Consider the following 224035-nt stretch of genomic DNA (forward strand, 5'->3'; position numbering starts at 1 on the left):
ATCACGGGCACGTTCAGGACCGCTTCGAATTCGCGCCGATCATAATTGCCGATCGTTGCCTTCGCATGACCCTCGATCACGCCGGTCGGCCGCTGGGGTTCGAACAGCACGGCACCGCCCGTGGTGTTGCGCCCGAAAAGCGTGCCCTGCGGACCTTTCAGCACCTGAACATTGGCGAGGTCGAAAAACATGCCGGGGCCGGCGATGTCGGTCGGCACTTCGGCGAAATAGGTCGCGACGCTGGTGAAGTTGCGCTGGCCGGTGTTGAAGATGCCGGGGCCCTGACCGCGCAGGTAGAAGCTGGCTTCATCGCGCCGTTGTCCCGAGATGTTGAGCCCAGGCACCGATTGCCGCAGATCCTCGACCGCGCGGACGCCCTTCTGTTCGAGCGCCTGGCCCGAAAGCGCGGTGATCGCGACGGGAACTTCCTGAAGCGATTCCTCGCGTCGGCGCGCGGTGACGATGATGTCTTCGATTGTGTGGCTGGAATGCGCTTCCGTGGCTGCCGGTGCATTTCCCTGGGCATCGCTGTCCTGCGCCTGCGCCTCGAACGCGGTAAACGACACAATAACAGCCGCTGACAAACGCAACTTTTGTCGAAATTTCATTCAGCTATCCTCCCCAACGAATGTTGAGCCAATGCCCGCCGGACGGCCTGCGCGGGATGGCGCGGCGCTCTCTCTGATCGGGCGCGTAATGAGGTGCCTGCCCGGGGCGGCTCCGGTCATGATGCAAATGGATGAAGGCAGATCCGTGCCTGGCTGCTACCCCTGCGCATAATGACGCGGATTACGCGCGCGAAAATTGGCAGGGGAGGCAAGATGCTGGGGCGCATGCAGTTATGGTTGGTGGCGCTGGTGATTGGCGCGGCGGGGCTCTGGCTCACCATCGGCGGGGCCTGGCTCATCGGCCTTGGCGGGACGCTCGCCTATCTTCCCGCCGGGCTCGCCTGCATCGCCTCGGCGGTGCTGCTGATGCGTCGATCGAAAATCGGCGCGATGCTTTATTTCGCGCTCCTGATCGCGCTCGCCGTCTGGGCCTGGGCGGAGGTTGGCGCAGACTTTTGGCTGCTCCTGCCGCGTCTGGTCGGCCCCTGCGTGCTCGGGCTCTGGCTGGCCACGCCCTGGATGTGGCGGCAACTGGACGGTTCAGAGGCGCAGGCGCCTGTCGCTACGGGCCTGCGCGTGGTTGCGGGTGTTGCGCTGCCGCTGCTGATCGTCGCCGCGCTGCTCGCCACCCGTTCCGATGATGCGGTGCCCTCAGCGCCGCTGGCACAGGCTGCGATCGGCGGCGATGTGCACGACTGGCCGGTCGTTGGGCGCAGTGCCGGGGGCACGCGCTATTCCCCCGCCGCGCAGATCACATCCGAAAATGTCGCCCAGCTCGAACCCGTCTGGAGCTATCGCACTGGCGACCTGCCGGAAAATTTCCCGAACAGCCGCTCGGCGCAGATGTTCGAAGCAACCCCGATCAAGGTGGGCGACACGCTCTATCTCTGCTCGCCGCGCAACATCGTGATCGCGCTCGACGCCGCAACCGGGCGGGAACGCTGGCGCCATGATCCCCGCGTCGATTCCACGGGCGTGCCGATGCTCATCTGCCGCGGTGTCACCTATTATGAGGCGGCGGCTGGCGCGGCTGAAAGCTGCCCCCGCCGCATTCTCGTCGCCACCGTCGATGCGCGGATGATCGCGCTCGATGCGGGCACCGGCAAACGCTGCCCGTCCTTTGGCGAGAATGGCGAGATTTCGCTGCGCACCGGCCTCGGCGATATTCCGGCCGGCTATTATTATGTCACCTCGCCACCGACGATGATCGGCAATGTCGCCGTGGTCGGCGGGCTCGTGCTCGACAATATGGCGATCGACGAACCCTCGGGTGTGGTGCGCGGTTTCGACGCTATCACCGGGCGTCTGCTCTGGGCCTGGGATGCCGGCGCGGTCGAGGCGAAGGGCGGTAATGCTGCGCAGCAATTCGTGCGCGGATCGCCCAATGCCTGGAGCCTGTTCAGCGTCGATCCGGCGCTGGGCCTTGTCTATATCCCCACCGGAAACTCGACGCCCGATCATTTCGGCGGGCATCGCAACGCGCTGATCGATCGCTATTCGGCGGCGGTCGTCGCGCTTGACGGCACCAATGGGCGGCTGCGCTGGGCGTTCCAGACCGTTCGTCACGATCTGTGGGATTACGACGTCGCTTCGCAGCCCGTGCTGTTCGACATGCCGATGGGCAACACCACCGTCCCGGCGCTGCTCCAGCCCACCAAGCAGGGCGAGATATTCCTGCTCGATCGCCGTACCGGCAAGCCGCTGGCCCCGGTTGGCGAACGCGCGGTGCCCGCCGGCACGATCCCGGGGGAACGCTATGCGCCCACCCAGCCTTCGCTTACCGGCGGCCTCAGCTTCATGCCGCCCCCGCTGGTCGAAGCCGATATGTGGGGCATCACCCCGATCGATCAGCTCTGGTGCCGCATCCAGTTCCGTCGCCTGAAATATCAAGGGCCGTTCACGCCGATCGGTACCGAACCAACGCTGGTCTTCCCCGGCAATAACGGGATCGTCAACTGGGGCAGTGTCGCGGTGGACGAGGCGCGTCAGTTGATGATCGTCAACTCGTCCTACATGCCGCTTGTGGCGCACCTCATCCCGCGCAAGAAAGCGCCGCAAGGCCAGCAGATCGTGCTCAAGGGCAATGCCGCGATCTCGCCGATGACGGGCGCGCCCTATGCGGTCCAGACCGAACGGCCCTTCACCTCCTTCCTCGGCGTGCCGTGCAACGCGCCGCCCTGGGGCAAGCTGTCGGCTGTCGATCTGAAAACGCAAAAGCTGCTCTGGCAACGTCCGCTCGGCACGACGCGCGATCATGCGCCGCTGGGCGTGCCGGTTCCCGGCGTGTTCAATCAGGGCGGCTCGGTGGTGACCGCGGGCGGGGTGATCTTCGTGGCGGCGACGCTCGACAATTATCTGCGCGCGTTCGATCTCGCCTCGGGCAAGGAGCTCTGGAAGGGGCGCCTGCCCGCAGGCGGACAGGCCACGCCGATGACCTATGTCTCGCGCGAGGATGGGCGCCAATATGTCGTCATCGCTTCGGGCGGGCATCAGTTCATGAAAACCCGCATCGGTGATTATGTCATGGCCTTTGCGCTGCCGAAAAAATGAGCTCGCTCAGCTCGATACCGCGGCCGAGCTGAGCAATATCCGCACCAGTTCGCCCTGTCGGTTGGTCCCGGTCTTCAGGAAAATCCCCTGAAGCTGGGACCGCACGGTATGGCGGCTCACCCCGATGGCGGCGGCCGCTTCTTCAAGGCTGGCGCCCCGGCCCAGCGCGCTGGCCAGTGTCGCCTCCGCCGGGGTCAGGCCGAAAAGCGATGCCAGCGTGGTCGCGGGGATCATCGGCTGGCGATTGGGATCGCGCAGCACAAGGATCGCGGTCCGGTGCAGCGGGCGCTTGAGTGGGTAGAAGGGCGGGCCCGGCCGGACGATGACGGTAAGCGGCAGCACCTGCCCGTCGCGCTTTATCGCGATGGGGGAATAACGGTCCCAGTTCGAATGCGCGCTCTGTTCCGATGCCCGTTGCCGGATCTCGCTTATCAGCCGCGTCGTTTCGGCGGCGGAGGACGCCTTCAGCTTGCCATGCGCGCGGTGCAGTCCGTCGCCCGCCGCGAGCAGTGCGTCCGCGATAGGGTTGGTGAGCAGGATTTTGCCGTCGCTGTCGGCCAGGATCACGCCGATGCCGCTGGTCTCGATCGCGGCGTTGGACAGCATCTGCCGCCGTTCCAGTTCGACGATCCGTTCATAGACGCGCATTCCCTGTTCCAGCGGCTGGGCTAGGCTGTTCAGCAGCGCCTCGTCCTCGTCCGAAAATGGTGCCGCGTCATATTTGCGCCAAAGCGCCAGATGGGCGGTCAGCGCCTGATTGCCGCTCACCGGCAGTATCAGCATGCGCCAGCCGTCCTCGGGCATCGCATAGGGGGCGACCTTGCCGTCGCGCAGATCGGCGCAGAAGCCCGATTGCCAAAAGCGGTCCAGCGGCTCGGCCATCATATCGTCATCGGTTACGCAAACCGGCGCATTGTGCGGGGCCAGCGATGGCGCGAGGATCAGCGACACATGATCGCATTGGAAAATCGACCTCGCCCGCTGCAGAAAGCTTTCCCACATCGGGATTTCGGAAAGGCTGTCATACAGGGCGTTGCAGAGCACTTCACGGTTGAGATTATCCGACACGACCTTTTTCTCTCCTGCTCCCATGCCTTGGCTGTTCATGCCGCGTGATCGACGTCGACGGATTTCTCCGCTTCGAATGGCACGTTTGTCACGGCGATGATGCCCTTTTTCCATCGGTCTGCAAAAGGCAAAAACTGCTATTTCCTGCGCTTTTTCGGCGCGATCCTATCGCGTCCGCGCGAATGTCCGGCATCATCCGTTTGCGTGATGCCGGTGCCTTGAATCGGGCCCAGATTGATCCTCGATAACGGCAAACGGGTTCAGCGATGCCGTGTGTCCTCAAGGGGCGGAAAACCTGTCGGGGGCACGCTCGGGTGCAGGGCGCTGGGCCGAACAGAATGGAAAGGATGCGCCATGGCTTCATTGGCCGACACGCTGGCAAAGGACCCACAGGCCTTTGTCGACGCTCCGTATGATTCCGGTTACGCACTCTCCGCCGCGGAACGCGAGCGCGCGCAGCTTGCGGGACTTCGCCTGCGTTTCGACGCGCTGAAGCAGGGGATACCGGCGCTCGCGCGGCTGGCCGAGGAACAGGGCATTCAGGAGATCAATGCGCTCGACGATGTCGTGCCGCTCCTGTTTCCGCACACCGTCTATAAATCCTATCCACTGTCCTTCCTCGAACAGGGGCGGTTCGATCGGCTGACCAAATGGCTCGCCTCGCTCACCACCACCGATCTGTCGGGCGTCGATGTCACCGGCGTGGAGGCGATCGACGAATGGATCGCGGCGCTTTCGGCTGGCAGCGCGCTGATGCCGATCCACACCTTCGGCACCTCGGGCAAGCTGTCGATCATCCCGCGCACGGCGGAGCATCTGCGGCTCGCCGCGACGATCAACGCCCGTGCCATCCGTGATTTCCACGGTGCGGGCAGCGGCCCCGATCTTGTCGAGGATCACATGCCGCTCATCTCGCCCTCCTATCGCCACGGCGCCAGCGCGATTGCGCGGGGGATGAACCTGATGGCCGATCTTTACGGCGGGGGGGAGGCGCTGTTCCTCTATCCCGACGCCTATTTCAGCGCGGATGTCGCCTCGCTCGCCGGGCGGCTCCGCGCGGCCGAGGCGCGCGGCGAAGAGGGGCAGCTGGCCTTGCCCGAGGGGCTGATCAAGCGCCGCGACGAATTCGCCGCGCGCGAGGCCAGCCGCAGCGCCGACATGGACCGCTTCTTTGCCGAGGCCAAGGAACGCTTCGGCGGACGCGACGTCTTCCTGTTCGCGGTGTGGCCAATCCTGTTCGAATGGGCGGAAGAAGGACTGAAGCGCGGCATCAAGGGCGTGTTCGGGCCCAATTCGGTGCTCACCTCGGGCGGCGGCTCGAAGGGGCGTGTCCTCCCGCCCGATTACCGCGAACAGATTTTCGAGTTTCTGGGCTTTGACCGGCACATGGAATTTTTCGGGATGAGCGAACTCATCGCCAATGCCCCGCGCTGCCCGGAGGGCAATTATCACTTCCCGCCCGTCGTGATCCCCTTCGTGCTCGATCCCGAAACCGGCGAGCCGCTTCCCCGCACGGGCCTCCAGACCGGGCGCCTTGCCGTCATGGATCTGCTGGCGGATAGCTATTGGGGCGGGTTCGTGACCGGCGACCGGGTCACCATGGGCGGTTTCGACAGCCCGTGCGCCTGTGGCCGGCACGGCCCCTATATCGAACCGGATATCGCGCGCTTCAGCGACATCAAGGACGGCGACGACAAGATCAACTGTGCCGGCGCGCCCGAGGCGCATGACCGTGCCATCGAATTCCTGCTTGAAAGGACCCATTGAGATGCGCTTTTCGGTCCCCCTGCTGCTGCGCGGCGAAATCATCGAAACCGATCCCGTCGAACATGGCGGCCGTCGCGGCGGTGCGCGCTTCACCGCGCCCGATGTGTCGAAGCATCTCGATTGGCTGCCGCTGCGCAATGCTTCGGCGCTCGCCGAGCTGTACGATATGCCCTTTGCCGAAATCGTCGAATATCTCGATCGGCTCGGCCATAGGCTCGATCCGGCGCGCAATGGCTGGCTGCAGGAATCGTTCGAACTGTCGCGCAGCACCTCGGGGCTGTCGGATTCGATCCTGCGCTATCATTACGGCCTCATCCCCTCCTATTTCACGCCGCAATCGGTGTATGCCATCGCCGAACGGACGATCGGGCTCGACTATCTCGAAGGCTGGGTCGAACAGCCCCCCATGGGCCCCGGCAGCGTGCGTATCCGCGCCATCGGCGCACGCGGTGTCCATATCATCGCGGGCAATGTGCCCGTGGTCGGCGTGACGACGGTGATCCGCAACGCGATCACGCGCTCCGACGCGATCATCAAGACCCCCTCGAACGATCCGCTCACCACTGCCGCCGTCGTGCGCACGATGATCGAGATGGCCCCCGATCACCCGATTACGCGCCATGTTTCGGTGGCCTATTGGAAGGGCGGTGACGAGGCGGTCGAGCAGCATCTTTATGATCCGCGCCGGATCGAAAAGATCGTCGCCTGGGGCGGCTTTGCCGGGATCAAGCACCTGACCCAATATCTCCAGCCGGGCTTGGATCTGATCACGCTCGATCCCAAGCATTCGGGGTCGATCATCGGCAAGGAAGCCTTTGCCGACGACACCGTGCTCCGCTCGGTCGCGCGGCGTCTCGCGGTCGATATCGGCGCGATGAATCAGGAAGGCTGCGTCAATGCGCGCGTCATCCATGTCGAATCCGGCCTCGATGCCGAAGGGATCGCGCGCGCCGAGCGGTTGGGGCAGTTCACCTTCGAGGCGCTGCAGGCGCTCCCCGATCATCTGAGCACCCCGCACAAGGCGTTCGACGGCGAACTCAAGGCCGAGATTGATGCGCTCGCCTTTGTCGACGACGAATACCGGGTGTTCGGCGGGCGCGGCAATGAAGGCGCGGTCATCGTCTCGCGCTCGGATCAGTCGGTCGATTTCGCCCGCATGCTCGCCTGCCGCGTCGCCAATATCGTCCCTGTGGATAATCTGGATACCGCGATCCGCTCGGTGAACAGCTATACCCAGACGATCGGCATCTATCCCGAACCGCTGAAAGAGCGCTTGCGTGACCGGCTCGCCTATCAGGGCGCGCAGCGGCTGGTGTCGCTTGGCGGGGCGGCCACGCTGATGCAGGCGCCGGGCCCGCAGGACGGTATCGAACCCTTGCGGCGCATGGTGAAATGGATCGTCGACGAAAGCGGCGATGGCGCGATGCTCGAGGCGCAGGCGATTGAACAGGCCGCCGCAGCCGCCTGAGGGCTTGGGCCAAGCACAACAATCGCAGTGATAGGGGGAGGGACGCCACCGGCTTCATTCATATGGATGATGCCGGTGGTGCGCTGTAGCGTCACACTCGAACGATATAAAAATGGGAGAGGTGCCTTGTCCGACATGGACCTTGTTCTGCGCAACGGGCTGGTATGCGACGGCAGCGGCGCAGAGCCGATCATTGCCGATATTGCCATTCGGGGTGGCCGCATCGTCGAAATCGGCCAGGTGGCGGCGCGCGGTGCCGAGGAAATCGACGCCACGGGCCATGTTGTCACCCCCGGCTTTGTCGATCTCCACACCCATTATGACGGGCAGGCGATCTGGTCGAACAGGCTGAACCCCTCCTCGCAGCACGGCGTGACGACCGCGGTGCTCGGCAATTGCGGCGTCGGTTTCGCCCCGTGCCGCGCGTCGGATCGCGACCGGCTGATCGGCGTGATGGAGGGGGTGGAGGACATCCCCGAAATCGTCATGGCAGAGGGGCTGAGCTGGGATTGGGAAAGTTTTCCCGAATATCTCGATGCGCTCGATCGTCGCCCGCGCGATATCGACGTCGCCGCCTATCTCCCGCATTCGGCATTGCGCGTCTACGCCATGGGCGAACGCGGCGCGGCGCGCGAACCCGCGACGCCCGATGATATCGCCGTGATGCGCGGGCTTGTCGGTGCGGCGATGGACGCGGGCGCGCTTGGTTTCGCCACTTCGCGCCAGTTCATCCACCGCACCTGCGACGGCGATCTCATCCCCAGCTTCGATGCGTCTGAAACCGAACTGCGCGAACTGGTCGACGCGATGGGCACGGATCGGGGTGTCTTCCAGATCGTGCTCGACACCCCCCATTTCAGCTGGGCGGATGAAGTGGCGATGATGCGCCGCGTGCTGGGGCAGTCGGATCGCACCGCGATGTTCACCCTCGCGCAGGGCGGCCGCGATCCCGATGATTGGCGCAACGTGATGGCGATGGTCCACGAAGCCAATGCCAGCGGCCAGTCGATCCGACCGCAGGTTTTCCCGCGCCCGATCGGCATTGTCATCGGGCACAGCATATCGGCCAATCCCTTCATGGATCGGCCGAGCTTCAAGGCGCTGCCCGACGATTTCGACGCGCGGATCACGGCGCTTCGCGATCCCGAAACGCGCGCGCGCATTCTCGGCGAAAGCTCCACCGGAACGATGACGCCGCTGCAGGCGATGACCAATAATTTCGAGCAGATCTACGTGCTCAGCGATCCGCCGAACTACGAACCCGATCCGGCCGACAGCGTCGCCGGGCGCGCGCGCGCGCTTGGGCTGACGCCCGAGGAAGTCGCCTATGACATGCTGCTCGAAGATGGCGGCCATGCGATGCTCTACGTCGCCGTCGGCAATTATGCGCAAGGCACGCTCGATCCCGTCCGCGACATGCTGCTCGACGATGCCACGCTGCTCGGGCTGGGTGACGGCGGCGCGCATTACGGCATGATCTGCGATGCCAGCTTCCCCACCTTCATGCTCAGCCATTGGGTACGCGACCGCGAAACCGGGCGCCTCCCGCTTGCCTGGGTGGTGAAGGCACTCACGCGCGATGCCGCGCTTGCCATCGGGCTGCGCGATCGCGGGCTGATCGCGCCCGGCATGAAGGCCGATCTGAACGTGATCGATATGGATCGGGTCAGGCTGCACAAGCCCCATGTGCTTCAGGATCTGCCCGCGGGCGGACGCCGGCTGACACAGGGCGCGGACGGTTATGTCGCCACCATCGTCAACGGCACGGTAATCCAGCGCAACGGCACCCCCACCGGCCAGTCGCCCGGCCGGCTGGTGCGCGGCGCGCAGCAGGGGGCGTGCGTATGACGGCGGGTGAAACGGGCCGCATGCATTATGGCTGGGTCGTCGTCGGCGTCATGTTCGTCGCGCAGATGCTCGCCATCGGCACCACCTCCTATGGCTTTGCCTTACTCGTAAAGCCGATTTCGGCGGAATTCGGCCTGCCCCGCGCCGATGTCAATCTGGGGCTGATGATCCTCCTCATCGGCATGGCGATCGCCTCCCCGCTCGTCGGCAAATTGCTCGATCGCATTCCGGGGCGGATCATGGTGGCGCTGGGCGCGGTGCTGTTCGGTCTGGGCGCGGTCTCGATCGCGCTCGCCAAGTCGCTCTGGGTGATGGCGGCGGCGGCGTTCTTCCTGCTGGCGCTCGGCACCGCCATCCTCGGCCCGCTCGCCGCCGCCACGCTCACCTCGCGCTGGTTCGACGAAGGGCGCGGGCGCGCGCTCGGTGTCGTTTCGGTCGCCACCTCGGCGGGGGGCTTCGCGCTCATGCCGGTCATGGCGTTGATGGTCGAGCAACTGGGCTGGCGGACCGCGCTCGCCGCGCTCGGGCTGCTCGTCACGCTGCTGGTCGGTGGGCTCGCACTCTTCTTCATCCGCGAACCCGCGCGCGCCTCTGCCCCCGGCACGCCGCAACCGGCCGTCGATCCCGATGCGCGCTGGACGGCGAAGCGCCTGCTGCGTACCGCCGATTTCTGGCTGATCGCGCTGGCGGTGGGGCTTCTGTTCGCGGTCGATCAGGCGCTGCTCGCATCCCTGGTCGCTTACGGCACCGATCTCGGCTTTTCGCTCGCCGCCTCCGCAATGCTCGTCTCGGCGATTTCGATTTCGGCGATCGTCGGCAAGCTGGTGGTGGGCAGCCTTGCCGACCGCGTCGATTTGCGCTGGCTCTTCGTCGTGCTGGCGGTGATGACCGAGCTGTTCCTCGCCATCCTGCTGGCACAGCCAGGCTATGTCATGTTGATGGCCGCGTCGCTCATCGTGGGGGCTGCGGTGGGGGGCTCGTCGCCGCTCTGGGCGTCGTTCATCGCCGCCCGCTTCGGCCTTGCGTCCTATGGCGGCGTCATGGGGCTGATGGTGATGATCCAGGTGCCGCTCACCCTTACGGCGCTGCGCTATATCGGCCATGTCTATGATGTCGACCGCAGCTATTCGGCCGCGCTTGTCGCCTTCATGGTGGTGGTCGCGATTGCGGCGCTCGTCATCCTGCCCGTCCGGCTGCGCCGGGCGGCGGCCGAAACCCCGGCATCCCCACTGGAACACCAGGCTGCCTAGAGGCGTGTCGCCACGCGATTCACGTTGAACCCTTGATATCGCGGCGTCGAAACTATTTGTGTCCGGACAAATCATGCGCTTTAGCACGTGCATGAGCGTTGAGACCCCGGGCGCCGCGCGGCGCGAATTTGCAGATGGCTGGCACCTCGTTCTGGCGGCGGCGCTGGCGATCAGCGTCGGCACCATGGGCATCGGTTTCTATTCGCTCGGCCTCTTCGTGAAACCGCTTCAGGATGAATTCGGCTGGAGCCGCGCGGCGGTGTCGGGCGCGGCGACCTTCCAGCAATTCGGCATCTTCCTGTCCGCGCCCATTGTCGGGCTGCTGGCAGATCGCTTCGGCATGCGGATGATCGCGGTCGCCAGCTATATTGCGGCGCCGCTGGCGCTGGTCGCGCTTGCGCAGGCGGGCCCATCGGTCACGGGCTGGTACGCTTTGTGGCTGCTCGTATCGCTCGCGGGGTGCGGCACGACGCCCGCCATCTGGGCACGGATCGTCTCGATGCGGTTCGACAGGGCACGCGGGCTGGCGCTCGGGCTGATGCTGCTCGGCACCGGCACGGCGGCCGTGCTCGCGCCCGCGCTGCTGGGCCCCGTCTTCGTCGATTATGGCTGGCGCAACGCGGTGCTGGTAATGGCGGCGGTCACCTTCCTCATCGGCTTTCCCGTCAGCCTGATGGTGCAGGGCGAAAAGGCGAAGGCCGGAACGGTTGCTCCTGCCGAGCGGGGTCGGTTCGAACGCAACCGCCAGACGCTGATCCTGCTGGTCGTTGGCTTTCTGCTCGGTCTCTTCGTCGCCGGGCTGATCGTCCATTTCGTGCCGATGCTCGTCGATCGCGGCATGGCTGCGGGCGATGCGGCGCAGGCTGCAGCGGCGGTCGGCCTTGCCGTGATCGTCGCGCGCGTCGTCGTGGGCTATTTGTTCGATCGGTTTCACGCGCCCTATGTCGCTGCGCTGTTCCTGCTTGCTCCGGTATTCAGTGCAGTGTTGCTGTGGCTCGGCGGGCCGATCCTTCCCGCCGCGCTGATGCTCGGCCTCGCGGCCGGGGCGGAAGTCGACATGCTCGCCTATTTCACCAGCCGCTATGCGCATCTCAAAAATTACGGCGCCACCTATGGCACGATCCTCGGCCTGTTCTGCTTTGGCGCGGGCTGCGGGCCGATCCTCTTCGGCTGGTCGGTCGACCTGACGGGCAATTACGACGCGGCGCTCATCGCGTCGGCCGCCGTGCTCGTTATCGTCGTGGTGCTGGTCGCCGGCCTCGGCGGCTATCTGGAGGAAAAACGCGCGCGATAGGCGGGAAGAAACCAGTGATATTGCCGCTGAACTTTATGATATGCGGCCACTATCATGGAACTTCGACAGCTTCGCTATTTCGCCGCGCTCGCGGATGCGCAGAATTTTCACCGCGCGGCGCAGCGGCTCAACATGTCGCAACCGCCGCTCACCGTGGCGATCCGCAAGCTTGAACAGGAACTGGGGGTCGATCTCTTCGTCCGCACCCCGCGCGGGGTAACGCTGACACCGGCGGGGGAGGCCGTTCTCCCCCATGCCCGCCAGACTTTGGTTCAGGCGGAACTGGTGCGCCAGGCGGCGCGGGACGGGGGCAGTGGGCTGCGCGGACAATTGCGCATCGGCTTTGTCGGCTCCGCCATTTACGGGCTTATCCCCCGTATCGTCCCCGAATTTCGTAAGGCCTATCCGCAGGTCAATCTCGTGCTCCACGAAACCACCTCGGTCGAGGTGGTGAAGGCGCTCCATGCGGGCGAATTCGATGCCGGTCTCGTCCGCCTGCCGATCTTCGACGAACCCGAGTTGGAGACCACGGTGCTCGAACGCGATGTGCTCGCGGTCGCGCTGCCGCACGATCATCCGCTCGCGCGGCGCGACCTGATCGCGCTGGAGGAACTGCAGGGGGAGGCGTTTATCATGTATCCCCAGCCCAGCATCCTGCATGCCAAGACGCTCTGGGCCTGTCATAGCGCGGGCTTCGTCCCCACCATCGCGCAGGAAGCCGCGCAGGTGCAGACGATCCTCTCGCTCATCCAGAGCCGGCTTGGCATCGCGCTCGTACCCGCGCGCACCGCGGTGATCGCGCCGCCCGATATCCACATCGTCACGCTCGCCCCGCAGATCGTGATCGAGAACGGCCTCGCCTATCTGCGCGCCGGGCTGCACCCGATGCTGCGCAACTTCCGCGACATCGCGCTCGCCTGCCACGATATCTCGTGAATATCGCTCTTGTGGAAATCGATATTTGATTAACGGGGTGCGTGCGAACATTCTGCCCTGATCTTTGAGCGTGAGGGCGGCCTTGTTCGACAATCTGGTACTTTCCGACATTCCGGCCGAGGACGAGGCACTGCGCCCCCGCGTGCGCGAATGCATTGCCGAACACATCAAGGGCATGTCGCTCGAACGGCGTGCGCGGTCCTGGATGGGCTTTGACGGCGATTTCAGCCGCATGCTGGGCGCGGCGGGGCTGATCGGCCTCACCATGCCGCGCCGCTATGGCGGGCAGGAGCGCAGCCCCTTTGCGCGCTATGTCGTGGTCGAGGAACTATTGTCGGCGGGCGCGCCGGTCGCCGCCCACTGGATCGCCGACCGCCAAAGCGCGCCCCTCATCCTCAACTTCGGGACCGAGGCGCAGCGCGAGTTCTTTCTACCGCGCATCAGCCGGGGCGAACTTTTCTTTTGCATCGGGATGAGCGAACCCGGCTCGGGCTCGGATCTTGCCAGCGTTCGTTCGCGCGCGGTGCGCACCGCCTCGGGCTGGACGCTTAGCGGTTCCAAGATCTGGACCACCAACGCGCATCTTGCCGATTATATGATCGCGCTTGTGCGGACCGAGGGTACGCCCGAGGATCGCCACAAGGGGCTGTCGCAATTCCTCGTCGATCTGCGCACGCCCGGCATCACCATCCGCCCCATCGCCGATCTTACCGGCGACGCGCATTTCGCCGAGGTGTTCTTCGACGATGTCCATCTGCCCGAAGACGCGCTGATCGGCGAACCCGGCGCGGGCTGGCAGCAGGTGAATGCCGAACTGGCCTTTGAGCGCAGCGGACCCGAACGCATCTTTTCCAGCATCGCGTTGCTCGATGGCTGGGTCAGGCGGCTGGGTGCGGTGGGGGCGCCGCCGGGGATTGATGCTGTGGTTGGCCAGTTCACCGCTGAGCTCGCCGTGCTGCGTCAGATGTCGATCGCCGTCACCGCGCAGCTGGCGGCGGGCGAAAGCCCGGCAACCGAGGCATCGCTCGTCAAGGATCTCGGCACCGCGTTCGAGCAGGCGATCCCGGTGCGGATCGCCGATCTGCTGTCGGCCGATCTGGGTGACGCCGCCGACCGCGATCTCTACCGGACCGCGCTGTATCTCAGCCAGATCGCACCCAGCTTCTCGCTGCGCGGCGGGACGCGTGAGATTTTGCGCGGGATCATCGCGCGCGGCCTCGGGCTGCGTTGAGGAGAGGGATGATGAACGAGATCAACGACGCCTTCGATCGCCTCCTCGGCCTTACCTTCCCGTCTGAAACCGTGCGCGGCATTGAAACCGGAAACACCGACTGGCGCCCTGTCTGGGACGAGATCGAGCAATCGGGCTTCCTCGATCTGCTCGTGCCTGAGGCGGCTGGCGGTGCCGGGATTGCCTGGGCCGATTCGGGTGCGCTCTTCGCGCTGCTCGGCCGCCATGCCGTGCCCGCGCCGATCGCCGAAACCATGGTCGCGCGGCTGTTCCTCGCACAGGCGGGTGTCGCCGCGCCTGCCGGGCCGATTCTGATCGTGACACGCGCAGAGGCCCGCCCCGTGCAGCTGTTTGCGGTGCCCTTTGGCCGCGTCGCCGGCGCGGTGCTGCTGGTGTCGGCGGATGGGGCGGCGCTCGTGTCGCTCGACGGGGCGGGGATCACCCCGGCGCTTCTACCCGGGTCGCTCGCCGCCGACATCGCGTTTGTGGCCAATGCCGGCGAAACACTCATTTTCGCGCCAGGGCTCACCCTTGATACCGCCGCGCAGGCGCTTGCCGTCCTGCGCGCGCACGCCATTGCCGGCGCGGCCGCGCGTCTGCTCGACATGACGCTCGGCTATGCGGCGGATCGCAACCAGTTCGGCAAGCCGATCGGGCGCCAGCAGGCGGTGCAGCAGCAATTGGCGGTGATGGCCGAAAAGGTCGTGATGGCGCGGATGGCGGCCGACATGGGCAGCCGCGGCGCCTTTCCGCCTTCGCTGGCGGCCGCCGCGACCGCCAAACAGGTCGCGAGCACCGCGGGCGCCGACATTTGCGCGATCGCGCATGCGGTCCACGGTGCGATCGGGATCAGCGAGGAATATGACCTGCAACTCTTCACCCGCAGGATCCACGAATGGCGACTCGAGGCGGATGGGGCCACGCACTGGGCGCAGGCGCTCGGCCGCGTCCGGTTGCAGCAATCCGATATGAGCACGCTCGACTTTGTGCGCAGCGCCGAGGACACCGGCACAGTCTCGGCCTGATGCATGGTCTTCGTTGACCGTGCAGTTGTCCGTTTTTAGAGTGTCGCCGTTGCCCGATTGACGTTTAAAGATAATCGTTCGCAATATCTCTGGCGCCGCGCGCGCCATGCGGTTATGCGGGGGCATCTCATCGTCAGGAGCCCCAGTGCACGATCGCGTTCAGATTCGTCCGGTTACCCGCAAAAGCCGCAAGGCCTTCTGGCTGAAGCAATTGCATACTTGGCACTGGGTGAGTTCGGCGATCAGCCTGATCGGCCTTCTGCTCTTCGCGATCACCGGCTTCACGCTCAACCACGCCGCTGAAATCGAGGGCGCGCCCAAGGTGGTGACGCAGGAAGCCTCCTTGCCGCCCGCGCTGCTGCCCATGGTAGCCGTCGACGATGCGCCCGACGCCAAAAAGCCGCTGCCGCCCGAAATCGCGGCTTGGGTGGAAAAGGAACTGGCGCAAAAAGGGGGCGGGGACGCCGAATGGTCCGCCGCCGAAATCTATCTCCCGCTGCCGCGCCCCGGCGGCGATGGCTGGGTCTCGATCGACCGCGAAACCGGCGCGGTGAGCAGCGAGGTCACCGATCGCGGCTGGATCAGCTATCTCAACGATCTCCACAAGGGCCGCAATTCGGGCACGGTGTGGAAATGGTTCATCGACATTTTCGTGCTCGCCTGTGTCGTCTTCTCGTTCACCGGGCTTTTCCTGCTCCAGCTGCACGCCGCCAAACGACCGAGCACCTGGCCCTTGGTGGGCGCAGGGCTTGCCATTCCGGCGTTTCTCGCCGCCTTTTTCATCCATTGAGGAAAACAACATGCAGATCTCGCATCGCATCGTGATTGCAGGAATGGCCCTTGGCGGCGCGGCGCTGGGCGTCGATCCGGCCATGGCCCAGACGCTCGATCTGACGGTAACCATCCCGCGCATGTCGGTGGCCGAATATCATCGCCCCTATGTGGCGATCTGGCTGGAAAAGGAGGGGATGACCCCGCGCACCCTGTCGGTCTGGTACGATCACGATATGAAGGCGAATGAAGGCACCAAATGGCTGCGCGATGTGCGTCAATGGTGGCGCGCCTCGGGCCGCACGCTCAAATTCCCCGCCGACGGCATCACCGGCGCCACCCGCGCACCAGGCGCGCAGAAGATTTCGTTCACCGCCGGCCGCGGTTCGCTCGGCGCGCTCACGCCGGGCAATTACACGCTGCTCGTCGAGGCCTCGCGCGAGGTTGGCGGCCGCGAAGTCGTGCGCCTGCCCTTTGCCTGGCCGCCCAAGCCCGGCCAGGTCGTCCGCGTCGGCGGCACCACCGAACTGGGCGCCGTATCGCTTGGCTTCCGCAAATAAACCACGCCTCAAAAATCGATTATTCGGGGAGAATGACGTGAAGAAAAAGCTTCTGCTTCTGGCATCGACGATCGCGATGCTCCTGCCCGCCGGCGCCCATGCGCACCGCGCCTGGATGCTGCCTTCGTCGACTGTGCTGTCGGGGGACGATGTCTGGGTCACGGTCGACGCCGCGATCTCGAACGACCTATTCTATTTCGAACATCAGCCGATGCGGCTCGACACGGTGAAGGCCACCGGGCCCGACGGTGCCGAGGAAAAGATCGAGCACGCCGCCACCGGCCGCTATCGCAGCACCTTCGACGTCCATCTGGTCAAGAAGGGCACCTACAAGATCGGCTCTGCCGGCACCGGCGTCGTTGGTGGATACACGCTCAACGGCGAGCAGAAGCGCCTGCCGCGCGGCCTTTCGGCGGACAAGCTGGCCGCCGCCATTCCTGCCGGCGCCACCGATGTGAAGCTTACCGAAACCGCATCGCGCAACGAAATCTTCGTCACCGTCGGCGCGCCCACCGACACCGTTCTAAAGCCCGTGGGCAAGGGGCTTGAACTGGTGCCGGTCACACACCCCAATGATCTCATCGCGGGCGAAGCGGCGGTGTTTGGTTTCACGGTCGATGGCAAGCCTGCCGCCAATATCGAACTCACCGTCATTCCGGGCGGCATCCGCTACCGCGATGCGCTGAAGGAAATGAAGCTCACGACCGATGCCGAAGGCAAGGTCAGCATCACCTGGCCCGAAGCCGGCATGTACTGGCTGAGCGCGTCCGCCACCGACAAGGCGACGACCGTGCCGAACGCCACCGAACGGCGCATGACCTATGTCTCGACGCTCGAGGTGCTCGCACCCTGAGCCAAACCGAACGCCTCGCCGTTCCACTGAGCCTGCCGCCCGACATTTTCGTCGGGCGGGGGCTTTTGCACGACATCGTGGCGCTTGGCGGCGAAACCATGGGCACCACCTGGTCGCTGCGCGCGGGCGCGCCCGAACAGGGGCTGCCCGCAGGCGTGCGCGAGCGGATCGAGGCGGTGCTGGGCCGCGTCATCGCGCAGATGAGCAACTGGGAACCGGCTTCGGATATCAGCCGGTTCAACCGCGCGCCCCTCGGCACGTGGCAGTATATCCCCGACGATTTCCGCGCGGTGCTGCAGGCCGGGCTCGGTGTCGCGCGGCGCAGTGGCGGCGCGTTCGACCCTGCCATCGGCCAGTGCGTCGATCGCTGGGGCTTTGGCCCCGCACGGCGCGAAGTCGCAACCAAAAGCCCCGCCGGCGGCTTCTGGACCGCGATCGAACTGGACGGTAGCCGCGCGCGCCGTACGGCGGATGTCGAGCTCGATTTCTGCGGCATTGCTAAGGGCTTTGCGGTCGATGCGGTGGTGCATGCGCTTCAGGAAGCGGGCCTTCGCCATTTCATCGTCGAGATTGGCGGCGAGCTGCGCGGCGTGGGCGTCAAGCCCGACGGGCAACCCTGGTGGGTCGATATCGAGGCGCCACCAGGGCTCGCGCTGCCGCGCACCCGGGTTGCGCTCAGCGGGTTGGCGGTTGCTACCTCGGGCGATTATCGCCGCTATTTCGAGGATGCGGGCATCCGGCATGCGCACAGCATCGATCCACAGACCGGCGCGCCAGTGCTGAATGCGGTGGCGTCGGTCACCATCCTCCATGAATCGGCGATGCTGGCCGATGCCTGGGCCACCGCGCTGATGGTTTCCGGGCCTGCGCGCGGCGCTGATCTTGCGGAGCGTGAGGGGCTGGCCGCGCTTATCGTCACGCGCACGCTGGGCGGTGCCAGCGAATATCTCTCGCCCGCGCTGACGGCGATGCTCTGATCCAGAAAAAAAAGGCCATGCGCTGGGCGTTCTGCCGCGCATGGCCCGATCGTGTGGTTTAGTAGCTGAATTTCACATCGACCCCAAAGCTGCGGGGTTCAGCGAAATAGGCGCCGCCAAAGCCCAGCCCGCCAAAGTCGATGCCGTAAGCCAGCTTGTCGTTATTCGCGAGATTTTCGCCCCAAAGCGAGATTTCGGCCTTGGCCCCGGTATCGCCCACCGCCAGTTCAGAGAGCGTAAGCCGCGCCGAGAGCGTGCCCTGACTGGGCGAGGAGACCTCGGTGTTGAAGATGTTCACCCGGTCGAGCGGGAAGAAATACATCCGGCTCCGCCACGAATAATCGACCCGGGCAAGCAGCTCGCCAAAGCCGAGTGAGGGGAAGTCATATTGCGCCCCCGCGTTCCAGCTCCATTCCGGGACGTTCGAGAAACGCGCTTCGTCGGCCACGTCGATAATCTGGTTGGTCGCCGGGTCGCGGAAGTCGAAGCGTTTGAACTTGGGATCGGTATAGCCGAACGATCCGTTGATCGTCAGCCCTTCCACCGGCACGGCGGTCGCCTCGAACTCGATACCCTGGATCGTCGCCCGGCCTGCATTGAGGATGATCGACGTTGCCCCGCCCGTGCCCGAAGCGAACTGGTTGATCTGCCGGTCCTTATAATCGGTGCGGTAAAGCGCGATGTTGGTGCGCAGCCGCCGGTCGAACCAGTCGGCCTTCACCCCGCCTTCATAAGACGTCACCTTTTCCGGATCGAACGGGTTGAGCACGGTTGTGCGCGGGTTGAAGCCGCCGCTCTTATACCCCGTCGAAACGCGGGCATAGGCCATCACGTCCTCGGTAATCTTGTAGCTGGCCGAGGCGAGCCAGGACAGGTTGGTGAACCGATCCTTGCCGTTCACATCGGAAATGCCGTCGCCGTCATTGTCGATGAAGATCGTCTTTTTATCCCAGGTGTGGCGAAGCCCGCCGGTGATTTCCAACCGGCCGGCCAGCGCCGAGGGGCGCCAGCTGGCCTGCCCGAACAGCGCATAGGAATCGGCGGTGCCGCCGAAATGCCCCGGTGGGAAGGCGTTGACACCGATCAGGTCGAGCCCGGGGTTGAGCGCCTGAACGGCGTCGGCCACATCAGCGGGGAAGCCGAGAAAGGGCAGGCCCGCCACCGGGGTCACGATTGTCAGGAACTGGCGATTAAACTCGTTGGCCTTCTCGTGGAAATAATATCCGCCCAGCACATAGTTGAAATCGCCGATCGTTCCGGTCGCCTGCAATTCCTGCGAATATTGCTTCTGCTTCTGCGGCGCGTTGTTGCCCTGATAGGTCGTCACGCGCTGCACCGAGGTCAGCGTGGGGGAGGTGCCATCGAACACGACACCCAGCAGATCGCCGTTGCCGCTCAGGCCCAGAATCGTGTCCTGATCGAACTTGCGGTATGCGCTGATCGATTTCAGCGTCAGCGCATCGCTCGCCTCATATTGCAGCGTCAGCGAATGGCCCTGGGTCTTGGCACGCGAATCCCAGCGATATTTGCCGTTGCGGTCGGTAAAGCCCTCCTGCAACCCGTCACGCAGCCGCTTGCGGCTGAAGATGAACGGATCGCCGCCCAGACTTTCCGATCGGCTGAAATAATTGATCACATTGTCCGTTCCGGCGACGAACTGGAAATAGGGCGGTGCGCCCTTCCGGTCGTTCCAGTCAAAGCTGTAATCGACGCGCAGCTGTTCGCTCAGATCGCCGCGCACGCGGACCCAGATCGCGTCGCTGTTGAGCGCATTGGGGTCACGGCTGCCCGGGGTCAGCTTGTTGTCGACCCAGCCGTCCTTCTGGCGGTGGAGGTAGGACAACGTCGCCTTGAAGGGCGATCCGGCGATATAGCCGGTGTTGAGCGTCGTCTTGCTGTACCAGCTGTCGAAGCTGCCATAACCCAGCTTCTGCTCGGCGTGGAGCTCGTCGGTCGGCGCGCGCGACACCAGCTGGACCGCACCGCCGATCGTGTTGCGGCCGAACAGCGTGCCTTGCGGCCCACGCAGCACTTCCACGCGCTCCAGATCGACAAGGTCGAGGATCGCGCCGCCGGTGCGCGCGATATAGACGCCGTCCAGATACATGCCGACGCCCGGCTCTGCCACCGCCGAAGGTTCGGTCTGGCCGACGCCGCGGATCATCACCGACGCGGCGGTCAGGCTCGACGGTTGCCGCGAAATGATCAGGTTGGGGGTGAACTGCGCGATCTTGTCGACCTGCTGGATATTCTGGTTCTCCAGAAAGTCCTGCGAAAAGGCGGTGATCGATACAGGGGCATTCTGAAGGGATTCTGCGGTTTTGCGCGCAGTGACGATAATATCTTCGATCTGGGACTTATTACTGCTTGATTCCTGAGCGTGCGCTGTAATAGGAATTACATATAGGGCAGATGTCGCGAGAAAATATTTGACGAGAGTCTTGGTCATCGTACTGCATCCCCTCTTAAATGGTTGTTCTGATTATAGTTTGCTTTGAAAGCAGGCGGATTTTACATGAATTCGTCGCTGAAAGCACTTGATCCTTATGATCAGAAACGATCAATTCCGTAGCGGAAATGTCGCCGAATGCGCGCGCGGGGTACGGCGCGGTCCAGAAAAATCGGGCATCTCTGGGCGTGGGCTTCTATGGAGGGGGCAGGGGGCGGCTCTCCATCCCGCCCGACGCATAGAGGTACTATGAAAGCACGATCGATCATGCTGATGCTCGCGGCGCTGGGGCTGGCGACCGCGCCGGCACGGGCGGAACGCAAGCCGGTGGATATCGCCATCACCGACGCCACCATCGTCGATGTCGAACAGGGCCGGACAATCCCGGGCCAGATGCTCGTCATCCGCGGCGAAGACATCGTCGCCGTCGGCCCCGCCGCCACGGTCGCGCGCGATTGGCGCGCGGCCCGCACGATTTCGGCTAGGTCGCGCTATGTCATCCCGGGGCTATGGGACATGCACGTTCATTTCGGCGGCGGTCCTGAGCTTCTTGAGGAGAACAAGGCGCTCCTCCCGCTCTATGTGGCGCACGGCATCACCACGGTGCGCGATGCCGCGGGGGACATTCCCTATGACGTGCTCAAATGGCGCGAAGAGATCGCCAGCGGCACGCTGTTCGGCCCCCATCTGCTCACCTCGGGGCCCAAGATCGAGGGGCTGAAGCCGGTCTGGAAGGGCACGCTCGAAGCGGGCAGCCAGGCCGATGTCGATGCTGCACTCGCCCGGCTGCAGGGGCTGCGCGCCGATTTCGTCAAGATCACCGACAGCACGCTCGATCCCCAGCTTTTCCTCTATGCGGTGTCGCGCGCAAAGGCGCTGGGCCTCAATTCCTCGGGGCATATCCCGATGGCGCTCACCGTCCAGCAGGCCGCCGATGCCGGGCTCAGCTCGATCGAACATCTCGACTATGCCTATAAGGCCGGGGTGAAGGACGAGGCGGCGATCGCCGCCGATTTCGCGGCCGGGCGGATCGACCGGGCGGAGGCGAACCGGCGGATCGACAGCGGGTTCGACCGCGATGTCGCGATGGCCGCCTATCGCCGCTTCGCAGCCCAAGGCCTGTCGGTCACCCCGACGCTCAACGGCAGCCGCATCATCGCCTGGCTCGACAGCGACGATCATGCCAGCGACGCCTATCTCGCCTATATCGGGCCAAAACTGCGCGAGACCTATAATTGGCGCGTCGAGCGCGCGGCCAAGGCCGATGCCGCTGCCATCGCCGCCCGTCACGCGCATTTCGACCGGATGGCCGCCGTGCTGCCGATGCTGGCCGAGGCCGGCGTCCCGATCATGGCCGGCACCGATGCGGGCTTCCTCAATTCGTTCAACTATCCCGGCATCGGCCTCCACGACGAACTCAGCCTGTTCGTCGCGCGCGGGCTGTCCCCGGCACAGGCGCTGAAGGCCGCCACCTGGGCTGGCCCGTCCTGGTTCGGCAAGCTCGATCGCTACGGCGCGCTGGCGGCGGGCAAGGCGGCGGATATCGTGCTGCTCAGCCAGAACCCGCTCGAGCGGATCGAGGCGACCCGCGCGATCGACAGCGTTATCCTGCGCGGCAAGCTCTACGACCGCGCCGCGCTCGATGCGATGCTCGCGGAAACGCGCACGAAAGTGGCCGCCTGGAACGCGGCGGCCAAGGCCAACTAAGGGGGTTACGCCTGAAGCGGAAGGAAATGAGCCAACCGGTCGGTCTTTCCCTTCAGGCAGTGGCCGTGCGCCTCCATCCAGCCATCGTCGAAGCAGGTGGAGGCGTAACGATCCCCGTCATCGCACAATAGCGTGACGATCGCGCCGGTCTCGCCCGCCGCCACCATCTCCTCGATCAGGTCTAGGCACGCATGCAGGTTGGTCCCCGTCGACGGGCCACAGCGGCGGCCCAGCACGCGGCTCAGATGCCGCGTCGCGGTAAGGCTCGCGGTGTCGGGCACCGCGATCATCCGGTCGATCACGCCGGGTACGAAGCTTGGCTCGACGCGCGGCCGTCCAATCCCCTCGATGCAACTGACCGGGCCCGAGACTTCGGTGATCGACGGATCGGCGAAATGGCGGTGGAACACCGAACGCTCGGGGTCCGCCACGCATAATTGCGTCGCGTGGCGGCGATAGCGGATAAAGCGCCCGATCGTCGCGGATGTGCCGCCCGTGCCCGCGCCGCAGACGATCCAGCGCGGGATCGGATCGGGCTCGTGTGCCAGCTGCGCAAAGATCGATTCGGCGATATTGTTGTTGCCGCGCCAGTCGGTTGCGCGCTCGGCATGGGTGAACTGGTCGAGATAGAGGCCACCGCTTTCGCGCGCGATCCGTTCGGCCTCGGCATAGACGGTGCGGGGATCGTCCACCTTATGGCAGCGGCCGCCATGATGGCGGATCGCCGCGATCTTCTCGGGCGATGTGCTTGCGGGCAGCACCGCGACAAAGGGCAGCCCCAAAAGCCGCGCGAAATAGGCCTCCGAAACCGCAGTCGATCCCGAGGATGCCTCGACCACGGTCGTTCCGGGTCCGATTCGGCCGTTGCACAGCGCATAAAGGAACAGCGAACGCGCCAGCCGGTGTTTGAGGCTGCCGGTGGGGTGGCTCGATTCGTCCTTGAAATAAAGCCGGATGCCCGGGGCATGCGCCAGCGGCACTTCGAGAAGGTGGGTGTCGGCGGAGCGATTCTGCTCGGCTGCCAGCTTCGCCACCGCCTGGGCATTCCAGGCGCGATCCGACGTCGCATTCAGGGAACCGGGCGCAACACTCTCGAACATTCAACCTCCGCATCATGGATATCGCGCCGGACGGGCGGCGCGCGGCCAAGGATAGGGAGCGGCGAATCAAAAGGCACGCGGAATAAGATCATGCGCATCGCCGCGCAGGAACAGCCGCTGATGTTTTTAAGTAAAAATATGTTTGGGAGAGTAAAGGCGCTGGCGCTGTATGTTTGCACCATTTTACAAGAGCGACTATTTAAAGTCGTGCTCTTGTAAATGGTGACCCCTACGGGAATCGAACCCGTGTTTCAGCCGTGAAAGGGCCGCGTCCTAACCGCTAGACGAAGGGGCCGTGTGCCTGTGAGGGGGCATCTACGGGCAACCGGATCATCGGTCAAGGCGGGTAATGCGTTTTTTTTGATGTCGGATTAAATTTTTAATCAAACCATGCGGCGTCCTCGATGTGGATCTCCGCGGCGGGGCGGCTGGCCCAGTCGTCGATGCGTGCGCGGCCGGCGATCCATAGCCGGCGATCGCGCGGCGCGGCGAGCAGCGCCTGCCCCAGCGCGGTCTCGGCGGAGCGGAAGGCGACGGCCTTGATCTGGCGGCCGTCATCGCCCGCCAGGATCACGCGGACATGCCCGCCGCTCCCCACCTGATCGGCGCGGATGATCCGCACGGGGCCCGCCGCGACGCGCGGCGCGGGCCAGCCCATGCCATAAGGGCCACCCGCTTCCAGCGCCTCGACCAGCGCGGGGGTCACCCCGCCGGGCGCCAGCACCGCGTCGAGCAGCAGCGCGCGTTCGCCCTGCGCGCGCACGATGTCGCTCTCCAGCCGTGTGTCGAGGAAATCCGAAAATGCCTCGATCCGGTCTTCGGCGATCGTCAGCCCCGCCGCCATCGCATGGCCGCCGCCCGCCACCAGCAGCCCGTGATCCTTCGCCGCCAGCACCGCACTGCCCAGATCGACCCCGCCGATCGATCGCCCCGAACCCTTGCCCACGCCATCATCATCGAGCGCGATGACGATCGCCGGGCGGCCGAGCTTTTCCTTCAGGCGCCCCGCCACGATGCCGATCACGCCGGGGTGCCAGCCGCGCCCCGCCACCACGGTCACCGCGCGGTTGCCCTTGGACAGCGCGGCCTGCTCGGCGCCTTCCTGCACCAGCATCTCGATCGCGCGGCGCTCTTCGTTGAACTGGTTGAGTTCCTCGGCGATGAGGCGCGCTTCTTCGGGGTCTTCGGTGGTCAGCAGGCGGACGCCCAGATCGGATTTGCCGACGCGCCCGCCCGCGTTGATCCGGGGCCCCAGCGCAAAGCCGAGATCGCTGCACGTCGGCGCGCGGGTGAGGCGCGATGCTGCGATCAGCGCGTTGAGCCCGATATTGCGCCGCTGCGCCATCACCTTCAGCCCCTGCGCCACAAAGGCCCGGTTGAGGCCCTTGAGTGCGGCGACATCGGCCACCGTGCCCAGCGCCACGATGTCGAGCAGGTCGAGCAGCTTGGGCTCGGGGCGCTCGGCGAACCAGCCGCGCGTGCGCAGTTCGCGCACCAGCGCCGCGCCCAGCAGAAAGGCAACCCCCACCGCCGCCAGATGGCCGTGCGCGGCGGCGTCATCGGCCTCGTCGAGCCGGTTCGGATTGACGAGCGCATGCGCGACAGGAAGCGCGCTCGCGCATTTGTGGTGGTCGACCACGATCACATCGACGCCCGCGGCCTTCGCCATGTCGAGCGCGTCGAATGCCTGCGCGCCGCAATCGACGGTCACGATCAGCGTCGATCCACCCTGCGCCAGCCGCACAAGCGCTTCGCCCGAGGGGCCATATCCTTCCATCAGCCGGTCGGGGATATAGGCGCGCGCCTCAAGGCCAAGCTCGCGCAGCAGGCGGATGAGCAGCGCGGCCGAAGTCGCGCCGTCGACATCGTAATCGCCAAATATCGTCACCTGCTCGCGCGCGGTCACCGCATCGGCCATGCGCGCCGCCGCGCGTTCCATGTCCTGGAAGATCGAGGGGTTGGGCATGAACGCGCGGATGCTCGGCTTGCGGTGCGCCTCCAGTTCCTCGCGCGGGCAGCCGCGGGTCAGCAGCAGCTGCGCCACCAGGTCGTCCGGCGTGAAATTCTCGTCGCGCGCATCGGCTTCGGTGCCGCGCCAGCGCCAGGGCTGGCCGAGAATGGAAGTGGAGATGTTGAGCGCAGGCTGCATGATCGATGAAACTTCGCAAATAAAGGCCGGCAAACGGGCCGGCATGGGTTGAACTTCAGGCAGCAGTATAGCGCGCCGCCCGGTAAATGGATCAGAGGAAGAAGCTGCCTTCCATCACGGTCACGCACGCGCCCGACAGCCGGGCCCGCGCCCCGTCGAGCGCGCAGCCCAGATGCCCGCCGCGCGCAGACGCCTGGAACGCGGTGAAGCGCTCGTGCCCCAGCCGCGCGGCCCAAAAGGGGGTAAGCGCCGCGTGCGCCGATCCGGTCACCGGGTCCTCGTCGATGCCCCAGGCCGATACGAAGACGCGGCTGGCGATATCGGCGGTCGATCCCGGCGCGGTCACGATCGCCATCGTGTCGATCTTTGCCAGCGCGGCAAAATCGGGCGCGGTGGCGCACACGGCGGCCTCATCGTCGAGCAGTATGATATGCGCAGGGTCGGCCGCGCCCTGGCTTACAAATATCGGCGTCTCGGGCGGAAGGCCGAGCGCGGCGAGCAGCGGCGCGTTGGTCGTCTCCGCGGTCGTCACGGCGGGCAGGTCGAGCGCATAGCCGCTCTCGGCGCGCGTTACCGTCAATATCCCCGCCTTGCGCGTCCGGAAGCGGACGATCTCGCGGCGCGGATCGCCCGACAACACGACATGCCCCGCCGCCAGCGTCGCATGGCCGCACATCCCCACTTCGCGCGTCGGCGTGCACCAGCGCAGCTCGAAATCGGCATCGCCGGTCGTGGGCAGCAGATAGGCGGTTTCGGACAGATTATTCTCCATCGCGATCGCGATCAGCAGTTCGTCGGCCGGCCATGCGTCGAGCGGCATCACCGCCGCCGAATTGCCGCCAAAGGGCTTGCTGGCAAAGGCATCGACCTGCGTGATCGGCACTCTCATTCGGGTGTCTCCCTCAGCTCTTCGTCGTCTTCGCCCAGCCGGTCGATCCGGCCTTCGGGGTCGAGATGGATGAGGATCTCGGCCTTGGGGAAGGCCGCCTCCAGATCGCGCTCGATCCGCTCGGTGATCCGGTGCGCTGCAGACACGGTCATGTCGCCCGGCACCCAGATATGGAACTGGACGAAATCCTGCGCGCCGCTCGATCGGGTCCGCAGGTCGTGGATCGATCCGGGCGGGGCGCTGCGTGCGGCCACTTCCAGCAGCTGTTGGCGCCGGCTTTCGGGCCATTCCTTGTCCATCAGCTGGTTGATCGCTGCGGTCGATGCGCGCATCGCGCCGAACAACAGCCACGCCGCGATCAGCACGCCGAACACCGGGTCCGCGCCCGTCACGCCGGCGAACTGATCAAGCAGCAGCGCGAGGATGACCGCGCCGTTCAGCAGCAGGTCGGACTGGTAATGGACATTGTCGGCGGTGATCGCGATCGATTGGGTCTGGCGGATCACATGGCGTTGATAGACGATCAGGCCCAGCGTCGCGATCAGCGCCGCCACCGATACGCCAATACCATATTCGGCATTGGCGGAAACATTGCCCTCGATCAGCCGCCGCACCGCCTGAATCGCGATGCCGCAGGCCGAAATCGAAATAAGGATCACCTGGAACAGCGCGGCGAGCGCCTCGGCCTTGCCGTGCCCGAAACGGTGGCGGTTGTCGGCGGGCTGCGCGGCATAGCGCACCGAAAACAGCGTCACCAGCGAGGCGACAAGGTCGAGCCCGGTATCCGCCAGCGATCCGAGCATCGCGACCGACCCGGTGATCCACGCCGCCCAGCCTTTGAGCGCGAGCAGGAGGATCGCGACCGCAACGCTGGCCAGCGCGGCCCGCCGGGTGAGGATCGCGTCACTCACGGATAGAGCAGCCCCATCGTCCATCCGGTTTCGGTGCGGGTGAAAAGCCGGCGTTCATGCAGCCGGTGTTCGCGGTCCTGCCAGAATTCGATGCGTTCGGGGCGCACGCAATATCCCGACCAGTGCGGCGGGCGGGGGACATCCTGCCCCTCGAACCGGGCCTGAATCGCATCGAAGCGTGCCTCGAACGTCTCGCGTGCGTCAAGCGGGCGGGATTGTTCGGATGCCCAGGCGCCCAGCTGGGAATCGCGGCTGCGCGTTGCGAAATAGGCATCGGCCACTTCGGGAGTGACGGGGCTGATCGCCCCCTCGATCCGTACCTGGCGGCGCAGCGATTTCCAGTGGAACAGCAGCGCGACATGCGGGTTCGATGCGATTTCGCTCGCCTTGCGGCCTTCCTGGTTGGTGTAGAAGACAAAGCCTTCGGGGCCATGCCCCTTCAGCAGCACCATGCGCACCGAGGGGTGCCCGTCGGGCGTCGCGGTGGCAAGCGCCATGGCGTTCGAATCGTTGATCTCGTGCTGCCGCGCCTCGGCATACCACTGGTCGAACTCGGAAAAGGGATCGATGCTCATGGCTTTTGCCATAAACGATCGTGGCGGTAGAGGGAAACGGGCGTCTTGAAGATTCGCCATCGATGCCGATCTTGTTGTGCGAGCGAAAGAACCAAGCCAAATAGAGAACCATGGCAGCAGATCCCTACGTTACCCTTGGTGTCCAGCGCGGCGCGAGCGAGGCCGATATCAAAAAGGCCTATCGCAAGCTGGCGAAGGAGCATCACCCCGATCGCAACAAGGACCGTCCCGATGCGGCGGACCGGTTTGCAAAGATCACGTCGGCTTATGATTTGCTGACGGACAAGGACAAGCGTGCGCGTTTCGATCGCGGCGAAATCGATGGCGACGGCAACCCCACCGCGCCCTTCGGCTTTGGGGGCGGCCCCGGCGGCGGCGGCTTCGGCCAGCAGCGCGGCGGCCCTGGTAATTTCGAATTCGGCGATGACGGCGTCGATCTCGGCGATATTTTCGATGGTCTGTTCGGCGGCGGCGGTGGTCGTCGCGCGGGCGGCGGTGGCGGCGGAGGCTTTGGCGGTTTCGGTCGCGGGCGGCAGGCGCCCCCGGCCAAGGGCGCGAATGTCGCTTACCGCATGGCGGTGTCGTTCGAGGATGCCGCCGCGCTCAAGCCGCAGCGGATCACGCTGCAGGACGGCAAGACGATCGACCTGAAACTTCCCGCCGGTGTCGAAAACGGCACCCAGATGCGGCTTTCGGGCAAGGGCCAGCCGGGCCCCGGCGGCGCGGGCGACGCGATCGTCACGATCGAGGTGCGCCCGCATAATTTCTATCGCCGCGACGGGGATAATGTCCGGCTCGATCTGCCCGTCTCGCTCAAGGAAGCGGTGCTCGGCGGCAAGGTAAAGGTGCCCACCGTCGATGGCCCGGTCATGCTCGCCATCCCCAAGGGCACAAGCTCGGGCAAGACGCTGCGTCTCAAGGGCAAGGGTTTCCACGCCAAGGGCGGCGGGCGCGGCGATCAGCTGGTGACGCTGATGGTCGACATTCCGGCCGATGACGCCGCGCTCACCCAGTTCGCCGAAAGCTGGACCGGCGACGCGGATCGCAACCCAAGGGCGGGGCTGGGCGTATAGACTGAATGCGGGAAGACCACCCCCATTCGCCGGAAGCGCGCCGCAAGCGTCTGAGCCACCGTGCAAAAAGCGCGGTTCGCGACGGCATTTCGCGGGTGCGCCCCGGAACCTATCCGTTCACCGTCGCCAAGCGCGTGGTGGTGGGGGTGTTCGACGATGGCTTCGTCCATGCCGGCAACCTCGCCTATCTCGCGCTGGTCGCGCTCTTTCCATTCTTCATCGTCGCCGCCGCCGTGGCGCGGCTGGTCGGGCGCACCGAAGACGGGCTCGCCACGGTCAACGCCTTTCTCCAGACGGTGCCGCCGCGCGTCGCGCAGGTGCTCGAAACCCCGATCAACGACGTGCTCACCGCGCGCACGGGATCGCTCCTCTGGCTCGGCGCGCTGATCGGGCTGTGGACGACGGGCAGCTTCATCGAATCGATCCGCGACATTTTGCGCCGGGCGTACGGCGTCAAATATTCGCGCCCTTTCTGGGAATATCGGCTGGTTTCTATCGGGTTGATCATCGCCTCGGTGGTGCTCGTGATGTTCGCGTTCAGCGCGCAGGTCCTGCTCGTGGGCATCGAAAAATTCGTCCAGGCCTATTTGCCGTTCGAGGCAGAGGCGTTTCCGCTCCTCTCGGTCTCGCGCGTCGCGCCGGCCTTTGCGATGTTCGGCGCTTTCTTCATGCTTTTCGCGTCGTTAACCCCCGGCGCGTACCGCGGGCCGCGCTATCCGAAATGGCCCGGCGCGCTCTTCGTCACCCTCTGGTGGCTGGGCGTGACGGAACTGCTGCCGATCGCGCTGGGCAGCGCCACCAGCTATGATCTCACCTATGGCAGCCTTGCCGGCGTGATGATCGCGCTCATTTTCTTCTATCTTGTCGGCTTCGGCGTGGTAATCGGGGCCGAGCTCAACGCCGCGCTTGCAGAGACGCCGATAACGGCGGAGGAGGGCAGTGCGGCTTACGACGAAAAAATGGAGGAATTGTGAGCGGTTTGATGAACGGTAAGCGCGGCTTGATCATGGGGCTGGCCAATGATCGTTCGCTCGCATGGGGTATTGCGAAGCAACTGAGGGATCACGGCGCCGAGCTCGCCTTCAGCTATCATGGCGAAGCGCTTGGAAAGCGCGTGCGCCCGCTGGCGGAAGAGCTGGGATCGGATTTCCTCATTGATTGCGACGCATCGGACATGGCCTCGCTCGACACCGCGTTCGAAACGCTCGCCGCGCGCTGGCCGACGATCGACTTTGTCGTCCATGCTATCGGCTTTTCGGACAAGAACGAACTGCGCGGCGGCTATGTCGACACCAGCCTTGAAAACTTCCTGCTGACGATGAACGTCTCGGCCTACAGCCTCGTTGCCGTGACCAAGCGCGCGCGTGCGATGATGCCCGAAGGCGGCAGCATCCTGACGCTCACCTATTACGGCGCCGAAAAGGTGATCCCGCACTATAACGTCATGGGCGTTGCCAAGGCCGCGCTCGAAACCAGCGTCAAATATCTGGCGTCCGATCTTGGCCCCGAAAATATCCGCGTCAACGCGATCTCGGCTGGCCCGATCAAGACGCTGGCGGCATCGGGCATCGGCGATTTCCGCTACATTCTGAAGTGGAACGAACTGAATTCGCCGCTCCGCCGCAACGTGACGATCGAGGATGTCGGCGGCGCCGGTCTCTACATGCTCAGCGATCTGTCGGCCGGCGTGACCGGTGAGATCCACCATGTCGACGCGGGCTATAACGTCATCGGCATGAAGGCCGAGGACGCACCCGACATCGCCCTCGCCTAATCGCGATAGGCGCATGCGGGCGACGAGGTCGCCCGCATGCGCAGCACTGCCTGCTGACAGAATTGGTTGATTTCAGATGAGCTTCAACAGCTTTGGTCGCGTATTCCGTTTTACGACCTGGGGCGAAAGCCATGGGCCCGCGCTGGGCGCCGTGGTGGACGGGTGCCCGCCGGGGCTGTCGCTCTCCGAAACCGACATCCAGCCCTGGCTCGACAAGCGTCGCCCGGGCACGTCGCGCTTCACCACGCAGCGGCAGGAACCCGATCAGGTGCGCATCCTCTCGGGCGTGTTCGAAGGCCGCACCACCGGCACCCCGATCAGCCTGATGATCGAGAATGTCGACCAGCGCTCCAAGGATTATTCCGAGGTCGCCAAGGCGTATCGCCCCGGCCATGCCGATTATGCCTATGACGCCAAATATGGTTTCCGCGATTATCGCGGCGGTGGGCGCAGCTCGGCGCGCGAAACCGCGTCGCGCGTCGCGGCGGGCGCGGTCGCCCGTGCGGTGATCCCCGAGGTCACGATTCGCGCCTGGGTGTCCGAAATCGGCGGCGACGCGATCGATCCGGCACGGTTCGATCTGTCCGAAATCGACAATAACCCCTTTTTCTGCCCCGATGCCGAAGCCGCCAAGCGCTGGGAAGCGATTGTCGACGACGCCCGCAAATCGGGCTCCTCGGTCGGCGCGGTCGTCGAATGCGAGGCGGTGGGCGTCCCCGCCGGCTGGGGCGCGCCGCTCTATGCCAAGCTCGATAGCGAACTCGCGTCGGCGATGATGTCGATCAACGCGGTGAAGGGCGTCGAGATTGGCGACGGCTTTGCTGCCGCGCGGCTTCGCGGCGAGGAAAATGCCGATCCGATGCGCCCCGGCGCGGACGGCATCGAATTTCTCGCCAACCATGCGGGCGGTATTGCGGGCGGCATCTCCACCGGCCAGCCGGTGCGCGTGCGCATCGCCTTCAAACCGACCAGCTCGATCCTGATCCCGGTCGAAACCGTCGACCGCGAGGGGCAGGCCGCCGATATCCGCACCAAGGGGCGGCACGATCCGTGCGTCGGCATCCGCGGCGTCCCCGTGGTCGAAGCGATGATGGCGCTCGTCCTCGCCGACCAGAAGCTGCTCCACCGCGCCCAATGCGGTTGAGCTTTTAGCCCCGTCATCTTCAGTCAGGGTTCCTGATCGGCGGTAATGCGGCATATCCGAAGCCGCTGATCCCCGATTGCGCGCGTCCTGCCCTGAAGCGGTGCGGATTGCGCGGTGAAGCGCGGCGCGCCGCCGAACCCTTATGCATGTCCGGCGTTCTCGAATTGCCAATAATTCGGAGAGACTGAATGCGCACCAAGATGATGATGGCTATTGCGATGCTGGCGGCACCGACCGCCCTGATGGCGCAGAGCGCGCCTGTCGAAGGTTCGGCGCAGCCCGCCGAGGCCAGCGCGGCGCCCGCGCCGTCGCCAGAGGCTGCACAGGCAGCACCCGGTTATTCGGCCGAAGCTGCGGCGCAGGATGCTGCCGCACCGGCGGCTGCGGCAGATCAGGCGCAGCCCGCCCCGGGCGGCGCGGATCATGCCGATCATGCCAACAAGAAAAAGGCTGATAAGCCCCGTTAAAATCGCGGCATAAACCGCCTTAAGCGCGCATTACCCCTTTCGCGCTGCCGGGCGGCCAGACTTCGGTCTGGCCGCCCTTTGCTTATCAGTCGGCGAAGGGGTCGCGGACGAGGATCGTGTCCTCGCGTTCGGGGCTCGTGGATACCAGCGCGACCGGGCACTGGATCAGTTCCTCGACGCGGCGGATATATTTGATCGCCTGCGCGGGAAGCTGCGCCCAGCTGCGCGCACCGGCAGTCGATTCCGACCAGCCTTCGATTTCTTCGTAGATCGGCTCCACCGCGGCCTGATCGGCGGCATGGGCGGGGTAATGGTCGATCTTCTCGCCGCGCAGCATATAGCCGGTGCAGATCTTCACCGTTTCGAACCCGTCGAGCACGTCGAGCTTGGTGAGCGCGATGCCGGTAACACCCGAAACCGCAACCGACTGGCGCACAAGCACCGCGTCGAACCAGCCGCAGCGGCGCTTGCGGCCCGTGACGGTGCCGAATTCATGGCCGCGTTCGCCAAGGCGCTGGCCGGTTTCGTCTTCGAGTTCGGTCGGGAAGGGGCCCGAGCCGACGCGCGTGGTATAGGCCTTGGCGATGCCAAGCACGAAGCCCACTGCGCTCGGGCCAAGGCCCGAACCACCGGCGGCGGTGCCGGCGATGGTGTTCGACGAGGTGACGAACGGATAGGTGCCGTGGTCGACGTCGAGCAGAACGCCCTGCGCGCCTTCGAACAGGATACGGTCGCCGCGCTTGCGCGCTTCGTTGAGCTGAAGCCAGACGGGCTTGGCGAACTGCAGCACGAATTCGGCGATTTCGGCGAGTTCGGTCAGCAGGCGTTCGCGGTCGATCGGGCCTTCGCCGAAACCCGCGCGCAGCGCGTCATGGTGCGCGCACAGCCGGTCGAGCTGCGGGCCAAGATCGTCCAGATGCGCGAGGTCGCACACGCGGATCGCGCGGCGGCCGACCTTGTCTTCATAGGCCGGGCCGATGCCGCGGCGCGTGGTGCCGATCTTGCCGGCGCCGCTTGCATCTTCGCGCAGCGCGTCGAGATCGCGGTGGAAGGGCAGGATCAGCGTGCAATTGTCGGCGATGTGCAGCGTTTCGGGGTCAACCTTGACGCCCTGGCCCGACAGCTTCTCGACCTCGGCCTTGAGCGCCCAGGGGTCGAGCACCACGCCGTTGCCGATCACGCTCGGCGTGCCGCGCACGATTCCCGAGGGGAGGAGCGAGAGCTTGTAGACATTCTCGCCGATGACGAGCGTGTGCCCGGCATTGTGGCCGCCCTGAAAGCGCACGACGACGTCGGCGCGTTCGGCCAGCCAGTCGACGATCTTGCCCTTGCCCTCATCGCCCCATTGGGCGCCGATTACCGCTACATTCGCCAAGACACTATTCTCCAGGTCGGTGCGCCCCGCTCGGGCCGAGAACCTTTCTCGGTCGCGGGGCAGGAAACATGTGCGGGGCCCGCAAAAACGGGCCCGGCGGAAATTCGCAATCGCGAAACGCTCTAGTCGCGTGCGGCGGATTCGTCCACCGCGCCGGGCGTCACGCCGTAACCGCTTCCCCGTCGCGCAGGATATGCGAACAGATCTGCGCCTCGGGCGTATCGTCGGGCGTCAGCGCCGCCACCGTCACCCAGCCCTGCGCACGCATCTCCGCGGCCATCGCGGGATCGGCGCCGTAGGGCACGAACAGCCGGCGACGTTCCTGCGTCGCCAGCCCGGCATCGACCAGCGGGTCGCAATAAAGCGAAAAGCCGGTGGCCGGTTCGTCATGGCCGTCTTCATGCAGGATCGCATAGGAACCGCCCCGGCCGATCTCGCCGCTCACGCCATTGGCGAACAGCGAAAAGCCGAACCAGCTCTGATATTCAAAACCATGCCGCTCGGTCGGGTCGAGCGTCAGTGTCGCCTTGTCGCGGATCGGGGCGGCGATGGCCTCCAGCGCATCGAGCCGTCCGTCGAGCGCGCCGCCGGCAAAGCCGCGCAGCCGCGCCACCGCCGCGTCAAAGGGCCCTGCAGCTTCCACCAGCGGCAGGAACGCGCCCGCACCTGCGGCAACAAGCCCGCCTGCGTCCTTGGCGTCGAGCAGCGTGCGGATTGCGGGCACGCGCGCAGCGTCCACCGCCAGCGGGCCGGCGGCCAGCGTCTCGACCAGATCGGGCAGGGTGAAATCGATGGTGATGCCGCTGACATCGGCATGGCCCAGCGCCTCGATGGCAACGCTCACCACTTCGCGCGCGGCGGCAACGCTGTCGAGGCCGATCAGCTCGGCGCCGACCTGCATCATCTCGCGTTCGGGGCGCAGCTGCGTCGCCTTCAGCTTCAGCACCGACCCGCCATAAGCGAGGCGGACGGGGCGGGGGTGGTGCGCCATGCGCGTGGCGGCGATTCGGCCAACCTGCGCGGTGATGTCGGGGCGTACCGCCATGGTGCGCTGCGACACCGGATCGACGAAGCGGAGCAGGTCCTGCGGCCGCGTCAGCTTCAGCCGACTGGCCAGCCCGGCCTCGAATTCGGCAAGCGGCGGGGCCACGCGCTCATAGCCATGGCTGGCCGCGGTATCGAGAACGCGGCGGACGATACGGGCAATGGCTTCGGCCTCGGGCGGAAGCCGATCGCGAAAACCTTCGGGGAGCAAGCCAGCGGGAATCATGGCGCCTCCTTAATGCATGATCCGGAAAGACGGAAAGCGCCTTTCCGGATCATCGCATCTTTTCCGGATTAGAATTTGAGCGCCTTGACCTTCTTCACGCCCGGCAGGTTGCAGACCGCCCACAGGACGGGCTCGGGAACCGGCGTGTCGATCGACAGCAGAAGCGCTGCTTCACCGCCCGGGCCGTGGCTGCGACGGCCGAGGTGGAAGGTCGCGATGTTGACGTCGGCTTCACCCAGCGACGAACCGATGCGGCCGATAAAGCCCGGTGCGTCCTGGTTGATGACATAGAGCATGTCGCCGGTCAGGTCGGCTTCCATCTTGATGCCGAACAGTTCGACAAGGCGCGGTTCGCGGTTGCCGAACAGCGTGCCCGCAACCGAACGCTCGCCGCCGTCTTCCAGCGTGATCGCGACGCGCACCAGCGTGTGGTAATCGCCTTCGCGCTCGTGGCGCACTTCGCGCACGTCGAGGCCGCGTTCCTTGGCAAGGAACGGTGCGTTCACCATGTTCACCGTGTCCGAATAGACGCGCATCAGGCCGGCCAGCACGGCGGCCGTGATCGGCTTCTGGTTCAGTTCGGCGGCAGCGCCTTCGACTTCGACGGCCACCGCGCGGATACGGTCGCCTTCAAGCTGGCCGACAAGCGCGCCCAGCTTTTCAGCCAGCGCCATGTACGGCTTCAGCTTCGGGGCTTCCTCGGCCGACAGCGACGGCACGTTCAGCGCGTTGGTGACACCGCCGGTCAGCAGATATTCCGAAAGCTGTTCGGCCACCTGGATCGCGACGTTCACCTGCGCTTCCGAGGTCGATGCGCCAAGGTGCGGGGTCGAAATGAAGTTCGGCGTGCCGAACAGCGGCGATTCGGTTGCCGGCTCGGTGACGAACACGTCGAGCGCGGCGCCTGCGACATGGCCCGAATCGAGCGCGTCCTTCAGCGCCGCTTCGTCGACCAGACCACCGCGTGCGCAGTTGATGATGCGAACGCCCTTCTTGGTCTTGGCCAGGTTCTCGCGGCTCAGGATGTTGCGGGTCTGGTCGGTCAGCGGCGTGTGCAGCGTGATGAAGTCCGCCTTGGCGAGCAGTTCGTCGAGCGTCACCTTCTCCACGCCCATTTCCACCGCGCGTTCGGGGGTCAGGAACGGGTCAAAGGCGGCAACCTTCATCTTCAGGCCGCGGGCGCGGTCGGCAACGATCGAGCCGATATTGCCCGCGCCGATCAGGCCGAGCGTCTTGTTGGTCAGCTCGACGCCCATGAAGCGGTTCTTTTCCCACTTGCCGGCCTGGGTCGACACATCGGCTTCGGGAAGCTGGCGGGCAAGCGCGAACATCAGCGCAATCGCGTGCTCGGCGGTGGTGATCGAGTTGCCGAACGGGGTATTCATCACCACCACGCCCTTGGCGGACGCCGCCGGGATATCGACATTGTCGACGCCGATGCCGGCGCGGCCGACAACCTTCAGGTTGGTCGCGGCGTCGAGCACGTCCTTGGTCACCTTGGTGGCCGAACGGATCGCCAGGCCGTCATAATTGCCGATGATGGCAATCAGTTCGTCCTTGGTCTTGCCGGTGATTTCATCGACTTCGATGCCGCGCGCACGAAAGATTTCGGCGGCCTTGGGGTCCATTTTGTCGGAAATGAGAACTTTGGGCATTGGATTTTCCTTGTCCTGTTGCCGGGCGCGTCGCGCAAATCTCGGGCATCAGTGGGAAGGGGGTTCCCGCTGATGCGGGAACCGGCAATCGGATTAGGCGGCGCGCGTCTGCTGCCAGGCCCAGTCGAGCCAGGGGCCAAGCGCTTCGATGTCCGCGGTGTCGACCGTGGCGCCGCACCAGATGCGAAGGCCCGGAGGCGCATCGCGGTATCCGGCGACGTCATAGGCCGCGTCTTCGGCTTCGAGCAGCGACGCGATCTTCTTGACGAGCGCGAGCTGTGCCGCCTCGTCCAGGCCTTCGACGGCTGCGTCGGCAAACTTCAGGCAGACCGAGGTGTTCGAACGCACGCCGGCATCGGCGGCGAGGTGATCGAGCCAGTCATATTTCTGGACGATCGCGTCGAGCGCCTTGGCATTGGCCTGCGAACGCGCCTTCAGCGCATCGAGACCACCGATCGACTTCGCCCATTCGAGTGCGAAGATATAGTCTTCGACCGCGAGCATCGACGGCGTGTTGATCGTTTCGCCCTTGAAGATGCCTTCGATCAGCTTGCCGCCCTTGGTCATGCGGAAGATCTTGGGCAGCGGCCATGCCGGGGCATAGCTTTCAAGGCGTTCGACCGCGCGGGGGCTCAGGATCAGGATGCCGTGCGCACCTTCACCGCCCATCACCTTCTGCCACGAGAAGGTGACGACATCGAGCTTGTCCCAGGGCATGTCCATCGCGAACACGGCCGAGGTCGAATCCGCGAAGATCAGGCCTTCGCGGTCGTCGCGGATCCAGTCGCCATTCGGTACGCGAACGCCCGATGTGGTGCCGTTCCAAGTGAGGACGATGTCGTTCGACTGGTCGAGCGCGGCGAGGTCGGGAAGTTCGCCATAAGGCGCCTTCACGACATTCGCGTCGAGCTTCAGTTGCTTGTTGACGTCGGTGATCCAACCTTCACCGAAGCTTTCCCAGGCAACCATCGTGACGGGGCGTGCGCCAAGCATCGACCACAGCGCCATTTCGACGGCGCCCGTGTCGGAGGCGGGAACGATACCGATGCGGTGCGTATCGGGCACGCGCAGGATTTCGCGGGTAAGATTGATGGCATGCTCAAGGCGGCTCTTGCCCAGCTTGGAGCGGTGCGAGCGACCGAGCGAACCGGTGGCCAGTCTTTCGGGGGCCCAGCCCGGCGGCTTCGCGCAGGGGCCAGAGGAAAAATGCGGACGCGCAGGCTTTGCGCCGGGGCGAGGCAGTGTATCAGTCATGTAATGCTTCTCCTTGCAGAGAGCACGCGCGGCGTTGGGACCGCGTGGCCCGCTGCCGCTCCTAAGGATATGGACGATTCTGTCAACCGCCTTGCGCCGCAGCCGGCCGCAAAATTGGCGGAAAAGGGTCTTGTGGGCTTTTCTTTCCCAGCAATTCCGGGGACAAGGCGGTCATGGTGTCCATCGCGTTTTTCCGTCCCTTGGTCGTCCCTGTTCTCGCCGCACTGGTGCTTGCCGGTTGTGCGGGCGGTGGTGGGCGCAAGCCCGCGCCCAACCGGCCGGCGCCGGTGGTCAAGGAACGCCCGCGCCTCAGCGCCAGCGAACTACGCCAGTGCTTTGCCGATCTGCGCGCCGCCGATGTCCGCTTCGATGCGCTGCCCGACCGCAATTTTCCCGGCGGCTGCTCGGCGATCGATTCGGTCAAGCTGCTCGATGTCGGCGTGCCCGTCGCGAATCTCGGCGCGATGCAGTGCCCGCTCGCGCGGACCTTCGCACAGTGGGCCTATTATGCCGCAATGCCCGCCGCGCGCCGCTTCCTGCGCGGCGAACTGGTGAAGATCGAAACAATGGGCAGCTATGCCTGCCGCAACATCAACGGCGTGGCCGGGCCAGCCGCCAGCCAGCGTTCGGAACATGCCTTCGCCAACGCCGTCGACGTGTCGGCCTTCATCCTTGCCGATGGGCGGCGCGTCTCGGTCAAGGCAGGCTGGTCGGGCTCCTCGGACGAGCGCCAGTTCCTGCGTGCGCTCCACCGGTCGGCGTGCAAGCGGTTCCAGACGGTGCTGGGCCCCGACTATAACGCCGCGCATCACGATCACCTCCATTTCGACATGGGGCGGGGGCCCTATTGCCGGTAATCGCGCTTGGGTCGGCCCGCATAAGCGAGTAGAGATGGGCGGATGACAAACACTTCGACTGTACCCAACCGCGTATTTCCCCAGGCAAAGCAGGATGCCGAAACGGCGAAGCAGGGCGCGGCCACCGCCCAGACGGCGGATCCCGCCTATAAGCTCGCCTTTCAGGACACCGAATTCCTGCTGCGCGAGGATCTTCGTCCGATCCGCTTCCAGCTTGAACTGCTCAAGCCCGAACTGCTTCTCGAAGAAGCCAAGATCGGATCGACGCTCGTCTTCTATGGTTCGGCGCGCATTCCCGAACCCGCCCAGGCTGCCGCGCTGCTCGATGCCGCCACCGACGATCGCAGCCGCAAGATCGCCGAACGGCTCGTCGCCAAGTCGCATTATTACGACGTCGCGCGCGAACTCGCGCGGCTCGCCAGCGAATGCCCGCGCGATGTCGACGGCAAGCGCCAGTTCGTGATCTGCTCGGGCGGCGGCCCCTCGATCATGGAAGCCGCCAATCGCGGCGCTGCCGATGTCGGTGCGGAATCAGTCGGGCTCAACATCGTGCTCCCGCACGAACAGGCGCCCAACGAATTTGTCACGCCGTCGCTCAGCTTCCAGTTCCACTATTTCGCGCTGCGCAAAATGCACTTCCTGCTCCGCGCGCGCGCCGTTGCGGTCTTCCCCGGCGGCTTCGGCACGTTCGACGAGATGTTCGAACTGCTCACGCTCATCCAGACGGGCAAGGCCAAGCCGATGCCGGTGCTGCTGTTCGGCCGTGAATTCTGGGAACGCGTCGTCAATTTCGAGGCGCTCGCCGAGGAAGGCGTGATTTCCTACAAGGATCTCGAGCTCTTCCGCTTCGTCGAAACCGCCGAAGAGGCCTGGGCGATCATCCGCGAATTCTACGATCTGGCGCCCTGCGGCAGCTTCTGATCGCGGGCGGCGTGGTCCGGTTGCATCGCCACCGGGCGCGCTGAACGCAAAACCCAAAACAAAAAGGGGCGGCCATTATCTGGCCGCCCCTTTTTCGTTCGCTTCGCGCGTTCCGCGTCAGTGCGCGGCGGGCGCTTCCGCATTGGCCGCCGGTGCCTCGGCATTGGCCGGTGCTGCTCCTGCGTCCGCTGCTGCGGCTTCCGCCGGGGCTGCGCCTGCTGCGGGCAGCGGCAGGTTCGACCCTTGCGTGTTCATATACGCGATCAGGTTGGCGCGATCTTCGGGCTTGGAAAGGCCGGCGAAGGTCATCTTGGTGCCCGGCGCATATTTGCGCGGGCTGGCCAGCCATTTGTCCATGCCGGCAAAGTCCCAGTTGCCCGCAACGCCCTTCAGCGCGTCGGAATAGGCAAAGCCCGGAACATGGCCATGCGCCTTGCCCAGCGCGCCCCAAAGATTGGGGCCGATGCCGTTTGCGCCACCCTGGTTGATGGTGTGGCAGGCCACGCACTTCTTGAAGACGTCTGCGCCCTTGGCCGGATCGGCGGTGGGCAGAAGCGTCGCAATGTCCACTTCGGCTGCGCCGCCGGCGCCCCCGCCAGCGTTCGGATCGGCGTCCGCCACTTCGAAGCCCGGCTTTTCAGGAGCATGCTCCTTGAAATACATCCCGCTCGCGATTGAAGTGCCCAACGCCACGATACCCGCAGCCAAAACCCAACCCGCAAATGTGTTGAACCTGTCGTCCATTGAAACCCCTCTGCTCTCCCGGGCACATTTGGGGTTTCCTTTATAAGCGCAAGTTCATAACCGCAAGCCATGCCTTGCTTGGGAAGTAGTTAAGTCTTAAGCGCAGCGCCATATCATGGAAAATTATCCTCTCCCCGCTCGCCACATTGTTCAGCAGATGGTGGACGCCGCCGCGCAGGATCCCGCGCGTGCCGTGACCTTTCAGGGCGCGCCCGGCGCGAATTCACACATCGCGGTCGAACAGATGTGCCCCGATGCGATCGCGGTGCCCTGTTTCAGCTTTGAAGACGCGATCGATGCGGTAAAGGAAGGCCGCGCCGACCGCGCGATGATCCCCATCGAAAATTCGCTCCACGGCCGCGTCGCCGACATCCATTTCCTGCTGCCTGAATCTGGGCTGGTGATCATCGGCGAACATTTCCTGCCGATCCGCTACAGCCTGATGGGGCAGGGCCCGCTGGACGGCGTGCGCGAGGCGACGAGCCATCCGCAGGCGCTGGGCCAGTGCCGCAAATGGCTGCGCGCGCGCGGCATCCACCCCGTCGCCTATGCCGATACGGCGGGCGCGGCCGCGCTGGTGGCGGAAATGAACGATCCCAAGGTCGCGGCGATCGCACCGCCGCTCGCCGCCAATCTCTACGGGCTCGAAACGCTGGCCGAGGGGCTGGCCGATTCGGATGACAACACCACGCGCTTCGTCCTGCTCGCGCGCAACCCCGTGCCCGTGCCCGCGGACGGCCCGGTGATGACGACCTTCGTCTTCGAGGTGAAGAACATCCCCGCCGCGCTCTTCAAGGCGATGGGCGGCTTCGCCACCAACGGCGTCAACATGACCAAGCTCGAAAGCTATCAGCGCGGCGCCAGCTTCGCGGCCACCGAATTCTTCGCCGATATCGAGGGCAAGCCCGGCGATCCGGCGGTCGACCGCGCGCTCGAGGAACTGCGCTTCCACACCAAATGGGTGCGGCTGCTCGGCACCTATCGCCAGGCGCGCCCGCGCACCGTGGCGGGCTGAGCGTGATCGGATAACGACAAAAAGAAAAGGGGCGGAAAGACCGATCTTTCCGCCCCTTTTTCATGTCCGGCCCGTTTTCAGGGCCGGATGAACCGGGAATCAGCGCGGCTTGCGGTGCTCGCCCTTGACCCAGCGCACGGTGCCCGAGCTGGCGCGCATCACGACGCTTTCGGTTGTCATCAGGTCGCCCTTGCGGCGCTTCACGCCTTCGAGCAGCGAACCGTCGGTCACGCCGGTTGCGGCGAAGATGCAGTCGCCCTTGGCCAGTTCCTTGAGGTCGTAGATCTTGTCGAGATCTTCGATGCCCCATTTGCGCGCGCGCGCGCGTTCGTCGTCGTTGCGGAACAGCAGGCGGCCCTTGAACTGGCCACCGACGCAGCGCAGTGCCGCCGCCGCCAGAACGCCCTCGGGCGCGCCGCCCGAACCCATATAGATGTCGATCGTCGTGTCGGGATCGGTGGTCGCGATCACGCCGGCCACGTCGCCATCGGGGATCAGCATGATGCCGCAGCCGATTTCGCGCAGTTCGGCGATAAGCTTTTCATGGCGCGGACGGTCGAGCACGCAGACGATGATTTCGGCGGGGCTCACGCCCTTGGCAGCCGCCACGGCTTCGACGTTCTGGCGCACCGACTTGTCGAGGTCGATCACGCCTTCGGGATAGCCCGGGCCAACGGCCAGCTTGTCCATATAGACGTCGGGGGCGTTCAGCAGATTGCCTTCCTCGGCGATCGCGAGCACCGCAAGCGCGTTGGGGCCGGCCTTTGCGGTGATCGTCGTGCCTTCCAGCGGGTCGAGCGCGATGTCGATCTTGGGGCCGGTGCCCTGTGCCGCGCCAACCTTTTCGCCGATATAAAGCATCGGGGCTTCGTCGCGTTCGCCTTCGCCGATGACGACGGTGCCGTCCATGTCGAGTTCGTTCAGCGCCGCGCGCATGGCCTCCACGGCAGCGGCATCGGCGGCCTTTTCGTCGCCCCGTCCGATCAGCTTGGATGCGGCAATCGCGGCGGCCTCGGTGACCCGGACCATTTCAAGCACCAGGACACGATCGAGAATGCGACTTGCTTCCACCATATTTGCCATCTTTCCTTGAAATCAGTTCCCGCGCGATAGGCGAGCGCGGCCGGATTGTCGAGAATGACATGGGCAATTGCACCGCTCGATTGGCGGCGATCGTCGCTTTTCAAAGCATTACTTGCGTGTTTGGCGATAGTGGTGTCCGCTTGGGTACGAAAGGCGAACCCGCATGACGAAGGCGCTGTTCCTTGTTCTGTGTGCGATCATGCCCGGTCTTCCTATGGCTGCCGGTGCGCAAGAGGCGGCCGCGTCCGATGTCGATCAGGCGATGCAGCGTTACGACGCGCTGACGCGAAGCGCTTCGGCGCGTTGCAGCGGATCGACCATGGGGGACGAGATTCTGGTCTGTGGGCGCGGGGACCGCGATCGTTTCCGGCTGCCGCTGCCCGATGAACGCCATGTCGAAGGCGATCGGCGGGTGCGGGGAGAGGTGCCAACGGCCTCGGCCGCGCGGGTACGTTCGGGCAGTTGCGGAATGCTTTCCACCGACACATGCGGTGGTGGCTTGCCCTTGATCGGTGCGGCGGCGCTTGTCGCCAAGGCCGCCGCGCGTCTCATCGATCCCGACGCCGAATAACCCTCAGAAATCGAGGATATGCATCAGCATCGGCTGGCCGGTCAGGCTCGCCGATCCCGACAGGCGTTCCAGTGCGTCGACGACGCAGCGCTCGGCGCACTGGTGCGTGACCAGCGCGATGATCACGCCCGAATCGCTCGATACGCCGCGCTGGATGAAGCTTTCGATCGAAACCCCCGCATCGCGCATCGCGGTCGCGATCTCGGCGAGCACGCCGGGGCGGTCCTGCACGCTGAGGCGGATATAGGAACGGCCGACGCGTTCGCCCGCATCGGCGCGGCCGGGTTCGGACATCGCCGAAACCGGCATGGCAAAGGCGGTGCCATATTCGCCGCGCGCCACGTCGATCAGGTCGGCAACAACGGCCGATGCGGTCGGGCCGTCACCCGCGCCCGCGCCCTGGAACAGCAGGCGGCCGACGAAATTGCCCTCGGCCACGACGGCGTTGAGCGATCCCGCGACATGCGCCAGCGGGTGGCTGACGGGGACGAGGCAGGGGTGAACGCGCTGGAACAGGCCGTGGCCATTGGCTTCGGCCACGCCCACCAGGCGCACCTTGAACCCCAGCTGTTCGGCCTCGAAAATGTCGGCGGCAATGACGTGGCGGATGCCCGCCGTGTCGACACCGTCGAAATCGAGCGTGCTGCCGAACGCCAGGCTCGCCAGAATCGAAAGCTTGTGCGCGGCGTCGACGCCGTCAATGTCAAAGCTCGGATCGGCCTCGGCATAACCCAGCGCCTGCGCCTCGGCGAGCACCTCTGAAAAGTCGCGGCCATCCTTTTCCATCGTGGTCAGGATGTAATTGCAGGTGCCGTTGAGGATGCCGTAAACCCGCGTGATCTCGTTGGCGGCCGCGCCTTCGCGCAGGCCCTTGATCACCGGGATGCCGCCGGCCACCGCCGCCTCGAACTTCAGCGCAACGTCCTTGCCGTCGGCGATCTCGGCCAGTGCCACGCCGTGATGCGCGATCATCGCCTTGTTCGCGGTGACGAACGCCTTGCCCGCGGCCAGCGTGCGGCGCGCCAGCGCCAGCGCCGGGCCGTCCGATCCGCCGATCAGCTCAACAACGACATCCGCGCCGCTCGCCTCGGCCAGCGTCGTCATGTCGTCGACCCATTGGAAGCGGGAGATATCGACGCCGCGATCCTTCGAACGGTCGCGCGCCGAAACCGCGACGATCTCGATCGGGCGTCCGGCGCGGCGCTGAATCAGCTCGCGGTTCGCGTCGATCAGGCGAATGACGCCGCTGCCCACGGTTCCCAGTCCCGCCAGCGCTACTTTCAGCGGCTCCGCCATGATCTTTCCTTCTCCCCGCAACAAAACAGGCCCGCCTCCTAGGCCGAGGAGGCGGGCCTTGCCAAGTGCTTCGGGTGGAAAGCGGGCTAGTCGCGCAATTCTTGGGGCACGATACCGCCATTTTCAGCAAGTTCCCGCATGACCTGGCGGTGTAGCCACAAGTTCATTGCGGCGCTGTCGCCCATATCGCCCGGATAACCCAGTTCGCGCGCCAGCTCGCGGCGATTCTCCAGGCTCGAATCGAGACCGAGCAATTTCATCAGATCGACGATCGACCGCCGCCAGTCGAGGCTCTGTCCGGCGGCGGCGGCGCGCGTGTCGAGGATGGAGGCCACATTCACCCGGCTCGTCGCCGCAGGCTGGTGCGCGGGCGCGCCGGGCACGGCGGCCGGGTCCTTGGGTTCGAGCGACGTGGTTTGCGGATGCGGCATATGCTGTGGAGGCGCACTCGCCGGTGCCGCAGGGGCGGTGGCCGGCTCGGGCACCTTCTTCTTGCCGAAGATCGCGTCCTTGATCGATCCGAAAATGCTCATGGCCATCTCCTCAACGAATATGCGCTTTTCACGAAAACCCACAGGGCGTTCTTTTGGTTGCACATATCGGTGGGGCTAGGGCTGGGGCAGACGGTCGGGGCAGCGGGGCGGAGACGGGCGGGTCAGGCCTTTCCGGCTTTTGTCGCGAACCAGATCACGTGGCGCGCGCCCTTGCCGTTGCTGCGCGCACGCACCGCTACTTCGTCGACGCTGAACCCTGCCTCGGCCAGCCGCCGCGTGAACGCCTTGTCCGGCGCGGCCGACCACACTGCCAGCACCCCGCCGGGCTTGAGCGCGGCCTTTGCCGCCGCCAACCCCCGCGCCGAATATAAGGCGTCGTTGCCTACGCGCGTCAGCCCATCGGGGCCATTGTCGACGTCGAGCAGGATGGCGTCATAGCTGGCGTTGGCGCCTCGGATCACCGCCCCCACATCGCCCAGGACAAGCTGCACGCGCGGATCGTCGAGGCATCCCGCCGCCAGCTCGGCCATCGGCCCGCGCGCCCAGCTGATGATTTCGGGCACCAGTTCGGCAACGGTCACCTGCGCGCCCGCACCCAGTTCCGCCAGCGCCGACCGCAAGGTGAAACCCATGCCATAACCCCCGATCAGCATGTGCGGCGCCGCCCGCGCGGCCAGCCGTTCGCAGCTCATCACCGCCAGCGCTTCCTCCGACCCGCTCATCCGGCTGCTCATCAGCTCGTTGCGATCGAGGACGATCATGAAGTCCCCCCCACGGCGGAACAGCCGCAGCTCCTGGCCGCCGGGGATATTGGCGGTATCGATCAATTCGCGCGGGGTCATTCCGGGGCACTCCAACAAGATCAGGCCATCATCTCTCCCCCTTGGGGCACGCCCCCGCTCGCGGCAATCCGAAAGCGCGCGGCCGTTGCAGATGGCGTCGGCGGTCGCGCGATGTCGCGCGGCTTCGACGAGAGCGAGTTCTGCTGAAATGCTCCCGGATCAGATGCCGCTAAGCTTTGCCTGCCAGTCATGGTCGTCAGGTGCGCGCATTGCCGTGCCGACGAAATAGAGATTGGGCATCGGGTCAAAAGCCTTGCCCGCGATGCGCGCGTCAATCGAATTTTTGCGAAGTGCGGAGTTCCTGTCGGGATCGAGGTAACGAACCTTGAGCGGGTGGTATTTGAGAAATTCATTGTCCCGCATCATCCGAAAAAAGGGCGCGGCTATAAAGACTCCCCTTAGTCCACGTACCGAGAATACCGGATGAGCGATGTCAGCCTCGGACTTGATCGCCACAGGCTTTCCGACGGTGAAAGAACCAGCGAGCCAACGCGGGTCTACTTTCTCGTAATATTTACCTTGGCCCGGCACGCCATCGCCATCGTGATAGACCTTGTCCGTCAATGCATAGAAGTCAATAATATCGATAATATCCAATGGCTTCCAGAAGAAGCCTTCCCCAACAAGCGTGCGGTTGGATGCAATATAAGGTGAATTTTCGTGATCATGGGGCGCGTAGAATTTTAGCGGGTAAAATTCTTGCGTTTCAATTTGGAGTGTTTTTAGCGCAGATCGAAAGTCACGAGTAATTGCAAATCCAGAACTCTCACCAGAAAGCCCGACGATATGTGGCAGTCCATGCTTGTGCACTTCGCTTAGTGTAGCATCGGTTAAAACCGATAAATTCTCAGGAAATTCTGCGGCAATTGTCCCAATTCCATTGTTGCGGCCAAGAAGATTGTATATTTTTTCTGAGATGTTTGAATTTTTTAAGAAATTATTTTCAGAATACCGATTATATCCTCGAATGGGAGAAAGTTGCAAAAGGCAATTTTGTTGGAGTAAATCAACATCGCTCATGAAATCTCCATTGCGATTTGTGTTTTATTTATTGTACGTGATGGATCAGTAAATATCATCATGTGGGCGTAATAAATATTTCGTCGTTTCAGGCACCTAATAGCTCACGACCTTCCACGCACCCAAGCTGTAATCCGCTATGCCCTTGTGCGCGTCGCTGGGCTAAAGCCGGGCCATGACGCAGCAGCAGGATTCGGCGCGGGCCGGCATAATGTACGGGCTTGGTGCCTATCTCATCTGGGGGTGCCTGCCGGTCTTCTTCAAGCTTTTGGCCGATGTCGCGCCCGCAGAGCTGGTGGCGCAGCGCGTGATCTGGTCGGTGCTGTTTCTCGCGGTGCTCGTCGTCCTCAAGCGGCGCGTGGGGGAAATTCACGCGGCGTTCGCCAATCCCCGTGCGATCCTGATCCTGATGTGCACCGCGCTCCTCATCGGCGCGAACTGGCTCATCTATGTCTGGGCGGTGGTGAACCACCATGTGCTTGAATCGAGCCTTGGCTATTTCCTCAACCCGCTCGTCAACGTCGCGATGGGCGTGCTCATCCTGAAGGAAAAGCTTGGCCGTGCGCAGATGGTGGCGGTGGTGCTCGCCGGGGTCGGTGTCACCGTGCTCGCCATCGGGGCGGGGTCTGGCCTGTGGATAAGTCTCTCGCTCGCGCTCAGCTTCGCGGCGTACGGGCTGCTCCGCAAGATCGCGCCGGTGGATTCGCTCGTCGGCCTCTCGGTCGAAACGCTGCTGCTCTGCCCGCTCGCGATCGGCTATGTCGCCTATCTCCAATGGGGCGGCCAGCTTGCCTTCGGGCAGGATGCGGGCACAAGTGCGCTGCTCGCCTCGGCCGGGGTGGTGACGGCGGTGCCGCTCCTGCTCTTTGCGGCGGCGGCGCGGCTCCTGCCCTATGCCAAGCTCGGGCTGCTCCAATATCTCTCGCCCACGCTCCAGTTCCTGCTTGCGGTGGCCGTTTACGGCGAACCGCTCACCCAGGCGCATCTCATCTGCTTCGGCTTTATCTGGACGGGGTTGGTGATCTTCGCCGCAAGCGGGCTACGCGACGCGCATCGTCGCTCGGTCGCGCTGCGCGCCGCCGCCTGACCGCTTCTATGCGGGCTCAGCCGGAAAGCGGAACGATCCGCACCGGCAGCCCACCGCGCGGCCGGGGGATCGGCCAGACCTGCCATTCGATCGGCGCGGTGCCGATCGGCTCGATCCGGTAATCTTTCAGCAGGTGGAACAGAAAGATCTTCGCCTGCAGATAGGCAAAGTGCAGCCCCAGGCACATATGCGCGCCGCCGCCAAAGGGCACCCAGGCATATTTGTGCCGTGTCCGTGCCGCCTCGGGCGTGAAGCGCATCGGATCGAACCGGTCGGGTTCCGGCCAGATCTCGGCCATATGGTGCGTATAGGCTGCGCTCACGCCGACAAAGGTGCCCGCCGGGAAATCATAGCCGCCAAAGGAAAAGGCGCGGATCGCGCGGCGCGGCAGGCTGGGCACCGGCGGCATCAGCCGCATCGTTTCCTTCATCGCCTGCTCGGTCAGCACCATCTCGTCGATCCGGTCGTGCGGCAGGCTATCGCCGTTGATCCCCAGATCGCGGATTTCGGTGCGCAGCCGCTCCTGCCAGTCGGGGTGGCGCGACAATAGCCACGCCATCGAGGTCAGGCTCGATGTGATCGTGTCGTGCGCCGCCATCATCAGGAAATTGAGATGGTCGAATATCTCGTCATCGCTGAGCAGCCGTCCGTCCTCATGCTCGGCGCGGCAGAGCTGGCTGAACATGTCCTCGCCCGTGCCCTGTCGCCGCGCGGGGATCTGCCTGCCGAAATAATCGAGCAGGAAGGCGCGGCCCGCCACGCCCCGGCGCATCGCGGTGAAGGGCAGGGGAAAGCGCACGACCCCGATCGTGGCCTGGACCATGTCGACAAAGGCGGTGTTGATCCGGTCCGCCTCTGGCCCCAGCGGGATGCCGAGAAACGATGTCGCCGCCAGATCGAGCGTCAATTTCTTGATCTCGGCGTAAAAGCGGATCTCGCGCCCCGCCCATTGGGGCAGGCGGGCGGCGATGCCGTGGTTCAGATGCTCGGCATAATGGCGCATCGGTGCGGGCTTGAACGCCACCGACAGCGTCTTGCGGTGCGCGCGGTGCTTGTCGAAATCCATCAGCATCAGCCCGCGCGGGAAAAGCAGGTTGAGCATCGGGCCCCAGCCCTGTTCGGATGAGAAAACCTTGTCGCGGTCGAACAGCACCAGTTCATTCGCCTCGGGGCCGAGCAACTGGACGGTGCGCCCGCCAAAGCTGTTGATCCGGTAGACCGGGCCGTAACGCTCGACCATCTGGCGGGTAAAGGCAAAGGGGTTGGCCAGTTGCGCCAGCGTGGTGCCAAACACCGGCATTCCGTCGGTGCCGGGCACATGATCGAGCATGCGCGCCGGGTTGCGCGGCAACCAATGCGCATTGGCCTTGAAGGTGCTTGCATATGCCACCAGCCACCCCTTCGATTATTTACATCAAGGTAAATAAACTGAGGGGGTGGCCGTGGCAAGATTGGGCGCCGGCCCGCACAAAGGGGGGGGAGGGGGCTGTGCGGGCCGGCTATCGGGTCAGAACGGTCAGCCGGTGTTAGCGGCAGCGCATCTCGCCACGATCGACTTCGCGGCCCAGCAGCGCGCCGGCACCCGCGCCGATCAGCGCGCCGATGGTCTTCGAACCGCCGGGGGCGATGGTGTTGCCCAGCAGGCCGCCCACCGCGCCGCCGATCAGCAGGCCGGTCGTGCCGTCGTCGCGGCGGCAATAATAACGGCCGTTCGATCCGCGATAGACGCGGTCGTTCCGCGACAGGCGGCGTTCCTTGTAATAGCGGCCGTCGCGATAATAATCGTCGGCATAATAATTGCGCTGGCCGCGCTCGTAACGGTTCCAGTCGTAATTGCGGTACTGGCGCCAGTCGCGATTGCGGTCGCGATCCCGGTCGCGGCGGGCTTCGCGCACGTCGCGGCGATAGTCGCGCTCGGCATCGCGCACGTCGCGGCGATAGTCGCGCTGCGCGTCGCGCACATCCTTGCGATATTCGTGATTACGCGGCGGATCGGCCAGCGCGGGCGTCATCGGCGTCAGCACAGCCAGCGCGGCGGCAATAAGGGTCAGCTTCTTCATGGTGGCACTCCATTCCTCTACGCCACAAAACGTGTTGTTTATAGAATGGGTTGCGTGAACGGAAAACTACAGCGCGTTCATCCGCCGGAAAGGCGGAACGGCGGGCTACATCAGCAGATAGCGCCGCTTTGCGGGCGCGGGGCGGGGCTTGGCCTCGGGCGTGGTGAAGCGGATGGCGACCATTCGGCGCTCGGCGCGTATTGCCTCCGTCCGGCTGGCATCCGTCTGATCCGCACAGGCGATCCGGATCGGCTCGCGCGCGGCATGGCCTGCGGCGGGCATTGCCACCAGCCCCAGCCCCAGTCCGGAAAGAAGAGAGAGTCCCAGCTTCATCGCGCGGGAAGTTTATGCCCCGCGCGCGGCGATTCAACCGATTATGACAGAGCTGTCGGGCGCAGACGGATTAGGCGCTTCGCCGGAAGGGGTAGTGCGGGTCTTGCCGCGCGTCGCGCGTGCGCGCTTGGGCGGGGCTGCCCCGGTTGCCGCGAGAATCGCGCGCAGCTTCGAAAGCTCGACTTCCTCCGCAAATTCCGCGCCGAACTGCTCATCCTTCACCCAGACGATGCGCGCGATGATCGTGCCAAGCGCGGGCAGGCGCACGCGCACGCGCTGGTCGGCTTCGAATTCGCCGTTGGTTTCCGCCATGAAACCAAGCGAGGAGATGTTGCGGATGACGATATCGACGCCGTGATTGCCCGAGGCGCGCATGGTCGTCGACACCAGGATGTTTTCACGCGTGGCGCGTCGCTGGTTCTGGACTGGCGATTCGAGCGCCACTTTCGCTGCGATGTGCACGATACTTCTCCGGGTTGGGCTTCGCCTTCCTCGCGTGAAATCGTTAACATCTGGTAAGGATTTGTTTTTTGCCAATTCCGAAAGAGGGTTAAGGCAAAAGCGGCGGCATCGTCCGCCCCGCCTTAGCGCCTTAGTGCGCCGTCTGGCCGGCCGCGGTGATTCCCAACACCTGTTGCAGGCGCAGCGGATTGACCGCGTTCAGAAATTCGCCGCCCACCTGTCCGCATTTCGACCAGGCGATGCGCGCCAGCACCGTGCCGAGGCACGGCAGCTTGAGACGGACAAAACTGCCCTCGGCAATGTCGCTGCGGGTTTCGGCCATGAAACCCTGTTCAGACAGGTTGCGGACAACGACGTTGATGCCGTGATAACTTTGCGCACGCATCGTCGCGTTCATTTCGACGGGGCGTCTGGCAGAGCCGCGCTCCACCGGTACGGTCTCAACCGCCATGCGCGCCGCAATCCGCATCCTGCTGCTCCCCGAATCACCCCAGAACAGGCTTAGAACGCAAAAGTTAACGAAAGATCGCTGGTCGTAACAGTACCGTTTTGAACCTGACGGTCAGGGATTGGCGCGCGACATCGGGGCAACAAGCGGCACCATCTCGATCACGTCGAGGCGCGATTGCGCCACCGGGCTTGGCATCACGATCCGCCAGCGAAACGCGCCCACGCGCTCGACCCTGCCCACCAGATTGCGATCGTCCTTGTCGCCATATGCGGGAACGCTTTTTTCCGCGCCCAGCGCCATCGCGCCGAGAAAGACGAGATGCTTGTCATCGCCCGGCCAGATCCGACCGGCGGGGCGTTCGGAGCCTTCCTCCTTGGTGAACAGGAGAAGCGGTCCCTCGACACCGATATAGCAGGTGAAGGGGCGATAAGCGACAAAACCGCGCGCCGCGCGGCTGCCCTCGGGCAGGCGCCACACCCGGCATTCATAGCGCCCGGGCGATGGTTCGGGCCGCTCCAGTGCCACTTCGGGGTCAAGCAGATCCCCCGCCGCGCGCAGCGTGCGCATGCCTTCGCCCGGCCGGATCGCCGAAATCGCGTCGGCCCAACGGGCCGCCAGCGCGTCGATCCGCGCGATATCGGGCGCGCGGGCAATATTGCGCCACTCGGGGCGGATATCTTCTTCGGGCGATATGGTCACGCGGGAAGGGGGGGCGGGGCGCTCCTGCTTTGCGCAGCCGCTCGCCAGCAGCAGCACGGTCAGAAGCGGCGGTAGCAGGCGCAGCGGCGCGGTGCGGATGAATGATATGGGCATCGACCCTCCCCGGCCGCGCGTTGCGATTCGATGCCGTCAGTGGCGGGAGGGATGATAGGAAGGAAAACTATCGCAAAAAAGAGGGGGGTGGCAGCGTAAGATGATGAACGAGCGGTTCAAAAGGCGTAACGCCCCGAAAACGCGACCGATCAGGCCGCCTCGGTCCGGTTGATCATCCCATGCGCCATCCGGCCCAGCGCCTCGGCCATCTGCGATCCCAGATGTTCGTCCAGCCCGGGCTCCGCCGCGATCGCGCGGATCATCGCGTTGATCCACTGCCCGGCAATGTCGGTGGTGATCGCAAAGCCGTTGTGCAGCGACATGATGCACCCCTTGCCCGGCGTCTCGAACCAGTCGCGCGGGCCGCCCAGCCAGCCGGTGATGTAGCTGGCAAGCCCTTCGCGCACCGGGCCCAGATCGGGGCCATGCACCGCGCGCAGCCCGGCATAATCGGGGTCGCTCTCGATCAGGTCGTAAAACCGGCCGACAATGGCATCGACGGCGGGCTTGCCGCCAACAAGGTCAAAGGGCGTGGGGCTGGTATCGGACACGAACGGCTTCCTCGTCGATGCTTGGGGGCGCTGAATGCACCCGGGGCCCTTATCGCATGGGCACGCGGGTGCAAACCTTGACCAGGATCAATTTGCGCGCGGGTTGAGGGTCAGCCGCGTTCGGATTTGACGAAGATGCGCTGGTCCTTGCGCGCGGGATACCAGTTGATCACCGGTTCGGGCCCGTTCACGACGATCAGCGGCGCGCTATAGGCCTTGATGTCGGCGTCATAGATATCGACCACCACGGGCGCGGTCGTCTCGAATAGGAAGACGGGGGAAGTGTTGCCGCTCACCGCGCGGACATAGGGGCGGCTGATGACATAGCGCGAGCCCGCACCGCCGTGGAACGAGAAATGCGCCGTGCCGCCGATCCCGCCGCGCTTCACCGGGGTTTCGCTGCGGCAATGTTCCAGCCGCCCGGTGTTCCACAGCCGGTAGTTGCGCTTGTTGCCGCGCGCGAGGCATTCGGACAGCAGCACGCCCGTTGATTTGGTGTCGAAGCCGCCATCGGCATTCTGGGTGGCGATGCAGGCATGGTAATGGATGCCCGCATTGCTGCGCTCGTCGGAAAAGCCGTCGCCGTTCCAATATTGGCTCTGGGTGCGCGCCACCTCGGCAAAGCGGTGCGCCTCGCAGCGGCGGAAATACATGTCGCGCGCATTGTCCACCATCGCAAAGCCGACGCAGTAGCGCGCGCCATCGTCGGATCCATAGGCAATGCAATCCTCGAACTGGCCGTTGCGGCTGTCATATTTCAGCTGGAACATCCCCCGGTCGATCTTCTGCGCAACGATCCGGCGAAAGACGAAATTGGTGATCGGCGCCGCCGGGCCGCCCTCCACCGTCGAATTTTCGAAGAAGCGGTAGAAATTGCTCCCGCCGCAATCCTCGATCACCACCCGGTCCGCGCCACCCGCCGCGACACGGATCGCGCCATTGCCGAAATCGTCAAAGGTCGAATTGCGGATGCGCATGCCGGTGGTGGCATGGATCGCGGTCCCGCCTTCCATCCCGACATCGTTCACCGGGCGGGTGCCGCGAAAGGCGCGGCCGTCGATTGTTTCCGCCGCGTCCGCGCGCGTCGCAAAGGGCAGGATCGCCCCTGCGGCGATGAAACTCCGTCGAGACCAATGGCTTGTCATATGCGCGCTCCCTTTTCGTTATGGCCGGGCAACGTTCGGGCTTCGCGAATTGTTGCGGCGCAGCAGCTCCATTCGCCGCATTTGGCGAACGATCACGATCCGTCATCCATCGCGTTTGACTTCTCGGGCTGCCACCGCCTTAGTGCCCGCAAAACAGATGGAGAGGATGGAATGGCCGAGTTGCGGCACGTGCACGCCCGGATAAACGGCATTCAAATGCATTATGTGGAGGCAGGCGAAGGCCCGGTGATCGTGCTGGCGCATGGCTTCCCGCATCTCTGGCTCAGCTGGTGGCGCCAGATCCGCCCGCTCGCCGAGGCCGGCTGGCGCGTCATCGTCCCCGATATGCGCGGCATGGGGCAGACCGAGGCGCCCGGCGATCCGGCGGAATATGACATGCACCGCACCGCGGGCGATCTCGCCGCGCTGCTCGATCATCTCGGGGTGGAACAGGCGGTGTTCGCCGGGCTCGATTTCGGCATCTTCGCGATCTACGATCTGTGCTTCCTCCATCCCGAACGCGTGCGTGCGGTGATCGCGCTCGAAAATCCGGCCTGGCCCGATCGCCCCGATATCTCGCCGCTCGATGAGGCGCGCGAATGGGCGAAGAATCATTTCGTCCATATCGAATATTTCATCGAACCCGGCCGCGCCGATGCCGATCTGGCCGCTGCGCCGCGCGATTTCCTCACCCGCGTCTTCTATGCGCTGTCGGGCGACTATCACTATCTCGACGTGTGGAAACACCCCGTTGGTTCAACCTATCTCGAGGCGCTGCCTCAGGCCCCTGCGTTGCCATGGCCATGGCTCAGCGCATGGGAAATGGAATGGTATGTCGCCGAATACAGCCGCACGGGCTTTACCGGCGGGCTCAACTGGTACCGCGCGATGGATCTGCGTTGGGAACAGCGCCGCCCCTATCGCGGGCTGAAAAACCCCGCGCCCTTCTATTTCATCGGCAGCGAGAACGACGTCGATCTCGAGGCATGGCACGGCGCCGATCCGATCGCGCAGATCCACGCGCAATATGAAGAGGTCCGCCGGATCGAGATGCTCCCCCATGCCGGTCATATGGTCCAGCTCGAACGCTCCGACGATGTCACCCGGCTGATGGTGGAATTTGTGAAGGATATCGCGGCGCGCTGAACCGCGCAGGGCAACCGGAAAATTGGGGATGGCATCGATGGACGGCGAACTGGGGCGCTGGGGCGCGATCATTGGCGAGCTTGAACGGCGGCGTGGCTTTTCGCGCGCCATGGGGGGCGCGGAACGGCTGGCGAAGCACCACGCCGCGGGCAAGCTCGATGCCCGCGCGCGGATCGATGCGCTGTTCGATCCCGGCAGCTTTGTCGAGATAGGCGGCCTCGCTGCCAATCTCAGCGAGGCGGGGGAGGCACCCGCCCCCGCAGATGGGCTGATCGCGGGTTTCGGCACGGTCGATGGGCGCACCGTGCTCGCCGCGGCGGAGGATTTCACCACGCTTGCCGGGTCGATCGGCGATGCGGGCGCGGCCAAGCGCTACCGGCTGGCCGAGCTGGCCGCGCAGGAACGCGTCCCGCTCGTCTTCATGCTCGAGGGTGCGGGTCACCGGCTCACCAACGCGCATGCGGGGCGCAGCCCCAATGATCTTCAGGCGCTCGCCCGTTTGTCGGGGCTGGTGCCGATCGTCTGCCTCGTCATGGGCCCCTCGGCGGGCCACGGCGCGCTCACCGCGCCGCTTGCCGATTTCGTCGTGATGACCGGGGCGGGCGCGCTGTTCACCGCCGGCCCGCCGCTTGTGAAGGGCGCGATCGGGGAGGTCGTGACCAAGGAAGCGCTGGGCGGCCCCGATGTCCATGTCGTCCAGTCGGGCGTCGCGCATAATCTGGCGAAAGATGATGCCGAGGCGATCGCCATGGCGCGGCGCTATCTCTCACATTTCCCGTCCAATGCGTGGGAAAAGGCTGCGCCCCGGCTGCCCGGCGACGATCAGGGGCCGCGCCTGCTGGACGGGATCTTGCAGCTCATCGATCCCGATCCGCGCATCCCCTTCGATATGCGCGTGCTGCTTGGCATGGTCGTCGATCAGGACAGCCTGTTCGAAATCCAGCCGCGGTACGGCGCGGCGATTGTCACCGCGCTCGGGCGGCTGGGCGGCCAATCGGTCGCCTTCGTCGCCAACAACCCCGCCTCGGCGGCGGGGGCGGTCGATGATGCGGCGGCGCGCAAGGCCGCGCATTTCATCGAGGTTGCGGGCGCCTTCCATCTGCCCGTCATCTTCCTCACCGACAATCCCGGCGTCATGCCCGGCACCGCCGCCGAACGCGCGGGCACGCTGCGCTCGGCCGCGCGGATGTTCGTCGCGCAGCACCGGCTGCAAAGTCCCAAAATCCATGTCACGCTGCGCAAGGCCTTTGGCTTCGGCTCGTCGCTGATGGCGATGAACCCGTTTGACGGGCAGAGCCTCTCGCTCAGCTTCCCTGCGATCACGCTGGGCGCGATGCCCGCCGAAAGCGGCAGCGCGGCGGCCAAGCTCGACGAAGAAACCCGCGCGCGCATCCGCGCCGAACAGGCGGGCGGCGCCTTCCACCTCGCCGACAAGCTGGGCTTCGACGATGTGATCGACCCCCGCGAACTGCGCAATGCGCTGCTGAGCGGCCTCCGCCTCAGCGCGGCGCGGGGACAGGGCGATGCCGCGCCGGTCCAGCGCCCCGGCATCGCCCCCTAAGGCATTAACGGCAGCGCAGCTCGCCGCGGTCGATCTCGCGGCCCAGCAGCGCCCCGCCTGCCGCGCCCAGCAACGTGCCGAGCGTGCGTTCGCGCCCGCCGTCGAGCTGGCGGCCGAGCAATGCGCCCACCGCACCGCCGATGATCAGCCCCGTCGTCCCATTTTCGCGGCGGCAGTGATAATTGCCGTCGCGGCTGCGCCAGATCCGGTCGTCGCGCGACAGGCGGCGCGGTTCGTAATAGCGGCCCGAGCTGTCATACAGCCCGCGCTCCTGCGCGCGGCGGCCATGCGCGGGCGCCCATGGCGGCGGATCCGCCAGTGCCGGTGCAGCCGGAAGGGCGACCGCGGCAAGCACAAGGGCGACGATCGATTTGCGCATGATCCTGTTCCTCCAAGACTTTATGCCGCCCCAACATATCGGGTGAGCCCGAAGTTGCACGGGGCTGAAGAAACAAGCCAATAAAAAAGGGCGAGGTAGCGGCAGCCGCCTCGCCCTCGTAATTTTCTAGGTCGGATTACTCCGCCGCGACGCCCGCCTTGGCGAACATGTCTTCGCCGTCATTGGCTTCGGCCGAGGCGATCGCGGCCTTGGCGTTCTTGCGGCGGTCGAAATTGTCCCAGACCTCGCCCCAGTTGCCGCGCGTCGCCGCCTTCGAATATTCGGTGGCGCGGGTTTCGAAGAAGTTGGCGTGCTCGACCCCGTTGAGGAGCGGTGCGAGCCAGGGCAGCGGGTGTTCCTCGATCATGTAGATCGGCTTCAGGCCCAGCTGGCCAAGCCGCCAGTCGGCGATGAAGCGGACATATTTCTTGATGTCCTTGGGCGTCATCCCGGGCACCGGGCCCATTTCGAAGACGAGGTCGATGAACGCGTCCTCGATCCGCACCGTCTTCTGGCACATGTCGAGAATATCGTCCTTGACTGCGGGGGTCAGGCAATTGCGTTCCTTGCAGAAGGCGTGGAACAGCTTGATGATGCCTTCGCAGTGGAGCGTCTCGTCGCGCACCGACCAGCTGACGATCTGGCCCATGCCCTTCATCTTGTTGAAGCGCGGGAAGTTCATCAGCATCGCAAAGCTCGCAAAGAGCTGGAGCCCCTCGGTAAAGCCGCCGAACATCGCGAGCGTGCGCGCGATATCCTCGTCGCTGTCGACGCCGAAGGTGGCGAGATAGTCGTGCTTGTCCTTCATCTCCTTATATTGGAGGAAGGCCGAATATTCGCTCTCGGGCATGCCGATCGTGTCGAGCAGATGGCTGTACGCCGCGATGTGCACCGTTTCCATGTTGGAAAAGGCGGTGAGCATCATCTTGATTTCGGTGGGCTTGAACACCCGGCCGTATTTCTCGTGATAGCAGTCCTGCACCTCGACGTCGGCCTGGGTGAAGAAGCGGAAGATCTGGGTGAGCAGGTTGCGCTCATGATCGGTCAGCTTCTGCGCCCAGTCGCGGCAATCCTCGCCCAGCGGCACTTCTTCGGGCAGCCAGTGCAGCTGCTGCTGGCGTTTCCAATATTCATAGGCCCAGGGATATTCGAAGGGCTTGTAGGTCTTGGAAGCCTGAAGAAGAGGCATGGCGTGGATCCTTGCGCTTAACTTTTTAAGCTCTCCGATACGCAGAGAGCGATATTATCACGGTAGGGCGGGCATTTCAGCCCGCCAAAGGGCCTTGTCGGGCCGTTATGCCCATCACTGGCAGGCGAGGCATTCGTCGTAATCGGTCGTCTCGCCCAGCTCGAAGCGCGGGGCCTCGGGGGTGTTGTCGGCCTCGACGCCGCCGGCAAAGCCCGCGCGCTGCACGCTCTTCGAGCGGAGATAATAGAGCGACTTGATGCCCAGTTCCCACGCGCGGAAGTGGAGCATCAGGAGATCCCACTTCTCGACATCGGCCGGGATGAACAGGTTGAGCGAGGTCGCCTGGTCGATATAGGGCGTGCGGTCGGCGGCGAGTTCGAGCAGCCAGCGCTGGTCGATCTCGAAGCTGGTCTTGAACGTGTCCTTTTCTTCCTGGTTCAGGAAGTCGAGATGCTGGACCGAGCCGCCCTGCTCGAGGATCGTGTTCCACACCGCATCCGAATTCTTCGACTTTTCGATCAAAAGCTTTTCGAGGTGGACGTTGCGGACCGAGAAGCTGCCCGACAGCGTCTTGTGCGTGTAGATATTGGCGGGGATCGGCTCGATGCACGCCGAGGTGCCGCCGCAGATGATCGAGATCGACGCGGTCGGCGCGATCGCCATCTTGCAGCTGAACCGTTCCATCACGCCCATTTCGGCGGCGTCGGGGCAGGGCCCGCGCTCGGCGGCGAGCGTCATCGACGCCTGGTTCACCTGTGCCGAGATGTGCTTGAACATCCGCATGTTCCAGCTTTTCGCCAGCGCGCCTTCAAAGGGCAGGCCGCGCGCCTGGAGGAAGCTGTGATAGCCCATCACCCCGAGCCCGACCGAGCGTTCGCGCATCGCGCTATATTTGGCGCGCGCCATTTCCTCGGGCGCGCGCTCGATATAGTCGGTGAGGACGTTGTCGAGGAAGCGCATCACGTCCTCGATGAACTGCTTGTCGCCGTTCCACTCGTCCCAGGTTTCGAGGTTGAGCGACGAGAGGCAGCACACCGCGGTGCGGTCGTTGCCCAGATGGTCGCGGCCGGTGGGCAGCGTGATTTCCGAGCAGAGGTTCGAGGTCGAGACCTTGAGGCCGAGATCGCGGTGATGCTTGGGCATCGCGCGGTTCACGGTATCGCCGAAGACGATATAGGGCTCGCCCGTCTGCAGGCGGGTTTCGACGAGCTTCTGGAACAGCGCGCGCGCGTCCACCGTGGCGCGGACGCTGCCGTCCTTGGGGCTGATCAGATTCCATTCGCGGCCGTCGCGCACCGCTTCCATGAACGCGTCGCTCAGCAGCACGCCGTGGTGGAGGTTCAGCGCCTTGCGGTTGAAATCGCCCGAAGGTTTGCGGATTTCGAGGAATTCCTCGATCTCGGGGTGCGAGACGTCGAGATAGCAGGCGGCCGAACCACGGCGGAGTGAGCCTTGCGAAATCGCAAGCGTCAGGCTGTCCATCACGCGGACAAAGGGAATGATGCCGCTGGTCTTGCCGTTGAGCCCCACGGGTTCGCCGATGCCGCGCACCGCGCCCCAATAGGTGCCGATGCCGCCCCCGCGCGACGCGAGCCAGACATTCTCGTTCCAGATTTCGGTGATCGCCTGCAGGCTGTCGTCGACCGAGTTCAGATAGCAGGAAATGGGCAGGCCACGGCCGGTGCCGCCGTTCGACAGAACGGGGGTGGCGGGCATGAACCACAGCTTCGAAATATAGTCATAGACGCGCTGCGCGTGCGCCGCGTCGTCGGCATAGGCCGATGCCACGCGCACGAACAGGTCCTGATAGCTTTCGCCGGGCAGGAGGTAGCGGTCCTTCAGCGTTTCCTTGCCGAAATCGGTCAGCAGGTCGTCGCGCGAACGGTCGATCTCGATCGCATAGGGCTGCGGCATCACCGTGCGCGTGTCTACCGGCTGTGCAGCGGCCATCGCGGCGCTCGCAAGGGCTTCGGTAAGGGTCGCTGTCACGTCGCTGCTGCTCGCTTCCTGCGTATCTCTGAAATCCATGGCTGCGCTTTCCCCTGTTCGATATCCAGACCCGGAAGAATGCCTCCGGGGAACTACAGTCGGACCCGCGCTGCGCTGCGCCGAATATGGCGTTTCCGCGCGCTTTTCACAAGGACGCAGCAGCCCTTTCGCGAAACCTGCTCGCGATAAAAGCTACCAGTCGTTGTATTAGGTCCCCTGCCTTACACCACCCATTGTGCCCAGCTTTGCACAAGACGCAAGATGGGATTTTGGGGCGGATGGCTCGGCTCGTCGCTCGCTGGACTCGTTTCGATCGTGGCAGGGCGGGCGACGCGCGGAGTTTCCTAGGCTTCCCAAAAGGCAAGGGTGAAATCTGCGCCGAAAAAAAATTCAGGGGTTGACGCAGCTTGCCTGAATTTTGCTCGGGCACTCGGAATGCCGCCGGAAATTTCCGCCACATTTTTGGCGTTGGATGCTCATTCCTGTTCCAGCGTGCACAATCGCTCGACACATGCCGGCGTTCATGACCTAATCGCCCGTGAATAGCGGAGACCGGCGGAAAAGCCGGCCCGCCAGGCCATATGGAGAGGCTGGAATGCCGAATGAAAATGGGGCGCCCGCGCCCGTGTCGCATGGCAAGGCGATGATGTTTCTCGGGATCATCATCCTGGGCGTCGCGGTCTATATCGGGCTCGCAAGCGTGCTCGGGATGACAAGCTTTTACGGCGGGTTCCTGTTCATCTTTTACTGGACCGCGATCAAGCACGCCGATCTGAAGGAATATTGGCCCTGCGTCGTGGGTGGGCTCACCGGGCTCGGGCTTGCCTGGGCGCTCCACAATCTGCCGCTTCAGTTCGGCACGGTGGGCTTGGTCGCCGCACTCGTCGGGGTCCTCTTCGTCATCTATGCCAGCATCATCGGCTGGGTGCCCCTCTTCGTGAACATGGCGACGATGCTGTTCCTCACCGTGGGCACGATCCCGGCGCTTCAGGGTGCGGATGAATTTCGTGGTTTCGTCCTCTCCGTCGTCTACGGCGCGGCGCTTATTGGCGTGGTGATGTTCGCCGTCGCGCGGCTGAAAAAGCCTGCGGCCAATGTCGCGGTAACCATCTGACAAAGTGATTGGCGGGAAAAGGGCGAGGGCGCATCGGCAAGGCCGGCGCCTTCGCCCTCCCGTTTTCGGCAAAATTGCGTTAAGGGCCGCTGCGACTCTTTCATCTGACCATGCAGGACCTGCGACAGTGACGACGATCATCAAGGAAGCCGACCTTATCGAGAGCGTGGCCGACGCGCTCCAGTTCATCAGCTATTACCACCCGATGGATTATATCCGCGCGCTGGGGGAGGCCTATGAGGCCGAACAGAGCCCCGCCGCCAAGGATGCGATCGCGCAGATCCTCACCAACAGCCGCATGTGCGCCGAAGGCCATCGCCCGATCTGCCAGGATACGGGCATCATCAACGTCTTCGTCAAATGGGGCATGGATTGCCGCCTCGACAATACCGATCGCTCGCTTCAGGAAATCGTCGATGAAGGCGTGCGCCGCGCCTATCTCCACCCTGAAAACAAGCTGCGCGCCTCGGTGCTCGCCGATCCCGCCTTCACGCGCCGCAACACCAAGGACAATACGCCTTCGGTGCTGCACGTCGAAATGGTGCCGGGGTCCAAGGTCAGCATCGATGTCGCGGCCAAGGGCGGCGGCAGCGAGAACAAGTCCAAGTTCAAGATGATGAACCCCAGCGATTCGATCGTTGACTGGGTGCTCGAAATGATCCCGCAAATGGGCGCGGGCTGGTGCCCCCCCGGCATGCTTGGCATCGGCATCGGCGGCACCGCCGAACATTGCGTCCTGCTCGCCAAAAAGGCGCTGATGGACCCGATCGACATGGGCCAGCTCAAGAAGCGCGGTCCCCAGAACGATATCGAGGCGATGCGCATCGAGATCTTCGACAAGGTCAACGCGCTCGGCATCGGCGCGCAGGGCCTTGGCGGTCTGTCGACCATCCTCGACGTCAAGATCATGGACGCGCCCTGCCATGCGGCGGGCAAGCCGGTCGCGATGATCCCCAACTGCGCGGCCACCCGCCACGCGCACTTCACGCTCGACGGCAGCGGCCCGGCCTATCTCGAACAGCCCAACCTCGCCGAATGGCCCGACGTCAACTGGACGCCCGACAAGGCCGCGATCCGCGTCGATCTCGATACGCTGACGCCCGAGGTGGTGCAGAGCTGGAAGCATGGCGATCGCCTGCTCTTGAACGGCAAGATGCTCACCGGCCGCGATGCCGCGCACAAGCGGATCAAGGACATGCTCGAAGCGGGTGAGGACCTGCCCGTCGAGTTCCGTGGCCGTGTCATCTATTATGTCGGCCCCGTCGATCCCGTGGGCGAAGAAGTCGTCGGCCCCGCCGGCCCCACCACCGCGACGCGGATGGACAAGTTCACGCGCATGATGCTCGAACAGGGCCTGCTCGCGATGGTCGGCAAGGCCGAACGCGGCCCGATGGCGATCGAGGCGATCAAGGAGCACAAGTCCGCCTATCTGATGGCGGTCGGCGGTGCGGCCTATCTCGTCGCCAAGGCGATCAAGGGCTCGAAGGTCGTCGGTTTCGAAGATCTCGGCATGGAAGCGATCTACGAGTTCGAGGTGCAGGACATGCCCGTGACGGTGGCGGTCGATGCCGAGGGGCAGAGCGTCCACCATCTCGCGCCGCTCGTCTGGCAGGAAAAGATCCGCAAGGAAAAGCTGCTCGAAAACGCCTGAGGCTTTGGGGGCGCCCACGGCGTCCCCTGACACATCAGAAAGGGCCGCGTTCCTCTCCGGGACGCGGCCCTTTTCGTGTCCATCGGCCGCGCGCGCCTGCTTGGGCGGCCCCAAGAATGTCTTTGTCGACTAATACTACAAAATTAGTAGAGATATTGATGTCGGACGGTTCAACCGGCATCCCAGCTTGAACCCGCGGTTTTTGACAGGTCAGCTTGCGCCGCGAAACCAATTGCTAAAGCGCGCCGTGCCGCGCCCATCGGGGCAGGCGCCTGGACCGGGAACGAAGGCCGCCATGAAATGTTTACAGGGAAAAATCATGCGGGATCAGCGTGATAATCGAATGTGTCGCTGCTGATCCGGCATTTTCATCGAACTGTATCATTACGCCGCTAGGGGAGCGGCAAGGAGGCCGTATGTCCAAGGCAATGACACCCCGCCATGATTCGAACCGGACTTATTCGGTATCGCTGCTCCAGTCCGCCGCCGCCTTGTGGGGCGAGGATTTCTGGGGTGGTGCGAAGCCACGGCCGGTCCGGAAGCGCCCCGCTTCCTGACCCGCAATTTCCTCTTCTTCTTCCTCGAAACTCAAGCGGGGCAGGGGCGCACGGCGTTCCTGCCCCATTTTTTCAGGCGGGCCGCGCCAGCCGCAGCGCGCGCAGCGTCGCCCAGACCCCGATCAACAGCAGCGCGCAGAGCGCACCCGCATAAAAGCCCGCGCTCTCCTTGGGCGGGCCGAACAGCATATGGTCGAGCGTGGGGACAAGCAGGCTCAGCATCAGCCCGCTGAACAGCCCCCAGGCCGCCGCCAGCGGCGCCGTGCCCTGGCGCGGGGCCAGCCAGAGCGCGATCAGCAGCGCCAGCGCGACGATCAGTTCGTCAAGCACAAGCGGCAGCATGCGGGGCTTCCCCCACCATCGCCCGATCTCGCTCAGCGCAAGAAGCAGGGCGATGACAAGGGTGGACACTCTAAGCAACGTCATGTCGCCTATGTTGCAGCTTTGGGGTGTCCCGCCAACGGTCTTTAACCGTTGGTCGAAAGCTTCATCACCACCAGTCCGCCGACGATCATCAGCGCGGCGATGATCCGCATCAGGCTCGCCTGTTCGCCGAGGATCGCGATCCCGACAAGAAACGCGCCAACCGCGCCGATGCCCGTCCAGATCGTATAGGCGGTGCCCAGCGGCAGGGTTTTCATCGATATCGAGAGCAGCGCGAAGCTCATCCCCATGGTAACCAGCGTGACGATCGACGGCATCAGCCGGGTAAAGCCCTGCGACTGTTTCATCGAAAAGGCCCAGACGACCTCGAGCAAACCGGCGATAACGAGTAAAATCCAGGCCATCAGGCCCTCCTTGCGAAGAGCCGGGTCGTCCCGGACGTTGCTGCCCATGATCGGGGGAGGTCGTTCCTCCTCAGCCCCAGTTAGGAAGCGGGGGCGTGTTCGTCAACTTTTGGCGCTGCTTTCTTCGCGCCCGCGCGCGGGCGCATCCGGCGTTCGGGCGGCAGCTTCTCGATGGGCGCGGTGCCGTCATGAAGCAGGTCGAGCGACATGTCCTCGAACTGGCCGATCCAGCGCCGCACCAGCTTGGCCAGCGGCACGGGGTTCAGATAATGGTGCTTCTCGCGCCCGCGCCGGTGCACGGCAACAAGATTCACCTGTTCCAGAATCGCGAGATGCTTTGATACGGCCTGGCGCGTCATCGGCAGATCGTCGCACAGCTGCTGCAGCGTCTGACCGTTGCGGGCGACAAGCTTGTCGAGCAGCTTGCGCCGGCTTTCATCGGCAAGGGCGCGGAAAATGTCCGTCATGCAGCGCCTGCTAGTCAATCCGCGCTTCATGCGTCAACCGTGCAGGGCTTGCGGATATGGCAAGCGAGGGTATCTCTCGGCGCATTGTCTGTCGGGTAGCGGGTGCACGCGTGATCGCAAAAGTCTTCAAGTTTCTCGGAACCGGGCTGCTGTTCGCGCTCGTCGCGCTGTGTCTCGCGATCATCGTCCTGCCGCCCTTTCTCGACCGGATCTATTATACCGGGCCCGTCAGCGCGCATTTCGACGGCGCCCGTTTCTTCAACCCGGATGGGGAGGATACGCTCGCGCCGCCCACGGGCAAAAGCCGTGGCGGCTTCATGACCCGGTGGATCTTGGGGCGCAACGAACGCCCCGACTGGCCCGTTTCGGTGCCCGTCACCCAGACGCGTCCGGCGGCGCGGGTGGAGGGGGATGTCCTGCGCGCGACATGGGTGGGCCATGCCACCGTGCTGGTGCAGACGCAGGGGCTCAACATCCTGACCGATCCGATCTGGAGCGAGATTGCCGGCCCGTTCAACCTCGCCGGCCCCGCGCGGGTCACCGCCCCCGGCATCCGGTTCGAGGATCTTCCCAAAATCGATCTCATCCTCGTCAGCCACAATCATTACGATCATCTCGATGTGCCCACGCTTCGCCGGTTGTGGGAACGCGATCGCCCGATGATCCTGACCAGCCTCGGCAATGATGCCGTCATCGATGTGCCGTCAAAAGCGGTCGATTGGGGGACGCGGATATCGGTAAAGCCCGGCGTCGATGTCGTGGTGACGCGCAACCATCATTGGGGATCGCGCTGGGGCACCGATCGCAACCGCGCCTTGTGGTCGAGCTTCACGATCACCACGCCCGCAGGCAACATCTTCTTTGCCGGCGATACCGGTCCGGGTGACATGAAATGGCCCGAAGAGGCGGCCCGGCTCGGGCCCGTGCGTCTCGCCATCCTGCCGATCGGCGCGTTCCGCTTCGCGCCGGGGCAGATGATGACAGGCAGCCATATCGGCCCGCGCGAGGCGGTGGACGTGTTTCGCGGGCTGGATGCAGGCTATGGCATCCCCATCCACTGGGGAACCTTCCGCCTGTCGTTCGAAGCGTATGAAACCCCGCCTACGATGCTCGATCTGTTCACCGCCTGCGCAGGCTACCGCCCCGACATATTCGCGCGCCGGGCGATCGGTCAGCCGATCGATATTCCGCCTTATGCCGCGCCTGCGCGCGGCACGGCGGATGCTGCCACCCGCGCGCGCTGCGCAGAGGGTTCGCCCGAACTGGCCGCGCTCAAATAAGCGTCAGTCGGCTTCGACGCGCTGGTAGCGGAAATACCAGACCTCATGGCCCTTGCGGCGCGCCTTGGCTTCATAGCGCGTCTGCGGCCAGCCGCCGGGGCGCTTCAGGAAATCTTCGGGCTTTTCCGCGAGCCAGCGGAAATCGCGGCGCTGGTTCATGACCATCATCGACCATTGGCAATAGGTCGGGTCGTCGGTGCCCAGACGAAACTCGCCGCCCACCTGCAGCTTGCGCGCGATCAGGTCCATCGGGCCGTGATTGACCATGCGGCGCTTGGCGTGGCGCGCCTTGGGCCAGGGGTCGGGGTGGAGCAGATAGACGAAGCGCAGGCTCTGGTCCGGCACGCGTTCCAGCACGTCGAGCGCATCGCCATTGTGCAGCCGGACATTGGGCAGATGCTTGTCGCGAATGTGCAACAGCGCGCCGACCACGCCGTTGATGAACGGTTCGCAGCCGATAAAGCCGTGGTCGGGGAGAAGATCGGCGCGGTAGGCGAGGTGCTCGCCCGACCCGAAGCCGATTTCGAAATGAAGCGGCCGATCATCGCCGAACAGCGCTTCGGGCGTCACCGGGCCTTCGGCGGGCACGCTGATCTGCGGCAGCAGGTCTTCGAGAAGCTGGGCCTGCCCCTGACGAAGCTTGTGCCCCTTGGCACGACCATAAAGACGGCGAATGGTTGCGGGATCGTTCATGCGCGCCGCCTAGCGCAACTGATGGCGGGAGGCCAGACTGTGCGTGCCCCCCATCATACAGGCTGTCTTCTTCAGAAAGCGTGCTTGCAGGGCTTGTCCTGATATTCGTGGCGGTTGAGGCGGTACTCCGTGCCGTTCCAGCGCAGCACCGGAAAACAGAAACCGGGGCCGCCCACCTCGATGTCGGGCCATCCGTCCTGTCCTTTGCTGGTGAGGAAACGGACGATTCCCGTCCCGCTCGCCATCATTTTCCAGCCACCATCGGCCTGTTTGCTGACCAGCGAAAAGCCCTGGCCCGTATTGCCGAAGCAGAAGCTGCCGCCTTCGGTGATCAGCGCGTCGGGCGCACCGTCGCCGTTGAGGTCGTCCGCCACCTCGATCGCGCCGGGCGTATAGCTGGCGGTGCCGGGGTCGTCGCAAGCGCGCCACTGGCCGTCCTGCAACTCAAATCCGGCGGCGCTATATGCAGCGGCTTGGTCCTCGGGCGAAAGCGTCGCCCCAGCCGCCATGGCGGTGGAAGGACATGCGGCAAGCAGGGCGATGAAAGACAGTCTGATCATAGGAAAAAGGCTCGGACGATGAGAATTCGCCCGAGCCTTATCATGTTGCTTCACGGAAACGAACGCTTTCGCGTGCGCCCCGGCATCTGGTTCAGATCGCCTGCTTCAGCGCGTCGACCAGATCGGTCTTTTCCCAGGTGAAGAAATCGCCTTCGGCCTTGCGACCGAAATGGCCATAGGCAGCGGTGGGCACATAGATCGCCTTGTTGAGACCCAGATGGGTACGAATGCCCTTGGGCGTCAGGCGCACAAGCTGCGGCAAGATCGCTTCAAGGCGCGCTTCGTCGACGGTGCCGGTGCCGTGCGTGTCGACGTAAAGCGACAGCGGCTCGGCGATGCCGATGGCGTAGCTGAGCTGGATCGTGCACTTCTTGGCAAGGCCGGCTGCCACGACGTTCTTGGCAAGATAGCGCGAGACATAGGCTGCCGAACGGTCGACCTTGGTCGGGTCCTTGCCCGAAAACGCGCCGCCGCCATGCGGTGCTGCGCCGCCATAGGTGTCGACGATGATCTTGCGGCCGGTCAGGCCGGCGTCGCCGTCCGGGCCGCCGATTTCGAACAGGCCGGTCGGGTTCACATAGATCGCCGAATCGTCATTGGGCATCCAGCCCTGCGGCAGCACGTCGTTCATTACCGACTTGGCGTAATCGCGCAGCAGGCCCTGATCGGTGCCCTTGGCATGCTGGGTCGATACCACAAGCGCGGTCGCGCGCACGGGACGGCCATTTTCGAACGCGAGCGTGACCTGACTCTTGGCATCGGGCTCAAGGAAATCGACCACCTTGTTGTGGCGGTCATGCGCCATACGCTCGAGGATGCGGTGCGAGTAATAGAGCGTCGCCGGCATCAGTTCGGGGGTTTCGTCGCAGGCGAAACCGAACATGATGCCCTGGTCGCCCGCACCTTCGTCCTTGTTGCCGCTTTCATCGACACCCATGGCGATATGCGCCGACTGGCCGTGCAGGTGGCAGGCGAAATCGGCATATTGCCAGTGGAAACCGTGCTGCTCGTAACCGATCCGCTTCACCGTTTCGCGCGCGACGCTTTCGATCTCGTCGATGGTCGGCGTCACATCTTCCCGGCAGCGGACTTCACCGGCCAGAACGATGCGGTTGGTGGTGACGAGCGTTTCGCAGGCGACGCGCGCTTCCGGGTCGCGGCCAAGGAAAAGATCGACGACGGCGTCCGAAATCTGGTCGGCAACCTTATCGGGATGGCCTTCGGAAACCGATTCGGAGGTGAAGAGATAGTCGCTGCGCATTGCACTTGCCCTCATGGACATAAGGAAAACTTTATGTCCGCCTATTAGCGGCGACGGCGCCCCAAGGCAACGCCGAGCCCGGCAAGAATCATTGCAAGCGCAAAAGGCAGGATTTGTCCCAGCCGCGCGAAAGGCGTGGGGTTGTGCGGCGGCGGCATCGCGGTTTCCAGCGCGCCAGCGGTCATATGGGGGAGGCTGGCGAGCAGCCGACCTTCCGCATCGATCACCGCCGAAATACCGGTGGGGGTAGACCGGATGACCGGCATCGCCTCCTCCACTGCGCGCAGGCGGGCCTGCGCCAGATGCTGGGGCGGCCCCCAGGCACCGAACCAGGCGTCGTTCGAAGGGTTGAACAGGAAATCGGGGCGGTTGGCGCGGTCGACGACTTGTCCCGAAAAGATGATTTCGTAACAGATCTGCACGCCCATCGCGCCGAAACCGTCCAGATTCAGCGTCTGCGGCCCCGGGCCGGACCAGAAATCGATATCGCCCGGCACAAGGCGGGAGAATCCGATGGCCGAGAGCAGCGGTCGCATCGGCAGATATTCGCCGTAAGGCACAAGATGCGCCTTGTCGTACCGCCCCAGCAATTGGGCCTCGGAATCAAGGACGAACAGGCTGTTGCGCGCACCGATCACCTTGCCGTCGTTGCCCGCGATCAGCGCGAGCCCCCCGGTGAGGAGCAGGTCCTTGGGGCCAAGCAGCTTGGCCAGCCGCTCGCGCACCCAGCGCTCCTCCTCCAGAAATTCGGGAACCGCCGCCTCGGGCCAGAAAATGAGGCGGGGCCGGGCGCCGGGATGGCCGGAAAGCGCGGCAAGCTTGGCGTTGTTCAGGCGGTCGAGCGTCGCAACATGCTTGTCCTGCTGCCCGATATTGGGCTGGACCACGCGGATGCGCGCGCCCCCGTCATGGGTTGGCCGAGAGGTCGGGGCGAAGAATGCGCCGAGCGCGAGCAGGGGCAGCGCAATAAGGATGGCGATATTGCCCCGCACGCGCGGCGCGGCCAGCGCTGCGGCCAGCAGCGCGGTGAGGCCGGACAGGCCATAGGTGCCCACCAGCGCGGCCAGTTTCGCCGCCGCTGGAATATCGACCCAGACCACGCCAAGCGGATTCCACGCAAAGCCCGTGAACATCGTTGCGCGCAGCCATTCGGTGACGATCCAGGCCGCGCCGAAGATCAGGCTGAACGTCGTCGGGCTGCTTCGTCCCCATCGCCATGCCAGGCCTGCCGCCATCGCCGGATAGATGGCAAGGTACAGCGACAGCAGAATCACCGCGCCATAACCGAACCAGTGCGGCATCGCGTCCTGAAAGGTGAAGGCATGCGCGATCCAGTTGAGCCCGGTCGTGAAATGCCCGACACCAAAGGCCCAGCCCAGCCCAAGGGCCGCCTTCATGCTGCCCGCGCGAAAGACCAGATGGGCCAAAACCGCGAGACTGATGAGAAGAAGCGGCCAAAGACCGAGTGGTGCGAAGCCGGTGGCGGAGACGAGGCCGGCGACAAGGGCGATAAGGAGCGGAGAACGCAGCACGGGAACGCTATTGCGTGGAATTCGGGTGTTTTCAAGGATCGTCCGGCATGGCACACAGCAGGCCCGGGATTTTCCGGCATGTTGGAGTATCAGCGGTTGGCGCTATTCTGGTCCATGGCGCTTTTATGGGGCACTGCCGCATTGTCGCAGGGCACTGCCGCACCCGCATCCGCACCCCTTCCAAGCGCTGTCCGCTGCACCGCGATGTTCGCGATCACGCTTGAGGCGCTTGAACGCAAAAGCGGCGATCCCGCGATGACCAAGGCATTTCGCGAAGATACCGCCGCGCTCCGCCGCATCGTGATTGCCGAGACGCGCCAGACAGATGCGGAGGTGGCGGCGGATAGCGCGATCAGCCGCGAAATTGCCGTGCTGCACGGCGAAATGCATGCGCGCAATGTCGACGAGACCAGTCTCGATCTCAAATCCTGTTATCGTGTGAAAGCATTGGGGCCGCGTGGTGAATAAATCGATATCGTTCATGGTGTTGGCACTGGCATTGGGCACGCATGCGCTGCCGGCCCATGCCGCACCGGTTTCTTCTTCGGAGCAGGAAAAAACGGAAATCGCGTGCGTTGCGACGCTCGCGATACTGGCATCCGATCAGGAACGCGGCGGCACGGCCGCGCGCAACCTGCCGCGTCTGTCGACGCGCGGCGCCATGTTTGCACAGCATGTGGGGGATCGGTTGGTCGCAAAGGGGCAAACGCGCGAAGCGGTGCGCGACGCGATCCTTGCGGCGGTCGCTACCCAGCAAAATGCTGCGAAGCAGGGTGGTGCTATGCGCGATCTTCCCGAGGCGCAGGTTCAGGCGTGCGTCGCGATGCTCGATCGTGAGATTCCGGTTCCGCCGCCGCCATCGCTGCCACGCTGCGCGGCCTTGTCGGCCATAGCCTATGGTTCGATTCCCATGGCCGATCACAAGACCACGGCCGCGCGCGATCTGCAGACCATCGCTTCGGTCCTCGATCACCGCGCGCGCGAAGCGCTGCGCGCTTCGGGGAAAAGCGGCCCGCAGACCGACGCGGAAATGGGCGCGGCGCGCGAACTGGCCGAAGTTGATGTCACGCGCGCCAATGATGAGCGCTCCGAACTGGAGTTTGAGGCCTGCCTGGAAATGGCGCGTCCCTAAAAAAAGGGGTGGCGAGGCCACCCCTTTCTATCATTTTGCCGGTGCCGCTGGCGGTGCTGTGCGCGGCTGGCTCACCCGCCAGATGGCGTTGCCGACATCATCCGCGACGAGCAGGCCACCCGTCCGATCGGCGATGACGCCGACCGGGCGTCCGCGCGCCTTGCCGTCGGCGTCGAGGAAGCCGGTCAGAAAATCCTGCGGCTTTGCGTCGGTAAGCGGATAACCGGTCTTGCCGAAGGGCACATAGACGACCTTGTACCCCGACAGCGGCTTGCGGTTCCACGAACCGTGTAATCCGATGAACGCGCCATTGGCGTAATCAGGGCCCAGATTGACGCCATCGGCAAAGGCTAGGCCCAATGCAGCGACATGCGGTCCAAGCGCATAATCGGGGCGTTTCACATATTCGAGCCGGTCGGGACGGCGCGGCTCGACGCGAAGGTCCTCATACCCACCCCAATAGCTGTTGGGCCAGCCATAGTCGGCACCGAATTCGACGCGCGTCATATAATCGGGAACGAGATCGCCGCCCAGCATGTCGCGCTCGTTCACTGTGGTCCACAGCGCGCCCGATACGGGTTCATAGGCAAGGCCATTGGGGTTGCGCAGGCCGGTTGCGAAGATGCGGAAGCTCTTTTTCGCGGGATCGACCTCAAGCACCGCAGCGCGGTTCACTTCCTTGTCCATCCCGCGCTCGCCGATATTGCTGGCAGACCCGACCGTCACATAGAGGCGTTTGCCATCTTCGGTGGGGAGCAGATTGCGGGTCCAGTGATTATAGCCACCCGGCAGGTCGACGATCTTGGTGCCCTTGGCCGCGATGCTGGTTTCGCCTTCCTTGTACGGAAAGGCCAGCACGGCGTCGGTGTTGGCCACGTAAAGCGTCTCGCCGATCAGCGCCATGCCAAAGGGTGAGTTGAGGCCCTGCAGGAAAACCGAACGCTGGTCGGCAACGCCATCGCCATTGCTGTCACGCAGCAGCGTGATGCGGTTGGCGGAACTGGAACCGGCACCGGCCCGGCCCATCAGCACACCCATCACCCAATCGGTGATGCCGTCCTTCACGCGCGGCGGCGAATTGGTTTCGGCAACGAGCACATCGCCATTGGGCAGCAGATACATCCAGCGCGGATGATCGAGCTTGTCGGCAAAGGCATTGACCGTCAGCCCCTTGGCGGGGGTGGGCATCGCGCCCTGTTCCCAGCCCACGGGCTTGGCGATGTTCACCAGCGGGAAGCGTTCCCGATTGGGCACCGAAATTTCGGGCTTCGCGCCGGTAACGGCTTCCACCGACAATTGTGCGGGCTCGCCCTTGCCGACAAAATAGATGGCGCCTGCGAAAACCGCGAGCAGCACGAGCGTGATGATGATGATCGGCTTTTTCATGCGGCGACCATATGCCCGCGCGTGGTCCGGTCAAGCGTAACCGGCCCACGCGACAGGCTAATCTGCCCTTGGCGTTATTCGCTCTCGGCGGTGCGGCTTGGCGGGTGCAGCCGCAAATGGGTCACGCGGCGCTGATCGCCAGCGGTTATTTCCAGTGTCCAGCCGCTGGGGTGACACACGGTTTCTCCCGGCTGGGGAACATGGCCGGCAAGCACGAAGGCAAGGCCGCCCAGCGTGTCGACATCCTCCTCCACCTCGGCAAGGCGCGGGTCGACGGCTTCGCCCACATCTTCCAGTTCGGCGCGGGCGTCTGCGTCCCAGATACCGTCCTCGAGCGGAACGAGCAGAACCTCGGGTTCGTCGTCATGTTCATCCTCGATCTCGCCGACAATCTCCTCGACCAGATCTTCGATCGTCACGATGCCATCGGTGCCAGAATATTCGTCGAGCACCACGGCAAGATGCGTCCGTGTCGCACGCATTTCTGCCAAAAGATCGAGCACGCCCATCGATTGGGGCACGTAGCGCGGCTGGCGCAGTAATCCGCTCAGGTCGGCAGGCTCGTCCCGGCCTTCGGCGAGGGTCGCGAACACATCCTTGATGTGGATCATGCCGATGATTTCATCGAGTGTGTCGCGGTAAACGGGCAGGCGGCTATGGCCAGCCTCGATGAACAGCGCGGTTAGCTCGCGAAAACTTGCCGTTTCGGGAATGGCGATGATGTCGGCGCGGGGCACCGCAATGTCGCCGGCGTCCCGTTCGCCGAAATGCAGCAGATTCTTGAGCATCTGCCGTTCGACCCGGGAGAGGTCGCCGTTGGAGGGCGCATCGGCGTCGCCCTCATGTTCCTCAATCGCTTCTTCGATCTGATCGCGCAGCGTCAGTTCGTTGTCGTCACCAAAAAGCAGGCTTCTCAGGCCGCGCCACAATCGGCCGCTACTGTCGCCGCTACTGGAATCGTCAGGCATGTCTTTCCTGGTCAGTCCTTGTTGTCGTCATATGGGTCATCGATTCCGATCGATCCCAGCGCCTTGATTTCAAGCGCTTCCATCGTTTCGGCCTCGCTGTCCGTCTGATGGTCATAGCCTAGCAAATGGAAAGTGCCATGAACAATCAGATGCGTTGCATGGTCGGATACGCTTATCTGCTTTTCTTCGGCTTCATGCGTGCATACGCCAAGCGCAAGAACGATATCGCCCAGAAGCACTTCGCCGTCATCAGTATTGGCAAGCGCTTCGAGCAGATCGGGTTGCACCATCGGAAAACTGAGGACGTTGGTCGGCTTGTCCTTGCCGCGGTAATGATGGTTGAGGTCGTGCACCTCGTCATCATCGGTCAGGCGAACCGCAACCTCGATGCTGAGGTTGCGGCCAAGCCATTCGGCATAGGGGCTGTGCTCAAGCGCCGAGGTAACCGCGCGCGCGGCGAGTTCTTCCCAATTAACGTCATTGGGCCAACCGGCCTCGATCTGAACGGCAACGTCAAGCATGGCGGCCCTCATAGGCCTCGACGATACGGCCTACAATGGGATGGCGGACGACATCGGCCACGGTGAAGTGGACGACATTGATCCCCTCGACCCCGTCGAGCTTGTTGACGGCATCGGCAAGGCCGGATTTGCCGGGATCGGGCAGATCGACCTGCTTTGGATCGCCGCAGATGACCATGCGGCTGCCTTCACCAAAGCGGGTGAGGAACATCTTCATCTGGGCGGGCGTGGTATTCTGCGCCTCGTCGAGGATGATGAAGGCGTTGGCGAGCGTACGCCCGCGCATGAAAGCGATCGGCGCGATCTCGATTTCGCCCGAGGCGATCCGACGCTCCACCTGTTCGGCGGGCAGGCAGTCGTGCAGCGCATCATAAAGCGGGCGCAGATAGGGATCGACCTTTTCCTTCATGTCGCCGGGCAGGAAGCCGAGCTTTTCGCCCGCTTCCACGGCCGGGCGCGAAAGGATGAGCCGGTCGACCGAGCCGGTGATCAACTGGCTTACGGCTTGCGCGACGGCGAGATAGGTCTTGCCCGTCCCTGCCGGCCCCAGCGCGAAGATGATGTCGTCGCTGGCAAGCGAGCGCATATAGACTGACTGCCCGGCGGATCGCGGGACGATCGTCTTCTTGCGCGTGCGGATCATCACTTCGGGCGGCTGCGATACGTCGGCGCGGATGATGCCGTCGAGCGTGGGCTCGGCGGACATCGCGATCACCGCCTCTAGCGAACCGGTGTCGATATCCTGCCCATGCGCGATGCGGTTATAGAGCCCGGAAAGAACGTCGCGCGCGCGCGCCGTCGCCTCGGCTTCACCCTCGATCTGGATGCGGTTGCCACGGGCCGCGATATAGACGCCGAGGCGATTTTCTATCGCGACAAGGTTGCGATCAAATTCACCGAACAGTTTGCCCAGAAGCTGGGGCTTGTCGAAAAGGATTTCCAGTCGGGCCTTTTGCCCGGGTTGCGCCTGTTCGGGCTTTCGCGACATCAAAGACCTTTCGGTTGGAGGGTCATGCAAACTCCAGCGCGCCGAGCGGCGTTCCAGTGAGGCTGTTGGGGCCCGCCGCGCTGATTTCGACATCGTACATGTCGCCGATCCGGGCACCATCGGCGATCACGTGGATCGACTGGAGCCAGGGCGACTTGCCGATAAGCTGGCCGGGCAGCTTGCCGTTCCGTTCGAGCAGAACCTGCGTGCGCCGTCCAATGGTTGCCAGGTTGAAGCGGTGTTGCTGCTCGTTGAGCAGCTCCTGTAGCGCCTTCAGGCGCGCGTCCATGACATCCGCTGATATCTGCCCGTCCATGCTGGCGGCTGGCGTTCCCGGGCGCGGCGAATATTTGAACGAATAGGCCATCGCATAGTCGACGTCGCGGACGATCTGGAGCGTCGCCTCGAAATCGGCGTCGCTTTCACCGGGGAAGCCGACGATGAAGTCTCCCGACACCGCGATATCGGGCCGTACCGCACGGACGCGTTCGATAAGCCGCAAATAGCTCGATGCCGTGTGGCTGCGGTTCATCGCCTTCAATATCGGGTCGCTACCCGCCTGAACCGGCAGATGGAGGAAGGGCATGAGCTTTTCCACATCGCCGTGCGCCGCAATCAGCCCCTCGGTCATGTCGTTGGGGTGGCTGGTCATATAGCGGATGCGCGCAAGGCCAGGGAGCTTGTCGAGCGCGCGGATCAGGCCATCCAGACCTTGCATCTGGCCCTTGTCGTCCTCGCCGGTCCATGCATTCACATTCTGCCCGAGCAGCGTGATTTCGCGTGCGCCGCCGTCGACCAGCGCTTTCGCCTCATCGACGATCGCGGCCCAGGGGCGCGAAATTTCTGCGCCGCGCGTATAGGGAACGACGCAATAGGTGCAGAATTTGTCGCAGCCTTCCTGAACGGTGAGGAAGGCCGAGGGCCGCTGGTTGCGCGCGCGCTGGGGCAGCACGTCGAATTTCGAGTTGAGCGGCATGTCGGTGTCGAGCGCGTTTTCACCGCGCGCGGCCTTTGCCACGAGCTCGGGCAGGCGGTGATAGGCCTGCGGGCCGACCACGATGTCGACGTCGCGCGCGCGCCGCACGATTTCGCCGCCTTCCGCCTGCGCAACGCAGCCGGCTACCGCGATCATTGGCCGTTCGCCGGTCTCGGGCTTCGCAAGGCGGCCGATGTCCGAATAGACCCGTTCAGCGGCCCGTTCACGGATGTGGCAGGTGTTGAGCACGACGATATCGGGCGCCTCGCCATCGCTGGCGGGGCGCATGCCTTCGGCGGAAAGCATTTCAGACATGCGGTCGCCGTCATAGACGTTCATCTGGCAACCGAAGGATTTGACCTGATAGGTTTTGGGCGTGGTACGAGTCATTTCCCAAGCGCTATATGCGATGCAGCGTTGGGCGTGAAGCTAGCGTTGAGCGTGGCGTGAACGCGGGCGTGACTTTCTGCGGCGATCCGTTTGCGATCGCCCAGATTTTCATGCTCCAGCGGGTCAAGAAAATGGATGGTGAGCGCAATGCTGCCTTTGCGGTTGAGGATTCGTACGGCATTGGCAGCCGCCGATTCGCTGTCCGTCCATGCGATTTCAGGGGCCATGGCGCCGTAATCGAGCGCAACCGGTTGAACGCGCACGCCCTCAGGCGGCGGGCTTACGGCTGCAAAGAGGGATGCTCGAAAAGGGAGCATGGAAAAGCCGTTTCCGGTCGTTCCTTCAGGGAAAAGGGCTATCGGTTTGCCGTGACGGAGCGCGCTGGAAAGGGCAGAGGCCTGCCCCTGAACCGCGCGGCGATCCTCTCGCTCGACATAGACGGTATTGTTGAGGCCGGCGAGCCAGCCGATCACGCCCCAGCTGCGGACCTCCGCCTTCGACACGAACGCGGAGCGTCCGGCACCTCCGAGCGCCAGGATGTCGAGCCAACTGATATGGTTCGGCGTCAGCAATACCGACTGGCGCAGTGGCTGGCCGGTTACGCGGACGCGAAGGCCGGCCGCGCGGCCCGCCAGTCCGAGGTAGATCGACGGCCAAGGTGATCTTCGCCCTGCAACCCGCCACATGGCATGCAGCGGGAGGCAGGGGACAAGCGCTGCAGCCATCGCCGCAATGCGCGTTGCTGCACGGAAATTAAGCCGTTCAGCTCTTGCGATCGAGCGCGACGCCATAGAGCTCCATGCGGTGGTCGACGAGACGGAAGCCGAGGCGCTCGGCAATTTGACGCTGCAGGGCTTCGAGTTCGGGATCGACGAATTCGATCACATTTCCGGTTTCGACGTCGATCAGATGATCGTGATGCGCTTCGGGCGCGGCTTCATAGCGTGCACGGCCGTCACCAAAGTCATGGCGTTCGAGGATGCCCGCTTCTTCGAACAGGCGCACGGTGCGATATACCGTGGCGATCGAAATGCCCGGATCGATGGCCGCGGCGCGCTCATGCAGCTTCTCCACGTCCGGATGGTCTTCTGCCTCCGAAAGCACGCGCGCGATGACGCGGCGCTGCTCGGTAATCCGAAGGCCGTTCTCATGACACAGGGCTTCAACGTCGATCTTGCGGCTCATGATAACTGCGCTCTCACTCGAAAAAATACCTACACTTCAAACAATGTGCGCAGGCAGCCTAGCCGCTTTTGAGGGTGGGGGGAAGCCGGGGCGGCAGGTGCTGCCCCGGTATCCATGCCAGCTCTCAGCGCTTGCGGCGCTTGGTGCCGAGGCCGATCTTCTTCGCCAGGGTGCGGCGTTGTTCGGCATAGTTGGGCGCAACCATCGGATAGTCTGCAGGAAGATTCCACTTGGTGCGATACTGTTCCGGGGTCATCTGATAATGCGTCATCAGGTGCCGCTTGAGCATCTTGAGCTTTTTACCGTCCTCAAGGCAGACGATATAGTCGGGCTTCACTGAGGCGCGGACCGACACGGCCGGTTCCTGACGGACTTCGGGCTCTTCCTCGACGCCGCCAAGGCCGGCGAGCGCGTTGTGGACGTTCTGAATCAGTACTGGCAGATCAGAAACGGCAACGCTGTTGTTGCTGACATGTGCAGCAACAATGTCTGCCGTGAGCGTGATCAGAGTCTCCGACAGCTCGTTATGGTCGTTCATTTTATTGTTCTCGCTATCAACACGAAGGGGGGAGTCGTGCATTTGCTGCACTGACCGAAGCATTATGAACCCGTGTCGATAATCTTGCAATAAATTGTTGTGAAATCAGATCACGTCAACTTGAGGCTGTAAGTATGGGCGTCGAAAAACTTACCATCGGTGCCCTGATAGTAGTTCCTGCGTTCGCCAACCTTGCGAAACCCGGCGTGGTCGTAAAGATGGACGGCGGTGTTGCATGCGCGCACTTCGAGGAAAATCGTGTCCACATGTTGCCGTTGGCATTCTTCGACAACGCCTGCGAGCAGCGCTTTTCCGATGCCTGATCCTTGGGCGGACGGATGCACCGCGATGAGGAGCAACTCCGCTTCACCTGCAATCGCGCGCGTGAGCGCGAAGCCGGCCGGTTTGTCGTCCAACGTGGCGTAAAGCAGCCACACCCCGGCGCTACCCAGAATTGCCGAGCATTGGGCGAGATTCCAGGCTTCGCCGTAAACGGGATCGAATGCTGCCTGCATGATCTCCATGACGGGGCCGATCGCTGCAGCATCGGTGCGATGGAGCACGATCCGGGAGGTGCAGCTTCCTGCCGTCATTTCTGGGGCTTGGCGTCGGGCGCCCGGCCGTAAATGGGATGTGGCGGAAGCTGGCGCAGCGGGAGGGGCAGGCGCAATGCGTTCGATGCACGAAGCGCAATATCGACGGCCGTGCCAAATCCCCGCAACGCCACGAGGTCGTCGCCTGCATTGCCAACCACCAGATCATCGGACAGCGCATGGGCTGCCGCGTCGGGCAGAAGCGAGGCTAGTTCCGAAACGGGTTGCATCGGTGCATGCTCGAAACGCTGAATGAATAGCTGACCATGCCCCCCATGAATGGCAACGGCAAGAGAATGTTCATCGGTGCGCTCGATCGAAGCCGCGAGCAGGGCGAGCGACGAAAAACCGAACACGGGTACGCCCCAGCCAAGACCAAGGCCGCGCGCTGCGGCGAGCCCCACGCGAACACCGGTAAAGCTGCCGGGGCCGCAATCGACGATGATCTCGTCTGCTCGGCCACGGCCGGGCAGGTCCGCAATCATCGGAATCAGTCGTTCGGCATGTCCGCGCCCAACGTCGACATGATGCTCGGCCAAAAGACTGCCCTGATCGAACAGGGCAACCGAACAGGCTGTCGTCGCGGTTTCGATGACCAGTTGGCGCAACGGTCAGACGATCCTGTTGAACTTTTCAAAATCGGGGCGGGGCAGCCGACCGAAAATGGTAGCGGGGTCGCCATAACCCAATGTGGAGATGAAGTTGGCCTTCACCGTGGGCGTGTCTGCAAGGAATTCGGCTTCGACGGCGGCTGCGTCAAAACCCGACATCGGGCCGGTATCGAGGCCGATCGCGCGCGCGGCGAGGATGAAATAGCCGCCCTGAAGCGAACTGTTGCGCAGCGCATGGGTCTTACGAAGCGCCGGATCGGAAAACCAATTCTTCGCGTCGGGCGCGTGCGGAAAAAGCTCGGGCAAATGCTCGTGATAGTCCTCATCCATCCCGATGATGACGCTCACTGGGGCCTTACGAATCTTGTCCGGGTTGGTGCCCGTTGCGCAATTCGCTAGCTTCTCCTTGGCTTCGGGCGATACGCACCAGACCAACCGTGCGGGAAGGGTGTTGGCCGAGGTCGGTCCCATTTTCATGAGATCCCAGATTTCACGAAGCTGCGCCTCGGACACCGGCTTGTCGAGATAGCCGTTATAGCTGCGGCCAGTGCGAAAGATCGTGTCGAGCCCTTCGGGCGAAAGTGGTCCGGAAGCCATTACCTACCCTTGATTGAATGTGTGCAAATTCAAATGGCGCGTACTTCGGTCACTTCCGGCACATAATGTTTGAGAAGCGATTCGATGCCGTGCTTGAGCGTGGCGGTGGAAGAAGGGCAGCCAGCGCACGCGCCGTGCATGCGCAGATAGACCGTCCCCTTGTCGAAGCCGCGATAGACAATGTCTCCGCCGTCATTGGCGACGGCAGGGCGTACCCGCGTTTCAATCAGCTCCTTGATCTGTGCGATGATCTCTGCGTCGGCGGGGTCGTCGGCAAATTCGTCTTCAGCCGCAGGCACGCTGATTCCGGCCGCTGAACCGGGGCGGAAAAGCGGCATTTCGGCCGAGAAATGGTCGAGCAGAACGCCCAGGACCTGCGGTTTGAGATCGGACCAGTTCACGCCGGGCGCGGCGGTGACGGAAATGAATTCGCTCCCGAAGAACACGCCTTCGACATCGCCGAGCGAGAACAGGGCATCGGCCAGCGGCGATACTTCCGCCTCTTCGGGCGTGGCAAAATCGCGCGTGCCCGCGTCCATGACGCGGCGGCCAGGAAGGAATTTGAGCGTTGCCGGGTTGGGCGTGACTTCGGTCTCGATAAGCATGCTGCGCATTTGGGGGGAAAGCGTCTCCGGATCAAGTGTCCACCGGTCATCGCGTGCCGCCGCGCCTTGCTTTCGCCACGTTTCCAATGCATAGGCGTGCCAGCGCAATGCCCGGAAACGGGCCTAGACCATATTCGGCAGCGTGAACGCCCGGACGACGGGACCGGCCGAAATGCGCGACAAGCTTCCAGGCTTCCCTTTTCACGCGGGTCGTCAAGAACCCCGCGGTTCGCGTCGACATCTCCGTGTCGTGCGCGCTTCGCATGACATGTGAGTAAATAATGACCAAGTTTTCCGAACTCGGCCTTGCCGAGCCTATTGTAAAGGCACTGGCGGCAAAGGGCTATGAGAACCCGACCCCGATTCAATGCCAGTCGATCCCGCCGCTGCTGGAAGGCCGCGACCTGTGCGGCATCGCGCAGACCGGAACCGGCAAGACGGCGGCCTTCGCGCTGCCTTCGCTGCACCATTTCGCGAACAATCCCAAGCCGCGCCCCGAAGGTGGTTGCCGGATGCTCGTGCTGTCGCCCACGCGCGAACTGGCAAGCCAGATCGCGGCATCGTTCCGCGACTATGCGCGCTTCCTGCGCCTGTCGGTTGACACGGTCTTTGGTGGCGTGCCGATCGGCCGTCAGATCAACAAGCTGAAAGGCGGGGTGGACATTCTGGTGGCAACGCCGGGCCGTCTGCTCGACCTGATCGACCAGCGTGCACTGCACCTGCGCGATGTCGAGATTTTCGTCCTCGACGAAGCCGACCAGATGATGGATCTGGGCTTCATCCATTCGTTGAAGCGGATCGACAAGCTGCTGCCGCGTCAGCGTCAGAGCCTGTTCTTTTCGGCAACCATGCCAAAGGCGATTGCCGAACTGGGTGACCGCTTCCTGACCGATCCGGTCAAGGTTTCGGTGGCGCCGCAATCGACGACTGCCGAACGCGTTCGCCAGTTCGTCACCTTCGTCAACCAGAAGGAAAAGCAGGCGCTACTCACGCTCACGCTGAAGGCTGAGCCGATCGATCGCGCGCTTGTCTTCACGCGCACCAAGCACGGTGCCGACCGGGTCGTGAAGAACCTGACGGCGGCTGGCGTTGGCGCAGTAGCCATTCACGGCAATAAGTCGCAGCCGCAGCGCACCGCAGCCCTGCAGGCCTTCCGCAACGGCGAAGTGAAAATCCTCGTCGCCACCGATATTGCTGCGCGCGGGATCGACGTGTCGGGCGTAAGCCATGTCTTCAACTTCGAACTGCCCAATGTTGCCGAGCAATATGTCCACCGCATCGGTCGTACCGCGCGTGCCGGCGCCGAAGGTGTTGCGATGAGCTTCGTCGATGGCGAGGAGAAGCAGTGGCTGAAGCAGATCGAAAGGCTGACGCGCGTGAAGTGCGAAGTGCTGGAACTGCCCGAGAACTTCCTCGAGCAGGCCGAGCGTCTGCCCAAGCCGCCGCGCCATTCGCCTGCCGAGCAGGATAGCCCGCGCCGTCATGACGGTCGGCGCAAGGATGGTCGCCGGGCTGAAGGCCGTGGTGGTGAGGGGCGTGGCGACAAGCGCACTGCCGCGCAGCCCGCCGGTGCTGGCGACAAGGCGAAAAAGCCGTTCCGCCGTCGCCGTGGCAGCGTGGGCGCGCACAAGGGCGTCGTGAAGAAATTCGGCGCTAACTGATATCTGAAAACGCCTCCCCGCATGGGCGGGGAGGCGTCTGGCTGCGGCTTGACAGATGCAGCATGACGTTTGCCGATTTCATGTTGGATTAATGGACGCGGGCTACCTAGTCTCGTTCCATGACATCATCGCTTCGGCGCTTTGCCAAATATGCCCTTTTGCCCTTCGCGGCCTCGATCGCGCTGACGGGCTATCCGCTCGCCGCGCAACAGGTTGCGCAACCGGCCCCAGCCTCCGCCCAGCAATCCGCCGATACACCCTGGCTCTATCGCAACAGCGATGTGCCTCAGGAAAAGGCGTGGACGTTCGGCGTTCTCGATAATGGCGTGCGTTATGCGGTGCGCAGGAACGGCGTGCCGCCCGGTCAGGTTGCCATTCGCGTTCGGATCGATGCTGGCGCGCTGATGGAAAAGGATAGCGAACAGGGCTTCGCGCATTTCATCGAGCATCTGTCGTTCCGCGGATCGCAAAATGTGCCGGAGGGCGAATCCAAGCGGATCTGGCAGCGGCTGGGGGCGACGTTCGGGTTCGACAGCAATGCTTCGACCACGGCGACAGAGACGATTTACAAGCTCGATCTTCCTGATGCCCATGAGGCGGGGATCGACGACAGTCTGAGAATATTGGCCGATATGATGGCCGCACCCAATATCGCCGAGGCGACCGTGAATGCTGAACGGGCGGTGGTGATGGCCGAACAGCGCGAGCAGTTCAGTCCGGCGGTCACGCTGGGCGACGCGACGCGAAAACACTTCTTTGCCGGCCAGCCGCTGGCCAGCCGATCGACGATCGGTACGAGCGCCACGCTTGGCGGCGCGTCCGCTGCGGCGCTTCGGGCGTTTCATGATCGCTGGTACAGGCCTGAGCGCGCGGTCGTCGTGATCGCGGGCGACGCTGATCCAGCGATGCTTGAAGCGTTGGTGAAAAAGCATTTTTCCAGCTGGCGTGGGGAAGGATCGCCCCCGGCCGATCCCGATTTTGGCAAGCCCGATCCATCCGCACCGCGCGTTGCCACGATGGTGGAGCCCAGCTTCCCGACCATCGTGCAGATGGCGGTACTTCGCCCATGGGAACAGGTGAATGACACCATTACCTATAATGAAGGTCTGATGGTGGATTCGCTTGCGGTCCGGCTGATCAACCGTCGCCTTGAACAGCGGGCGCGCGCCGGCGGCAGTTTTTTGCAAGCGGACGTGCGTCAGGACGATGTATCGCGTTCGGCCGATGCGACGTTCGTGTCGCTGGTGCCGCTTGGCGATGATTGGCAGGCGGCGTTGCGTGATGTCCGCGCAGTCGTTGCGGATGCCACGCGTACGGCGCCGACGCGTGCGGAGATCGACCGGGAGATTCAGGAGTTGGATCTGGCTTTGCTCGCCCAGGTCGAAAATCAGGCTGCCGAGCCTGGATCGCGGCAAGCCGATGATCTGCTGCGTGCTGTCGATATCCGGGAAACGGTGACGACGGCCGAAGGCGCGCTAAGCATCTTTCGCGGGGCGCGCCGATTGTTCACGCCGGAAAATGTGCTCGCATCGACCAAGCGGCTTTTCGAAGGGGCCGGGCCACGTCTTCTCCTGAGCACGCCCAGGCCGGTGGCCAACGCCGATAAGCTGGCTGAAGCGGCGCTCACTGAAGACGTCAGCAAACTGGCGGCACGTGCCAATGCCAAACGCGTGACTTTCAACGATCTGCCGCGATTGGGTGCACCGGCAAAGATCGTGAGCCAGGAGCGGCTCGGCAATTTCCAGTTCAACACGGTTGGCCTGTCGAACGGTGTGAAGCTGGTACTGTTTCCAAATCGCGGAGAGCCGGGGAAGGTTTACGTCAATGTGCGTTTTGGCGATGGCTACAAGGCGCTCCCGGGCGACCGGGAAAACCTGTTGTGGTCAGGAAGCGGTGCGCTGGTCGGCAGCGGGATCGGCAAGCTCGGGCTTGAAGAGCTTGAGCAACTGACCAATGGCCGCAAGATCAATATGGGGTTCACCGTCGAGGAAGATGCCTTTGTTCTGAAGGCGGAGACGCGCGAGCCCGATCTTGCCGATCAGTTGCGCCTGATTGCCACGAAGCTTGCCGTGCCGGGATGGGACCCCGCACCGGTGATCCGCACGCGGGCTCAAATGCTCGCGGGATATGATCTGATGAAGGCATCGCCGAGCGGCGTCATCACCCGCGACCTTGATGCGCTGGTGCGTGGCGGGGATACGCGTTGGGTGACGCCGACGCGCAGCGAGATCGAGGCACTCACGCCGCAGCGCTTTCGTGCCTTTTGGGAGCCGATCCTGGCAAGCGGCCCGATCGAGGTGCAGATCTTTGGCGATTTTGATGCCGACAAGGCGATAGAGGCTGCGCGCCAGAGCTTTGGCGCGATGAAAATGCGTTCGCCGACGCCGCTTGTCGCAGCCAATACAAAGACCGGTGTGCCACAGCCTAACAGCGCACCGCTCGTTCGTACCCATTCGGGGGCGACGGACCAGTCCGCGGCGGTGATCGTCTGGCCGACCGGGGGTGGGCTGGCGACGATTTCGGATTCGCGGCGGCTTGAGGTGCTGGCCGCGATTTTCAATGATCGTTTGTTCGAGCAACTCCGATCGGCAGCGGGTGCCAGCTACAGCCCGACAGTGGCGAGCCAGTGGCCGACGGGTATGGACAATGGCGGTTATCTGATCGCGCTTGGCCAAATGAAGCCTGAGAGCGAGGCGCTGTTCTTCAAACTGTCGCGTGAGATCGCGGCTGACCTTGCGGCAAAGCCCGTCGATAATGACGAATTGCAGCGGACGTTGAAGCCGATCCAGCAATTCTACATGCGTGCCAGCACAGGCAATCCGTTCTGGATGCGTGAGACTGCAGGCGTAACGCGTGATCCGCAAAAGCTGGCGGCGATGGAAAGCTTGATCCGCGACCTGTTGTCGATCACCCCCGCTGACATTCAGCGAACCGCCCAGCGCTACCTGGCGGCTGACAAGAGCTGGACGATGGTGGTGCTGCCCGAGCAACAGGCGGCTGCAGCGGCGGCCAAGCCCTGAGGATCAGGCACTGACCTGGTCGATCCAGTCGGCCAGGTTGTAGTGCATCGTCAGCCGGGTGATGCGGTTGCCGCCGATCTCGAAAAAAGCGCCGGCGCGCAGCCGGTAATGCTGGCCGCGCGCGGGAGGAAACGGCTCGTCGGTCTTCACATATTTGCCCTCGAGGATGAACTCGGCAGCGGCGTGCGTAATGCCGGGCGAATAGAGCACCAGCGGATCGATTGCGCGTTCCTTGTAGCAGCGCAGCCTTTTGTCGAGAAACTCGCGGTACGCCCCGATACCCTGCCGGGGCATTGCCTGGCAGGGTTCGTGGAGAAGCCCCTCGTCGATCAGGGACAATATGCGTTCGGCATCACCATGATTGAACGCGTCGTAATAGCTTTCGATGATGCCGAGCATGGTCCGCCCTCCTAACGGGCCGGCCCGCGATCAGAGCACATATTTGCTGAGATCGGTGTTGCGGGCGACGGCTGCGAGCTGCTTTTCAACAAAGCCTGCATCGATAACGATTTTATCGCCCTTGCGATCCTCGGCCTCGAAGCTGACTTCCTCAAGCAGTTTTTCCATCACGGTCTGCAGGCGGCGGGCGCCGATATTCTCGACTTCGCCGTTCACCTCCGCCGCGATCCGCGCGACTGCGGCGATGCCGTCTTCGGTGAAATCGATGTCCACGCCCTCGGTTGCGATCAGCGCCCGATATTGCTGCGGCAACGATGCCTTGGTGTCGGAGAGGATACGGACGAAATCCGCCTCGGTGAGCGCCTGAAGCTCGACCCGGATCGGCAGGCGGCCCTGCAGTTCGGGCAGCAGATCGCTCGGCTTGGCGACATGGAAGGCGCCGCTTGCGATGAAGAGGATGTGATCGGTCTTCATCGGGCCATATTTGGTCGCAACCGTGGTGCCTTCGATCAGCGGCAGCAGATCGCGCTGGACGCCCTCGCGACTGACCGAGCCGCCGCGCACGTCGGACACGGCGATCTTGTCGATCTCGTCGAGGAAGACGATGCCATTGGCTTCGGCGTCGGCGAGTGCGGTGCGGCTCACCTCATCCTGATCGAGGCGCTTGTCGGCCTCTTCCTCGACCAGCTTGGCCCAGGCCGCGCGGACGTTCAGCTTGCGGCGCTTGAGCTGGTTGCCGCCAAAGGCCTTGCCCATCATGTCGCTGAGATTGATCATGCCGATCTGCCCGCCCTGACCGGGGAGTTCGAAGGGCATGTTGGGCGCGGCTTCGAGCTCGATCTCGATCTCGGTGTGATCGAGATGGCCGTCGTTGAACCGCTGCCGAAACGCGCTGCGCGTCGCTTCGCTCGCATCCTTGCCGGTCAGGGCGTCGAGCAGGCGCGCCATGGCGGCTTCCTCGGCCTTGTCCTTCACGGCGTTGCGGCGGCGTTCGCGTTCGAGGCGGATCGCTTCCTCCACCAGGTCGCGGGCGATCTGCTCCACGTCGCGGCCGACATAGCCGACCTCGGTGAACTTGGTGGCTTCGACCTTAACGAAGGGCGCATCGGCGAGCTTGGCCAGCCGACGGCTGATCTCGGTCTTGCCGCAGCCCGTGGGCCCGATCATCAGGATGTTCTTGGGGGTTACCTCGTCGCGCAGATCTTCGGCGAGCTTCTGGCGGCGCCAGCGGTTGCGCAGCGCGACGGCAACCGCGCGCTTGGCGTCCTGCTGGCCGATAATATGTTCATCGAGCGCGGCAACAATGGCTTTGGGGGTAAGGGCGTCGTTCATTTCGTCATCCGTGTGCCCCGCGGATGCGGGGTGTGCATAGGGAGAAGCGGGGAGAGGGCCTCAGGCAACCGAATCCATGGTTTCGATGGTCAGCTGATCATTGGTGTAGACGCACAGATCGGCGGCGATCTTCATGGCCTTGCGGCACAGCGTTTCTGCGTCTTCCTCATAATCGACCAGTGCCCGCGCGGCGGCGAGCGCGAAATTGCCCCCCGAGCCGATGGCCGCGACACCGCCCACGGGTTCGAGCACGTCGCCGTTGCCGGTGAGGATCAGCGTGGTTTCCTTGTCCGCGACGATCATCATCGCTTCGAGGTTGCGCAGATATTTGTCGGTGCGCCAGTCCTTGGCGAGTTCGACGGCGGCGCGCAGGAGCTGGCCGTTATGCCGTTCGAGCTTGGCCTCCAGCCGTTCGAACAGAGTGAAGGCATCGGCGGTGGCACCGGCAAAGCCGCCGATGACCTGGCCGGTGGCGCCGACGCGGCGTACCTTTTTGGCATTGGGCTTCATCACGGTCGGGCCCATCGACACCTGACCGTCGCCGGCGATCACGACCTTGCCGTTCTTGCGTACCGACAGGATCGTGGTGCCGTGCCATTTGGGAAGTTCGCTCATCAATAGTCCTGCAGCTTCGTTTCGCCGTCGCATATGGTGTCGATTGCGCGCAGTGCAACGGCCTCAGCACCCCCACCAGAAGGATGAGCGCGCGATTCAGGGGCGCAATCGACAGGAAAATCCTGTACGCTGCTTTCACCGGAGAGAGAGGAGACCGCGCATGGCACAAGCGAAAATGCCGCCCGGCCTGAAGATCCTGCTGGTTGAAGACAATGACATGATCGCCAGCACCCAGGCCCAGTTGCTCGAAGCAATGGGGTGCGTGGTGATGCACCGTACCTCGGCCGAATCGGCGCTGGCATGGCTGGTGGACGGCGGCGAGGCGCACATCGTGGTGACCGACATCATCATGCCCGGCATGAACGGTGTCGAGCTGGCGAGCCATGTCCGCACGCACTATCCGGACATCGCCGTGCTGCTGACCAGCGGCTATGGCGAGGCGCTGCTGGAAGAACAGCAGCGGCATTTCCCCATGATCGCCAAGCCATTCCGCAGCGAGGACCTGTCCCGCGCGATCGGTAACGCGCTGGATGGATCGACGCTTCAGGCGGCCGACTGAATTTCCAGTTCCTCCGATGCTTCCAGCCAGCGGGCCTCGGCGGTGTCGATCGCCTCGGTCAGTTCGGCGCGCAGCAGCATGAGTTCGGTCATATTGCGCTTGGCATCGGCGGGGCTGGCCGATTTGGGATCGGCCATCGCCAAATCGATCTGATCGCGGCGCTGTTCGTGCTTGCGCATATCCGCCTCGGCCGCCTTGATCGCGTTGCGCAGCACCTTGGTGCGTTCGCGGGCGTCGGCCGCCGCCTTGCGGGCGTCCTTGGCCGAGCCCTTGGGCTTGGCGCCGCCCTCGGTCGCTGAGCCGCCGCCATTGCCGCCGCGGCCGAGCACCATGTCGGTATATTCATCGAGCGTGCCGGCAAATTCGGTGGCGGTTCCGTTATCGACCAGCACCAGCCGATCGGCGGTGAGTTCGAGCATGTGGCGATCATGGCTGACGAGCACGACCGCGCCCTCATAATCGTTGAGCGCCTGAACCAATGCCTCGCGTGCATCGACGTCGAGGTGGTTGGTCGGTTCGTCGAGGATGAGCATGTGCGGCGCATCCCGCGTGATGAGCGCCAGCGCGAGCCGGGCGCGCTCGCCGCCCGACATGCTGCCCACCTTTTGCGTGGCGCGCTCGCCCGAAAAGCCGAACCGGCCAAGCTGGCTGCGCACGGCAACGGGCGTGGCATCGGGCATGGCGCGCGTCATATGTTCGAGCGGGGTGTCGTCGATGTCGAGTTCTTCGACCTGATATTGGGTGAAATAGCCGACGCGCATCTTGCCCGAGGCGGTCATCGACCCTTCCATCGGCTGGAGCTGGCCCGCGAGCAGGCGAGCGAGCGTCGTCTTGCCGTTGCCGTTGCGACCGAGAAAGGCGACGCGGTCGTCCGGATCAAGGCGGAAATTGAGCTTGCGCAGCACCGGATTGTCGGCGGCATAGCCGACCGCCGCGAGATCGAGCGTGACGAGCGGCGGGCGCAGTTCCTGCGGCGAAGGGAAGGAGAAGCTGAGGCTGGGATCTTCGACCACCGCGGCGATCGGCTCCATCCGCGCGAGCGCCTTCAAGCGGCTTTGCGCCTGCTTGGCCTTGGTGGCCTTGGCGCGCCAGCGATCGACAAAGGCCTGCAGCTTCTGGCGCTCGGCCATCTGCTTGTCGCGGGCGCTCGATTGCTGGGCGAGGCGTTCGGCGCGCTGGCGTTCAAAGGCGTTGTAGCCGCCGATGTAGAGCGTCGTCTGCCCCTTATCGAGGTGGAGGATGTGATCGACGACATTGTTGAGAAAATCGCGTTCGTGGCTGACGACGACCATCGTCGCGCGGTAGCTTTTGAGGAAGTTTTCGAGCCAGAGCGTCGCTTCGAGATCGAGGTGGTTCGACGGTTCGTCGAGCAGCAGCAGATCGGGCTCGGAAAAGAGCAGCGCGGCGAGCGCGACACGCATCCGCCAGCCGCCCGAAAAACTGTCGAGCGGGCGCTGCTGCATCGCATCGTCGAAGCCGAGGCCGACGAGAATGCGCGCGGCGCGCGCCGGGGCGGCATGCGCGTCGATCGCGATCAGCCGCTCGTGGATCTCTCCAATGCGGTGCGGATCGGTGGCGGTTTCCGATTCCACGAGCAGGGCGGCACGCTCGACATCGGCGGCGAGCACGGTTTCGATCGGCGTCGCGCTGCCCGCCGGGGCTTCCTGCGCGATATAGCCGAGCCGGGCACCGCGCGGCATTTCGGCGCTGCCTTCATCGGGTTCGGCCAGCCCGGCGATCACCTTGACCAGGGTCGATTTGCCCGCGCCATTGCGCCCGATCAGGCCGATCCGGCCGCCGGGGGGAAGCGCGGCAGTGGCGCGGTCGAGGATGGTGCGGCCACCAAGGCGCACGGTGATGCCATTGAGATTGAGCATGGGCGCGAGCGGTAGCCGAAACCCCGGCGGTCGTCACCCCGAAACAGGCCGGGATGACGGGCCGCCGGGAAGCGGGAAACTTATCCACAGCCTAGCACACAGGGGTGCCACAGGTTATCCACACACAATGTACAGGCTGCCAACAGGAAACGCACAGGGTTGCATGCAGCCTGCCAACAGCTTTTCAACATTATTGTGGGCAGGGCTGCTTGCGCACTTATCCACAGCCCTATTCCTACTGTTCTAGCGATCGACACCGCGCGCCTTTCCCCATTGGCGCGCGGCGGTGTAGCCGAGATATCCGGTGCCGAAGAGCGCGTAGAGCGGCTCTGGAATCCCCGCGAGATAGGCGTTCATGCCATGCGCGATCGCATCGGCCATATCGGGCCGCGCGGCGGCGATCAGCCCCATCGGAATCGCCCATAACAAGAGCGCGTACATGACGTAGAGGAAGCTGGGCCGCGCCCGGCTGGTCCATGGATCGTTCGAATTGGCCTCCGCCACGATGGCGGTGAGCTGGGTGCGGATCGCCTCCAGTTCCTGACTGCCTTCGAGGTTGAGCAGTTCGAGCTTGGCGCGGTCGCGCGCTTCGGGATCGGGAATGATCTTGTCGATCAGCTTGGCGACGGGGCTGATCAGCCCTTCGAGAATGGACATGATCGGGATACTCCAGGGTGACATAGGTGACACGAGAGAAGCACGGAAATCAGCGGGTGTTAGCGATGCGGCCAGACAGCCATCCGTAGAGGAACGCCTCATTGGCCGGGCGCTGTTCGGCAAGGCGCAAATAGCGTTCGCCCTGCAGCGCCTCGACCGCGCGCAGGAGTATAATTTCCCCCTGCCGGCCGCGCCGCGCCATGAGGGCGGCAAGCGCCTTTTCGGTATCGGGCGTGACGGTGGGAGCGACGGGGATATCGGCATAGTCGCTGCCGCCCCGGTTGAGCGCGTTGAGCGCGCGGTGGAGGAAATTGGTTGCAACGCCGGGCCCCATATTGACGCCGGTGTCGAACAGTTCGGCGGCGAGCCGGGGAGCGTGATGGGCAATGCGGTCGAGCCCCGGCGCGGTCCAGTAAAGCTTGCGATAAATGGCCACCGCCTGCGCGCGCGAAAAGGCGCGCATGTCGCCCGCATAGCCCTGTGCCCGGGCCACCGCCTGGGTGATCCCGAAACGCGTGGGGCCGCCGCGATCGGCGGGGTGGTTCGAATAACCGCCTTCGCGCGCGATGACCTCGTCGATCAGCGAGTCGATATCCATGAACGTCTCCTTGGTTTTAAAGGATCGTTAAATTTAACCGTTATGGATCGTTGTAGGACAGCCATACGCCGCTTCGCAGGAGACGTGAGAGAAATGGCCAAAAATGCGCGAGAAATCGACAAGACCGCGTCCGGTGCGGCTGGCATTGACGCGGCTTGTCGTGAAAACAGTCGGGCGTGGGTATGAACAGGACAGTGGCGGGCGTTGCGTGCGGGGCGGGGGCAGGGGCGCTGTGGGGGCTGGTGTTCCTTGCGCCCGAACTCACCCGGTCGTTCACGCCGATGCAGATCGCGGCCTCGCGCTATCTGGCGTACGGGGTGCTTGCGCTCGCGCTGCTCGCCCCGCGCTGGAGGCGGCTGGCGCCGCATATCGGGCGCGCCGAATGCTGGGCGCTCATCTGGCTGAGCCTGTTCGGCAATGTGCTCTATTATGTGCTGCTGACCAATGCGGTGCTCTTGGGCGGTGTGGCGATCACCTCGCTCATCATCGGGTTCCTGCCGGTGGTGGTGACGCTCATCGGATCGCGCGAACACGGCGCGGTGCCGCTCGGCAGGCTGGCGCCCTCGCTGCTGCTGAGCGCGGCGGGGATTGCGTGCATCGGCTGGCAGGCGGCGCAAGGCGCTGAAAGCGGGATGCGCGCCGGCGGGTTTCTCGGCATGGTGTTTGCGGCGGGCGCGCTCTTGTCCTGGACCGCCTTTGCGGTGGGCAATGCGCGCTGGCTGGGGCGGCTTGGCCATATGAGCGCGCATGACTGGAGCCTGCTCACCGGTGTGGTGACGGGGGCGGAGGCGCTCCTCCTCGCCATACCCGCCTTCCTCTTCGACACGACCGCGCATCCGGCGGCGGACTGGATCACCTTCTGGGCGGTGGCGGGGAGCGTGGCGGTGCTCGCCTCGATCGTCGGCAACGCGCTGTGGAACCGCGCGAGCCAGCTGCTGCCGCTGACGCTGGTGGGGCAGATGATCTTGTTCGAAACGCTGTTCGCGCTGCTTTACGCATTTCTATGGGAACAGCGTCTGCCGACCGGGGCGGAGGCGGCGGCGATGCTGCTGGTGGGCGCCAGCGTGATTACCTGCCTGCGCGCGCATCGGGTTGAGACGGCTGCGGAGCGCTAGGCGCTTTTCCGAGCCAGAACCCGACACTGGTGCGCGGGGGTGTTGCCCGACATCAACGTGAGGCGGAGTGATCGATGCCGAGTTTTAGCTAGAAAATGTGTATCCCGGCCACGGCCGTTACAAACTGGCAACCCCACTGACGAACATGGCTTAGTTGCGAAACGATCTCGGATCGTAAGTTCCATGGAAGAAGGAGCAGATAGGCCGGGCGGGTTTTCTCGATGATCTCGGGCGATACAATGGGGATCGCGCTCCCGGGCATATATCGGCCGATCTTCGCGTCATTGACGTCGGCGATAAAGTCGAGCGTGGTTGAGTCCGCCTGGCAAAAATTGAGGAATGTGTTGCCTTTGGCAGCGGCTCCGTAGCCCGCAATCGTTTTCCCGGCCGCCTGTTGTGCACACACGAATTCCTGAAATTCGTTACGAACACGCGTAATTTCCTGGTCGAAATTCGTGTACCCTTCGGGCAGGTCGAGCGACGCGCTTCGTTCCTTTTTCAAGATGGAGGCAACGGCGGCGGTGGGTTCAAACAGCGCTGCTTCATGACAGATATAGACACGGAGCGATCCGCCATGGGTATCAAGCTCCTCAACGTCGAAAACTCGTAATCCTTGATCGCTGAATATCCGGCTTACCGACAGGAGGGATAAATAAGAGAAATGCTCATGATATATCTGATCAAACTGAAGGCCGGATATTGTTTTCAGTAGATGTGGAAATTCAACTGTAAAGACGGCATCTTTTTTCAAGATAATCGATACACCTCGCGCGAAATCTCCAATGTCCGGAACATGGGCGAGAACATTTTTCGCGGTCAGATGATCGGCGGCTATGCCGCGCGAGCGCATGTCTTTAGCAGTCTGTTCTCCAAAAAAACGTATTTCAGTGTCTATCCCCAATGATTTCGCGTGTTCCGCGACATTGGCGGCAGGCTCTATTCCAAGCGTTCGGATACCTGCCGATTTGAAAAACTGGAGAAGATATCCATCATTGCTGGCAATCTCGATAACCAGATGACTGCTCGTCAGTGCGAAACGCTCAATCATTTTCCTTGCGTACTGGCTGCAATGATCCAGCCATGTATCGGAGCATGATGAAAAATATGGATAATCGGTGAATATTTTCTCAGGCGGCAGGCAGTTGTCCACCTGAACCAAAAAACATTCTCGGCAGAAACGTGCGTGCAACGGATATGTCTCGGCATTGGCTGCCTTGGATCGATTGGTAAGATAGAGATTGGAAAGGGGCTGTGATCCTAGATCAGCCCAGGTGACGGAAAGCGGTGATCGGCAATATTGGCATTCGGGATAGGCATTGTCATCTCGACCATGTTCGTCATCCAACTTTGCTCGGAGCGACATTCGAGTCTCCCGTTTCCGTATTATGCCCTAGAACATTCGTCATAGGTTTAACCGGTTCACGCATCCTTGGATGGAAGCACAGGGGTTAACCCGCCGGAAATTGGTATTAGGCGGTGCACCCATTAAGCTGAGCAGTCTGTATGGGATTGTTTTGAATCTCACCACGCGGAGCAGGGTATGATCCATCTCGATGCTGATCAAAATGATCGGTCGAGTTTGCGATTCCCGCAGACCACCTGGAAACGCAGTTGGTGGCGCCGCTTCGAAATGTGTCGCCGTTATCCACTGGGCGCGACTCTGCTGAATGTCTTCCGCGCCGGTGGCTGTTGTCGTCAGGGTGGAGAAATGATGCCTTACGGTCTGATTGCCGCTGGTGCAGCTGACGGTAATGCCCAGCTTTTGTGCTCATTGAGCTGGTGCCAATGCTGGTATCCTTGGTCGGGACGAGAGGATTCGAACCTCCGACCCCCACACCCCCAGTGTGATGCGCTACCAGGCTGCGCTACGTCCCGACCGGAGCGCGGCAAATAGGACCAGTTTCGGATTCTGGCAAGCGCGAATCCGCAAAAAACTGCAAGTCGGGCGTTGAAGCCTCTCCAAAGCAGGCGGCACGGGTGTGGCAGGGCGCCATCACCCCGTGGAAAATGGCAAAAGTTGCGCGTGGCCCCTTGAACATGATAGGCGCCCGCCTTTCATATGCGGCTGTTCACCGCAGCCAACAGACAGGTAAGACCGTCCATGTTCATTACGCCCGCATACGCACAGGCAGCCGGTGGCGCCGCAGCTGGGGGAGGCACGGCCTTCTTCGCGCAGATCGCGCCGCTGATCCTGATCTTCGTGATCTTCTGGTTCCTGCTCATCCGTCCGCAGCAGAAGCGGATGAAGGAACATGCGGCCAAGATCGCGGCCGTGGCGAAGAACGACCAGGTGGTGACCGGTGGCGGCCTTGTCGGCAAGGTGACCAAGGTCGAGGACCAGTTCGTCGAGGTGGAGATCGCCTCGGGCGTGAAGGTCAAGGTGGTGAAGTCGACGCTTTCTGATGTGACGCCGGCCGCCGGCTCGCGCCCCGCGAACGACTGAGCCCGCCCCGATGCTCGATTTCCCGCGCTGGAAGGTCTGGCTTGTCTGGATCACGATCATCGTCTGCTGTCTCTATTCCGTCCCCAGCTTCTTTCCCAAGGAGCAGGTGGCGAAATGGCCGACATTTGCGCAGGCCCGTTTCAACCTGGGCCTCGACCTTGCAGGTGGGAGCCATATTCTGCTTGAGGCCGATACCGCCGACGTCGCCAAGCAGCGCCTTGAGCTGATGGTGGAAACCGTTCGCGGCGAGATGCGCAAGAGCACGCCCGCGATCGATATCGGCGATATCTCGGTCCAGGGCGGGCAGGTTTCGTTCATGGTCCGCAACCCCGCGCAGGTCGATGCGGCGGTGGAGGCGCTCCGCGCGCAGACGCAGGGCGCCGGCATGACCGGCCAGCGCGACTGGGATGTGAGTGTGGTCGATTCGACTCGCGTCGTGCTGAAGCCGACCCAGGCCGGGCTCGACAAGGCGCTCGACGATGCGCTGGCGGTGGCCCGCGAGGTTGTTGCCCGCCGTATCGATCCCGACGGCACCAAGGAAGTGACCGTGATCCGCCAGGGCACGAACCGCATCGTGGTTCAGGTGCCGGGGCTTGAGGATCCGGAAGCGCTGAAGAGCCTGCTGGGCAAGACCGCCAAGCTCGAATTCAAGCTGGTCGACCAGAATGCCGATCCGGCGCAGGTGGCGCAGGGCCGCGCACCGGTGGGCAGCGAAGTGCTACGCATGGCCGATGGCTCGGGCGCGATGGCGGTGAAGCGCACCGCGATCATCACCGGCGACCAGTTGGCCGATGCTACCCAGGGTTTCGACTCGCGCGACAACAGCGCGGTCGTGAACATCCGTTTCGACGCGCAGGGCGGCCGCCGCTTTGCCCGCGTGACGCAGGAAAATGTCGGCAAGCCCTTTGCCATCATCCTCGACAACCAGATCCTGTCGGCGCCGAATATCAACGAACCGATCCTTGGCGGCTCGGCGCAGATTTCGGGCAGCTTCACGGTGGAAACCGCGAACCAGCTGGCGGTTCAGCTGCGTTCGGGCAAGCTGCCCGTCGCGCTGAAGGTGGTTGAGGAGCGCACGGTCGGCCCCGATCTGGGCGCCGATTCGATCCAGAAGGGCATGGTTGCCGGGACCATCGCGACGCTGGCCGTGATCCTGTTCATGATCGTCACCTATATGCGGTTCGGCGTGTACACGACCGCCGCGCTGGTGGTGAACGCGTTCATGATCCTTGGCATCATGGCGATCTTCAACGCCACGCTGACGCTGCCTGGCATTGCCGGTTTCGTGCTGACGATCGGTGCGGCGGTTGATGCCAACGTGCTGATCAACGAACGCATCCGCGAGGAATTCCGGCGCGGCCGCGGGGTGATCCAGGCGTGCGAATTCGGGTATAAGGAAGCGAGCCGCGCGATCTTCGACGCGAACATCACCAACGTGATTTCGGCGGCGATCATGTTCGCATTCGGTTCCGGCCCGGTCCGCGGTTTTGCCGTGGTGCTGACGATCGGCATCGTGACGTCGGTGTTCACCGGCGTGACCTTTACCCGATTGCTGGTGGCCGACTGGCTGAAGCGTAACCGTCCCAAAGAAATCGTGATTTAAGGACCGTATCGATGCGTCCGCTGAAGCTTGTCCCCGACAATACGAACATTCCGTTCCTCAAATATCGCCATATCGCGATGGGGTTCTCGATCCTGCTGATCGTCGCCTCGCTCGCGCTGGTGGCGGTACGGGGCTTCAACCTGGGCGTCGACTTTGTCGGCGGCCAGATGATCCGCGTGAGCTTTTCCCAGCCCGTGCAGATCGACGAGTTGCGCTCGTCCATCTCGGCGCTGAACCTGGGCGAACCCGCGATCCAGCAATTCGGCAAGCCGACCGATGTGTCGATCCGCATGCCGGTGCCCGAGGGCGGCGAGGAAGGCGCGAACAAGGCCGCGACCGTGATCAAGCAGACGATCAGCGCCAAGCATCCCGATGCGCGTTTCGATTCGGTCGAGACGGTTTCGGGGCAGGTGTCGGAAGAATTGTTCCGCACCGGCGCGCTTGCGCTCGGCCTCGCGATGCTCGCGATCTCGATCTATATCTGGTTCCGCTTCGAATGGCAGTTCGGCGTCGGCTCGTTGTTCGCGCTGTTCCACGACGTGGCGCTGACCTTGGGCTTTTTCGCGCTGACCCAGCTTGAGTTCGACCTCAACGTCGTGGCCGCGATCCTGACGATCATCGGTTATTCGCTGAACGACACCATCGTCGTGTACGATCGTATTCGCGAGAATATGCGCAAATACCGCAAGATGGACGTTTCCTCGATCCTCGACCTGTCGATCAACGAAACGCTGTCGCGCACCGTGGTGACCTCGTTGTCGCTGATCATCGCGCTTGTCGTGCTGCTGCTGCTTGGCCCCGAAGTAATCTTCGGCTTCACCGCAGCGATGCTGCTCGGCATCGGCATCGGCACTTTCTCGTCGGTCTATGTCTCGGCAGCGATCCTGCTGTGGCTGAAGGTGACACCCGACAGCTTCGTGCCGAAGGATGTTGCCAAGGGCGGCAAGGGCGCCGAACGTGTCCGCGAAGACGACGGCGCGGTGCCCTGAGGCCAATAGGATGAGCGTTCGTTTCGACCGTGAAAATGTGGGTGCGGGGCCGCGTATCTCGGGTTTCGTCGAGGGCGGCTTTTGCATCGACGGCGAGGTGCATGAAGGCGGCGTGCTGCTGACCCCGCAAGGGGTGGAGCGCTGGGACGCCCCCGCGCTCGACGCGCTGGTGCCGGCGGATGTCGAGCATTTGCTGGCATTGGCGCCTGCGCCCGAGTTTCTCCTCATCGGGACGGGGGCGGCGCTGGCGCGGCCCCCGCGCGCCTTTGTCGAGGCGCTGGAGACACGCGGAATCGGCGTCGAGCCGATGGACAGCCGGGCGGCGGCACGCGCCTGGATGGTGCTGCGCGCCGAAGATCGCTGGATCGCGGCGGCGCTGTTTCCGCTTAATCGGTGACCGGAGCGGCGAGGCGCTCGATTTCGCTTCGCCCCACCCATGAAAAAATGAGGCGCATTGCGTGCATCTCGGCGCTTGGCGAAGTCGTTTCGCTCAGCTAGAAACCGCCCCATGCGTATTTCTGCCATGAAGCCGGCCGCCCTTCTGATCGGCGTTGCCCTGATCGCCCCGCTCGCCGGTTGTGCCCGTGGTTCCGCCAGCTCCAAGGCAGATACCAACTATGTCGCGAGCGATGTGAACACGCTCTACAACGCGGCAAAGGACCGGCTGGACCGCAAGCAATACAAGATGGCGGCCGCGCTGTTCGACGAGGTGGAACGCCAGCATCCCTATTCGCCCTGGGCCCGCCGCGCGCAGCTGATGAGCGCATTCAGCTATTATGCCGCCCGGCAGTATAATGAATCGATCCAGTCGGCGCAGCGCTTCCTTGCGATCCACCCGGGCAACAAGGATGCGCCCTACGCCTATTATCTGATCGCGCTCGATTATTACGAGCAGATCACCGACGTGACGCGCGACCAGAAGATCACCCAGCAGGCGCTGAACGCGCTGGGCGAGCTGACCCGCCGTTATCCCGACACCCGCTATGCCGCCGATGCGCGCCTGAAGATCGACCTTGTCCGCGACCATCTGGCCGGCAAGGAAATGGAGATCGGCCGTTTCTATCAGCGCCGTGCGCAGTGGCTGGCGGCGAGCGTTCGTTTCCGCAACGTCGTCGACGAATATGACACGACGACGCACGCGCCCGAGGCGCTGATGCGCCTGACCGAAAGCTATCTGGCGCTGGGCATGCGCGAGGAAGCCAAGAAGGCGGCCGCCGTGCTGGGCAACAATTATCCCGGCACCAAATGGTATGAGCGTGCCTATGAACTCATGCAGAAATATCCCGCCTGACGGCCATGCGCGCTGAGGGGGCCAGGCCGTGCTGACCGGGCTTTCGATCCGCGATGTCGTGCTGATCGAGGCGCTCGACCTTGAGTTCGGGCGCGGGCTGGGGGTGCTGACCGGCGAGACCGGGGCCGGCAAATCCATCCTGCTCGATTCGCTGGGGCTGGCGCTGGGCGCGCGCGCCGATAGCGGGCTGGTGCGACAGGGGCAGACGCAGGCGGTGGTGAGCGCGAGCTTCGACCCTGAAGGCGCAGCCCATCCCGCGCTGGCGCTGCTTGCCGAAAACGGGCTGGACGCGGAGCCGGGCGAACCGATCATCCTGCGCCGCATGGTGAAGGCTGATGGCGGTAGCCGGGCGTTCATCAACGACCAGCCGGTATCGGCCGGATTGCTGCGCGAATTGGGCAGCCTGCTCGTGGAAATCCACGGCCAGCATGACGAGCGCGGGCTGCTGAACCCGCGCGGACACCGCGACCTGCTCGACAGTTTTGCCCGTGCCGATACGGGCGCGGTGGCGGCGGCGCATTCGGCGTGGCGCGCGGCGACCGACGCGCTGGAACAGGCGCGCGCCGATATCGAGAATGCCGCGCAGGACCGCGAATGGCTGGACCATGCGATCGGCGAACTCAGCCGCTTCGCGCCCGAGGACGGCGAGGAGGAAATGCTCGCCGCTGAACGCGCCGATATGCAGAAGGGCGCGCGGCTTTCGGACGATCTGGGCGCGGTGCTCGAGGCGTTTTCCGGATCGGACGGCGGGCTTTCCCAGTTGCGTCAGGCGGCGCGCCGGCTGGACCGCGTGGCGAGCGAGCATCCCTATCTCGCTGAGGCGCTGGCCGCGCTCGACCGGGCGGTGATCGAAGCGTCCGAGGCCGAGGAAAAGCTGGATGCCGCGGGCGAGGCGCTGCGCCATGACCCGGAGCGGCTGGAAGCGATCGAAACCCGGTTGTTCGAGCTGCGTGGATTGGCGCGCAAGCACCGCGTGGCGCCCGACCAGCTGGGCGCGCTGCTGCGCGAGCTTGAGGCGCGCCATGCGCGGCTGGAGGCCGGCACCGAGGGGCTCGCGCAGCTGGAAGACGATGCGCGCGCCAAGGCCAAGACGTACCGCGCGGCGGCCGAGGCGTTGAGCACGGCGCGCCGGGCGGCGGCGGGGCGGTTGGACGCAGCGGTGAAGGGCGAGCTTGCCCCGCTGAAGCTGGATGCCGCGCGCTTTCGCACCGTGGTGGAGGCGCTGCCCGAAAGCCAATGGGGGGCGGGTGGCGCTGACCGCGTGGAATTCGAGATTTCGACCAACCCCGGTGCGCCCTTCGCGCCGCTGATGAAAATTGCGAGCGGCGGTGAGCTGTCGCGCTTCATCCTCGCGCTGAAGGTGGCGCTGGCCGAGGAAGGCGGCGCGGCGACGATGATCTTCGACGAGATCGATCGCGGCGTTGGCGGCGCGGTGGCGAGCGCGATCGGCGAGCGGCTGGGCCGGCTGGCGCAGAAGACCCAGCTTCTGGTGGTGACGCACAGCCCGCAGGTGGCAGCGCGCGGCGCGGCGCATATGCTGATCGCCAAGAGCCATGACGGACTGGTGACTCGGACCGGGGTGGCGGTGCTTTCCGATCATGACCGGCGCGAGGAGATTGCGCGGATGCTGTCCGGCGCGAACATCACGCAGGAAGCGCGCGCGCAGGCCGACCGGCTGCTGGAAGCGGCATAAGAACCAATGTCTCGTCTGATCCTGTTCAACAAGCCTTATGGCGTGCTGTCGCAATTCACCGATCGCAGCACCGATGGCGCGCGTGCGACGCTATCTGACTATATCGATCTGCCCGGGGTATACCCCGCCGGGCGGCTGGACCGCGACAGCGAAGGGCTGTTGCTGCTGACCGATGACGGGCGCCTGCAGGCGAAGATCGCCGATCCGCGCTTCAAGATGGCGAAGACCTATCTGGTGCAGGTGGAGGGCGATGCGGATGCGGGCCAGCTGGAAGCGCTGCGCCGCGGCGTCGCGCTGAAGGACGGGATGACCCGGCCCGCGCTCGCCGAGCGAATCGACCCGCCCGCGCTGTGGGAGCGCGATCCGCCGGTCCGCTTTCGCAAGACCGTGCCCGATTGCTGGATCAGCCTGACGATCCGCGAGGGGCGCAACCGGCAGGTGCGGCGGATGACGGCGGCGGTGGGCTTGCCGACGCTCAGGCTGGTGCGCTGGAGCATTGGCGACTGGACGCTTGAGCAACTGGAGCCTGGCAGCTGGCGCGATGCGCCGCCGCCATCCGCACCGGCATCGCGTCGGCGCTGAGGGTTAGACCAGCTTCAGTTTGCGTGCGGTTTTGCCAAGCGCCTGACGATCATGCAGCGGGAGCGCGAAGCGGCAGCTGACCCAGACGGTGGCGAGCGTGACGATCACCACCACGGGAAGCTGCAGCGCCGCCGGTTGCAGCTTTGATGCCACGACCGCGATCAGCAGGCCGGGGACAGAGATGAGGATGCTCATCAGCGCGACCCGGGTGAAGGGCGCTTCCATCGGGTGGATCGCGTCATAGCGGTGGAGCTGGAGCAGCGGGATGAGCGCGGTGACGATGAAGCCGATGCCGGTGGCGAGCGCCATGCCGGTCAGCCCATAATGGGTGACGAGCGGCCAGCCGACGGCGACTGTCGCGCACAGCCCGATCGCGCTGGCGACGATCTGGGCGCGGTAGCCGCCGACCACCTGCTGCACCGACACCGCCGATCCGAACACGGCCTCGACCATGCGCGCGCCGATGAGGATGACGAGCGCGGCGTGCGCGGCATGCGCATCGCGCCCGAACAGGCCGAGAAACGCCTCGCCGCCGCCCGCCATCACCGCGCCGAGCGGGACGGCGATCGCGAAGATGAGGCGCGTGGCAAAGGCATAGAGCGGGATCACCTCGTCCTTGCCGCCGCGCGCGGCGAGCGAGGCGAGGGGAGCGAGCACATAGCCGAAGGACTGGCGGACGAGCTGGACGATGCTCGAGATCTTGCGCGCGATCGTATAGAGCGCGGCCGCCGTGGCGCCGCCTGCGCCGGGAATGAGCGCGTTGAGCACGATCGGCGGGGCATCGCCGAACAGCCGGCCGAGGATGTTGTTGGGCAGCATGGCGAGCCCGGCGCGCAGCGTATCGAGAAACATCGGATCGATGAGCGGGCCATGGGCGAGATGGCGCAGGTCATAGTTGCGCGCGAGCAGGCGGATGCTGAGCAGGCAGATGAGCGCGAGCGAGATGATGTGCGCCATGAACAGCCCGACAATGCCGAAACCCATCGCATAAAAGCAAATGGCGAGGAGCAGCCGGATCAGCTGTTCCCAGAAGATCCGCAGCCGGATTTCGGCGCCGAAGACCCGCCGGGCACGGAGCGCCGAGGTGGATATCTCGACAAAGGCCCAGAGCGGCAATGCCCAGGCGAAGAGCCGGATCGATTCGACCAGCACGCCCTGATCGGACGCCGCGACGTTGAAGATCGGCGCGACATGCGGCGCCAGCAATGATGCGGCGGCGGCGATGACGAGGCAGGGGATGATCCCGAGCAGCAGGGCCGAACGCAGCGCCGCGGTGGCGGCGCGTTCGTCCTCGGCCTGCGGCACGACACGCTGGAGCGAGGAGGTCATGCCGAGATCGGCAATATTTTCGACCAGGTTGATCGTCGCCCAGAGCACCGCATAGAGCCCGTAGCTGGCGAGCCCGAACAGCCAGACATAGACCGGCTGCGAAATGACATCGATCACCCCGCCGAGTCGCGCGAGCAGCGTGGTGCCCAGCCCCTTGGCGAGATCGCGGTTAGTGACGCCTGCATCGGAGGGGGCGGCTGTCATCGGTGCAGCCCGCCAAGGCATGTCCAGCCCCCGGAAATGCCGGGAGCCCGGGCGCGCGTAAGGCACCGCAGATTTGGCGTGTGCATGGTCGGGGATTGTTGAAAGGGCTGCATGTGCCTAAAGGACCTATAACCCTTTCCCCACCCACGCCAGAGCTTTGCACAGATCCCCGCCATGACAGACAAGGCCATTATCCTCAGCGCCGGTCAGGGCTCGCGCCTGTTGCCGCTGACCGCCGAACGCCCCAAATGCCTGATCGATTTTTCGGGCCGCACGCTGCTTGCCTGGCAGGTCGAGATGCTGGCACGCCACGGCATTCGCCGGATTGACGTCGTCACCGGCTTCATGGCCGATATGGTGGAAGAGGAGCTGGCACGGCTCCAGCGCCCCGGGCTGGAACTGCGCGCGCGCTTCAACCCGTTCTACAAGGTGGCGGACAATCTGGGGTCGTGCTGGATCGCGCGCGACGCGATGGAAGGCGATTTCCTGATCCTCAATGGCGACACGCTGATTTCGAACGAGATCGTAGAGACGCTGATCGGTGCGCGCCAATGGCCGATCACCGTCACCGTCGACGTGAAACAGGCCTATGACAGCGACGACATGAAGGTGAGCCGCGTGGGTGAGCGGCTGGTGGCGATCGGCAAGACGCTGACAGCCGCGCAGACCAACGCCGAATCGATCGGCTTCCTGTCGTTCCGCGGCGAGGGCGGGCGGCTGTTCCGCGAGACCGTGGAGGCCTATATGCGCACGCCCGTGGGCGTCGAGCACTGGTATCTGAAGATCATCGACGCGCTGGCGCCCAAGGGGCAGGTCGGCACAGTTTCGATCGAGGGACTGGCCTGGGCCGAGGTCGATTTCCTCAACGATATCGAGATCGCCACCGCGCTCACAGACAAATGGCGCGCTCAGGAAGCGAAGTGACCCTTTAGCCAGCCGACGAGCGCCGCGATCTGCGCGGCGTCGAGCGCGACAGCCTCGCCAAGCGCGGGCGGCTTGGGCCAGCCCGCATCGGCAATCGCCAGATCCCCATGGCTGCGCGCATCCGCATAACGCGGGATGACGTGGAAATGGACATGGGGATCGACCATCATCAGCATCAGGTAGTTGATCCGTTCATAGGCGACCGCCTGCTTGAGCGCGGATTCGATGTCGCGCGTGACGACCGCGAGTTCGGCGTGCGCCTCGGCCGGCAAATCGCCAAAGGCCGTCGCGTCGCTGCGCGCGGCGAGCACGAGCGACCCCAGCGTCGGCTGGGCGGGGCGGAGCAGCACCAGCCAGTGCGCATAGTCGCGCACCAGCGTTTCGGGATAGCCGAATTTGCGGATCGTATCGTTCATGCGTCCCCCTGAAGCCAACTGCGGATCGGCGTGCCGCCGGCCTTGGCTGCCATCGCCTGAATCAGGCGGACGGCATGGACGACGAGCGAGATGATCGTCCACCACGCCACCGCGATCAGCCCGATATCGGGGCGACCCGCGAGTGTGGCGGCCGCGAGGATGACCATGTTGGGGTTGCGGCGCGCGGTGATCAGGCGAAAATCCGAATCGAACTTGCGCCAGACATGGATGTGCATACCGAAGCGGCGGATGAATTCACCCTCGATCACGCGCTGGACGACATAGCCGCCGATGATCGCGATCATCGCGAACCAGAACTGATCCGGGCTGAGCGCAAGCCCCCAACTGGCGAGGCCCAAGCCCCAGAAATACCACCAGAAGGGCGGGTGGACGAGATCGATGCCGTGATCGAAGACATTGCCCCACCAGCTGGACGTGATCGTGCAGCGGGCGAGTTTGCCGTCGACGGTGTCGAGCACCATGAAGATGAGGCCAAGCCCCATGCCGAGCCAGTAATCGCCCTTTGCGAACAGGAAGGTGGCGACCACGCACAATATCGCGCCGACAGCGGTGACCATGTTGGGCGTGACGTGCAGCTTGGCCGCGATGCGGGTGAGCACCAGCGCCCATTCGGGCCAGAGATATTTGGTGAGGATATCGGTGACGCCCTTATAGGCGCCGAAGTAGCTGGCGCGTTCGAGCGGGCGAACGGTTTCGGGCACGAGCCGGTTGAGGAACGGCACCTCGCGCTTGCGCAGTTCCTTGTTCTCGAGCGTCGGGCCGCTTTCATAGGCGACGAGATCGAGCGTCGGCAGGATAAGCGCGCTATCTGCCTGCATCGCGGCGGCGACGGCGTCCGCCTCGGCCTGGGTGCGGGCGTGGACGACCACGGGCACCCCGCCAAGCGTGATCCCCGCGCCGGGATTGGCCGCGATATAGCGCAGCCAGCCCGGATCGAACGCGAAGCCGGCATTGACGAGGACGCAAGGGGCCTTGGCCAAGCCATTGTCGTGCCAGCCAAAACCGGCCGCCTGCGCGATGCGGCGCGTGCGTTCATGGGTGGTGAGGCCCCAGAGCCGGACGGCGTTCTCGCCGATCACGGTGATTTCAGGAGAGTGCTGGTTCTGTTGGGTCATTGCCCGCCGACCTACAAGAAAGCGACGCGACGCGACAGCCCCGCGATGCGCAGGCGCATAATTCCCTCAGCGTCATTAATGCGCTAGCGCGCGGTGATGCAGAGCAACGCCCCCCCCAGATTGACCGCCCTGATCGCTGCAGGGCGCCGCCCCGGTATCGACCCGCTGGGCGAGGCGTTCGGCGTGCGCGACAAGGCGCTGATCGAGATTGCGGGCCGCCCGATGCTGGCGCATGTGATGGTGACCTTACTGAGCCACCCGGACATCGGCGAGGTGCGCATCCTCACCCAGTCACCCGAAGTGCTGACCGCCCATGCGGATATCGCAGCACTCGCAAGCGATCCGCGCGTTTCGTTCGTGACCGGCGGGGATTCGGTGAGCGCAGCGGTTTCGGCGGCGATCGACCACGCGCCGCGCGCCTTTCCCTATCTGCTGACGACGGCGGACAACCCGCTGATTGACCATGCGATCATCGATGCCTTTCTGGCGCGGGCGCGTGCGGCGCAAGCCGATGTGGCGGCTGCGGTGGTGAGCGAGGCGGTGTTCCGCCCCGAATTCCCCGAGGGGCGGCGGACCTGGCTGCGTTTCCGGGGCGGCGCCTATTCGGGCGCGAATCTCTTCTGGTTCGGGAGCGAGGCGGCGAACCGTGTGCTGGCGGTGTGGCGGACGATCGAGCAGGATCGCAAGCGCGGTCGCGCGGTGATTCGCGCCTTCGGCCTACCGATTCTGATCGGTGCGGGGCTGCGGTTGCTGACGCTTTCGGGGGCGCTTCGCCGGGCGGGCAAAAGGCTTGGGCTGAAGGCCGTGGCGGTGGAATTGCCCTTTGCCCACGCCTGTATAGACGTAGACAAGCCCGCCGATCACGCGCTGGTGAGCGAACTGATTGCGCGGCGCAAAACCGCCTGATTGTCAAACGAAATGCGATAGGGTCTTTCATCCGCGCGCACGATTGACTATCGGGGCGACGAATATCGTACGCGAAGGATTGTAGCGACATGGCCGAATTCACGCTGCCCAAGAACAGCAAGATCAGCCCCAAGGGCAAGACGCACAAGGCGGACGCGGGCGCGACCAACGTGAAGGCGTTCAAGGTCTATCGCTACGACCCGGATTCGGGCGAGAACCCGCATTACGACACGTTCGAGATCGATCTCGACAATTGCGGCCCGATGGTGCTCGACGCGCTGCTCAAGATGAAGAACGAGCAGGACCCCTCGCTCACCTTCCGTCGTTCGTGCCGCGAAGGCATTTGCGGTTCGTGCTCGATGAACATCGACGGCCGCAACACGCTGGCCTGCACGCACGCCATCGAAGACTGCAACAAGGAAGTCCGCATCACGCCGCTTCCGCACATGGAAGTGATTAAGGACCTCGTTCCCGACTTCACCCATTTCTATGCGCAGTACGCCTCGATCAAGCCCTGGCTGCAAACCGTGACCCCGACGCCGTCGGGCAAGGAGCGCCTTCAGAGCCCCGAGGACCGTTCGAAGCTCGACGGCCTGTACGAGTGCATCCTGTGCGCCTGCTGTTCGACCTCGTGCCCGAGCTACTGGTGGAACAGCGACAAGTTCCTCGGCCCGGCAATCCTGCTCCAGGCTTATCGCTGGCTGGCCGACAGCCGCGACGAGATGACCGGCGAGCGCCTGGACGAGCTGGAAGATCCGTTCCGCCTGTATCGTTGCCACACCATCATGAACTGCTCGAACGTGTGCCCCAAGGGCCTGAGCCCCGCGCGCGCGATCGCTGAAGTGAAGAAGATGGTGGTCGAACGCCAGCTTTGAGCGCGACCGAAAAGCCCGATTTCATTCTTGAGCCAGCCCCGGATCATCCGGGCTGGCTCAGCTGGCGTCTGAGCGACGCCACGCGGTTCAACCGCAACTTCGCGGATTTCATCGTCCGCCTCGATCCCGACGGGCAGGCGCGCGTGCGCATGATGCCCGAGGTGCGGCATTCCAACCTTGCTAACAATGTCCATGGCGGCGCGACGCTGGCCTTTATCGACATGGCGCTGTTCGGCGCGGCCCGGCTGTTCGGGCTTGTCGAGGCGGGCACGTCGGTGACGCTCGACCTGTCCACCCAGTTCATTGGGGCGGGCAAGGTGGACGAGCCCATGGACGCGGTGGTGGAATTGCTGTGCGAAACGGGGCGGCTGCTGTTTCTGCGTGGCATGGTGGTTCAAGGAGAGCATAAGGTGGCGGCATTCGCCGCGACCTTGCGTAAGCCCAGTAGCAAATGACGAGCGTTATTCAGGCATATGAGGCCCTGCTGAAGGCAGGTGAGCTGCGTCCCGACGCAGAACAGCGCGCGACCGCTGAACGGCTGACGCGGCTGCAACAGGAATTGGAGGCGACGAGCCGCAAGGCGTCGCTCCTGTCCCGGCTGAAGCGCACCAAACCCGAAGTGCCGCGCGGGCTCTATGTCTGGGGCGGGGTGGGGCGTGGCAAGTCCATGCTGATGGATCTGTTCTTCGGCTGCGTCGATATCGAGCGCAAACGCCGCGTCCATTTCCATGAATTCATGATGGACGTGCACGACCGGCTGCGCATCGAACGGCAGAAGGAAGCAGGCAACCCGATCCTGCCCGTCGCCAAGGCGATAGCCGCCGAGGCGCGGTTGCTGGCATTCGACGAGATGGTGATCAACAACAGCGCGGATGCGATGATCCTGTCGCGGCTGTTCACCGCGATCCTCGCCGAGGGGGTGACGGTGGTGGCGACGTCGAACCGCGCGCCCAAGGATCTCTACAAGAACGGGCTCAACCGCGAGCATTTCCTGCCGTTCATCGATCTGATCGAGGAAAAGTTGGATGTGCTGACGCTGAACGGCCCGGTCGATTACCGGCTGGACCGCCTGGGTGGGGTGCCGACCTGGTATGTGCCGGCCGATCCGGTGGCGACGGTGGCGCTGCGCGATGCGTTTTTCCGGCTGACCGACTATCCGCCCGAGGATGCGGCGCATGTGCCGAGCGAGGATATTGCGGTGCCCGGCGGGCGCAGCCTGCATGTGCCCAAGAGCCTGAAGGGCGTGGCAGTATTCTCGTTCAAGCGGCTGTGCGCCGAGGCGCGGGGGGCGGCCGATTATCTGGCGATCGCGCGGCGGTTCCACACCGTCATCATCGTCGGCATCCCCCGGCTGGGGCCACACAACCGCAACGAGGCGGCGCGCTTCGTCACCCTGATCGACGCGCTGTACGAATATAAGGTCAAGCTGCTGGCCAGTGCGGCGGCCGAGCCCGAGGCGCTCTATCCCGAGGGGGACGGTGCGTTCGAGTTCGAGCGGACCGTCAGCCGCCTGATGGAAATGCAGTCGCAGGATTACCTGGAAGAAGGTCACGGGCTCGAGGAAGCCGGCGCGGCGCGCTAGGTTTTCGCTTCAGATCCCGCCGAAACGCTGCGCGGTGCGTGCGGCGGGGATCAGGATGCGGCGGATCAGCACATGCTGCTTGCTCGGCCAGCGTACTGGTTCGGCGCGCTCGACCGGGAAGGGGAGCGTGTCGATCCGATCCTGGCGAAGCCCGTCCGCCAGCAGCATCCCCATCAGCGGCGCCATGACATTGCCCCAGGCATTGAAGTGCATCAGCCCGTAAACGCCGGGGCGATGTTCGAAAACACCCGGAAATTCACGCGGGCGCATGCCGACTCGGCCAGTCCAATACTGATCGAGCTCGATATTCATTGCGCGCGTTTCAGGCCAGACACGGTGGATCCAGTGTAGCTGGCTTTTGAAATGCCAGGTGCCATCCTCGGGGGCGGTGGCGCGCGGGATCGATGACAGGATCAGCCGGTCGTGCCGGTCGCGGACCAGCGGGTTGAGGTCGATGGGGGCCTGCGCAAAGGTGGCGCCGCCCGGCATTATGAGGTCGCGCGCTTCGGGCGGCAGCGGTTTGGTCGTCAGCGCATAGGCGGTGAGCGGGTAATAGGCGCGCGCAAAGGCGGGGACGATATCGGTTGGATAGGCATTAGTACAGAACACCACGCGGTCGGCGTGGACGCAGCCGCGGGCTGTGGTCACGCGCCAGCGCGCACCGTCCTCGACCAGCGTCAGCGCCTCGCTGTCGCCGAAGATCGCCGCGCCCAGCCTCTCGGCAGCAGCGATCATGCCGTTGGTGAAGCGATAGGGATTGATCCGCCCGCCATTTTCATAGGCGACGCCGTAGGGATAATGGCTGGAGCCGGTTGCCGCCTCCATCTCTGCGGCGGTGTAGCGCGTCAGTTTTTGCAGCCCCTGCGCTTCGAGATGGGCCGATTGCGCGAGGAATCTGTCGAACGTGCCGCGCGAGCGCATGCCGTTCAGATAACCGCTGCGCACCGCATCGCAATCAATGCCGTGTTTCGCCGCGAGATCGAACGGGATGGTGTGATGTTCGCGGAAAATATCGAGAAAGCGTTTGCCGCCATCGGGAAAGCCGTCGAGGACGCGCAGATCCTTGAGGATGGGAAGGACATGGCCAGCGTTGCGCCCCGAGGCGCCCCAGCCGGGCTGGCGTGCCTCGAGCACGGCCACGCGCACTCCCGCTTCGGCCAGATGGAGCGCGAGCGCGCTTCCGGCGAGACCCGCGCCGACGATCGCCACATCGGTGTCGATCTCCGTTGCAAGCGCGGGATAGGCGTGCGCGGGCCCTTGCGGCTGGGTCCATCCGCTGCGAGCGACGGGCACCTGCCCGGACTCAAAGATTTTACGCTGGTTCAAGGGCAAAGCTCCGCAGTGCGCCGATATGGATGCCGAAAGCACTCAGTGAGATCAAGGTTGTTGCGATGGCGGCATGAGTCGGTTTGGGCGGCGTATCGCGAAAGGGGCCATGTGCGTTTTCGGCCGGGACGGTTGCACTTATTGACAGCCGATCAGCAGCTTGACGGTGGTGCGGATGGGGACGGGGTGTCGGTGCCGGGCTGCCATTGTCGCCGCTAGCGCGCTGATCGGGAACAATTCTTCTATAAGGCAGTAATAGGGAGCATCGTGGTGCTCCGGAGCGCCCGCTTCACGGCGCCTCGGGTCATTGTTGCAACTCATTCGCAATCGCAAAGATTTCCGGTTGGATAAGGCTTTCCTTGGTTGCTCTTGCTGACCGAAGGGCCTAAGCGGACCCCAATCTTAAAAGGCTGCGGCCCGAGTCCAGTGGTCGCGTGCCCTAATGAGGGAGAACGACTGCATGGCTCGGAAGAAGATCGCGCTGATCGGCGCAGGTAATATCGGCGGCACGCTCGCGCATCTCGCTGCGCTCAAGGAACTGGGCGATATCGTCCTGTTCGACGTTGTTGAAGGCGTCCCCCAGGGTAAGGCGCTCGACCTCAGCCAGTGCGGCCCGGTCGAAGGCTTCGACGCGAAGATCACCGGTTCGAACGACTATGCCGACATCAAGGACGCGGACGTCATCATCGTCACCGCCGGCGTCGCCCGCAAGCCGGGCATGAGCCGCGACGACCTTCTCGGCATCAACCTCAAGGTCATGAAGTCCGTTGGCGAAGGCATTCGCGACAATGCCCCCAACGCATTCGTGATCTGCATCACCAACCCGCTCGACGCGATGGTGTGGGCGCTCCGTGAATTCTCGGGCCTGCCGCACAACAAGGTCGTCGGCATGGCCGGTGTTCTCGATTCGGCACGCTTCAGCCATTTCCTGGCCGAAGAGTTCCAGGTGTCGGTCCGCGACGTGAACAGCTTCGTGCTTGGCGGCCACGGCGACACCATGGTGCCCGTCGTCCAGTATTCGACGGTTGCCGGTATCCCGATTCCCGATCTTATCAAGCAGGGCCGTTCGACGCAGGAGCGCATCGACGCGATCGTGCAGCGCACCCGTTCGGGCGGCGGCGAAATCGTAGGCCTGCTCAAGACCGGTTCGGCCTATTACGCGCCCGCAACCAGCGGCATCGCGATGGCCGAAGCCTATCTGAACGACCAGAAGCGCCTGCTGCCCTGCGCGGCCTATGTCGACGGCAAGTACGGCCTTGATGGCCTGTATGTCGGCGTGCCCGTGATCATCGGCAAGGACGGCGTCGAGCAGATCGTTGAAATCGCTCTCGACGACGAAGCCAAGGCGAACCTCCAAGTGTCCGTCGACGCGGTCAAGGAACTGCTGGTGGCGTGCAAGGGAATCGACGAAACCCTCAAATGAGTATTGTCATTCCCGTAGGATCGGGAATCCAGACGATGCAGTATGAACCATCTGGATCCCCGTTTCGGCGGGGATGACACAAAGGGAAGATGACGGCATGTCCATCCTCGTTAATGCAAATACCAAGGTAATTACCCAGGGCTTCACCGGCGCCCAGGGCACGTTCCACTCGGAACAGGCGCTTGCCTACGGCACCAAGGTCGTCGGCGGCGTGACCCCGGGCAAGGGCGGCACGACCCATATCGGTCTGCCCGTGTTCAACACGGTCGAAGAAGCCGTAGCCACGACCGGCGCCGACGCTTCGGTGATCTACGTTCCGCCCGCCTTCGCCGCTGACTCGATCCTCGAAGCGATCGACGCGGAAGTGCCGCTGATCGTCTGCATCACCGAAGGCATCCCCGTGCTCGACATGGTGAAGGTGAAGCGCGCGCTTTCGGGTTCGAAGTCGCGCCTCATCGGCCCGAACTGCCCCGGCGTCCTGACCCCGGGCGAGTGCAAGATCGGCATCATGCCGGGCAACATCTTCTCGAAGGGTTCGGTCGGCGTCGTTTCGCGCTCGGGCACGCTTACCTATGAAGCCGTGTTCCAGACCACGAACGAAGGCCTGGGCCAGACCACCGCAGTCGGCATCGGCGGCGACCCGGTCAACGGCACGAACTTCATCGACGTGCTCGAACTGTTCCTGGCCGACGACAAGACCGAATCGATCATCATGATCGGTGAAATCGGTGGTTCGGCCGAAGAAGAAGCAGCCCAGTTCCTGATCGACGAAGCCAAGCGTGGCCGCAAGAAGCCGATGGTCGGCTTCATTGCAGGCCGTACGGCGCCTCCGGGCCGCCGCATGGGCCATGCCGGCGCCATCGTTTCGGGCGGCCAGGGCGGCGCTGACGACAAGATTGCGGCCATGGAAGCCGCAGGTATCCGCGTTTCTCCGAGCCCGTCCGAGCTCGGCGTTACGCTGAAGGCCCTTCTGCAGGGCTGATCGCTCATGCCGGCCCCTTCGCCATCCGGGCGAGGGGCCGGTAACAAGGATTGTTACAATGGGATATGAAGGCCAGGATTTCGACGAAATAGCGGGCGTAAGCCCGGGTTTTGTCGAGGGGCTGTACCGCGTTTATCAGACCCACCCCGACAATGTGGAGCCCGCATGGCGGGCATGGTTTGAAGGTCTTGAATCCGCTGCTTCGGGGCCGAGTTGGGCAAAGCCGAACTGGCCGCCCGCCACGACCGACGCGCTGACCGCCGCGCTCGACCCCACGCAGATGGAAGTCGAGAAGAAGAAAGATCCCAAAAAGGCCGCCCCCGTCGCCGCCGCGCCTGCAGGCGATATCGCCAGCGCCGCCGCCGACGCCATCCGCGCCCAGATGCTCATTCGCACGTACCGCGTGCGCGGCCACCTGGCAGCCAATCTCGATCCGCTTGGCCTTTCCAAGCGCGAGCTGCCCGCCGACCTGACCCCCGAATATCACGGCTTCTCGCAGGCCGATCTCGACAAGCCCGTCTATCTTGGCGGCACGCTTGGCCTCGAGACCGCAACGGTGCGCGAACTCGTCGAGATCCTGCGCGCAAATTACTGCGGCAATGTCGGCCTTGAGTATATGCACATCGCCGACGTCGAAGAGCGTCGCTTCCTGCAGGAACGCATGGAAGGCAAGGACAAGGCGATCGAATTCACGCCCGAGGGCAAGAAGGCGATCCTGTCCAAGGTCATCCAGGGCGAGCAGTACGAAAAGTTCCTCGGCCGCAAATATGTCGGCACCAAGCGCTTCGGCCTTGATGGCGGTGAATCGATGGTCCCCGCGCTCGAAGCGGTGATCAAATATGGCGGCCAGTACGGCGTGCGCGAAATCGTTTACGGCATGGCCCATCGCGGCCGCCTGAACGTGCTCGCCAACGTGATGGGCAAGCCCTATCGCATCATCTTCCACGAATTCTCGGGCGGTTCCGCCAACCCCGACGATGTCGGCGGTTCGGGCGACGTGAAGTACCACCTCGGTACTTCGACCGACCGCGAGTTCGACGGCATCAGCGTCCACATGTCGCTGGTTCCCAACCCCTCGCACCTCGAAGCGGTGAACCCGGTCGTCCTTGGCAAGGTTCGCGCGCAGCAGTCGATCCGCGGCGACCTGAAGGAGCATGAGCAGGTTCTGCCCGTGCTGATCCACGGCGACGCGGCCTTTGCCGGCCAGGGCATCGTTTGGGAAACGCTCGGTTTCTCGGGCATCCGTGGCTATAACACCGGCGGTTGTGTCCACTTCATCATCAACAACCAGGTCGGTTTCACGACGAGCCCGCAATTCGCGCGGTCGTCGCCCTATCCGTCGGACGTGGCGAAGGGCGTTCAGGCGCCGATCTTCCACGTCAATGGGGACGATCCGGAAGCCGTGACCTTCGCGTGCAAGATGGCGATCGAATTCCGCCAGCGCTTCAAGCGCGACATTGTGATCGACATGTGGTGCTATCGCCGCTTCGGCCACAATGAAGGCGACGAGCCCGGTTTCACCCAGCCGCTGATGTACGCCAAGATCCGCCAGCACCCGCCCGTTTCGGCGATTTACGGCGATCGCCTGAAGGCTGAGGGCGTTGTCGACCAGAGCTGGGTAGACACGACCACCAAGGGCCTTGTCGACACGCTGGAAGACGAGTTCGAGGCCGCCAAGAGCTACAAGCCCAACAAGGCCGACTGGTTCGCCGGTCGCTGGACGGGCCTGAACAAGCCTGCCGATCAGGACATCATCACCCGTTCGATCGAAACCGGCATCGAAAAGAAGCTTTTCGACAGCCTTGGCCGGACGCTGACCGAAGTGCCCGAAGGCCTGACCATCCACAAGACGCTGGGCCGCGTGCTCGACGCTAAGCGTGAGATGTTCAAGACCGGACAGGGTTTCGACTGGGCAACCGGCGAAGCGCTGGCTTACGGCTCGCTCGTTTCGGAAGGTTATGGCGTCCGTCTCTCGGGCCAGGATTCGGGTCGTGGTACGTTCAGCCAGCGCCATGCTGTCTGGGTCGACCAGAACACCGAAGACAAATATGTCCCGCTGACCACCGTGCCGCACGGCAATTTCGAAGTGCTGGACAGCCCGCTTTCGGAATTCGGCGTGCTTGGTTTCGAATATGGCTTTGCCATGGCCGAGCCGAAGACGCTCGTGCTCTGGGAAGCGCAGTTCGGCGATTTCGCCAACGGCGCGCAGGTCATGATCGACCAGTTCATCGCGTCGGGTGAATCCAAGTGGCTCCGCGCCAACGGCCTGGTGATGCTGCTGCCGCACGGGTTTGAAGGTCAGGGTCCGGAACACTCGTCGGCCCGCCTGGAGCGCTATCTCCAGCTGTGCGCGAACGACAACATCCAGGTGTGCAACATCACCACTCCGGCCAACTATTACCACGTGCTGCGCCGTCAGATGCACCGCGGCTTCCGCAAGCCGCTGGTCATCATGACGCCGAAGTCGCTGCTCCGCCACAAGATGGCGGTGTCGAAGACCGAGGACTTCCTGGGCGACAGCCACTTCAACCGTATCCTGTCCGACACCAATGGTTCGGCCGATACGGAAACGAAGCGTCTGGTGCTCTGCTCGGGCAAGGTCGCCTATGACCTGATCGAAGCGCGCGATGCGGCGGGTGACAAGAACACCCAGATCGTCCGTATCGAGCAGCTCTATCCGTTCCCGGGTGAGCAGCTGACGATCCGCCTGAAGCGCATGACGAACCTCGAAGAGGTCGTCTGGTGCCAGGAAGAGCCGAAGAACAACGGCGCGTGGTTCCATGTCGAGCCCTATATCGAGCAGTGCCTCGCCGATGCCGGCGTTGGCCCCGCTCGGGCCCGTTATGCAGGCCGTGCGGCCTCGGCATCGCCCGCGACGGGCTTTGCCAAGCGTCACCTCGCCGAACAGGGCGCGCTCATCGCTGATGCGTTGGGTCACAGCGTCCGTGAAGAAATCCGTCGCCAGAAGAAGGGTTGAGCAAAACCATGGCAACCGAAGTCAAAGTCCCCGTTCTGGGTGAATCGATCACCGAAGCGACCATCGGCGAATGGCTGAAAAAGCCCGGCGAAGCGGTCGCAGCCGATGAACCCATCGCAAGCCTCGAAACCGACAAGGTCGCGGTCGAAGTCCCCGCACCCGTTGCCGGCGTGATGGGCGAGCAGATCGCCAAGCCCGGCGACACCGTCGAAGTCGGCGCGCTGATCGCGCTGATCGAAGAAGGTGGCGCAGTCGCAGCAGCCGCACCCGCGGCGGCTGCCGCAGCCGCTGCCCCGGCACCGGCGGTGCAGGCCGCTATTGCCGGCGGTGACGACAACATCGTCACGCTGTCGCCCGCAGTGCGCCGCCTTGTTCTCGAACACGGCGTCGATCCCTCGTCGATCCGTGGCACCGGCCGTGACGGCCGCCTGACCAAGGAAGACGTTCTGGCCGCGGCCAAGGGTGTCAAGGTCGATGCACCGGCAGCCCCCGCTGCCGCCGCCGCACCGGCCGTGCGTCAGGAAGAACGCGTGCGGATGACCCGCCTGCGCAAGACCATCGCGACCCGCCTAAAGGACGCGCAGAACACCGCCGCGATCCTCACCACCTTCAACGATGTCGACATGACCGCAGTCATGGAAGCGCGTGCGAAGTACAAGGATCTGTTCGAGAAGAAGCACGGCGTTCGCCTCGGCTTCATGGGCTTCTTCGTGAAGGCCGCGTGCATGGCGCTCAAGGACGTTCCGGGCGTCAACGCGCAGATCGACGGCGATGACATCGTCTATCACGACTATGCCGATATCTCGGTTGCCGTTTCGGCCCCGAACGGCCTCGTCGTGCCCGTGATCCGCGACGCGCAGGACATGAGCGTTGCGACCGTCGAAAAGACGATCGGCGATTTCGGCCGCCGCGCCAAAGACGGCACGCTGAAGATGGAAGAAATGAAGGGCGGTACCTTCACCATCTCGAACGGCGGCGTCTTCGGCTCGCTGCTGTCGACCCCGATCATCAACCCGCCGCAGTCGGCCGTTCTCGGCCTGCACCGCATCGAGGAACGCCCGGTTGTCCGTGACGGCCAGATCGTCGTGCGTCCGATGATGTACCTGGCGCTCAGCTACGACCACCGTCTGGTCGACGGCCGCGAAGCCGTGACCTTCCTCGTCGCGCTGAAGAACGCGATCGAAGATCCGACGCGTTTGCTGATCGACCTTTAAGCCGTAAAAGATCGGGCCGCGTCTCGCGGCCCGATCCATTTGCGGCTATGTAAACGGAACAGTTAGTGCCCTTTTCCCCCATATGCAGGGCAAGCGGAGTGTGTGATGGCAGAGTTTGATTTCGACGTTCTGGTGATCGGTGCCGGCCCGGGCGGCTATGTGGCCGCGATCCGTGCCGCGCAGCTGGGCCTGAAGACCGCATGTGCCGAAAGCCGCGAAACGTTGGGCGGAACCTGCCTCAACGTGGGTTGCATCCCCTCGAAGGCGCTTCTCAACGCTTCCGAAATCTATGAGGAAGCGCATGAAGGCGTGTTCGCCAAGTTCGGCATCAAGACCGAGGGCGTGAGCCTCGACCTCGACGCGATGCATGCCGAAAAGACCAAGGCGGTCGGCGAGCTGACCGGTGGCATCGAATATCTGTTCAAGAAGAACAAGGTCGAATGGCTGAAGGGTCTGGCGACCTTCACCGGCGCGAACACCGTCGAAGTGGCCGGCAAGACCGTGACCGCCAAGAAGATCGTGATCGCCACCGGTTCGAGCGTGACGCCGCTTCCGGGCGTCGAGATCGACCAGAAGGTCGTGATCGATTCGACCGGCGCGCTGGCACTGCCCAAGGTGCCCGAGCACATGGTCGTCATCGGCGGCGGCGTGATCGGCCTTGAACTGGGTTCGGTGTGGCGTCGTCTGGGCGCGAAGGTGACCGTGGTCGAGTTCCTCGACCAGATCCTGCCCGGCTTTGACGGCGAAGTCCGCAAGGAATCGACCAAGATCTTCAAGAAGCAGGGCTTCGACATCAAGACCGGCACCAAGGTGACGGGCGTTGCCGTGAACGGCGGCAAGGCCACTGTGACCGTCGAACCGGCAGCCGGCGGCGCCGCCGAAACCATCGAAGCCGACGCGGTTCTGGTATCGATCGGCCGTCGTCCGAACACCGATGGCCTTGGCCTCGACAAGATCGGCCTGGCGACCAACAATCGCGGCCAGATCGAAGTCGGCCATGATTTCCAGACCGCAGTAAAGGGCGTTTACGCCATTGGCGACGTGACCCCGGGCCCGATGCTTGCGCACAAGGCCGAGGACGAAGGCGTGGCGGTTGCCGAATTCATCAGCGGCATCACCGGCATCGTGAACCACGATGTGATCCCGAGCGTGGTCTATACCCACCCCGAGATCGCCGGCGTCGGCCTGACCGAAGAACAGGCCAAGGAAAAGGGCGCGATCAAGGTCGGCAAGTTCCCGATGATGGCGAACAGCCGCGCCAAGACCATCCGCGACACCGACGGTTTCGTGAAGGTGATCGCCGAGGCCGACAGCGACCGCGTGCTCGGCGTCTGGGTCGTCAGCTCGGTTGCGGGCACGATGATCGCACAGGCGGCGCAGGCCATGGAATTCGGCGCGACGTCGGAAGACATCGCCTATACCTGCCATGCCCACCCGACCCATTCGGAAGCCATCAAGGAAGCCGCGATGGCGGTGCAGGGCAAGCCGATCCACATCTGATCGGGGCGTCCAGCCACAACGAGCAGCAGCGGGCCGGGAACCAAATTCCCGGCCCGTTCGCTTTTTCCCGGCAACAACCAGGAGAAAAGCGTGTCGCGTGCCCTAGCCATTATGATCGTGTCGGGATCGTTGATCGCGGGGTGCGGCCCAAGGGCCATCGCCTTGCCGGACGATCCGATCGCCAGCGCCGCTACCTGCGGCGTGGTCGCCGCCGCCAAGGCACGCGCGGCGCAGGCGGACATCAAGGCGCCACTCAGCATGGCCGCGCAGGGTGATATCTTGCGCCATGCGCTTGTGGTGGGCGCGCGTACCCCCGAATTTGCGCAGGCCGATGCCTCGGCGGTGATTGCCGGGATGAGCGAACGTGCGGGCGAGGTGACCGACAGCGACTGGCAGGCGTTGATCGAACCGTGCGACAAGGCGTTTCCGCCACCCCCCGAACCCGCAAAGCTGCCCGACGATCCCTATGTCGCCGGGCTTGGCTGCGATGCGCTGGGACGCTTCATGCGGGCGGCGTTGGCGAGTGACGGCCGCTATGAGGCCGAGCTGTCGCGCTACAACAAGCTGGAAACTGCGCTGGACACGCGGATTGCGCCGCTGCTCGCCGCGCATGGTAAATCGGGCGCCGAGGCGGCGCAGGCGGAAAAACGCAAGGCGATGAGCAGCATCGTCAAGCTCGGTCGTCCGGATCTACTGATGGACGCATGCGTTGCCCGCTATGATTCAGACGGCTAGACGCTGATAGCGCGCGCCTGATTTCTTGTGGATCAGGAGGTGCTTGGCGCATCACGCGGGGATTGTCGGGGGGAAGCGTTGGCCGAGGTTCATGTCGGTTTTCTGTTGCAGTGGCTCGACCTGCTCGGTGTCGCCGTGTTCGCGGCGTCCGGCGCGCTGGCGGCCGCGCACAAGCAGCAGACGGTGGTGACCTTCGCCTTTTTCGCGTTGGTGACCGGTGTGGGCGGCGGCACGGTGCGCGACCTTCTGATTGATGCGCCGGTATTCTGGGTGCATGATTCCAATTATCTGGCGGCCTGCCTTGTCACCGCGCTGCTCGTCTGGATCACCCCGAAAAAGATCTGGAGCCCCAAGGCGCTCGACTGGTTCGATGCGGCGGGGCTGTCGGCCTATGCGGTGTTCGGCGTCGCCAAGTCGCTGTCGTTCGGCATTGACCCTTTACCCGCGATCATGATGGGGGTGTTCACGGCCTGTGTCGGCGGGATCATTCGCGACGTGCTGGCCAATGAACCGTCGATCGTGATCCGCCCCGAACTCTATGTGACGGCCGCCGCGCTGGCAGCGGTGCTGTTCGCGGTGCTCGTGATGCTGGGTGTCGACGAACCCGCTGCAGCCGTGCTGGCGGCGGTGGCGGGTTTCGTGCTGCGCGGGCTGGCGATCGTGCGGCAGTGGCATTTGCCCGCCTATCGCGGCTAAAAGGGTTTCATCATGAGTGAATATAGCTGGCGCCCGATGCGGGCGGACGATGTCGATGGAGTGGTGGCAGTGGCCGCCTCCGCCTTTCCCGATCATTTTGAGGCGCGCGCCTGTTTCGCAGAGCGCGTTGCGTTGTTCCCGCAAGCGTGTTTCGTGCTTGCGAGCGACGACGACGTGAAGGGCTATCTTATCGCCTATCCTTGGCCGCTAGGGGCGATTCCGCCGCTCGACAGTCTGCTGGGCACGCTGCCCGAGGCACGCGACGTCTGGTATCTGCACGATCTGGCGCTGCACCCCGAGATGCGCGGGCAGGGCCATGCACGGCCGATCGTCGAGCGTCTTGCCAGTGAAGCGGCAGCGGCGGGTGTTATGAAGATCGCGCTTGTCTCGGTAAACGATTCGGTCCCCTTCTGGAGCAGCATGGGCTTTGCGCCAGTGACCGGAGATCCGGCCATCGCGCGTAAGCTTCAGAGCTACGGCGACGATTCGACCTATATGGTGCGGCAACTCTGAGTAGCGGTATTAAGCCGATATGGGTGGTTAGGAGACTGGCGGTTTGCGGACAGGGAATTATTAAAAGCTGACATTTCAGCATGAGGTGCCAGATGTCTTTTTATAAGAAAGGTAAATGCCGTCAGTAGATAACATGGTGAACTGCGACAGTTCTCGTTCGTCAAGAACGCCATAACGACGCCCGTCAATGATCTTGAAGAAATACAGATACAATCCTTTGCCGGGCTGAACGATATTGTATACGTAACGGCCCCCAATTGGCTTTGCTGCAATCCGTACCTCAGCGGTCAGAGCAATGCCATTTTTATGGCGTTCCAAATGAAATCCAATCCGTGGGAATCCGCTCTGGAGTATTTTCATCCCATCTTCCGTAAGGATAATGGGTGGTCCCAAGGATGCAGTGTAGCAACCGAACACAGTAGCATTTTTTGGCGGCGGCATTGGCTTCGGCCGTAAAAACAAAACGGCTCCAATCAGGGCGGCAGTGCCTGCAACACAGACCCATCGCAGACCGAATTCGTAGTCTATGCCTTTGTAAGCCATACTGAATGTAGCATAGTCGCCCTCTTCAAACGTCTGCAATCAAACAATTTCGCATTCCGATCGGATGACCGACATTGGTCGTTAGCCGTCATCAAAAAAGGGGGCGGAAACCACCGCCTCCGCCCCTTTAAAACCGATCAGACCGGGCCGACCATGCCGACTTCGGAGAAGGGGCGGGGATCGACGGGCGGGGTCTGGGCTTCGGTCAGTTCGCGCTGCCAGATACCGACATCGTACCACTGGCTGTTCTTGAAGCCGATTTCGCGGAACACGCCCGCGCGGCGGAAGCCGAGCGATTCATGGAGGTGGATGCTGTATTCGTTGGGCAGCGAGAGCACCGAGATCGCCTGGGTGAAATCCTGCTTGGTGAGCGTTTCGATGAGCGCCGAATAGAGCAGTCGGCCATAGCCCTGGCCGCGCTGGACATTGCCGCCGAGATAGATCGAGGTTTCGACGATATAGCGATAGGCGGGGCGATCGCGGAACGGTCCAGCATAGGCATAGCCCATGACCGCGTCATTATCCTCGGTGGTGGCGACGAGCCAGGGATAATAGCCGTTATGCTCGGTCATCCGCCGCACCATTTCCTCGGGTGAGGGGGGCGTGGATTCGAACGAGATGGCGGTGGTGGTGACGAACGGCATGTAGATCGCGGCGATCTGCTGTGCGTCCCGGGCTTCGGCCGGGCGGATACGGATCATTGCATGATCCAGCCGGCAAGGCGCGCCAGCAGCGAAGTATTCAGAACGGGCATTTTTCCCCCTGTGGTTGGGCATTCGAGACATTGGGCGCGGACGGCAGGGCCCGCGGCAAGCCGGCGGGCATCGTCCACCGCGCGGATAAGGTACGCGGTGCGTGCCTGCGCCAGCCGGGTGAGCGCATCGGTGGCGGGCTGTTCGCCGTCATCATCGGTCGTCCAGCTTTTCAGCAGCTGCGTGGTGAGGCTGGGCTGGGGATCGAGATATTCGGCATGGGCCTTGGCGGAGTCGAGCCCGGCGCGGCGGGCGGCTTCGGCCACGGCTTCCTCGACGCCGCCGAAACCGTCGATCAGCCCGAGCTGGCGCGCGGTGCCGCCATCCCACACGCGGCCCTGCGCGATGCTGTCGACCCGGGCGACCGGAAGCTTGCGCGACTGGCTGACGAGACCAAGGAAACGGGCATAGATATTCTCGATGCTCGATTGCATCACCGTATCGAAGGTCGCGTTGGTGCCGCCGAGCAGATCGGGCTGACCAGAGAGGGGGGTGGTGGCAACGCCGTCGCTGGTGACGCCGACCTTGGCGAGCGCATTTTCGAAAGTGGGCAAGATACCGAACACGCCGATCGAGCCGGTGATGGTCGAGGGTTCGGCAAAGATCCGGTCGGCGGGCGTGGCGACCCAATAGCCACCCGACGCCGCGACCGAGCCCATCGAGACGACCACGGGCAACCCCTTGACCTTGGCCTGAAGCACGGCCTGACGGATCTTTTCTGACGCGAGGACCGAGCCGCCGGGGGAGTCGACGCGGACGACGAGCGCCTTCAGATTCTTCTCGGCGAGCCCCTTCAGGATGAGCTCGGAAATCGTGTCGCCGCCCGCCGTGCCGGGCAGCGCCTTGCCGTCGACGATCTCGCCCGCGACGGTGACGACGCCGATCGCGTTGCCCGAGGATTTTTCGGGGTTGGCGGCGATGAAGTTGGCCAGTCGGGTGTGACGGAAATTGCCCTCGGGCTTGCCCGATTCTGTGCCTGCGATCTCGCCAATGCGCTTGCCAAAGGCGATGCGGTCGCCGATGCGGTCGACCAGCCCCGCCTTGAGCGCGGCCTGCGCCAGATCGCCGCCGGCGGCCGCGATCTGGGTGTCAGGGCGTGCGACGAAGGCCGCGATCTGCGCCTTGGGGCGGGCGCGGGCGACATCGTCCTGCCACATCTGCCACAGCGCCGAGGCAAGCGCCTGATTGGCCTCGCGCGCCTCGGGCGACTGGTCGGTGCGGGTATAGGGCTCGACCGCCGACTTGAAGGTGCCGACGCGGTAGACCTTGGTCGAGATGCCGAGCTTGTCGATCAGCCCCTTGTAATAAAGGCGCGAGCCGCCGGGACCGGTGAACAGCGCCATGCCCATCGGATCGAGCCAGACTTCGCTGGCGTGCGCGGCGAGCTGATAACCATCATCGGTATAGCCGGTGGCGAAGGCGAGCACGGGCTTTTTCGCGGCGCGTACCTTGTCGAGCGCGGCGCCGGTGCGCGCGAGCGCGGCCTGGCCGCCGCCCGCGAAACTGTCAAGATCGAGCACGACGGCCTTGATCCGGTCATCGCCCGCCGCCGCCTCGATCGCGCGCACGACATCGCGCAGCCGGTGCTGGCGCGCGACATTGGTGGTACCGGCGAGCACCGCCATCGTGTCGCTTTCCTCGGGCTGCTCGACAAGCGTGCCCTTCAGATCGACGAGCAGCGCGCCCTTGGTGACGCTGGCCGGATTGGGCCGGGCCGAGAGCGTCGCCCACAGCAGCGCGAAGAACAGAAGCATGAAGAGGAGGACAAGCGCATCCTTGATGCCGACCAGCAACTTCCATGCGCCCCGGATGAAGGACACGATCATTCTCCCGAATTGGCTTCGCCTCAGGGCTATAGGACGGCGCCCATGCTGTAAACGGCCCGCACGGACGAGCGTTTCATCCGATGCGGCTGCCGTTCCGGCCCGGCCTGTCTCGCGACTGAAAAAATTTGGTGGCATCGACCTTGACCATGCGGAGGGCGAGCCACATATCCACCGCTGTTGGCACTCACAGGAGGTGAGTGCTAATCCGATTCCAACCATCGGGCAGGGGGCGTAGCAGGTGACTGGCGTATCCCTGTCCAGAAGCAAAGCAAGGAAAGGGTGACGCAGATGACTTTTCGTCCGTTGCACGATCGTGTTCTCGTCCGCCGCGTAGAGGCTGAAGAAAAGACCGCCGGCGGGATCATCATCCCTGACAGCGCCAAGGAAAAGCCGCAGGAAGGCGAAGTCGTCGCTGTCGGTTCGGGCGCGAAGGCCGAAGATGGCAAGGTGACCCCGCTCGACGTCAAGGCCGGCGACCGCATCCTGTTCGGCAAGTGGTCGGGCACCGAAGTCAAGATCGACGGCGAAGACCTGCTGATCATGAAGGAAAGCGACATCCTCGGCATCGTCGGCTGACACCGGCTCCGGGGCAGCGGGTCCGTGCCCGCCGCTTCCTTTCCAATACGAAATTCCTGAAAGAATAGAGGTTCAAGATCATGGCAGCGAAAGACGTAAAATTTTCGCGCGACGCGCGTGAACGCATCCTCCGCGGCGTCGACATCCTCGCCGACGCGGTGAAGGTGACCCTCGGCCCCAAGGGCCGCAACGTCGTCATCGACAAGTCGTTCGGCGCACCCCGCATCACCAAGGACGGTGTTTCGGTCGCCAAGGAAATCGAACTCAAGGACAAGTTCGAAAACATGGGCGCGCAGATGCTGCGCGAAGTTGCGTCGAAGACCAACGACGTGGCCGGTGACGGCACCACCACCGCAACCGTTCTGGGCCAGGCGATCGTTCGCGAAGGCATGAAGTCGGTTGCCGCCGGCATGAACCCGATGGACCTGAAGCGCGGTATCGACATCGCGGTTGCCAAGGTTGTCGACGACCTCAAGGGCCGTTCGAAGCCGGTTGCCGGTTCGTCGGAAATCGCCCAGGTCGGCACCATCTCTGCCAATGGCGAGAGCGACATCGGCGAGATGATTTCCAAGGCGATGGAAAAGGTCGGCAAGGAAGGCGTCATCACCGTCGAAGAAGCCAAGGGCATGGAATCGGAGCTGGATGTCGTCGAAGGCATGCAGTTCGACCGTGGCTACCTTTCGCCCTATTTCATCACCAACCCGGAAAAGATGCAGGTCGAGCTTAACGACCCCTACATCCTGATCCACGAGAAGAAGCTTTCGAACCTGCAGGCGATGCTTCCGATCCTCGAAGCAGTGGTGCAGTCGGGCCGTCCGCTCCTCATCATCGCGGAAGACATCGAAGGCGAAGCGCTCGCAACGCTCGTCGTCAACAAGCTGCGCGGCGGTCTGAAGGTTGCTGCAGTCAAGGCGCCTGGCTTCGGCGATCGTCGCAAGGCGATGCTCGAAGACATCGCGATCCTGACCAAGGGCGAAGTGATTTCCGAAGATCTCGGCATCAAGCTCGAAAGCGTCACGCTCGGCATGCTCGGTACCGCCAAGCGCGTCACGATCGACAAGGACAACACCACCATCGTCGACGGTGCGGGTGAAGCCGATGCGATCAAGGGCCGCACCGACGCGATCCGTGCGCAGATCGAAGTCACCACCAGCGATTATGACAAGGAAAAGCTCCAGGAGCGTCTTGCCAAGCTCGCCGGCGGCGTTGCCGTGATCAAGGTCGGCGGTGCGACCGAGGTTGAGGTGAAGGAACGCAAGGACCGCGTTGATGATGCGCTGCACGCGACCCGCGCAGCCGTTGAAGAAGGTATCGTCCCCGGTGGCGGCACCGCGCTTCTCTACGCAACCAAGTCGCTCGAAGGCCTGAAGGGCATCAACGACGACCAGACCCGCGGCATCGACATCGTTCGCAAGGCGCTGCAGGCTCCGGTTCGCCAGATCGCGCAGAACGCCGGTCATGACGGTGCCGTCGTTGCAGGCAACCTGCTGCGTGAAGACGATGAAACCACCGGTTTCAACGCTGCGACCGACACCTATGAAAACCTCGTCGCCGCTGGCGTGATCGACCCGACCAAGGTCGTCCGCACCGCACTTCAGGACGCTGCATCGGTTGCTGGTCTGCTGATCACCACCGAAGCCGCGATCTCGGAACTGCCGGAAGACAAGGCTCCGGTCGGCATGCCCGGTGGCATGGGCGGCATGGGCGGCATGGGTGGCATGGACTTCTGATCCAACCGCTAAGCGAACCGGAGGGCGTGGCTTTCCGGTTTCGCAAACGGCGATCGGGGTTTGCCCTGACGCAAAAGATAAGAAGGGCCGGGGGGTATCCCCTGGCCCTTTTTCATGCGCGGGCGACAGGCGTGCCGTAACGATGTGCGCTATTCGCGCGGGGCCCAGTCATAATCATCGGCGCTGTTACCTGCGTGGCCACTGCCTGCGCCGGGGGCGGCCACCCCGGACGCCTTCTCCCTTGCCCCGTCTGTCTTGCGGCCGGCGGGTGATGGAGAGGTGGGGGTGGCCTTGTTCACTATTTCGTTCTGGTGGCTGGGGGAGTCCATCTTGGCGCTTCCGCAGCCCAGCAATGCAACCGTCAGGGCCATTACCGGCCAATTTTTCATGGCGCGGACTATATCATGAAAAAGGCCGCGCCCCCAAGGAGGGACGCGGCCAATTCACGGTTTTCCACGCCGTTCTGCCGATCAGTGGCGAACGTCGTCGGCGGCCTTTTTGAGCGTGTTGCCGGCGGCGTCGAGCGCCTTGCCGGTGGCCTGGCCAGCCTTGTCGGCGGCGGCGTCGACCTTGGCGCTGGCCTTGTCGGCAGCGGCGTCAGCCTTGGCGGCGGCATTGTCGATGGCGGCACCGGCCTTGTCGGCTGCGTTTTCGGCGGCGCCGATCGCGTCTTCGCCGACATTGGCGACATCGGCGGCGGCGTTGTCGGCGGTTGCCGCAACGTCGCCCGCGATGGTGTTCGCGGCCTGGCTCGTTTCGTCCTTAGCCTTTTCGCTGCACGCGGCGAGGCCGAGCGCGGCCACAAGCGCCAGCGATGCGGTAAGCGACTTCTTCATGCAATACCCTCCTAATCGCGAAAACGACGTTAGAATGTTTGCCGGTGCAGAAAGATCCTCCGACCAGCAACAGGCGCGAAACTAACCGCAGCTTGTGAAGCGCGCAACGATGTTGCAGGGAGCGGGCGCTGAAAGACTCGCTTTGTGCGCGGGATAGAAGTGCTTCATTGACCGGATATAAAGAATTCTTTATATCACATCCCATGGTTGCCCCGCTCGAAATCTTTCGCGCCCTTGCCGATCCGACGCGCCTGCGCATTTTCGTGCTGCTGCGCGCGATGGAGCTGTCGGTGGGCGAGCTGGCGCAGGTGCTGGGGCAAAGCCAGCCGCGCGTTTCGCGCCATGTGAAGATTCTTGCCGATGCCGGTCTTGCCGCGCGGCGCAAGGAGGGCAGCTGGGTTTTCCTGGGGCTGGGCGACGAGACCGATGTGGCGCCCATTCTGGGGGCGCTCGACATCTGGCAGAAGGGGCATGTCGATCACTGGCAGACCGCCGATGCGGCGCGCCTTGCCGCGGTGCGCGCCGACCGCGCGGCCGCCGCCGAACGATATTTCGACCAGCATGCCGAACAATGGGACGCGATCCGCAGCCTATATGTGGCCGAAACCGAGGTTGAGGCAGCGATGCGCGCGCTGCTGGCCGGGCGCCGGATCGGCCGCCTCGTCGATATCGGCACGGGCACCGGCCGGATGATCGCGCTGTTCGGGCATGAGGCAGACAGCGCGCTGGGCGTCGACCGCAGCCCGCAAATGTTGCGGCTGGCGCGCGCGAAGCTGGCCGAGGCCGGGCTGGGCGCCGCCGAATTGCGGCAGGGCGACATGTACGAGCTGCCCTTGCCCGATGGCTCGGCCGATACCGTGATTTTGCACCAGCTGCTCCATTTTGCGCAGATGCCCGAGGCGGCGATTGCCGAGGCGGCGCGCCTGCTGGCGGAAGGCGGGCGGTTGATGATCGCCGATTTCGCCTCGCACGAGCGCGAGGAACTGAGAACCGATGACGCGCATGCGCGGCTTGGTTTTGCCGATGAACAGATCCGCCACTGGTTCGCGGAGGCCGGTCTTCAGACCGAAGCCATCGAGGAACTGAAGGGCGGCGAACTGACCGTGAAATTATGGCTGGGCCACCGGTCCGGCGAGAAAGCGATACAAAGGAAAGCGGCATGAGCCTGACCCTGACTCAATTGGAAGAGGCGCGGCGCGCGCTGGATGCGCCACTGTTCGCCGATCTGGCGGGCGACGCGCAGGTAAGCTTCGAATTCTTCCCGCCCAAGACCGAGAAGATGGAGCAGACGCTGTGGGAAGCGATCCAGACGCTGGCGCCGCTTGGCCCCCGCTTCGTCTCGGTGACCTATGGCGCCGGTGGCTCGACGCGTGAGCGCACCCATGCGACCGTGGCGCGCATCGTCAAGGAAACCCCGATCGCCGCCGCCGCGCACCTGACCTGTGTCGAGGCGAGCAAGGCCGATATCCGCGAGATCGCCGAAGCATATTGGGAAGCTGGCGTGCGCCATATCGTGGCGCTGCGCGGCGATCCGCCGGTGGTGGGTGCGAAGTTCGAGCCGCATCCCGAAGGCTATGCCGGTGCCGCCGAGCTGGTGGCGGGGCTGAAGGAAATCGCGCCGTTCGAGATTTCGGTGGCGGCCTATCCCGAAACGCATCCCGAGGCGGTGAGCGGGCAGGCCGACCTTGATAATCTGAAGCGCAAGCTGGATGCGGGCGCGAACCGCGCGATCAGCCAGTTCTTCTTTTCGTCCGACTGCTTCTTCCGCTTCCGCGATCGCGCGGCGGCGGCGGGGATCGATGCCGAGATCGTACCCGGCATCCTGCCGGTTTCGAACGTCGCCCAGACGCGCAAGTTCGCCGCGATGTGCGGTGCGGCGATCCCGCCCTGGATGGACCGGCTGTTCGAGGGGCTGGACGAGATGCCCTCCGCGCGCCAGTTGGTGGCTGCGACGATCGCGGCCGAGATGTGCCGCAAGCTTTATGCGGGCGGCGTGCGCAATTTCCATTTCTACACGCTCAACCGCGCCGAACTGAGCTATGCGATCTGCCATCTGCTGGGTATTCGCGCGGCATCCGGAATCGAGGAGAAGGCCGCGTGAGCGCCCGTGAAAGACTGAAGCAAGCCGCATCCACCCGCATCCTGTTGACCGACGGGGCGTTCGGCACCGAGATCCAGAACTGGAAGCTGGACGAGGCGGCGTATCGCGGGAGCCTTGATCTGGCGCGCGACCAGAAGGGCAATAACGATATCCTCGCGATCACCCGCCCCGATGTGGTGGATTCGATCACCCGCGCCTATCTGAGCGCCGGGTCGGATATCGTGTCGACCAATACCTTCAGCGCCAATGTGATCAGCCAGGCCGATTATGCCGCCGAGCATCTGGTGAAGGACATCAACATCGCCTCGGCGCAGATCGCGCGCAAGGCCGCCGACGAGTTCGCCGCTGCCGATGGCCGCCCGCGTTTCGTGGCGGGGGCGATCGGACCGACGAACAAGACGCTGTCGCTGTCCCCCGATGTGAACGATCCCGGTTACCGCGAGATCGACTTCGATTATCTGAAGGCGGTGTACCGCGAGCAGATCGACGCGCTGCTTGAGGGTGGCGTCGATTTCATCCTGATCGAGACGGTGTTCGATACGCTCAACGCCAAGGCGGGAATCATGGCCGCGATCGAGGCGGGCGAGGCGCTGGGCCGCGACGTGCCGATCATGGTATCGATGACGCTGACCGATCTTTCGGGCCGCAATCTTTCAGGCCACACGGTCGAGGCCTTCTGGCATGCGGTGCGCCACGCAAGGCCCGTGACGATCGGACTCAACTGCTCGTTCGGGGCGGAGCAGCTGCGCCCGCACGTGCAGGTGCTGAGCGGCATCGCGGACACGCTGATCATGGTCTATCCCAATGCCGGTCTGCCCAACGAGCTCGGCCAGTATGACGAACTGCCCGAACAGACGGCGGCGCTGGTTTCCGAATGGGCGAATAACGGACAGGTGAATATCCTCGGCGGCTGCTGCGGATCGACGCCGGGGCACATCGCGGCGATGTCTCGCGCGGTGGCTGACATCACCCCGCGCGGCGTGCCGACCCCGCCGGTGGTGACGCGCCTTGCCGGTCTGGAGCCGATGACGATGGCGGCTTGAGCCGCCATCGCCCCCAAGATTTCTGCCTTCGCGGCAACGACAAAAAGACGGACAACCGAGTGACCCAATCTTCCGCCACTTTCGTAAATATTGGCGAACGCACCAATGTGACCGGCTCTGCCGCGTTCAAGAAGCTGATCATGGCGGGTGATTACGCCAAGGCCGTCGAGGTGGCGCGCCAGCAGGTTGAGAACGGCGCGCAGATCGTCGACGTCAACATGGACGAAGGGTTGCTCGACGCCGAACTGGCGATGACCACCTTTTTAAAGTTGATCGCGGCCGAGCCCGATATCGCGCGCGTCCCGATCATGATCGACAGTTCCAAATGGAGCGTGATCGAGGCCGGGCTGAAATGTGTGCCGGGCAAACCCGTCGTCAACTCGATCAGCATGAAGGAAGGCGAGGCCGAGTTCCTGGCCCATGCGCGCAAGTGCATGGCCTACGGCGCCGCGGTCGTCGTCATGGCGTTCGACGAGACGGGGCAGGCGGACACAGAGGCCCGCAAGGTCGAGATCTGCGAACGCGCCTATAAGCTGCTGACGGGCATCGGCTTTCCGCCCGAAGACATCATCTTCGATCCCAATGTGTTCGCGGTGGCGACGGGGATTGAAGAGCATAACAACTATGCCGTCGATTTCATCCAGGCCGCGCGCGAGATCAAGAAGCGCTGCCCGCATGTGCATATCTCGGGCGGGCTTTCCAATTTGTCCTTCTCGTTCCGTGGCAACGAGCCCGTGCGCCGCGCGATGCATTCGGTGTTCCTCTATCATGCGATCCCCGCGGGGATGGACATGGCGATCGTCAATGCCGGGCAGCTCGAGGTCTACGACACGATCGACCCCGCACTGCGCGAGGCGTGCGAGGATGTGATCCTCAACCGCCATGCAGAGGCGACCGATCGGCTCATCGCGCTTGCCGAGAAGTTCAAGGGCAAGGACGCCGCCGCCGAAAAGGCCGCCGAGGAATGGCGCGGCTGGGACGTCGCGAAGCGGCTGGAACATGCGCTGGTCAAGGGCATCGACGCGTATGTCGTCGACGATACCGAGGAAGCGCGCCTCAATTTCGCGCGCCCGATCGAGGTGATCGAAGGCCCGCTGATGGACGGCATGAACGTCGTTGGCGATCTGTTCGGATCGGGCAAGATGTTCCTGCCGCAGGTGGTGAAATCGGCGCGCGTGATGAAGAAGGCGGTGGCGCATCTGCTGCCCTTTATCGAGGCTGAAAAGGCGGCGGGGTCGAAGGCCAAGGGCCGGGTCGTGATGGCGACCGTGAAGGGCGACGTGCACGATATCGGCAAGAACATCGTGGGCGTCGTGCTCCAGTGCAACGGCTTCGAGGTGATCGACCTTGGCGTGATGGTGCCGTGGAGCGACATTCTGAAGGCCGCGATCGACAATGATGCCGACATGATCGGGCTTTCCGGGCTGATCACCCCCTCGCTCGACGAGATGGTGACCGTGGCCGAGGAAATGCAGCGCGCGGGCATGACGATGCCGTTGATGATCGGCGGGGCGACGACCTCCAAGGTCCACACCGCGCTGCGCATCGACCCGGCCTATAAGGGCCCGGTCGTCCATGTGCTCGACGCGAGCCGCGCGGTGGGTGTTGCCTCGACGCTGGTGAGCGATACGCAGTTCGAGCCCTTTGTCGCCAAGACCGCTGCCGAATATCAGGCAGTCCGCGAGGCGCGCGAGGGCAAGGGCCAGAATGCGCTGGTGCCGATCGAGGCCGCGCGCGCCAATGGCTTCCCCACCGATTTCACGCTGAAGCCGGGCGCACCGCTGAAGCCGGGCGTGCATGCGTTCGATGACTGGTCGTTGGAAGACCTGCGCAGCTATATCGACTGGACGCCCTTTTTCCGGTCGTGGGAGCTGGCGGGCAATTACCCCGCGATCCTCGACGACGAGATCGTCGGCGAAAGCGCGCGCAGCCTGTTCGCCGATGCACAGAATATGCTCGATGTGATCATTGCCGAAAAGTGGCTGACCGCCAAGGGCGTAGCCGCGCTCTGGCCGTGCCGCCGCGAGGGCGACGATGTGCTGATCGACACCGAACAGGGCGAGGTGCGGATGCCGTTCCTGCGCCAGCAGATCCAGAAGCGCGAAGGCCGCGCGAACATGTGCCTTGCCGATTTCATCGATCCCGCAGGCGACTGGATCGGCGGTTTCGCGGTGACGGCGGGCCACGGCATCGACGACCACCTGGCGCGGTTCAAGGCGGACAATGACGATTATTCGGACATTTTGCTGAAGGCGCTGGCGGACCGCCTGGCCGAGGCCTTTGCCGAGCGCATGCACCATTATGTCCGCACCGAGCTGTGGGGCTATGCGGCGGGCGAGCAGCTGACCAACGAGGCGCTGATCAAGGAGCAATATCGCGGCATCCGCCCGGCCCCGGGCTATCCGGCCTGCCCCGATCACAGCCAGAAACCGGTATTGTTCGACATGCTGGGCGGCAATCCGGGGGGCATCACGCTCACCGAAAGCTTTGCGATGTTGCCGACGGCCGCGGTTTCGGGCTTTTATTTCGGCCATCCGCAAAGCGAGTATTTCGGCGTGGCGCGAATCGATAAGGATCAGCTGGAAGATTATGCCACGCGGCGCGGCGTGAGCGTCGAACAGGCCGCGCGCTGGCTGCGGCCCAATCTGGACTGACGCGCTTGCGAGGGACCGTCCGCTTTGTGATGCCGGCGGTCCTCGCTCTGCTATGCGCAGGGCAATCCCATGCCGAGGATGGCGAAGCTGTACTGCCCTTCGTCCATGTCGAGACAGGCATAGGCCATGCGCGGCTGGCGGACGCGGTGGCGGCGATCGGCGCGGGGGAGGGAACGATCCGGATTGCGCCGGGAAGCTACCGCGACTGTGCCGAACAGACCGCAGGCACCGTCCGCTATCAGGCCCAAATCCCGGGCCAGACGATCTTCGATGGAACCGCGTGCCCGGGCGGCGGGGTGCTGGTGCTGGCGGGGCAGGGCGCCGAGGTGGACGGGATCATCTTCCAGAACATCATGGGCGATGCGGCCGCGATCCGGCTGGTGCGCGGTGGGCTCACCGTCCGCAACGCGATGTTCCGGAACAGCGCCCGCGCGATCATGGCCGGCGCCGACCCGGCTGCGCGAATCTGGATCGATCGGAGCAGCTTTGCGGAACTGGGCCCGTGTACGGGCGATGGGGCCTGCGGCAGCGCGCTTGAAACCAGCTATTACGGGACGGTCATCATCTCGCGCTCGGCCTTCGAAAAGGGACGGCAGAGCCATTATGTGAAGACCCGCGCGCTGCGCGTCGACATCACCGGATCGCGCTTCGACGATGCCGAGGGGCAGGCGACGGGCTATCTGATCGATCTGCCGATGGGGGCGACGGGGGCGATCCGCTCGAACAGCTTCGTCCTTGGCCGTAGCAAGGCGGAGGCGGGCGGCTTTGTCGGCGTGTCGACCCAGTCGCGCGACAATGTTTCGGACGGGCTGTTCATCACCGACAACAAGGCCGCGCTCGCCGGAGACGTGCCACGCATCTTGAGCTTCGTGCAGGATGCGAGCCTTCAGCGCGTGACGGTGGCCGGCAACGAGCTGGCGCCCGGAATCCTCAGCCGGGAAGCGCAATAAAAAAAAGCCCCCTTCCCGGATGAGAAGGGGGCCTGAACGTCATTTGCAGGTGGAGGCGGCGGTGCGATCGAGATCGATGCAGCGGCCGTCAATCTCCTCGACCGGGATCTTGAGATCGATGAGCGCGGCGAGCGTGGGCAGGATATCGACCGTCTCGATGCTGAGCGGCTGCTCGAAGCCGGGCGTGCCGGGACGGTAGAACAGGATCGGCACGCGGCGATCATAAATCCAGGGCGAGCCATGGGTGGCGACATAGCCCTGACCCGGCTTGGTGATCGGGGTGACATGCGGCTTGAGCAGCACGTTCAGATCGCCTGAGCGTTCGGGATCGAACGAGGCGCGGGCGCGCTGGGCGAGATCCCATTCCTCGACCGGGGGCTTGGGATCGGCGACGCGGCGCAGCTCTTCCTTGGTGAGCACGGCGGCAATTTGCGGATGCGCGAGGAGATGCGCGCGCGCCATCTGGAGGATGCGCGGACGTTCGGCATCGGGCACTTCGCGCGACAGATACCAGTCGCCAAAGGGGCCGTCGCCGTAGAAGAGCGGGCCCTTGAGCGTGAGGCCAAGCTCTTCGCCGAGCGCCTTGCCGAAATTGGCCGGAAGCAGCGCGACATCGGCGCGTTCGGCATCAGCAAAACCGCGCTGGCGGTTGCGTTCGGGCAGATCGTGGCCACCATGATCGGCGGTCAGCGTGACGGCATAGGGGACGCCGGCGGCATCAAGCGCGGCGAGGATACGACCGATATTGGCATCGAGCCCCACCATCTGCGTGCACATTTCGGCGCCGCTGGTGCCGAAGCCATGGCCGACATAATCGGTCGCGGAAAGGCCGACGATAAGCAGATCGGTCGACGCGCCCTGGCCCAGCTTCATGTCCTTGAGCAGCGCGATGGCGAGATCGGCGGTGGCGGCGTCGAAATCGACGGCGGCGCGGAAGCTGCGGAAATCCTCTGCCTTGCGATCGGCGAGTTCGCCCACCGACTGTTTTTCGCTGACGGGCACCGCAAAGGAGCGGCCACGGCACTGCGCGGGAAGCGCGGCCTTGTGCGGGCGCGCGATGGTGCCGGCGACGCGGGCGTTGATCTGATCGACAGCGCGCGGTTTTTCACGCTCGCTGCGCTCGGGCAGCGTGACATAGGTCTTGCCGCCCCAATACCAGATCTGATCGGTGTTGTGCCCGCCCATCATGACGGCGGCGCGGTCCTTTCCGGCGACCGAGACGACGCGCGCGGCCGGATCGGCCTGCTTCATTCGGTCCCCCAGTGTAGGCACCTTCAGCATGCCGGTGGTGACGACATAATTGTCCGATGTGCTGCCCGGCGCTTCGGGATTTTCCGAGCAATAGACCTTCTTGTCGTCGCGCTTGAGCGAGAGATCGAACCAGTTGTTCGCGATGATCCCCGTGCGCGCCGGGTGCGAGCCGGTGAGGATGGTCGAATGGCCGGGGCAGGTTTCGGTGGCGGCATGGCTCTGATATCCTGACGGAAAGACCACGCCGTCCTGCAGGCGGTGGAGCCCGTCCTTGAACATCGGACGATATTCGGCGAAGACATCGGCCGAGAACTGGTCGACGGAGATGGCGACGATCAGCTTGGGCTTCGGCGCAGGTTGGGCCGATAGCGCGATGGGGGCGGCAAGGGCCGCCAGCATCGCGCCGGCACGGGCTATGGACTTCACGAATATCTCCTTGTCGGCCGGGGGTGTAGCTGCGCTAGTATCGCGCGATGGTTGCTGGATAAAGGTTGCGATGACGTTGCTTCGTTTCATGCTGATGACATTGGGTGCGCTGGTGCTGGGTGGACAGGCCCTGGCACAGGGAACGGCGCCGCACATCACGCCGAGCCTTGTGGCCGAAAGCGACCAGCCGGCCGCCGGCAGCACGGTGACGCTGGCGCTGGCCATGAAGCCCGAAAAGGGGTGGCATGGCTATTGGAAGAATCCCGGAGATGCCGGGATCACCCCGCAGTTCAACTGGACGCTTCCCGACGGGATGACGGCGGGTGAGGCGCAATATCCGGTGCCCCATCGCCTCGTCCTCGGCGGGCTGATGAACTATGTCTATGAAGGCGATTATGCGCATCTGATCACGCTGACGCTGCCCAAGGGGCTGGCCGCGGGAACGCGCCTGCCGATCACGCTGGCGGCGGACTGGCTGGCCTGCACCGATCAGGTCTGCGTGCCCGAGAGCGGGACGCTGTCGATCGCGCTGACGGTAGGCGACGGCAAGGTCGATCCGGCGCGTAAAGGCCAGTTCGATCGCTGGCGCAGCCTGTTGCCCAAGCCCTTGGGAAGCGAGGCAAGCTTTCAGGTGGTGAACGGCATGTTCCGGCTGGGCGTACCGCTGCCTGCATCGGCAAAGCTGGGCGACGTCTATTTCTACCCCGAAACCGACGGTGCGCTGGAATATGCCGCGCCGCAGAGCGTGCGCCGCGACGGCGACATGCTGACCATCGAGGTAAAGGCGCCCGACAGCGCAAGCGGATTGGACGCGGTCCAGGGCCTGCTCGCGATCGACAAGGATCAGGGGCTGGAGCTGGACGCAAAGCCCGGCACCGTCACACCCGCTGGCGCGGTGGTGACCGGCGGGGGCGCGGCTGCGGAGGCTGGCGGCCTTGCCGGGAGCCTTGCGGCTGCATTCGGGGCGGCTTTGCTCGGCGGTCTGCTGCTTAACATAATGCCGTGCGTTTTTCCGATCCTGAGCCTGAAGGCGCTGAGCCTTGCGCGCTCGGGCGAGACCGCAGGCGCGGCGCGGCGCGAGGCGCTGGCCTATAGCGCGGGGATCATCCTCGTCTGCGTTGCGCTGGGCGGCGTGCTGCTGGGCCTGCGTGCGGGCGGGGCGGCCATTGGCTGGGCGTTCCAGTTGCAGGATCCGCGCGTCATCCTCTTGCTGTTGCTGCTGGTGAGCGCGATCGCGTTCAATCTGGCAGGGCTGTTTTCGCTGTCGAGCATCGGCATGGGCGACCGGCTGACCCGGCAGGGGGGCACGGCCGGGGCGTTCTGGACCGGGGCGCTGGCGGCGTTCATCGCGACGCCGTGCACCGGCCCCTTCATGGCGGCGGCGCTGGGCGCCGCGCTGGTGATGCCGCCTTTGGCCGCGCTGTCGATCTTTGCCGGGCTGGGCCTTGGGCTGGCGCTGCCTTTCCTCGCGCTTGGCTTTATTCCAGCGCTGCGCGCGCGGCTGCCCAAGCCCGGGCCGTGGATGGCGCGTTTCCAGCGTATTCTTTCAATACCGATGTTCCTCACCGCGCTGGGGCTGGCATGGATCCTCGGTCGGCAGGCCGGGGTGAACGGCATGACGCTTGGCCTTGGCGCGACGTTGGTGCTGGCGCTCGGCCTGTGGTGGATGGGACGCAGACAAGCCAAGGGCACCGGGCGCAGCTGGCTGGCGCTGGTACCGGCGCTGGGCGTGGGCATTGCCGCGATCGCGACGGTGGGGGGCACCGCAGTGGCGCCCGCCGCCGCCAGTACCGAGGCGCGCGCGCTGGATGCGAAACCCTTTACCGAGGCGCGGCTGGCCGCGCTGCAGCAAGAGGGCAAGCCGGTCTTCGTCTATTTCACGGCCGACTGGTGCCTGAGCTGCAAGGTCAATGAAAAGACCTCGATCGAGCGGCAGGACGTGGCCGACGCCTTCAAACAGGCGGGGATCGAGACGCTGGTGGGGGATTGGACCAATGGCGATGCGGCGATCGGCCGTTTCATCGAACGCCATGGCCGAACCGGCGTGCCGCTCTATCTGTTTTACCGGCCGGGCGCGGAGCCCGAAATCCTGCCCCAGGTCCTGACGCCCGAGCGACTGAAGGCGCTTGCGGCCTGACGCAATCTGACGAGGAGATGCATGATGAAACCGATCTGGACGCTGGCGCTGGCCCCCGCGATGCTGATGGCGACGGCGCCCGTGGATGCCGCGCAGAAAACGGGTGCACCCGCCGCCAATTTCCGCGCCAATGACGCGACCGGCAAGGTGGTGGAGCTGAACCAGTTTCGCGGGAAGACGGTGGTGCTGGAATGGCACAATCCCGGCTGCCCGTTCGTGCAGAAACATTATGACAGCGGCAATATGCAAAAGACGCAGGCCGCCGCGCGCGCCGACGGGGTGGTCTGGCTGACGATCAATTCGGGTGCGCCCGGGATGCAGGGCGCGATGTCCGGCCCCGAGGCGCAGAAGCTGATGAAGGCGCAAGGCAGCAAGGCTAGCCATTATCTGTTCGACCCCAAGGGGATCGTCGGCCATGGCTATGGCGCGAAGACGACGCCGCACATGTACATCATCGATCGCAACGGCACGCTCGTCTATCAGGGCGCGATCGACGACAAGCCAACCGCACGCAAGGAAGACATTGCCGGTGCGCGCAACCATGTGCTGGCGGCGCTGGGGGAGATGAAGGCGGGCAAGCCGGTATCGGTGAAGGAAAGCCGGCCCTATGGCTGCGCGGTCAAATATGCGGGCGCCAGCTGACGCCCGCATGCATGCCGGTTCCGGTCAGACGGTGCAGCTGTCGTCGGTGCACGAAACGCCGTGCTGCGGTTCGATCGCGGCCTGCTCTTCCTGCCACACGGCTTCTAGCGCCTGAAGGAAGACGGCCGGATCCTGCCCGCCCGAAAGCGCATATTTGCGGTTGAAGACAAAATAGGGAACGCCGCGCACGCCGCTGGCCTCGGCCTCGCGCTCATCGGCGATCACCGCCTGGGTGAACTGGCCGCTTTCAAGCGCGGCGCGCGCACCGGCGGGGTCGAGCCCGGCTTCGGCGGCGATCTCGACCAGCGCATCGATGCCGCCGAGCGAACGCCCCTCGACGAAGCTGCCGGCGAAAAGCCGTTCCATCACCTCGGTCTGGCGGCCCTGCGTAGCCGCATAGTGCAGCAACTCATGGCTGCGGCGCGTGTTGAACTTGCGCGCATTGTTGAAATTCATCGCAAGCCCGGCGGCGGCACCCGCCTGAAGGCATTGTTCGCGCATGGCGAGAACGCGGTCGCGCGGGATGCCCTTTTCAACGAGATAGTCGATGCTCGAGATCGCCAGCTCCTCGGGCATCTGGGGCGCGAGCTCGTAGCTTTTCCAAGAGATTTCGACCTGATCGCGGTGCGCGAAATTGTCCAGCGCCTGTTCGAGCCGCCGCTTGCCGACATAGCACCAGGGGCAGGCGATATCCGAAAAAATCTCGATCTTCATGGCAGGCCTTTCTTGGAGCGGGGAGCAGACGTCAGGGGCGCTTGAACACGGGGCGGCCGTTCACCCAGGTTTCGAGAACCTTGGTGGCGCGCACTTCGGCGGGCGTTGCCATCAGCGGATCGGTATCGAGAAGGATGAAATCGGCGCGCATGCCGGGCATCAGGCTGCCGAGCCGATCCTCGGCAAAGGCGGCATAGGCGCCCCCGGTCGTAAAGCCCGCCAGCGCCTGTTCGCGGCTGAGCCGTTCCTGCGGCTGCCAGCCACCCATCGGTTCGCCCCTGGCATCCTCGCGCGTGAAGGCGGCTGCGATGCCGGCAAAGGGATCGGGGCTTTCGACCGGGGTGTCGGACCCGAAGGCGAGCTTGCCGCCCGCGCCGAGCAGCGATTTCCACGCATAGGCACCGGCGAGCCGATCGGGGCCGAGCCGGGCCTCGGCCATCAGCCGATCCGAGGTCTGGTGGACGGGCTGCATCGAGGCGATGATGCCGTTCTGGCCGAAGCGCGCGATATCGGGGGTGTCGAGGATCTGCGCATGCTCGATCCGCCAGCGCCGATCGCCCTTATAGGTGAACGCGAGTTCTTCGATCGCGTCGAGCAGTTGCGCGTTCGCCTTGTCGCCGATCGCGTGGACGGCCACCTGAAAATGGTCCATCGCCGCGCGGCTCATCAGGTTGCGCAGCTGTGCGTCGGTAAAGAGGCTCAATCCGCTCTGTCCCGGTGCGTCGTGATAGGGGCGCTTCAGCCAGGCGCCGCGCGATCCGAGCGCGCCGTCGGAAATCAGCTTCACCCCCGCCAGTTTCAGCCGGTCTTCATAAAGCCAGGGCGTGGGGCCGGGACCGCCGATCGCGACCATCGCGGGGACGCCGTAGGCATAGGAAACGATATGGAGATGCAGCGCGCCGCGATCACCCGCGCGCCGGAAGGTCATCCAGTCGTCGAGCGAGGTGCCCATATCGGCGATGGTGGTGATCCCGTAAGACAGCAGCGCCTGCTGCGCCTTGGCGAAGGCGGCGTCGCGGTCGCGCGGCAGCGGTTCGGGCACATGCTTGCGCACAAGATCCATCGCGGCATCGACGAATATGCCGTTGGGGGCCGTGCCCGTTTTTTCGATCCGGCCGCCGGCAGGAGCGGCGGTCTTGGCGGTGATACCGGCGATCGTCATCGCCGCGCTGTTCGCCCAGCCGGCATGGCCGTCGATCCGTTCGAGCCAGACGGGGCGGTCCTTCACCACGGCATCGAGCTCGGCGGCGTTGGGGAAGCGGCCGAGCCCCCAGCTTTCCTGATTCCAGCCGCGCCCGATCACCCATTTGCGATCGGGATAACGCTGGACATAGGCGGTGATCATCGCCTGTGCCTCGGTCAGCGAGCGCGCGGCGGAGAGGTCGAGCGTCAGCGCCTGGAAGCCGACGCCCATGACATGCCCGTGCGAATCGACGATGCCGGGCATGAGCGTCTGGCCCTTGCCATCGGTGCGGAAATCGGGCCGCTCGGGGCGCTTGTCCTTGCGGTCGAGCAGCTTGGCCACCTTGCCGTCCTTGTCGATGACCAGCCCGTTGAAACGGACGACGCGGCCATCCTTGTCGAGCGTGACGCCGTTGACATTGTCGACCAGCCCCTCGGCAAGCGCGTGCCCTGGCAGAAAAAGCGCAAGGCCCGCCAGAAAGGCTGCGCCAAAAAGCGCTGAAATCGATTTGCGGGGGAGGGCGGCGACGCGGCTGTGCGGGGCCGTTGCACCGGCATTTGCCGCGGTGCCAGGAAAAGCGAAACTTGCCATGCCGCGTGCATAAGGCTTGTTTCCCCATTGGGCTAGATAGGCTAGGGGAGCCGCACTATGGCTACACACCCCGAAAAGAGCAGCAGCTCCGCCTCGCTTCCCGTCTCGCTGAACGATGTGCGCATGGCGGCGGAGCGAATTAGTGGCTCGGTGGTGCGTACGCCGACCTTGGTGAGCCAGACGCTGTCGAAGCTCGTCGGTGCCAAGGTCTATCTGAAATTCGAGAACCTCCAATTTACCGCCGCCTATAAGGAACGCGGCGCACTCAACACGCTTCTCCAGCTGCCGCAGGAGGCGCGCGACAAGGGCGTGATCGCGGCGTCGGCTGGCAACCACGCACAGGGCCTGGCCTATCACGGCGCGAAGCTCGGCATTCCGGTCACCATCGTGATGCCGCGTTCGACCCCGACGGTGAAGGTGATGCAGACCGAAGGGCACGGCGCGACCGTGGTGCTCGAAGGCGAGACCTTCGACGCCGCCTATGCCCATGCGCGCAAGCTTGAGGTGGAACGCGGGCTGACCTTCGTCCATCCGTTCGACCAGCCCTCGATCATCGCGGGGCAGGGCACGGTGGCGCTCGAAATGCTGGCCGATGCGCCCGATATCGACACGCTGGTGATCCCCATCGGCGGCGGCGGGCTGATTTCCGGCGTCGGTACGGTCGCCAAGTCCGGCGGAAAGCCGATCGAGCTGATCGGCGTGCAGGCGGAGCTTTATCCGTCGATGTACAATCGCCGTAACCACACCGCGCTGCCGTGCGAGGGCGATACGCTGGCCGAGGGCATTGCGGTGAAGCAGCCCGGCGATCTGACCGCGCAGTTCGTGGAAGCGCTGGTCGACGATATCGTCCTGGTGAGCGAGACACGTCTGGAAGAGGCGGTGAGCCTGATGCTCCAGATTGAGAAGACCGTGGTGGAAGGCGGCGGTGCGGCTGGCCTTGCCGCGCTGCTAACCTACCCCGAACGCTTCAAAGACAAGACGGTCGGCATCATCCTGTCGGGCGGCAATATCGACACGCGGCTGCTCGCCAATGTCCTTTTGCGCGATCTGGCGCGCGATGGGCGTCTGGCGCGCGTGCGCGTGCGGCTGCAGGATCGCCCCGGCGCGCTCTACAATGTCGTGCGCATCTTTGGCGAGCAGCAGGTGAACATCATCGAGATCTATCACCAGCGCATCTTCACCTCGCTCCCGGCCAAGGGGCTGATCACCGAGATCGAGTGCGAGACTCGCGACCGGGCGCATCTGGAACGGCTGGTCGAGGCGCTGCGCGTGGGCGGTGGTTTCGAGGTCAGCCTGGTGGAGCTCGGCTGAGCGAAAATGGAACGAGCGGCCGGGAAATTTAGCCCGGTCGCTCCGTTTACCCTGATTCTCATGCGGCATGACCCCGCAGATCATGGTAAACAGACTTTTAATTATTGCGCTTGAATCACATAGTCTGGAAAACCGTAAAAAAGCGGTCGTGAAAGGCAGGGCAAGGCAGGTGAGCGCACCATTTCGCTTTCCGCGATTCTTCGTAACCAGTCCGAGTCCGTGCCCCTATTTGCCGGGGCGCAGCGAGCGCAAGGTGTTCACCGAACTCGCTGGCCCGCACGCGTCCGAGCTGAACGATGCGCTGGGCCGGATCGGCTTTCGCCGCAGTCAGGGCGTCGCCTATCGGCCGAGTTGCCAGGATTGCCAGGCCTGTGTGTCGGTGCGCGTGGCCGCAGGGCGCTTTTCGCCCAACGCCACGCAGCGCAAGCTTTTGCGCCGCCACGGCGATATCGAGATTTCGGTGTGCAAGCCTTGGTCGACCGAAGAGCAGTTCGATCTTCTCCAGCGTTATCTGACGGCCCGTCATCCGGGTGGCGGTATGGCTGATATGGACGAGATGGACTATGCCGACATGGTCGAGCACACGCCGGTCGACAGCTATGTCATCGAATATCGCGAGCCATCGCAGGGCGGGCTTTCGGGCAAGTTGCTGGGCGCGTGCCTGACCGATTTCCAAGGCGATGGGCTGTCGATGATCTACAGCTTTTTCGATGCCGCGAACGAGGCACGACGCGGGTTGGGGACGTTCATCATCCTCGACCATATCCGCCGCGCGGCGGATATGGGGCGCCCTTATGTCTATCTCGGCTATTGGATCGAGGGATCGGAACGCATGGCCTATAAGGCGCGGTTCCAGCCGATCGAGAAGCTGACGGCTTCGGGCTGGCACGAATTCCAGCCCATATTCACCGCGCCCGACGCCAGGCCCGAAACCGGGCAGGGCGACTGACGCGGGTCAGCGTGCCGCCCGCGCCTGTTTCTGTTCGCGGCGCCAATCCTCGGGCCGGGTGAAATCGCCCGCCCAGATGCCGCGGGCGGCGCTCCGTGCACGCACTTCATCGACACTATAGGGCGGGATTTTTTCACGACTGTAGGAAACGGCCATGCCCGCGCGCACCATGGCTGCGCCGATATCGGGCGTGCGCGCGGTGCGGCAGGTGGCGAGCGTGCGGCCATATTTGTCCGGCCCGCGATCGGCGCATTCGAGCGTCTCGGGATCGATCAGCCCGGCCAGATAGGTGCGGGCCTGCTGGCCACACGCCCATTCCCGTCCCTTGGCATCGGTGCAGGACTGTTTCGATTCGGGGGCGTCGATGCCGTGGAGGCGATAGCGCGTGCCATCGAGGCGAAAGCTGTCGCCGTCGCTGATACGCAGCGACGGATCGGATGCGCCAAGCGCCTGGAATTCGCGGGTGGGATCTGAAAAGCCGAACAGCGCGGCAAGGGCGACAAAGGCAAGGGCCGCCAGGCTGCCAAACAGCCGGCGAATTACGCGATACATACTGGAACAACTCAGATTTGGGAGAGGAAGGGAGGATCCGGAATGGCATCGAGAGCGTCCCGCAACAGGCCGCCCCACTGGATGGAAATCATGTTGAAATAGTCATCGTCACTTTCGATGCGGCGCCGCGTGACAGGGAGCACCGGGTCCTCGGGGATGACGATTAGGTCGATCGGCCGCCCGACCGCAAGGTTTGATCGCATCGTGCTGTCGAAGGACAGCAATCCGATCTTCACCGTCTCGCTGAGCGTGGTTTCATAATGGAGCGCGCGGTCGAGGATCGGCTTGCCATATTCCATCGATCCGATCTGCAGAAACGGCGTTTCGGAATGGCATTCGATGAAATTGCCCTGGCTGTAGATCATGTAGAGCTTGAGCGGTTCGTTGCCGATCCGGCCGCCGAGCAGGATCGAAACCCCCGTGCTGATCCCCTCGGCGCGCACCGTCGTGTCGATTTCGCGGCGCGCCGAATAGATCGCCTCGCCCACAAGCTGGGCGGCGCGGAACAGGGTGGGCATGTCGGATATCCGGCGGGGCATCGCGCCCTCCTCGCGCGGGGGAAGCCCTTCCTCGATCATCGTGATCGCCGACTGGGTGACCGAGAGATTGCCCGCCGTCATCGCGACGACGATGCGGTTGCGCGATTCGCTCAGCACGTGAAGCTTGCGATAGGTGGAGATGTTGTCGACGCCGGCATTGGTGAGCGTATCGGCCATCATCACCAGCCCGTCCTCGACGAGCATCCCGACACAATAGGTCATAGCGTCCCCATGGCTGGCAGGTGCCGTCCGATAACGAACGGATCGCCGATGGGTGCCCGCCGGGCATGAAAAAAGCCGGGAAGCGATTGCTTGCCCGGCTTTTTTGCCTGGGAACCGGGGTGGCTCAGGCCATTTCCAGCTCGACCGCCTCGTCTTCCGAATCGCGCAGCACATAGCCGCGACCCCAGACGGTCTCGATATAATTGTCGCCGCCACAAGCGAGGCTGAGCTTCTTGCGCAGCTTACAGATGAAGACGTCGATGATCTTGAGTTCGGGTTCGTCCATCCCGCCATAGAGGTGGTTGAGGAACATTTCCTTGGTGAGCGTGGTGCCCTTGCGCAGCGACAGCAGCTCGAGCATCGCATATTCCTTGCCGGTGAGGTGGACGCGGTTGCCATCCACTTCCACGGTCTTGGCATCGAGGTTGACCGCGAGCTTGCCGGTGCGGATGACCGACTGGCTGTGCCCCTTGGACCGGCGCACCACGGCATGGATGCGGGCAAGCAGTTCTTCGCGGTGGAAGGGCTTGGTCACGTAATCGTCGGCGCCGAAGCCGAACGAGCGCACCTTCGATTCCATCTCGTTTATGCCCGAAAGGATGAGCACCGGGGTCTGCACCCGCGCGGTGCGCAGCTTCTTCAGCACGTCATAGCCGTGCATGTCGGGCAGGTTCAGGTCGAGAAGGATGATGTCGTAATCATAGAGCTTGCCGAGGTCCAAGCCCTCTTCGCCCAGATCGGTGATATAGACATTGAAACCTTCCGCCATCAGCATGAGCTCGATGGCCTTGGCGGTTGTCGGCTCGTCTTCGATCAGCAGCACGCGCATTCGCAATCCCCTGTCGTTCAGGTCGCGTGCGTCCTTTTCTGCACAGCGGCCCAGCCCCCATTTTTCACTAACGAAGGTGTGAACGCAAAAGGTTAATTTGAAATTAATCGAAGTAAACGGCGAGAATGCGCGGGCGACTCGGCGAAATGCGCCTTAATCGGGGCATGTTTTGGTAAATCTTTTCGCCAGAAATTCGATCGCGAGGCGGACTCGGGCGGGTCGTGGACCGCTGGGCGGGGTGAGAATGTGGAGCGCGGCTGGGTCCATTTTCCAGTTTTCCATTACGGGTTCGAGCGCGCCGGAGGCGATGTCCTGATCGATGATGAAGCCGGGAAGGCGGGCCACGCCAAGCCCCGTACGCAGCGTGGGCAGCATCGCTTCGCCGCTGTTGCAGCTGAGCGGGCCGGTGATGCGGATCGCGGCTTCCTCGCCATCCGGCCCGCGAAAGCGCCAGACATCGGGTGTGCTCATATAGGCATAGCGGATACAGGCATGGCGGGCGAGTTCGGCGGGATGGCCGGGGCGGCCGTGGCGATCCCAATAGGCGGGCGCCGCGACGATATGCGAGGTAACCGCCCCCACGCGGCGCGCGCGCAGGCTGCTGTCGGGCATAGAGGCGATTCGCAGCGCGATGTCGAACCCCCCTTCGACGATATCGACCTTTTCGTCGCTGAGATGGAGATCGATCGAGATGCCGGGATGGTCGGCGAGGAAATCGGCAATCGCCGGGCCGACATGCATCAGCCCGAAGGTCATCGGCGCGGCGATGCGGACCAAGCCTTGCGGCGCGGCGGCTTCGTTGCGGGCAGCTTCTTCGGCGGCCTGCGCCTCGGCCAGGATGCGCGCGGCATGGGAGGAGAGCGCCCGTCCGCTTTCGGTGAGCGACAGGCGCCGCGAGGTGCGGTGGAACAGCGCGGTGCCCAGCGCCTGCTCAAGCCGGGTAACCGCCTTTGACACGGTGGCCTTGGACAGGCCGAGCGCCTCGGCGGCGGCGGTGAAGGAGCGATGCTCCACGACGGAGGCGAAGATGGCCCAGGCCTCAAAATCCGGAAGGCGCATTTTCTGAAACGATCCGTTTCAAAGGTTTCTATTTATTATCCGATCATGCGGCCTATCTTCACCTCAAGCAAGCAGGAACTTTCCTGCGACGGAGTTGAAGATATGGTCGACAAAAGGACATTCGAAAGCCTTGGCCATGCCGATCATGGCTGGCTGAACGCGCGCCATCATTTCTCGTTCGCGGACTATCATGATCCGGCCCGGATGGGCTGGGGTGCGATCCGCGTCTGGAACGACGACGAGATCGCCCCGAACAGCGGCTTCCCGCCGCACCCGCACCGCGACATGGAAATCATCACCTATGTCCGCACGGGCGCGATCACGCACCAGGACGATATGGGCAATGTCGGCCGCACCGAGGCGGGCGACGTCCAGGTGATGAGCGCCGGCACCGGTGTGCGCCATGCCGAATATAATCTGGAGGCCGATACGACGCGGATCTTCCAGATCTGGATCATGCCCGACAAGGCAGGCGGCGCCCCCAGCTGGGGCACCAAGCCCTTTCCCAAGGGCGACCGTTCGGGCCGTTTCGTGACGCTGGCCAGCGGCATGGACGGCGACGAAGGGGGCCTGCCGATCCGCGCCACCGCGCGGGTGATGGGCGCGACGCTGAAGGCCGGCGAAAGCGCAACCTATGCCGTGTCCGAAGGGCGCCATGCCTATCTGGTGGCGGCCGAAGGCCGGTTCGAGATGGATGGTCAGACCTTCGCCGCGCGGGACGGGGCGGCAATCCCCGGCGGCGCGACGGTGACGATCACCGCGATCGAGGACAGCGAACTGGTTCTGGTCGACGCCCGGTAAACGATCCCCCCGGCCGCCCGCATAACGCCCCGCTCCCTCATGGCGGGCGGCCACCCCCATTATTCTGCTCAAAAAGGAAGGCCCATCATGGCAAAAGTGCTTGTTCTTTATTACTCTACCTATGGCCATATCGAGACGATGGCGCACGCCATTGCCGAGGGCGCCCGCGCGACCGGCGCGACCGTCGATGTGAAGCGCGTTCCCGAAACCGTTCCCGAAGCGATCGCCCGCGCCAATCATTTCAAATATGATCAGGACGCGCCGATCGCGACCGTCGCCGATCTCGAGAATTACGATGCGATCATCGTCGGCACCGGCACGCGTTTCGGCCGGATCAGCTCGCAGATGGCGGCGTTCCTCGATCAGGCCGGCGGCCTGTGGGCACGCGGCGCGCTGAACGGCAAGGTCGGCGCGGCCTTCACCGCGACGGGCAGCCAACATGGCGGCCAGGAAACCACGCTGTTCTCGATCCTGACCAACCTGCTCCACTTCGGCATGACGATCGTCGGCCTCGACTATGGTTTTGCCGGGCAGATGGGCGTGGACGAGGTGAAGGGCGGCGCACCTTATGGCGCGACCACGCTTTCGGATGGCGATGGCAGCCGCATGCCGAGCGAGACCGAACTCGACGGTGCCCGCTATCTCGGCGCGCGCGTGGCCAACACTGCGGCCAAGCTGTTCGCCTGATCCGCTAACCCGATAGTGCCGGTTGCCCTGCGTATCCGGGCAACCACCAGGCGCAGGCGCGTTTCCAATCGACGCGCCTGCGCATTTGCCCCGATGCATTTGCTTTGTGGGCGCGACGGTGACATGGCGGTGCCATGCTGTCAGACCGTGTAATCTTCATCGATGGCGAGGCGATCATCCTCGACAAACCCGCTGGCCTTCCCGTGGATGCGCCGCGCGACGGCTCGTTGAGCCTGGAAAATCACCTTTCCACCCTCACTTTCGGGTTTCAGCGCTGGCCGCTGCCCGTCCACCGGCTGGACCGCGATACCAGCGGCTGCCTGTTGCTGGCGCGCAACCCCAAGGCGCATAAGCGCTTTGCCCAGGCATTCGAGCAGGGGCGCGTGGAAAAACTCTATCTTGCAGTGATCGAGGGTGTGACCGCCGAGGCCGAAGGGTTGATCGATCTGCCGCTGTTCAAGATCAGCTCGCGCGAGGAAGGCTGGCGGATGACCGTCGATCCGCGCGGCAAGGCGGCGCGCACGCATTGGAGCCGCGTGGCCGAGAAGGATGGCCGGACGTTGATCGCCTTCCGCCCCGAAACGGGCCGGACGCACCAGATCCGCGCGCATGCGCTGCACGGTCTGGGCGCGCCCATTGTCGGCGACTTCATCTATGGCTCGCGCGCGCAGACGGGCATGCTGCTGCACAGCTATCGCCTGTCGATCCCGCGCGATGGCAAGCCGCCGGTCGAGGCGGTGGCGCCGCTTCCCGAGCGGTTCGTCCAGGCCGGCTTCACCTATGGCGAAGGCTGACTATCCCCCCATTCCCGAAAGCGCGATCGTCGAGGAGAAATTCCTCGCGGCGACGGGGCCGGGCGGCCAGAATGTCAACAAGGTGGCCACCGCCTGCCAGTTGCGGGTGGATGCGTTCCGGCTGGGGCTGCCGCCCTATGCCTGGACCCGTTTCAAGGAACTGGCGGGCAGCCGCCTCACCGCAGCCGGCGAACTGGTGATCACCGCGCGCAACTATCGCACACAGGAAGCCAACCGTGCCGATGCGCGCGAGCGCGCCGCCGAACTGGTGGCCAAGGCGCGCGAACGGCAGGCCAAGCGCGTCAAGACCAAGCCCAGCCGCGCTGCCAAGGCGCGCCGGCTCGATACGAAATCGGCGCGCTCGGCGGTGAAAAAGGGGCGCGGCAAGGTCTCGTTCGACTGAACCCGAAGGATCGGAACTACCCATGTACACATTCGATATCGCGGCGGGTGAAGACAAGGCCGCGCTTTACCATGATCTTCTGGGCGCCCTCGGCGCGCTGACCGAGGGGGAGAGCGATGCGGTGGCCAATATGGCCAATGCGGCGGCGCTGATCTGGGAATATCTGCCCGATCTCAACTGGGCGGGGTTTTACCGCGTGGTCGGCGATGAACTGGTGCTTGGCCCGTTTCAGGGCAAGGCGGCATGCATCCGGATCGCGTTCGGCAAGGGTGTGTGCGGCACCGCCGCCGCCACGCGCGCCACGCAGCTGGTGCCCGATGTCCACGCCTTTCCCGGCCATATCGCCTGCGACGCAGCAAGCGAATCCGAACTGGTCGTGCCGATTGTTCATGATGGCCGGCTGATCGGCGTGCTCGATCTCGATAGCCCGAACAAGGGGCGCTTCGATGCCGAGGATGCCAAAGGCTGCGAAGCGCTGATGGCGCTGCTGGCCCCGCGCATCGCCGCCTGAACCGCGCGCGCGGCGGCTAGCTCAGCCGGTCGATCGCCTCGCCGCTGAGCGAGCCGGGGATGATCATGATGGGGCAGGGCAACTTGCCCGCATCGGCCCCGGTAAAGTGGCTGACGAGCGGCCCCGGCGCCCCCGTGGCTGCCGCGCCGAGCACGAGCGCAGCGATATGCGCGTTCTCGGCCAGCATCTGGCGAACGACGGGAATGGGTTCGCCCTGTTTCACCGTGATCGAGGGGCGGACGCCCGCTTCCTCGACTAGAGTGCCGGCGGCACCGGCGACCAGCGCTTCTGCGCGCAGCCGCGCCTCTTCTTCGATCGTCGCCTGAACGCCGCCCCACTGAACGAACTCTGACGGCGGGATAAGCGCCAGAATTTCTACCGTTCCGCCGGTTTTCGCGGCGCGTCGGGCGGCGAAACGAAGTGCGATTCCCGCCTCCTCCGTCTCGTCGATTACGACAAGATATGTGCGCATTTCAGGACCTATCGTTTATTGTGTAATAATGGTGCGCGAATAACGAAAAACACGCAAGTCTGCAGCCTTGACCCAAGGGACCAAAACGGCTGAGAGGTAGGGAAATAACTCTACGGAACAGGAAGGCTTCGTCCGCGTCATGCCGATCGAACTCAAGATGCCCGCTCTCTCGCCCACGATGGAGGAAGGCACGCTCGCAAAATGGCTGGTGAAAGAGGGGGATACCGTTTCTTCCGGTGACTTGCTGGCCGAGATCGAGACCGACAAGGCAACGATGGAATTCGAGGCCGTCGACGAAGGCGTGATCGCCAAGCTCATGGTGGCCGAGGGTACCGACGGCGTGAAAGTGGGCGAAGTGATCGCGATCATCGCCGAGGAAGGCGAAGATGTTTCGGCTGCGCCCGCGCCCAAGAAGCAAGCTGCGCCCGCCAAGGCCGAGGACAAGCCCGCCGTAACGGCCGAGGCACCGAAGCCCGCCGCCGCAGCGCCCGCCCCCGTCGCAAAGCCCGCCGACGATGGCAGCCGTGTCAAGGCGAGCCCGCTCGCGCGTCGCATCGCCGAGGCGCGCGGTGTCGATCTTTCGGGCGTCGCCGGATCGGGGCCCAATGGCCGCATCGTGAAGGCTGACGTGGAAGCCGCGACGCCGGGCGCCGCCAAGGCTGCCGCACCGGCGCCTGTGGCCGCCGCCGCACCGGTAGCAGCCCCTGCGCCCGTGGCCGCGATCGAGGGCATTCCGTCCGAAACGGTCAAGCTGTCGAACATGCGCAAGACGATTGCGAAGCGTCTGACCGAATCCAAGCAGCAGGTGCCGCATTTCTACCTGACGCTCGACTGCAACCTCGACGCGTTGCTCAAGCTGCGCACCGATCTCAACGCCGGTCTCGCTGCGCGCAACATCAAGCTTTCGGTCAACGACCTGCTGATCAAGGCACTGGGCGTTGCGCTGGAACAGGTGCCCGACGCGAATGTGAGCTATGCCGGCGACCAGCTGATCAAATATGCGCGCGCCGATGTCTCGATGGCGGTGGCGATCCCCGGCGGGCTCATCACCCCCGTGATCACCGATGCGGGCAGCAAGGCGGTGTCGAAGATCGCGACCGAGGCGAAGGACCTTGCCACCCGCGCGCGCGACGGCAAGCTGCAGCCACATGAATATCAGGGCGGTACCGCCTCGATCTCCAACCTCGGCATGTTCGGCATCAAGCAGTTCGACGCCGTGATCAATCCGCCCCAGGGCATGATCCTGGCGGTGGGCGCTGGCGAAAAGCGCCCCTATGTCGTCAATGACGCGCTGGCGATTGCCACCGTAATGACGGCAACCGGCAGCTTCGATCACCGCGCGATCGACGGCGCGGTCGGCGCGGAGCTGATGGCGGCGTTCAAGGCGCTCATCGAAAACCCGCTGGCGCTGGTCGCCTGAGATGACAGCGATCCGGGCAGTCATCATCGGCGGTCTCTCCGCACTGGGGCTGCCCACGATCCTGAAGAACCTCGATGGGCCGGTGGGTGACTTCCTTGCGCGGTCGTCCATCCATTTCCAGCTTTACGACACATGGCTTCGCTGGAGCTGGGCAGTGTTCGCGGCGGCGACGCTGTTTTCCTTCCTTGTGATGCTGGCGACGCGAAACCGGTGATCCGGCACGCCGCCGCATTCTTTCCATTCTCCCGTCCGGGCCCCGCCCGGGACCAATGAGGAGCAGAAAATTGGCTGACACTTACGACCTTATCGTCCTCGGTTCGGGCCCCGGCGGCTATGTGGCCGCGATCCGCGCCGCCCAGCTTGGCATGAAGACCGCGATCGTCGAGCGCGAACGCCTGGGTGGCATCTGCCTCAACTGGGGCTGCATCCCGACCAAGGCGCTGCTGCGTTCGTCGGAAATCTATCATTACATGACCCATGCCGGCGATTACGGGCTTGAGGCGGACGATATCGGTTTCGACCTGTCGAAGATCGTCAAGCGCAGCCGCAAGGTGGCCGACCAGCTGAACGGCGGAGTCAAGGGCCTGATGAAGAAGCACAAGATCGATGTGCACGAAGGCCTTGGCACGCTCATCGGCAAGGGCAAGCTGAAGGTGGAGAAGGACGGCGCGAAGACCGAACTGACCGCCAAGAACATCCTGATCGCAACCGGCGCGCGCGCACGCGATCTGCCCTTCGCCAAGACCGATGGCAAGAAGATCTGGACCTATCGCCACGCGATGGTGCCCGAGGAAATGCCGACCGATCTGCTGGTGATCGGTTCGGGCGCCATCGGCGTCGAATTCGCAAGCTTCTATTCGGACATGGGCGCCAAGGTGACCATCGTCGAAATGCTCGACCGGATCATGCCGGTGGAGGATGACGAGGTGAGCGCGTTCATGCAGAAGGCGCTGACCAAGCAGGGCATGACGATCCTGTCGGGCACCGGCGTGCAGAAGCTCGAAGCGACCGCCAAAGGCGTGACCGCCGAGATCAAGCACAAGGACGGCAAGGTCGAGGCGAAGGAATTCAGCCACGCCATCGTCGCCATCGGCATCGTCCCCAATGTCGAGAATATCGGGCTCGAGACGCTGGGCATCAAGCAGCTGCCCAACCGTCATATCGAAACCGACGGCTATGGCCGCACCAATGTGGACGGCATCTGGGCGATCGGCGACGTGACCGCAGGCCCCTGGCTGGCGCACAAGGCTATGCACGAGGCGGTTGTCACGATCGAGGCGATGGCCGGGCTGAAGGGCGTCCATGCGGTGGACAAGGGCAACATTCCGGGCTGCACCTATTCGCGCCCGCAGGTGGCGTCGGTTGGCATGACCGAAGCCAAGGCGAAGGAAGCCGGGTATAAGGTGAAGGTGGGCAAATTCCCGTTCATCGGCAATGGCAAGGCGATCGCGCTGGGCGAAGCCGAGGGCTTTATCAAGACCGTGTTCGACGAAGCGACCGGCGAATTGCTGGGCGCGCACATGGTGGGTGCCGAAGTGACCGAGCTGATCCAGGGCTATGTGATCGGCCGAACGCTGGAGACCACCGAGGCCGAACTGATGCAGACGACCTTCCCGCACCCGACGCTTTCGGAAATGATGCATGAAAGCGTTCTGGGCGCCTATGGGCGGCCGCTGCACATCTGATCCCGGGCCGCTTCGGCGGCGCGGATAATCGCTTGAGGGGGGAAGGGCGGATGAAGACGAAGCTGTTGCTGGGGGCGGCGATGCTGCTGGGGGCGTTCGCCGCCCCTGCGCAGGCCGAAACGGTGGTGATCACCGCCGATCGGATGATCGACGTGTTGGCCGGCCGTGTGGTGAACGATCCCGTGGTCGTCGTCACCGATGGCCGGATCGTCTCGGTGAACGGCGCGGGGGCGACCGCCGACGCCAGGCGCATCGATCTGCGTGGCAAGACCATCCTGCCCGGGCTGATCGACATGCACGTCCATCTCGACAGCAACCCCGTTTACGGCGGCTATACCAATCTGCAGTTTACCGATCAGTTCTGGACGGTGCAGGGTGTGGCCAATGCCCGCGCGATGCTCGATGCCGGGTTCACCACCGTCCGCAATGTCGGCTCTGAACATTATTCGGATGTCGCCTATAAGCAGGCGATCGACGAGGGGCTGATGATCGGGCCGCGCATCGTCCCCGCCGCGCACGCGCTGGGCGCCACCGGCGGGCATTGCGACAGCACCTATTTGCCGCCGTCGTTCAACGCCAAGGGCGTGGCCGTGGGCGATGGCCCGCAGGAACTGCGCGTGCGGGTGCGCGAGCAGCGCAAATATGGTGCCGAGGTGATCAAGGTCTGCGCGACGGGCGGCGTGTTTTCTCGCAATACCGAGCCGGGTCAGCAGCAATTGAGCGAGGAAGAACTGCGTGCCATCGCCGATGAGGCGCATCAATGGGGCCTGAAGGTTGCCGCACACGCGCACGGCGCGGCCGGCATCAAGGCGGCGATCCGCGCCGGGATCGATACGATCGAGCATGCCAGCCTGATCGACGATGAAGGCATACGCCTCGCCAAGGAACGCGGTGCGTGGCTGTCGATGGATATCTTCAACACCGAATATACCCAGGCCGAAGGCGCCAGGAACGGCGTGATGGAAGACAATCTGCGCAAGGACCGCGAGGTCGCCCAGATCCAGCGCGATAATTTCCGCAAGGCCGTGCAGGCGGGCGTGAAGATGCTGTTCGCCACCGATGCGGGCGTGATGCCGCACGGCACTGCGGCGGGCCAGTTCCGCGTCATGACCGAATATGGCATGACGCCGATGGCCGCGATCCAGTCTGCGACGCGCAGCGCTGCCGAGGCACTGGGCCGTGAAAAGGATGTCGGCGCGATCGCACCCGGCCGCTTCGCCGATATCGTCGCGGTCGACGGCGATCCGCTGACCAATATCCGTCTGCTCGAGAAAATTTCCGTCGTGATCAAGGGCGGCGAAGTGGTGAAGGCGGTCGACTGAGATGGATGCTGTCAACCGGCGGTTCCTGAAGATCGGGCTTGCCTGCTGGGCGGTGGCGGCCATCGTCATCGCGCTGGCGGCAAGCGGGATGACGCTTGGGCTCGACCGTGCGCTCCTGACCGGGCTGCGGCAGATAACCGGGGCGCTTCCCGAAGCCGCGAACGGCGTGATGCGCGGTATCAGCTGGCTGGGTGATGGCTGGCCACGCTCGCTCCTCGCCCTGGGCTTCATCCTGTTTCTGATGCTCAAGCGCATGCTGCGCCCGGCATCTTATATCCTCTACACCGCGCTCGGCATCGCTGCGCTCAACGCTTGGGCGCTGAAACCGCTGCTGGCGCGGGCGCGGCCCGATATCGTGCCCTATCTGGTGCAGGTGGATCAAAGCTTCAGCTTGCCCAGCGGGCATGCCGCGAACAGCGCGGCGGTCTACGGCGCGGTGGCGCTGATCGCGAGCGTGCTCTGGTGGCGCAAGCGGCAGCGCCGCGCGATCTGGGGTGCGGCGGGTGTGTTGGTGTTCCTGATCGGCTTGTCGCGCGTCTGGCTGGGGGTACATTGGCCAAGCGATGTGGTTGCCGGGTGGCTGGTCGGGGCCGGTTGGGCCTTCCTGCTGGCGGCGGCGTTGAAACCAGTTCTGGCGCGGCAGACCTGAGGCATTATGGATTGAGGGGCGGGTTTTCCCTTCACGCGATTTCGGAACCCTATTCCCACAGGGCTGTTCCCCTTGATGCACCGGTGTCTTCAGGCTGGTGCGTCAGGACGGAGAACAAAATGGTAGCACGATTATTACCGGGCCTTGCCGTGATGTCGTTGCTGGTGGCCGGTCCGGCACTGGCACAGAGCAACGCTGCGTCGCCATCGTCGCAATCTTCTGCAAAAAGCCTTTCGCTCAGCAATGCACCTGCCGTGCGCGCTGCGGCTGGAAGCGCGAAGAAAAGCAATGCGGCCGGTGGCAATTGGGGCTGGATCGTCGGCGGAATAGGCCTTGTTGCTGGCGTAACCTATGCGCTGGTCGAGGGCGATGACGACGACAAGCCGGCCAGTAATTAATCGCATTCTGCTGCGCGCATGTCCTTCAAGGACGCGCGCGCAGCAGCGCAAAGCCAAATCCCATGAAGATGATAGCCGTTAGCCGGTTGAACGCGCGGTTGAGGCCGGGCCGCGCCAAGAGCGGCGCGATACGGCGCCCGCCCAGCGCATAGACGCCGTACCAGAACATTTCGGTGGTGAGGAAGGTGACCACGAGGATCGCGAATTGCGGTGCCTCGGGTGCGGCGCGGTCGATGAATTGCGGCAGGAAGGCGCTGGCGAAAAGTAGCAGCTTCGGATTGCTCAGGCCGATGAACAGCCCGCCGCGAAAAAGCTGTGCGGGCGATAGCGTCGGGCCAAGCGTGTCCGTGCCGATATCGATGGGAGCATCATTTTCGCGCCACGCCTTGATGCCCAGATAGACGAGATAGGCGACGCCCAGATAACGCAGGATATCGAACAGCACCGGAAACGCGAGGAGCAGCGCGGTGAGCCCCGCGGCAGAGGCGGCCAGCACGATCATCATCGCGCTAAGGCATCCCGCCATCGCGGCGATGCTCCGGCGAAAGCCGAAATGAACGCTGCGCGTCATCACGTGCAGCATATTGGGGCCGGGCGTGCCGCAAAGCAGGAAGACGGCGGCAAAGAACAGCCACCAATTATGAAGCGTCATGACTTTGGCCTTGCGGCAGGAAGGGCAGGGGCATGCCGCCCGTCGCGGCACGCAGGCCTATCTTACTGTGCCCAGCAATCACCCTGCAATGGGGCGTCTTTCCAGCGGAGGACGCCGCAAGGGATTTTAGCTATGGGATTCGATGCTTTCGAAGCGGGCTTCGATGCGGTCCTGTGCTTCAAGAAGTTCGGCATTGGCCTCGAGAAACGGGCGCGGGTTCATCGCGCGGCCGTTGAGGCGCACTTCGAAATGGAGGTGCGGGCCGGTCGAGCGGCCGGTGCTGCCCATGCGTGCAATGTTCTGGCCGCGTTCGACTATCTGTCCAGGCTTCACGTTGAAGGCGGAAAGATGGCCGTAGCGCGTTTCGATGCCGTGGCCATGGTCGATCTTGACGAGATTGCCATAGCCCGATGCCTGCCCGGCAAAGGTGACGCGGCCTGCCGCCGAGGCCATGATCTGCTGGCCGGTGGGGCCGGCAATGTCCATGCCGGCATGCATGGCCGCGCGGCCGTTGAACGGGTCGGACCGATAGCCGAAGGTGCTGGTCAGCCGCATCGGCGCGGTGGGCGCGCCATTGGGAATGGCCAGCATGGCACGCTCCATCTGGTCAAGCCGCGTCAGCGACGCGGCCAACTGGGCGATATGCTTGCCGCCGCCCTGAACGGGGATGAAGGGGCCGCCCATGGCGGCGGGCGCCCGGCCGCGGGCAAAAACACGCGGGTTGATGCCATAGCCGCGCAACGCCTCTTCGGCTTCCTGCGTACGCAGCTTGGCCGCCGAGCTAAGCGTTTGGGTAAAGGCGATCTGGCGCTGCTCGATGCGGGCTAGCGGGTCGGCTTCGGGAATGGCGGGGCTGATCAACGCCGTCTTCTGCGTCTTGGGTGCCCGCGCGGCGGCGATCTCTTCCTTGCCGAAATAGCTTTCCATCATCTGGTCGAGCATATGCTGGCGCTGTTCGAGTTCGAACGCGACGCCGTTCACACTGTCTGTCCATGCCTTGGCGCGGTTCGCAGTCTTGCTGGCGGCGATCTGCTCGACATCGAGCGCGGCGCGGTCGCGCACCGTTTGCAGCTTGACGCCGATCATGAACGCGGTGAACGCCGCCCACAGCAAAAGCAGCAGCAAGGCGCCCGAAACCAGTTTCAGCTGGAGCCCGGTAGAAATGCGCAGGAAGCGCGTCTGCCCGCCCGAATGGACGTGAATCTCATGATCAGGGAAAAAGCGGGTGACGCGCGCGCTCAGCGCGTTCCAACCCGTTTGCAATCTGGACACTTGAAAAGACCCGTGAATTTTTATGTTGCGGCGCACATAACAGGCTTGACGCAATGTTGCGATTCGGACTCAGGGAATCTGGTGACGAGTCGTTCGAGTCGCGGGATGAATTGCGGCGTCGGATGGGAACAAAACCGGTTCCATCCGTTACATATGTGTTCCGTTGCCTGTGAATCCGCGATTCGGAATCCGGCTATCGATTCACAGTCCCGCCATCTCCATCAATACTGCCCAATGTGCGTCTGATACGGGGACGACGGACAGGCGCGATTGGCGGATCATCGCGATATCGGCGAGGCGGGGTTCGGCCTTGATCGCCTTGAGGCTGACGGGGCGGGGCAGGGCGCGGACCGGCCTTACGCGCACCGCGACCCAACGGCCGCTTTCATCGGTGCGGTCGGGTTCGGCCGGTGCCACGATCTCCATGATACCCACGGCTTCGAGGCCGATATTGCTGTGATAGAACAGCGCGAGGTCGCCGGGCTGCATCGCCTTGATATGGCCGGCGGCGGCGTTGTTGCGCACCCCGTCCCAATAGCCTTCGCCGTCGCGGACCAGATCGGCCCAGCCATAGGCATCGGGTTCGGATTTCATCAGCCAATATGCCATGCAAGCCTCCCTAAGCGCGGCCAAGGCGCATTCTGCCTTATTCCGGGCTGCGGTGGAACAGCTTGCCGCGTTCGACGATCAGCAGCACGCCGAGCGCGAGCAGACCGCACAGCGTGAAGCCGCCGTAAAGCGGCACGGTGGTGCCGTCGAAGCTCTGCCCGATCGCGACGCCGATGCCCGCGCCGAAAATGGTGGAGAAGGATCCCTGGAGCGAGCTGGCGGTGCCCGCGACATCGCCCAAATGCTCCATCGCAAGCGCGCCGAAATTCGAGGTGGCGAGCCCGAAGCACGCCATGATCGCCGCCTGCAGGATCATGAACGAGACGAGCGTTTCATGCCCGGCAAGCGAGATGACGAAATGGAGCACGCTGAACAGGATGAAGCCGATCAGTGCCCAATGGCCGATATAGCGCATCCCCCAGCGCACGACGAAACGCGAGTTGAAGAAGGATCCGAACGCCATGGTGCTGGCGACCGCGCCGAACACGACGACGAGCAGTTCCGGTTTGCCGAAGGTTTGCGAGACGACCTGCTGCACCGAATTGATGAAGCCGTAAAGCGCGCCGGTGAGCAGCGAAAGCGCAAGTGTATAGCCTGAAGACTGGCGATCGCGCACCACGCGGCCAAAGGCGGTGGCAATGCGGCGCGGGGTGATTGGCGCCCGGTTTTCGGGGGCGAGCGTTTCGGGCAGGCGCAGGGTCACCCAGATCAGCAGCGCCGCGCCGGCAATGGCGAGCACTGCGAAGATCCAGCGCCAGGGCGCAAACAGCAGCACCGCCTGGCCGACGGCGGGAGCAAGAATGGGCGCCGCCATGAAGATGATGAAGGCAAGGCTCATCACGCGCGCCATCTGGCGACCGGCATAGCGATCGCGCACGATGGAGGTGACGAGCACGCGCCCGCCCGCGGCCGATGCCCCCTGCAACGCACGCGCCAGCAGCAGCATTTCAAAGCTGGGGGCAAAGGCCGCCACGACCGCGAACACCGCATAGCCGCCGAGCGCGGCGATCAGCACGGGGCGCCGCCCGAACCGGTCCGACATCGTGCCGATGACGATCTGGGCGAGGCCGAAGCCGAGCATGAACGCCGAAATTACATATTGGCGGTGGTTTTCGAGCGTCACGCCGAGTGAGTCGCCGATCGCGGGCAGCGCCGGCAGCATTGCATCGATCCCCAGCGCGACGAGCGCCATCACCGAGGCGATGATGGCGACAAATTCGCGAAAGCCGGGGCGGAAGCCCTCGGTGGCGGATGCGGGTGCGGGCGTGCTCATGCGCTGGCCTTTGGCGGATAATTGTCGCCAGTTCCAGCGCAATCGCGAAACAGTCCGTTAGCCGACCAACCCCAATGCGATCAACAGCACAACGAAGAAGGAGATGGTGATGCCGGTGAAGGTGAGCAGGAAAAATGTCCGGACAAGTGCCTTGGCGGTGGTCTGTTCATAGGCCTGTTTCAGCTGCGCATAGATGTGCACGGGGGCAATGGTGCAAAAGGCGATGAACAACACGTCGGATCGGATACCCATCGCCCCAAGGACGATGCCAAGCGCCGACAGCAGCGTCATGAACGAAAGCGAATAGGTGACGAAGATCGTGTGATCGTAAAAGTGCCAGCGGCGCTGCCAGAAAAAGAGCAGCCAGACAAAGGGCACCGAGATCGGGATCAGCAGCCACGAAAATTTATAGGCGTTGGACTGCAGCTTGTAGAGCAGAAGATTGGGGTTCTCATTGGCCTTGGCGATCCCCTTGTCGAGGCGTTTCCAGCCGGTGTTGAATCCGTCGAGAAACTTGCCGCGATCGGCGACGACCGTGGGGCCACCCTCAAGGATCCGCTTGATGCCCGAGACATTGGCGCGTTCGCGGCGCAGTTCTCCGGTCTTTTCTCCCCGGCTTTCGGCGGCGGCGATCTTGGCGTCGAGGGCGGCGAGTTCCTTCTCGAAATCGCGCTTCTGGGTTTCAATCTCCTGCGCCGCCTCGCGCGCGACGCCTTCATTCACCCCGGTCGAGGTTTCGAGGTGGCTGCCCAGAAGCGAGATGATCCCGAACATCAGGAAGATCGAGAAGAGGAACAACGCCATTGGCGATACGAAGCGCGCGCGTTCGCCCAGGATATAGCGCCGGGTGAGCTTGCCGGGGTTGAAGGCGAGCAACGGCAGCGTGCGCCAGATCTTGCCTTCGAAATGGAGCACGCCGTGCGCAATGTCGTGCCAGATCGCGCCGAGCGACCGGTGGATATGCTCGGGCTGGCCGCAGACATGGCAATAGGCGCCGACAAGCGCGGCGCCGCAATTCAGGCACGTGCCGCCATGGCCGTGATCCTGACCCTTGTGCTCGCCGGCCTGCGGTTCGACCGCGCGGCCCACGAGCGCGCCGGTCACGATATCGCCGGCACCCCCTAATTCCCCTGTCATGACGATGTTTTAGCAAGGCTGCCAAAGCGTGTGGAGGGGCTATTTCGACGCGGGCGATATCGTGCTAGCGGGGGCGGCATGATGGAACAGGGCATGGATTGCGGATCGCTGATCCGCCAGATGGGGGAAGCGGCACGCGCGGCGGCGCGCGTGCTTGCAACGGTTTCGAACGAACAAAAGGCCGAGGCGCTGCGCGCCGGCGCGGCCGCGATCCGTGCGGATATGCCAGCCATTTTGGAGGCGAACCGCAAGGATATGGATCGCGGTGCCGCCAACGGGCTGAGCCCGGCGATGCTTGACCGGCTGAGCCTGGACTCCGCACGGCTGGAATCGATCGCTTCCGGGGTCGAGGCCGTAGCGGCGCTCCCCGATCCGGTCGGCCGCATGATCGACGAGACGGTGCGCCCCAACGGCCTGGTGCTCCAGCGCGTGCGCGTGCCTTTGGGCGTGATCGGCATCATTTATGAAAGCCGCCCCAATGTGACCGCCGATGCCGGTGCGCTCTGCCTGAAATCGGGCAATGCCGCGATCCTGCGGGGCGGTTCCGAGGCGATCGAGAGCAGCCGCGCGATCCATGCCGCGCTGGTCCGCGGCATCGTGGCGGCGGGCCTGCCCGAACATGCGATCCAGCTTGTGCCGGTGACCGACCGGGCGGCGGTGGGCGAAATGCTCCGCGCCACGGGGCTCATCGACATCATCGTGCCGCGCGGGGGCAAGTCGCTCGTCGCGCGCGTGCAGGATGAAGCGCGTGTGCCCGTGCTCGCGCATCTCGACGGCATCAACCATGTCTATGTCGATGTCGCCGCCGATCCCGCCAAGGCGGTGGCGGTGACGGTGAACGCCAAGATGCGCCGCACCGGCATTTGCGGATCGATGGAAACGCTCCTGATCGACCGTGCCTATGCTGCGCCGGCGGCGATCATCGACGCGCTGATCGGGGCGGGGTGCACGGTGCGCGGCGATGCGGGTGCGCAGGCGCTCGACGGCCGGGTCGACCCCGCGAGCGCCGAGGATTGGGATACCGAATATCTCGACGCGATCGCTTCGGTTGCGATCGTCGATGGGGTGGACGGCGCGATGGCGCATATCGCGCGCCACGGTTCGCACCATACCGATGCGATCCTGACCGAGGATCAGGCAACCGCCGAACGCTTCATGCGCGAAGTCGACAGCGCGATCGTGGTTCATAACGCCTCGACGCAGTTCGCCGATGGCGGCGAATTCGGGCTGGGGGCGGAGATCGGGATTTCGACCGGGCGGATGCATGCGCGCGGTCCCGTCGCGCTCGAAGGGCTGACGACCTATAAATGGCTGGTGCGCGGCACCGGGCAGTTGCGCCCGTGACGCCGCGCCCGGCGGACTGAGCGCGAGCAGCCATGGCGCGGATCGGCTTGCTGGGCGGATCGTTCAATCCGGCCCATCGCGGCCATCGCAACATCAGCCTGTTCGCGGTGGACGCGCTCGGGCTGGATGCGGTGTGGTGGCTCGTCTCGCCCGGCAACCCGCTGAAGGATGGTGCGCGCGACATGGCGCCGCTGCCTGCGCGGCTGGGGTCGGCGCGGGCCATGGCGCGGCGCAGCCGGATCGTCGCCACCGACATCGAGGCCCGGCTGGGGACGCGCTATACGGCGGATACGCTGGTGGCACTGCGCCGAAAATATCCCCAGCATGATTTCATCTGGCTGATGGGGGCGGACAATCTGGGCCAGTTTCACCGCTGGCGCGACTGGCGAAAAATCGCCCGCACAGTTCCGATTGCCGTAATCGCGCGTCCGGGTTATGATAACGTTGCCCGCGCAAGTCTTGCGATGGCTTGGTTCAGGCGTTTCGTCCGCCGTCCGGACCAAGGAAAGAATTGGACGACATGGAGTTTGCCGGCGCTCGTGCTGTTGCGCTTTCGCCCCGATCCAACCTCCGCAACCCGTCTGCGACAGGCAGACCCCCATTGGCATGAAACCCATGGCCGCGCGGCAACGCGCGGGCGCTGGGATGCAGCGCCCATACCCTGAAGGAGTAACCTTGCCAGCCACCGTTCCCTCTCCGCAAGCGCCTGCAGACGCCGACAGCGTCGAAGCGCTTCATCAACTCGTGCTTTCGTCGCTTGAGGACGATCAGGCGGTAGAGACCGTATCCATCCCGCTCGCGGGCAAGAGCAGCATTGCCGATCATATGGTGATCTCCAGCGGCCGTTCGTCGCGACAGGTTGCCTCGATGGCGCAAAAGCTGGTCGAAAAGATCAAGGCGCAGTTCCACCGCACCGCGCGCGTGGAAGGCCTGCCCAATGCCGATTGGGTGCTGATCGATGCCGGCGACGTGATCATCCATCTGTTCCGTCCGGAAGTGCGCAGCTTCTACAATCTGGAACGGATGTGGAATTTCGGCGACGCCCCCGCGCCCATCGCCGAGAATTGATGATCCCGACCCGTTTCACCGGCCGCGCGGGTGCGGCCGGCTATCCTGCGCCCTGACGGAATGGCCTGATCCATGCTGCTGCACATCGTTGCGCGCGGCCGGATCGGTCGCGGCCCCGAAGCCGAACTGATCGACCGATATGTGAAGCGACTAAACTGGCCGTTCAAGATGACAGAGCTGCCCGATACGGGCGGCAAGGTGCCACCGGCCGAGCCGGGCACGGTCAAGGTTTTCCTCGATGAAAAGGGCGAGCAGCTGGGATCGATGCAGTTCGCGCGCAAGCTTGAGGCGTGGCGCGATCAGGGGCGGCGCGAAGTGCGCTTTATGATCGGCGCGGCCGATGGCTTCGACGACGCCCAGCGCGCCGAGGCCGATCTGCTGATCGCGTTCGGCAAGGCCACCTGGCCGCATCTTCTGGCGCGCGCGATGCTGGCCGAGCAATTGTGGCGCGCGACATCGATCCTCGCCAACCATCCGTATCACCGCGAAGGCTGACCGGCATGGGCGCGGGCGCAACAATGGGGGCCGGCACCGCATGAAGCGGCTGGCGCTCATTGGCGGGCTGATCGTGATCGCGGCGGGCCTCGGCTTTTCGACGCTGCCTGCGGCGACCACGCTGAAGGACGAGCAGCGCGCGCTGATCAACGCCAAGCGCGATGCGCTGCTGGCCAGCCAGCGCGCGCGCCAGTTCGAACATGATGCCTCTTTCGAGCGTGACGAGGCTGAGCGCACGCGCACGCTGGCGGCGGCGGTTGCCGCGCGCATCCAGCAGGCGGAGGCGGATATCGCCGCGTCGGAAGCGCGGATCGCTATTCTCGGCCGGCTGCAATCCGCGCAGCGCGCCAAGCTTGCGGAAGGGCAGGGGCCGATCGTCCGGCTTGTCGCCGCGCTCCAGACCATGGCGCACCGGCCGCAGATGCTGACGCTCGCGCAACCGGGCACGGTCAGCGATGCGGTGCATGTTCGCGCGCTGCTATCGACGGTGATGCCGGTGGTGGCCGAGCGCACGTCGGGTTTGCGCGATGAGGTGATGCGCGGCCGCAAGCTGCGCGAAAGCGCCGATGTTGCCGCGGCCGCGCTAAAACAGGGCCGCGAAAAGCTGCAGGCAGAGCGGTTGGCGCTGGCCGGACTCGAGCGGCAGCATCAGGCGCGCTCCCGCCAGTTTGCCGACAGCGCGATGCTGGAGACCGACCGCGCCGTGGCGCTGGGCGAGCGCGCGCGCGATATCGCCGATCTGGTCGACAAGCTGGGCACGCAGTCGGTGCTGCGCGACCGGCTGGCCGCGCTGCCGGGGCCGCTGCTCCGCCCCCATGCGCCGGGGACGAGCAAGGCGCTGCCCGTTGACCGGCAGACGCCGCAAAAGAAGCTGCCCGCCTACCGCCTGCCCGTGATGGGTGAGGTGGTGACCGGCATGGGCGAGGTATCGGCCTCGGGCGCGCGCTCCAAGGGGCTGACGATCGCCACCGCGCGGCGTGCGCAGGTGGTGGCGCCGACGCGCGGGCGCATTGCCTTTGCCGGGCCTTATCGTGGGTTCGGCCGGATCGTGATCATCGACCATGGCGGCAGCATGACGACGCTCATCACCGGAATGGCCGAACTCAGCGTATCGGTGGGCGAAGACGTGTCGCAGGGCAGCCCGATCGGACGCGCGGGCACCGATCGGCCCGAAGTGACGGTGGAATTGCGCCGCGAGGGCGAACCCGTCGACATCACCCCCTATGTGATATGAGCGGAAGACCAGCCACCTAATGTTTCACGCCCGCTAAAAAGCCTGTATGATGATCCCAAAGTTCTGGGATCCCCCCTCGAGGAAGCGTTTATCCGATGCCCAACCCCATGATCCGCGCTGCACTTGCCGTCTCTGCCATCGCCCTTGTCCCTGTCGCCACAGCCGGAATGGCGGCGGTTGACGCCAAGACTTGGCGGGAGCTTGACCAGTTCATCGCGGTGTTCGAGCGCGTGCGCGCCGATTATGTCGAGAAGGTGGACGACGAAAAGCTGATCAAGGGCGCGATCAACGGCATGCTCGCCAGCCTCGATCCGCACAGTTCCTATCTCGACGCGCATGATTTCGACAATCTGCGGACGCAGACCGATGGCTCCTATGGCGGGCTTGGCCTCACCGTCTCGATGGAGGACGGCGCGGTGAAGGTGATCGCGCCGACCGAGGATTCGCCCGCATTCCGCGCAGGCATCAAGGCGGGTGACTATATTACCCATCTTAACGGTACGCTGCTCTATGGCGGCACGCTCGACGAGGCCGTTGAACAGATGCGCGGGCCCGCGGGCACCTCGATCAAGCTGACGATCGTCCGCCCCGGTCGCGACAAGCCCTTCGACGTTTCGGTGACGCGTCAGGTGATCGAGATCAAGCCCGTGAAATGGGAAGTGAAGGGCAAGGTTGGCGTCATCAACATCAACAGCTTCTCGAAAACCACCACGGACAATGTGAAGGCGGCCTTTGTCGGGATCGAAAAGGCGCTGGGCGGCAAGCCAGAGGGCTATGTGCTCGATCTGCGCTCGAACCCCGGTGGGCTGCTCGATCAGGCGGTCGATGTGTCCGACCTGTTCCTCGAACGCGGCGAGATCGTTTCGCAGCGCGGCCGCAATCCGCGCGATATCGAACGCTTCTATGCCCGCCCCGGCGACATGGCAAAGGGGCTTCCGGTGGTGGTTCTGGTTGATTCGGGTTCGGCTTCGGCGGCTGAGATCGTGGCCGGTGCGATTCAGGATCAGCACCGCGGGGTGGTGATGGGCGAACGCTCGTTCGGCAAGGGATCGGTGCAGACGCTGCTGCCGCTCACCGACACGAGCGCGCTGCGCCTGACGACTGCGCGTTATTACACGCCCTCGGGCCGCTCGGTGCAGGAAGGCGGGATCGAGCCCGATCTGCTGGTGCCGCAGATTTCCGACCCCGATTACAAGACGCGCCCGCGTTTCCGCGAAGCCGATCTGAAGCGCCACCTGATCAACGAGGCCAAGGTCGACAACAGCGTGCTGGAAGAAGACAGCAAGACCGATCCGCGCTTCTCGATGAGCATCGAGGAATTGAAGAAGAAGGGGATCGAGGACTTCCAGCTTTATTATGCGGTCGATTCGATCGCGCGGCTCGGCAAGCCATTGGCAATTGCCGGGCGCACCGAAGCCAAGCGCTGACCGGCTGCAAAGGGGATAAGATGAACGTGATGGACAAGGCGCGCGCGCTTGCGCTGGCCGCGCCGCTCGTCCTTTTGGGCGGGGCACTTGGTTCGCAATATATTGGCGGGCTCTATCCGTGTGAAATGTGCCACTGGCAGCGCTGGCCGCACATGGCGGCGATTGCGCTCGCGCTGCTGGCGATTCTGCTCCGGCGGACGGCGGCGACCACGCTGCTCACCGCGCTTGCGGCGGTTGCGATCCTGATCAGCGGGGCTATCGGCATTTTCCACGCCGGTGTCGAATATGGATGGTGGGAAGGGCTGACCAGCTGTTCCACCGGACTGCAGGGTGGCAGTGCCGAGGATATCCTGAACAGCATCATGGCAACACCGCTCACCCGCTGCGATCAGGCGCAGTGGACCTTGATGGGAATTTCGCTCGCCGGCTTCAATGCGATCTTTTCGATCGGCGCCGCGCTTGCCATATTCGGTTATATGGCCAAGGCGAAAAAGGCATGACCGGGTTTCGTCCCGGCGGACGGCGGCCCGACCGCGCGTCGATGCTGCGCGTCAACCAGGCGGGCGAATATGGCGCGACGCGCATCTATGCCGGCCAGATGGCGGTGATGGGCGATCGCTGCCCTGCCAGCCGGTCGATTGCCGGTATGGCGGCGCAGGAAGAACGCCACCGCAAGCATTTCGACGCGATGATCGCGGCGCGCGGCGTTCGCCCGACGATGTTGCAGCCCTTCTGGGATGTGGCGGGGTTCGCGCTGGGCGCGGTGACCGCGGCGATCGGGCCGGAAGCCGCGATGGCCTGCACCGCGGCGATCGAGACCGAGATCGATAAACATTATTCGGAACAGCTCGAGGAACTGGGCGACAGCGATCCCGAACTGAGCGATGCGATCCGCGAATTTCAGGCCGAAGAGGTTGAGCACCGCGAAACCGCACTCGCCGCAGGCGCCGAGAATGCACCGGCCTATCCGCTTTTGAGCGGCGCGATCCGGCTTGGCTGCCGTGCCGCGATCGCCTTGTCGAAAAGGATCTGATTCCATGCGTATGGCGATCGCGTTGGCAACCGTATTGATGGCAGGGCTGATCGCCGTTCCGGCCTCCGCGCAGAAGAATGAGCGCGTGATGGTGGTGTACGGTGAGGATGCCTGCCCCAAGGGCGATGATCCCGAAGAGATCGTCGTCTGCGCCCGCCAGCCCGAAAGCGAGCGTTACCGTATCCCCGAGCGCTTCCGGAAGCAGGAGATCGGTCCGCAAAACGCGAATGAAAGCTGGGCTGTCCGCGCCGAGGCGCTGGAATATGTGGGCAAGACGGGTATCAACAGCTGTTCGGTGGTTGGCCCCGGCGGCTGGACCGGCTGCTATGCCGAGATGCTGCGCATCGCCCGTGAAGAACGGCGCCAGGCGGCGCGCGAGCAGGGCCGCTGAGCCGGCCCGGCAGAATTGAGGAGAAAATGATGCGTCTGTTTCACCGTCCCGGGATTCTGCTCGCCTTTCTGCCGCTGGCGTTCGCGCTGCCCGGATCGGCGCACGCGCAGAACAATGAAAAGATCAACCAGCTGATCGTGTATGGCGACGATCCGTGCCCACGCAGCACGGGCGACGAGATCGTCGTCTGCGCGCGCAAGGACGAAAATGAGCGGTTCCGCATTCCCGCACCGCTGCGCGGCAACCCGAATGCACCCGAAAGCAACAGCTGGGTGAACAAGGCCGAACAGCTGGAATATGTCGGCCGCAGTGGAATCGGGAGCTGTTCGCCCTCGGGCGTGGGCGGTGCCTCGGGCTGCTTTGCGCAACTGATCCGACAGGCGCGCGAGGAGCGCGAAGGCGGTGATGGCACCAACTGGACTCAGCTTGTCGAAGAAGCGCGGCAGGAGCGCCTGGGCAGGATCGATGCCGATGCGGCGCGGATCGAGGCCGAGTTGAAAGCCGCCGAAGAAGCCAAGGCGGGCAAATCGCCGCAATAAGCGTGCCACAGCGCTGAAACCAAAAAGCCCTTTCCGCCAGATGACGGAAAGGGCTTTTTGTTTGGGCGTCAGCCTGCTGCGGGTTGGGTCTTTTCGGCCGTGATCCATTCCTCAATCTGGGTCCGGAGCACGTCGAGCGGGACCGCGCCTTGCCCCAGCACCGCATCATGAAAGCGGCGCAGATCGAATTTTGGGCCAAGTTCGCCTTCGGCGCGGGCACGCAATTCGCGAATGCGGATTTCGCCGAGCTTGTAGGCGAGCGCCTGACCCGGCCAGCTGATATAGCGGTTCACCTCGGCATCGATATTGGCGTCGGTGAGCGCGCTATTATCCTTCATGAAGGCAACTGCCTGCGCCTTGCTCCAGCCCTTGGCATGGATGCCGGTATCGACGACAAGGCGGCAGGCCCGCCACATTTCGTAGGACAGCCGGCCCATGTCCTTTTCGGGCGTGTCGTAAAGCCCCATTTCGATGCCCAGGCGCTCCGAATAAAGCCCCCAGCCTTCGACAAAGGCGGTGAAGAAGGCGCCGTTGCGGCGCCATGCGGGTAGATCCAGCTCCTGCTGAAGCGCGATCTGGTGATGATGGCCGGGCACGGCTTCATGCACGCTGAGCGCGGGGATTTCCCAGAACGGGCGCTGATCGAGCTTGGACGTATTGACGTAATAGGTGCCGGCAATCGCCGATTCCGGGGAACCGGGATTATAATAGGCCGTCGTCGTGCCCTCGGCGATTTCCGCCGGGATCTCGCGAATGCCATAGGGCAGGCGGGGCAGTTTGCCGAACAGCGTCGGCATCTTGCCGTCGATGATCTTGTTGACCCGCGCCACCTTTTCCATCAGCTCTTCGGGCGTGCGCGCATAATATTTCGGGTTGGTACGCAGTTCCTGGATAAAGGCTTCGCGGCTCGCAAAACCTGCCTTTTTCGCGGTGTCCTCCATCTCCGTACGGATCCGCGCGACTTCCTTCAGACCGATGTCGTGGATCTGGTCGGCGGTCAGGTCGGTGGTCGTTTCCTGGCGGATGCGAAAGGCGTAATAGGCCTTGCCGCCGGGCTGGGCGGAGATGCTTTCCGATTTCGCGCATTTCTTCAGATAGGTGCCTGTGTAGAAGGCGAGATGCTTGCGGTATGCGGGGTTCAGCACATCGGTGATTATGGTGCGTGCGCGCGCCTGCATCGCGCTCCATTCACCCGTGCTGACATCGAGCGGCTTCTTGCCAAGAAACGGCGCATAGAAGCGTGACTTTTCCGGATCGTCGGAAATCACGCCCGAAATGCCCTTTTCGGAGCCCTGAAGGGCAACGCAGGGTACGACATATCCCTTGTCGACCGCCTGTTGCGTGATCTTGAGTGCTTCGTCGTTGAGCTTGGGATATTGCGCGATACGGGTGAGATAGCTCTCGAAATCGGCCTTGGTCCGCATCGGCAGGTTATCCGCCATGCCCGCAAAATTCTGATGCCAGCCGCTATAGGTGGTGAACAGCATGACCCGCTGGCCATAGCGATTGGCTTCGATCGCCTCGCTGAGCGTTCGGCGCAGGATCGCCTTGTTCACTCTGTCCGCGGGCGACAGGCCATCGCTCGCAATCGCGTCGAGCCGCTTGAGGAAGATGCCTGCTTCGGCGGCGTTGCGGTCGGCCGCGGCCAGGCTGATATCGCCGATCTGGTCGTCATAGGCGCGTTCGCCAAGGCTGGTGGCGTAAACCGGATTGGTCCGCAGCACCCAGGCCCAATAGTCGTCGGTCAGCGCCTTGAAATCATCGGCGGGCGCCGCCGCTGCGGGCGCGCTGAATGTGGTGGCCGCAAGCAGCGCGGCGATGAACATGTGACGCATCGAGATAAGCCCCTTTCGTTGGGCGTCACGCTAATTCGCCGAACGCACGCGCGCCAGTGGGGATACCGCCAATGCGCCGGGAAACGATGTCCCCGGCCGCTCGTTTCCCGAACGAACCAGATCAGAGGAGAGGGCGTATGAGCGACCGGGTTTACAAGATCACCGAAGTCGTCGGCTCGTCTGCGACGAGCATCGAGGATGCGATCGAGAAGGCGATCGCCCGCACGGCGGACACGGTGAAGCATCTCGACTGGTTCGAAGTGGTGAGCACGCGCGGCCATATCATCGGTCGGGGCGTTGGCCATTATCAGGTTACGCTGCGCATTGGCTTCACGCTGGAGGGGTGAGTAGTGCCCTCGGGGAAAGAAGGCCTGCTCCTTTCCCCTGATGGGCATCAGCGCGGTAAACTCTCAAGCTTGCCGAAATCGACCCCTGCGACCGCCGCCTTGAGCGGTCCGATATCGGCGAGGCCATCGCCGTCCGCCTGCACCATGAAGCGGTTCGCCACGAGCACGCCGAAGCTGCCGCTTTTGCTTTCGCGGTCCCATTTCTCGGTCGTCATCCGCCCATCGACGGTCCCGACCTTTTCATAACCGGTCGCGCTTTGCTGGCTGGACTGGACGTTGAGTGCAGAGCCGAGCGAAGCCAGCCCGCCCATTGCGGCCAGATCGGTGATCTCGAGGCGAACCGATGCGTCGTCGTTGGCATAGCTGGCTTCTGCGCGCGATCCGCCAATACCGCCGGCTTCTGCAGACGAGCTCGAAATCTCGGTGCGGGGCAGCCCCTGCAGTGTTTCGGGCAGCAGCGCCTGAAGCTGGTCTGCCGGAATGGCGGCAACGGGTTTGCCGTTGTGGCTCTGGGCTTCGAGCTGCTTGGCGGCCTGTTCGAGCTTGCCGAGATCGACCGAGCCGACGCCGGGGACATTGAGCGATCCCGATATTTCCCCATTGGGTGCGCTCAGGCTCGGCGGCGCGCTGAACCGGGCGATGACGGGGCCAAGCACCAGCCCGGCGAGCAGGGCGACGACCAGCCCCACCGCGAGAACCGCCACGGTATAGGTGCCTGCCTTTTCCTGCGGTGCCTTCATCAGCACGGGCAGGCCGAGATAGAGGAGGTAGATGCCGTAAAGACCAAGGAGCGCGCCGAGAAAGGCAAGCGAGGGCAGCACGCCGAAAATCCCGCCGACGAATCCGGCGGTTGCCGAATAGGCCGCGACCTTCATCGCCTGAACGCGGTTGGCGGTGCCGCCAAAGCGCGGTGCGAGGAAATCGATGATCAGCGCCAGCAGGAAGATGCCGATCAGCGCGGCCGCATATTGGATGACCGCGCTTGTAAGCGCCGAGCCAATGGTCGGGCGATAGGTGATGCCAAATGCCGAATAGCCAAAGGCAAGTGCGCCGATCAGCCCGGCCACTGGCGGAATCGCGGCAAGCGGCAGGATGTAGCCGGTATAAAGGCTGGCTGTGCTGGCGGTCTCGCCATCGATGCGCGGCCATTCTTCCTTGGGGGTGATAAGAATATTTTTTGCGCGCGCGATCAGCGCGCGGTTCTTCGGTTCGCCGACGGGTGTTCCGTCCATATCGGTCTCCATCTTGCCATTGATGTATCCGGCTGTGCCGGCGCGACCTTTTTGCTGTATTTCGGGGCTTTACTCGCCCGAATTAGTCGGCAAGCTATCCGCATGAGCCGAAGCGCGCAACCCTGATGGGACGCGCACGTTAACCAGTTCTTGGTGGTCGCAGGATAATGATGCCCGGGCATCAGATAAAAGGGTCGAGGGATATGGCATCGCGCGCATTGGCGCATGGCGCAGACTGGAAAAAGCGCGTTTCGGGGCATGCCGCCGGCGCGCTGCTGCTGTTCACGCTTCTGCTTGTCATGTGCTTCGGCGCGCTCGCCGAAAAATTCGGATCGCCGCTGGTGAGCCTGGCCGGCGTGGTCATCGTCGGCGGCCTCGTGGTCCCGGCACTTGGTCGGCTCGAGGCGCGCTGGCATGCCGAGATCGATACGCTCCGCGCGGGCGACATCGCCGCCCAGTTCCGCATGCGCTGCACTGCGCTCTGGTTGGGCGCGCTCGTCATGCCCGTGGGGCTGGCGGGGGGCTTCCTCGGGCTGTTCCAGATCGGCCGGCTTTTCGCCTGATTGCCGCCGCCTTATTCGGCGGCGAGCAGCTCTTCGGCGCCGCCCAGATCGACCGAAACAAGGCGGCTTATCCCCTGTTCCACCATGGTGACGCCGAACAGCCGGTGCATCCGGCTCATCGTGACGGCATTGTGCGTGACGATGAGGTAACGGGTTTCGGTCTCGCGGGTCATCGCGTCGAGCAACCCGCAAAAGCGTTCGATATTGGCATCGTCAAGCGGGGCGTCGACCTCGTCGAGCACGCAGATTGGCGCGGGGTTGGTGAGAAACAGCCCGAAGATGAGCGCAACGGCGGTGAGCGCCTGCTCGCCGCCCGACAGCAGCGTAAGCGCGGCGAGCTTCTTGCCCGGCGGCTGCGCCATGATTTCCAGCCCGGCCTCCAGCGGATCGTCTGAATCGATCAGTTCGAGATGCGCCTGCCCGCCATTGAACAGCGTTTCGAAGAGCCGCTGGAAATGGCCGTTCACCGCCTCGAACGCAGCCAGCAGCCGTTGGCGTCCCTCGCGGTTGAGGCTGCCGATGGATCCGCGCAGTCGGTGGATCGCCTGGCCCAGCTCGTCGCGTTCGGCAGCGCTGGTCGCGCGCTCGCCCTCAAGCGCGGCAAGCTCCTGTTCGGCGACGAGATTGACCGGGCCGATGCGTTCACGCTCGGTATTCCATTTCTCCAGTCGGCGGCCTTCCTCTTCGGCATTGGTGACGCTGTCGCTGGCAAAACCCAGCTTGGTGGGGAGCACCGGGGCGGGGCATTCGAACCGCTCGCCGGAAAGTTGCCCCATTTCGATGCGGCGCGCCTCCTGATGATCGGCGCGCGCAGCGGCGCCCGCGCGCGCCTCGCGTGCCTGCGCCAATATCTCGCCGGCTTCGGCGGCTGCCTTCTCGGTCTTGCGAAGCTCCGCCTCGGCCAGGCCTTCTTCGGCGGCCAGTTGCGCGACCTCGGTGGTGAGGCTGGCGGTCTTGTCGGAAAGGTCCGTGATCCGCGCAGCGAGGCGCGTGGGCGCATCGGCGAGCGTGCGGGATTCTTGCTCGGCCTCTTCCGCACGGCGCGCCATTTCGGAAATGCGGCGTGCGGCATCGCCCGCGCGGCTGCGCCAGCCCTTGGCTTCGCCGGCGGCGGCAGACTGGCGCTGGCGATCAACCTCGGCCGCTCGTTCCAGCGCGGCAAGCTCTGCGCGGATATGCGCGACCGCGGTACGCGCGGCATCGCTTTCCACCTGCAGCACGCCAAGCCGTGCCGCAGTTACGCTTCCATCGGGCAGCGCGCAGACGGCGGCCTTCGCGCTGGCACATTCGGCCTCCGCTTCACTTTGTTCGGCACCAATGCGCAGTGCCCGTTCGCCGATTTCGGCGCGCCGCGCGGCCAGCCTTTCGATCTCCACACCAAGCTGATCGTCGATCCGCTGCGCGGCGCGCATCGCCTGTTCGGCGGTAGCCAGGCGCTCGCGGGCCTGCCCCGCCTCAAGTCGGGCCGCCTCCACAGCCGTCCGGGCAGCGATCAGATCGGTGTCCGCGTCAGTCACGGTTGCTTCGGCGCCCGGAAATAGTGCGGCGAGCGCAGCCAGCCGGTTGTGCCGGATGAGCCGTTCGGCGGCAGCAGCACCGCCCTCACGCACGATGAAACCATCCCAACGGCGGAGCACGCCCGCGCGGGTGACAAGCCGCTGACCAACGGCAAGCGGCTGACCCTCGTCGCGCTCGGCCACCGCAATCTGCGCGGCACGGCGTGCCAGTTCGGCGGGCGCAGTGATGTGATCGGCGAGGCACTGCGTACCGGCCGGAAGCGGCGGGTCATCGGACTGCGGGGTGGCGCCCAACCAATATTGCGGCCCCTCACTCCCCAGCGCGGCGTCGAGATCATCGCCCAGCGCCGCCGCCAGCGCATGTTCATAGCCCGGCGCGGCCGTGATCCGGTCGATCAGACGGTTCTTGCCGCCCGTCTGCTCGACCGCGCGGCGCAGCGCCTTTTCTTCGGACTGCAGGGCCGAGAGTGTCGCCCGCGCGGCGGCAACCGCGCTTTCGGCGGTCACCAGCTTTTCGCCGGCAGCGCTGCGGCTGGCCTCGGCCGTCCTGATCTGCTGCTCGGTGGCCTCCCGCGTTGCGACGGCCGTCTGATAGCCAACGCGTGCGGCATCGCGCTGTGCGATCAGCGGGGCGTCGTCAGGCAGGGTGTCGCGTTCGGCTGCAATGCGTGCGGTTTCGCGCTCTGCCCGGTCGAGCCGGGCCTTTGCGGCGGCCCATGTCGCCTGCGCCACGCGGGCCTCGGCCTGCTCGCTCGCCTGTTCGGCGCGGGCTTGGGCAAGCGCCACGTCGCTGTCGCGCGCCGCGCTTTCGGCGTGCGCGAGATTTTGGGCGAGCTGCGGGCGGGTGGCCTCGGCCTCGGCGACCGCGCGTTCGAGTGCCTTCACTTCCTCGGCCAGCCGGGTGAGTGCTTCGGCGGCATCACGCGCAAGCGCGCCTTCACGGTCGCGGTCCTCGGCCATCCGCGCCTGCTGCGCGGCAAGTTCGGCAATCCGGCGTTCAAGCGCGGTGCGTTCGGTTTCGAGTACGGCGAGTTCGCGCTGCGCCTCGGCCAGCCTGTCGCGTGCCGATTGAGCAGCGGCGCGCCGGGTAGCCAGGACATGGGTCGTCTCCGCCTGCCAGGCGGCGGCGGCGCGCTGCGCCTCGGCCGCGCGTTGGACGGTGGCTTCGGTATCCTCGGCTTCCTTGCGCGCGCTTTCGGCGGCGGCCGCGGCTTCGCGCCAACGCGCAAAGATATGGCGCCCTTCGGCAATCTTGATCGTGTCCGAAAGCTGGCGATAGCGTTCGGCTTGGCGCGCCTGTTTGCGCAGATGCGCGGTGCGCACATCCATGTCGGTCAGCAGTTCGTCGAGCCGCTGGAGATTGGTTTCGGTCGCGCGCAGCTTCTGCTCGGCGTCCTTGCGGCGGACGTGCAGCCCGGCAATGCCGGCGGCTTCCTCCAGCATCTGGCGGCGCTCGGCGGGCTTGGCGGCGATCACCGCGCTGATCCGGCCTTGGCTCACCAGCGCGGGCGAATGCGCGCCGGTCGCGGCATCGGCGAACAATAGCGCCACGTCCTTGGCGCGGACGTCGCGGCCGTTGACGCGGTAGGCCGATCCCGCACCGCGTTCGATGCGGCGGATCACCTCCACATCGCCGTCGGCCGAAGCGCCGATCGGCCCGGCGGTTGCCTCGGGTGAAATTTCGGTGAGGATCGCCACTTCGGCGAAGCTGCGCGCGGCGCGCTTCGCGGTGCCCGCGAAGATCACGTCCTCCATCCCCGCGCCGCGCATCGACTTGGCCGAGCTTTCGCCCATCACCCAGCGGATCGCTTCGAGCAGGTTGGATTTGCCGCAGCCATTGGGGCCGACGATTCCCGTCAGCCCCGGCTCGATATGGAGTTCGGCGGGTTCGACAAAGCTCTTGAACCCCGAAAGCTTGAGGCGCTTGATCTTCATCGTGTCGCCCCCCGCCGCATGGGCTGGATCAGGCTCCGGCGGCGCGCAGCTTGGGCTCGAGCGTTTCCCAGGTGCCCGCGTCGGTAACCGTCTCGCCGTTGATCAGGAACATCGGCGTGCCGGTGATCTGATGCTTTTCCGATGCCACCTTGTTCATCTCGACAAGCTTGTTCACCGCGGCTTCGTCGGCAAGGCAGGCGGCGATCTTCTGGCTGGATACGCCGCGCTGCTGCACGAACTGGTCAAGCCCGGCGGCCTTGGCCACTTCGGCGAACTGCTGGGCGGGCGGCAACGTCTGGAGGCGCTGGAAGCCGGCATCGCCGATCGACTGGAGCTTGGTCATCCAATCCTGCTGCTGCGCCAGCATCTGTTCGGTCAGCGGATAATAGGGGCCTTCGCCGCCGCAACGGGTGAGCAGCGATGCGGTCATGTCGATCGGGTCACGCACGAAATTGCGCAGCTCGAGGCTGACCGTGCCCTTGGCGATATATTTTTCCTTGAGCGACGGGATCGCCTTTTCGGCGAAGTCGGCGCAGTGCGAGCAGGTCATCGATGCATATTCGACCAGCTTCACCGGCGCGTCGGGATTGCCCATCAAATAGCCGCCATCCTCGGTCAGCTTGATCGTATCCACCCATTGCTGGCCCGCAGGCGCGGCGATCGGGGCGGCGGTGGACGCGGTGTTCGCCGCTGCTGCATCCTTGTCGTCGCTGCCGCCGCAGGCGGCCAGTGCGAGGACGAGGGGAAGGGCCGCTACGGCACCGAATTTGAGCTTCATCGTTCAGTTGCTCCCAAGGGGTTCTGGTTCAGGGTCAGGGTCAGGGTTTGAGGGCGGCGTCCAGCGCGGTCTTGAGCTGGGGCCAGGAACGGACATCAGCGGCAAGCGTGCCGTTGAGCAGGAACGAAGGCGTGCCGGGGATCTTGCGCGTCTTCCAGGCTTCGCTCGCCATTTCGGCCAGCTTGGCCTGCGCGCCGGCATCGGCAAGGCAGGCATTTTGCCGGGCAGGGGCCAGCCCGCGCTTCTGCATCAGCGCCGACAGCCCCGATGCCCGTGCATATTCGCCAAGCGCGGCGCCGATCGCCATATCCTTCAGGCGCGCCTGATTATTCTCATAGAAATCGACGCCCTTGGGCAGCCATTCGGACTGGGCGGCAAAGATGGCCTCGCTATGGCCGAGGAATTTTGCGGGGCCGTCGCACCGCGCCAGCAGCGCAGCCGCCATGTCGATCGGGTCGCGCACGGCGTGGCGAATTTCGATATTCGCCTTACCCGGCATCACATAGCCGGTCTTGAGCGGACCACTTTCGTTCACGAAATGCGCGCAGTGGCTGCAGGTATAGCTGAGATATTCGACGACCTTCGCGCGCGCCTTGGGGTTGCCAATGACATAGGTGCCCGACGCAGTGGGGGTGACGGTGAGCAGCCAGTTCTTTGCCGGTGCCGCGATCGCCTGCGCAATCGGTAGTGCCGCGGTTGCGGCGGCCAGCGCGAGCGCTGCGAGCGGGAGGGCAATTCGAAACGTCACGCTTTTTTCCCTTCGATAACCGGTTTGCCGTGCGTGGCGGCGACCCCGCGCGCGAGCGATTCGAGCACCTCGCGCAATTCGGGATCGGCCACCGTGCGCAGGCTGTCCCCCAATTCGACCGGGACGGGCGTCTCGGGCGAAACGAGGTTTCTTTTCATACGCGGCTTGATCGTCACGCCCTGACGAAAACTGAGCCGGGCGACGGCGGGATAGCCGAAAAAACGGTTCACGCGCTCGATGATCTCGGGCGCGACATGCTGCATCATCGCCGCGTGCGCGCCGGACACGGTGAGCGTCAGCACACCATCGGCGCGCTCGCCCTTGGGGAATTTGATCGATTCCGGGGCGGAGACGCCCGCATAGCGTTCGCCGACAATTTCGGCCCAGCGGCTCACGATCGAACTCTGGACAAAGCCGAACTTGCGATAGGCGGCACGGCCGACCTCGGGAAGCATTTCGGAAACGGAACGCGCACGGCCGCCCCGCGGGCGTGGTTCGCCCTGCGCCGTGCGGCGGGATACGCCTGATTTTGTGGGTCGCCTTTCGCTCATCGCCCCCTCCATGCCATAGGCACCCCATGTCCGTCGATATGCCAGACCCGCACACCGTTCAGATCGCACCGCTTCTGCTGGACTGGTATGATCGCAATGCCCGTATCCTGCCCTGGCGCAGCCCGCCGGGAACTCCCGCGCCCGATCCGTACCGCGTCTGGTTGTCTGAAATCATGTTGCAGCAGACCACGGTGGCCGCGGTGAAATCCTATTTCGAGGCGTTCACCACGCGCTGGCCCGATGTGGCGGCGCTGGCGGCCGCCTATGATGCCGATGTGATGAGCGCCTGGGCGGGGCTTGGCTATTATGCCCGCGCCCGCAATCTTCTGGCCTGTGCGCGCACCGTGGTGAGCCAGCATGGCGGGAATTTTCCGGATGACGAGGCCGGGCTGCTCAAGCTTCCCGGCGTCGGCCGCTATACCGCGGCGGCGGTGGCGGCAATCGCCTTTGGCCGGCGTGCGACGGTGATGGATGCCAATGTCGAACGCGTCGTTGCGCGGCTCTTTGCTGTTACGGAACCACTGCCCGAGGCCAAGAACCGGCTCTATGCGCTTACCGATACGATCACGCCCGATGCGCGCGCGGGCGATTTTGCGCAGGCGATGATGGATCTGGGGGCAACGATCTGCACCCCCAAAGCCCCCAAATGCCTGATCTGCCCACTGTCTGCGCTGTGCGCGGCGCAAGCGGCGGGCAATGCCGAGGCGCTGCCCGCCAAGGCGCCAAAAAAGGCAAAGCCGGTGCGGCGTGGCACGATCTTCTGGATCGAGCGGGACGGCCATGTCTGGCTCGTCCGCCGCCCGGACAAGGGGCTGCTGGGCGGGATGCGCGCGTTCCCCACCGGGCCGTGGACGTCGGAGGCGCCGGGGCTGGCTGCGGCGCCCCTTGCCGCCGCCGGCTGGAGCGAATTGCCTGGGCATGTGCGCCATGTCTTCACCCATTTCGCGCTTGAACTGTCGATCGTCGGGACGCGGATCGAAAATTCTTGCGTGGATCAGGGCGCCGGGGAATGGTGGCGCATCGACGCGATCGGAACGGCGGGGCTACCCACCGTTTTCGCCAAGGCCGCGCACAGGGTATTGGAGGAGGGGGAATGGCTGACAGGATGATCGACCGACGGGCCTTTGTCCGCAGCCTGGCGATGCTCGGCGCGCTGGGGGCATTGCCCGCCCCGGTGCTCGCCCGCGTCCGTGCCGGGGACTGGCAGGCCGTCGATACGCTTTTTGCCGAACTGGTCCCCGCCAAGGTGCCCGGGCTTGCAGCCGCGATCGGTCGGGGCTTTGGCGAACCCGAATTTTTTGGGGCAGGCACGCTCGCGCGCGACAGCCAGCGCGCGGTCGGCCCCGACAGTCTGTGGCGCATCTATTCGATGACCAAGCCGGTAACCGGCATGGCGGCGATGATGCTGATCGAGGACGGCAAGCTTTCGCTCGACCAGAATATCGCCGATTTCATCCCCGGCTTTGCCAATCCGCGCGTGCAATTGTCGGTCGATACGCTTGAAAGCCGCCCGGCCAAGGGGCCGATCACGATGCGCCATCTGCTCACGCACACGGCGGGGCTTGGCTACAGCATCGTCACCAAGGGGCCGCTCCTTGCCGAATATCTGCGGCTGGGGATCACCCCGGCGGCACTCACCCGCAAACCGCTCCCCGATCTCGCGCTGCCGCCGACTGCGCCCAGCCTGGGCGATTTTGCAGACCGGCTGGCGACATTGCCGCTCATCGCGGATCCGGGGACGAAGTGGAGCTATTCGGTCAGCCTCGATCTTCTGGGCCGGGTGATCGAGCGTGCGTCGGGCAAGAGCTTCGAGGATTTCCTGCAGGAACGCATGTTCGGTCCGCTGGGGATGAAGAGCACCTTCTGGCGCGTGCCCGAAAGCGAGGCCGCGCGGCTGGTGACAAATTACATGGTCGGCCCCAAGGGCAACGCCTTTCCTATCGATCCGGGGCAGAGCAGCATCTATCTCGACAAGGCGCCCTTTGCCTTTGGCGGGGCGGGGCTGGTCTCCAGCGCGCGCGATTATGACCGCTTCCTCCTCATGCTGCTCGGCGGAGGCGCCATCGGCAAGGTGCGGGTGATGCGGCCCGAAACGGTGCGGCTCGGCATGTCGAACCTGCTGCCGGATGGCATCGATACCACCGGCACCTTTGCCGAGGGGCAGGGTTTCGGTGCGGGCGGGCGCGTGGTGATCAAGCCCGTGCCCGGTGGGCCGGGGCTCGGCACCTTTGGCTGGGCGGGCGCCGCCGCCACGATTGGTTGGGTCGACCCCGCCAACGGCTTGCGCGCGGCGGGCTATGCGCAGCACCTGCCCGACAGTTCCTATGGTTTCCCGACGAGCTTTTCCAAGGCCGTCTATGCGGGGCTTGCATGACCCAGATTGATCCGCCGGGTTTTACCGGCAGCCTGCTCGACCGTTCCGATCTTGTGCGCACCGATGCCGAAAGGCTGGCCGCGATGCGCGCAAGTCCGGCGGCGAAGCTGCTCGCGCTTGAGGGCATCGATCCGGTGCTCGATGCGGGCGGGCGGCTCAGCTGGAAATCGCTGGACGAAGCGCATCCCGACGCCGAACTGATCTTTCTCGGGATCGAGGAGGATTGCCCGCGCTTTGCCGAGGTGCGGCGCGATCTGCCCGACGGTGTCAACCGCTCGGTCGCGATCTTCCGCATGCTCGACATCATGGCTGCGGGTGAGGCGGGCACCTATGCCGCCGCGCGCAGCCTGATCGATTGGCATGTCCGCCATGGTTTCTGCGCGCGCTGCGGCACGGCGACCGCCATGTTCCGGGGCGGCTGGGGCCGCAAATGCGGCGGTTGCGGATCGGAACATTTTCCGCGCGTCGACCCGGTGGTCATCATGCTCGGCGAATATGAAGGCAAGGTGCTGATCGGGCGTCAGCCCGCTTATCCCAAGCTGCGTTATTCGGCGCTCGCCGGGTTTCTGGAGCCGGGGGAATCGATCGAGGAAGCGGTGGCGCGCGAGATGTGGGAGGAAGCGGGCGTGCGCACCCGGGCCGTGCGTTATGTCGTCAGCCAGCCCTGGCCGTTCCCGTCCTCGCTGATGATCGCGTGCATCGCCGAGGTCGACCGCGCGACGCTGACCATCGATTATACCGAGCTGGAAGATGCGCGTTGGGTGTCGCGCGCCGAGGTGGCGGCCGCGCTGGCGCACGAGGCGGGTGCACCGTTCCTGCCACCGCCGCGCTACGCCATCGCGCATACGCTGTTCGAACACTGGCTGGCCGGGGAGTGAGGCACGCGGGCGGCTATTCGGTTGAGCCGTCGGCTTTCGCTTGATTGCGCCGGGCTTCATCCCCTACCGCTCCGCCATGAACGCGCCCTTGCCCCAGACCGACCTTGAAGCCGCAGGTGAGCTTGCCCGGCTTGCCGCCGAGATTGCTCACCACAACCGGCTGTACCATACCGACGATACGCCCGAGATAAGCGATGCCGACTATGACGCGCTGGTGCGGCGCAATGGCGCGATTGAGGAAGCGTTCCCGCATCTGGTGCGCGACGATTCACCAAGTCGGATGGTCGGCGCGGCGCCCGCCGCGCATCTGGGCAAGGTCCGCCATGCGCAGGCGATGCTCAGCCTCGAAAACGCGTTCGACGATACCGATGTGATCGAATTCATCCTGCGCGTCCGCCGCTTTCTGGCACTCGGCGCGGATGACCGGGTGGCGGTGACCGCCGAGCCCAAGATCGACGGGCTGTCCTGCTCGCTGCGCTATGAAAAGGGCAGGCTCGTCCTCGCTGCCACGCGGGGGGACGGGCAGACGGGCGAGGATGTGACCGCCAATGTCCGCACCATCGCCGATATCCCGCAGCAATTGCCCGAAGGCGTGCCCGACGTGTTCGAGATTCGCGGCGAAGTTTATATGGCCAAGGGCGATTTCGCCGCGCTCAATGCGCGCCTGCTCGCCGAAGCCGCCGATCCGGCCAAGGCGCGCCAGTTCGCCAATCCGCGCAATGCCGCTGCGGGGTCGCTGCGCCAAAAGGACCCGGCGGTCACGGCATCGCGTCCTTTGCGTTTCTGGGCGCATGGCTGGGGTGAGGTTTCCGCGCTTCCCGCCGACACGCAGTTCGGTGTGATGAAGGCGATCGAAAGCTGGGGCGTTCCTTTGAGCGAGATGCTCATCCACTGCGAACAGATTGAGGGAGCGCTCGCGCATTATCGCCGGATCGAGGCGAAGCGCGCCGAACTGCCCTATGACATTGACGGCGTCGTCTACAAGGTCGACCGGCTCGACTGGCAGGAGCGCCTCGGCTTTGTTGCCAAGGCCCCGCGCTGGGCGATCGCGCACAAATTCCCGGCGGAAAAGGCGCAGACGACGCTGAAGGCGATCGATATCCAGGTGGGGCGCACCGGCAAGCTGACCCCCGTGGCGCGGCTCGACCCGGTGACGGTGGGCGGGGTGGTCGTCACCAACGCGACGCTCCATAATGCCGACGAGATCGAGCGGCTGGGTGCGCGGCCGGGCGACCGGGTGGTCGTCCAACGCGCGGGCGATGTGATCCCCCAGATCGTCGAGGTGCTGACGCGCGAGGAGGACCGTCCCGCCTTTGTCTTCCCCAGCGAGTGCCCCGATTGCGGATCCGATGCCGTGCGCGAGGAAGGTGAGGTCGACATCCGCTGCACCGGCGGGCTGATCTGCCCGGCGCAGCGCGTCGAACGCCTGCGCCATTTCGTCAGCCGCCAGGCGCTCGACATTGAGGGGCTGGGCGAAACGAGCATCGCCAGCTTCTTCAACGACAAGCTGATCGAATCCCCCGCCGACATCTTCCGTCTGCGTGATCGCCGCGACGAGTTGATCGGGCGCGAACGCTGGGCGGAAACCTCGGTCGACAATCTGATCGCCGCGATCGACGCCAAACGCGAAAGCCCGCTCGACCGCTTTCTCTTCGCGCTCGGCATCCGCCATGTCGGGCAGGTCACCGCGCGCGATCTGGCGCGGCGCTATGCGACGATCGAGGCGTTTCGGGCGATGATTGCGGCCGCGCTTACGCGCCGTGCCGAAATGGTGCAGGCGATCGGCGAGACGGAGGACAAGTTCCGCCAGCGCATGGGCAAGGAAGTCGCGGCGCTCATTGAGACGCCGGGGGTCGGTCCCGAAGTGGCGATGGCGCTCACCGACTTCTTCGCCGAGGCGCATAATCAGGCGGTGGTCGCCGATCTGCTCGCGCAAATGGCGATCCAGCCCGTGATCCACGAAACGCGCGCCTCCGAGGTGAGCGGCAAGACTGTGGTGTTCACCGGATCGCTCGAAACGATGAGCCGTGACGAGGCCAAGGCGCAGGCGGAAAAGCTGGGCGCCAAGGTATCGGGCTCGGTGTCGGCGAAGACCGACTTGGTCGTGGCGGGGCCGGGGGCGGGATCGAAGCTGAAAAAGGCGGCCGACCTTGGCATAAAGGTGATCGACGAGGCGGGCTGGGCATCGATCGTTGCCAATGCGGAATGAAATCATCGCGCCGTGGTAAATATTTCGGTTTTCACACCGTCTTAACAGCCACAGCGCTATAAGACGTTATGGGATCGCGTGATTTCCATAACGATGATCAGAGAAATTATATCGTCATATCAGGGGAATAGTCGGGCGTTTCATGGGGCAGGCAGATAATTCCGATAGCGCGCCGACGCCGGTTGTAGACGAGGATGCGCGTGCCGATCGGCGCGGCGCCAAGCGCTTCATGACCATCTTGCGGGTCGGCAAGCTGGTGACGAGCGGCCAGCAGCGGCTTTGCCTCATCCGCAATATCTCGTCGAGCGGACTGATGGCGCATGTCTATGCGCCGCACGCCGTGGGCGACAAGGTCGAGATCGAGCTCAAGGCCGATCAGCCACTGCGCGGCGAGATCGTCTGGGTGCGCGACGAGCATATCGGCGTGCGCTTCGACGGACAGATCGAGGTGCAGGATATCTTGACCGGCCGCACCACGATCGAAGGCCGCAAGCCGCGCGCGCCGCGTATCGAGGTGGAAGCCCGCGCCCGCGTGAAGGTGGATAACACCGTTTACCGCGTCGCCGTGCGCGATATCTCCCAGGGCGGCATCTGCATCGACCTCGACGAACCGCTGAAGCAGGGGGACGATGCCGTCGTCACGGTCGACGGGATGGAGCAGATGAGCGCGATCGTGCGCTGGTGCCACGAAGGGCAGGTGGGGTTGTCCTTCATCAAGCCGGTGGCGTTCGACGATCTGATCCGCTGGCTCGACGAGCAGGATGGCGAGGAGCGTCCCGCCACGGCCTGATGTTTCGCAGGGGCAGGCGGCATGCTATCGTGCCGCTATGGAGAGTAGCACCCACGTACTTGAACGGCCGCCCGAGGGCGCCGCTGCCGACTGGACCATATCGCAGAACTGGGCGGCCTATACCGCAGACGAACACGCGCTGTGGGACCGGCTGTTCGCGCGCCAGACCGCGCAACTGCCCGGCCGCGCCTCGGAAGCCTTTTTGCGGGGCATCGACATGCTCCGCCTGTCAAAACCCGGCATCCCCGATTTCGAGGAACTGTCGGAGCATCTGATGGCTGCGACCGGCTGGCGTGTCGTTGCGGTGCCGGGGCTGGTGCCCGACGATGTGTTCTTCGATCATCTCGCCAATCGTCGTTTCGTCGCCGGCAATTTCATCCGGCGCCCCGACCAGCTCGACTATATTCAGGAGCCCGACGTCTTTCACGATGTGTTCGGCCATGTGCCGATGCTCGCCGACCCCGATTTCGCCGATTATATGGAGGCTTATGGCCGGGGCGGGCAACGCGCGCTGCAGCTGGGTGCGCTCAAGCGGCTGGCAAGGCTATATTGGTACACGGTCGAATTCGGGCTGGTCGAGGAAAAGGGAGCTTTACGCATCTATGGCTCGGGCATCGTGTCCAGCCACGGCGAAAGCCGCTTCGCGCTCGACGACCCCAGCCCCAACCGCATCCGCTTCGATCTCAGGCGGGTGATGCGCACCGAATATCGGATCGACGATTATCAGCAGAATTATTTCGTCATTCCAAGCTTTGAGGAATTGCGCCGGATCACCGTCGAGAACGACTTTGCGCCGATCTATGCCGAACTCGACGCGCTGCCCGATATCGCGATCGCCGATATCCTCCCCGCCGATGACGTGATCACGCGCGGCACGCAGGACTATGCGCGCCGGCGTGACGGCCATCAGGCATAGCGCCGCCGCTTGCGCAGCATGAGCGTGGGCCATTCGCCCCGGTCGATCCGGCCGGCGAGGCGAAGGCCCTGCCGGCGATAGGCGGTGGCAACGCGGCGGGCCTGGCTGTCGAGCAGCCCGGCCAGAATGAGCGTGCCGCCCTCGTCCAGCTCCGCCGCGATCGACGGCGCCATCTCGATCAGCGGCCCTGCCAAAATGTTGGCGATGATCAGGTCATAGGGCGCGCGCCGCTTGATCGTGCGGTGCTCCACCCCCGGCGCCACGACCAGCGCAAGCCGCCCTTCGCGGCGGCCGAGGCGGATGCCGTTCAGCTCGGCATTCTCGGCGGTCACGTCGATCGCGATGGGGTCGATATCGGTCGCGGTGGCAAAGGCGCGCGGCCAGAGATGCATCGCGGCAAAGGCAAGAAGCCCGGTGCCGGTGCCCAGATCGATCACATCGCGGTAGTGATTGCCCTGCCGCTTCAGCCGATCGAGCATCATCAGGCAGCCGGTGGTGGTTTCATGCTGCCCGGTGCCGAAGGCGAGCCCGGCTTCGATCAGGAAAGCCTTGGCGCCTGCCGGAATGCGCTCGGCATTGCTCGATGTGTGGACGAAGAAGCGCCCGGCGCGCACCGGCTCGATCCCGGCCTGGCTCAGCGTCACCCAGTCTTCCTCGACGATGCGTTCGACCACCGCTTCCTGCCCCTCGGCACTGGGCACGAGCGTGCGGAGCGCGGCGAGCGTGCCGGCATCGGGTTCGGTTTCGAAATAGCCGTCGAGCTGCCAGTCATCGGGGCGCGTGGGATCGGGCTCGCTGGTCATCAGAACCGGCGGGGGATCGATCGCAACGAGTTCGGCGATGTCGATGAACTGCAGCGATTCGGCCTCGGCCTTGGTACAGGGAAGGGTGACTTTCCAGCTATCGGACATAAGACGCTCCGTTGATATCGATTATGGCGCCGGTCATCGACGCGGGCGCATGGAGCGCCAGAAAATGGGCGGCCTCGGCAACTTCTTCGGGAAACGCAACGCGGCCGAGCGGAATGTCCTTCAGAAAGGCGTCGCCCCCACGGCTCGCCATATAGTCGTCGGGGTCGCCCGTGCAGGTAAAGCCCGGGCAGATCGCAAAGGCATGGATGCCCGCCGCGGCATAGGCGCGGGCGATGGTTTTGGTCATCCCCACCATGCCCGCCTTGGAGGCGGCATAGTGCCAGTGATCGGGGCTGTCGCCGCGATACGCCGCACGGCTGGCGATATTGACGATCCGTCCACCCGTGCCACGCGCCTGAAAATGGCGCACGGCAAGCCGGCACAGCTCGGCCGAGGCGGTCAGGTTCACCTGCATCGTCCGCTCCCAGGCGGTAAGCCAGTCGTCGTGCGCGTCGGCGATCGGTGCGGCTTCGAAGATGCCGGCATTGTTGACGAGGATGTCGATCCGCCCGTCAAGCGCGCCCAGCGCGGCATCCCAAAGGCGCGGGGCTGCGCCCGGTACGGCGAGATCGGCAGCGATCATGCCGCCGGCATCGGTGGCGCTCGAATGGCCAACCACGCGCGCGCCGCCCTCGCGCAACCGCGCGGCGATCGCGGCGCCGATGCCCCGGCGGCTGCCGGTGACAAGGATGTGAACAGGGTGCATCGGGGTCCAATAGAACAAGGCGGGGCCAAACAACAGAGCGCGTAGACAGCGCGCTGCCGATCATGTGGCAGGCGGGGCGTTGAGCTTGGCTCTTATCGGCAATTCGTTAGCTATCACGCGGTCGATTGGGGTGGGAAGCGGACTGGCGGTTTCAAATTCAATCTGGCGATTAGCTGACCGTTCCCGCGTGACCCGAAGCGCTTACTTTGGCATGACACCTTGATGGCAGCATCACTTTTCGAAGACGTTCCGTTCAAAGCTAAGGTCATAGGTTGGGGGATCATTTCAATTCCGCTGGCGGCCTTGGCGTTTCTCGGGGCGACATTCCTGCGACCTGCCCCAATCGAACAGAAGTTGGTATGGGGTTGCTATACCGCGAACGATGCGCCTCCTATTATCATAGAAAACAGCGAGATACGTATCATCGATGGAACCCAGCGTTCTTTGAGTTATGTCGCAGGGCCGGATAAACACGGCTACATACTGACGGTTCGTCCAGCCCTTATCCTAAAAGTGTCAGGAGACGGCTCATACCGCTTCGAACAACGCCGAGGCACAGGATATTTTTGGCGGCTTCTTACCGAAAGCTCTGACAATCTGCGTAAGCCCGAAGATTTCGGTGGTCGAATTAATGTCGCTGCGGAAGGGGGACCGGCCATTTATGTCCGCTCTAAGGATGGCAATAGCTGCGGCTGAACGGCCACATATGGCCGTCTCGGGACGTCCGGGCCTGCCCGCGCAGTTTAACGGCTAGCGGACACCGATGAGGCGAACTGGCCCGCGCTCTCCATCAACCGCCCCAGTTGCGAGTCGAGCGTGCTGAAATTCTGACCCGTCTCGTCGATGGCGGCGGCGACGGATTCAGTATCCGAACGGATCGCGGCGATCGTCGAGGACATCGAGTCGGCGGCGAGCGCGGTTTCATCGACCGCGGCGGTGATCATCGTCACCGTCTGCGCCTGTACCTCCATCGCCTGACGGATGCGCGTGGCGCAGGCTTCCACCTCGGCAACGGTGTCGCGGATCGACAGGTTGGACGAAACGCTGGAGCGCGTCGCCGACTGGATCGATTCGATCTTGGCGGCAATGTCGTCGGTGGCGCGCGCGGTCTGCGCGGCGAGCGACTTCACCTCCTGCGCAACGACCGCAAAGCCGCGCCCGGCGTCGCCCGCGCGCGCGGCTTCGATCGTCGCATTGAGCGCGAGCAGGTTGGTCTGCCCGGCAATGTCGCGGATCAGGCCAAGGATCGACTCGATTGACTGGGCATGGCCCGAAAGCATCTCCGATGCCGAAACCGCCTCCCCCGCCTGGGTCGAGGCACGGTTGGCGACGTCGGCGGCGGTTTCTACCTCGGCGCGGGCATCCTCGATCGCGAGGATCAGGCCCGCCGCGGTCTGTGCTGCATCGCGCATCGCGATGGCCGATTGTTCGGCAGCGGCCGCCACTTCGGAGGTGCGGCCATGCATGTTCTGCGCGCTGCCGGCGACGCTCGCCGCCTGTTCGCGCAACCGGTCGCTCTCGCGCGATACGGTTTCGAGCGACGCGCCGATGCGCGACTGGAAATCGTCGGCCACGCGCTGGCGCGAGTCGGCGGCGGCGCGCTCCCGGTAACAGGCATAGAGCGAGGCGGTGATGTCGGCCTCGAGCGCGGAAAGCTGGAGCAGCGCCGGGATCATCGCCGAAAGCCGCGGATCATCGCCGGCAACGCGCCCGAGCAATGTGGTGAGCGCGGCGCGGTCGCTGGCGGCGATCATCGCACGCAGCCGGGTGGGCGGGACATTGGCGGCATAAGCGAGCGCGACCGAGCGTTCCACCGACTCGATCCATTCGAACTGCCGGGTGTTGCAGAAACGGTTGCGCAGGAAGACGACGCCGATCTCGATCACGCGCTCAATATCGCTGGCGGTGAACATCCGGTCGTTCGGAAAGCAGACGCGCCAGTGATCCCAATAGGCGCGCGCGATTACCAGCGCTTCGGGCTCGATCAGCCCCCAGATCTCGGCGCACAGCGTCTCCAGCGTGCCGTCATGGTCGAACATCGCAAGCCGCCCGGCGATGTCGATCGTCCGCGTGAACGGAGTCGGAGAGACGGGGTTGAGGCTTTGATTGGCGCTTTCGTTCACAAAAGGCTCCACAATTCCATTCTGTCACCGGGGGCAGGGCCAGGCCGTTTCCCGCTGGGAATCGCGTAACCGGAATTGGTTAAGGGGCCCTTATCTCGGCTTTTGTGGAATGGAATTGCGCCCCGACGCCCATTGTGTGTTTGCATCCGGCGTCGCTTGGCTTAAGGGGAGCCGGAAATTGTATAGGGGTGAGAACCATGACAAGCGAGAGAGCCCGCCCGCTTTCGCCGCATCTGAGCATCTGGAAATGGGGCCCGGCCATGGCCGCGTCCATTTTCCACCGCGTTTCCGGCAATGGCCTTGCGACTGTTGGCGCCCTGGGACTCGTTTGGTGGCTGGTAGCCGCAGCGAGTGGCCCGGAAGCCTATGCCACCTTCATGGCATGCGCAACCAGCTGGTTTGGCAAGCTCGTCGGCGTCGGCATCACCTGGGCCTTTTTTCAGCACCTGTTTTCCGGCTTGCGCCACCTCGTGCTCGACACGGGCGCGGGTTATGAACTGAAGAGCAGCAATCGCTGGGCTCTGATCGTGTTCGCGGCCGCCATCGTCGCAACCGCGGCGGTCTGGCTCTTCATCTGCTGGAAGGCTGTCTAATGGGTACCGGAACCGGAATCGGCCGCGTCCGCGGTCTTGGCTCGGCCAAGCACGGTGCAAAGCACTGGCTCAACCAGCGCCTCACCGCCGTGGGCAACATCGTGCTCGTGCTCTGGCTGATCTTCTCGCTCCTCAGCCTGTCCTCGCTTGAATATGGCGCGGTCGTCGCGTGGCTTTCGAGCCCGATCGTCGCCGTGCCGATGATGCTGATGCTCGTCAGCATCTTCTGGCACCTGAAGATGGGCATGCAGACCATGCTCGAGGATTATATCCACGAAGAAGGCATGAAGCTGATCGCCATGCTTCTTCTCAACTTCTACGCAATTGGCGGCGCCGCATTCGGCCTGTTCGCCATTGCCAAAATCGCCTTCATGGGAGCCGCCGGCTGATGTCGAACAGCTACAAGATCATCGACCACACCTATGATGCGGTGGTGGTTGGCGCGGGCGGTTCCGGCCTCCGTGCAACGATGGGCATCGCCGAAAAGGGCTTGAAGACCGCGTGCATCACGAAGGTTTTCCCGACCCGCTCGCACACCGTGGCGGCACAGGGCGGCATCGCGGCCTCGCTCGGCAATATGGGTCCCGACCACTGGACCTGGCACATGTACGACACCGTCAAGGGGTCTGACTGGCTGGGTGACCAGGATGCGATCGAATATCTGTGCCGCGAGGCACCCGCCGCCGTTTACGAGCTGGAGCACGCTGGCGTGCCCTTCAGCCGTACGCAGGAAGGCAAGATCTATCAGCGCCCGTTCGGCGGCATGATGCAGAACATGGGTGAAGGCCCGCCGGCACAGCGCACCTGCGCCGCTGCCGACCGTACCGGCCACGCCATGCTGCACGCGCTCTATCAGCAGAGCCTGAAGTACGACGCCGACTTCTTCATCGAATATTTCGCGCTCGACCTGATCATGGAAGACGGCGAATGCCGTGGCGTGATCGCGCTGTGCATGGAAGACGGCACGATCCACCGTTTCCGCAGCCATGCCGTCGTGCTGGCAACCGGCGGTTACGGCCGCTGCTATTTCTCGGCCACCTCGGCCCATACCTGCACCGGCGACGGTGGCGGCATGGTGCTGCGCGCCGGCCTGCCGCTGCAGGATATGGAATTCGTTCAGTTCCACCCGACCGGCATCTACGGCGCGGGCGTGCTGATCACCGAAGGTGCACGCGGCGAAGGCGGGTACCTGACCAACGCCAATGGCGAACGCTTCATGGAGCGTTATGCGCCGAGCGCGAAGGATCTGGCCTCGCGCGACGTCGTGTCGCGTTCGATGGCGATGGAAATCCGCGAAGGCCGCGGCGTGGGCAAGGAAGGGGATCACATCTATCTCCACCTCGACCATATCGATTCGGATGTTCTGGCAGAACGTCTTCCGGGCATTACCGAAACCGGCAAGATCTTCGCCGGCGTCGACCTGACCCGTCAGCCGCTGCCGGTGGTTCCCACCGTCCACTATAATATGGGCGGCATTCCGACCAATTATCACGGCGAAGTCGTGACGTTGAAGGACGGCAACCCCGATCATGTCGTGCCCGGCCTGTTCGCCGTTGGCGAAGCGGCCTGCGTGTCGGTGCACGGTGCAAACCGTCTCGGCTCCAACTCGCTGATCGACCTTGTCGTGTTCGGCCGCGCAACCGGCCACCGCATCGCCGACATCGTCAAGCCCGGCACCGCTCACAAGGCGCTGCCCGCGGGTTCGGAAGAAATGGCGCTGGGCCGTCTGGATCACTTCCGCAACGCCAAGGGCGGTTCGTCCACGGCGCAGGTCCGTCTGGACATGCAGAAGACCATGCAGGCACACTGCGCGGTGTTCCGCACCGATGAACTCCTCCAGGAAGGCATCGGCAAGATGGAAAAGATCTACGACCGGATGAACGATATCAGCGTCACCGACCGTAGCCTGATCTGGAACACCGACCTCGTCGAAACGCTGGAACTCGACAACCTCGTCAGCCAGGCGATCGTGACGATCAAGGGCGCTGCCAACCGCCACGAAAGCCGCGGCGCGCACATGCACGAGGATTATCCGAACCGCGACGACGAAAACTTCATGAAGCATACCATCGCCTGGTTCGATGGCTGGGGCGGCAAGGGCGGCAACGTCAAGCTCGACTATCGTCCGGTGCACACCTACACGCTGACCGACGAGATCGAGTACATCAAGCCCAAGGCGCGCGTGTACTGATCACTTCGACTGCAAAAACGGAAAGGGCCTCTTCGGAGGCCCTTTTTGTTTGGGCGCCAGCGGCATGGGCCGAAAACAGAACAGCGGCCCATATCAAAACGCTATTGCCGGGTGCTTCAAATCTATTTCCGGCGATCGGCGCTAGCGCCCAGGGTAACAACAATATTCCTGTCGGCACCGATACGGCTTTTTGGAAGTTTCGTTCGGGCCGTGTTTCGATGATTGGGAGAAATTCGATGGCGGATGGTGCTGGCGGCGGCGATGTAACGCTCGCGCGCACACTTTCCTGGCCGCATCTGGTGGCGCTGGGCGTCGGCGCGATCGTGGGCACGGGCATTTTGACGCTGATCGGCGTGGGCGCGGCCAAGGCGGGGCCCGCCGTTCTGGTCTCTTTCGCCATCGCCGGTTTCGTCTGCGCCTGCGCAGCACTTGCCTATGCCGAAATGGCAACGCGCACGCCCGCAGCGGGGGGCGCCTATGCCTATGCCCGCGACTGGATGGGGCGCGGGCCGGGCTGGTTTGTCGGCTGGAGCCTGGTGCTCGAATACAGCCTTGTCGTCAGCGCGGTCGCGGTTGGCTGGTCGGGCTATGCCGCACCACTGTTCATCGAGTGGCTGGGCTTCCCCCCTGAACTGACGGTGGGCCCGCATCTGGGCGGGATCATGAACCTGCCCGCCGTTGTCGTGATCTGGGTCGTCGCGGGCGTGCTGATGCTGGGCACCGGCAAGGGCGCGGCGTTGAACGCGGCGCTGGTGTTTGTGAAGTTGGCGGCGCTTGCTGTATTTGCCGCGGTCACGATCGGCCATTTCGACCTCGCCAACCTTCACCCCTTCAATCCTTATGGCTTTTCGAAGTCGATGGGGCCGGACGGCGTGGAGCGCGGAATCATGGCGGCGGCCGCGATCATCTTTTCCGCCTTTTACGGTTTCGATGCCGTCGCGACTGCAGCGGAGGAAACGCGCAATCCCAAGCGCGATCTGACGCTTGGCATCATTGGATCGATGATCGCCTGCGCGCTCATCTACACGCTAATCGCGGCGCTTGCGCTGGGGGCATCGCCCTTCACCCGCTTCGCCGACAGCCCCGAGCCGCTGGCGCTGATCCTGCGCGAACTGGGGGAGCCGGGCGCGGCTACCTTCCTCGCGCTGTCGGCGGTGATCGCGCTGCCCACGGTGATCTTCGCCTTTTTCTTCGGGCAAAGCCGGATCTTCCTTGCGCTCGCGCGCGACGGGTTCCTGCCTGCGCCGCTTGCCCAAGTTTCGGCAGACGGGCGCGCCACGCGTGTGATCGGCTTTACCGCGATGGTCGTCTCGGTGATCGCGGCGCTGCTGCCGCTGGGCGAGATCGTGGCGCTGGCCAATGCGGGCACGCTGCTCGCCTTTGGCGCGGTGGCATCGTGCCTCCTCATCGCCCGACGGCGGGGGCATCAGAGCGAACATGCGATCCGCATCCCCTATGGCCGCGTGATCGCCCTCATCGCGCTGGCAGGATGCTTCTACCTGTTCATCAGCTTGCCCAGGACGACGCACGGGCTGTTCCTTGCCTGGAACGTGCTGGGCGTGCTGATCTACTGGGTCGTGCGGCGTCGCGCGGCGGCGGCGCGCTGATCACGGGGCGGCGGCGATCGGCCGCCCCTTTTTCAGTCGGTCAGCCAGAGGTCATGGCCGTCGATGCGCAGGCGCGTCACCGCGCGCAGCGTTTCGGCGCGCGCCGCCGCCTCGGCACGGAAAGCGTCATGAACCTGCCGTTCGCCGTATAGCATGTCGGTCAGGTCGATCTCGCCCGCCTCATGCCCCCGGCGCAGCTTCATGAGCGCCGCCAGTTGCGCATCAAGCCCCTGGCGCGCGCGCTGCCACGCCTGGATGCGGAACCGCGCCTCGGCAAGGTCGGCCTCCGCGGTTTCCTGCACGTCGAAACGGGTTGCCGCCGCCTCGGCGCGCATGGCGCCCGCATCTGCGGCGGCCTGATCAGCCAGCGCGCGGCGATGGCCGCCACCGAGCGGCATCGAAAACAGCACGCCCGCACCCTGTTCCTCACCCCCGCGCTCGGAAAACAGCCGAATGCCGACCGACGGATCGGCGACCCGGTCGCGTCGGGCCCGTTCGGCCAGCGCCTTTTGCCGGTCTGCATCGGCATCGGCGGCGGCGATATTGTGGTTTTCGGCCAGGATCTGGTCGCGTAGGCGCGACAGGGCGGCATCGGCGGCGTCAGGGGCGGGCATTTCGGGTGGCTGCGCGGGAAGCGTCAGTGACGGGAACTGCGCCATCAGCCGCGCGCGCGCGAGTGCTTCGCTCCCCGCCGAATTCTCGGCGGCAAGGCGCGCGGTGGCGAGCGCGGCTTCGGTCTGATCGGCCTCGAGCGTAGCGGCATCGCGCAGCGCCACGCGGCGGCGGACGGCAGTGAGCAGCTTTTCGTAATTCTGCACGGCCTGCCGGTCGACGGTCGCCGCGCTTGCCGCGCCCAGCCAGTCCCACCAATGCTGGGCGAGCAACAGGGCGGCCTGATGCCGGGCGGTCTCGGCGCGGTTCTCCGCCGCGCTTATCCCGTGGCGGCCAATGGCGCGGTCCAGCGGGGCCTTGCCGGGAAGGCGGACCGGGCGGGTGATCTCCGCGTCGAACTCGTCATAGCCGCCCTCGCGCTCGATCGAGCGCCGGACATAGCTGGTCGAAACCGAGACTTCGTTCGGCCCACGCGCCAGCGCGCGCGATTCGGCCTGTGCGCTGGTGAGCCGCGCGCGGGCGGCGGCAACGCGCGGGTGCGCATCGATTGCGGCGCGGGCGGCGTCCGCCTCGGGCAGGCCCGCCTCGGCATGGAGTGTGCCCGGCAGCGCCAGCGCCAGTGCGCCGAGCGAGAGGGAAGCGAGATAGGAAAGGGCGTGTCGCATCGGGGTCAGGCCTCGCTCGGCGCGGGATGGAGCAGATCGCCGGCCGCCTGTTCGGCCGCGCTTTCGCCAAAGCGTTCATAGAGGATCGGCAGCAGGAGCAGCGTGAGCAGCGTCGCCGAGACCAGCCCGCCGATCACGACGATGGCGAGCGGCCTCTGGATCTCCGATCCCGGCCCGCTGGCAAAGAGCAGCGGGACGAGGCCGAAGGCCGCGATGGTGGCGGTCATCAGCACCGGGCGCAGCCGGCGTTCGGCACCGCGCCGAACGGCTTCGGCAAGCGACAGTCCGTTTTCACGCAGCTGGCGGAAATAGCTGACCATGACGAGGCCGTTGAGCACCGCGATGCCAAGCAGCGCGATGAAACCGACCGAGGCGGGGACCGAGAGATATTCCCCCGACAGCGCGAGCGCGATCATCCCGCCCACCATTGCAAAGGGAATGTTGACGAGGATGAGCGCCGATGCCCGCAGCGATCCGAGCGTCATGTAGAGCACGCCGAAGATCATCAGCACCGAGATGGGCAGCACCACCGCAAGGCGGGCAGAAGCACGTTGCTGGTTTTCGAACTGGCCGCCCCAGACGATGCGGTAACCCGGCGGCAGCGTCACATGCGCGCCGATATCGGCGCGTGCCTCGTCGACATAGCCGACAAGATCGCGCCCCGAGACAAAGGCCTGGACCAGCGCGAAGCGCGAGCCGTTTTCATGCTCCAGCTTCACCGGCCCCTCGACCTGCGCAACCCGCGCGACATCACTGGCACGGACAAGCTGGCCATCGGGTGCGCGGTAGAGCTGATCGGCAAAGGCCTGCGGTGACAGCGTGGTCCCCTGTTCGGTACCGCGCAGCACGATCGGCACGCGGCGGTTTTCGGCAACGACAACGCCCGCCTGCACCCCCTCGAGCTGCGCGCGCATCATGTCCTGCAAGTGATCGGTGGGCATCCCCGCGCGGCCGGCGGCAACGCGGTCGATATCGAACTGGAGATAGTCGACCCGGTCATTCGCCACCGTCATCGCCTCGCTGGTGCCGCGGATTTTCTGGAGGCGGCCCTGCACCTCGCCCGCGATGCGCGACAATTCGGCAAGGTCGGGCCCGAAGATCTTGATCGCGAGATCGCCGCGCGCGCCGGTCAGCATTTCGGAAATGCGCATCTCGATGGGCTGGGTAAAGGTTGGCTCGAAACCGGGGAAATCCTCCAGCACCGTGCGAAGCTGTTCCGAAAGCCACGCCTTGTCGCCCACGCGCCATTCCTCGCGGGGCTTCAGTTCAAGGAAATGGTCGGTTTCATTCGGCCCCATGGCGTCGAGGCCAAGCTCGTCCGAGCCCACCCGGCCGATGATATGCTCCACCTCGGGCAGTTGTTCCTTCACCGCTTTCTGGAAGCTCAGATCACCCTTCACGCTGTGATCGAGCGAGATCGAGGGCAGCTTGGAAATCTGGACGATGACCGAGCCTTCATCCATCGTCGGCAGGAAGGTCTTGCCCGTCAGCCCGTACGCAACGCCGGTGAGCGCCAGCGCGACCCCGGCGATCGCGAAGACGCGGCGCTTGTGCGCGAAGGATGCACCGAGCAGCTGCGCATAGCGCGGTGCGATCTTGCGCATCAGCCAGGGTTCGTGATGTCCTTCCTTCACCTTCAGCACATAATAAGCGAGCACGGGGATGAGCGTCAGCGAGATGACGAGCGCCGAAAGGAGCGCGAGCACGATGGTGAGCGCAACCGGCGCGAACAGCTTGCCCTCAAGCCCTTCGAGCGTGAGCAGCGGCAGGAAGACGAGCGCGATGATCGCCATGCCCGAGGCAACGGGCTTGGCGACCTCGGCCGATGCGGCAAAGACGTTGTGGAGCTTGCTGGCGTGCAGATGCTTGCGGTCCGACAGGCGCTCGACGACATTCTCGACCACCACGACCGCGCCGTCGACCAATATGCCGACCGCAATGGCCAGCCCGCCAAGGCTCATCAGATTGGCGGTGAGCCCGATCGAGCGCATGAAGATGAAGGTCAGGAGCGCCGCCATGGGGAGTGCGAGCGCGACGATCACCGAGGCGCGAAAATCGCCGAGGAAGAGCAGCAGCAGGATGACGACCAGGATCGTCGCTTCGATCAGCGCCTTTTCGACCGTGCCGACCGCATGTTCGATGAGGTTGGAGCGATCGTAGAAGACCGAGATCGTCATCCCCTTGGGCAGGCCGGGCTCGATCTCGGCGATGCGTTCCTTGACCCCGTCGACCACCTTCGCCGCATCCGCGCCGCGCAGCCCGAGGACAAGGCCCTGAACCGCCTCGCCTTTGCCGTCGCGGGTGACCGCGCCGTAGCGGGTGAGGCTGCCGGTGCGCACGGTGGCAACGTCGCCCACGCGCACGATCGTGCCATTGGCGCTGCGCACAACCACAGCTGCAAGGTCGTCGGGGCTGCGGATCGCGCCCGTCGAGCGGACGATCAGCGCTTCCTCACCGATCGTGAGCCGCCCGGCCCCGTCATTGCGGTTGCTGCTCTCTATCGCCGAGGCTAGGTCGTCGGTGCTGAGGCCGGCCGCGGCGAGTGCGGCGTTGTCGGGCGCAACCTCGAAGGTTTCGACATAGCCACCCAGCGCGTTCACATCGGCCACACCCGGCACGGTGCGCAGCGCGGGACGCACCACCCAGTCGAGCACGCGGCGCTTTTCAGCAAGGCTCTGCGGCCCTTCGAGCGTGAACATGTACATGTCCGACAGCGGGGTCGAGATCGGCGCCATGCCGCCTTCGACCGTGTCGGGCAGATCGCCCATCACATTGCCGAGGCGCTCGGCCACCTGGCTGCGCGCCCAGTAGATGTCGGTCCCGTCCTTGAAGTCGATCGTGATGTCGGCAATCGCATATTTGGCCACCGATCGCAGGACATGCTGGTCGGCGATGCCCAGCATTTCCATCTCGATCGGGGTGATGATGCGGTTTTCCACCTCTTCCGGCGTCATGCCGGGGGCTTTCAGGATCACCTTGACCTGGGTCGAGCTGATATCGGGAAAGGCGTCGATCGGCAGGTTGACGAAAGACCATCCGCCTATGCCCGCAAGCAAGAGGGCAAGGCCGAGGACGGTGAGACGCAGCGACAGCGCGCGCTGGACGAGGGTGGACAGCATCGACCGTTATTCCGCCAACAGGGCCTTGAGCTCGGCAACGCCGGTCACGGCCACCGGCTCGCCGGGGCGCACCCCGTCGCTGATCACGCTTTCGGCGCCATTTTGCGCGGCGACATTTACCGGGCGGCGCACGAATCGGGTGCGGTCGCGCACGAAAACATGGTCCTTGCCCTCGATCTGCGTCACGGCGGCAGCGGGCACGGCTACCCCGGTCGCGGTGCCCGCGCCGTGGATGACGACCATCACGCCCTTGCCCGATACGAGGCCTGCGGTTGTTTCAAGATGCGCCTTGGCGGGCAGCGAGCGCGTCGCCGGGTCGAGCGAGGCGCCCACCGACAATATCCGGCCCGATACGGGAACGGGCTGCCCCTGTGCATCGGATGCGGCGCTCTGCACGGTTACCGTCATGCCGGGATGAACCTGTCCGGCAAGCCGTTCGGGCAGCTGGAGGTCGACGCGGTAGGCGCTCGCGTTCTCGATCACGAAGGGCGCGGTCATCCCGCCCACCGGGCCACCGGTTTCAACCGCCACGCGCGCGAGACGACCCGAAATCGGGGCCCGCAGCGTCATCGTGCCATCGGCTCCGGCACCGGCCAGCGCCAGCAGGCGTTGATGTTCGGCCACGGTTGCGCGGGTCTGGCGGAGCTGGGCGCCAGCCTCGTCGGCACGCGCACCCGCAACCACGCCCTCGCGCGCCAGCTGGTCGAGCCGCGCGGCGCGGGTTTCGGCCAGCGCGAGTTCGGACCGCGCACGCGCCAATTCCGCGCCATATTGCACGGGCTCGGCCGCGCGGACGATGGCGAGCGGATCGCCCTGGCGCACCTGCTGCCCTTCGATCACAAAAATCCGGATGGCGGCACCCGCAAAGGGGGCGGTGACGGCAACGCGCGCTTCGGGCGGAAGCGTGATGGTCCCCGGAACGGTTCCCAGCGGCAGCGTTGCGGCCAAGACCGCGGGTTTGGTCGTGATGTTGAGCCGTTCGAGCTGCTTTGCACTGAGCGCGCCGGCGGGCGCCTCGGTTGCGGCCGCCGCAGCGGGCTCGCCCGGTTCATCGCGCAGCCAGACGAAACCGCCAACCGCCGCCACAAGGATCGCTGCGCCCATGCCTGCCAGAATATTCCTGTTCATGGTCTTGCGCCTTGGCGCGTCAAGCTGACAATAACTTGTCAGAATGACAGCTTATTGTCAGTTTTCTCGCGCACAAGTCGCTGGCGCGCGGCCCCTGCGCGGCAAGAAAGGGCAGGAAAGACGTGCGGTTGTTGCTGGTGGAGGATGACGGCGAACTGGGCCGGCGGCTGAGCGATCGGCTGCGCGGGGCTGGCTTTGCGGTCGACCTCGCCAGCGCGCGGGCAGAGGCCGAGCTGTGGCCCGATATCGACAAGATGGGCGCCATCATCCTCGACCTCGGCCTGCCCGATGGCAGCGGCATGGATCTGCTGCGCGGGTGGCGCGCGCGCAAGGTCGATTGCCCCATCGTGATCCTCACCGCGCGGGGCAGCTGGCAGGACAAGGTGGAAGGGCTCAATGCCGGGGCGGATGACTTCATCGTCAAACCCGTGCGGTTCGAGGAGCTTCAGGCGCGGCTCAACGCACTGTTCCGCCGCCAGCTCGGCAAGCGCGAAAGCCATATCGAAACGGCTGGCCTGCGCCTCGATCCGCTGAGCGGCGAGGTGGTGTGCGACGGCGCTCCGCTCAAGCTCAGCAAGCAGGAGTTCCGCCTGCTCCACCTCTTCATGCGGCGCCCCGAACAGATACTCTCGCAGGCAGACATCATGGAGCATCTTTATGAGTTGGACGCGCTGCGCGATCTGAACACGATCGAGGTGCTTGTCGGACGGCTTCGGCGCAAGATCGGGGCGGAGCGTATCGTCACGCTGCGCGGCCTTGGCTACAGGTTTGGCAAATGAGCGGCGATAGGGTTCCCACGCGGCGGTGGCGCCACAGCCTGCGCACGCGTTTCCTGCTCGCGATCCTGATCTGGACGATGATCGGCATCGGCGCGATCTGGCTCTCGGCCAACCGGCTCTTCGCCAAGCATGTCGAGATGCAATATCATGAAGAGCTTGAGGTGCATCTGCGCGAGCTGGCGCGGCTGACGCATGTCGATGCCGGCGGCCATCCCGAACTGCTGCGCCCGCTCTCCGATCCGCGTTACGAAGTGCCGCTTTCGGGCTTTTACTGGCAGGTGACGGTGCCGGGTAAGCGCCCGCTGCGTTCGGCATCGATGACGCGCGGGATGCTCGATGAATCGATCGCCCATTCGCCCGAGATATTACACCGGGTCGAAAACGGGCCCACCGGCCCCACCATCACCTATGGCTTTATCCGTCCTGCACCGACGGGCGGCTCGATCCATTATGTGATCGCGACCGACGAGCGCGAGCTGAACCGCGTGATTTCGGGTTTCACCAACGAACTCACCTTGTGGCTGGCGGTGCTGGCGGCGGCGCTGTTGCTCACCGGCGGAGTGATCATCCGCATCGGCGTTGCGCCGCTCGATCGGCTGGCGACCGCGATCTCGCGCTTGCGGGGCGGCAGCGCGGTGCGGCTGGAGGGGCAATATCCTGCCGAAATCGCGCCGCTGGTCGACGATCTCAACGCCTATATCCGCCAGAATGGCGAGATTATTGCCCGTGCGCGGGTGCAGGCGGGCAATCTGGCGCACTCGCTACGCACGCCCTTGGCGGTGATCACCGACGAGGCCGAGCGCATGGCCGAACGCGGCGATGCGGCGCAGTCCGCGCAGGTGCTGCTCGATCAAAGCCGGATGATGGCGCAGCAGATCGAATATCAGCTGGCGCGCGCGCGGTCCGCCGCCGGAACCCGGATACCCGGCGCCACCAGCGTGTTGCCCGATCTCGTCGATCCGATCGTTGCGGCGATGCGGCGGCTCCACCCCGATGTCGCGTTCGATTTGCTGAGCCGTCCGACGACCCCCGTCATGCTGTCGATCGATCCGGTCGATCTTTCCGAGCTTCTGTCGATCCTTCTCGACAATGCCGGAAAATGGGCGGCGCATGCGGTGGCAGTGACGCTGGAGGAAGGGGAGGAAGGCCTGGCGGTTGAGGTGATCGATGACGGGCCGGGGATGACCCCCGCCCAGATCGCCGAGGCTTTCGCCGTCGGCTCTCGCTTCGACGAGAGCAAGGTAGGAACCGGGCTTGGCCTCGCCATCGCGCACGACATTTGCGAGGCGATTGGCGCCGATATCCGCCTGATGGCGCGCGGCGATGGGGCTGCGGGTCTGCGTGTCCGCCTGATGCTCCCGCGCTAAGCCTGCGGGGCGGCGAGGCAGGGGGCAACGAACAGCCTCCCTGCCCAGGCCCCCGTCAACGTCTTGATCGCAACGAAGAGCCAGAGGCTCGCGAGCAGCGCGGTGAAGCCGGTGCCGATCAGCGCGAATGCCTCCATCTCCAGCGCCGCGCCTAAGCGGAAGGTGGCGAGCGTATAGACCCCCAGCGGGAAGATATAGCCCCACCAGCCGAGGTTGAACGGCGTGCCCGCGCGCCAGTAGCGGATGGTGACGAGCGTCGCGAGCGCGAACCACCACAGCCCAAACCCCCAGAGCATCAGCCCGCCGATCACGCCGATCCCCTGCGCCACGCTGCCGATGGCGGCCAGACCGTGGCCCGCCATGATGGCGGGCGCGTCCTGGCCGAGCACGAGCAGGCCGAGCGCGCCGGTGCCGATCGGGCCGAGCGCAAGCCAGCTCGAGGCCGCCATATTTTCATGCGGCAGGCGGTGGAGCGCCATGCGCAGGATGAGGATGGCGAGGATGCTGAACGCAACCGGCACCGAATAGGCCCAGAGCATGTAGGAAGTGGCGAGAACCGTGAGCTGCGCGTGCGGATCGGCAAGGTGCGGCGCCAGCAACCCGCCCGATGCGCCAGCCACTTCCGCCGCGACAACGGGGAGCAGCCACACCGCCGTCATCTGATCAAGGCTGTGCTCGTGCCGCGTGAACATCAGATAGGGGATGAGCACGCCGCAGGCGAGAGCAAGTACCACGTCAATCCACCAGAGCGTATGCGCCAGCGGCACGATGCCCGTCCCGAAGCGGGCGATGCCGAAGACGAGCGCGCCGTTGATCACCGTCGCCAACGCCATCGGGATCGTGCCGATGAACATCGATACGGTGTTGTGCCCGAAGATCAGCCGCGCCTCGTGCCCGAAAAAGGCCCAGCGCGCGCCGTAAAGCAGCGCGAAGAGCGCGAACATCGCCGCGGCGGTAAGCCACAGCATCTCGCCGGTTTCGCTGAAACCGTGGTGGGCGAGCGGCAGGGCAAGCGCCAGTACGCCCGTGCCCATGACGGCGGCGAACCAGTTGGGGGTGAACTGACGGATCACCTCCATGGGGTGGCTCAACTGGGCCAGGGGGCGGCAGCCGAGCGTGACAGCGCGGACGGCCGCGATCATGCCGGATACTCCTCGAGAACATGGATCAGGGCTTCGGCGGCGCGGGTCAGCCTGCGCTCGCTATGACGGATCAGGTGAAAGGGGCGGTCGGGCAGCGTGACGGGCAGGATCGCAACGCGGCCGGTTTCAACCGCGCGCGCCACCACCTGGCGCGACAGCATTGCCACGCCAGCACCGGTTTCGACCGCGGTGAGCACCGCCTCGTTTGAGGGCAGCGTCATCGCACAATCCAGTTCGGTGGGGTCGAGCCCATGCGCGCGGATCATCTCTTCAAAGGTGGAGCGCGTTCCCGAGCCGCGCTCGCGCATGATCCAGCGGGCCGCCCGCAGCCATTGGGCGTCGATATGCGCAACGGGCGCCGCGCCGATCAGCGCCACCGCATCGCGCGCCACCGCGCGCTGGACCAGTGCGGGTTCGTCGATCATGCCCTCGACAAAGCCGAGTTCGGCCTTGCCCTCGCGCACGCGCGCGGCCGCGCCTTCGCTGTTGTCGATCGAAAGTTCGATCGCGATCTGCGGATAATCGGCGGTAAAGGCGGCCAGCCGGGGCGGCAGCCAGTAGCTGGCGATCGTCTGGCTGGCGACCAGATGGAGCGTCCCGCGCGCCAGCCCGGCCAGATCGGCGAGCAGCGCCTCGGCATGCGCGGCGCGGGCCAGCACGGCGCGCGCTTCACCCAGGAACAGCCGGCCCGCCTCGGTCAGTTCGATGCCGCGCCCGACACGGTTGAACAGCGCGACACCGTGGCGCGCCTCAAGTGCTGCGATCGTTCCCGAGACCGCCGATTGGGTCATGTGCAGCGCTTCGGCGGCGCGCGTTACATGTTCGCGTTCGGCCACGGCCACAAAGATGCGAAGTTGCTCGAGTGTCATCTGGATCTCCTGCACGCAGGATAATCCATGCGAAACGATCGATCCAAATGTTTGATGTGATCAAATCAATCTGAAATCATGATGATTTGATGAAGTCGACCAGTTCTTCCGCCGCGATCCGGACATAGCGTTCGGCGGTGGCCGGAGAACAAAGATCGGGGGTCGTGATTTCCGAACAGATCAGATCGATCCGCTTGAGCAGCAATTCGGCGCGTGCGTGATGGAGCCGGGCGATGTCCTCGCTCCCCCGCGTCTGTGCAAAGCCGCCAAGCCCCGCCTCGGCCAGACGTTCGATCAGCGCATGGCGTTCGTCGATCAGGCGCTGGCGAAAGCCGGGCTCGAAGATCTGGAGCTGGGTGACGAGCGGGGTAACGAAACCATGTTCGACATAAAGATCGGCCAGCCGGGTGATCCACCGGGCAAAACCGGCAGTGTCGTCGGCCGCAATGTCGGGAAGGGCGTTGCAATGGTCGATCCAGTCGTCGCGAATGCCGTCATAGCTGGCGAGCGCGAGCGCATATTTGGATTCGAAATGGGCGTAGAAGGTTGCACGGCTCACGCCCGCCGCCGCAATCAGCTCGTCGATCGTTGCGCGGACATAGGGGGTCTTCGAAAACACCGTCTCGGCCGCCTGCAATATGGCCATGCGGTTCTTCCGGTGGCGCTCTTCCTGCAGCGCGGTGCGCCCGGCCGGTCGGCCGCGCCGTGTCGCCGGCGGCGAAATCTTGCTTTCTGTGCTCATGCCGCCGTCCTGATCTTGTCGCGCATTATAGGCCGAACTAATAGTATACCCAAAATTGAAGGATAGAGGGAGAGGCTGGGTGAGTCAGGCGAAATATGGGCAGGCGGATCAGATCGGTTATCTGGTCGCCGATCTCGACAAAAGCATCGCCGGGTGGATCGAAACCATGGGTGTGGGTCCGTGGACGGTGTTTCGCAATGTCAGCTTGGACGGCGCCTATCGCGGTGTCGAGGGCGTGGTGACGATGGATGTGGGGTTGGCCTATCAGGGCGACATCCAGATCGAACTGATCCAGGTGACCAACGATACGCCGTCGCCCTATCGCAAGGCCGATGGCGAGGCGATCCTTGGCATCCATCATCTGGCGTGGATGGTCGATGATGTGGAAAGCGCGGTGGCGCGCGCGAGCGCCGATGGCCTCAGCACCGTCTTCACCGCAACCAACCCCGCGTCGAGCGTCGCCTATATGGAGCGGCCGGGTGAACCGGGCCTGTTGTTCGAATTCATCGAAAGCCCCGCCACCCGTGAGATGATGAATGCGGGGATCGTGGCGAGCAAGAAATGGGACGGGAGCAACGCCGTCCATGTCATCGATTTCGCAGCGGGGTGAGGGGCATCATGGACAAGCGGCTTGAGGGCAAGAAGGCGCTCGTGCTCGGCGTGGCGCCGGGCAATGTGGGTGCGGCCATCGCGCAGCGTTATGTCGATCACGGCGCGCAGGTGATGATCGCCGGGCGCCGCGCCGATGCGCTCGAAGACGTGGCGCGTACGGTCGGCGCCCAATGGCGCCAGTGCGACATCACCGTGCAGGACGATATCGACCGGCTGGTCAGCGACAGCGCACAGGCGCTGGGCGGCATCGATATCGGCGTCAACGCCACGGGCTGGGGGCTTTTGAAGCCGTTTCTCGATCATGATCGCAGCGATCTGGAACAGATGTCGGCGGTACAGTTCACCGGCCCGTTCCAGTATTTCCAGGCGCTGCTGCGCGCGATGACGGACGGTGGCTCGATCATCCAGATCTCCTCGGTCACCGCGACGATCATGTTCGATCACCATGCCGCTTATATGGGCACCAAGGCGGGGATCGATCATGTCGTCCGCTGCATCGCGCATGAGTTCGGCCATCAGGGTATCCGCGCCAATTCGATCGCACCCGGCGGCGTTGCCGATGCGCCGATGTCGGGCGGCGGGTTGATGGTGCCTGCGGTGGCCGCGCTCTATGGCCGCGAGATTCCACTCGGGCGCGCGGGCGTGTCGGCGGATGTGGCCGATGCCGCGCTGTGGCTGGCGAGCGACGAATCCGGTTTCGTCACCGGGCAGACCATCCATGTCAGCGGCGGGCAGACCCTGCGGCGCAACCCCTCGATGCAGGACGTGATGGGGGCGTTCGGCGCGGCGTGATTCACTGAAGAAGAAGGGAAGCGGACAATGGCAAGGTCAATCACCGGGCTGATCGTGGCCGCATATAACCATGCCGTAGCCGAAGCCGCCGGCGATATCGACGCGATCATGGCGACGATGGAGGGCGAACCGGTTTATGACTTCTATCCCATCGCCCGCCGCTTTTCGGGCTGGGAACGGACCCGGCGCTATTATGATCATTTCGTCGCCCATGTGATGCAGCGCATCACCGGCTATGAACTGCACCATGAATGGGTCGGCGAAGGCGGGGTGATCCAGGAATATAGCGTCATGGTCGCCCCTGAAACCGGTGGTGGAGACCCCGTCTGCCACCGCGTGCTCGGAATCCTCACCTTTGGCGAGAACAGGCTTTCGGGCGAACGCCTCTATGCCGACGAGGCTTTTTTCCGAATGCTCCTCGGCCCGATCTGGGACGAGCTTGAGCCGATAAGCTGACGCGCGGGGGCGCCGCGGTCACTTCAGTCGGCGTACCGTGATGATCTTGACCGGGTCCTTGATGTGCTGGCCGATCGTGTTCTGCGATCGGCCACCAGGCCAGGTCGGCGCGGCGAGGATGCGGCGGACGAGCGGCATACCGCTCACCACCCTGCCAAAGGCTGCATAGCCGGGCTTGCCGGGGGCGGCGTCGAGATAGGCGGCGGGGCCAACGGTGATGAAGAAATCGCCCATCGCGGTGTTGGGCGCATGGCGCGCCATCGAAATGGTGCCGTCGACATGCTTGAGGCCGGTCTTGCTGGTCGGTTCGTGATCAATCGGCCAGCGCGCCTTGCGTACCTTGCTGTCGATCCCGCCCTGCACAAGGCCGAGCTTCGGATCGCTGCGGTTGCGCGCAGCGCGGTAGAAGCTGGTATTGTCGAAGCGTTTTTCTGCGGCATAGGCGAGGAAATTGGCCGAGGTAATCGGTGCGCGCTTCATGTCGAGTTCGACGATGATCGGGCCCAGGCTGGTTTCGATCCGGACGCGCGCGGTGGCGGGGCCCTTGGCGCCCGCAGTCTGTGCGCCCGAAGGCGCGGCAAGAAGGGCAAGCGCAAGGCCAAGAACGGCCCTGCGTGCGATACCCTTCATGCCATTACCCATTCCGATGATCAGGCGAGCGCGGCGTCCGCGCCCATCAGATTGGGGAAGAAGCCTTCATGCGCGGTGCGCAGCGTTTCGATCGCAACATCGGCACCGTTCAGGATACGCACGCTGTCGCCGCCCGTTTCACCGATCGGAAGCGCGGGCACGCCGGCGGCTGCCGCCGCGGTTGCCAGTGCCGCCGGATCGCGGGCGGTGACGAGATAGCGGCCCTGATCTTCGCCAAAGAGCCATGCCGTCGGCGAAACGCCTTCGGGCAGGCCGATTTCGGCGCCGATATTGCCGGCAAGCGCCATTTCGGAAAGCGCGACGAGAAGCCCGCCGTCCGAAAGATCGTGCACCGCGGTGAGCGCGCCGGACAGCACCTGCGCGCGGACGAAGTCGGCGGTTTTCCGCTCGGCGGTGAGATCGACTGCGGGGGCCGCGCCGTCTTCACGGCCATGCACTTCGCGCAGCCAGATCGACTGGCCGAGATGGCCTTCGCCGGCACCGATCAGGACGATGGCCTCGTCCTCGGCCTTGAACGCGACGGTCGACATCGCGTTCACGTCCTGAAGCAGGCCGATGCCGCCGATCGCAGGGGTCGGCAGGATCGCCGAACCGCCGCCGGTCGCCTTCGATTCGTTGTAGAGCGAGACGTTGCCCGAGACGATCGGGAAGTCGAGCGCGCGGCAGGCATCGCCCATGCCTTCAAGGCAGCCCGTGAACTGCGCCATGATTTCGGGGCGCTGCGGGTTGGCGAAGTTGAGGCAGTTGGTCACGGCCAGCGGGGTCGCACCGACGGCCGAAAGGTTGCGATAGCATTCGGCGATCGCCTGCTTGCCGCCTTCATAGGGGTCGGCATAGCAATAGCGCGGAACGCAGTCGGTGCTGATCGCAATACCCTTTTGCGAGCCATGGACGCGCACCACGGCGGCGTCGCCACCGGGGCACTGCACGGTGTCCGCGCCGACCATGTGGTCATATTGTTCCCAGATCCAGCGGCGCGAAGCGATGTCGGGCGAACCCATCATCTTGATCAGGTCGGCGCCGATGTCGCTGCTTTCGGCAATCTCGCCGAGCGGCTTCACGCCGGCCCAGGCCTTGTACTCGTCGCGCGACATGGCGGGGCGGTCGTAGAGCGGGGCATCGTCGGCCAGCGGCGCGAGCGGAATGTCGCAGACGACCTGGCCGTTATGCTCAAGCACCATGCGGCCGGTGTCGGTGACTTCGCCGATCACCGCGAAGTCGAGTTCCCACTTCCTGAAGATCGCCTCGGCAAAGCCTTCCTTGCCCGGCTGGAGCACCATGAGCATGCGCTCCTGGCTTTCCGAGAGCATCATTTCATAGGCGGTCATGCCCTCTTCGCGCTGGGGCACCATGTTCATGTTGAGCCGGATGCCGACGCCGCCCTTCGAGGCCATTTCGACCGAGGACGAGGTGAGGCCGGCGGCGCCCATGTCCTGGATCGCGACGATCGCGTCCGATGCCATGAGTTCGAGGCACGCCTCGATCAGCAGCTTTTCGGTGAACGGGTCGCCAACCTGAACGGTCGGGCGCTTTTCCTCGGCGTCCTCGCCGAAATCGGCCGAAGCCATCGTGGCGCCATGGATGCCGTCGCGGCCGGTCTTGGAACCGACATAGACGATCGGATTGCCGACGCCCGATGCCGCCGAATAGAAGATCTTGTCGGTATCGGCGACGCCCACCGTCATCGCGTTGACGAGGATGTTGCCGTCATAGGCGGGGTGGAAGTTCACTTCGCCGCCCACCGTGGGGACGCCGACACAGTTGCCGTAACCACCGATGCCGTGGACCACGCCCGAAATGAGGTGACGCATCTTGGGATGGTCAGGGCGGCCGAAACGCAGGGCGTTCATGTTGGCGATGGGGCGCGCGCCCATGGTGAACACGTCGCGCAGAATGCCGCCGACGCCGGTTGCGGCGCCCTGATAGGGTTCGATGTACGAAGGGTGGTTGTGGCTTTCCATCTTGAAGATCGCGGCCTGGCCATCGCCAATGTCGACGACACCGGCATTCTCGCCGGGGCCGCAGATGACCTGCGGACCTTCGGTCGGCAGCTTCTTCAGATGGATGCGCGAAGACTTGTACGAGCAGTGCTCCGACCACATGACCGAGAAGATGCCTAGCTCGGTCAGGTTCGGCTCACGCCCCAGGGCGTGAAGGACGCGCTCATATTCTTCGGGGGACAGGCCGTGCTCGGCGACGATCTCGGGCGTGATTCCAGTCATGCCGAGCCCCTAGCGCCAGTAGCCGCATATGTCAGCACCTAAAGACACCCGAAAATGGGGCGCATGGGGAGAAGGGCGGGGGCAGGGGCATTTTCCCGCGCTTGCGGCGCGCATGGCAGCGGCCGACCATGGCCTGCATATGCAGGAGCGCATGGCTTCGTCCGAAGCCTGCGCCCCTGAATAAAGGCGATCAGGCCGCGAGCGATTCGGTCGCGGTTGCCGGTGTCACCACCCGGCGCAGGCGGCTGAGATCCTCGCGGGGGAGCAGATCGGCGATCCCGCGCGCATCGGCGATGCGGCGGGCGGCGTCGTGCACGCTTTCGCCGGGCTCGAGATGGTCGACATAGACATAGGCCGGCTCGGGCAGGTCCCATTTGGCGCGCATCGCGGCGACGGCTTCCTCGTTCACCTCGATCTCGAAAGCGAAGCCCGCGCCGTGGCCGTCCTCGCCTTCCTGGCCGTAATTCACCGAATCGCCCAGCACCTTGAGGTTCCACCCCATGTTGACGAGGAAGTTGAACATGCGGACATCGGTGAAGCCGACCAGCCGGTTCATGCCCTTGGCAAGCATCACCTCGAACGGGGCGGTCATGCACGCGGCCTTGCGGCGCAGGTTCCACGGCTTGCGCCCGAATTCGAGGCAAAATCCGCGCGTCACTTCCCAGCTCTTTCCGTCGTCAATACGGCGGACATCCACGGGAAGTGCGTTGCCGAACAGGTCGCCGACCAGCGAAATATCGTCGGTCGGGCGGACGCGCACCGACATGACGACATTGTGCTTGGTGTCGAATCCGACAAAGTAATTCGTGCGCTCATCATCGAACTGGTCGATGTCGAGACCGTTTTTCAGCGGCAGCTTCCAGCCGAAGCCGTCGGCGAATATCTGTTTGCGTGCAAGGAACAGATCATTCAGCTCACGCCGATATATATGCTGATTCTCAGCATTTATCAGATGCATAACCACTGGAGCGACCCCCGATTAAGTACGGACGAGGGTATAACGGCTGAGCAAACTGGTTATCAATCGATTAACCATCTTATTTTTTACAATGTTTTACTGCGCTATGGCGCGCGGTCCTTCGACCGGCAATCCGGCCAGCCAGCCACGGCGCGCGGCCAGCGACACCGCCTCGGCGCGACTGGCGGCGCCAAGCTGCGAAACCGCATCTTCCATATGCCCCCGCACCGCGAGCGGTGAGAGGTGAAGGCAGTCGCCAATCTCGATATCGCTGCGTCCAAACAGGAACTGGGCGAGGCACTGGCGTTGGACAAGGCCAAGCCCGCTCGCGGTCGGCACGTCTGCTGCGCGCTCGACAAGTGCACCGGCATAGGTCGCATAGACTTCGCACCAGCCGTGCAGGCGGGCGAGATCGGCGGCGCCAAGCGCCTCGCTGCGACCGAACAGGCAGAGATAGAGATCCTCTTCATGCCAGCTTTCGACCGGAATGATCACCAGCCCGGCTTCCTGGCGCGGTGCATAGAGCGGGGTGTCGGCCAGCCGTGCGTGGAGCGCATGAGGAAGTGCCTGGGCATCGCCAAAGCGCAGTTCGGCTTCGTCGTCGACGATCGCCAGACAACCATGGCTGGTAATGCCCATCGCCGCGATCATGTCCGCGAACATCGCGGTCAACGCGCTGATCTCGTCGGTGCGGCTGGCGGCCATATGAAAATCGGCCATGGTGCGCGGCGCGGGTGCCGCGACTGCCGGTGTTGCTATTGACCATGCAATTTGCGCTGGATGTGCCATATCGTCCCCAATGCTTGGGACGGATCTATCGCGCGATTGGGTTAACAAACTTCTAAAAATATATTTAGCAGGCCGTTAACCATTTGGCAGTGCAATCGCTATAACGCTGGGTTTCGGGCTAATCGGTGTGTGGGCGGCGATGGCAAGCATGTTGAAACCTGATCAAGGCATTCGAAACGTGAAGGTTTTTCAGGACATTGACGCAATTCTTTCCCGTTTGAACGGGATGGGGGGCGCCTTTGCCGAACTGATGCGGCGCGAACGCGTATTTTTCGCATCGGTTTTTCCCGAGGACGGACTGGTCGTTTTCGATCGCGGCGCGCAGGAATTGCTGGGGGTCGGACCCGTCTGCGCCGTGCGTGATGTGCTGCGCCTGATCGATCGCCCGTATCGCCGCTTGCTGGTCGAGCGTGTCGCCACGGGGCAGGTACATGACAGCGTCGAGGTAAGCGCCAGCCATGCCGCTGGTCAGCGCAGCCTGCGGATCGCGATGACGCCCGATGCCCAGTCCGGCGGCGTATCGCTAATGGTTCAGGATCTGACCGACGAGCGCGGGATGATCGAGCAGTTGCGAGTCGAACGCGATCATCTGCGCCATACGGTTGAACTGAATCCGCAACTGCCTTGGCTGGCCGATCCGGCCGGCAATGTCATCGCGTTTACCGAGCGTTACGAAAAGCTGACCGGCCGTACGCAGGAAGACCTTGTCGGCAATGGCTGGGAACTGGTGCTCCACCCCGATGATCTGGAATCGGCGGGGGGTGCCATTGCGACGTCGCTGGGGACCGGTCAGCCGCTCGACATGCGCGTGCGGATGCGGATGGCCGATGGCTCCTATCGCTGGTTCCGCGCGACCTGCTATCCGCTGCGCAACGATGCGGGCGAGATCATCCGCTGGTTCGGCTATACCGAGGATATCGACGATTATGTCCTGATCGAACAGCGTATTCGCTGGACCGCCGAGCATGACGCGCTCACCAAATTGCCCAATCGCGCGGTGTTCAACCACAAGCTCGAACGCGCGATTTTCGAGGAAAGCCGTCTGGGCCAGAAGGTCGCGATCCTCCTGGCCGATGTCGATAATTTCAAGGATGTGAACGACGTTCTCGGCCATGATGCCGGCGATGCGCTGTTGCGTGCCTTTGCCGATCTGATCGGCCGGGTGCTGCCCGATGGTGCGCTGCTCGCGCGGATCGGGGGTGATGAATTCGCGATCATCCTGCCGTTCGAAGGCGCGATCAGCGAGGTCCAGCAGCTGAGCGATCGGATCTTCGCTGCCTTGAAGGATCCGGTGGCGATCAACGGCCACAGCGTCGAATGCCGGATTTCGATCGGGGCGTCGGTCTTTCCCTTTCACGGGCAGAGCCCGACCGAATTGTTCAAGAATGCCGATATCGCGCTTTATGAGGCCAAGGCACGCGGGCGTGGTCAGATGACGCTCTTCTCGCTCGAGATGAAGCAGGAAACGCAGCGCCGCGTCGCGATGATCAATCTTGGGCGCAAGGCGGTCGAGACCGATTCGATCATTCCCTTCTATCAGATGCAGATGGATCTGATGACCAATCGCCCGCTCGGCTTCGAGGCGCTGCTCCGCCGCCGCGACCGGCAGGGGCGGATCTGCGCGCCGGCCAGCATCGCCGCCGCGTTCGAGGATGCGGGCGTGGCCGAGGCGCTCGGCGATGCGATGCTGAAAGCGGTGCTTTCGGATATGCGCCGCGCGCGTGACATGGGGGTCGACATGGGCGCGATGAGCGTCAATTTCTCGACCGCCGAATTCCGCAACCCCAGCTTCGCCGAGCGCCTGTCAAACCGGGTGGCGGACGCGGGGATCGATTTTCGGTCCTTCGTGATCGAAGTGACCGAAAGCGTCTTTCTGGGGCGGCAGGTCGACAATGTCGCCGAAACGATCCGCAAGCTCGACAAGGCGGGCTTCCGCATCGCGCTCGACGATTTCGGCACCGGCTATGCGTCGCTCGTCCATCTGCGCCAGTTGCCCGTCGATACGCTCAAGATCGACAAGAGCTTTGTCCGCAATCTCGCCGACAGCCGTGACGATCTCGCGATCGTCTCCGCGATCATCAATCTGGGCGCCAGCCTCGATCTCAAGATCATCGCCGAGGGGATCGAGACCGAGGCGCAACTGGCGATCCTGCGTGGGCTCAATCTGCATTATGGGCAGGGTTTCCTCTTCGCGCATCCGATGCCGTTCAAGGATGCCTGTACGCTTGCGCTCGCGGCCCAGAATGGTGCGTCGCATTCCTGGTCGGGCGCGCTTCTGGCGGGCGTCAACTAAGCGCAAATAAAAAGGCCGCCCGGCAATGCCCGGCGGCCCAAACTCTAGAACTGAAAAAGGCTCAGGCCTTGCAGGCCTGGCTGCCCTTGCCGGGAAGCTCAAGCGTCACGCTGGCGCCCGAACCGCTGAGCGAATAGCCCTCGGCAACCATCGGCTGGCCGGCTTCGGGAGCCTTGACCTGCGTCGGCGTGCCATTCTTTTCGAGGCGGATGTTCGCCGACTTGTCGTCCGACAGGAAGTCGACAAAGACGAGGCTGTTGTCCTTGCAGCGATAGGTCTTGCTTTCCTTCACCGAAGGGGGAAGTTCGACAGGGGCTGCGTTGGCAAGTTCCTCGGCCATGTCGTCGCGCGGACCGCCGGCAACAATGGTTTCGGGTTCGGTGTTGCAGGCGGACAATGCGAGAAGCGCAGAGCCTGCGGCGAACATAAGCGTAAAGCGAGTCTTCATAACGGCCTCAACGCTTCGCGCGTGCATCCTTGCGCGTCAAGCGCTGTTTGTGCAGCCAGCCCCGTTTCTGCCAGTCTTTGGCGCGGCGAAACCGGGAAACCGGTGCTTGATGCCATCTGCAGAAAGCCTTGCTTGGCGTTTGCCGCCTTTGGGCCTAGCTATTGCGGGATGACGATCACAGCTGACACGCTTTCCCTTATCGGCAACACCCCGCTGGTGCGGCTTGCCGGCCCCTCCGCAGACACGGGCTGCGAAATCCTCGCCAAGTGCGAATTCGCCAATCCGGGCGCCTCGGTGAAGGACCGCGCGGCGCTCTATATCGTCGAGGATGCCGAGGAAAAGGGCCTGATCAAGCCCGGCGGCACCATCGTCGAGGGCACCGCCGGCAATACCGGCATTGGGCTGGCGCTCGTCGCCAATGCCAAGGGCTATAAGACCATCATCGTGATGCCCGAGACACAGAGCCGCGAGAAGATGGATACGCTGCGCGCGCTGGGGGCCGAACTCGTGCTCGTGCCGGCCGCGCCCTATTCGAACCCCGGCCATTTCGTGCACACCTCGCGCCGGATCGCCGAGGAAACCGAAAACGCGCTCTGGGCCAACCAGTTCGACAATATCGCCAACCGCAAGGCGCATATCCTGGGCACCGCCGAAGAGATCTGGGAACAGACCGGCGGCAAGATCGATGGGTTCACCTGCGCGGTGGGCACCGGCGGCACGCTCGCCGGCGTCGCGCTCGGCCTGAAGGCGAAGAACGAGAATATCCGCATCGCGCTCAGCGATCCGCACGGCGCCGCGCTTTACAATTATTATGCCTGCGGCGAACTGAAGGCCGAGGGCAGCTCGGTTGCAGAGGGTATCGGACAGGGACGGATCACCGCCAATCTCGAAGGCGCGCCGATCGATACCCAGTTCCGCATTTCGGATGCCGAGGGTCTGGAGCAGGTCCACCGCCTGTTGCAGGAAGAGGGGCTGTGCCTTGGTCTTTCGTCGGGCATCAACGTCGCGGGGGCGATCGAGTTGGCGCGACAGATGGGGCCGGGGCACACCATCGTCACCATCCTGTGCGATACCGGTTTCCGATATCTTTCAACGCTCTACAATGCGGATTGGCTGACGTCGAAGGGGCTTGAAGTCCCCGCGTCGTTGCGTGCGGGCTGACGGGCGTTCGACAAGGCGGTCTTGAACCGCTATGTACCGTGACGTGCAATCGGGATCGCAAAACGAACGGCAGGAGCGCCTGCAGCGCATTCGCATCGGGATAACCGGCCTTGCGGTCGTGTTTCTCGTGGTGCTGAGTGCAGGCGCGCTGACCAATTCCGCGAGCGATGAGCTCAGTGTCGACCAGAATGGCGAACTGGGGAAGGGGGATGATCTGCCCGCGCTGATCGGTAACAGCCTTTCGCGCGAGCCTTTGCCGCAGGAACCGCTGGTCGAACTGGGCGTCACGCCCAGCACGGGTTCCGAAAACGGCACGGCGAGCGCCAAGCCCGCCAATCCCGCAAACGCGATGCCGCCGAGTCCGACGCCCTGAGGGCTGGTTTGCCGCCCATCCGATCTCGTCTGTCTACGCTGTGCGCCGCGCTGGCGTTGCTGCTTGGCGTGCAGTCCGCCCAGGCTGTCCAACCTGCCGAAGATCCGCGTCCTTCGCTCGCGCTGATGACCAGCCTGCCCATTATCTGGGGAGAGGGGGATATTGACGATACGCTGGCCGGGCGGCGGCAGAGTGCGCAAAGCTACCGCTTTCTGGAGACGCGCTACCGGCTGACGGTGCTTGATGTCGTTGATGAAAAAGCGCTGGGCGCACACCCTGTGCTCATGCTCGCGCAGCCGCGTGCGCTATCCCCGCACGAACTCGCGGCAATCGATACATGGGTGCGCGGCGGCGGGCGCGTACTGATCCTGGCAGACCCCTCGCTCCACTGGCCAAGTGTTTATCCGCTCGGCGATCCGCGCGCGCCGCTTGCGGTGACCTTGCTCGATCCCCTGCTCGATCATTGGGGTGTGCGTGTCGATCTGACGAGCATCGGGCGCCACGCGGCGCCGGTGAGAATGAACTTACGCGAGGGCGCACGCGATTGGCGGCTTTCCGTCGTGGCGCCCGGCGCATTCGTCGCGACGGGCAAGGATTGTCATGTGGAATCGCAAGGGCTTATCGCCCGTTGTCAACTTGGCAAGGGGCGCGCCGTGCTGATCGCCGACGCCGACCTCCTGTCCGATCCGCGCTGGGGTGAGGAGGGTGACGGCAACGGTCCGGCGATTGGCGCGCTTCTCGACGGGCTTTTGGGGATTTCGCGGGATGCGGCGTTGGGGATATCCGGGGATGCGGGGATTTCGCGGGATAGCACCCCCAAGTCTTTAATCGCTGGAAAAGTGCGCTTTACCGCCATTTTTCCTATTTTGACGTTCCTTTTACTGTGTTGCCTTGCCTTTTTTCTTTGGAATCGCCGCAGAAACTGATTCATCCGACTCTGGCAACTGATACATAGGTGTGAGAACATATCAGGAACTTAAGGAATATTGTGAGCAAGTGCGTATTTTTGCCTTTGTAAAAATCACATAAAAATCAATATGTTATTGGCTATCCCCAAAAATCCCCAGAAAACCCCTTTATTCCCCGATGCTCCCCTGATACGAAAAGGCACCTAAAGGCGGGCGTTCCCACTGTTTTCAGCGTTGGCGCGATTTCGGCGATGGCCGGGGTCGAGCGGGGAAGCGTGCGTCTTGCACAAGGGTGAGCAGAAAAGGCGTGACAACGAGGCGGACATTTCGCGGATTTGGGTTGAGTGCGATCGACGGCAAGGGCCGCGTCGCCATCCCCGCGAAGCTGCGCGCCACGCTTGAAATCAATTCCGGCAACGAACGCGTCATCGCCTTGTCGCGCAGCCGCACCTCACCCTGCCTCACCGGCTATGATCTGCCCTATTCGGACCTGCTGCCCGAAGTGCTCGCCCGCGAAATGGCCGAGCGGGAGCCCGACGCGCCCAAGATGAGCCGTGAAAACCTCAACCGTATGGCATTCGGCGTGGTCGAGGACGTGCCCTATGACGCCAGCGGCCGTCTCGTCATTCCGCCCTTCATGCGCAAGCTCGGCCAGTTGGAAGACCTCGCCTTCTTCCACGGCTCGGGCGACATCATCGAAATCTGGAACCCTCAGGTGCTACTGAACACGCCCGACGCACCGCCCATGCTGCTCGATCTGGTGACTTTCCTGCTCGAGGAAAGGGCCGCGAAATGACCATCGCCGCAACGGATCGCCATATTCCCGTCCTCCTCGACGAGGTGATCGACGGCCTCGCCATCGCCCCCGGCGAAACCCATGTCGACGGCACGTTCGGCGCGGGCGGCTATACCCGTGCGATTCTTGCAAAAGGCGCCAAGGTGTTCGCCTTTGATCGCGATCCTTCGGCGATCACCGAAGGGGCCGCGCTGGTTGACGAAAGCGCCGGCAGCCTCGTGCTCGTTCCCGAGCGCTTCTCCCAAATGGCCGAGGCGCTGCAGGCGCGTGGCGTGGAAGTGGTGGACGGCGTGACGCTCGATATCGGCGTGTCGTCGATGCAGCTCGACCGGGCGGAGCGGGGCTTCTCCTTTCAGTCCGATGGCCCGCTCGACATGCGCATGGAACAGGATGGCCAAACGGCCGCCGATTTCGTGAACAATGCCGACGAAGCCGAGATCGCTGACGTGCTTTACCATTATGGCGAAGAGACGCGGTCGCGCCGCGTGGCGCGCGCGATTGTCGAGGCGCGCCCGATCACGCGCACCGGTGAACTCGCCAATGTCGTGCGCAAGGCGCTGGGCCACAAGCCGCACGACAAGAAGGATCCGGCGACACGCACCTTCCAGGCGATCCGCATCCATCTCAACCGCGAACTGGGCGAGCTTGAGGATGGTCTGGCGGCGGCCGAACGGCTGCTCAAGCCCGGTGGCCGGCTGGCGGTGGTGACGTTCCACAGCCTTGAAGACCGGCTGGTGAAAAGATTCCTGCGCGACCGAAGCGGACAAACCCCGCAAGGCTCGCGCCATTTGCCCGTCACGAAGGATGCCTCGGCATCGACCTTCGATCGGGTCGCAAAGCCGATACGCGCCGGGGAAGCGGAAGTCGCCCGCAACCCGCGCGCGCGATCGGCCACACTCAGGGTGGCGTATCGCACCGCAGCGGCGCCGAAGGGGGAAGCGGCATGATCGCGAACAGGTTCAAATCGGTTGGTCGGGTGCTCACCGTCGCGGTCGCGGCGATGGGGCTCTATCTCGTGACGTCGCAGGTCGCGGCCGAGCGCACCGAGCTCGAGCGCGTCAACCGGCAGATCGTGACGGCGAAAAAGGATATCCGGCGGCTGCACACCGAACTCGGTACGCGCGCCAATCTGCGCCAGCTCGAACGCTGGAACGGGGAAGTACTGGCGCTCACCACGCCTGATGCCGATCAGTTCGTCGGTGCCGAAACGCAGCTCGCGTCGCTCGATCGCAGCGGGATCACGCCGGGGCCGCGCTACGCGCCCGCAGCGATGGTGACCGCGATGGTCGCCATTCCCGATAGCGCGACGCTGGCCGAGGCGGCAAAGCCCGCGACCGCCGCCGCAACGCCTGCGCCTGTGGCGGCGCAGCCGACGTCGACTGCGGCGGTGGCGCAGCGCGTGGCGATGGTGCGCGAACAGATGAAGCCTGCGGCTCAGGTGGCGGCGGCTCGCGCGCCTGCACGGTCTGAAAAGCCGGCCCCAGCAAAGCCCGTGAGTGCGGAAAAGCCCAAAGCTACCCCCGTCCGCACCGAATTGGCCCGCGCCGAGGCACCCAAACCGGCAAAGCCCAAGCCCGATGCGCCCAAGGTTGACCGGGTGAAGGCCGATAAGGAGCGCCAACTGGCCCGGCTCGAGGACAAGTTGCTCGATGATCGCCTGATGGGCGAGCTGGCCCGAACGGCACGCACCGAAACCGGCAGGAGACGGGCCCAATGACCACTCTGGTCGCCCGGCCAAATCGCACGCGCGATGCCGGGCAACGATACCAGTGGCTGGCGACTGCGCATCTCCGCCTGATGGTGTTGATGCTGGTATTTCTTGGGGTGGGTCTCCTGATCGGGACCCGCCTCATTTGGCTTGCGGTGTTTGGCGATCCGCCACAAAGCCGCAACATCAGCACCAGCTATGTCCCGATCCGCGGCGATATCGTCGATCGCAACGGCGTGGCGCTGGCAAGCACGATCGATGCCTGGTCGATCGGCATCCATCCCAAAAAGCTGCTGAGCGATCCCGAGGATCTGGCGCCGCGTCTGGCCGAGCTGATGCCCGAACGGAGCGAGGCGCAATATCTCGCGATCCTGCGGTCCGAGCGCACTTTCACCTATCTGCGCCGCCGCGCGATGCCCGAACTGGTGGCGCAGGCAAATGCGCTTGGCGAACCCGCCATCGCTTTTGCGCGCGAGCCCGAGCGGCTGTATCCGCAGACGACGCTTGCCGCGCATGTGCTGGGCTATACCGATTTCGACGGTCGCGGCGTGATCGGCATGGAACGCGTGCTTGAGGAGCGGCTGACCGATCCCAAGCTGCGGAGCACCCCGGTTGCGCTGTCGATCGACAGTCGCGTGCAGGCCGCTATGGAAAGCGAGCTGTTCGCCGCGATGACCAAGCACAGCGCGATCGGCGCGACCGGGCTGGTGATGGATGTCGACACGGGCGAACTCATCGCGCTGGTCTCGCTGCCGGTATTCAACCCCAACAAGTTCGGCCAGTCGCCCGCCGAGGCGCGCCGCAACAACGTGACGCAGAGCGTTTACGAACTGGGGTCGACCTTCAAGCCGCTGACCGTTGCCAAGGCAATCGATGTCGGGGTCGTGACCTCGATGTCGCAGCGCTATGACGCGACCGCGCCGATCGCGATCGGCCGTTTCCGGATCAAGGACGATCACCCGCTCGGCCGCTGGATCAACGTGCCCGAGACACTTATCCACAGCTCCAACATCGTCACTGCGCGGATCGCCGATCAACTGGGTCAGCCGGGGATGGAGGATCTGTTCCGCAAGCTCGATTTCCAGAATCCCCCGGCGATCGAGCTGCGCGAAAAGGGCCGTACGCTGTGGCCGCACAATTGGGGCCGCTCGACCACGCTCACCACGTCCTATGGCCATGGCATCGCGGTCACGCCGCTGCATCTGGCCAGCGCCTATGCGGCGTTGGTGAATGGTGGTATCTGGCGCCCCGCAACGGTGATGCGGGTCGAAAAGGGCAAGGCGGCCGAAGGGCGGCGTGTGTTTACCGAACCGACCAGCCACCTGATGCGCAAGCTTTTGCGCCTCGTCGTGCTCGATGGCACCGGCAGGCGCGGCGATGCCGCCGGATACCGGGTGGGCGGAAAGACCGGGACGGCAGAGAAGCCCGGCGTTGGCGGCTATTCCAAGAAGGTGAACGTATCGACCTTCGCGGCGGCGTTTCCGATGGATCAGCCGCGCTATGTGGTGATCGCGATGCTCGATGCGCCCAAGGGCACGTCCGATACCTTCGGTTTCACTGGCGCGGCGTGGACGGCGGCGCCGGTTGTCTCGAAGGTGATTGCGCGCACCGGGCCGATGCTCGGCGTCATCCCCGATGCCAACAAGGAAGTCGATCTGGCGGCGCTGACGCCGCTGATCTGGAAAGAGAAAAAGGAAAATTGATGCAATTAGGCGCGCTTACCGGCGGAGATGAAAAGGCGGTCGTGACCGGTTTCGCGATCGATCATCGCAAGGTCGCGCCCGGAACCGTGTTCGGCGCCTTTCAGGGCACCAAGGTCAACGGTGAGGATTTCATCCCGCAGGCGGTGGCCGCGGGCGCAGTTGCCATCGTCGCGCGCCGCGGCGCCAGGGTCGACGGCGCGGTGCATATCGTGTCGGACGAGCCACGCGCCGCCTTTGCGCAGCTGGCGGCAAAGTTTTTCGCGCCTTTCCCCGATACCGTGATCGCGGTGACCGGCACCAACGGCAAGACCTCGACCGTCGAGATCACCCGCCAGCTGTGGCGGATCGCGGGCAACAATGCCGCTTCGATCGGTACTTTGGGCGTCACCACGGCGGACGATCAGGTGAAAACCGGGCTCACCACGCCCGATGTCGTTACCTTCCTGTCGAACGTCGCTGGTTTGCGCCGTGAGGGCGTGTCCCATCTCGCGTTCGAGGCATCGAGCCATGGCCTGTCGCAGTACCGGACCGAGGGGCTGCCCGTGACGGCCGCGGCCTTCACCAATCTCAGCCGCGACCATCTCGATTATCACGGCGACATGGCAGCCTATTTCACCGCGAAGCTGCGCCTGTTCGCCGAAGTGGTGCAGGACGGCGGCTCGGTCGTGATCTGGGCGGACGATCCGGAATCGCCCAAGGTGTTTGATCTGGCTTTGGAGCGGGGGCTCCGAGTGCTGGGTGTGGGGGAGCGCGGCGATGCCCTTCGGCTCGTGTCGCGCACCCCCACCCAGTTCGGCCAGACGCTGGAGGTCGAGGCCGAAGGCCGGATGTTCACCGTCACTCTGCCACTGATCGGGGCCTATCAGGCGGCCAATGCGCTGGTTTCCGCCGCGCTCGTGATCGCCACTGGCGGCGATGTGGCGCGCACGCTTGGTGATCTGGCGCGCATTCAGCCGGTGCGCGGGCGGCTCGAACGTGCCGCTATCAGCCGCGCAGGCGCCCCCGTCTATGTCGATTATGCGCACACCCCCGATGCCATCGAGGCGGCGGTGGCCGCGCTGCGCCCGCACGCCAGAGGCCGCATCATCCTCGTCTTCGGCGCCGGTGGGGATCGGGACAAGGGCAAGCGCCCCGAAATGGGCAAGGCGGCTGTCGCGTCGGCCGATTATGTGATCGTCACCGACGATAATCCGCGTACCGAGGATGCGTCCGCCATCCGCGCCGACATCATGGAAGGCGCGCCGGGCGCCACCGAGATTGCCGGGCGGCGCGCCGCCATCGCCGCCGCCATCGCCGAAGCGGGCGCGGATGATATCGTCCTGATCGCGGGCAAGGGGCATGAACAGGGTCAGATCGTTGGCGATCTCGTCCTGCCGTTCGACGATGTCCAGGTCGCCCGGGAATGCGCGGCGTGAAACCGCTCTGGACCTCCGAGGCGCTGGCACGCGCGACGGGTGGCACGGCCTCGGCCGATTTCGCCGTCTCGGGTGTCGCCTTTGACAGCCGCGAAGTCGGGCCGGGCGATCTCTTCATCGCGATGAAGGGGGAGGCCACCGATGGCCACCGCTTCCTCGACAAGGCCTTTGCCGGTGGTGCTGCGGGCGCGATTGTGAGCGAACCCGTCGACCATCCCCATATCCTCGTCGCGGATACCACCGCGGCGCTTGATGCCCTTGGGGTCGCATCCAGGGCGAGGACGGCTGCGAAGATCGCAGGCGTTACCGGGTCGGTGGGCAAGACCGGGACGAAGGAGGCGCTGTTCGCGGCGCTCGACCGCTTCGCCCCCGGCCATGTCCACCGGTCGGTAAAAAGCTACAACAACCATACCGGCGTGCCGCTCAGCCTTGCGCGCATGTCCGCCGATACGCGCTTCGGCGTGCTCGAAATGGGCATGAACCATGCCGGTGAGCTCGCGCAGCTGACGCGGATGGTGCGCCCGCATGTGGCCATCGTCACCGCGATCGCGCCCGCGCATCAGGCCTATTTCGACAGTGTCGAGGCGATTGCCGACGCCAAGGGCGAGATTTTTCAGGGGCTCGAGCCCGGTGGCACCGCCATTGTTCCGTTCGACAGCCCCTACCGCGATCGGTTGATCGCGGCCGCAAAACCCCATGCCGGGCGCATCGTCACCTTCGGCCTGGGCGAGGGGGCCGATGTCCGCGCGCGCGATGTGGTGCGCGCCACCAATGGCGGGTCGCTGGTCAATGCCCGGCTGCACGGTGCCGAGCTGTGCTTCACCATCGCGCATCCGGGTGCGCATTGGGTGTCGAACGCAATGGCGGTGCTGGCGGCGGTTGAGGCGCTGGGCGGCGATCTGGGGCAGGCGGGGCTTGCGCTTGCCGACATGGCCGGGCTCCCCGGTCGCGGCGCGCGCCACAACGTGCCTGTCGACGGCGGCACCGCGCTCGTCATCGACGAAAGCTACAACGCCAATCCGGCCTCGATGGCGGCGACGATCCGTCAGCTGGGCGAGGAAGCCGGGCGCCGCATCGTGATCCTTGGCGGCATGCGCGAACTGGGGGAGGGCAGCGATGCCTTTCACGCCCAGTTGGCCGAGCCGCTGAAAGCGGCGAACGTCCAATATGCACTGCTCGTCGGCGCGGAAATGAAACCGCTCGCAAAGGCGCTTGAAGGCGTAATCGACTTCGCGCATAGGCCCGACGCCGCGGCCGCGCTTGAGCATATTTCCCAGATTCTCGAACCGGGCGACGCGGTCCTCATCAAGGGGTCTAACGCAATCGGGCTATCCCGGGTCGTCGCAAACCTTGTTTCCGGCGCGCTGGGGGGCAGGACGGACTGATGCTCTACCTAATCGCAGAACAGCTTGGTTTTCCAGGAATATTCAATCTTCTCCGCTATCTGAGCTTCCGCGCGGGTGGCGCGGTGGCCACCGCGCTGCTGATCGGTCTGTTGATCGGCCCGCGCTTCATCGGATGGCTTCGTGTCCGCCAGGGCAAGGGGCAGCCGATCCGCACGGATGGGCCGCAGACGCACCTTGCCAAGCGCGGCACCCCCACCATGGGCGGCCTGATGATCCTGACTTCGGTCGCGATCTCGCTGCTTCTGTGGATGGATCTCAGCAACATGTTCGTCTGGGCATGTCTGTTCGTCACCCTCGGTTTCGGCGCGATCGGTTTTCTCGACGATTATGACAAGGTGAAGAAGGCGAGCCACAAGGGCGTGTCGGGCAAGGTGCGCCTGATGGCCGAATTCGTGATCGCAGGGCTGGCCAGCTGGATGATCGTCTCCAAGACGGGCACCAATCTCTATCTGCCCTTCTTCAGCGATGTCTCGATCGATCTCGGCTATTTCTACATCCTCTTCGCCGCGTTCACGATCGTGGCGTTCGGCAATGCGGTGAACCTGACCGACGGGCTCGATGGTCTGGCCACTTTCCCGGTGATCATCGCCAGCCTGGCGTTCATGCTGATCGTCTATCTCGTCGGCAACGTGAAATATGCCACTTATCTTGGCATTCCGCATGTGCCCGGCGCGGGCGATCTGACGATCCTGTGCGGTGCGATCATCGGTGCGGGGCTGGCTTTCCTGTGGTTCAACGCGCCGCCGGCGGCGGTGTTCATGGGCGATACCGGCAGCTTGGCCCTGGGCGGTGCGCTCGGCGCGCTTGCGGTTGCTTCGCAGCATGAAATCGTGCTCGGCATCATCGGCGGCCTGTTCGTGGTCGAGGCGATGTCGGTGATCATCCAGGTGTTCTTCTACAAGCGCACCGGCAAGCGCGTGTTCCGCATGGCGCCAATCCATCACCATTTCGAACAGCTGGGCTGGTCCGAGCCCACCGTCGTGATCCGCTTCTGGATCATCAGCATCGTGCTGGCGCTGGCCGGCCTGTCGACGTTGAAGCTGCGGTGATCGTCTCGGCCGCCTTTGCTGGCAAGTCCTACGCGGTGCTTGGCCTTGCGCGCACCGGCATCGCCACGGTCGAGGCGTTGGTCGCCAGCGGTGCCAGCGTCACCGCATGGGATGATCGCGAGGCGGCGCGCGCCGCTGTCGCCGACAAGGCCACGCTTGCCGATCCGCTGACCATCGACCTAGCCGGTTTCGACGGCGTCGTCGTGTCCCCCGGCGTCCCGCTCAACCGCCATCCAATCGCCGACAAGGCGCGCGAAGCGGGCGTGCCCGTACTCGGCGATATCGAGCTTTTCGCGCAAGCCCGCGCCGGGCTGCCCGCACACCGTGTTGTCGGCATCACCGGCACCAACGGCAAGTCGACGACGACTGCGCTCATCCACCATATCGTGGCGGCGGCGGGGCTCCCCGCACGGCTCGGCGGCAATATCGGCCTGCCGATCCTGGGGCAGGAGCCTTTGCCCGAGGGCGGTGTCTATGTGCTCGAACTGTCGAGCTACCAGATCGATCTGACCACCAGCCTCGACTGCGATGTCGCGGTGCTCTTGAACATCACTCCCGACCATCTCGATCGTTATGACGGTTTCGAAGGCTATGCTGCGTCAAAGGCACGCTTGTTCGCGATGCAGTCGGATGGCCACGCCGCCGTGATCGCGGTCGAGGATGAACCCAGCCGGGCGATCGCCGATCGCCACGCCCGCGCCATCCGCGTTGCCTCAACCGATGTCGACACCGCCGCACAGGCGCATTGGCCGTCGCTACAAGGGCCGCACAATGCGCAGAATGCCGCCGTCGCGACGGCCGCCGCGCGCGCTCTCGGCATTGACGAGGCGGTGATCGCGCAGGCGCTCAGAACCTATCCCGGCCTCCCGCACCGCATGGAGCGTGTGGTCGAACGTGGCGGTGTGCTGTTCGTCAACGACAGCAAGGCCACCAACCCAACCTCGACCGCGCCTGCGCTTGCCGCTTATCCGGCCGTGCACTGGATCTTGGGCGGGTTGGCGAAGACCGATGATCTCGACGCCTGCGTCCCGCATTTCGGCCATGTCCGCGCCGCCTACACCATCGGCAGCTCGGCCGAGATGTTCGCAGCGCTGCTGACGCCGCACATGCCCGTCACCAATTGTGGCGACCTTGATACCGCGGTGCGCGCGGCGGCAGCCGCTGCTCAACCCGGTGAGACGGTATTGCTCTCGCCGGCCTGCGCCTCGTTCGATCAGTTCAGCGATTTCGAAGCGCGCGGGGCGGCATTCCGCGCGGCGGTGGAGGCCCTGGCATAATGGCATCGATTCCCAGCCCTGTTCAGGCACCGGCCGCCGCCAAGCGGCCCAAGGCAAAGCTGATGTCGCGTTTCGGACGCGACAATCACTCACCGCTGAGCATGTGGTTCTGGGAAATCGATCGCGTCCTTCTGCTCTTCGTCACGCTTCTGCTCTCGATCGGGCTCATTGCGGTCGCAGCCGCCTCGCCCGCCGCGGCGGAGCGCTATTCGGATGCCAGCACGCGGTTCGAGCCGCTTCACTATTTCTGGCGACAGCTGGCCTGGGTGGTGCTCAGCGTTCCGGTGATGCTCATCGTGTCGGCGCTCCCCAAGGATGCGGCCCGGCGCATGGCGCTGATCGGCGCCGTCATCTTCACCGCGCTTCTCGCGATCGTGCCGGTGATCGGAGCAGAGGTGAATGGCGCAAAGCGCTGGATCGGGTTCGGTTTCGCGCAGTTCCAGCCATCCGAATTTCTGAAACCCTGTTTCGTTGTCGGTATGGCGTGGCTCCTGTCGCTGCGCGTGCATGACAAGACCCTGCCGGTCTTCATGATTTCGGGGCTGATCACCGGGCTGATTGCGCTTTTCCTGATGCGCCAGCCCGATTTTGGCCAGACGGTGATCTTCGCCGCGATCTGGCTGACGCTGATGCTGCTTTCGGGCGTCAGCGTGAAGATACTGAGCTGGCTCGGAGCGGCGGGTGTTGGCCTCGTCATCAGCGCCTATCTTTTCTACGATGTCGCCACCCGCCGCATCAACGACTTCCTGTTCCAGACGGGGGACACCTACCAGACCGACATGTCGCATGCGACGCTGACGGCGGGTGGGTTGCTCGGCACCGGGCCGGGCGGCGGATCGATGAAGTTCCGCCTGCCCGAAGCGCATACCGACTATATTTTTTCGGTGATCGGTGAAGAGTTCGGCCTGATCGCCTGTTTTGCGATCGCGGCGCTCTATGTTGCAATCGTGGTGCGCGTGATCGTCAAGCTTCTCGATGAAGAGGATATGTTCCAGCTCCTCGCGGCGGCGGGGCTGGCCACCCAGTTCGGTGTGCAGGCGATGATCAACATGGCGGTGAACACGCAGCTCGCCCCGTCCAAGGGGATGACGCTGCCCTTTATCAGCTATGGCGGTTCGTCGATGCTTGCCTTGTCGTTCGGCTTCGGGTTGCTGCTCGCCTTTACGCGGCGAAACCCCTATCTGGTC

216 protein-coding genes and 2 tRNA genes (2 of these 218 only partly in view) are annotated in these 224035 nt (G+C 64.4%); 119 read left to right on the forward strand and 99 right to left on the reverse strand.

What is annotated here, in order from left to right:
* A protein-coding gene (locus QYC26_RS10745; protein WP_317512218.1) for a TonB-dependent receptor crosses the window boundary here: on the reverse strand, nucleotides 1–566 show its 5' portion. The gene continues 1651 nt to the left of window position 1, outside the view; 566 of the gene's 2217 nt are visible here — the first part of the coding sequence; its start codon is at nucleotides 564–566; its stop codon lies beyond the left edge, outside the window.
* Between the two features lie 255 nt (nucleotides 567–821).
* Here QYC26_RS10745 and QYC26_RS10750 point away from each other — a divergent pair, with 255 nt between their 5' ends.
* The gene (locus QYC26_RS10750) at nucleotides 822–3158 is read left to right on the forward strand and encodes a membrane-bound PQQ-dependent dehydrogenase, glucose/quinate/shikimate family (protein WP_317512219.1); all 2337 of its coding nucleotides are present in this window, start codon (nucleotides 822–824) and stop codon (nucleotides 3156–3158) included.
* Between the two features lie 6 nt (nucleotides 3159–3164).
* Here the strand turns inward: QYC26_RS10750 and QYC26_RS10755 are convergent, their stop codons facing one another.
* Nucleotides 3165–4226 (reverse strand): hypothetical protein, encoded by a 1062-nt coding sequence (locus QYC26_RS10755; protein WP_317512220.1) that lies wholly within the window; start codon nucleotides 4224–4226, stop codon nucleotides 3165–3167.
* A gap of 354 nt (nucleotides 4227–4580) precedes the next feature.
* Here QYC26_RS10755 and QYC26_RS10760 point away from each other — a divergent pair, with 354 nt between their 5' ends.
* The 12 genes from QYC26_RS10760 (at nucleotide 4581) to QYC26_RS10815 (ending at nucleotide 18206) form a co-directional block, all read left to right on the forward strand.
* Nucleotides 4581–5993, forward strand: a complete 1413-nt coding sequence (locus tag QYC26_RS10760) for a hypothetical protein (RefSeq protein ID WP_317512221.1) — start codon at nucleotides 4581–4583, stop codon at nucleotides 5991–5993.
* 1 nt (nucleotide 5994) lies between these two features.
* Nucleotides 5995–7461, forward strand: a complete 1467-nt coding sequence (locus tag QYC26_RS10765; RefSeq protein ID WP_317512222.1) for an acyl-CoA reductase — start codon at nucleotides 5995–5997, stop codon at nucleotides 7459–7461.
* A 135-nt stretch (nucleotides 7462–7596) separates the two neighbouring features.
* Nucleotides 7597–9309 carry an N-acyl-D-amino-acid deacylase family protein gene (locus tag QYC26_RS10770; protein WP_317515049.1) on the forward strand — a complete coding sequence of 571 codons (1713 nt, stop codon included), beginning with the start codon at nucleotides 7597–7599 and terminating at the stop codon, nucleotides 9307–9309.
* The gene (locus QYC26_RS10775; RefSeq protein WP_317512223.1) at nucleotides 9306–10559 is read left to right on the forward strand and encodes an MFS transporter; all 1254 of its coding nucleotides are present in this window, start codon (nucleotides 9306–9308) and stop codon (nucleotides 10557–10559) included. Before QYC26_RS10770 ends, QYC26_RS10775 begins: the two co-directional genes overlap by 4 nt.
* A gap of 91 nt (nucleotides 10560–10650) precedes the next feature.
* Nucleotides 10651–11853 (forward strand): MFS transporter, encoded by a 1203-nt coding sequence (locus tag QYC26_RS10780; protein ID WP_317512224.1) that lies wholly within the window; start codon nucleotides 10651–10653, stop codon nucleotides 11851–11853.
* Nucleotides 11854–11907: 54 nt separating this feature from the next.
* On the forward strand, nucleotides 11908–12789 hold the full coding sequence (locus QYC26_RS10785; RefSeq protein WP_317512225.1) for a LysR family transcriptional regulator: 882 nt from the start codon (nucleotides 11908–11910) through the stop codon (nucleotides 12787–12789).
* A gap of 82 nt (nucleotides 12790–12871) precedes the next feature.
* Nucleotides 12872–14020, forward strand: coding sequence for an acyl-CoA dehydrogenase family protein (locus QYC26_RS10790; RefSeq protein ID WP_317512226.1), 1149 nt, complete (start codon nucleotides 12872–12874; stop codon nucleotides 14018–14020).
* A gap of 8 nt (nucleotides 14021–14028) precedes the next feature.
* Nucleotides 14029–15045: an acyl-CoA dehydrogenase family protein gene (locus QYC26_RS10795; RefSeq protein ID WP_317512227.1), complete on the forward strand. Its 1017-nt coding sequence runs from the start codon at nucleotides 14029–14031 to the stop codon at nucleotides 15043–15045.
* A gap of 145 nt (nucleotides 15046–15190) precedes the next feature.
* The gene (locus QYC26_RS10800) at nucleotides 15191–15835 is read left to right on the forward strand and encodes a PepSY-associated TM helix domain-containing protein (protein WP_317512228.1); all 645 of its coding nucleotides are present in this window, start codon (nucleotides 15191–15193) and stop codon (nucleotides 15833–15835) included.
* Between the two features lie 10 nt (nucleotides 15836–15845).
* Nucleotides 15846–16376 carry a DUF2271 domain-containing protein gene (locus QYC26_RS10805; protein WP_317512229.1) on the forward strand — a complete coding sequence of 177 codons (531 nt, stop codon included), beginning with the start codon at nucleotides 15846–15848 and terminating at the stop codon, nucleotides 16374–16376.
* A 37-nt stretch (nucleotides 16377–16413) separates the two neighbouring features.
* Nucleotides 16414–17229: a DUF4198 domain-containing protein gene (locus tag QYC26_RS10810; RefSeq protein WP_317512230.1), complete on the forward strand. Its 816-nt coding sequence runs from the start codon at nucleotides 16414–16416 to the stop codon at nucleotides 17227–17229.
* Between the two features lie 98 nt (nucleotides 17230–17327).
* Nucleotides 17328–18206: an FAD:protein FMN transferase gene (locus QYC26_RS10815; RefSeq protein ID WP_317515050.1), complete on the forward strand. Its 879-nt coding sequence runs from the start codon at nucleotides 17328–17330 to the stop codon at nucleotides 18204–18206.
* Between the two features lie 58 nt (nucleotides 18207–18264).
* Here the strand turns inward: QYC26_RS10815 and QYC26_RS10820 are convergent, their stop codons facing one another.
* Nucleotides 18265–20655, reverse strand: a complete 2391-nt coding sequence (locus QYC26_RS10820; protein WP_317512231.1) for a TonB-dependent receptor — start codon at nucleotides 20653–20655, stop codon at nucleotides 18265–18267.
* A gap of 249 nt (nucleotides 20656–20904) precedes the next feature.
* Here QYC26_RS10820 and QYC26_RS10825 point away from each other — a divergent pair, with 249 nt between their 5' ends.
* A complete protein-coding gene (locus tag QYC26_RS10825) occupies nucleotides 20905–22362 on the forward strand; it encodes an amidohydrolase family protein (protein WP_317512232.1) in 1458 nt (485 codons plus the stop codon).
* Nucleotides 22363–22367: 5 nt separating this feature from the next.
* Here the strand turns inward: QYC26_RS10825 and QYC26_RS10830 are convergent, their stop codons facing one another.
* On the reverse strand, nucleotides 22368–23462 hold the full coding sequence (locus tag QYC26_RS10830) for a PLP-dependent cysteine synthase family protein (RefSeq protein WP_317512233.1): 1095 nt from the start codon (nucleotides 23460–23462) through the stop codon (nucleotides 22368–22370).
* A gap of 90 nt (nucleotides 23463–23552) precedes the next feature.
* Here QYC26_RS10830 and QYC26_RS10835 point away from each other — a divergent pair, with 90 nt between their 5' ends.
* Complete coding sequence (locus tag QYC26_RS10835; protein WP_317512234.1) at nucleotides 23553–23681, forward strand: hypothetical protein; 129 nt, start codon at nucleotides 23553–23555, stop codon at nucleotides 23679–23681.
* A 1-nt stretch (nucleotide 23682) separates the two neighbouring features.
* Here the strand turns inward: QYC26_RS10835 and QYC26_RS10840 are convergent.
* From QYC26_RS10840 to pdxH, 5 genes are all read right to left on the reverse strand, one after another.
* Nucleotides 23683–23757: transfer RNA gene (locus QYC26_RS10840), tRNA-Glu, on the reverse strand.
* An 84-nt stretch (nucleotides 23758–23841) separates the two neighbouring features.
* Nucleotides 23842–25611, reverse strand: coding sequence for a single-stranded-DNA-specific exonuclease RecJ (recJ, locus tag QYC26_RS10845; protein WP_317512235.1), 1770 nt, complete (start codon nucleotides 25609–25611; stop codon nucleotides 23842–23844).
* A gap of 91 nt (nucleotides 25612–25702) precedes the next feature.
* Nucleotides 25703–26500, reverse strand: a complete 798-nt coding sequence (locus tag QYC26_RS10850) for a PhzF family phenazine biosynthesis protein (protein WP_317512236.1) — start codon at nucleotides 26498–26500, stop codon at nucleotides 25703–25705.
* Complete coding sequence (locus QYC26_RS10855; RefSeq protein WP_317512237.1) at nucleotides 26497–27435, reverse strand: cation diffusion facilitator family transporter; 939 nt, start codon at nucleotides 27433–27435, stop codon at nucleotides 26497–26499. Before QYC26_RS10855 ends, QYC26_RS10850 begins: the two co-directional genes overlap by 4 nt.
* A complete protein-coding gene (gene pdxH, locus QYC26_RS10860) occupies nucleotides 27408–27986 on the reverse strand; it encodes a pyridoxamine 5'-phosphate oxidase (protein ID WP_317512238.1) in 579 nt (192 codons plus the stop codon). Before pdxH ends, QYC26_RS10855 begins: the two co-directional genes overlap by 28 nt.
* A gap of 110 nt (nucleotides 27987–28096) precedes the next feature.
* Here pdxH and QYC26_RS10865 point away from each other — a divergent pair, with 110 nt between their 5' ends.
* The 5 genes from QYC26_RS10865 (at nucleotide 28097) to QYC26_RS10885 (ending at nucleotide 32444) form a co-directional block, all read left to right on the forward strand.
* Entirely contained in the window at nucleotides 28097–29059 is a 963-nt protein-coding gene (locus QYC26_RS10865) for a J domain-containing protein (RefSeq protein WP_317512239.1), read from the forward strand.
* Nucleotides 29060–29064: 5 nt separating this feature from the next.
* On the forward strand, nucleotides 29065–30033 hold the full coding sequence (locus QYC26_RS10870; RefSeq protein ID WP_317512240.1) for a YihY/virulence factor BrkB family protein: 969 nt from the start codon (nucleotides 29065–29067) through the stop codon (nucleotides 30031–30033).
* A complete protein-coding gene (fabI, locus tag QYC26_RS10875) occupies nucleotides 30030–30833 on the forward strand; it encodes an enoyl-ACP reductase FabI (RefSeq protein WP_317512241.1) in 804 nt (267 codons plus the stop codon). The genes QYC26_RS10870 and fabI overlap by 4 nt, the downstream gene beginning before the upstream one ends.
* A 76-nt stretch (nucleotides 30834–30909) precedes the next feature.
* Nucleotides 30910–31977, forward strand: a complete 1068-nt coding sequence (gene aroC / locus QYC26_RS10880) for a chorismate synthase (protein ID WP_317512242.1) — start codon at nucleotides 30910–30912, stop codon at nucleotides 31975–31977.
* 188 nt (nucleotides 31978–32165) lie between these two features.
* Complete coding sequence (locus QYC26_RS10885) at nucleotides 32166–32444, forward strand: hypothetical protein (RefSeq protein WP_317512243.1); 279 nt, start codon at nucleotides 32166–32168, stop codon at nucleotides 32442–32444.
* Between the two features lie 85 nt (nucleotides 32445–32529).
* Here QYC26_RS10885 and QYC26_RS10890 read toward each other — a convergent pair whose 3' ends face one another.
* From QYC26_RS10890 to QYC26_RS10905, 4 genes are all read right to left on the reverse strand, one after another.
* The gene (locus QYC26_RS10890) at nucleotides 32530–33819 is read right to left on the reverse strand and encodes an adenylosuccinate synthase (RefSeq protein WP_317512244.1); all 1290 of its coding nucleotides are present in this window, start codon (nucleotides 33817–33819) and stop codon (nucleotides 32530–32532) included.
* A gap of 160 nt (nucleotides 33820–33979) precedes the next feature.
* Nucleotides 33980–35089, reverse strand: a complete 1110-nt coding sequence (locus QYC26_RS10895) for an ATP phosphoribosyltransferase regulatory subunit (protein WP_317512245.1) — start codon at nucleotides 35087–35089, stop codon at nucleotides 33980–33982.
* Nucleotides 35090–35157: 68 nt separating this feature from the next.
* The gene (gene serA / locus QYC26_RS10900) at nucleotides 35158–36744 is read right to left on the reverse strand and encodes a phosphoglycerate dehydrogenase (RefSeq protein ID WP_317512246.1); all 1587 of its coding nucleotides are present in this window, start codon (nucleotides 36742–36744) and stop codon (nucleotides 35158–35160) included.
* A gap of 93 nt (nucleotides 36745–36837) precedes the next feature.
* Nucleotides 36838–37998, reverse strand: a complete 1161-nt coding sequence (locus QYC26_RS10905; protein ID WP_317512247.1) for a phosphoserine transaminase — start codon at nucleotides 37996–37998, stop codon at nucleotides 36838–36840.
* 173 nt (nucleotides 37999–38171) lie between these two features.
* On the opposite strand from QYC26_RS10905, the gene QYC26_RS10910 reads away from it, so the two are divergent.
* Nucleotides 38172–38855: an extensin family protein gene (locus QYC26_RS10910; RefSeq protein WP_317512248.1), complete on the forward strand. Its 684-nt coding sequence runs from the start codon at nucleotides 38172–38174 to the stop codon at nucleotides 38853–38855.
* A 42-nt stretch (nucleotides 38856–38897) separates the two neighbouring features.
* The gene (locus QYC26_RS10915; RefSeq protein ID WP_317512249.1) at nucleotides 38898–39776 is read left to right on the forward strand and encodes an LOG family protein; all 879 of its coding nucleotides are present in this window, start codon (nucleotides 38898–38900) and stop codon (nucleotides 39774–39776) included.
* A gap of 117 nt (nucleotides 39777–39893) precedes the next feature.
* Here the strand turns inward: QYC26_RS10915 and QYC26_RS10920 are convergent, their stop codons facing one another.
* A complete protein-coding gene (locus QYC26_RS10920; RefSeq protein ID WP_317512250.1) occupies nucleotides 39894–40520 on the reverse strand; it encodes a cytochrome c family protein in 627 nt (208 codons plus the stop codon).
* Nucleotides 40521–40635: 115 nt separating this feature from the next.
* Here QYC26_RS10920 and QYC26_RS10925 point away from each other — a divergent pair, with 115 nt between their 5' ends.
* On the forward strand, nucleotides 40636–41535 hold the full coding sequence (locus QYC26_RS10925) for a prephenate dehydratase (RefSeq protein ID WP_317512251.1): 900 nt from the start codon (nucleotides 40636–40638) through the stop codon (nucleotides 41533–41535).
* Nucleotides 41536–41634: 99 nt separating this feature from the next.
* Here the strand turns inward: QYC26_RS10925 and glpX are convergent, their stop codons facing one another.
* A complete protein-coding gene (gene glpX / locus QYC26_RS10930; protein ID WP_317512252.1) occupies nucleotides 41635–42609 on the reverse strand; it encodes a class II fructose-bisphosphatase in 975 nt (324 codons plus the stop codon).
* Nucleotides 42610–42781: 172 nt separating this feature from the next.
* On the opposite strand from glpX, the gene QYC26_RS10935 reads away from it, so the two are divergent.
* Nucleotides 42782–43189: a hypothetical protein gene (locus tag QYC26_RS10935; protein ID WP_317512253.1), complete on the forward strand. Its 408-nt coding sequence runs from the start codon at nucleotides 42782–42784 to the stop codon at nucleotides 43187–43189.
* Between the two features lie 3 nt (nucleotides 43190–43192).
* Here the strand turns inward: QYC26_RS10935 and QYC26_RS10940 are convergent, their stop codons facing one another.
* The 4 genes from QYC26_RS10940 to QYC26_RS10955 form a co-directional block, all read right to left on the reverse strand.
* Nucleotides 43193–44485, reverse strand: coding sequence for a homoserine dehydrogenase (locus QYC26_RS10940; RefSeq protein WP_317512254.1), 1293 nt, complete (start codon nucleotides 44483–44485; stop codon nucleotides 43193–43195).
* Nucleotides 44486–44571: 86 nt separating this feature from the next.
* Complete coding sequence (locus tag QYC26_RS10945; protein ID WP_317512255.1) at nucleotides 44572–45018, reverse strand: DUF3597 domain-containing protein; 447 nt, start codon at nucleotides 45016–45018, stop codon at nucleotides 44572–44574.
* A 122-nt stretch (nucleotides 45019–45140) separates the two neighbouring features.
* A complete protein-coding gene (locus QYC26_RS10950; RefSeq protein ID WP_317512256.1) occupies nucleotides 45141–45821 on the reverse strand; it encodes an MnmC family methyltransferase in 681 nt (226 codons plus the stop codon).
* Nucleotides 45822–45980: 159 nt separating this feature from the next.
* Nucleotides 45981–46841, reverse strand: a complete 861-nt coding sequence (locus QYC26_RS10955; protein WP_317512257.1) for a hypothetical protein — start codon at nucleotides 46839–46841, stop codon at nucleotides 45981–45983.
* 175 nt (nucleotides 46842–47016) lie between these two features.
* Here QYC26_RS10955 and rarD point away from each other — a divergent pair, with 175 nt between their 5' ends.
* On the forward strand, nucleotides 47017–47928 hold the full coding sequence (gene rarD, locus QYC26_RS10960) for an EamA family transporter RarD (RefSeq protein ID WP_317512258.1): 912 nt from the start codon (nucleotides 47017–47019) through the stop codon (nucleotides 47926–47928).
* Nucleotides 47929–47944: 16 nt separating this feature from the next.
* On the opposite strand, the gene QYC26_RS10965 is transcribed toward rarD, so the two are convergent.
* The 8 genes from QYC26_RS10965 to QYC26_RS11000 all read right to left on the reverse strand — a co-directional run bounded on the left by QYC26_RS10965 (nucleotide 47945) and on the right by QYC26_RS11000 (nucleotide 53743).
* Complete coding sequence (locus tag QYC26_RS10965; protein ID WP_317512259.1) at nucleotides 47945–49318, reverse strand: cytochrome P450; 1374 nt, start codon at nucleotides 49316–49318, stop codon at nucleotides 47945–47947.
* A 136-nt stretch (nucleotides 49319–49454) separates the two neighbouring features.
* A complete protein-coding gene (locus QYC26_RS10970) occupies nucleotides 49455–49988 on the reverse strand; it encodes a glycine zipper 2TM domain-containing protein (protein WP_411197591.1) in 534 nt (177 codons plus the stop codon).
* Nucleotides 49989–50093: 105 nt separating this feature from the next.
* The gene (locus QYC26_RS10975; RefSeq protein WP_317512260.1) at nucleotides 50094–50321 is read right to left on the reverse strand and encodes a hypothetical protein; all 228 of its coding nucleotides are present in this window, start codon (nucleotides 50319–50321) and stop codon (nucleotides 50094–50096) included.
* A 33-nt stretch (nucleotides 50322–50354) separates the two neighbouring features.
* Nucleotides 50355–50783, reverse strand: a complete 429-nt coding sequence (locus tag QYC26_RS10980; RefSeq protein WP_317512261.1) for a PilZ domain-containing protein — start codon at nucleotides 50781–50783, stop codon at nucleotides 50355–50357.
* Nucleotides 50784–50913: 130 nt separating this feature from the next.
* The gene (locus QYC26_RS10985) at nucleotides 50914–51252 is read right to left on the reverse strand and encodes a PilZ domain-containing protein (protein ID WP_317512262.1); all 339 of its coding nucleotides are present in this window, start codon (nucleotides 51250–51252) and stop codon (nucleotides 50914–50916) included.
* Nucleotides 51253–51345: 93 nt separating this feature from the next.
* Nucleotides 51346–52047 (reverse strand): DUF4893 domain-containing protein, encoded by a 702-nt coding sequence (locus QYC26_RS10990; RefSeq protein WP_317512263.1) that lies wholly within the window; start codon nucleotides 52045–52047, stop codon nucleotides 51346–51348.
* 149 nt (nucleotides 52048–52196) lie between these two features.
* Nucleotides 52197–52598 (reverse strand): group II truncated hemoglobin, encoded by a 402-nt coding sequence (locus tag QYC26_RS10995; protein ID WP_317512264.1) that lies wholly within the window; start codon nucleotides 52596–52598, stop codon nucleotides 52197–52199.
* A 110-nt stretch (nucleotides 52599–52708) separates the two neighbouring features.
* On the reverse strand, nucleotides 52709–53743 hold the full coding sequence (locus QYC26_RS11000; RefSeq protein WP_317512265.1) for a hypothetical protein: 1035 nt from the start codon (nucleotides 53741–53743) through the stop codon (nucleotides 52709–52711).
* Nucleotides 53744–53959: 216 nt separating this feature from the next.
* Here QYC26_RS11000 and QYC26_RS11005 point away from each other — a divergent pair, with 216 nt between their 5' ends.
* A complete protein-coding gene (locus tag QYC26_RS11005) occupies nucleotides 53960–54889 on the forward strand; it encodes an alpha/beta hydrolase (RefSeq protein WP_317512266.1) in 930 nt (309 codons plus the stop codon).
* Nucleotides 54890–54917: 28 nt separating this feature from the next.
* Nucleotides 54918–56450 (forward strand): acyl-CoA carboxylase subunit beta, encoded by a 1533-nt coding sequence (locus QYC26_RS11010; RefSeq protein WP_317512267.1) that lies wholly within the window; start codon nucleotides 54918–54920, stop codon nucleotides 56448–56450.
* Nucleotides 56451–56454: 4 nt separating this feature from the next.
* On the opposite strand, the gene QYC26_RS11015 is transcribed toward QYC26_RS11010, so the two are convergent.
* The 3 genes from QYC26_RS11015 to QYC26_RS11025 form a co-directional block, all read right to left on the reverse strand.
* Nucleotides 56455–56829 (reverse strand): glycine zipper 2TM domain-containing protein, encoded by a 375-nt coding sequence (locus QYC26_RS11015; RefSeq protein WP_317512268.1) that lies wholly within the window; start codon nucleotides 56827–56829, stop codon nucleotides 56455–56457.
* A gap of 136 nt (nucleotides 56830–56965) precedes the next feature.
* Nucleotides 56966–58018, reverse strand: a complete 1053-nt coding sequence (locus QYC26_RS11020) for a ribonucleotide-diphosphate reductase subunit beta (RefSeq protein WP_317512269.1) — start codon at nucleotides 58016–58018, stop codon at nucleotides 56966–56968.
* Between the two features lie 114 nt (nucleotides 58019–58132).
* Nucleotides 58133–60046: a ribonucleoside-diphosphate reductase subunit alpha gene (locus QYC26_RS11025; RefSeq protein WP_317512270.1), complete on the reverse strand. Its 1914-nt coding sequence runs from the start codon at nucleotides 60044–60046 to the stop codon at nucleotides 58133–58135.
* A gap of 556 nt (nucleotides 60047–60602) precedes the next feature.
* On the opposite strand from QYC26_RS11025, the gene QYC26_RS11030 reads away from it, so the two are divergent.
* Together QYC26_RS11030 and QYC26_RS11035 are read left to right on the forward strand one after the other, a co-directional pair.
* The gene (locus tag QYC26_RS11030) at nucleotides 60603–61121 is read left to right on the forward strand and encodes a hypothetical protein (protein ID WP_317512271.1); all 519 of its coding nucleotides are present in this window, start codon (nucleotides 60603–60605) and stop codon (nucleotides 61119–61121) included.
* A 127-nt stretch (nucleotides 61122–61248) separates the two neighbouring features.
* Nucleotides 61249–62772 carry a fumarate hydratase gene (locus QYC26_RS11035; protein ID WP_317512272.1) on the forward strand — a complete coding sequence of 508 codons (1524 nt, stop codon included), beginning with the start codon at nucleotides 61249–61251 and terminating at the stop codon, nucleotides 62770–62772.
* 629 nt (nucleotides 62773–63401) lie between these two features.
* On the opposite strand, the gene QYC26_RS11040 is transcribed toward QYC26_RS11035, so the two are convergent.
* From QYC26_RS11040 to QYC26_RS11050, 3 genes are all read right to left on the reverse strand, one after another.
* Nucleotides 63402–63671, reverse strand: a complete 270-nt coding sequence (locus QYC26_RS11040) for a hypothetical protein (protein WP_317512273.1) — start codon at nucleotides 63669–63671, stop codon at nucleotides 63402–63404.
* Nucleotides 63672–63796: 125 nt separating this feature from the next.
* On the reverse strand, nucleotides 63797–64117 hold the full coding sequence (gene sugE / locus QYC26_RS11045; protein WP_317512274.1) for a quaternary ammonium compound efflux SMR transporter SugE: 321 nt from the start codon (nucleotides 64115–64117) through the stop codon (nucleotides 63797–63799).
* Nucleotides 64118–64197: 80 nt separating this feature from the next.
* Nucleotides 64198–64584 carry a metalloregulator ArsR/SmtB family transcription factor gene (locus QYC26_RS11050; protein WP_317512275.1) on the reverse strand — a complete coding sequence of 129 codons (387 nt, stop codon included), beginning with the start codon at nucleotides 64582–64584 and terminating at the stop codon, nucleotides 64198–64200.
* Between the two features lie 110 nt (nucleotides 64585–64694).
* Between QYC26_RS11050 and QYC26_RS11055 the strand changes: the two genes are divergently transcribed.
* On the forward strand, nucleotides 64695–65864 hold the full coding sequence (locus QYC26_RS11055; protein WP_317512276.1) for an MBL fold metallo-hydrolase: 1170 nt from the start codon (nucleotides 64695–64697) through the stop codon (nucleotides 65862–65864).
* Nucleotides 65865–65867: 3 nt separating this feature from the next.
* Here QYC26_RS11055 and trmB read toward each other — a convergent pair whose 3' ends face one another.
* The 4 genes from trmB to lnt all read right to left on the reverse strand — a co-directional run bounded on the left by trmB (nucleotide 65868) and on the right by lnt (nucleotide 69910).
* Nucleotides 65868–66557: a tRNA (guanine(46)-N(7))-methyltransferase TrmB gene (trmB, locus tag QYC26_RS11060; RefSeq protein ID WP_317512277.1), complete on the reverse strand. Its 690-nt coding sequence runs from the start codon at nucleotides 66555–66557 to the stop codon at nucleotides 65868–65870.
* Between the two features lie 71 nt (nucleotides 66558–66628).
* Nucleotides 66629–67117: a hypothetical protein gene (locus QYC26_RS11065; protein WP_317512278.1), complete on the reverse strand. Its 489-nt coding sequence runs from the start codon at nucleotides 67115–67117 to the stop codon at nucleotides 66629–66631.
* A 91-nt stretch (nucleotides 67118–67208) separates the two neighbouring features.
* Nucleotides 67209–68378, reverse strand: a complete 1170-nt coding sequence (gene metK, locus QYC26_RS11070; RefSeq protein WP_317512279.1) for a methionine adenosyltransferase — start codon at nucleotides 68376–68378, stop codon at nucleotides 67209–67211.
* Between the two features lie 44 nt (nucleotides 68379–68422).
* Nucleotides 68423–69910 (reverse strand): apolipoprotein N-acyltransferase, encoded by a 1488-nt coding sequence (lnt, locus tag QYC26_RS11075; protein ID WP_317512280.1) that lies wholly within the window; start codon nucleotides 69908–69910, stop codon nucleotides 68423–68425.
* Between the two features lie 78 nt (nucleotides 69911–69988).
* Here lnt and QYC26_RS11080 point away from each other — a divergent pair, with 78 nt between their 5' ends.
* Both QYC26_RS11080 and QYC26_RS11085 read left to right on the forward strand, forming a co-directional pair.
* Nucleotides 69989–70378, forward strand: a complete 390-nt coding sequence (locus QYC26_RS11080; RefSeq protein ID WP_317512281.1) for a hypothetical protein — start codon at nucleotides 69989–69991, stop codon at nucleotides 70376–70378.
* On the forward strand, nucleotides 70371–71042 hold the full coding sequence (locus QYC26_RS11085) for a hypothetical protein (protein WP_317512282.1): 672 nt from the start codon (nucleotides 70371–70373) through the stop codon (nucleotides 71040–71042). Before QYC26_RS11080 ends, QYC26_RS11085 begins: the two co-directional genes overlap by 8 nt.
* Before the next feature lie 30 nt (nucleotides 71043–71072).
* Here QYC26_RS11085 and QYC26_RS11090 read toward each other — a convergent pair whose 3' ends face one another.
* The 12 genes from QYC26_RS11090 to QYC26_RS11145 all read right to left on the reverse strand — a co-directional run bounded on the left by QYC26_RS11090 (nucleotide 71073) and on the right by QYC26_RS11145 (nucleotide 80400).
* Nucleotides 71073–72428 (reverse strand): sorbosone dehydrogenase family protein, encoded by a 1356-nt coding sequence (locus QYC26_RS11090; protein WP_317512283.1) that lies wholly within the window; start codon nucleotides 72426–72428, stop codon nucleotides 71073–71075.
* Nucleotides 72429–72502: 74 nt separating this feature from the next.
* A complete protein-coding gene (locus tag QYC26_RS11095; protein WP_317512284.1) occupies nucleotides 72503–73396 on the reverse strand; it encodes a hemolysin family protein in 894 nt (297 codons plus the stop codon).
* Nucleotides 73397–73407: 11 nt separating this feature from the next.
* On the reverse strand, nucleotides 73408–73917 hold the full coding sequence (ybeY, locus tag QYC26_RS11100; protein WP_317512285.1) for an rRNA maturation RNase YbeY: 510 nt from the start codon (nucleotides 73915–73917) through the stop codon (nucleotides 73408–73410).
* Nucleotides 73910–74905, reverse strand: coding sequence for a PhoH family protein (locus tag QYC26_RS11105; protein WP_317512286.1), 996 nt, complete (start codon nucleotides 74903–74905; stop codon nucleotides 73910–73912). The genes ybeY and QYC26_RS11105 overlap by 8 nt, the downstream gene beginning before the upstream one ends.
* A gap of 22 nt (nucleotides 74906–74927) precedes the next feature.
* On the reverse strand, nucleotides 74928–76271 hold the full coding sequence (gene miaB, locus QYC26_RS11110) for a tRNA (N6-isopentenyl adenosine(37)-C2)-methylthiotransferase MiaB (protein WP_317512287.1): 1344 nt from the start codon (nucleotides 76269–76271) through the stop codon (nucleotides 74928–74930).
* Complete coding sequence (locus tag QYC26_RS11115; RefSeq protein WP_317512288.1) at nucleotides 76268–76996, reverse strand: lysophospholipid acyltransferase family protein; 729 nt, start codon at nucleotides 76994–76996, stop codon at nucleotides 76268–76270. The genes miaB and QYC26_RS11115 overlap by 4 nt, the downstream gene beginning before the upstream one ends.
* A 37-nt stretch (nucleotides 76997–77033) precedes the next feature.
* Nucleotides 77034–77456 carry a Fur family transcriptional regulator gene (locus QYC26_RS11120; protein ID WP_317512289.1) on the reverse strand — a complete coding sequence of 141 codons (423 nt, stop codon included), beginning with the start codon at nucleotides 77454–77456 and terminating at the stop codon, nucleotides 77034–77036.
* Nucleotides 77457–77580: 124 nt separating this feature from the next.
* Nucleotides 77581–77994 carry a MucR family transcriptional regulator gene (locus QYC26_RS11125; RefSeq protein ID WP_317512290.1) on the reverse strand — a complete coding sequence of 138 codons (414 nt, stop codon included), beginning with the start codon at nucleotides 77992–77994 and terminating at the stop codon, nucleotides 77581–77583.
* Between the two features lie 110 nt (nucleotides 77995–78104).
* A complete protein-coding gene (gene rimI, locus QYC26_RS11130) occupies nucleotides 78105–78587 on the reverse strand; it encodes a ribosomal protein S18-alanine N-acetyltransferase (protein WP_317512291.1) in 483 nt (160 codons plus the stop codon).
* Nucleotides 78584–79195, reverse strand: coding sequence for a tRNA (adenosine(37)-N6)-threonylcarbamoyltransferase complex dimerization subunit type 1 TsaB (gene tsaB / locus QYC26_RS11135; RefSeq protein WP_317512292.1), 612 nt, complete (start codon nucleotides 79193–79195; stop codon nucleotides 78584–78586). Before tsaB ends, rimI begins: the two co-directional genes overlap by 4 nt.
* 3 nt (nucleotides 79196–79198) lie before the next feature.
* Nucleotides 79199–79795: a malonic semialdehyde reductase gene (locus QYC26_RS11140; protein WP_317512293.1), complete on the reverse strand. Its 597-nt coding sequence runs from the start codon at nucleotides 79793–79795 to the stop codon at nucleotides 79199–79201.
* Nucleotides 79796–79824: 29 nt separating this feature from the next.
* On the reverse strand, nucleotides 79825–80400 hold the full coding sequence (locus tag QYC26_RS11145) for a NifU family protein (protein ID WP_317515052.1): 576 nt from the start codon (nucleotides 80398–80400) through the stop codon (nucleotides 79825–79827).
* A 281-nt stretch (nucleotides 80401–80681) separates the two neighbouring features.
* Here QYC26_RS11145 and QYC26_RS11150 point away from each other — a divergent pair, with 281 nt between their 5' ends.
* Both QYC26_RS11150 and QYC26_RS11155 read left to right on the forward strand, forming a co-directional pair.
* Nucleotides 80682–82061, forward strand: coding sequence for a DEAD/DEAH box helicase (locus QYC26_RS11150; RefSeq protein ID WP_317512294.1), 1380 nt, complete (start codon nucleotides 80682–80684; stop codon nucleotides 82059–82061).
* Nucleotides 82062–82180: 119 nt separating this feature from the next.
* The gene (locus QYC26_RS11155; protein WP_317512295.1) at nucleotides 82181–85081 is read left to right on the forward strand and encodes a M16 family metallopeptidase; all 2901 of its coding nucleotides are present in this window, start codon (nucleotides 82181–82183) and stop codon (nucleotides 85079–85081) included.
* Nucleotides 85082–85084: 3 nt separating this feature from the next.
* Here the strand turns inward: QYC26_RS11155 and QYC26_RS11160 are convergent, their stop codons facing one another.
* Genes QYC26_RS11160 through hslV form a run of 3 tightly spaced genes read right to left on the reverse strand, consistent with a single transcriptional unit; the run spans nucleotide 85085 to nucleotide 87427 of the window.
* Nucleotides 85085–85480 (reverse strand): nuclear transport factor 2 family protein, encoded by a 396-nt coding sequence (locus QYC26_RS11160; protein WP_317512296.1) that lies wholly within the window; start codon nucleotides 85478–85480, stop codon nucleotides 85085–85087.
* Nucleotides 85481–85510: 30 nt separating this feature from the next.
* Nucleotides 85511–86812 carry an ATP-dependent protease ATPase subunit HslU gene (gene hslU, locus QYC26_RS11165; protein ID WP_317512297.1) on the reverse strand — a complete coding sequence of 434 codons (1302 nt, stop codon included), beginning with the start codon at nucleotides 86810–86812 and terminating at the stop codon, nucleotides 85511–85513.
* A gap of 60 nt (nucleotides 86813–86872) precedes the next feature.
* On the reverse strand, nucleotides 86873–87427 hold the full coding sequence (hslV, locus tag QYC26_RS11170) for an ATP-dependent protease subunit HslV (RefSeq protein WP_317512298.1): 555 nt from the start codon (nucleotides 87425–87427) through the stop codon (nucleotides 86873–86875).
* Nucleotides 87428–87587: 160 nt separating this feature from the next.
* Between hslV and QYC26_RS11175 the strand changes: the two genes are divergently transcribed.
* A complete protein-coding gene (locus QYC26_RS11175; RefSeq protein ID WP_317512299.1) occupies nucleotides 87588–87986 on the forward strand; it encodes a response regulator in 399 nt (132 codons plus the stop codon).
* Here the strand turns inward: QYC26_RS11175 and QYC26_RS11180 are convergent.
* From QYC26_RS11180 to QYC26_RS11190, 3 genes are all read right to left on the reverse strand, one after another.
* A complete protein-coding gene (locus QYC26_RS11180; RefSeq protein ID WP_317512300.1) occupies nucleotides 87971–89863 on the reverse strand; it encodes an ABC-F family ATP-binding cassette domain-containing protein in 1893 nt (630 codons plus the stop codon). The two genes, QYC26_RS11175 and QYC26_RS11180, sit on opposite strands and share 16 nt — an antisense overlap.
* A 243-nt stretch (nucleotides 89864–90106) precedes the next feature.
* Complete coding sequence (locus tag QYC26_RS11185) at nucleotides 90107–90520, reverse strand: holin family protein (protein WP_317512301.1); 414 nt, start codon at nucleotides 90518–90520, stop codon at nucleotides 90107–90109.
* Between the two features lie 49 nt (nucleotides 90521–90569).
* Nucleotides 90570–91118 carry a glycoside hydrolase family 108 protein gene (locus QYC26_RS11190; protein WP_317512302.1) on the reverse strand — a complete coding sequence of 183 codons (549 nt, stop codon included), beginning with the start codon at nucleotides 91116–91118 and terminating at the stop codon, nucleotides 90570–90572.
* A 182-nt stretch (nucleotides 91119–91300) separates the two neighbouring features.
* On the opposite strand from QYC26_RS11190, the gene QYC26_RS11195 reads away from it, so the two are divergent.
* Nucleotides 91301–92233, forward strand: a complete 933-nt coding sequence (locus tag QYC26_RS11195) for a DMT family transporter (RefSeq protein ID WP_317512303.1) — start codon at nucleotides 91301–91303, stop codon at nucleotides 92231–92233.
* A gap of 88 nt (nucleotides 92234–92321) precedes the next feature.
* Here QYC26_RS11195 and QYC26_RS11200 read toward each other — a convergent pair whose 3' ends face one another.
* Entirely contained in the window at nucleotides 92322–93596 is a 1275-nt protein-coding gene (locus QYC26_RS11200; RefSeq protein WP_317512304.1) for a class I SAM-dependent methyltransferase, read from the reverse strand.
* A gap of 435 nt (nucleotides 93597–94031) precedes the next feature.
* A tRNA-Pro gene (locus tag QYC26_RS11205) sits at nucleotides 94032–94108 on the reverse strand.
* A 226-nt stretch (nucleotides 94109–94334) separates the two neighbouring features.
* Between QYC26_RS11205 and yajC the strand changes: the two genes are divergently transcribed.
* The 7 genes from yajC to QYC26_RS11240 all read left to right on the forward strand — a co-directional run bounded on the left by yajC (nucleotide 94335) and on the right by QYC26_RS11240 (nucleotide 100834).
* The gene (yajC, locus tag QYC26_RS11210) at nucleotides 94335–94676 is read left to right on the forward strand and encodes a preprotein translocase subunit YajC (RefSeq protein WP_317512305.1); all 342 of its coding nucleotides are present in this window, start codon (nucleotides 94335–94337) and stop codon (nucleotides 94674–94676) included.
* A gap of 10 nt (nucleotides 94677–94686) precedes the next feature.
* Entirely contained in the window at nucleotides 94687–96279 is a 1593-nt protein-coding gene (gene secD, locus QYC26_RS11215) for a protein translocase subunit SecD (RefSeq protein WP_317512306.1), read from the forward strand.
* Nucleotides 96280–96290: 11 nt separating this feature from the next.
* Nucleotides 96291–97268: a protein translocase subunit SecF gene (secF, locus tag QYC26_RS11220; RefSeq protein ID WP_317512307.1), complete on the forward strand. Its 978-nt coding sequence runs from the start codon at nucleotides 96291–96293 to the stop codon at nucleotides 97266–97268.
* A 10-nt stretch (nucleotides 97269–97278) separates the two neighbouring features.
* Nucleotides 97279–97665 carry an Mth938-like domain-containing protein gene (locus QYC26_RS11225; protein WP_317512308.1) on the forward strand — a complete coding sequence of 129 codons (387 nt, stop codon included), beginning with the start codon at nucleotides 97279–97281 and terminating at the stop codon, nucleotides 97663–97665.
* 111 nt (nucleotides 97666–97776) lie between these two features.
* Nucleotides 97777–98559: an outer membrane protein assembly factor BamD gene (locus QYC26_RS11230; RefSeq protein ID WP_317512309.1), complete on the forward strand. Its 783-nt coding sequence runs from the start codon at nucleotides 97777–97779 to the stop codon at nucleotides 98557–98559.
* A gap of 28 nt (nucleotides 98560–98587) precedes the next feature.
* A complete protein-coding gene (gene recN / locus QYC26_RS11235; protein WP_317512310.1) occupies nucleotides 98588–100252 on the forward strand; it encodes a DNA repair protein RecN in 1665 nt (554 codons plus the stop codon).
* Between the two features lie 6 nt (nucleotides 100253–100258).
* On the forward strand, nucleotides 100259–100834 hold the full coding sequence (locus tag QYC26_RS11240; protein ID WP_317512311.1) for an rRNA large subunit pseudouridine synthase E: 576 nt from the start codon (nucleotides 100259–100261) through the stop codon (nucleotides 100832–100834).
* 3 nt (nucleotides 100835–100837) lie between these two features.
* Here QYC26_RS11240 and QYC26_RS11245 read toward each other — a convergent pair whose 3' ends face one another.
* Nucleotides 100838–102367 carry a lipopolysaccharide biosynthesis protein gene (locus QYC26_RS11245; RefSeq protein ID WP_317512312.1) on the reverse strand — a complete coding sequence of 510 codons (1530 nt, stop codon included), beginning with the start codon at nucleotides 102365–102367 and terminating at the stop codon, nucleotides 100838–100840.
* Between the two features lie 174 nt (nucleotides 102368–102541).
* Here QYC26_RS11245 and QYC26_RS11250 point away from each other — a divergent pair, with 174 nt between their 5' ends.
* Nucleotides 102542–103291, forward strand: a complete 750-nt coding sequence (locus tag QYC26_RS11250; RefSeq protein WP_317512313.1) for a phosphocholine cytidylyltransferase family protein — start codon at nucleotides 102542–102544, stop codon at nucleotides 103289–103291.
* On the opposite strand, the gene QYC26_RS11255 is transcribed toward QYC26_RS11250, so the two are convergent.
* Both QYC26_RS11255 and QYC26_RS11260 read right to left on the reverse strand, forming a co-directional pair.
* Nucleotides 103276–103707: an HIT family protein gene (locus QYC26_RS11255; protein ID WP_317512314.1), complete on the reverse strand. Its 432-nt coding sequence runs from the start codon at nucleotides 103705–103707 to the stop codon at nucleotides 103276–103278. The two genes, QYC26_RS11250 and QYC26_RS11255, sit on opposite strands and share 16 nt — an antisense overlap.
* On the reverse strand, nucleotides 103704–104843 hold the full coding sequence (locus tag QYC26_RS11260; RefSeq protein ID WP_317512315.1) for a CDP-alcohol phosphatidyltransferase family protein: 1140 nt from the start codon (nucleotides 104841–104843) through the stop codon (nucleotides 103704–103706). The genes QYC26_RS11255 and QYC26_RS11260 overlap by 4 nt, the downstream gene beginning before the upstream one ends.
* A gap of 120 nt (nucleotides 104844–104963) precedes the next feature.
* Here QYC26_RS11260 and QYC26_RS11265 point away from each other — a divergent pair, with 120 nt between their 5' ends.
* The 4 genes from QYC26_RS11265 (at nucleotide 104964) to zapE (ending at nucleotide 108206) form a co-directional block, all read left to right on the forward strand.
* Nucleotides 104964–105749: an NTP transferase domain-containing protein gene (locus tag QYC26_RS11265; protein ID WP_317512316.1), complete on the forward strand. Its 786-nt coding sequence runs from the start codon at nucleotides 104964–104966 to the stop codon at nucleotides 105747–105749.
* A gap of 89 nt (nucleotides 105750–105838) precedes the next feature.
* On the forward strand, nucleotides 105839–106624 hold the full coding sequence (locus tag QYC26_RS11270) for a succinate dehydrogenase iron-sulfur subunit (protein WP_317512317.1): 786 nt from the start codon (nucleotides 105839–105841) through the stop codon (nucleotides 106622–106624).
* A complete protein-coding gene (locus QYC26_RS11275; protein ID WP_317512318.1) occupies nucleotides 106621–107079 on the forward strand; it encodes a PaaI family thioesterase in 459 nt (152 codons plus the stop codon). Before QYC26_RS11270 ends, QYC26_RS11275 begins: the two co-directional genes overlap by 4 nt.
* On the forward strand, nucleotides 107076–108206 hold the full coding sequence (gene zapE, locus QYC26_RS11280) for a cell division protein ZapE (RefSeq protein WP_317512319.1): 1131 nt from the start codon (nucleotides 107076–107078) through the stop codon (nucleotides 108204–108206). Before QYC26_RS11275 ends, zapE begins: the two co-directional genes overlap by 4 nt.
* A 9-nt stretch (nucleotides 108207–108215) precedes the next feature.
* Here zapE and QYC26_RS11285 read toward each other — a convergent pair whose 3' ends face one another.
* Nucleotides 108216–109532: an FAD-binding oxidoreductase gene (locus QYC26_RS11285; protein WP_317512320.1), complete on the reverse strand. Its 1317-nt coding sequence runs from the start codon at nucleotides 109530–109532 to the stop codon at nucleotides 108216–108218.
* A gap of 460 nt (nucleotides 109533–109992) precedes the next feature.
* Between QYC26_RS11285 and mdh the strand changes: the two genes are divergently transcribed.
* From mdh to QYC26_RS11325, 8 genes are all read left to right on the forward strand, one after another.
* The gene (gene mdh / locus QYC26_RS11290; protein WP_317512321.1) at nucleotides 109993–110955 is read left to right on the forward strand and encodes a malate dehydrogenase; all 963 of its coding nucleotides are present in this window, start codon (nucleotides 109993–109995) and stop codon (nucleotides 110953–110955) included.
* 97 nt (nucleotides 110956–111052) lie between these two features.
* Nucleotides 111053–111937, forward strand: a complete 885-nt coding sequence (gene sucD, locus QYC26_RS11295; protein WP_317512322.1) for a succinate--CoA ligase subunit alpha — start codon at nucleotides 111053–111055, stop codon at nucleotides 111935–111937.
* 58 nt (nucleotides 111938–111995) lie between these two features.
* Entirely contained in the window at nucleotides 111996–114914 is a 2919-nt protein-coding gene (locus QYC26_RS11300) for a 2-oxoglutarate dehydrogenase E1 component (protein WP_317512323.1), read from the forward strand.
* An 8-nt stretch (nucleotides 114915–114922) separates the two neighbouring features.
* Nucleotides 114923–116128: a 2-oxoglutarate dehydrogenase complex dihydrolipoyllysine-residue succinyltransferase gene (gene odhB, locus QYC26_RS11305; RefSeq protein WP_317512324.1), complete on the forward strand. Its 1206-nt coding sequence runs from the start codon at nucleotides 114923–114925 to the stop codon at nucleotides 116126–116128.
* A gap of 105 nt (nucleotides 116129–116233) precedes the next feature.
* Complete coding sequence (lpdA, locus tag QYC26_RS11310; RefSeq protein ID WP_317512325.1) at nucleotides 116234–117628, forward strand: dihydrolipoyl dehydrogenase; 1395 nt, start codon at nucleotides 116234–116236, stop codon at nucleotides 117626–117628.
* A gap of 90 nt (nucleotides 117629–117718) precedes the next feature.
* On the forward strand, nucleotides 117719–118363 hold the full coding sequence (locus tag QYC26_RS11315; protein ID WP_317512326.1) for a hypothetical protein: 645 nt from the start codon (nucleotides 117719–117721) through the stop codon (nucleotides 118361–118363).
* 78 nt (nucleotides 118364–118441) lie between these two features.
* Entirely contained in the window at nucleotides 118442–119059 is a 618-nt protein-coding gene (locus tag QYC26_RS11320; RefSeq protein WP_317512327.1) for a trimeric intracellular cation channel family protein, read from the forward strand.
* Nucleotides 119060–119071: 12 nt separating this feature from the next.
* Nucleotides 119072–119572, forward strand: coding sequence for a GNAT family N-acetyltransferase (locus tag QYC26_RS11325; protein WP_317512328.1), 501 nt, complete (start codon nucleotides 119072–119074; stop codon nucleotides 119570–119572).
* A 75-nt stretch (nucleotides 119573–119647) separates the two neighbouring features.
* Here QYC26_RS11325 and QYC26_RS11330 read toward each other — a convergent pair whose 3' ends face one another.
* The 3 genes from QYC26_RS11330 to sppA all read right to left on the reverse strand — a co-directional run bounded on the left by QYC26_RS11330 (nucleotide 119648) and on the right by sppA (nucleotide 122687).
* Nucleotides 119648–120154, reverse strand: coding sequence for a hypothetical protein (locus QYC26_RS11330; protein ID WP_317512329.1), 507 nt, complete (start codon nucleotides 120152–120154; stop codon nucleotides 119648–119650).
* 98 nt (nucleotides 120155–120252) lie between these two features.
* Nucleotides 120253–120816: an N-acetyltransferase family protein gene (locus QYC26_RS11335; RefSeq protein WP_317512330.1), complete on the reverse strand. Its 564-nt coding sequence runs from the start codon at nucleotides 120814–120816 to the stop codon at nucleotides 120253–120255.
* Nucleotides 120813–122687, reverse strand: a complete 1875-nt coding sequence (gene sppA / locus QYC26_RS11340; protein WP_317512331.1) for a signal peptide peptidase SppA — start codon at nucleotides 122685–122687, stop codon at nucleotides 120813–120815. Before sppA ends, QYC26_RS11335 begins: the two co-directional genes overlap by 4 nt.
* 294 nt (nucleotides 122688–122981) lie before the next feature.
* On the opposite strand from sppA, the gene groES reads away from it, so the two are divergent.
* Nucleotides 122982–123269 carry a co-chaperone GroES gene (gene groES, locus QYC26_RS11345; RefSeq protein WP_317512332.1) on the forward strand — a complete coding sequence of 96 codons (288 nt, stop codon included), beginning with the start codon at nucleotides 122982–122984 and terminating at the stop codon, nucleotides 123267–123269.
* A gap of 80 nt (nucleotides 123270–123349) precedes the next feature.
* Nucleotides 123350–124999: a chaperonin GroEL gene (gene groL / locus QYC26_RS11350; RefSeq protein WP_317512333.1), complete on the forward strand. Its 1650-nt coding sequence runs from the start codon at nucleotides 123350–123352 to the stop codon at nucleotides 124997–124999.
* Between the two features lie 149 nt (nucleotides 125000–125148).
* Here groL and QYC26_RS11355 read toward each other — a convergent pair whose 3' ends face one another.
* Nucleotides 125149–125370 carry a hypothetical protein gene (locus QYC26_RS11355; protein WP_317512334.1) on the reverse strand — a complete coding sequence of 74 codons (222 nt, stop codon included), beginning with the start codon at nucleotides 125368–125370 and terminating at the stop codon, nucleotides 125149–125151.
* A gap of 99 nt (nucleotides 125371–125469) precedes the next feature.
* Nucleotides 125470–125835, reverse strand: a complete 366-nt coding sequence (locus QYC26_RS11360; RefSeq protein ID WP_317512335.1) for a hypothetical protein — start codon at nucleotides 125833–125835, stop codon at nucleotides 125470–125472.
* A 203-nt stretch (nucleotides 125836–126038) separates the two neighbouring features.
* Between QYC26_RS11360 and QYC26_RS11365 the strand changes: the two genes are divergently transcribed.
* From QYC26_RS11365 to QYC26_RS11385, 5 genes are read left to right on the forward strand one after another with little or no spacing between them, the layout of a single operon-like run.
* On the forward strand, nucleotides 126039–126998 hold the full coding sequence (locus QYC26_RS11365) for a metalloregulator ArsR/SmtB family transcription factor (RefSeq protein WP_317512336.1): 960 nt from the start codon (nucleotides 126039–126041) through the stop codon (nucleotides 126996–126998).
* Nucleotides 126995–127936 carry a methylenetetrahydrofolate reductase gene (metF, locus tag QYC26_RS11370; protein WP_317512337.1) on the forward strand — a complete coding sequence of 314 codons (942 nt, stop codon included), beginning with the start codon at nucleotides 126995–126997 and terminating at the stop codon, nucleotides 127934–127936. Before QYC26_RS11365 ends, metF begins: the two co-directional genes overlap by 4 nt.
* On the forward strand, nucleotides 127933–128979 hold the full coding sequence (locus QYC26_RS11375) for a homocysteine S-methyltransferase family protein (RefSeq protein WP_317512338.1): 1047 nt from the start codon (nucleotides 127933–127935) through the stop codon (nucleotides 128977–128979). Before metF ends, QYC26_RS11375 begins: the two co-directional genes overlap by 4 nt.
* Before the next feature lie 59 nt (nucleotides 128980–129038).
* Complete coding sequence (metH, locus tag QYC26_RS11380) at nucleotides 129039–131633, forward strand: methionine synthase (RefSeq protein ID WP_317512339.1); 2595 nt, start codon at nucleotides 129039–129041, stop codon at nucleotides 131631–131633.
* 26 nt (nucleotides 131634–131659) lie between these two features.
* The gene (locus QYC26_RS11385; protein ID WP_317512340.1) at nucleotides 131660–132583 is read left to right on the forward strand and encodes a right-handed parallel beta-helix repeat-containing protein; all 924 of its coding nucleotides are present in this window, start codon (nucleotides 131660–131662) and stop codon (nucleotides 132581–132583) included.
* Nucleotides 132584–132622: 39 nt separating this feature from the next.
* Here the strand turns inward: QYC26_RS11385 and QYC26_RS11390 are convergent, their stop codons facing one another.
* Nucleotides 132623–134260, reverse strand: a complete 1638-nt coding sequence (locus QYC26_RS11390; protein ID WP_317512341.1) for an alkaline phosphatase family protein — start codon at nucleotides 134258–134260, stop codon at nucleotides 132623–132625.
* Between the two features lie 70 nt (nucleotides 134261–134330).
* Here QYC26_RS11390 and QYC26_RS11395 point away from each other — a divergent pair, with 70 nt between their 5' ends.
* Entirely contained in the window at nucleotides 134331–136397 is a 2067-nt protein-coding gene (locus QYC26_RS11395) for a protein-disulfide reductase DsbD family protein (RefSeq protein ID WP_317512342.1), read from the forward strand.
* A 21-nt stretch (nucleotides 136398–136418) separates the two neighbouring features.
* Nucleotides 136419–137039, forward strand: coding sequence for a redoxin domain-containing protein (locus tag QYC26_RS11400; protein WP_317512343.1), 621 nt, complete (start codon nucleotides 136419–136421; stop codon nucleotides 137037–137039).
* A 24-nt stretch (nucleotides 137040–137063) separates the two neighbouring features.
* Here QYC26_RS11400 and QYC26_RS11405 read toward each other — a convergent pair whose 3' ends face one another.
* Nucleotides 137064–137753: a DsbA family oxidoreductase gene (locus QYC26_RS11405; protein WP_317512344.1), complete on the reverse strand. Its 690-nt coding sequence runs from the start codon at nucleotides 137751–137753 to the stop codon at nucleotides 137064–137066.
* Between the two features lie 31 nt (nucleotides 137754–137784).
* Nucleotides 137785–139527: an amidohydrolase gene (locus QYC26_RS11410; protein ID WP_317512345.1), complete on the reverse strand. Its 1743-nt coding sequence runs from the start codon at nucleotides 139525–139527 to the stop codon at nucleotides 137785–137787.
* Between the two features lie 57 nt (nucleotides 139528–139584).
* Between QYC26_RS11410 and QYC26_RS11415 the strand changes: the two genes are divergently transcribed.
* Nucleotides 139585–140838, forward strand: coding sequence for a threonine ammonia-lyase (locus QYC26_RS11415; RefSeq protein ID WP_317512346.1), 1254 nt, complete (start codon nucleotides 139585–139587; stop codon nucleotides 140836–140838).
* 169 nt (nucleotides 140839–141007) lie between these two features.
* The gene (locus QYC26_RS11420; protein WP_317512347.1) at nucleotides 141008–141787 is read left to right on the forward strand and encodes an arginyltransferase; all 780 of its coding nucleotides are present in this window, start codon (nucleotides 141008–141010) and stop codon (nucleotides 141785–141787) included.
* Nucleotides 141788–141793: 6 nt separating this feature from the next.
* Here the strand turns inward: QYC26_RS11420 and QYC26_RS11425 are convergent, their stop codons facing one another.
* The 4 genes from QYC26_RS11425 to QYC26_RS11440 form a co-directional block, all read right to left on the reverse strand.
* Nucleotides 141794–142339 carry a thermonuclease family protein gene (locus tag QYC26_RS11425; RefSeq protein ID WP_317512348.1) on the reverse strand — a complete coding sequence of 182 codons (546 nt, stop codon included), beginning with the start codon at nucleotides 142337–142339 and terminating at the stop codon, nucleotides 141794–141796.
* Between the two features lie 11 nt (nucleotides 142340–142350).
* Nucleotides 142351–143100 carry a peptidase gene (locus tag QYC26_RS11430; RefSeq protein WP_317512349.1) on the reverse strand — a complete coding sequence of 250 codons (750 nt, stop codon included), beginning with the start codon at nucleotides 143098–143100 and terminating at the stop codon, nucleotides 142351–142353.
* 124 nt (nucleotides 143101–143224) lie between these two features.
* Nucleotides 143225–143929 (reverse strand): response regulator transcription factor CtrA, encoded by a 705-nt coding sequence (gene ctrA / locus QYC26_RS11435; protein WP_317512350.1) that lies wholly within the window; start codon nucleotides 143927–143929, stop codon nucleotides 143225–143227.
* 153 nt (nucleotides 143930–144082) lie between these two features.
* Entirely contained in the window at nucleotides 144083–144988 is a 906-nt protein-coding gene (locus tag QYC26_RS11440) for a LysR family transcriptional regulator (RefSeq protein WP_317512351.1), read from the reverse strand.
* A 102-nt stretch (nucleotides 144989–145090) separates the two neighbouring features.
* Between QYC26_RS11440 and QYC26_RS11445 the strand changes: the two genes are divergently transcribed.
* From QYC26_RS11445 to QYC26_RS11465, 5 genes are all read left to right on the forward strand, one after another.
* Nucleotides 145091–145789 carry a pirin family protein gene (locus QYC26_RS11445; protein WP_317512352.1) on the forward strand — a complete coding sequence of 233 codons (699 nt, stop codon included), beginning with the start codon at nucleotides 145091–145093 and terminating at the stop codon, nucleotides 145787–145789.
* An 87-nt stretch (nucleotides 145790–145876) separates the two neighbouring features.
* The gene (gene wrbA / locus QYC26_RS11450) at nucleotides 145877–146476 is read left to right on the forward strand and encodes an NAD(P)H:quinone oxidoreductase (protein WP_317512353.1); all 600 of its coding nucleotides are present in this window, start codon (nucleotides 145877–145879) and stop codon (nucleotides 146474–146476) included.
* 134 nt (nucleotides 146477–146610) lie between these two features.
* Complete coding sequence (locus QYC26_RS11455; protein WP_317512354.1) at nucleotides 146611–147270, forward strand: RNA pseudouridine synthase; 660 nt, start codon at nucleotides 146611–146613, stop codon at nucleotides 147268–147270.
* On the forward strand, nucleotides 147257–147673 hold the full coding sequence (gene arfB / locus QYC26_RS11460; RefSeq protein WP_317512355.1) for an alternative ribosome rescue aminoacyl-tRNA hydrolase ArfB: 417 nt from the start codon (nucleotides 147257–147259) through the stop codon (nucleotides 147671–147673). Before QYC26_RS11455 ends, arfB begins: the two co-directional genes overlap by 14 nt.
* Before the next feature lie 22 nt (nucleotides 147674–147695).
* Nucleotides 147696–148184, forward strand: coding sequence for a GAF domain-containing protein (locus QYC26_RS11465; protein WP_317512356.1), 489 nt, complete (start codon nucleotides 147696–147698; stop codon nucleotides 148182–148184).
* Between the two features lie 16 nt (nucleotides 148185–148200).
* Here the strand turns inward: QYC26_RS11465 and QYC26_RS11470 are convergent, their stop codons facing one another.
* Nucleotides 148201–148656: a universal stress protein gene (locus QYC26_RS11470; RefSeq protein ID WP_317512357.1), complete on the reverse strand. Its 456-nt coding sequence runs from the start codon at nucleotides 148654–148656 to the stop codon at nucleotides 148201–148203.
* Between the two features lie 139 nt (nucleotides 148657–148795).
* On the opposite strand from QYC26_RS11470, the gene QYC26_RS11475 reads away from it, so the two are divergent.
* The 6 genes from QYC26_RS11475 to QYC26_RS11500 all read left to right on the forward strand — a co-directional run bounded on the left by QYC26_RS11475 (nucleotide 148796) and on the right by QYC26_RS11500 (nucleotide 154130).
* Entirely contained in the window at nucleotides 148796–150076 is a 1281-nt protein-coding gene (locus QYC26_RS11475) for a pyruvate dehydrogenase complex dihydrolipoamide acetyltransferase (RefSeq protein WP_317512358.1), read from the forward strand.
* 1 nt (nucleotide 150077) lies between these two features.
* Nucleotides 150078–150290: a hypothetical protein gene (locus QYC26_RS11480; RefSeq protein ID WP_317512359.1), complete on the forward strand. Its 213-nt coding sequence runs from the start codon at nucleotides 150078–150080 to the stop codon at nucleotides 150288–150290.
* Nucleotides 150291–150360: 70 nt separating this feature from the next.
* Nucleotides 150361–151761: a dihydrolipoyl dehydrogenase gene (gene lpdA, locus QYC26_RS11485; RefSeq protein WP_317512360.1), complete on the forward strand. Its 1401-nt coding sequence runs from the start codon at nucleotides 150361–150363 to the stop codon at nucleotides 151759–151761.
* 50 nt (nucleotides 151762–151811) lie between these two features.
* The gene (locus tag QYC26_RS11490) at nucleotides 151812–153083 is read left to right on the forward strand and encodes an amidohydrolase family protein (protein ID WP_317512361.1); all 1272 of its coding nucleotides are present in this window, start codon (nucleotides 151812–151814) and stop codon (nucleotides 153081–153083) included.
* Nucleotide 153084: 1 nt separating this feature from the next.
* Nucleotides 153085–153732, forward strand: coding sequence for a phosphatase PAP2 family protein (locus QYC26_RS11495; RefSeq protein ID WP_317512362.1), 648 nt, complete (start codon nucleotides 153085–153087; stop codon nucleotides 153730–153732).
* A gap of 152 nt (nucleotides 153733–153884) precedes the next feature.
* Nucleotides 153885–154130, forward strand: a complete 246-nt coding sequence (locus QYC26_RS11500; RefSeq protein ID WP_317512363.1) for a hypothetical protein — start codon at nucleotides 153885–153887, stop codon at nucleotides 154128–154130.
* A 25-nt stretch (nucleotides 154131–154155) separates the two neighbouring features.
* Here QYC26_RS11500 and QYC26_RS11505 read toward each other — a convergent pair whose 3' ends face one another.
* From QYC26_RS11505 to QYC26_RS11525, 5 genes are all read right to left on the reverse strand, one after another.
* Nucleotides 154156–154782 (reverse strand): LysE family translocator, encoded by a 627-nt coding sequence (locus QYC26_RS11505; RefSeq protein WP_317512364.1) that lies wholly within the window; start codon nucleotides 154780–154782, stop codon nucleotides 154156–154158.
* Nucleotides 154783–154908: 126 nt separating this feature from the next.
* Nucleotides 154909–156054, reverse strand: coding sequence for a M23 family metallopeptidase (locus QYC26_RS11510; protein WP_317512365.1), 1146 nt, complete (start codon nucleotides 156052–156054; stop codon nucleotides 154909–154911).
* A gap of 201 nt (nucleotides 156055–156255) precedes the next feature.
* Complete coding sequence (locus QYC26_RS11515) at nucleotides 156256–156663, reverse strand: EVE domain-containing protein (RefSeq protein WP_317512366.1); 408 nt, start codon at nucleotides 156661–156663, stop codon at nucleotides 156256–156258.
* A 37-nt stretch (nucleotides 156664–156700) separates the two neighbouring features.
* On the reverse strand, nucleotides 156701–157936 hold the full coding sequence (locus QYC26_RS11520; protein ID WP_317512367.1) for a multidrug effflux MFS transporter: 1236 nt from the start codon (nucleotides 157934–157936) through the stop codon (nucleotides 156701–156703).
* Nucleotides 157937–157993: 57 nt separating this feature from the next.
* Nucleotides 157994–159073, reverse strand: coding sequence for a DUF3667 domain-containing protein (locus tag QYC26_RS11525; RefSeq protein WP_317512368.1), 1080 nt, complete (start codon nucleotides 159071–159073; stop codon nucleotides 157994–157996).
* A 78-nt stretch (nucleotides 159074–159151) separates the two neighbouring features.
* Here QYC26_RS11525 and QYC26_RS11530 point away from each other — a divergent pair, with 78 nt between their 5' ends.
* From QYC26_RS11530 to QYC26_RS11575, 10 genes are all read left to right on the forward strand, one after another.
* Nucleotides 159152–160417 carry a glutamate-5-semialdehyde dehydrogenase gene (locus tag QYC26_RS11530; protein ID WP_317512369.1) on the forward strand — a complete coding sequence of 422 codons (1266 nt, stop codon included), beginning with the start codon at nucleotides 159152–159154 and terminating at the stop codon, nucleotides 160415–160417.
* A gap of 32 nt (nucleotides 160418–160449) precedes the next feature.
* Complete coding sequence (locus tag QYC26_RS11535; RefSeq protein ID WP_317512370.1) at nucleotides 160450–161082, forward strand: nicotinate-nucleotide adenylyltransferase; 633 nt, start codon at nucleotides 160450–160452, stop codon at nucleotides 161080–161082.
* Nucleotides 161063–161485, forward strand: coding sequence for a ribosome silencing factor (rsfS, locus tag QYC26_RS11540; RefSeq protein ID WP_411197592.1), 423 nt, complete (start codon nucleotides 161063–161065; stop codon nucleotides 161483–161485). Before QYC26_RS11535 ends, rsfS begins: the two co-directional genes overlap by 20 nt.
* Nucleotides 161486–161557: 72 nt before the next feature.
* Nucleotides 161558–161980 carry a 23S rRNA (pseudouridine(1915)-N(3))-methyltransferase RlmH gene (locus tag QYC26_RS11545; protein WP_317512372.1) on the forward strand — a complete coding sequence of 141 codons (423 nt, stop codon included), beginning with the start codon at nucleotides 161558–161560 and terminating at the stop codon, nucleotides 161978–161980.
* 40 nt (nucleotides 161981–162020) lie between these two features.
* The gene (locus QYC26_RS11550) at nucleotides 162021–163214 is read left to right on the forward strand and encodes a murein hydrolase activator EnvC family protein (protein ID WP_317512373.1); all 1194 of its coding nucleotides are present in this window, start codon (nucleotides 162021–162023) and stop codon (nucleotides 163212–163214) included.
* A 95-nt stretch (nucleotides 163215–163309) separates the two neighbouring features.
* On the forward strand, nucleotides 163310–164641 hold the full coding sequence (locus tag QYC26_RS11555; RefSeq protein WP_317512374.1) for a S41 family peptidase: 1332 nt from the start codon (nucleotides 163310–163312) through the stop codon (nucleotides 164639–164641).
* Nucleotides 164642–164661: 20 nt separating this feature from the next.
* Nucleotides 164662–165141: a disulfide bond formation protein B gene (locus tag QYC26_RS11560; protein WP_317512375.1), complete on the forward strand. Its 480-nt coding sequence runs from the start codon at nucleotides 164662–164664 to the stop codon at nucleotides 165139–165141.
* Nucleotides 165138–165674 carry a demethoxyubiquinone hydroxylase family protein gene (locus QYC26_RS11565; RefSeq protein WP_317512376.1) on the forward strand — a complete coding sequence of 179 codons (537 nt, stop codon included), beginning with the start codon at nucleotides 165138–165140 and terminating at the stop codon, nucleotides 165672–165674. Before QYC26_RS11560 ends, QYC26_RS11565 begins: the two co-directional genes overlap by 4 nt.
* Nucleotides 165675–165678: 4 nt before the next feature.
* Nucleotides 165679–166065, forward strand: a complete 387-nt coding sequence (locus QYC26_RS11570; protein WP_317512377.1) for a hypothetical protein — start codon at nucleotides 165679–165681, stop codon at nucleotides 166063–166065.
* A 26-nt stretch (nucleotides 166066–166091) separates the two neighbouring features.
* Nucleotides 166092–166604 (forward strand): hypothetical protein, encoded by a 513-nt coding sequence (locus QYC26_RS11575; RefSeq protein ID WP_317512378.1) that lies wholly within the window; start codon nucleotides 166092–166094, stop codon nucleotides 166602–166604.
* A 68-nt stretch (nucleotides 166605–166672) separates the two neighbouring features.
* Here the strand turns inward: QYC26_RS11575 and QYC26_RS11580 are convergent, their stop codons facing one another.
* The gene (locus tag QYC26_RS11580) at nucleotides 166673–168439 is read right to left on the reverse strand and encodes a DUF885 domain-containing protein (protein ID WP_317512379.1); all 1767 of its coding nucleotides are present in this window, start codon (nucleotides 168437–168439) and stop codon (nucleotides 166673–166675) included.
* A 137-nt stretch (nucleotides 168440–168576) separates the two neighbouring features.
* Between QYC26_RS11580 and QYC26_RS11585 the strand changes: the two genes are divergently transcribed.
* Complete coding sequence (locus tag QYC26_RS11585; RefSeq protein WP_317512380.1) at nucleotides 168577–168786, forward strand: dodecin; 210 nt, start codon at nucleotides 168577–168579, stop codon at nucleotides 168784–168786.
* 47 nt (nucleotides 168787–168833) lie between these two features.
* Here QYC26_RS11585 and QYC26_RS11590 read toward each other — a convergent pair whose 3' ends face one another.
* Nucleotides 168834–170018, reverse strand: coding sequence for a Yip1 family protein (locus tag QYC26_RS11590; protein WP_317512381.1), 1185 nt, complete (start codon nucleotides 170016–170018; stop codon nucleotides 168834–168836).
* Nucleotides 170019–170221: 203 nt separating this feature from the next.
* Between QYC26_RS11590 and QYC26_RS11595 the strand changes: the two genes are divergently transcribed.
* Nucleotides 170222–170581 carry a hypothetical protein gene (locus QYC26_RS11595; RefSeq protein ID WP_317512382.1) on the forward strand — a complete coding sequence of 120 codons (360 nt, stop codon included), beginning with the start codon at nucleotides 170222–170224 and terminating at the stop codon, nucleotides 170579–170581.
* Nucleotides 170582–170592: 11 nt separating this feature from the next.
* On the opposite strand, the gene QYC26_RS11600 is transcribed toward QYC26_RS11595, so the two are convergent.
* From QYC26_RS11600 to QYC26_RS11615, 4 genes are read right to left on the reverse strand one after another with little or no spacing between them, the layout of a single operon-like run.
* Nucleotides 170593–174033 carry a chromosome segregation SMC family protein gene (locus QYC26_RS11600; RefSeq protein WP_317512383.1) on the reverse strand — a complete coding sequence of 1147 codons (3441 nt, stop codon included), beginning with the start codon at nucleotides 174031–174033 and terminating at the stop codon, nucleotides 170593–170595.
* Between the two features lie 28 nt (nucleotides 174034–174061).
* A complete protein-coding gene (locus tag QYC26_RS11605; RefSeq protein WP_317512384.1) occupies nucleotides 174062–174811 on the reverse strand; it encodes a DsbA family protein in 750 nt (249 codons plus the stop codon).
* A gap of 40 nt (nucleotides 174812–174851) precedes the next feature.
* Nucleotides 174852–175559, reverse strand: coding sequence for a DsbA family protein (locus tag QYC26_RS11610; protein ID WP_317512385.1), 708 nt, complete (start codon nucleotides 175557–175559; stop codon nucleotides 174852–174854).
* On the reverse strand, nucleotides 175556–176122 hold the full coding sequence (locus QYC26_RS11615; RefSeq protein ID WP_411197593.1) for a DUF721 domain-containing protein: 567 nt from the start codon (nucleotides 176120–176122) through the stop codon (nucleotides 175556–175558). The genes QYC26_RS11610 and QYC26_RS11615 overlap by 4 nt, the downstream gene beginning before the upstream one ends.
* A 14-nt stretch (nucleotides 176123–176136) precedes the next feature.
* Here QYC26_RS11615 and mutY point away from each other — a divergent pair, with 14 nt between their 5' ends.
* From mutY to phhA, 6 genes are all read left to right on the forward strand, one after another.
* Nucleotides 176137–177219, forward strand: a complete 1083-nt coding sequence (gene mutY, locus QYC26_RS11620) for an A/G-specific adenine glycosylase (protein ID WP_317512387.1) — start codon at nucleotides 176137–176139, stop codon at nucleotides 177217–177219.
* Nucleotides 177204–178484, forward strand: a complete 1281-nt coding sequence (locus QYC26_RS11625) for a serine hydrolase domain-containing protein (protein WP_317512388.1) — start codon at nucleotides 177204–177206, stop codon at nucleotides 178482–178484. The genes mutY and QYC26_RS11625 overlap by 16 nt, the downstream gene beginning before the upstream one ends.
* Nucleotides 178481–179362: an NAD(+) diphosphatase gene (nudC, locus tag QYC26_RS11630; RefSeq protein ID WP_317512389.1), complete on the forward strand. Its 882-nt coding sequence runs from the start codon at nucleotides 178481–178483 to the stop codon at nucleotides 179360–179362. The genes QYC26_RS11625 and nudC overlap by 4 nt, the downstream gene beginning before the upstream one ends.
* 76 nt (nucleotides 179363–179438) lie before the next feature.
* Entirely contained in the window at nucleotides 179439–181571 is a 2133-nt protein-coding gene (gene ligA / locus QYC26_RS11635) for an NAD-dependent DNA ligase LigA (RefSeq protein WP_317512390.1), read from the forward strand.
* A 142-nt stretch (nucleotides 181572–181713) separates the two neighbouring features.
* Nucleotides 181714–182361, forward strand: a complete 648-nt coding sequence (locus QYC26_RS11640) for a PilZ domain-containing protein (RefSeq protein WP_317512391.1) — start codon at nucleotides 181714–181716, stop codon at nucleotides 182359–182361.
* Nucleotides 182362–182398: 37 nt separating this feature from the next.
* Nucleotides 182399–183277, forward strand: coding sequence for a phenylalanine 4-monooxygenase (gene phhA / locus QYC26_RS11645; RefSeq protein ID WP_317512392.1), 879 nt, complete (start codon nucleotides 182399–182401; stop codon nucleotides 183275–183277).
* Here the strand turns inward: phhA and QYC26_RS11650 are convergent.
* Nucleotides 183268–184188, reverse strand: coding sequence for a 50S ribosomal protein L11 methyltransferase (locus QYC26_RS11650; protein ID WP_317512393.1), 921 nt, complete (start codon nucleotides 184186–184188; stop codon nucleotides 183268–183270). The genes phhA and QYC26_RS11650 overlap by 10 nt on opposite strands.
* Complete coding sequence (locus QYC26_RS11655; protein WP_317512394.1) at nucleotides 184178–184894, reverse strand: SDR family oxidoreductase; 717 nt, start codon at nucleotides 184892–184894, stop codon at nucleotides 184178–184180. Before QYC26_RS11655 ends, QYC26_RS11650 begins: the two co-directional genes overlap by 11 nt.
* Nucleotides 184895–185116: 222 nt before the next feature.
* Here QYC26_RS11655 and QYC26_RS11660 point away from each other — a divergent pair, with 222 nt between their 5' ends.
* Nucleotides 185117–185590, forward strand: a complete 474-nt coding sequence (locus QYC26_RS11660; RefSeq protein WP_317512395.1) for a hypothetical protein — start codon at nucleotides 185117–185119, stop codon at nucleotides 185588–185590.
* 47 nt (nucleotides 185591–185637) lie between these two features.
* On the opposite strand, the gene QYC26_RS11665 is transcribed toward QYC26_RS11660, so the two are convergent.
* Nucleotides 185638–186933, reverse strand: a complete 1296-nt coding sequence (locus QYC26_RS11665; RefSeq protein ID WP_317515053.1) for a methyl-accepting chemotaxis protein — start codon at nucleotides 186931–186933, stop codon at nucleotides 185638–185640.
* 281 nt (nucleotides 186934–187214) lie between these two features.
* Between QYC26_RS11665 and sdhC the strand changes: the two genes are divergently transcribed.
* The 4 genes from sdhC to QYC26_RS11685 all read left to right on the forward strand — a co-directional run bounded on the left by sdhC (nucleotide 187215) and on the right by QYC26_RS11685 (nucleotide 191408).
* A complete protein-coding gene (gene sdhC, locus QYC26_RS11670) occupies nucleotides 187215–187610 on the forward strand; it encodes a succinate dehydrogenase, cytochrome b556 subunit (protein WP_317512396.1) in 396 nt (131 codons plus the stop codon).
* The gene (sdhD, locus tag QYC26_RS11675; protein ID WP_317512397.1) at nucleotides 187610–187999 is read left to right on the forward strand and encodes a succinate dehydrogenase, hydrophobic membrane anchor protein; all 390 of its coding nucleotides are present in this window, start codon (nucleotides 187610–187612) and stop codon (nucleotides 187997–187999) included. The genes sdhC and sdhD overlap by 1 nt, the downstream gene beginning before the upstream one ends.
* Complete coding sequence (gene sdhA, locus QYC26_RS11680; protein ID WP_317512398.1) at nucleotides 187999–189801, forward strand: succinate dehydrogenase flavoprotein subunit; 1803 nt, start codon at nucleotides 187999–188001, stop codon at nucleotides 189799–189801. Before sdhD ends, sdhA begins: the two co-directional genes overlap by 1 nt.
* Before the next feature lie 236 nt (nucleotides 189802–190037).
* The gene (locus tag QYC26_RS11685; RefSeq protein ID WP_317512399.1) at nucleotides 190038–191408 is read left to right on the forward strand and encodes an amino acid permease; all 1371 of its coding nucleotides are present in this window, start codon (nucleotides 190038–190040) and stop codon (nucleotides 191406–191408) included.
* A 32-nt stretch (nucleotides 191409–191440) separates the two neighbouring features.
* On the opposite strand, the gene QYC26_RS11690 is transcribed toward QYC26_RS11685, so the two are convergent.
* The 3 genes from QYC26_RS11690 to QYC26_RS11700 are packed head-to-tail and all read right to left on the reverse strand — an operon-like array spanning nucleotide 191441 to nucleotide 196932.
* Complete coding sequence (locus QYC26_RS11690) at nucleotides 191441–192685, reverse strand: TolC family protein (RefSeq protein WP_317512400.1); 1245 nt, start codon at nucleotides 192683–192685, stop codon at nucleotides 191441–191443.
* Nucleotides 192686–192690: 5 nt separating this feature from the next.
* The gene (locus QYC26_RS11695; protein ID WP_317512401.1) at nucleotides 192691–195804 is read right to left on the reverse strand and encodes a CusA/CzcA family heavy metal efflux RND transporter; all 3114 of its coding nucleotides are present in this window, start codon (nucleotides 195802–195804) and stop codon (nucleotides 192691–192693) included.
* A gap of 6 nt (nucleotides 195805–195810) precedes the next feature.
* Nucleotides 195811–196932: an efflux RND transporter periplasmic adaptor subunit gene (locus tag QYC26_RS11700; protein WP_317512402.1), complete on the reverse strand. Its 1122-nt coding sequence runs from the start codon at nucleotides 196930–196932 to the stop codon at nucleotides 195811–195813.
* Nucleotides 196933–197054: 122 nt separating this feature from the next.
* Between QYC26_RS11700 and QYC26_RS11705 the strand changes: the two genes are divergently transcribed.
* A complete protein-coding gene (locus QYC26_RS11705; protein ID WP_317512403.1) occupies nucleotides 197055–197711 on the forward strand; it encodes a response regulator transcription factor in 657 nt (218 codons plus the stop codon).
* Complete coding sequence (locus QYC26_RS11710) at nucleotides 197708–199078, forward strand: HAMP domain-containing sensor histidine kinase (protein WP_317512404.1); 1371 nt, start codon at nucleotides 197708–197710, stop codon at nucleotides 199076–199078. Before QYC26_RS11705 ends, QYC26_RS11710 begins: the two co-directional genes overlap by 4 nt.
* Here QYC26_RS11710 and QYC26_RS11715 read toward each other — a convergent pair.
* The 3 genes from QYC26_RS11715 to QYC26_RS11725 all read right to left on the reverse strand — a co-directional run bounded on the left by QYC26_RS11715 (nucleotide 199075) and on the right by QYC26_RS11725 (nucleotide 201831).
* Complete coding sequence (locus QYC26_RS11715; RefSeq protein ID WP_317512405.1) at nucleotides 199075–200220, reverse strand: TDT family transporter; 1146 nt, start codon at nucleotides 200218–200220, stop codon at nucleotides 199075–199077. The two genes, QYC26_RS11710 and QYC26_RS11715, sit on opposite strands and share 4 nt — an antisense overlap.
* Entirely contained in the window at nucleotides 200217–201089 is an 873-nt protein-coding gene (locus QYC26_RS11720) for a LysR family transcriptional regulator (protein ID WP_317512406.1), read from the reverse strand. Before QYC26_RS11720 ends, QYC26_RS11715 begins: the two co-directional genes overlap by 4 nt.
* 76 nt (nucleotides 201090–201165) lie before the next feature.
* Nucleotides 201166–201831, reverse strand: coding sequence for a TetR/AcrR family transcriptional regulator (locus QYC26_RS11725; protein ID WP_317512407.1), 666 nt, complete (start codon nucleotides 201829–201831; stop codon nucleotides 201166–201168).
* A 79-nt stretch (nucleotides 201832–201910) separates the two neighbouring features.
* On the opposite strand from QYC26_RS11725, the gene QYC26_RS11730 reads away from it, so the two are divergent.
* Genes QYC26_RS11730 through QYC26_RS11740 form a run of 3 tightly spaced genes read left to right on the forward strand, consistent with a single transcriptional unit; the run spans nucleotide 201911 to nucleotide 203691 of the window.
* A complete protein-coding gene (locus QYC26_RS11730; RefSeq protein WP_317512408.1) occupies nucleotides 201911–202441 on the forward strand; it encodes a VOC family protein in 531 nt (176 codons plus the stop codon).
* Between the two features lie 8 nt (nucleotides 202442–202449).
* A complete protein-coding gene (locus tag QYC26_RS11735) occupies nucleotides 202450–203235 on the forward strand; it encodes an SDR family oxidoreductase (RefSeq protein WP_317512409.1) in 786 nt (261 codons plus the stop codon).
* A 27-nt stretch (nucleotides 203236–203262) separates the two neighbouring features.
* A complete protein-coding gene (locus QYC26_RS11740) occupies nucleotides 203263–203691 on the forward strand; it encodes a hypothetical protein (RefSeq protein WP_317512410.1) in 429 nt (142 codons plus the stop codon).
* An 18-nt stretch (nucleotides 203692–203709) separates the two neighbouring features.
* Here the strand turns inward: QYC26_RS11740 and QYC26_RS11745 are convergent, their stop codons facing one another.
* From QYC26_RS11745 to QYC26_RS11760, 4 genes are all read right to left on the reverse strand, one after another.
* Nucleotides 203710–204321, reverse strand: coding sequence for a peptidylprolyl isomerase (locus tag QYC26_RS11745; RefSeq protein ID WP_317512411.1), 612 nt, complete (start codon nucleotides 204319–204321; stop codon nucleotides 203710–203712).
* A gap of 20 nt (nucleotides 204322–204341) precedes the next feature.
* The gene (gene purL, locus QYC26_RS11750; protein WP_317512412.1) at nucleotides 204342–206564 is read right to left on the reverse strand and encodes a phosphoribosylformylglycinamidine synthase subunit PurL; all 2223 of its coding nucleotides are present in this window, start codon (nucleotides 206562–206564) and stop codon (nucleotides 204342–204344) included.
* A gap of 190 nt (nucleotides 206565–206754) precedes the next feature.
* On the reverse strand, nucleotides 206755–207522 hold the full coding sequence (locus QYC26_RS11755) for an acyl-homoserine-lactone synthase (protein ID WP_317512413.1): 768 nt from the start codon (nucleotides 207520–207522) through the stop codon (nucleotides 206755–206757).
* Nucleotides 207523–207618: 96 nt separating this feature from the next.
* Nucleotides 207619–208242, reverse strand: coding sequence for a helix-turn-helix transcriptional regulator (locus tag QYC26_RS11760; protein WP_317512414.1), 624 nt, complete (start codon nucleotides 208240–208242; stop codon nucleotides 207619–207621).
* A gap of 247 nt (nucleotides 208243–208489) precedes the next feature.
* Here QYC26_RS11760 and QYC26_RS11765 point away from each other — a divergent pair, with 247 nt between their 5' ends.
* Nucleotides 208490–210604 (forward strand): putative bifunctional diguanylate cyclase/phosphodiesterase, encoded by a 2115-nt coding sequence (locus QYC26_RS11765; RefSeq protein WP_317512415.1) that lies wholly within the window; start codon nucleotides 208490–208492, stop codon nucleotides 210602–210604.
* A 61-nt stretch (nucleotides 210605–210665) separates the two neighbouring features.
* Here the strand turns inward: QYC26_RS11765 and QYC26_RS11770 are convergent, their stop codons facing one another.
* On the reverse strand, nucleotides 210666–211052 hold the full coding sequence (locus QYC26_RS11770; protein ID WP_317512416.1) for a hypothetical protein: 387 nt from the start codon (nucleotides 211050–211052) through the stop codon (nucleotides 210666–210668).
* Between the two features lie 168 nt (nucleotides 211053–211220).
* Here QYC26_RS11770 and QYC26_RS11775 point away from each other — a divergent pair, with 168 nt between their 5' ends.
* From QYC26_RS11775 to QYC26_RS11830, 12 genes are all read left to right on the forward strand, one after another.
* Nucleotides 211221–212213 carry a cysteine synthase A gene (locus QYC26_RS11775; RefSeq protein WP_317512417.1) on the forward strand — a complete coding sequence of 331 codons (993 nt, stop codon included), beginning with the start codon at nucleotides 211221–211223 and terminating at the stop codon, nucleotides 212211–212213.
* Between the two features lie 31 nt (nucleotides 212214–212244).
* A complete protein-coding gene (locus QYC26_RS11780; RefSeq protein WP_317512418.1) occupies nucleotides 212245–212586 on the forward strand; it encodes a hypothetical protein in 342 nt (113 codons plus the stop codon).
* 56 nt (nucleotides 212587–212642) lie between these two features.
* On the forward strand, nucleotides 212643–213512 hold the full coding sequence (locus QYC26_RS11785; protein ID WP_317512419.1) for a Gldg family protein: 870 nt from the start codon (nucleotides 212643–212645) through the stop codon (nucleotides 213510–213512).
* 322 nt (nucleotides 213513–213834) lie between these two features.
* Nucleotides 213835–214290, forward strand: a complete 456-nt coding sequence (locus tag QYC26_RS11790) for a division/cell wall cluster transcriptional repressor MraZ (RefSeq protein WP_317512420.1) — start codon at nucleotides 213835–213837, stop codon at nucleotides 214288–214290.
* The gene (gene rsmH / locus QYC26_RS11795; protein WP_317512421.1) at nucleotides 214287–215237 is read left to right on the forward strand and encodes a 16S rRNA (cytosine(1402)-N(4))-methyltransferase RsmH; all 951 of its coding nucleotides are present in this window, start codon (nucleotides 214287–214289) and stop codon (nucleotides 215235–215237) included. Before QYC26_RS11790 ends, rsmH begins: the two co-directional genes overlap by 4 nt.
* Nucleotides 215234–216007 (forward strand): hypothetical protein, encoded by a 774-nt coding sequence (locus tag QYC26_RS11800; RefSeq protein WP_317512422.1) that lies wholly within the window; start codon nucleotides 215234–215236, stop codon nucleotides 216005–216007. The genes rsmH and QYC26_RS11800 overlap by 4 nt, the downstream gene beginning before the upstream one ends.
* Nucleotides 216004–217701 (forward strand): penicillin-binding protein 2, encoded by a 1698-nt coding sequence (locus QYC26_RS11805; RefSeq protein WP_317512423.1) that lies wholly within the window; start codon nucleotides 216004–216006, stop codon nucleotides 217699–217701. The genes QYC26_RS11800 and QYC26_RS11805 overlap by 4 nt, the downstream gene beginning before the upstream one ends.
* On the forward strand, nucleotides 217701–219116 hold the full coding sequence (locus tag QYC26_RS11810) for a UDP-N-acetylmuramoyl-L-alanyl-D-glutamate--2,6-diaminopimelate ligase (protein ID WP_317512424.1): 1416 nt from the start codon (nucleotides 217701–217703) through the stop codon (nucleotides 219114–219116). Before QYC26_RS11805 ends, QYC26_RS11810 begins: the two co-directional genes overlap by 1 nt.
* The gene (locus QYC26_RS11815) at nucleotides 219104–220501 is read left to right on the forward strand and encodes a UDP-N-acetylmuramoyl-tripeptide--D-alanyl-D-alanine ligase (RefSeq protein WP_317512425.1); all 1398 of its coding nucleotides are present in this window, start codon (nucleotides 219104–219106) and stop codon (nucleotides 220499–220501) included. The genes QYC26_RS11810 and QYC26_RS11815 overlap by 13 nt, the downstream gene beginning before the upstream one ends.
* The gene (mraY, locus tag QYC26_RS11820) at nucleotides 220501–221571 is read left to right on the forward strand and encodes a phospho-N-acetylmuramoyl-pentapeptide-transferase (RefSeq protein WP_317512426.1); all 1071 of its coding nucleotides are present in this window, start codon (nucleotides 220501–220503) and stop codon (nucleotides 221569–221571) included. The genes QYC26_RS11815 and mraY overlap by 1 nt, the downstream gene beginning before the upstream one ends.
* Nucleotides 221568–222848 (forward strand): UDP-N-acetylmuramoyl-L-alanine--D-glutamate ligase, encoded by a 1281-nt coding sequence (gene murD / locus QYC26_RS11825; protein WP_317512427.1) that lies wholly within the window; start codon nucleotides 221568–221570, stop codon nucleotides 222846–222848. Before mraY ends, murD begins: the two co-directional genes overlap by 4 nt.
* Nucleotides 222848–224035 carry the 5' portion of an FtsW/RodA/SpoVE family cell cycle protein gene (locus QYC26_RS11830; protein ID WP_411197594.1) on the forward strand. 36 nt of this gene lie beyond the right edge of the window, so the window shows 1188 of its 1224 coding nt (coding positions 1–1188); its start codon is at nucleotides 222848–222850; the stop codon falls past the right edge of the window. The genes murD and QYC26_RS11830 overlap by 1 nt, the downstream gene beginning before the upstream one ends.

The sequence above is a fragment of the Sphingomonas sp. C3-2 genome (genome assembly GCF_033025475.1).
Lineage (GTDB): Bacteria > Pseudomonadota > Alphaproteobacteria > Sphingomonadales > Sphingomonadaceae > Sphingobium_A.

Excerpts from the sequence above, each read along its gene's own strand:
- ligA (WP_317512390.1), top strand. The coding sequence starts at position 179,439 with ATGAACGCGCCCTTGCCCCAGACCGACCTTGAAGCCGCAGGTGAGCTT.
- lpdA (WP_317512325.1), top strand. The coding sequence starts at position 116,234 with ATGGCAGAGTTTGATTTCGACGTTCTGGTGATCGGTGCCGGCCCGGGC.
- QYC26_RS11800 (WP_317512422.1), top strand. The coding sequence starts at position 215,234 with ATGATCGCGAACAGGTTCAAATCGGTTGGTCGGGTGCTCACCGTCGCG.
- QYC26_RS11710 (WP_317512404.1), top strand. The coding sequence starts at position 197,708 with ATGAGCGGCGATAGGGTTCCCACGCGGCGGTGGCGCCACAGCCTGCGC.
- QYC26_RS11745 (WP_317512411.1), bottom strand. The coding sequence starts at position 204,321 with ATGAAGGGTATCGCACGCAGGGCCGTTCTTGGCCTTGCGCTTGCCCTT.
- zapE (WP_317512319.1), top strand. The coding sequence starts at position 107,076 with ATGACGAGCGTTATTCAGGCATATGAGGCCCTGCTGAAGGCAGGTGAG.
- QYC26_RS11755 (WP_317512413.1), bottom strand. The coding sequence starts at position 207,522 with ATGCATCTGATAAATGCTGAGAATCAGCATATATATCGGCGTGAGCTG.
- QYC26_RS11660 (WP_317512395.1), top strand. The coding sequence starts at position 185,117 with ATGGCAGCATCACTTTTCGAAGACGTTCCGTTCAAAGCTAAGGTCATA.
- QYC26_RS11160 (WP_317512296.1), bottom strand. The coding sequence starts at position 85,480 with ATGCTCGGCATCATCGAAAGCTATTACGACGCGTTCAATCATGGTGAT.
- QYC26_RS11445 (WP_317512352.1), top strand. The coding sequence starts at position 145,091 with ATGGTCGACAAAAGGACATTCGAAAGCCTTGGCCATGCCGATCATGGC.
- QYC26_RS11440 (WP_317512351.1), bottom strand. The coding sequence starts at position 144,988 with ATGCGCCTTCCGGATTTTGAGGCCTGGGCCATCTTCGCCTCCGTCGTG.
- QYC26_RS11690 (WP_317512400.1), bottom strand. The coding sequence starts at position 192,685 with ATGCGACACGCCCTTTCCTATCTCGCTTCCCTCTCGCTCGGCGCACTG.
- QYC26_RS11570 (WP_317512377.1), top strand. The coding sequence starts at position 165,679 with ATGCGTATGGCGATCGCGTTGGCAACCGTATTGATGGCAGGGCTGATC.
- QYC26_RS11585 (WP_317512380.1), top strand. The coding sequence starts at position 168,577 with ATGAGCGACCGGGTTTACAAGATCACCGAAGTCGTCGGCTCGTCTGCG.
- hslU (WP_317512297.1), bottom strand. The coding sequence starts at position 86,812 with ATGAACGACGCCCTTACCCCCAAAGCCATTGTTGCCGCGCTCGATGAA.
- QYC26_RS11155 (WP_317512295.1), top strand. The coding sequence starts at position 82,181 with ATGACATCATCGCTTCGGCGCTTTGCCAAATATGCCCTTTTGCCCTTC.
- QYC26_RS11410 (WP_317512345.1), bottom strand. The coding sequence starts at position 139,527 with ATGGCAAGTTTCGCTTTTCCTGGCACCGCGGCAAATGCCGGTGCAACG.
- QYC26_RS10820 (WP_317512231.1), bottom strand. The coding sequence starts at position 20,655 with ATGACCAAGACTCTCGTCAAATATTTTCTCGCGACATCTGCCCTATAT.
- QYC26_RS11600 (WP_317512383.1), bottom strand. The coding sequence starts at position 174,033 with ATGAAGATCAAGCGCCTCAAGCTTTCGGGGTTCAAGAGCTTTGTCGAA.
- QYC26_RS11760 (WP_317512414.1), bottom strand. The coding sequence starts at position 208,242 with ATGGCCGATTTTCATATGGCCGCCAGCCGCACCGACGAGATCAGCGCG.
- QYC26_RS11080 (WP_317512281.1), top strand. The coding sequence starts at position 69,989 with ATGTTGGAGTATCAGCGGTTGGCGCTATTCTGGTCCATGGCGCTTTTA.
- QYC26_RS11025 (WP_317512270.1), bottom strand. The coding sequence starts at position 60,046 with ATGGATTTCAGAGATACGCAGGAAGCGAGCAGCAGCGACGTGACAGCG.
- QYC26_RS11775 (WP_317512417.1), top strand. The coding sequence starts at position 211,221 with ATGACGATCACAGCTGACACGCTTTCCCTTATCGGCAACACCCCGCTG.
- QYC26_RS10815 (WP_317515050.1), top strand. The coding sequence starts at position 17,328 with ATGGGCACCACCTGGTCGCTGCGCGCGGGCGCGCCCGAACAGGGGCTG.
- sdhC (WP_317512396.1), top strand. The coding sequence starts at position 187,215 with ATGACAAGCGAGAGAGCCCGCCCGCTTTCGCCGCATCTGAGCATCTGG.
- QYC26_RS11000 (WP_317512265.1), bottom strand. The coding sequence starts at position 53,743 with ATGACAAGCCATTGGTCTCGACGGAGTTTCATCGCCGCAGGGGCGATC.
- QYC26_RS11700 (WP_317512402.1), bottom strand. The coding sequence starts at position 196,932 with ATGAACAGGAATATTCTGGCAGGCATGGGCGCAGCGATCCTTGTGGCG.
- QYC26_RS11550 (WP_317512373.1), top strand. The coding sequence starts at position 162,021 with ATGAAGCGGCTGGCGCTCATTGGCGGGCTGATCGTGATCGCGGCGGGC.
- QYC26_RS10915 (WP_317512249.1), top strand. The coding sequence starts at position 38,898 with ATGACAAACACTTCGACTGTACCCAACCGCGTATTTCCCCAGGCAAAG.
- QYC26_RS11325 (WP_317512328.1), top strand. The coding sequence starts at position 119,072 with ATGAGTGAATATAGCTGGCGCCCGATGCGGGCGGACGATGTCGATGGA.
- QYC26_RS11530 (WP_317512369.1), top strand. The coding sequence starts at position 159,152 with ATGATGGAACAGGGCATGGATTGCGGATCGCTGATCCGCCAGATGGGG.
- QYC26_RS11125 (WP_317512290.1), bottom strand. The coding sequence starts at position 77,994 with ATGAACGACCATAACGAGCTGTCGGAGACTCTGATCACGCTCACGGCA.
- QYC26_RS11525 (WP_317512368.1), bottom strand. The coding sequence starts at position 159,073 with ATGACAGGGGAATTAGGGGGTGCCGGCGATATCGTGACCGGCGCGCTC.
- QYC26_RS11605 (WP_317512384.1), bottom strand. The coding sequence starts at position 174,811 with ATGAAGCTCAAATTCGGTGCCGTAGCGGCCCTTCCCCTCGTCCTCGCA.
- QYC26_RS11505 (WP_317512364.1), bottom strand. The coding sequence starts at position 154,782 with ATGACGCTTCATAATTGGTGGCTGTTCTTTGCCGCCGTCTTCCTGCTT.
- QYC26_RS10765 (WP_317512222.1), top strand. The coding sequence starts at position 5,995 with ATGCGCTTTTCGGTCCCCCTGCTGCTGCGCGGCGAAATCATCGAAACC.
- QYC26_RS11355 (WP_317512334.1), bottom strand. The coding sequence starts at position 125,370 with ATGGCCCTGACGGTTGCATTGCTGGGCTGCGGAAGCGCCAAGATGGAC.
- QYC26_RS11250 (WP_317512313.1), top strand. The coding sequence starts at position 102,542 with ATGACAGACAAGGCCATTATCCTCAGCGCCGGTCAGGGCTCGCGCCTG.
- QYC26_RS11120 (WP_317512289.1), bottom strand. The coding sequence starts at position 77,456 with ATGAGCCGCAAGATCGACGTTGAAGCCCTGTGTCATGAGAACGGCCTT.
- QYC26_RS10940 (WP_317512254.1), bottom strand. The coding sequence starts at position 44,485 with ATGGCGGAGCCGCTGAAAGTAGCGCTGGCGGGACTGGGAACCGTGGGC.
- glpX (WP_317512252.1), bottom strand. The coding sequence starts at position 42,609 with ATGGTGGAAGCAAGTCGCATTCTCGATCGTGTCCTGGTGCTTGAAATG.
- QYC26_RS11270 (WP_317512317.1), top strand. The coding sequence starts at position 105,839 with ATGGCCGAATTCACGCTGCCCAAGAACAGCAAGATCAGCCCCAAGGGC.
- mdh (WP_317512321.1), top strand. The coding sequence starts at position 109,993 with ATGGCTCGGAAGAAGATCGCGCTGATCGGCGCAGGTAATATCGGCGGC.
- QYC26_RS11580 (WP_317512379.1), bottom strand. The coding sequence starts at position 168,439 with ATGCGTCACATGTTCATCGCCGCGCTGCTTGCGGCCACCACATTCAGC.
- odhB (WP_317512324.1), top strand. The coding sequence starts at position 114,923 with ATGGCAACCGAAGTCAAAGTCCCCGTTCTGGGTGAATCGATCACCGAA.
- QYC26_RS11030 (WP_317512271.1), top strand. The coding sequence starts at position 60,603 with ATGCCGAATGAAAATGGGGCGCCCGCGCCCGTGTCGCATGGCAAGGCG.
- QYC26_RS11200 (WP_317512304.1), bottom strand. The coding sequence starts at position 93,596 with ATGTCGCTCCGAGCAAAGTTGGATGACGAACATGGTCGAGATGACAAT.
- QYC26_RS11240 (WP_317512311.1), top strand. The coding sequence starts at position 100,259 with ATGTCTCGTCTGATCCTGTTCAACAAGCCTTATGGCGTGCTGTCGCAA.
- QYC26_RS11360 (WP_317512335.1), bottom strand. The coding sequence starts at position 125,835 with ATGAAGAAGTCGCTTACCGCATCGCTGGCGCTTGTGGCCGCGCTCGGC.
- hslV (WP_317512298.1), bottom strand. The coding sequence starts at position 87,427 with ATGAGCGAACTTCCCAAATGGCACGGCACCACGATCCTGTCGGTACGC.
- pdxH (WP_317512238.1), bottom strand. The coding sequence starts at position 27,986 with ATGAGCATCGATCCCTTTTCCGAGTTCGACCAGTGGTATGCCGAGGCG.
- QYC26_RS10910 (WP_317512248.1), top strand. The coding sequence starts at position 38,172 with ATGGTGTCCATCGCGTTTTTCCGTCCCTTGGTCGTCCCTGTTCTCGCC.
- QYC26_RS11065 (WP_317512278.1), bottom strand. The coding sequence starts at position 67,117 with ATGATCAGACTGTCTTTCATCGCCCTGCTTGCCGCATGTCCTTCCACC.
- miaB (WP_317512287.1), bottom strand. The coding sequence starts at position 76,271 with ATGACTCGTACCACGCCCAAAACCTATCAGGTCAAATCCTTCGGTTGC.
- arfB (WP_317512355.1), top strand. The coding sequence starts at position 147,257 with ATGGCGAAGGCTGACTATCCCCCCATTCCCGAAAGCGCGATCGTCGAG.
- QYC26_RS11725 (WP_317512407.1), bottom strand. The coding sequence starts at position 201,831 with ATGAGCACAGAAAGCAAGATTTCGCCGCCGGCGACACGGCGCGGCCGA.
- QYC26_RS11810 (WP_317512424.1), top strand. The coding sequence starts at position 217,701 with ATGCAATTAGGCGCGCTTACCGGCGGAGATGAAAAGGCGGTCGTGACC.
- QYC26_RS10975 (WP_317512260.1), bottom strand. The coding sequence starts at position 50,321 with ATGAAGCTGGGACTCTCTCTTCTTTCCGGACTGGGGCTGGGGCTGGTG.
- QYC26_RS10770 (WP_317515049.1), top strand. The coding sequence starts at position 7,597 with ATGGACCTTGTTCTGCGCAACGGGCTGGTATGCGACGGCAGCGGCGCA.
- QYC26_RS10750 (WP_317512219.1), top strand. The coding sequence starts at position 822 with ATGCTGGGGCGCATGCAGTTATGGTTGGTGGCGCTGGTGATTGGCGCG.
- QYC26_RS10855 (WP_317512237.1), bottom strand. The coding sequence starts at position 27,435 with ATGGACGATGGGGCTGCTCTATCCGTGAGTGACGCGATCCTCACCCGG.
- QYC26_RS10780 (WP_317512224.1), top strand. The coding sequence starts at position 10,651 with ATGAGCGTTGAGACCCCGGGCGCCGCGCGGCGCGAATTTGCAGATGGC.
- QYC26_RS11365 (WP_317512336.1), top strand. The coding sequence starts at position 126,039 with ATGGTTGCCCCGCTCGAAATCTTTCGCGCCCTTGCCGATCCGACGCGC.
- trmB (WP_317512277.1), bottom strand. The coding sequence starts at position 66,557 with ATGAACGATCCCGCAACCATTCGCCGTCTTTATGGTCGTGCCAAGGGG.
- sugE (WP_317512274.1), bottom strand. The coding sequence starts at position 64,117 with ATGGCCTGGATTTTACTCGTTATCGCCGGTTTGCTCGAGGTCGTCTGG.
- QYC26_RS11780 (WP_317512418.1), top strand. The coding sequence starts at position 212,245 with ATGTACCGTGACGTGCAATCGGGATCGCAAAACGAACGGCAGGAGCGC.
- nudC (WP_317512389.1), top strand. The coding sequence starts at position 178,481 with ATGACCCAGATTGATCCGCCGGGTTTTACCGGCAGCCTGCTCGACCGT.
- QYC26_RS11225 (WP_317512308.1), top strand. The coding sequence starts at position 97,279 with ATGAGCGTTCGTTTCGACCGTGAAAATGTGGGTGCGGGGCCGCGTATC.
- QYC26_RS11555 (WP_317512374.1), top strand. The coding sequence starts at position 163,310 with ATGCCCAACCCCATGATCCGCGCTGCACTTGCCGTCTCTGCCATCGCC.
- QYC26_RS11685 (WP_317512399.1), top strand. The coding sequence starts at position 190,038 with ATGGCGGATGGTGCTGGCGGCGGCGATGTAACGCTCGCGCGCACACTT.
- QYC26_RS11020 (WP_317512269.1), bottom strand. The coding sequence starts at position 58,018 with ATGCCTCTTCTTCAGGCTTCCAAGACCTACAAGCCCTTCGAATATCCC.
- QYC26_RS11665 (WP_317515053.1), bottom strand. The coding sequence starts at position 186,933 with ATGTTCGACCATGACGGCACGCTGGAGACGCTGTGCGCCGAGATCTGG.
- QYC26_RS11715 (WP_317512405.1), bottom strand. The coding sequence starts at position 200,220 with ATGATCGCGGCCGTCCGCGCTGTCACGCTCGGCTGCCGCCCCCTGGCC.
- QYC26_RS10990 (WP_317512263.1), bottom strand. The coding sequence starts at position 52,047 with ATGCCCATATCATTCATCCGCACCGCGCCGCTGCGCCTGCTACCGCCG.
- recJ (WP_317512235.1), bottom strand. The coding sequence starts at position 25,611 with ATGCAGCCTGCGCTCAACATCTCCACTTCCATTCTCGGCCAGCCCTGG.
- rimI (WP_317512291.1), bottom strand. The coding sequence starts at position 78,587 with ATGACGGCAGGAAGCTGCACCTCCCGGATCGTGCTCCATCGCACCGAT.
- QYC26_RS10925 (WP_317512251.1), top strand. The coding sequence starts at position 40,636 with ATGGAAAATTATCCTCTCCCCGCTCGCCACATTGTTCAGCAGATGGTG.
- QYC26_RS11115 (WP_317512288.1), bottom strand. The coding sequence starts at position 76,996 with ATGGCTGCAGCGCTTGTCCCCTGCCTCCCGCTGCATGCCATGTGGCGG.
- QYC26_RS11105 (WP_317512286.1), bottom strand. The coding sequence starts at position 74,905 with ATGTCGCGAAAGCCCGAACAGGCGCAACCCGGGCAAAAGGCCCGACTG.
- QYC26_RS10920 (WP_317512250.1), bottom strand. The coding sequence starts at position 40,520 with ATGGACGACAGGTTCAACACATTTGCGGGTTGGGTTTTGGCTGCGGGT.
- QYC26_RS11255 (WP_317512314.1), bottom strand. The coding sequence starts at position 103,707 with ATGAACGATACGATCCGCAAATTCGGCTATCCCGAAACGCTGGTGCGC.
- purL (WP_317512412.1), bottom strand. The coding sequence starts at position 206,564 with ATGACTGGAATCACGCCCGAGATCGTCGCCGAGCACGGCCTGTCCCCC.
- QYC26_RS11615 (WP_411197593.1), bottom strand. The coding sequence starts at position 176,122 with ATGGAGGGGGCGATGAGCGAAAGGCGACCCACAAAATCAGGCGTATCC.
- QYC26_RS11300 (WP_317512323.1), top strand. The coding sequence starts at position 111,996 with ATGGGATATGAAGGCCAGGATTTCGACGAAATAGCGGGCGTAAGCCCG.
- QYC26_RS11560 (WP_317512375.1), top strand. The coding sequence starts at position 164,662 with ATGAACGTGATGGACAAGGCGCGCGCGCTTGCGCTGGCCGCGCCGCTC.
- QYC26_RS11475 (WP_317512358.1), top strand. The coding sequence starts at position 148,796 with ATGCCGATCGAACTCAAGATGCCCGCTCTCTCGCCCACGATGGAGGAA.
- QYC26_RS11770 (WP_317512416.1), bottom strand. The coding sequence starts at position 211,052 with ATGAAGACTCGCTTTACGCTTATGTTCGCCGCAGGCTCTGCGCTTCTC.
- QYC26_RS11545 (WP_317512372.1), top strand. The coding sequence starts at position 161,558 with ATGCTGCTGCACATCGTTGCGCGCGGCCGGATCGGTCGCGGCCCCGAA.
- QYC26_RS10825 (WP_317512232.1), top strand. The coding sequence starts at position 20,905 with ATGAAAGCACGATCGATCATGCTGATGCTCGCGGCGCTGGGGCTGGCG.
- QYC26_RS10805 (WP_317512229.1), top strand. The coding sequence starts at position 15,846 with ATGCAGATCTCGCATCGCATCGTGATTGCAGGAATGGCCCTTGGCGGC.
- QYC26_RS10870 (WP_317512240.1), top strand. The coding sequence starts at position 29,065 with ATGCGGGAAGACCACCCCCATTCGCCGGAAGCGCGCCGCAAGCGTCTG.
- serA (WP_317512246.1), bottom strand. The coding sequence starts at position 36,744 with ATGCCCAAAGTTCTCATTTCCGACAAAATGGACCCCAAGGCCGCCGAA.
- QYC26_RS11565 (WP_317512376.1), top strand. The coding sequence starts at position 165,138 with ATGACCGGGTTTCGTCCCGGCGGACGGCGGCCCGACCGCGCGTCGATG.
- secD (WP_317512306.1), top strand. The coding sequence starts at position 94,687 with ATGCTCGATTTCCCGCGCTGGAAGGTCTGGCTTGTCTGGATCACGATC.
- groES (WP_317512332.1), top strand. The coding sequence starts at position 122,982 with ATGACTTTTCGTCCGTTGCACGATCGTGTTCTCGTCCGCCGCGTAGAG.
- QYC26_RS11720 (WP_317512406.1), bottom strand. The coding sequence starts at position 201,089 with ATGACACTCGAGCAACTTCGCATCTTTGTGGCCGTGGCCGAACGCGAA.
- QYC26_RS11515 (WP_317512366.1), bottom strand. The coding sequence starts at position 156,663 with ATGGCATATTGGCTGATGAAATCCGAACCCGATGCCTATGGCTGGGCC.
- QYC26_RS11415 (WP_317512346.1), top strand. The coding sequence starts at position 139,585 with ATGGCTACACACCCCGAAAAGAGCAGCAGCTCCGCCTCGCTTCCCGTC.
- wrbA (WP_317512353.1), top strand. The coding sequence starts at position 145,877 with ATGGCAAAAGTGCTTGTTCTTTATTACTCTACCTATGGCCATATCGAG.
- phhA (WP_317512392.1), top strand. The coding sequence starts at position 182,399 with ATGGAGAGTAGCACCCACGTACTTGAACGGCCGCCCGAGGGCGCCGCT.
- QYC26_RS11400 (WP_317512343.1), top strand. The coding sequence starts at position 136,419 with ATGATGAAACCGATCTGGACGCTGGCGCTGGCCCCCGCGATGCTGATG.
- metK (WP_317512279.1), bottom strand. The coding sequence starts at position 68,378 with ATGCGCAGCGACTATCTCTTCACCTCCGAATCGGTTTCCGAAGGCCAT.
- QYC26_RS10905 (WP_317512247.1), bottom strand. The coding sequence starts at position 37,998 with ATGACTGATACACTGCCTCGCCCCGGCGCAAAGCCTGCGCGTCCGCAT.
- QYC26_RS10895 (WP_317512245.1), bottom strand. The coding sequence starts at position 35,089 with ATGATTCCCGCTGGCTTGCTCCCCGAAGGTTTTCGCGATCGGCTTCCG.
- QYC26_RS11480 (WP_317512359.1), top strand. The coding sequence starts at position 150,078 with ATGACAGCGATCCGGGCAGTCATCATCGGCGGTCTCTCCGCACTGGGG.
- metF (WP_317512337.1), top strand. The coding sequence starts at position 126,995 with ATGAGCCTGACCCTGACTCAATTGGAAGAGGCGCGGCGCGCGCTGGAT.
- QYC26_RS10785 (WP_317512225.1), top strand. The coding sequence starts at position 11,908 with ATGGAACTTCGACAGCTTCGCTATTTCGCCGCGCTCGCGGATGCGCAG.
- QYC26_RS11175 (WP_317512299.1), top strand. The coding sequence starts at position 87,588 with ATGGCACAAGCGAAAATGCCGCCCGGCCTGAAGATCCTGCTGGTTGAA.
- QYC26_RS11140 (WP_317512293.1), bottom strand. The coding sequence starts at position 79,795 with ATGGCTTCCGGACCACTTTCGCCCGAAGGGCTCGACACGATCTTTCGC.
- aroC (WP_317512242.1), top strand. The coding sequence starts at position 30,910 with ATGAGCTTCAACAGCTTTGGTCGCGTATTCCGTTTTACGACCTGGGGC.
- QYC26_RS10775 (WP_317512223.1), top strand. The coding sequence starts at position 9,306 with ATGACGGCGGGTGAAACGGGCCGCATGCATTATGGCTGGGTCGTCGTC.
- QYC26_RS11575 (WP_317512378.1), top strand. The coding sequence starts at position 166,092 with ATGATGCGTCTGTTTCACCGTCCCGGGATTCTGCTCGCCTTTCTGCCG.
- ybeY (WP_317512285.1), bottom strand. The coding sequence starts at position 73,917 with ATGCTTGACGTTGCCGTTCAGATCGAGGCCGGTTGGCCCAATGACGTT.
- sdhA (WP_317512398.1), top strand. The coding sequence starts at position 187,999 with ATGTCGAACAGCTACAAGATCATCGACCACACCTATGATGCGGTGGTG.
- QYC26_RS11230 (WP_317512309.1), top strand. The coding sequence starts at position 97,777 with ATGCGTATTTCTGCCATGAAGCCGGCCGCCCTTCTGATCGGCGTTGCC.
- QYC26_RS11500 (WP_317512363.1), top strand. The coding sequence starts at position 153,885 with ATGTCGTTGCTGGTGGCCGGTCCGGCACTGGCACAGAGCAACGCTGCG.
- QYC26_RS10955 (WP_317512257.1), bottom strand. The coding sequence starts at position 46,841 with ATGAGCGATGTTGATTTACTCCAACAAAATTGCCTTTTGCAACTTTCT.
- QYC26_RS11015 (WP_317512268.1), bottom strand. The coding sequence starts at position 56,829 with ATGCGCAAATCGATCGTCGCCCTTGTGCTTGCCGCGGTCGCCCTTCCG.
- QYC26_RS11040 (WP_317512273.1), bottom strand. The coding sequence starts at position 63,671 with ATGCTGCCGCTTGTGCTTGACGAACTGATCGTCGCGCTGGCGCTGCTG.
- QYC26_RS11655 (WP_317512394.1), bottom strand. The coding sequence starts at position 184,894 with ATGCACCCTGTTCACATCCTTGTCACCGGCAGCCGCCGGGGCATCGGC.
- QYC26_RS11520 (WP_317512367.1), bottom strand. The coding sequence starts at position 157,936 with ATGAGCACGCCCGCACCCGCATCCGCCACCGAGGGCTTCCGCCCCGGC.
- sucD (WP_317512322.1), top strand. The coding sequence starts at position 111,053 with ATGTCCATCCTCGTTAATGCAAATACCAAGGTAATTACCCAGGGCTTC.
- QYC26_RS10885 (WP_317512243.1), top strand. The coding sequence starts at position 32,166 with ATGCGCACCAAGATGATGATGGCTATTGCGATGCTGGCGGCACCGACC.
- QYC26_RS11650 (WP_317512393.1), bottom strand. The coding sequence starts at position 184,188 with ATGTCCGATAGCTGGAAAGTCACCCTTCCCTGTACCAAGGCCGAGGCC.
- ctrA (WP_317512350.1), bottom strand. The coding sequence starts at position 143,929 with ATGCGCGTGCTGCTGATCGAAGACGAGCCGACAACCGCCAAGGCCATC.
- QYC26_RS11405 (WP_317512344.1), bottom strand. The coding sequence starts at position 137,753 with ATGAAGATCGAGATTTTTTCGGATATCGCCTGCCCCTGGTGCTATGTC.
- QYC26_RS11090 (WP_317512283.1), bottom strand. The coding sequence starts at position 72,428 with ATGAAAAAGCCGATCATCATCATCACGCTCGTGCTGCTCGCGGTTTTC.
- QYC26_RS10945 (WP_317512255.1), bottom strand. The coding sequence starts at position 45,018 with ATGAGCATTTTCGGATCGATCAAGGACGCGATCTTCGGCAAGAAGAAG.
- QYC26_RS11430 (WP_317512349.1), bottom strand. The coding sequence starts at position 143,100 with ATGACCTATTGTGTCGGGATGCTCGTCGAGGACGGGCTGGTGATGATG.
- QYC26_RS11805 (WP_317512423.1), top strand. The coding sequence starts at position 216,004 with ATGACCACTCTGGTCGCCCGGCCAAATCGCACGCGCGATGCCGGGCAA.
- QYC26_RS11740 (WP_317512410.1), top strand. The coding sequence starts at position 203,263 with ATGGCAAGGTCAATCACCGGGCTGATCGTGGCCGCATATAACCATGCC.
- QYC26_RS11590 (WP_317512381.1), bottom strand. The coding sequence starts at position 170,018 with ATGGACGGAACACCCGTCGGCGAACCGAAGAACCGCGCGCTGATCGCG.
- QYC26_RS11190 (WP_317512302.1), bottom strand. The coding sequence starts at position 91,118 with ATGGATATCGACTCGCTGATCGACGAGGTCATCGCGCGCGAAGGCGGT.
- sdhD (WP_317512397.1), top strand. The coding sequence starts at position 187,610 with ATGGGTACCGGAACCGGAATCGGCCGCGTCCGCGGTCTTGGCTCGGCC.
- QYC26_RS11470 (WP_317512357.1), bottom strand. The coding sequence starts at position 148,656 with ATGCGCACATATCTTGTCGTAATCGACGAGACGGAGGAGGCGGGAATC.
- QYC26_RS10970 (WP_411197591.1), bottom strand. The coding sequence starts at position 49,988 with ATGAAGAAGCTGACCCTTATTGCCGCCGCGCTGGCTGTGCTGACGCCG.
- QYC26_RS11495 (WP_317512362.1), top strand. The coding sequence starts at position 153,085 with ATGGATGCTGTCAACCGGCGGTTCCTGAAGATCGGGCTTGCCTGCTGG.
- QYC26_RS10835 (WP_317512234.1), top strand. The coding sequence starts at position 23,553 with ATGCGCATCGCCGCGCAGGAACAGCCGCTGATGTTTTTAAGTAAAAAT.
- QYC26_RS11005 (WP_317512266.1), top strand. The coding sequence starts at position 53,960 with ATGCATTATGTGGAGGCAGGCGAAGGCCCGGTGATCGTGCTGGCGCAT.
- QYC26_RS11335 (WP_317512330.1), bottom strand. The coding sequence starts at position 120,816 with ATGATCCGTATCCGCCCGGCCGAAGCCCGGGACGCACAGCAGATCGCC.
- QYC26_RS11150 (WP_317512294.1), top strand. The coding sequence starts at position 80,682 with ATGACCAAGTTTTCCGAACTCGGCCTTGCCGAGCCTATTGTAAAGGCA.
- QYC26_RS11180 (WP_317512300.1), bottom strand. The coding sequence starts at position 89,863 with ATGCTCAATCTCAATGGCATCACCGTGCGCCTTGGTGGCCGCACCATC.
- QYC26_RS11095 (WP_317512284.1), bottom strand. The coding sequence starts at position 73,396 with ATGCCTGACGATTCCAGTAGCGGCGACAGTAGCGGCCGATTGTGGCGC.
- QYC26_RS11245 (WP_317512312.1), bottom strand. The coding sequence starts at position 102,367 with ATGACAGCCGCCCCCTCCGATGCAGGCGTCACTAACCGCGATCTCGCC.
- groL (WP_317512333.1), top strand. The coding sequence starts at position 123,350 with ATGGCAGCGAAAGACGTAAAATTTTCGCGCGACGCGCGTGAACGCATC.
- QYC26_RS10830 (WP_317512233.1), bottom strand. The coding sequence starts at position 23,462 with ATGTTCGAGAGTGTTGCGCCCGGTTCCCTGAATGCGACGTCGGATCGC.
- QYC26_RS11050 (WP_317512275.1), bottom strand. The coding sequence starts at position 64,584 with ATGACGGACATTTTCCGCGCCCTTGCCGATGAAAGCCGGCGCAAGCTG.
- QYC26_RS10760 (WP_317512221.1), top strand. The coding sequence starts at position 4,581 with ATGGCTTCATTGGCCGACACGCTGGCAAAGGACCCACAGGCCTTTGTC.
- QYC26_RS11425 (WP_317512348.1), bottom strand. The coding sequence starts at position 142,339 with ATGTATCGCGTAATTCGCCGGCTGTTTGGCAGCCTGGCGGCCCTTGCC.
- QYC26_RS11735 (WP_317512409.1), top strand. The coding sequence starts at position 202,450 with ATGGACAAGCGGCTTGAGGGCAAGAAGGCGCTCGTGCTCGGCGTGGCG.
- mutY (WP_317512387.1), top strand. The coding sequence starts at position 176,137 with ATGTCCGTCGATATGCCAGACCCGCACACCGTTCAGATCGCACCGCTT.
- QYC26_RS11260 (WP_317512315.1), bottom strand. The coding sequence starts at position 104,843 with ATGACCCAACAGAACCAGCACTCTCCTGAAATCACCGTGATCGGCGAG.
- QYC26_RS10950 (WP_317512256.1), bottom strand. The coding sequence starts at position 45,821 with ATGACCCCGCGCGAATTGATCGATACCGCCAATATCCCCGGCGGCCAG.
- mraY (WP_317512426.1), top strand. The coding sequence starts at position 220,501 with ATGCTCTACCTAATCGCAGAACAGCTTGGTTTTCCAGGAATATTCAAT.
- QYC26_RS10985 (WP_317512262.1), bottom strand. The coding sequence starts at position 51,252 with ATGCGGATTGCGGCGCGCATGGCGGTTGAGACCGTACCGGTGGAGCGC.
- QYC26_RS11395 (WP_317512342.1), top strand. The coding sequence starts at position 134,331 with ATGACGTTGCTTCGTTTCATGCTGATGACATTGGGTGCGCTGGTGCTG.
- QYC26_RS11490 (WP_317512361.1), top strand. The coding sequence starts at position 151,812 with ATGAAGACGAAGCTGTTGCTGGGGGCGGCGATGCTGCTGGGGGCGTTC.
- QYC26_RS11185 (WP_317512301.1), bottom strand. The coding sequence starts at position 90,520 with ATGTCCATTCTCGAAGGGCTGATCAGCCCCGTCGCCAAGCTGATCGAC.
- QYC26_RS11195 (WP_317512303.1), top strand. The coding sequence starts at position 91,301 with ATGAACAGGACAGTGGCGGGCGTTGCGTGCGGGGCGGGGGCAGGGGCG.
- QYC26_RS11535 (WP_317512370.1), top strand. The coding sequence starts at position 160,450 with ATGGCGCGGATCGGCTTGCTGGGCGGATCGTTCAATCCGGCCCATCGC.
- QYC26_RS11695 (WP_317512401.1), bottom strand. The coding sequence starts at position 195,804 with ATGCTGTCCACCCTCGTCCAGCGCGCGCTGTCGCTGCGTCTCACCGTC.
- QYC26_RS10795 (WP_317512227.1), top strand. The coding sequence starts at position 14,029 with ATGATGAACGAGATCAACGACGCCTTCGATCGCCTCCTCGGCCTTACC.
- QYC26_RS11595 (WP_317512382.1), top strand. The coding sequence starts at position 170,222 with ATGGCATCGCGCGCATTGGCGCATGGCGCAGACTGGAAAAAGCGCGTT.
- QYC26_RS11010 (WP_317512267.1), top strand. The coding sequence starts at position 54,918 with ATGGCATCGATGGACGGCGAACTGGGGCGCTGGGGCGCGATCATTGGC.
- rarD (WP_317512258.1), top strand. The coding sequence starts at position 47,017 with ATGACGCAGCAGCAGGATTCGGCGCGGGCCGGCATAATGTACGGGCTT.
- rsfS (WP_411197592.1), top strand. The coding sequence starts at position 161,063 with ATGCAGCGCCCATACCCTGAAGGAGTAACCTTGCCAGCCACCGTTCCC.
- QYC26_RS11465 (WP_317512356.1), top strand. The coding sequence starts at position 147,696 with ATGTACACATTCGATATCGCGGCGGGTGAAGACAAGGCCGCGCTTTAC.
- QYC26_RS10850 (WP_317512236.1), bottom strand. The coding sequence starts at position 26,500 with ATGAGAGTGCCGATCACGCAGGTCGATGCCTTTGCCAGCAAGCCCTTT.
- QYC26_RS11640 (WP_317512391.1), top strand. The coding sequence starts at position 181,714 with ATGGGGCAGGCAGATAATTCCGATAGCGCGCCGACGCCGGTTGTAGAC.
- QYC26_RS10865 (WP_317512239.1), top strand. The coding sequence starts at position 28,097 with ATGGCAGCAGATCCCTACGTTACCCTTGGTGTCCAGCGCGGCGCGAGC.
- yajC (WP_317512305.1), top strand. The coding sequence starts at position 94,335 with ATGTTCATTACGCCCGCATACGCACAGGCAGCCGGTGGCGCCGCAGCT.
- QYC26_RS11455 (WP_317512354.1), top strand. The coding sequence starts at position 146,611 with ATGCTGTCAGACCGTGTAATCTTCATCGATGGCGAGGCGATCATCCTC.
- QYC26_RS11625 (WP_317512388.1), top strand. The coding sequence starts at position 177,204 with ATGGCTGACAGGATGATCGACCGACGGGCCTTTGTCCGCAGCCTGGCG.
- QYC26_RS11145 (WP_317515052.1), bottom strand. The coding sequence starts at position 80,400 with ATGCTTATCGAGACCGAAGTCACGCCCAACCCGGCAACGCTCAAATTC.
- secF (WP_317512307.1), top strand. The coding sequence starts at position 96,291 with ATGCGTCCGCTGAAGCTTGTCCCCGACAATACGAACATTCCGTTCCTC.
- rsmH (WP_317512421.1), top strand. The coding sequence starts at position 214,287 with ATGACCATCGCCGCAACGGATCGCCATATTCCCGTCCTCCTCGACGAG.
- QYC26_RS10935 (WP_317512253.1), top strand. The coding sequence starts at position 42,782 with ATGACGAAGGCGCTGTTCCTTGTTCTGTGTGCGATCATGCCCGGTCTT.
- QYC26_RS11815 (WP_317512425.1), top strand. The coding sequence starts at position 219,104 with ATGCGCGGCGTGAAACCGCTCTGGACCTCCGAGGCGCTGGCACGCGCG.